The sequence below is a fragment of the Streptomyces sp. NPDC050610 genome (assembly GCF_040654875.1).
Classification (GTDB): Bacteria; Actinomycetota; Actinomycetes; order Streptomycetales; family Streptomycetaceae; genus Streptomyces.
Genome location: NZ_JBFAIV010000011.1, coordinates 1 through 221379, shown reverse-complemented (window position 1 = coordinate 221379; position 221379 = coordinate 1). Strand labels below are relative to the sequence as shown.

Genomic DNA, 221379 nt, shown 5'->3' with positions numbered 1-221379 from the left:
AGTGAGTATTTCCGGGGTGCAGCCATGGTCACAGGTCCTCTCATGAGTCCCATCTGACCCGCTGTCAACGGACTCCGCATCTCGGGGGAACCTCAAGGCGAGGACATGAGCCGCGGCACGTTCTAGGTGCCGGTCTCCATCTCCACGCTCACCTACCACTTCAACGTGCTGCGCGAAGCAGGAGTAATCCGTCAGTGCTACGTGGGTGTGGCCACGATGCGTACGCACCTCCACCCGGGGCTGCCTGGACGCCCGTGTGGAGGACGAGACCGCCTGGGGAGGCTTCCTGCCGGTCAGGGGAGTTGGAAGGTGTCGGCCAGGAGCGCTGTCTGGGCGTCGAGCAGGGTGGCGGGGTCGTGTCCCATGCCGGTGAACTGACCTGTGATCTCCAGACTGACCGTGCCGTGCATCTGCGGCCAGGTCATCACGGCCCCGGTCAGCGAGATGGCCGCGGCGGAACCGTCTGCGGCCTGGCCCGTCCACTGCTCGACCCAGGCCGCCACCTCGGGCTGCTCACGCAGCCACACTTGTAGCTGCGTGAGGAGCGGGTCCACGGAGACCAGTGGCCGCCCCCGGGTGAAGACGGACAGGAAAGGGCCCAGGACGGAGCGCGCCTTCAGTACGGTCTCGGCCGGCGCCGTGAAACCCGCCACGGGGGTGCCCTGGATGAGCAGGTACAGGTGCGGCTGGGCGATGGCCCACGTCCTGTAGGCGCTGGTCAGGGCGTGGAGCGCGGCCCGCCCACCGCCTTCGGTGTCCACCGCGTGGACGGCTGCGGCCGCTCCCTGGTAGGCGTCGAGCACCAGCTCCGCCAGCAGGTCGTCGCGGCTGGCGAAGTAGCGGTAGAGCGCCGGGCCTGACAGCCCGATCTCCTTCGCGATCCGCAGGAGCGCCACACCCTCGACGCCGGCGGCGGCGAGCTGCCGTACGGCCACTTCCTTGATTTCTGAGCGGGTCTGCTCCCGGTACCGCGCACGCGGACTGTCCGCACGGACTGTCATTCCACGCCTCCTGTCGTTGTTCGCGCCGGACTGCATGTTCAGCTCATATCGTATGCGTCACTGTATCGCTCGTGCGATAGAACGAAACTCTCTCGCGCTCCGTATCGGGGGAGGGCTGCTGAACGCGTGTGACCTGCGGATCAGCCCTTCGTCCACTCCGGGAGGCGAATCCGAATCTCTATCCATCACGAGGACGATTCTGATCCGACAGGGTCCCTGGTCGGGTGATCCCTTGTTCCGGCCGCCCCGTCGCAGCAGGCAGCAGGCAGCAGGCAGCAGGCAGCAGGCAGCAGGCAGTAGAGCCCGTGCACGCCGTGGACGTGAGGCAGGCGCTGCCTCACCGCAGCAGCGGATCCCACCCCGGAGGAGACGCGTACGCCCTCCGGAACTCCGACCGCTACGGCAAGCAACTTTAGTTATGGTGTATAACTTAAGTGTGTGGCGATAACAGCGAAGGGCTTCGTCGCCTCTGTCGAAGGGATCACGTCATGACTGCAGCACCGGGTTCGCTCCACACCGTTCTGGGAGCCGGCCCCGCGGGCACCTCCGTCGCCTTGGAGCTCGCGCGCCGCGGACACGCGGTCCGGCTGGTCGACCGCACCGGTTCCGGCGAGCCGCTGGACGGCGTCGAGCGGTTCACCGGGGATGTCGGAACGGTGAACGGGGCACTCGCCGCGATCGAGGGCGCGGACGTCGTCTACCACTGCGTCAACGTCGCCTATCACCTCCAGATCGACGTCATGCCCGGCATCCAGGAGGCGGTTCTGGGTGCGGTGGCGCGTACCGGCGCGCGCCTGGTCGTCCTGGACACGCTGTACCCGTACGGCGAGACACATGGCGAGGTCATGACGGAGGACACCCCGTGGCGGGCGGCCACGGCCAAGGGCACGATGCGTGCCGCACTGGACGAGCGTTACCTGGCCGCGCACCAGGAGGGCCGCGCGAGGGTCGCGCTGGGCCGCTCGGCGGACTTCGTCGGGCCCCGGGTGCTGAACTCCACGCTGGGCGGGGCCGTCTTCCCGGCCGCACTCACCGGCGGCGAGGTTCTGGCGCTGGGCGACATCGACCTCAGGCACAGCTACACCAACATCCTCGACGTGGCCTGGGGCCTGGCCGTACTCGGCGAGAACCCTTCAGGAGACGGCCGGGTCTGGCACCTGCCCACCGCCCCCGCCCGCACGACACGCGAGATCTTCACCACGCTGGGCGACCTGGTCGGCCACCCGCTCCAGATTGTCGCGATGGACGAGCCGCGCCCCTTCGGGCCGTTCGACGAGACGTTTATGAACTCCTACGCCGAGCTGTTCTACCAGCACACCGAGCCGCAGATCATGGACTCCACCGCCTTCCGGCAGGAGTTCGGCGTCGCGCCCACCCTGATCGAGACCACCCTGAGTCAGACCCTGGAGTGGTACCGGGGCTTCCTCGCCGCCCAGGCAGAGAGCTGAAGCCTGCGGACGGTCCGCGTGCGCGGTACTGAATCCAGACCCGCTCAGAGATCAAGCAACTCAAGTCCGAGCGAACTCGCTGGGGATTGTCCTCAGGCAGTTCCTCTCGCCACTGGCCCTTCACCCCCTCCTTCGGGCCCGGCCCCCGGCGGCGTCCACGTGGACGGGACCGCAGTGCTGCCCGAGGCGGCCTCGGCGGGGCTTCTTTCGGCTTGCCTGGCCTGGCCCAACCCGCCGAGCTCGTGCGCACACCAACGACCTCGATGACGAAAAAGAAACACCGAAAGGGAACACTCTGATGATTCACCACTGCGTCCGCTTCACTTTCAAGCCCGGTACGACGCCGGAGCAGCTCGAAGACGCCCTTGCCAGCCTGCGCTACCAGGGCGAGGCCATCCCCTCCGTCCAGTCATTCCTCGTCGGCCGCGACCACGGCGGCGCGTATGAGTGGGGTGCCACATTTCAGATAGCGGACCTGGAGGGCTACTGGGAGTACCTCATCCACCACGCCCACCGTCGCACCGACGAGATCGGGCTGCCCTTGGTCGACAAGTTCGTCTCCTTCGACATCACCGACGACCTCGACCCCGAGATCGGCAACACGATCGCCGCCCTCCACCAGCGCCGTTACGACACCGACCCCGACCTCACCGAACTCGTCTCCAACATCAACCAGTACGAAGGCAGCGCCGCCCCCGGCCCCCACGCCGCCTGACACTCAGCCGAGCGGCGGGGCGGCGGACCAGCACTGCCGCCCCGCCGCTCGGCGTCCTGACTGGCGCGCGGCACGTCGGCCACCCGTATCGCGATGTCGGCCTGGACGGCCCGCAGGATTCTCTGGCACTCGTCCGCCTCGCCCTGGGTGCCACCCGCACCGACGACGTGCTTCGCAAGCTGCCCGGCGCCGCGCGCCGGGCAGCTTCGAGGTCGCCGGTCAGTCGACCTCGCTCATCCGGGGCGCCTCAGCCGTCGACGCCGGCGTCACCGCGGACTGTCCTCCTCGACGCCCCAGTACGCGCTCGACGACCACGGCGGAGACGCAGAGAAGGGCGGCGAGCACAGAGAAGACGGGGAAGATCACGGTGTCGCTCCAGACCGTGGCGCCGATGCCTACGAGGAGCGTGGGCGTGATGAGCGCGCCGTACGCGAGCAGGTAGAACATGGACATGACAGCTCCGCGCCGCTCGGCGGGAATGTGAGCGGTCAGGTGGCGCAGGGAGCCGCCGAAGGCGAGCCCGTAGGCGCCGCCCTGGAGTGCGACGGTGACGATGATGACGCCGGCGTTGCCGGTCGCGAAGCCGGCCACCCCGGCCAGCATGAGCACGGCGAGCGCCGTGTCGCCGACGAGCGCGACCGTACGGGCCGGGTGACGCGCGCTGACGACCTGGGCGCAGGCGGCGGCCAGGGTCACGGCCGCGATGACGACACCGCCGAAGAACGGTCCGTCAACATGCGCCGCGTGGGCGGCGATGGAGGGTTCCAGCGAGAAGCAGACCCCGAGCACGGCCCAGGCGGCACCGGCGCCGATCACGGCGAAGACGAAGCGTCCGCGGATCTCCTTGGGCACGTGCGGGCGAGGGATTCCCAGAGGCGCGGCCCCGGCCGAGGGGTGCGGCTCCCGCATCACCAGGAGGAGCACGAACAGGACGAGGGCGATGAACGCATCAGCGAGGTAAGGCAGGAGCAGGGGATGGAAGCCGGTCTGGGCTAGGCCCGCGGTACCGAGCGCGGCGGCGGCGATGCCGACGTTGAACGCGATGGCGGTGAGGGTCCCGCTGCGGGCCGCCCGCTCGGGACTCACGTCCAGCAGAGCGGCCCCGCCGACGACGACGATCGCGCCGATCCCCAGGCCGTTGAGCATCCGCGCCACGACGAGGTGTCCGGGACCCGCGGCGAAGACGAAGACGGCCAGCCCGGCGAGCAGCAGCAGGATCGCGACGAGAAGCACGGGCCGACGGCCGTACCGGTCGGACAGGGGTCCGGAGGCGAGGATCGCGACGACCGCGACAGCCCCGTACGCGGCGAAGATGACGGTGGTGAGGAAGGGCGGGTAGTCCCATTTCGCGGCGTACAGGGAGTAGAGCGGCGAGGGGATGGCGGACGTCGCCTGCCCGAGCATGAGAAGAACGAGGAGGGTCGCATAGCTCCATGGCTGGGGGCGTCGCCCCGGGGGAAGTGCCGGCACAAGGACTCCTGGGAAGTATGATGTGTGTCGTACTTCGTGGATGCTAAGGAGAAGTACGATGCACGTCAAACTTGGAGTTGTCTGATGCCGCCCTGGGAGACCCCCTCCGACCAGCTGCCGCCCGTCGCCCCGGTCCAGAAACTGCTGCGCGCACTCGCGGATCCCGTACGCCTGGAAATGGTCCGCCGACTGGCCGTGGACCCCGCCGCCGAAGCCCCCTGCTCGGACCTCTACGAGGGCCTGAACAAGTCCACGGCGACCCACCACTTCAAGATCCTGGTCGAGGCGGGCGTTTTCCACCCGGTCATGGTCGGGCCTTCGCGCGGGCACCGCCTCCGCCGCACCGCCCTCCAAAAGGCCGCACCGGGTCTACTGGACGCACTGATCGCGGCCATGGAACGAGAGGGCTGACGGCCTCCCCGGTCAGTCGGCGCGTAGAGGGCATCCCGGCGACGGCATCGATGGCGCTGCCGATCAGGGCAGGGGAACCCGCGCTGTGGCAGTGGGGCAAGGCCGAGCAGACCGCCGCCGAGCTGTTGTCGGCCCTGTGCGTCTCACTGAGAGAGGTCCGCGACCGCCCGTCGATCCGGAACATCGTCACCGACCTGCGCGCCCGGCACCTCCGCGTACCAGGGATGCGCGAACTGGTCGCCGCGACCTGGGAAACCGCCGATGCTGGGATTCACAGGAGTGGCGGGACGGGGGTCGGCAGTGGGGGCGGGGTGCCCTCCTGTGGTCCGTTGGCCTCCTCCAAGCTCGTCACGCGAGGGGTGAAATGTGCCATTGGCTCAGTGTTTACAACGGCGGTTGAGCCAAAGGACTCATAGATGGTGTGATGTTCCCACCGATGGCGCTGCGGATATCCGCGGCGCCTTTTTCATGCGAGCAAGTCGATCAGGACGTGGGAGAGGCGGGATAGCTGTGCTGAAGAGAGTGTTCGTGGCTCCGGACCCGGAGCTGCTGCGGCTGCGTACGTCGGCCCGTGCTGTGCTCGGCATCGGCCTGGCCGTCGTCGTCTCGTACCTCATGGGGCACTCGCTCACCGCGGCTGTCGCCGGCGGCCTCGCCGCGCTGCTCGCGCTCTTCACCGTCGGCGACTCCAGCGTGCGCCGCCAGGCCGTCACCACTGGATTGCTCCCGGCGGCCGGCTTCCCCGTCCTCGCGCTGGCGGCCGCGCTGCACGACCAGCCCCTGGCGCGCGACGCCGCGTTCCTCGCGGTCGTCTTCTGCGGCGTGTACGCCCGGCGCTGGGGCCCGCGCGGCCACGCGCTCGGCATCTTCGGCTTCATGATGTTCTTCGCCACGCAGTTCCTGCACGCCGTGCCGGACCAGCTGCCGCAGATCTACGCCTCCGTGGCGCTGGCCGTCGTGTCCGCCGCGCTCGTCCGCTTCGGGGTCTGGCCCATCGAGCGCCGCACCCCGCCGCAGGCCGTGCCCGCCCCGCTGCCCGCGCGCGGCCTGGCCCGGCACACCACGCGCCAGGCGTTCCAGGCCGCCGTGGCCTGCGGCCTCGCGCTGGCCGTCGGGCGGCTCGTCTCCGACGAGCGCTGGTACTGGGCCGTCGGCACCACCTGGTGGATCTTCGTCAACACCGCGTCGCGCGGCGAGACCCTGGTACGGGGCTTCCGCCGCGTGGTGGGCACCGTCACCGGCATCGCCGTCGGCCTGCTCGTCGCCGTACCGCTGCACGGCGCGCCCGCCCCCACCGCCGTCCTCGTCGCCCTCTGCGTCTTCGGCCTCTTCTACAGCGCGGGCCCCTCGTACAGCTGGATGATCTTCTTCGTGACGGTGATGGCCGGACTGCTCTACGGCCTCCTCGGCGTGCTCCACCCCGGCCTGCTCACCCTGCGGCTCGAACAGACCGCCGTCGGCGCCCTCGGCGCGGCCCTGGCCGTCGCCGTGGTGCTCCCCGTCACCACCCACACCGCCACCGACGCCTGGATCCAGCGCGCCCTGCTGTGCGTACGGCACTGCGCGGCGGACGCCGCCCGGCGGCTCGCGGGCGACGAGGCCGCGGACCCCGCGCCGCGCGCCGCCGAACTCGAACTGCTCCTCGGCCGCGTCCGCGTCTCCCTCGCCCCGCTGCTGCACCCGATCAGCCCGCTGCGGGCCCGCAAGGGCCGGGCCCGGCAGGTCATGGCGGCCCTCGACGACTGCGCCCGCCAGGTACGCGGCCTGGCCGCCGTGGCCGCCGACCCCGACGCCTCGCACGACGCCCGGCTGACCGCCGCCTGCCAGCGCGTCGAAGCCGCCGTGCAGAGCCTCGTCGCGCCGGGCGCCCCGGCCGAGTCCTCCGCCGCCGCGCTCGCCGGCGCACCCCACCACCCCGGCGCGGAGCGGGCTCTCGCGCACCTCCACGACCTGGAGGCCGCCCTCGCCTCCCTGGCCGCACCGCTGCGCGGCCACTTGCGCGCGCCGTACGCGGAGGCGTGAGCGCGCCCCGTTCCGTCAGTGGAGGCCCCATTAAGCGCGGGCGTGTGCGCGGGCGTTGGCGCCCGAGCTCACGCGGCGCGTACGCGCGCCGGTCGCCCTGTTAGCGTCTGACGCGGATACGGGCTCTGACCAGCACGGACGTAAACCGGTACGGACCGGTCCAGACCGTGACGGATGCAGGCCGTCAGAACAGAAGAAGCGGCGGAAGGCGGCGCAGTGGGCGGCACGGAACAGCGGGCGTACATCGGATCGTTCAGCACGGGCGGCGGGCTGGGGATCACCGTCGCCGACGTCGACCCCGATACGGGCGCGCTGACGGCCGTACACTCCACCGACGCCGTCGAGAACCCCGCCTTCCTCGCCCTCTCGCCCGGCGGGGACGTGCTCTACTCGGTCAGCCAGACCGACGACGGCGCGGCCGTCGCGCTCTCCCTCGCCGACCCGGCCCGCCCCGTGCCGCTCGGTGCGCCGGTGCCGGTAGGGGGCGCCGCGCCCACCCATCTCGCGCTCGCCCTCGGTCACCTGCTGACCGCCAACTACCGCTCGGGCAGCGTCAGCGCGCTCCCGATCGCCGCCGACGGGCGACTCGGCGAGCCGGTCTCGGTCCTCCAGCACGAGGGCAGCGGCCCGGAGCCCGACCGGCAGCGCGGCCCGCACGCGCACGGCGTGCACGCCGACCCGTCCGGCCGCTGGGCGCTCGGCGTGGACCTGGGCACCGACTCGGTGTGGGTCTACGCTCTCGACGCGCCCGGCGGCCGGCCGGTCGTGCACCACGAGACCCGGCTGTGGGCGGGCAGCGGCCCCCGGCACCTCGCCTTCCACCCGCGCGGGCACCGCGCGTACGTCATCAACGAGCTGGACTCGACGCTCACGACGTGCAGTTGGGACGCGGAGACGGGCGACCTCACGCCGATCGGCACGACACCGGTCGCGCCCCAGGACACCGAATCCGTCAACTTCCCCTCCGAGGTGGCCGTCGCGGCGGACGGCCGCTTCATGTGGGTCGCCAACCGCGGCCACGACAGCATCGCCACCCTCGCCCTCGACGAGTCCGGCGACGCCCCCGGCCTGCTCAACACAGTCGACTGCGGCGGCCGCCGCCCCTGGGACCTGGCCCTCCACCCCTCGGGCCGGCACCTCTACACCGCGAACGAGGGCACCGGCGACGTCACATGGTTCGACATCGACCCGTCCACGGGCGCCCCGACCCGCGCGGGCTCCATCCCCGTGCCCGGGGCTTCCTGCGTCATCCTCGGCTGAGCCCCGCCGCGGCACGGACGCCGGACAGCCCGAAGGGCCCCAAGTGGGGCCCTTCGGGCACAGTCGGTCGCTGTGTCGTGCGCGGGAAAGCTGTGCGCGGGAAAGCTGTTGTTACTGCCGGGGCGCTTCGGCGTACGGCGCGCCCTGGGCCGACGGCTGCGTCGGGATGCCCAGCACCGTCGCGTACTTGGCCAGCACCAGCTTGCCGACCGCCCCATAGGCGCCGAGCGCCTCCGCCGCGGCGCAGTCCGCCTCGGCGGCCGCCGTGCCGGGCACGCCCGCCGCGACCTCGGGGCCGATCAGATAGGGCGCGAGAGCCAGTTGGCGCGAGCCGGACTCGCGCAGTTCCTCGGCCGTACGCGCTATGGCGCCGTCCTCGTCCAGCGCCGCGGCCATCACCGGCACGGCCAGCCGGGCGGAGAGCAGCATCCCGGTGATCCCAGCGGCCTGGACGGCCTCGTCACCGCCGACCGTCGCGAGGATGATGCCGTCCGCGGCAGTTGCGACTGTGAACAGACGGGCCCGGTCGGCGCGGGCGAGGCCCGCCTCCGAGAGCCGTACGTGCAGGGCCTCGGCGAGCAGCGGGTGCGGGCCGAGCGCGTCCGTGAGCTCGGCGGCGGAGCCGCTGCTCATGACCGCGTGGCGGATGCGGCGCAGCAAGGCGTTGTCGGGACCCGCCAAGAGCGGCACGGTGACGGCGGCGGGACCCGCTCCGGCGTCCTGTCCCTCCTGGTCACCGGCCTCGTGCGCCGCGTTGACGCGCGCGTCGCGCTCGGCGGCGACATGGGTGAGAACGGCCTCCAGGGCCGGGAATTCGTCCCCTTCGCCGTCCACGTAGCCGATACGGGCGTCGAGCCCGGGCAGTTCGGAGCGCGCGATGCTCAGCACCTCTTCGGCGAGGCCGCGGATGGCGTCGTCGGGGGTCCCCGGCACGGCCAGGACCAGCGGCGGCGCCCCGACGGGCGCCGCCACCGGTTCCGGCCGCCGGTGCCGTCCGGGCTGGCGGGGACGTGGCATTCGTACAGGCAGGCCAGGCGCGGGCCCTGTGGGGGAGCTCATGGCGCCGCATGTTATCCGCTCGCGGGGGCCGCCCGTTCGGGAGGGGGCGACTGCGTGCACTCTGTCCGGATATGTTCGGCGGTTCGTACGACTTGATGCGGAAGTGGTCACCCCGAAATGGAGAGCATGAACGGATCCGGCGGCAGGAGCAGATCCTCCGCGGCGAGCGCCGCGGCGATGCGCAGCGCCCCGTCCAGCGGGCCGCCCGCGGCCTCGACCAGCTCCGCGTGCGGCAGTTGCTCCTGCAACTCCGCGCGCAGCGGTACGAGCAGGGGAGCACCGATCCGGAACAGCCCGCCGGTGAGCGACACTTCGTACCGCGTCTTGTGCCGGCCGTCCGCGGACGGCTCCTGAAGGCGTGGACAGACCGCCGCCGCGGTCTCGGCGATGTGACGGGCGGCCGTCGCGAGGATGCGCCGCGCCACCGGATCGCCGGCCTCGGCGCACCGGGCCACCTCGGGAGCGAACGAAGCCAGCACGGCGGGCCGGTCGGCGCGCGGATACAGCTGCCCGGGCAGCCCTCCCACCGGCCCGAAGACCGCTTCCGCACGGGCCAGCAGCGCGGCCGAGCCGCCCGTACGCCCGTCGTGGGCGCGCAGCGCCGCCGTCAGCCCGGCCTGGCCGAGCCATGCTCCGCCGCCCAGGTCCCCGAGCAGATGCCCCCAGCCGTCCGCGCGCCGCCAGCCGCCCTCCGGGCTCAGGTCGCAGCCGATGGCGATCATCCCGGTGCCGGCGGCGACGACCGCGCCCGGCCGTTGGCCCAGAGCACCGGCGTAGGCGGTCACCGCGTCGGCCGCGAGGGCGAGCCGGCGCACCCCCAGCTCCGCGCGCAGCGCCTCCGGCAGCACCTTCCGCAGGTCGTCGCCGAGGGTGGCCATGCCCGTGGCGCCCACGCAGGCGGCGTCGACGCTTTCCGCTCCGGCCGCGCGCAGCAGGTCGCGGGCGGCGGGCAGTACCTGGGCGAGGAAGGCGTGCGCATCGATGCCCGCGCCGCCGGTCGGCACCGGGTCGGGGGAGTGCCGGGTACGGGCGGGGCCGTCGAGGTCCGCGCGGGCCACCGCGACCCGGACCCCCGAACCGCCCGAGTCGACGGCGAGCACGGGCGGGCAGGGTGAGGGGCCGGCCGCAGCGCGAGCAGAAGCGCCGCAAGTGCTGGGAGCGCCGGAAGTGCTCACGCGGGTGCCGCTGCCGGGGCGCACGTCCGCGTCCGCGCCTGCGTCCATGTCCATGTCCGCTCCCGCGTCCACGCGCATGTCCTCGGCCATCGGCTCAGCCGAACCCTCGGGCGTCCTGCTTGAGCGCCGTGTCGACGGTCAGGGCCGTGGCCACGACCAGGCTCAGCAGCGGGTCGGGGAGCTGGCGGTGGATCTGCAGTACGTAGTTGTCCGCCGTCGTGAACATCGTCTTGGCGAGCCCCTCCCAGGTCTTGGTGATCCGGGCGATCTCGGTGTCGGTGTGGTCGACGATGGCGAAGTTCCAGGCCCGCCAGTTCTCGGCCTTGATCGCGCCGATCTGCTGACCGCCGGAGACCAGCGCGAAATTGATCTTGCCGATCGCGTTCTGCTGGACGATCTCCCCCAGCGGCTGCCCGTCCGGGCGCTCGACCACCACGCGGGACTTGATCAGCTTGGCCGGCCGGGTCAGCAGGAGCTGCGGACGGCCCTGGGCGTCCCGGATCTCCAGCTTGTGCGTCATGTACTGATCGAGGCTGGAGACGACCCGGAGCACCTTCTTCGCCGTGCTCTGGCCGACCTGGACCACCGCGCCGAGCGTGCGGCCGTGCTGGTCGAAGACGCCGTACTCGTTCGTCACCTCGATCAGCTTGGCCTTCTGGTTCACCACCAGGACCGGCTCGGTGAAGAGGGTGCCGCCGCCGTGCGACTCGGGCGCCACCTTGGCCTGGCGCTGGACCTGGTCCTGAATCCGCGCCGGGTCATGCGTGGCTTGAACCGCTCCGCCCGACGGCGCCTGACCAGGATGCGTGTGCTCGGTCCACTGGCCGCCGTCCCACCATCGCAGCAGGTGAGGAGTGCCCTGCGGATCGGCGTACCAACCCGCGGGGACGTTCGTGTGAGTCGTCATGGCCGGACACCCTATCGCCGAACGTCAGGGAATCAGCCAGTTCACCGGCGCCGCTCCCTGCCGGACCAGGAGGTCGTTGGCGCGGCTGAACGGGCGCGAGCCGAAGAAACCGCGGTCGGCCGACATGGGGGAGGGGTGCGCGGACTCGACGGACGGCACCTGCCCGAGCAGCGGCCGCAGATTGCGGGCGTCACGCCCCCACAGGATCGCCACCATCGGGCCGCCGCGCGCGACCAGCGCCTTGATCGCCTGCTCGGTGACCTCCTCCCAGCCCTTGCCGCGGTGCGCGGCGGGCTTCCGCGGCGCGGTGGTGAGCGCCCTGTTCAGCAGCAGGACGCCCTGCTGGGTCCAGGGGGTGAGGTCGCCGTTGGACGGCCGGGGCAGCCCGAGGTCGGTGTGCATCTCCCGGTAGATGTTCTCCAGGCTGCCGGGCAGCGGCCGCACCTCGGGCGCGACGGAGAAGCTCAGCCCGACGGCGTGCCCGGGGGTGGGGTACGGGTCCTGACCGACGATCAGAACCCTTACGTCGTCGAAGGGTTGCTGGAAGGCACGGAGCACATGGGCTCCGGCCGGTAGGTACGTACGGCCCGCCGCGATCTCCGAGCGCAGGAAGTCGCCCATCGCGGTGATCCGTCCGGCCACGGGCTCAAGTGCCTTCGCCCAGCCGGGTTCGACGATCTCGTTCAACGGTCGTGCAGCCACGGGGCGTCACTCTACTGGCTCTGTCCGGCACCCCACGACCGCGCCCCCGAACCACCCCGGTCGGGGCCATCCCACTCGACGGCTACGACCTCCGAACCACCCCACCCGGAGCCGTCCCACTCCACGGCTGATCTGTCTAAACCGCCCCCTACGGCCACACCCCCGAACCGCCTCACCCCACCACCGCGGCCCGTACGCTCAGCACGTCGGGCAGGTGCGAGGTGATGAGCTGCCAGCTGTCCCCCTCGTCCGCGCTCGCGTAGACCTCGCCGTTGCGATTGCCGAAGTACACCCCCGCGGGCTCGGCGTCGTCGAGACACATGGCGTCGCGCAGCACCACTCCGAAGTGCGGCGCCTCGGGGAGGCCGGCGTGGAGTCCCTCCCAGCTCGCCCCCGCGTCCTCGGTGCGGAAGACCCGGCAGTGCCGCCCGGCGGGCACCCGGTCGCTGTCGGCCTCGATGGGGAAGACGTAGGCGACATCGGCCCTGCGGGGATGGGCGGCGACGGCGAAGCCGAAGTCGGAGGGCAGCGAGGCGCCGATGGGCGACCACGCGCCGCCCGCGTCGTCGCTGCGGTAGACGCCCCAGTGGTTCTGGAGATACAGCCGGTCGCGGTCCACGGGATCCTGCGCGATCTTGTGCACGCACTGCCCGAACTCCGGGTACTGGTCGGGCAGGAACACCGCCTGCACCCCGGTGTTCGACGGGTCCCAGCTGGCCCCGCCGTCCAGCGACCGGTACACGCCGCCTGTGGAGACGGCGATGGTCACGGCGTCGCTGTCGCGGGCGTCCGTGACCACGGTGTGAATGCCCTGCCCGCCGAAACCGGCGCCCCACTCCTGCCGCGTGGGGTGGTCCCACAGCGACCGTACGAGCTCGAACGTCTCGCCCCCGTCCTCGGAGCGGAACAGCGCGCCGGGCTCCGTCCCCGCGTAGACCACGCCGGGCGCGTCCGCCTCCGCCGGATGCAGCTGCCAGACCCGCTCCAGCGAGGCGCCGGTGTCCTTCGGGAACTTCACCGCGGGCTGCTGAGGCTCCTGCCAGGTGGCGCCGAGGTCGTCGGAGTGGAAGACCGAGGGGCCCCAGTGCGAACTGTCCGCGCCGACCAGGATCCGGGGTGTGGCGGGACGGGTGTCGATCCCGATCGAATAGACCGACTGCGCGTTGAATCGGGGCTCGTCGAACTCCCATCCGCCGCCGCGTCGCCGGGCGAGGAAAAGGCCTTTCTTGGTGCCGATCGCCAGCATGACCTCAGCCATGACGAGCCACCTCCGGGACGCCGTTGTCTCAGTTACGGGCCAGTCTGCACCTACCCACTGACAACGGCTCCCGGAGCGGAATCACCGCAGGTCAGGTGGGTTCGAGGGAGCGGTGTCGCAGGGGTGCGCGCGCATGCCCTCGATCGCGATGTCCAGCAGCCGGCCCGCCTGCGCGTCATCGCCCTCGCTGCCGTCGGCGTCGCCCTGGCCTCCGACATCGCCGCTGCCCTCCGCGCCGCCCTGGCCTCCGGCGCCGCCGCTGCCGTCAGCGCAGCCGTTGCTCTCCGCGTCGCCGTGGCCGTCCGCGCGATCGAGGCCCTCTGTGCGATCCGTGCGATCCCGGCCCTCCGTGGTGGCGAGCGAGATGGCGTTGACGAGCGCGAGCATGTCTTCGGTGCGGATGCCGGGGCGTACCGCGCCCGCCCGCCGGGCCGCGTCCAGGAGTTCTCCGGCCGCGTTGGTGATCATCGATACGCAGTCGTCGTCCTTCTCCACCAGGTCGAGGTCCCGGCCGTCGCGCAGTAGTGAGGCGATCAGCCCGAGGCTGGCCGCCGCGTAGGCGTTGAGGTCCCGCAGCCAGGCGAAGAGCGCGGGGCCCGGTTCGCTCGCGCGGGCGTGTTCCCGGGCCCTCGCGCAGAGCGCTTCGACGCGGTCGTGGAAGACCGCTTCCAGCAGCGAGCGCCGGGAGGCGAAGTGCCGGTGCAAGGTGGCCGATCCCACGCCGGCCTGGCGGGCGATCTCTTCGAGGGAGGCGTCGGGGCCGTGGGTCGCGAACGCCTCTTCGGCGGCGGCCAGGATTCGTGCGTAGTTGCGCCGGGCGTCCGCCCGCAAAGGCCGTCGCGCTGCCGTGCCGACCACCGTGACCTCCTGCGTTTGCTAATCGGGGTGGCTCTCCGGTTATCTTAGCGAAGTTAAGTGGGGTGTCACCCCACTTAGTGCGGAGAGCGGAGAGACGTCCGCTCGGGGAGAGACATTCCGGAGGAGATCGACCATGCGTGCCGTTCAGTACGACCGTTTCGGCCCGCCTGAGGTGCTGCGCGTCAATGAGGTGCCCACGCCGCGGCCGGGGCTCGGAGAGGTGCTCGTCGAGGTGTACGCCGCGAGCGTGGACGCGGGGGAAGTCGCCTTCCGTGCGGGCGAGATGCGCAGAATTACCCGTGCCGCGTTCCCGCGCGGCGTGGGCGGCGACTTCGCCGGCCGCGTCGCCTCGGTAGGCGCCGGGGTCCAGGCGTGGCAGGCCGGAGACGCGGTGTGGGGCGTCATGCCGCACTTCGCCTTCGGGGCCATCGCCGACTTCGTCGCCGTGCCCGAGCAGCGCCTCGCCGGGGCGCCCGGGAACCTGAGCCCGCTCAAGGCCGCCGCCCTTCCGGTGTCGGGCACCACCGCCCTGACCGCGCTGACGGATAAAGCGCGCATCGAACCCGGCGAACGCCTGCTGGTCCGCGGTGCCACCGGGGGCGTCGGCAGCGTCGCCGTGCAGCTGGGCAAGGCACTCGGCGCCGACGTCACCGCCCTCGCCGGCGCCCGCAACCTCGACTGGATCAAGGGGCTCGGCGCCGACAGGGCCCTGGACTACCGCACGACCGGGCCGGCGGACCTCGGCCGCTTCGACGTCATCGTCGACCTGGTGGGCACCGACCTCGGCGCCTACCAGGCGCGGCTCACCCGTCAGGGCCGCCTGGTCGCGCTCGCCTTCGATTCGTCCCGTCTCGTGAGGTCCATCCTCGGCACGGGCCTGCGGGCCGCCGCCCGGCCCCGGCGGGTCAAGCTCTTCAGCAACAACCCGTCGGCCGACCGCATCGCGGAACTCACCCGGTACGCCGAGGCGGGAGACGTCCGGCCCGTGATCGACACCGTGCTCCCGATGGACGGCGTCGTGGAGGCCCATCGGAGGCTGGAGGCGGGCGGGGTGCGCGGGAAATACGTCATCGATATGCGGCGTTCCTAGGGGCGGCCCCGTCGGGCCGGTGGCGGCTCCGTGCGAAGGCTCACGCCAGTACCTGCATAGTTTGACAACTGCCGTACTACGACGTTTACCGTACTAGGGTAATCCGGTTCACCCACGCACGAGCGGAGCCTTCGGTGAGCAACCTCTTCCAGCCGTACACACTGCGGTCGTTGACCATCCCCAACCGTGCCTGGATGGCGCCGATGTGCCAGTACAGCGCGGCAGCCGACGGCCCCCTCCAGGGCGTGCCGACCGACTGGCACCTGGCGCACCTCGGCGCCCGCGCCGTCGGCGGCGCCGGCCTGATCCTGGTGGAAGCCACGGCCGTATCGCCCGAGGGGCGGATCTCGCCCGCGGACGTCGGCCTGTGGAACGACCAGCAGCGCGACGCCTTCAAGCGGATAACCGGCTTCCTGGAGGCGCAGGGGGCCGTCCCGGCCATCCAGATCGCCCACGCCGGGCGGAAGGCCTCGACGGCCGCCCCGTGGGACGGCGGCAAGCAGCTGCCCGCGGAGAAGGGCGGCTGGACGACGGTCGCGCCCTCCCCGCTGCCCTTCGCGGACGGCGACCGCGCGCCGCACGAGCTGACCACGGAGGAGATCAAGGGCGTCGTGGCGGACTTCGCGAAGTCCGCCGAGCTCGCCCTCGCCGCCGGGTTCAAGGTCGTGGAGGTGCACGGCGCCCACGGCTACCTCATCGGCGAGTTCCTCTCCCCGCACAGCAATCAGCGGGACGACGAGTACGGCGGCTCGTACGAGAACCGCACCCGGTTCGCGCTGGAGGTCGTCGACGCCGTACGGGCCGTATGGCCCGAGGAGCTGCCGGTGTTCTTCCGGATCTCCGCCACCGACTGGCTCACGGAGAACCCCGAGGACCCGCGCGAGGGCTGGACCGGCGACGACACCGCGCGGTTCGCGAAGGACCTGCTGGCCCACGGCGTGGACCTGCTCGACGTGTCCACCGGCGGCAACGCCTCGAAGGCCGTCATCCCCGCCGGACCCAACTACCAGGTCCCCTTCGCCGCCAAGGTGCGCGAGGAGACGGACCTTCCCGTGGGCGCGGTCGGCCTGATCACCGACGCCCGGCAGGCGGAGGAGATCCTGACGGCCGGCCAGGCGGACGCCGTGCTCCTCGGCCGGGAACTGCTGCGCGACCCCTACTGGGTCAACAGCGCCGCCGTCGAGCTGGGGGACGAGCCACGCCGACCCGCGCAGTACGCCCGCGCGCACTGACAGCGCGACGGCCGTACGGGACCTGGTGGTACGGGACCTGACGGCACGGGGCCTGAGCGTAGGGGCCTGGCCGTACGGACCTGGAGCGCGAGACCCCCGTCGGTGCGGTACGTGCCGACGGGGGTCAAGTCCCGCCAAGGGCCGCGTACTACGGTGAACCTCGTACTCGTACCATCGATGCGGCCCGTCGACGCGGCGGGCAGTCCGGCCGCCGGGCCGACCGGCAGATCGACCAGGCCCACCGACCGGGCCCATCGAACAGGCCCACCGACCAGGCCGCCGACCGGCCAAGAGGAGCAGCCGTGCAGACCCAGCCCCGGGCACGGACCAGCGGCCGCTCCCTCGACCACCCCGCGCCGGCGGAGATCCGGGTGGAGGGCGTGCTCCACGCGCTCTCGGATCCGATGCGCCTGCGGATCGTACGGATGCTGGAGGCGGCCGGCACCGAGCAGTCGTGCTCCGTCTTCGACCTGCCGGTGTCCAAGTCCACCAGCACGCACCACTTCCGCGTGCTCCGCGAGAGCGGCGTGATCAACCAGGTCTACCGCGGCACGGCCAAGATGAGCGAGCTGCGCCGCGACGACCTGGACGCGCTCTTCCCCGGTCTGCTCGACAGCGTCCTGACGGCCGCGCACCGCCAGGACGAGAGGCTCGGCGAGGGCTGAGAAGCGCTGATGAGCGGGGCGGGAACGCTCACGCCCGCCCGTTCGCAGCGGTCAGCAGCCCCTCCCAGTCGGCGATCTTCACCGTCGTACGGCCCAGCGAACGCCCCAGCGCCGCCTCCGCCGCCTCGATGCCGAGCCAACCCGGCCACTCCACCACGGCCCCGTTCAACCGCCGCAGTTCGGCCCGGGGATCGGCCGCCGTGGGCCGCTCCGCGAGGGCACCGGCGTCCGCGAGGAGCGAGGCGACCGTCTCCTTCGCGCAGGAGCGGTTGGTGCCGATCACCCCGGTCGGGCCCCGTTTGATCCACCCGGCGACGTACTCGCCCGGGGAGGGCGCCCCCGCCCGCAGCACCCGCCCCCGCTCGTGCGGCACCGTCCCGCGCTGCGTGTCGAACGGCAGCCCCGCCAACGGCACGCCCCGGTACCCCACCGACCGCAGGACCAACTCCGCCTCGACGTCCTCGAACACGCCCGTGCCGACCACGCCGCCCCGCCCGTCCGGCGCGGTCCTCTCGAAGCGCACGGCGCGCACCGCGTCCTCGCCGAGCACCGCGACCGGCCGCAGGAAGAAGCGCAGCCGGATGGCGCGGGAGAGGCCGCGGGGCGGGGCGTCGCACCAGCCGCGGATGACCTCCACATTGCGCCGGTTGGCGGCGGGCAGCCCCGACGGATCGGCGAAGTCCGGGTCGAGGGCGGCCTCTTCGGCCCGTACGGACACCTCCGCGCCCGGCAGCGTGCCCAGTTCGCGGAGCTCTTTGGTGGTGAACTTCGCCTGCGCCGGGCCCCGCCGTCCCACCAGGTGGATGTCCGACACCCGGCTGTCGGCCAGGGCCCGCAGCGCGGCGTCCGGAACGTCGGTGGGGCGCAACTCCTCGGAGCCGCGCGCCAGTACACGTGCCACGTCGACCGCCACGTTGCCGACCCCGATGACGACGGCGGAACGCGCGCCGAGTACGAAGCCGCCGGGCGGGGAGTCCGGGTGGGCGCTGTACCAGGAGACGAACTCGGTGGCGGAGAAGCTGCCCGGCAGGTCCTCGCCGGGCACCCCGAGCCGCCGGTCCGTACCGGCGCCCACGCAGTAGACGACCGCGTGATAGAGGTCGAGCAGTTGGCGGGCGGGCACCCCCGCCTCCCCGACCAGCACATTGCCCAGGAAGGCGATGCGCGGATGCTCAAGCACGGTACGCAGGTTGTTCTGCAGCGACTTGATCTTCTCGTGGTCGGGGGCGACGCCGTACCGCACCAGACCGTACGGGCAGGGCAGCCGGTCCAGGACGTCCACCGCCACCCCTGGCACGGACTCCTGCTGGACGAGCGCTTGCGCGGTGTAGACCCCGCTCGGCCCTGACCCGACGACCGCGACACGAAGCACGGCGGAGCTCCTTCCCGAGGGATGCGACCAGCATCCCACCGGGGAGCGAAACGGGGGAGGCGCGCATTCGGCGCGTCCCGGTACACATCACGCGCGATCGCGCGTCGATGTCCGGACCGGGACGGACTGGGCTGGGCTGGGCTGGGCCAGGTTGGACCGGGCTGGGCCAGGTCGGACCAGCCCGGTCCAGGTTGCGCCAAGGGCGGCGGCGCCGCGCGCGCTCCCGCCGTCGAACAGGTCAGACGAAGAACGCGTTCATCCCGGTTACGTCCGAAAGGTAGGTCTCGATCGCGCTGATCCGGCCGTCGCGCAGGAAGCAGACCGTGGCCAGGTACTCGTCCAGCACCACCCCGTCGCGGGCAGCGGTGTTGTGCAGGGAGAGGGCCAGGTTGTCGCGGCTGACCAGGACGCGCTCGAACTCGAAGCGCACGCCGTAGCCGGCGATGAGCCTGACCCGCTCGACCACCGCGTCCGCGCCGCGGGCCGTACCGGAGATCTTGTTGTCGCCGGGCAGGGTCCAGACGGCGTCGTCGGTGAGCAGGGAGCAGATCAGGTCCCAGTCGGCGGTGATGAGCCCGGTGTGGAAGCGCTCGGCGATACGGGCCTTCTCGGCATCGCCCGGAACGGCGGTCGGGCTGTTGGGGGTGGTGGGCTGAGGGGACATGCGGCTGCCTCCGGTAGTCGTGCGGTCGGTGCGGGCGCCCGTGGAAACCACCCTCCCCGGGGCGGCCGAGAAAGAAAAATGCCGCGATGAACAGCACCTTATGCGCCTCTTGCATAATGTGCTGATGAGCATGGACGAGCTGCGCTGGTTCCTCACGGTGGCGGAGACCGAGCACGTCACCGAGGCCGCCGCGCTGGCCGGCGTCTCGCAGCCCACCCTGTCCCGCGCGATCGGCCGTCTGGAGCGCCGGCTCGGCACACCGCTGTTCGACCGGGACCGCAACCGGCTGCGGCTCAACGACTGCGGCCGCGTCTACCGGCGGCACGCCCGGCGCGCGCTGGAGGAGCTGGAGACGGCCCAGGACCGCATCACCGCCCTGCGCGCTCCCGTCCGGGACGCCCTGCGGCTGGCGTTCGTGCACTCGCTCGGCGGCTGGCTGGTACCCGAACTCCTCGGCGGTTACCAACGAGACTGGCCCGACACGCGACTGACCCTCCATCAGGAATCCGCGGAGCATGTGCGGGACCTGCTGCTGGAAGGCGCCGCGGAACTGGCCCTCACCGGCCCGCGGCCGGCCGGCGGCCAGTGGGAGTGGCTGCCGCTGTACGAGGAGGAGCTGAGGCTCGCCGTACCGGCGGGGCACCGGCTCGCGGACCGCGCCTCGGCGCGGCTGACCGACCTGGCGGACGAGCGGCTGATCATCATGCGCCAGTCCACCGGGCTGCGGGAGATCACCTGCCAGATCTTCCACCGGGCGGGGGTCACCCCCTCGGTGGCCCTTGAGGCGGGGGAAGTCGCCACCATCGCGGGCCTGGTCGGCAGCGGGCTCGGCGTCTCGGTCGTTCCGGCCGGGGGCGGCGGAGCCCCGCCGAGGGACGACGTACGGCTGATCCCGCTCGCCGAGCCCGACGCCTTCCGCGGTGTCGGCCTGCTCTGGCGCCGGGACCGGCCCACGTCCCCGGCCGGCCGCCGCTTCCGCGAGTTCGCCGCGCGCTGGAGCGAGCGGGGGAGTCGGTAGGGGCGGCGGCCCCGTATTCGGAACGCTCAGCCGTTTTCCGGCAGCAGGAAGTCCGAAACCGCCTTCGTGAACTCCTCCGGGGCCGCGTGGTGGACCAGATGACCGACCGGGATGGTGACCAGGCGGCCGCCGGGAAGCCGCCGGGCCAGTTCGGCGACGCCGCTCTGGGGCACATGGCTGGCGGGCCCGCCGCCCACCACCAGGGATTCGGCGGTGATCCGGCCGAGCCGCTCCAGCCACTCGGGATCGGGTGTGTCGATCTGCCGTCTGATGGCGGGCACCACCTCCCAGTCGAAGGTCAGGTCGCCCTCCGGCCTGGTCGGGGCGGTCGGTTTCCGGGGGAGCGGCAGCGGAACGTCCTCCAGGACGAGCCGGTTCACACGCCGCGGGACGTCGGCCGCGAGCAGATAGGCCACGGCCCCGCCCATGGAGTGCCCGATCAGGTCGATGCGGTCGAGCCCCAGCGCGTCCAGGAACCGGACCACGTCGGTCCGCATGAGTTCGAGCGAGTACGCGCCCGGCCGGTCGCTTCGGCCGTGACCGCGCAGATCGAGGGCGTACACGCGTCGGCCGCGGGCGAGGGCGGGCGTCACCGCCGCCCAGTCGTCGGAGTTCTCGCCGAGCGCGTGCAGCAGGACGAGCGGCGGGGCGTCCGGCGGCCCGGTCACCTGGTAGGCCAGCCGGATACCGCCCACGTCGACCGCGTGATGATCAGCCATGGCCGGAGCGTAGGCGGCCGGGGGCGTCCGGAGGGACGCCGTTCACCATCGGCCGAACCGCGGCTGTCCGATGGCGGGTGCGCACCTCTCGAACCGCGGCCGTTGCGTCCCGGCCTCTCCGGCCTCTCCGGCCGCGGTCCGTCCTGCCTCGGCCCGTCGAACCACGGCCTTTCGGCCAATGGCGCGCGCCCGGAACCACGGCCTCCGGCCGACGGCTCGGATCTCAACAAGGTTCGCAGCGGCAGGGTACGTCCCGAAACGCGGCTGTTCGCCCATGGCGTACGTCCCGAATCGCGGCTGTCGGTCGGCTTCTCCCAGCGTCTCCCGACGTCTCCTGACATCACCCGAACTACCGCCCTCCGTCGGCTTCCTGGTGCCCAGACCACACGATCCGGCCTCGGATTTCTGGTTTTCCAAGATCGTTTGAAGTGTGTGGCCTGTGAATGTGATGCTGAGCGCGGGCCTGCCCGAACCCCCGCCGAACAGCGGGTTCGGCAGCCTCCGCACGGAACACGGAGTCAGGGAGCGGCGTGGAGCAGGACCTCGATCGCGGAGGGCAGCGGCATGACGGAACGGAGGCGGTGAACGGTTCACCGGACCAGGAGGGCCAGGGCCGTACATCACCGGGCCAGGGGGCCCGTACGCCATCGGTCCACGAGGCCCGTACACCATCGGACCGCGAGGCCCATACGTCACCGGACCAGGAAGCCCGTACGTCACTGCGGTCCGCGTGCGGATCGACGCGCGTCAGCTTCCGCGCCGGACAGTGGCGGGGCCGCCCCCGCGCCACCTCGGTACGAGCCGAGTCCGGGTCGCCCGCGGAAGCCTCCGCCCTGCTGCTGCGAGAACTGCCCGGCTGGCTGGTGGTCACCGACGACAGCGTGGCCGCCCCGCTGGCCGAGTCCGGGGCCGAAGTCCAGCGGCGGGCCCACCGCTACGGCTGGGACCTGTCCGTACGCCCTCCCGACCCTCGATGGGCGCAGCCCGCGCTCCCTGCCCCGCTCCGCCTCCGCCCCGCCGCCGAGATACCGGCGGACAGCCTGCGGGAACTGTGGCTGGCCGCGTACGCCGCCGGCCACCCCGACCGGGCGCGCTACGAGCGCGCGGACGACGGACTCGCGACCCTCACCAGCCTGTGGCGCGGCGAACTGCTGGGGCCGACGCTGCCCTTCAGCGCCGTGGCCGTGGACGACCGGGGCCCCGTCGCGGTGCTGGCAGTCCACGCGTTGGAGCGGCCCTGGATCACCCAGATCTTCAGAGACCCCACGCCGCGCGGGCGCGGTCTGGGCTCCGCGCTGCTGCGGTACGCGCTCACCGCGGCGGCCGAGTACGGGCTGTCCGAGCTGGGCGCGTCGGTGACCGCCGGCAACGTCCGGTCCAGCCGGATGTTCGAGAGCATCGGATTCCGGCAGCTCGGCGACAGCGTCGATCTGAGACTCCCCGCCGGCCCCTGAGGTCCGGCCGAGAGCGGTCACCCCCGGCCGGCCCGGCCAGAGCCCCCCACCCGCACAAGCTCTGGCCGCACCCCGCCACGTTTCCGCCTTTCCTACCCCCAGCTCCAGTCCTCCAGTTCCCGCTTCCCGATTCGACTGATGAGAGCCCCCCACCATGTCTGACCCGATGTCCGACCCGACCCTCGTAATCATCGACGGCCCCGGCGGCCCCACGCCGGACTGGTACTTGTCCAGGCTCTGCCCCGACTACGACGTCCACGTCCTCTGGCGTCCCGGCCCGAACCCCGCCGCCGACGAATGGCGCGCGCGTACCTTCGACGCGTGGTGCGCGAACGTCAGCGTGCCCGCCGGCGCCGACCTCACCGACTACACGGTGGAGTACGCGAAACGCCACTCGGCGGACGGCATCGTGGCGTTCAGCGAGATCCCGGTGGTCGAGGCGCACACCGCCGCCGCGGAACTGGGCCTGCCGGGCAATCCGCACGAGTCGCTGCCCGCGCTGCGCAACAAGACGCGGCAGCGGGCCGCGCTCCGGGCGGCGGGCGTGCCCGTACCCCGGTTCGCCGAGGTGCGCACGGCGGAGGAGTTCCACGAGGCCCGGAATACGGTCGGGCTGCCCGCAGTGCTGAAGCCCGTCGTCGGGGCCGGCAGCATGGCCACCCACGCGGTGGGCGCGGACGACGATCTGGACGAGATCTGGGCGCAGGCGTGCCACGCGTTCGTGAACGACCCGCGCGGCGGCGCACATCCCCTGTTCATCCTGGAACAGCGGCTGATCGGCTCGGAGTGGTACCCGGACGCGCGGTACGGCGACCACGTCAGCGTCGAGTCCATCGTGCGGCGCGGTACGGCCACGCACCTCGCGGTGACCGACAAGTTCCCGCTGTCGCCGCCCTTCCGCGAGAACGGCGGCATGCTCCCGTCGGTGCTGCCGCCGGAGCGCGTCCGCGAGATCGAAGCGTGCGCGACGGCCGCCGTCGAAGCCCTCGGCCTCACCGACTCCGCGGTCCACACCGAGTTCAAGCTCACCGCCGAGGGCCCGATGGTGATCGAGGTGAACTGCCGGATAGGCGGCGGGGCGGTCGAGATGCTGCACCACAGCGCCGGTTACGACTATGTGGCGGCCACCGCGGCCGTCGCGACGGGCGGGTCCCTGCCCACCGCCCCCGAACCGCACCGCTACGCGGGCCGGCTGATACCGCAGCCGCCCGACCGCCCCGTCGTCCTGTCACGCGTGCCCTCGGCCTCCGAGGTGCTCGCGATCCCCGGCGTCCGTGAGGTCGTCCTGCCGCACGCGGTCGGCGCCCGCCTCTCCCCGGAGCGGGGCAGCACCAACTACCTGACCGCCGCCATCGCCGTGACCGACCGGCCGGAACAGCTGCTCGACTGCTTCGACCGGCTGACCGCACCGGGCCTGTTCACCTTCCACGGCCCCGACGAGCCCGCGGCCGGCTGACGGCAGCGCCTGCGACGGCGGTGGACCCGGTGCCACCGCCGACGAGTTCTCCCGCACGCTCTCGCCCTCCGCACACCGCTGAAATCGCCCTGGATTCCCCGGCCGGCCGAGTGAACCGCCGGGCGGGGACACTCGGAGCCGACCGGCGCGTCCTGCGCGCCGTCGCCGCGGCCGGGCGGGGGAGACTGGGCGGCATGACTGTCAAAGGCGTCCTGTTCGACTTCTCCGGCACCCTCTTTCACGCCGAGCCCACACAGTCCTGGCTCCGTGCCGCCCTGAGCGATACCGAAACCCACGTCGACGAGGGGGAGTTCGCACGGCTCGTGCGGCTGCTGGACGGGGCGGGTGCACTGCCCGGCGGCACGGCTCCCCGCGCCGTTCCCGCGCACCTGGCCGAGGCGTGGGCCCGGCGCGACGAGAGCGCGGAACTGCACCGCGCCGCGTATGTGGGACTGGCGCGTCAAGTGCCGTTGCCGCGGCCCGAGTTGTACGAGGCGCTGTACGCGCGGCACATGGAGCCGGCCGCCTGGCGCCCGTATCCGGACGCCGCCGACGTGCTGGGCGAGCTGCGGCGCCGGGGCGTCCGTACCGCCGTGGTCAGCAACATCGGCTGGGACCTGCGCCCGGTCTTCCGCGCCCACGGCCTGGACGGCGACGTCGACGCGTACGTCCTCTCGTACGAGCACGGCGTGCAGAAACCCCGGCCGCGGCTCTTCCACGTGGCCTGCGACGCCCTCGGACTCGCGCCCGGCGACACGCTCATGGTCGGCGACGATCGGCGCGCCGACGCGGGGGCGGGTGCGATCGGCTGCGCGGTGCACCTGGTCGACAAAGTGCCCCCGGCGGAACGGCCGGACGCGCTCCGTTCCGTGCTCGATCTCGTCGGATGAGTGCCCTGGCCCGGGTGCGGGGGCGACTCGGTCGCAGTCAGAGCCGTCGGCGGAGGAAAACGCGCAAGAAAAAACCGCCTATTTCGGGCGATCCCCCGCGTCGCCCGAAATAGGCGGAGATACCGGACTGCGCCTGCTCAGGAGGGCAGACGTCCGGATACCCTCTGAGTATATTGGCTCGGAGCCAGTCAACGCAGGAGTTACAGCATGTCCCCGCGCAGCGCGTCGGTCAATGAGGAGTTACGCCGCCGTTCCCGTGAACGTCTCTTGCAGGCGACGGTCGAACTCGTCGGCGAACGCGGGTACGAGGCGACCACGCTCGCGCACATCGCCGACCGGGCGGGGGCCGCGCGGGGTCTGGTGTCGTACTACTTCCCCGGCAAGCGGCAGCTCCTGCAGTCCGCCGTGCACCGGCTGATGCACCTGGAACTGGCGGCCGGACTGGAGCGGGAGCCGCGGACCGACGACGGACGGGAACTCCTCGCGCGGGCCATCGACGCCGTCCTGGGCCTCGCCCGGGACCGGCCGCTGCTCATGCGTACGCACATGGCCGGCATCCTCCAGGCGGAAGGTTTCATCCAGTGCCCGGAGCAGCAGCGGCTCGCGACGCTGCTGCGCGACACGGTGGTGAGCTACGGTTCGCCCGACCCGGACACCGACTACCGGCTGCTGCGCGCGCTGCTGATGGGCGCGGTGGTGGCGGTGCTGCTCCCGGGGGCGCCGATGCCCACGTCCCGGCTGCGGGCCGAACTCTTCCAGCGGTACGAACTGGAGTGGACGCTCGGCGTTCCGCCGGCCGACACTCCGCCGAACCTCGCGCCGCCGGGCACCGGGCCGCCGCAGGTGAACGGGCAGGGGTAGCGCGGGGGAACCGGGGCCGGGCGGGCCGTTCGGTCCCGGTTCCCCCGTGTCTGCTGCCGGTCCAGTCCGATCCGACCCCAGTCCAATCTGGTCCGGTCCTATGTGGTTCAGTCCGGTCCAGTCCGGCCGGTTTCAGTCCGTGGCGACGGTGTGCAGGACGCGGCGCGGCGCCGGGGCCTCCTCGCCGTTCATGGCGGCGGCGAGCCGCAGATGCGGCACCGCCTCGGCCGCCCGGCCGGCCCGCTCCAGCGTGCGGCCGAGCATCAGGTGCGCGTACGCCTCGGCGGGATCGCGCTCCAGAACGCGCCGCAGTTCCGACTCGGCCCGGCCCAGCTGCGCCGAGTGGAAGTACGCGCGGGCGAGCAGCATCCGGGCCGCGAGGTGGTCCGGCTCCTGGTCGACTACGGGCGTCAGGATGCGGGCGGCTTCGGCGTAGTCCTTGGCCTCGATGTAGAGGTGGGCGCGCTCGTACTCCTCGGCGAGGGGGAAGGGGGTGGCCGGGGTGAAGTTCGGGAACTGCGTCATGGGTCGCTCCTCTCCTCCCCGCCAACATGAATGAAGCTTGAACTATTTCCGGCGGGGCGCGGGGGAGGGAGGCGTGGAGCGCGGCTCACGCGCTGCCGGTCCGTATCGCGGTGGAGGCCACCGTGGCGTAGCGCATGGTGAAGCCGCCTCCCGCCGCGTCGACGGCGGCTCCGACGCCCGACAGCACCTCCTCCAGTTGCGCGGGCGGGAGCGTGGTGTGGACACCGGTGGTGGACAGCAGGTCCAGCCACTCGTCGCGTGCGTAGGTCCACTCCCAGTCGAATCGCCATCTCTCCGGAACGCCGTACGCGCCCGCCTCCCGCATCCCGTCGGCCGCCTTGTCGCACAGCGCCGTGTAGCCGTCGACGGCCGAGGCCGTCCATTGGCGGGCCGCGAGCGAGTCGGGCAGTACGCGGTCGTAGACGTCGGCGACGGCTTCCATGAGCCCGGGCGGCAGTTGACCCGCGTTCCAGAACACGGCGAGCCGGCCGCCCGGCCGCAGCGCCCGCGCCGCCTTGGCCGCGCCCGCGACCGGGTCCACCCAGTGCCACGCCTGCGCGGCGACGACCGCGTCGAACGTCCGCCCGGCCGGGTCCCAGGCTTCGAACGTCGAGACCTCGACCGGGAGTCCGCGCCGCCGGGCGAGTTCGGCCATCCGCGCGTCGGCGTCGACGCCCAGGACCCCGCATCCGGCCGCCTCGAACTGCTGGGCCGCGATGCCGGTACCGCAGCCGACATCGAGAACGCCGGGTGCGCGGCCGGGGCTGGCGTCCGGGCCTGAGCGGGTCGCGGCGATCCGGTCGATCAGTGCTCGGGGGTAGCGGGGCCGGGCCCGGTCGTAGCGCTCGGCGTCCACGCCGAACGACTCCGCCATCCTGCGGTGCTGATGGGGCTCGGGGGCAGGGCGGGGCGACTGCCCCGGAGGTATGGTGGGCATGTGCCCACTATGAGTGGGCGCCCGCCCACTCGTCAACGCGGGCGGGCGAACGAGGCGAGGAGGAGATCCACGGTGCCGACCGGCGTAGCCATCCACGACGCGCGCGAGCAGTTGTTCGTCGCCGCCGAGCGCGTCCTGCTCCGGGACGGACCGAGCGCGCTGACCAGCCGGGCGGTCACCACCGAGGCCGGCTGCGCCAAGGGCGTGCTGCATCGGCATTTCGCCGACTTCGACGCGTTCCTCGCCGACCTCGTGCTGGACCGCGTCGCCCGGATCGACGGCCAAGCCGCCGACCTGCGCGGCCGCGCGGGAGCCGGGACCGTCGCGGACAACCTCACCGGGGCGCTGACGGACCTGTTCGAGTCGGTCGCCGTGGCGATCGTCGGCCTGGTCATCTCCAGGGACGACCTGCGCGCCCGGCTCCGCCGGACCACGCCGACCGGAATTCCGGTACTGAACGAGGCCACGGTCATGATCGCCTCATACCTCACCGCCGAACGCGAACTCGGCCGCATCGCGGCGGACGCCGACATCGACACCCTCGCCCCCATGCTGATCGGCACCGGCCACATGCTCTTCGCCGACCGCAAGGGCACACCGCCGGAGACCGGAACCGTCCACAAGGCCGTCGCGGCCATGATCGTGGGAGCGGAACGTACGTCTCAAGGGTGAGCGGGCCGGGCGCCGCCTGCCGGCTTGACGGCGACCCGGGCCCGTACGCCCCAGGGTCAGCGGCGACCGCACGCCGCCGATCTCGTCGGTGCTTTGAGCGGCGCTGCCCCAGAGCCCTGCCGGCGGTCGCGGCGCCTGCCGTCCTACCGGGCCCGGCGACGCTCCGGCCCCTCGGCGCGAACACGCGCAGCCGCCCCGCCGGGTTAGTCAGTGCCGGCCGCCCCGCGGTCTCGCGTACCGCCGTGCCGGGGCAGCGATGTTCCGGAACTGTCAGCGCGAACATGCCGCGCCGCTCAGTCGCCCCTTTCGGCGCTCCGGGGGTGAGCGGTATCAGCGCGAACCGCACCGCCGCCCCGCCGGACAAGGGCGGCCCGGGCCCGTACGCCCCGCCCTGCTGCACCGACCCCGCCCTCAGCGGCGACCGCTCTGTCTCCACCGCCCGTGTCCGTACGCCCCCGCCGACCCCATCAGCAGCGCCGCCCCCAGCAGCGTGCCGCCGGCCACGTCCGAGAGCCAGTGCACGCCCAGGTACACCCTGGTGAAGCCCACCCCGACGACGGACACCGTCGCTACGACCGCGGCGGCCCGGACCCACGCCTTCCGCGCGCCGTGCAGCACCAGCAGCCACACCAGCAGCCCGCACACCACCATCGCCGTCAACGCGTGCCCGGAAGGGAACGCGGAGTACCGCGCCGAGTCCACCGGGTCGGGCCAGTGCGGGCGCTCCCGCCCCACCGCCGCCTTCAGCCCCTGCTGGAGGGCCGTTCCCACGACCGCTGTGCCCGCCGCCCAGAGCGCGAGCGGCAGCTCCCGCCGCCATACGAGCCAGGCCGCCACCGCTACCAGCGCCGCTCTCATCGCGGTCGGCGACCACACCCAGTCGGTCAGCACCCGTCCGGTCCGCGTGAGGCCGGGATGCGTGACGGCCACGTGGTGCAGCCCCTCGGCCACCCGCCGGTCCGCCGACATCAGCGGCCCCCACTCCACCGCGACCAGTACCAGGAGCGCGGCGGACGCGGCGGCGAGCAGTGCGCTCGCCCACAGGCAGCGGACCGCGCACCGGGCTCGCGGAGAATCCAGAGGCGTGGCGCGCGCGGCGGATGGCGGCGGCGGGAGCGGAATCGGCATGCGCAGATCGTCGCCGATCCCGCGCTCGCCCGCTATCGTGATGTGTTTCGCCGTCTACGGGCCGCCCGTTATCGCCGTACGTTCCGCCGCCCGCGGGGCCGCCCGCTGCCGCCGTGTCCGCCGCCGTACGTTCCGATCCCCGGACCCGTCCGCTGCCGCCGCCGTCCGTACCGGTCTCCGGATCGATCTGTTCGGTCCATCCGATCCATCCGGTCCATCCAGTCCGTCCGCTAGCGCAGCGCGCTCAGCCCCGGCACGAACGCGACCAGCAGCGGCACGACGGGAACCAGCGCCGCCGCGGCCGTCAGCCGCAGCCGCCGCCCCGCCGTGAGTCGCGGCGCGGCCGACAGCAGCCGGTGAACGCGCTGCGGAACCTGGGCCACTTGGCTCGGACAGGGCCCGAACACGCCCCGGTCCTCGTTGAGTTGGACCAGCGCGAGCGCGATCGTCAGCCGCCCGAAGCGCCGCGAGGCGACGTCGTCGGCCGCCAACTCGACCAGCCGGTGCACCTGGTCGCGGAACCCGGCGAACACCGGCACCTGCGGAAAACCGGATGCCAGCGCCGACGAGCAGTGCAGCAGCCAGTCGTGGCGGGCGCGCGCGTGGCCCTGTTCGTGCGCGAGGACCGCGTCCAGCTGCGCCCCCTTGAGCCGTCGCAGCGCCGCCGTCGTGATCACCAACTGGGCCGAGGCGCCGCCCGGCAGCCACCACGCGTCCGGCCGGTGGCCCTCCAGGACGACCAGGCGGTCCGCTCCGGCCTCCTCGCCGGGGAGCAGCGGGGAGCGTACGAGCAACTCGGCGCGGCGCTGCTTGCGGCGGGCGCGCGCGCCGCGGATCTCGCGCGTCAGCATCGCGGCCGTCCATACGGCGCCGCAGGCGAGGGCGACGGCCACCGGCGCGGCCCACGGCCCGTACGCCGTGAGCGCGTAAGCCTCCATCACGCCGCGCGGTGCGGGCGCGAAGACGTTGCCGCGCACGGCATCCCACGCCGACGCGGCGCTCAGCGCCATCGCGAGGGCGCAGCAGAGCAGCACGGCCACCACCACGCACTGCCATACCCACAGGGCCAGCACGGGTTCGCGATCGGGCCAGTCGGAACGGGTCAGCACGCGCGGCGCCATCGCCGCGACCAGCCCGCCGAGGACCAGCAGTGCGAGCGGGACCATCATGGCCGTCAGCCTATGAGTGCGGGACTGCGCCGGGGTACGGTCCCGCGTGGGAAGTGACGTATGCCACTCGGGTGCACTCGGGCGCCATGGACGGCCCGGCGGCCGAGGCGCGCGGCGGGCGACGGGAGCGGGAGCGGCTCAGAGCGTGAGCAGCATCGCGAGCATGCCGATGCCCATCGACAGCCTGCACGCGTTGGTCAGTTCGGCCCGGCCCGGCATCGGCAGCTCGCCGGCGGCGATGGCCACCGCCGGCACCAGATGCGCCATGGCCCGGACGACGTAGACCGCGAAGTACACCATCAGCAGCCCCGTCAGCAGCGGCGTGCCCGCCGGTACGTGCCCGCCCGTGTGGCCCGCGTGCCCGCCCGCCGTGCCGCCCGTCATCGACAGCGCCATATAGACCATCGCGAACGCGCCCACGGCGTGGTGCAGATGGTGCGCCTGGGCGGTCGTGCCCCGCGACAGCAGCAGCGCCCGTAGCCCCGCCGCGCCGAAGACCACGCCGAACAGCGGCGGTCCCCACGGCCGCAGGTCGAGCACCGCCGGCGGCACCGCCATCACCGCCATGCCCAGCCCCATCAGCGCGTCCCCGCCCGTGGCCCGATTCCGCTCGGCCGCGCCCCGTATCCGCAGCAGGCAGTACGCGCCCGTCAGCGCGCACAGCGTCACCAACAGCCAGCCGACCAGCGGTGGTCCATGCACGGCGCACCTCCTTGGGGACACTCATCACGGATGCCCGGAAGATGCCCGCCACCGCGTGTACGCAAGCGGCGCACGGGCGCAGTAGGGGAGCGCGTCGGCCATGATCGCTGCGCGCGGGGCGGCGCCGAAGCGGAGTCAGACGCTCCTGCCCGGCTTTCCGTCGACGAGTGCCCGGTCGGGAACGGGCGTTCAGGCGTGCTCGGCGGCGAACGGGCCCTCGGCGCCGAACGGGCCCTCGGGGGCGAAGACCAGGCCGGCGAAGCGCTCGCCGATGCGGCGGTGCGCGGCGGCGTCCGGGTGGAGTTCGTCGGGCAGCGGCAGTTCGGCGTAGTCCACCTCGCCGTAGAGGTCCCGGCCGTCGAGGTAGTGCAGATTCGCGTCGGTGGCCGCCCGCTGCTTCACCAGGCGGTCCAGTTCGTCCCGGATGATGTTCAGGGTCAGCTTTCCGGCGGCCCGCTCCGCCGGGTCGCCCATCGCCCGGAACCGGACGCGTCCCTCGCCGGCCTCGCCGAAGTCCGGGGCGCAGGGGCCCGGGGTGTCCTCGTGGATGGGGCACAGGATGGGCGAGACGACCAGCAGCGGCGTGGTGGGGTGGCCTTCGCGGAGGGTGTCGAGGAAGCCGTGCACCGCCGGGGCGAAGGCGCGCAGCCGCATCAGGTCGGCGTTGACGACGTTGATGCCGAACTTGACGCTGATCAGGTCGGCGGCGGTGTCCCGCATCGTGCGCGCGGTGAAGGGGTCGATCATGGCGCCGCCGGCGAAGCCCAGGTTGATCAGTTCCACGCCGCCGCGTGCGGCGGCCAGCGCGGGCCAGGTGGTGGTGGGGCTCGCGGCGTCGGAGCCGTGGCTGATCGAGCTGCCGTGGTGCAGCCACACCCGTCGGCCGTGGTCCGGCGCGGCCTCGACGGGGGCTTCGGTGCGCAGCGCGAGGAGTTCGGTGGTCTCGTTGTGCGGCAGCCAGATCTCGATGTCCTTCATGGCGCCGGACAGGCCGTCGAAGCGGACTGTGCCGGACGGGCCGGGCTGCTGCTCGGCGGTCCCGGCCGCCATGTCGATGGTCAGGGTGTTGCCGCCCGGCGCGCTCGCCCGGCCGGCCGGGCTGCCGTCGACGAGGAGGTCGTACAGGCCGTCCGGGCGGGGCGGCACGCCCACGTAGACCCGTTTGGTGGGCCGGGTCTCCAGCTCGACGGCGGTGGCCCGGGTGCGGAAGACCAGCCGTATGCCCGAGGGCTGGGTCTCGGCCATGGCCAGCTGCCCGTCCGTGTTCTGGGCGCGGGCCCAGGCGGGCAGCCGGTGCGGCAGCACCCCGTGTTCGGTGCGCTCCAGGTCGAGGGCGCCGCGCAGGAGTTCCGCGGTGACGGGGGTGGTGATCCAGTCGTGCTCGGTGCTCATGGTGTCAGCCTGTCGTTCGAGGTGTGCGGATTGTCCGGCCTGCACGCTCTCCGCCTGCACGCTCTCCGCCTGGGCGGCGGCCGTGGGGCGGTACGGGGCCCGGCTCACGTCGCGGGCCAGTTGCGCAGCAGGGCGTCGAGGGCGTCGAGGACGCGCGACCAGGACTCCTGCGAGTCGGGGGCGCTGTGGCTGAATCCGCCCGCGGTCTCCAGGCTGACGTAGCCGTGGAAGACGCTGCCCAGCAGCCGGACCGCGTGCGTCTGGTCCGGTTCCGTCAGGTCGTAGCCGCGCAGGATCGCCCGCGTCATCTGCGCGTGTCTGACTCCGGCGCTGGCGATCGCGGTCTCGTGGTCGAGCTTGAGCTGGGCCGCGGCGTAGCGGCCGGGGTGCTCCCGGGCGTACTCGCGGTAGACGTTCGCGAAGGCGGTGAGGGCGTCCTTGCCGGCCCGGCCGGCCAGGGCGGCGGCGCACCGGTCGGCGAGCTCCTCCAGGGCGAGCAGGGCGATCTTGGTCCTGAGGTCCTGGGAGTTCTTCAGATGCGAGTACAGGCTCGCGACCTTGACGTCGAACTGCCGGGCGAGCGCCGAAACGGTCACCTGGTCGAAACCGACCTCGTCGGCCAGTTCCGCTCCAGCCTGGGTCAGGCGTTCCGCGGTCAGTCCTATGCGTGCCATCTCGGTCCTCTCGTTCGCCGGAACCCACTATGCATTTGCCTAATAGTTTTAGGCAAATTTCCGCGTCTCTTAGTCGGGCCACTGATGCTCACCCCCGAAGTCCACTCCCGGAAGCCCCGGCCATTCACCCGGATGGCCTAACGAAGGGTTCGACCGGGAGGAAACGGGCCGCCAGACCCGGACGGCGCTCCGGCAGCCCGGGCCCGAGAAGCGGTCCTGAACAGCGCGGAGGCGCCCCCGGACGGGGACGCCTCCCAATCGGTGGCCGGACGGCGCGGGTCAGGTGCGGAACCGCAGCGGATGGTCCGCCGGCACCTCCACCAGTACGATCCGCACGCCGTCGGGGTCGCGGACCCACATCTCCACGAGGCCCCAGGGCTCCCGCACGGGCGGCCGCAGGATCTCGACCCCGGCCCGTACGAGCTCGTCGTGCGCGGCCGTCGCGTCCGCCACCTGGAGCCAGAGCCGCATACCTGGCGCGGGGGGCTCGGGGGAGCGGCCGGAGAGTTCGAGGAAGCCGCCGCCGAGGAAGTAGACCGTGCCGCGCTCGGGGCCCGTACCGAACTCCCGGTAGACCTCCAGGCCCAGCGCCGTGCCGTAGAACGCGCGGGAGCGGTCCGGGTCGGTAGGACGGAGAAGCGTCCTGCTGCTGAGTACGTGAACCATGCCGCGACCCTACGCACCGCCTCCGGGTTAGGCTCGTACGCCGCGAAAGATCGTACGGAGAGGACCCCCACCGCATGGACGCCGCACAGAGCCGCACCGCCGAGGCCGACCCGGCTGCCGCGCCGGGCTTCCGGAACGCCACCAAGGACGACGTCCCGGCCATCGTGGAACTGATCGAATCGGCGTACCGCGGTGACGCCAGCCGCGTCGGCTGGACCACGGAAGCGGACCTGCTCGGCGGGCAGCGCACCGACCCCGAGGGCGTCGCGGCGGTGGTGGACGCGGAGCACGGCCGGCTCCTGCTGGCCGAACGCGACGGGGCGCTCGTCGCCTGCTGCCAGCTCGAACACCGCGGCGACCACGTCTACTTCGGCATGTTCGCGGTACGCCCCGCGCAGCAGGGCGGCGGCCTCGGCAAGGCCGTCATGGCCGAGGCGGAGCGTCTCGCGCGCGCCGAGTGGGGCGCGAGCGAGATGCACATGACCGTGATCCGGCAGCGCGAGGACCTGATCGCCTGGTACGAGCGCCGGGGGTACGAGCGCACCGGCCAGCTGACGCCGTTCCCCTACGGCGACGAGCGGTTCGGCATCCCGCGCCGCGCCGACCTCGAATTCGAGCTGCTGGTCAAGCCGCTGGTCTGACCGGACTGTTTGACCTGATCACCCGGCCCGCGGCCTGGGCCGGGCCGCGGGCCGGGGCCCTACAGCCGGCCCGCCTCCACGATGCGCCGCAGGAAGCGCCGGGTGCGTTCCTCGCGCGGCGCGCCGAAGATCTCCCGCGGCGTCCCGCGCTCCAGCACCACCCCGCCGTCCAGGAAGCACACCTGGTCGGCGACCTCCCGGGCGAACCCCATCTCGTGGGTGGCCAGGACCATCGTCATGCCGTCCTCCTTGAGGTCGCGCACGACGGCGAGCACCTCGCCCACCAGCTCCGGATCGAGCGCGGCGGTGATCTCGTCGAGCAGCAGCAGCCGGGGGCGGCCGGCCAACGCCCGTACGATCGCGACGCGCTGCTGCTGGCCGCCGCTGAGCCGGTCCGGGTACTCGGCCGCCTTTCCGGCGAGGCCGAGCCGGTCCAGCAGCTCGCGGGCCCGCTCCCGCGCCGCCTCGCGGGAGACGCCGTGCACCCGGCGCGGGGCGAGCGTGATGTTCTGCTCCACGGTCATGTGCGGGAAGAGGTTGTACGCCTGGAAGACCACGCCGATCCGGCGGCGCACGGCGTCCGGGTCGGCGCGCGGGTCGGTGATCTCCTCGCCGTCCAGGAAGATCGCCCCGTCGTCGATCTGCTCCAGCAGGTTCGCGCAGCGCAGCAGCGTGGACTTGCCCGAGCCGGACGCGCCGATCAGCGCGGTCACGGTGTGCGAGGGCACCTCCAGGTCCACGTCGCGCAGCACGAGCGACCGGCCGAAGCTCTTCCGTACCGCCTCCAGCCGCAGCACCGGCTCGGCCGTGCGGTCCGAGGCCTCCGCCGTGCGGTCCGACGCCGCTGCCGTGCGGTCCGACGCCTCCGCTGTACGGTCCGCCCCGGCCGTACGAGCCCGTTCCGGCTCGGTCATACGATCCCTCCCTGCGCCCGGCGGCGGTCCGTGCGCGCCGTGATCCAGTCCGTGAAGCGGGTCATGGGGATGGTCAGCACCACGAAGATCAGCCCCGCGACCACATACGGCGTGTAGTTGAAGCTCTTGCCCGTGATGATCTGCGCCGCGTACACCGCGTCCACCGCCCCCGCGATGGAGACCAGCCCGGTGTCCTTCTGGAGCGACACCAGGTCGTTGAGGAGCGGCGGCACGACCCGCCGTACGGCCTGCGGCAGCACCACGTAGCGCAGCGTCCGCCCGGCCGACAGGCCCAGCGAGCGGGCGGCGGCGCGCTGGCTCGGGTGCACGGACTCGATGCCCGCGCGGAAGACCTCGGCGACGTACGCGGAGTACGTCAGGGTGAGCGCCGCGCCGCCCAGCAGGACCGGGTTGGAGGTGACCCCCTGGAGCCGCAGCGCCGGAACGCCGAAGACCACCAGCAGCAGGCAGATGATCAGCGGCAGCCCGCGGAAGAAGTCGGTGTAGGCGGTGGCGAGCGCGCGCAGCGGGAAGAACACCGGGCCGCGCAGGGTGCGGGCGACGGCCAGCAGCAGCCCCAGGGCGAGGACGCACGCGCCGCAGACCACCAGCAGCCGGACGTTGAGCCAGAGCCCGTCGAGCACCTTGGGCAGCGCCTCGCGCGCGTAGTGGACGGAGAAGAACGTCTCGCGGGTGCGCGGCCAGCCCGGGGAGCCCGTGATCACGAAGTAGAGCACCACGGCGGTCGCCAGCGAGCTGGCGGCCGCGATCGCCGTCGCCCGCCGGGCCCGCACGCGGTGGAACCGCTCGCGTTCGATCCGCCGGGCGGACGGCACGTATGCCCCGGGCTCCCCGGGCTCCGGCTCCCCGGGCTCTACGGGCGCGGCCTCGCGCGTACTCACTTGAGCACCGGCGCGTCGACCGCCTCGGAGAGCCACTTCTTCTCGATCCTCGCGAGCGTGCCGTCGCGGCGCAGTGCGTCCACGGCGCCGCTGACGCACGGGGTCAGCCGGGAGCCCTTGTCCAGGACGAGCCCGAACCGCTCGGCCTTGCCGCCGGTGTCCTCGAACTGTCCGACGATCTTGGCGTCCGTCACCTCGCTGGAGGTGATGTAGAAGGCGGTCGGCAGGTCCACGACGATCGCGTCGACCTGGCCGTTCTTGAGGGCCGACTTGGCGAAGTCGCTCTTCTGGTACACGGCCGGCCGCCGGTCGGGCCGGACGACGTCGGTGAGGACGTCGAGACTGGTCGTGCCGACCTGCGCGCCCAGCTTGGCCTTGCGCAGGTCCGCCACGGTCCTCGCCTTCGCGGCGGGGGAGTCCTTGAGGGCGATGACGGTCTGGCGGACGTCGTAGTAGCCGGAGGAGAAGTCGACGGCGTTCCTGCGCTCGTCGCTGATGGAGATCTGGTTCAGGTCGAAGTCGAACTTCTTCGCACCGGGCGCGAAGGCGTTGTTGAAGGGCACCGTCTGCCAGAGCACGTCGGAGCGGCCGTACCCCAGCCGGTCGGCCACCGCGTACGCGACCGCCGACTCGAACCCCTTGCCGCTCGCCGGATCGTCGTCCTGGAACCAGGGGGCGTAGGCGGGCTTGTCCGTGCCGACGGTCAGCTTGCCGGGCGTCTGCGTGGTCAACTTCCCTTTCGCACAGGTCTCCTTCGACACCGAGGGGGACTTGGAGGCGTCGGCCTCGTCCTGCGGGGCGCAGCCGACCACCGCCGTGAGCAGCAGGACGGCGGCGGTGGCGGCGAGTCGTACGTGCTGGTTGGCGACGGGCATGGCGGGAGACTCGCAGGCCGGCCGGGGTCTGTCCAGATCATTCCGGCAACCGTCCGAATAGCGGAAGATTCTTACGAGTTCATGAAATCCCGCTGCGGCTATGGCAGTTCGGCGGCAAGGGGGCTATGCCGCTGTGAGCGGCGCCGCATGGACCGCGGGCCTACGCGGTGAAGCGCGCCGCGTTCTTGATCTCCGGGAAGTCGGTCGTGCCGCCGTCCAGGCCGAGGCCGCGCGCGAGCTTGAGGTGCTCGGGGGTGTTGACGACCCAGCCGATGGCCCTGAGCCCGGCGGCGTGCGCGAGCTCTACGAGCTCCAGAGTGAGCCTGCGGATGTCGAGTACGAGGGTGCCCGCGCCCACGGCCTTCGCCCGCTCGATCACGTCGAGGCCGTAGTGCTGGGCCACCAGCCCGGTCCGCACGCCCGGCAGCAGTTCCGCGATCTCCGCGAGCGCCGCGTCGTGGAAGGAGATCACCTCGACGCGGCCGGTCAGGTCGCGCCGCCGCAGCACCTCGGCGAGGGCGCGGGCCGCCGCCGCGTCCTTGATCTCCGCCTGGACCGGGGCCCGTACGGCGTCGAGGACCTCCTCGAAGACGGGGACGCGCTCGCCGCGCCCCGCGTCCAGCTCGCGCAGCTCGTCGAGGGTGAAGTCGGCGATAGGGCCCGCGCCGTCGGTCGTGCGGTCGACGTCCGCGTCGTGCATCACGACGAGCGCGCCGTCCTTGCTCAGGTGCAGGTCCAGCTCGATGGCGTCCAGGCCCGCACGGTCCGCGCGGAGGAAGGAGCGGAGGGTGTTCTCGGGCTCCACGCCCATCACCCCGCGGTGGCCGATCGTGAGGAAAGGCAAAGCTCTCTCGTTTCCGTCGTCGGTGGCTGGAGCGGACACGGCCGCAGCCTAACGGGGGCCGTTCGCGGCGCCGGGTGCGCCGACGGGCCCGTGCGCGGGGGGTGTTGGGCCCCGGAGGCCACGCGGCGGCGGGGCGCGCGGGAGGCGGTGGCCTTGGCGGCGGAGCGGCCCTGTCACCCGTGGGTGGGCGAGTCCCCCGGCCGCTGACGCCAGGGGGTGTGGCGGTGTCCCGGTCCCTGGCACGTTCGGCCGGATACCGCAACCCCTGCCCTTGCGCCAGAAGTGGCGGAACCCGGCCTGTGAGCCGGTGTCGGCAGGAAAAACGGCGGTAGGATAGGGGGGTCGGCAGGATAATTTATCGCGGCTCCCCTTGAGCGGGCGAAGGACGCATGGATACGGTGTCTTAACGCCAGGTTCTCCAGTGGAGGGATCAGTCATGACAGATACGCTTACGTCCGCGATCGCGGATTCCGGTGCACCGACCGTTGAGCGTGTGATCGACCACCCCGCCTGGTCCACCCTCAAGGACGCCGTGGAGACGATCCGGCCCTGGCAGTCCAAGGACGGCTCCATCGACTTCGAGGCGGAAGGCGCACCGCCGGGCGAAGAGGTCCGGGCCCAGGCGGAGCGGGCCGTATCGGCCATCGAGCAACTCGCCCCGCTGCTCCCGCACGACGCCGCCTACCACACGGCCCTCGTCGCGGACCTGCGCCGCTGGGCGGCGGACGGCTTCGCCGTGCCGGACTTCCTCGACTCGCTGCTGGCCTTCCAGCCCGCCGCCCAGCGCGTCGACGGCCGCCAGCACCTCGTCGTGTTCCCGATGTACACCCAGAACGGGAACCCCGACCGCAACCTCGAAGCGGTCGTCCTGCGCCTGGTCTGGCCGGACTGGCTCGCCGAGCTGGAGCGCACCCGCTACGACAACCCGCTCTACCTCGGCATCACCTTCGAGGACTTCACCGCCGGCTACGACACCAACTCGGCCGTTCTCTTCCCGGAGACGATCGCCGTGCGCCAGGCCCCGGAGCGCTTCTCCTGGGGCGGCATCTTCTGCGACCGCGAGGCCGCCCGCTTCCGCCGCGTCACCGAGTCCGCCGTCGAGACCCTCGGCCTGGAGCTGCCCGCGGACATCCAGGAGATGGTCGGCGACCAGGACCGCTGCCAGCAGGCGTTCGTCTTGTGGGACATGGTCCACGACCGTACCCACAGCCACGGCGACCTGCCCTTCGACCCCTTCATGATCAAACAGCGCCAGCCGTTCTGGATGTACGGGCTCGAAGAGCTGCGCTGCGACCTCACCGCCTTCCGCGAGGCCGTCAAGCTGGAGGCCGACGGCTACCGCCAGGGCCGCGACGTGCAGTACGCCGTCCTCTTCGACCGGATGTTCCGCTTCCCCGTCACCGGGGAACGGGTGCGCAACTACGACGGGCTCGGCGGCCAGCTGCTCTTCGCCTACCTGCACCAGCACGACGTCGTACGCTGGACGGACAACACACTGCACATCGACTGGGACCGCGCACCGCAGGTCACCAATCAGCTGTGCGGCGAGATCGAGCAGCTCTACCGCGACGGCATCGACCGGCCCAAGCTCGTCCACTGGTTCGCCGCGTACGGGCTCGTCTCGACCTATCTCGCCCCGCACCCCGGCTCGGTATGGGCCAAGGGCCCCGACGCCCTCGACCTCGACCAGCCGCCGCGCAAGCTCGTGGACGACGTGCTTCCGGACGAGTTCCCGCTCAGCATGTTCTATGAAGCCCTCTCGAAGAAGCTGCGCAAGGTGATCGCATCCACCAAGGGCATCACCGCCGAGAGCGCCGAGCGAGTGGCCGCGTGAACGAGCACGGAGAACAGCTGGAAGGGGCGAAGACCATGAGCACTCCGACGTACGGCGGCCGGCTGGACGGCGCGGTCGTGGCGGTGGCCGGGGCCGCGGGCCCGGCCGGCCGCGCCGCGCTGCTGCGCCTCGCCGAGTCCGGGGCGACCGTCGTCGCCGCCGACGCGGACCCCGCGCGCCTCGCCGAGGCCGTGGACGCCGCCCGGTACGCGCACGGCGGGGCCACCGTCACCGGCGACACCGTGGACCTGCTGGACCTCGACGCGACCCGCGCCTGGGCGGACCGCACGGAGAAGGAGTTCGGCCGCGTCGACGGCCTGGTGCACCTGGTGGGCGGCTGGCGCGGCTCCGCCAGCTTCGCCGAGACGGACCTCGCGGACTGGGCGAAGCTGGAGAAGCTGCTGGTCCGCACCGTGCAGCACACCTCGCTCGCCTTCGAAGCCGCCCTCAAGCGGGCCGGCAACGGACGGTACCTGCTGATCAGCGCGGCCGGCGCGTCCAAGCCCACCGCGGGGAACGCCGCCTACGCCGCCTCCAAGGCCGCCGCCGAGGCGTGGACCCTCGCGCTCGGCGACGCCTTCCGAAAGGCGGGGGGCGAGAACGGCCCGTCGGCCGCGGCTGCCATCCTGGTGATCAAGGCACTCGTGCACGACCAGATGCGCGCCGAGCGCCCGAACGCGAAATTCGCGGGCTTCACGGACGTCAAGGACCTGGCCGAGGCCGTCGTCGGCGTCTGGGAGCGCCCCGCCACCGAAGTGAACGGAACCCGCTTGTGGCTGACCCCCGAACCGTGACCGAGGCCCCGGCGGCCACTGACGCCGTCCGCCGTCACGATCCCGAGCTGCGCGGTTTCGCCAGCGACAACTACGCCGGCGCGCACCCGGAGATCCTGGCGGCGCTCGCCCTCGCCAACGGCGGTCACCAGATCGCCTACGGCGAGGACGTCTACACCGAACACCTCCAGGACGTCTTCCGCGCCCACTTCGGGCCGCGTGCTGAAACGTTTCCGGTGTTCAACGGGACCGGTGCCAACGTCGTCTCCCTGCAAGCCGTCACCGAGCGCTGGGGCGCGGTGATATGCGCCGACGGCGCGCACATCAACGTCGACGAGTGCGGCGCGCCCGAGCGGGTGGGCGGGCTCAAGCTGCTGACCGTCCCCGCCGAGGACGGCAAGCTCACGCCCGAGCTCATCGACCGCGAGGCGTTCGGCTGGGACGACGAGCACCGGGCCATGCCCCAGGTCGTCTCGATCACCCAGACCACGGAGTGCGGCACCTGCTACACGCCCGAGGAGATCCGGGCGATCTGCGACCACGCGCACCAGCACGGCATGACGGTGCACGTCGACGGCTCCCGCCTCGCCAACGCGGCGGCGACCCTCGGCGTCCCCCTGAGCGCGTTCACCACCGACGCCGGAGTCGACATCCTCTCCTTCGGCGGCACCAAGAACGGACTGCTGTTCGGCGAGTGCGTCGTCGTGCTCAACCCCGACGCCGTACGGGCCATGAAGCACCTGCGCAAGCTGTCCATGCAGCTCGCCTCCAAGATGCGGTTCGTCTCGGCGCAGTTCGAGGCGCTGCTCTCCGGCGACCTGTGGCTGCGCGGCGCCTCGCACGCCAACGCGATGGCGACCCGCCTGGCGCGCGGCGTACGGGCCGTGGACGGCGTCGAGGTGGTGCACCCGGTGCAGGCCAACAGCGTCTTCGCCCGGCTGCCGCGCGACGTGACGGAGCGGCTCCGCAAGCGGTACCGCTTCTACGACTGGGACGAGGCCACCGGGCTGGTCCGCTGGATGTGCGCCTTCGACACCACCGAGGCCGACGTGGACGCCTTCACCGCGGCCGTCGCGGAGGAGATGGCCCAGCGGTAGCGCCCGCGCCCGTATGACAGTGCGCCCGACCGCACGAGCCGGAAGGCTCGGGGCCGGGCGCACTGCTGCGTCTCATGGCGAGGTGCGCACCTCGCGGCGGGTCGTGGCGACCCGCCGCGAGCCGCCCGTCAGCGCCGGTCGAGGGCCTTGGCCTCCGCCGGCGTCGGCGCGCTGCCGCCGAGGTGCGCGGGCACCCACCAGGTGTCGTCGGGCCCCTTGGGACGTACGGGATAGGCGCGCTGCGCGGCCTCCAGCAGCTCCTGCACCCGCGCCCGCAGCCGCTCGGTGATGGTGTCCGCGTGCTCGGCCGGGTCGGCGGCCATCGGCTCGCCCACCCGCATCGCGATCGGGATGTGGTGGCGGCCGAAGTCGCGCTTGTGCCCCTTGGTCCACAGCCGCTGCGTGCCCCACAGCGCCATCGGCAGCAGCGGCACCCCGGCCTCCTGCGCCAGCCGCGCCGCGCCGGACTTGAAGTTCTTCAGCGTGAACGACTGGGAGATCGTCGCCTCCGGGAAGACTCCGATGATCTCGCCCGACCGCAGCGCCTTGAGCGCGTGCTTGTACGCGTCCATGCCGGCCGCCCGGTCCACCGGGATGTGCTTCATCGCGCGCATCAGCGGGCCCGAGATCTTGTGCCGGAACACCGACTCCTTGGCCATGAACCGCACCAGCCGCTTGGCGGGCCGGGCCGCCATTCCGCAGAAGACGAAGTCGAGGTAGCCGATGTGGTTGCTCACCAGGACCGCCCCGCCGCGCTGTGGGACGTTCTCCGTGCCCTGGGCGTCGAAGCGCAGATCGAGCACTTTGAACATGGTGCGGGCCGTACCGATCACCGGGGGATAGACGAGCTCTGCCATATCGGGGGACCCTTCTGTTCCTCGGGAGGGTTCTCCCGACGGAAGTTACGCGGCCGTAGGTTCTCGGCTTTCGGCAGATCGTGCCTGATGTCCGGCCTGTCGGCCACCTTGTGGGCTGTCGTCGTCGGGAGATTCTCATCACGTCGCGCACGGGTGTCCGGCGCAGCAGAAGCTACACCCGAGCCGGTGGGGATATCAGGGGACAGTCGATTTTCCGTCGCGGGAATCCTCACGGCCGCCCTGGCGCTGCACGATTGACGGATTATTCAGAAGAGCTGAGAAGAGCAGGGGAGGGCCGCGTGCGGGAGCGGGACGGCGGGGAGCGGCTGAGCGCCGCCGAGATCGGGGCGGAGCTGGGGGAGCGGGCGACGCTCGTCCAGTTCTCCAGCGCCTTCTGCCAGCCGTGCAGGGCGACCCGCCGCACGCTGGTGGAGGTGGCCCGCATGGTCGAGGGGGTGGCCCATGTCGAGATCGACGCCGAGGCCCGGCTGGAGCTCGTACGGGCGCTCGGCGTCGACCGCACGCCGACCGTGCTGGTCCTCGACGCGGCCGGCCGCGTCGTGCGCCGGGCCGCAGGGCAGCCGCGCACGGCGGATGTCATCGCCGCGCTCGGCGCGGCCGTCTGAGGGCGACGGGCGGCGGGCGATGACGCGAGCGGGAGTGGTGCCGCGGCCGTCGTACGCACCGCGCCCGGCGGCCGGCGAAGCGGCCTCGCGCCCGTTAAACCTCCGCGTGAGACGTCTCCCACCTGGCAAGAGGCCCTTGACGCTGCGCACCGCGAATCGTCAGGGTGACGACATGCGGCCTGGACCCCTCCTTCTCTACGGACGTGCGCACGTCGATCTGCTGCGAACCGCGAGCGCCTGTTGTCCGAGCGCGTGAGCGGACGCGACGGCACCCCTCCCGGCTCGAACCTCCAGCAGAAGGACACCTCCATGACGGCCTCACCCGGCCTCGGCACGCCCCGGCTCGCCGCCCCCGAACTCCTGCGCTCCGTCTTCCGGCAGCACGCCGCGGGCGTCGCGGTGATCACCGCGCAGGGCGCGAAACCGGTGGGTTTCACCGCGACCTCGCTCACCTCCGTGGCCGCCGAGCCCCCGCTGCTCTCCTTCGGCGTCGGCACCGGCTCCTCCAGCTGGCCGGTGCTGGCGGAGGCCGGCCACGTCGGCGTCCATATTCTCGGCGAGCACCAGCGGGAGCTGGCCGCCACCTTCGCCCGCAGCGGCGCCGACCGCTTCGCCGAGCCGACGGCCTGGCGTACGGGCCCCGAGGGCGTGCCGCTGCTCGACGGCGTGCTGGCGTGGCTGGTGTGCCGGGTCGTGGCCAAGGTGCCCGCCGGCGACCACCGGCTGGTGCTCGCCGAGGCGGTCGTCGGGGACCCGGCCGGAGCGGGCCGTCCGCTCCTCTACCACCAAGGCCGTTTCAACGCCCTGCGCGACTGAGCGCCGGGGGCTGATTCGTCCCGTTCCCGCACCGTTGGCAAGGTCACAGTTCAGTGGCCTTGCTTCCGGGGAAAGAGCTGGGTGTACTGACGAGTAATATTTCGTTCGGAGCGGGGCCGCCCCGACCGGAATCCGCCCCACAAGGCGCCTATGCTGCCTGCACAAGGCAGCTGAAGAGACGATGCAGTAGGAGAGCCGGCGTGAGCTTGAGGATCGTTGTCTGTGTGAAGTACGTGCCCGACGCCACCGGCGACCGGCACTTCGCCGAGGACCTGACCGTCGACCGCGACGACGTGGACGGCCTGCTCTCGGAGCTCGACGAGTACGCGGTCGAGCAGGCGCTGCAGATCGCCGACGAGGCGGACTCCGACGACGGGGCGGAGATCACCGTGCTGACCATCGGCCCCGACGACGCCAAGGACGCGCTGCGCAAGGCGCTGTCCATGGGCGCGCACAAGGCCGTCCACGTCGAGGACGACGACCTGCACGGCACCGACGCGCTGGGCACCTCCCTGGTGCTCGCCAAGGCCGTCGAGCACGCCGGCTACGACCTCGTCATCTGCGGCATGGCCTCCACCGACGGCGGCATGGGCGTGCTCCCGGCGATCCTCGCCGAGCGCCTGGGCGTGCCGCAGGTGACCCTGCTCTCCGAGGTCTCCGTCGCGGACGGCAAGGTCACCGGCCGCCGCGACGGCGACACCGCCAGCGAGCAGCTGGAGGCGGCGCTGCCGGCCGTCGTGTCCGTGACCGACCAGTCGGGCGAGGCCCGCTACCCGTCGTTCAAGGGCATCATGGCCGCCAAGAAGAAGCCCGTGGAGTCCCTGGACCTCTCCGACCTGGGCATCGAGGCGGACGAGGTCGGCCTCGACGGCGCCTGGACCAAGGTCGACGACGCCGCGGAGCGTCCGGCCCGTACGGCGGGCACGATCGTCAAGGACGAGGGCGAGGGCGGCAAGCAGCTCGCCGAGTTCCTCGCGGGCCAGAAGTTCATCTGAGCGTCCGACGGCCCGTACGAACCCTCACCCGCCCTCGTCATCCCAGCAGGAGAGCAGAACCATGGCTGAAGTCCTTGTCTACGTCGACCACGTGGACGGCGCCGTCCGCAAGCCCACCCTCGAACTGCTGACGCTGGCCCGCCGCGTCGGCGAGCCCGTCGCCGTGCACCTCGGCCCCGGCGCCGAGGAGGCCGCGAAGGTCCTCGGCGAGTACGGCGCCGTCAAGGTCCTGGCCGCCGACGCCCCGGAGTTCGGCGACTACCTCGTCGTGCCCAAGGTGGACGCGCTCCAGGCCGCGTACGAAGCCGTCTCCCCGGCCGCCGTACTCGTACCGTCCTCCGCGGAGGGCAAGGAGATCGCGGCCCGCCTCGCGGTCCGCATCGGCTCCGGCATCATCACCGACGCCGTCGACCTGGAGGCCGGCGACGAGGGCCCGGTGGCCACGCAGTCCGTCTTCGCGGCCTCGTTCACCACCAAGTCCCGCGTCTCCAAGGGCACCCCGGTCATCACCGTCAAGCCCAACTCCGCCGCCCCCGAGGCCGCCCCGGCGGCCGGCGCGGTCGAGCAGTTCGCCGTCACCTTCGGCGAGCAGGCCACCGGCACCAAGGTCGTCTCCCGCACCCCGCGCGAGTCGACCGGCCGCCCGGAGCTGACGGAGGCCGCGATCGTGGTCTCCGGCGGCCGCGGCGTCAACGGCGCCGAGAACTTCCCCGTCATCGAGGGGCTGGCCGACTCGCTCGGCGCGGCCGTCGGCGCCTCGCGCGCGGCGGTCGACGCCGGCTGGTACCCGCACTCCAACCAGGTCGGGCAGACCGGCAAGTCCGTATCGCCGCAGCTCTACATCGCGGCGGGCATCTCCGGCGCGATCCAGCACCGGGCGGGCATGCAGACCTCGAAGACCATCGTGGCCATCAACAAGGACGCCGAGGCCCCGATCTTCGACCTGGTCGACTACGGCGTGGTCGGCGACCTCTTCGAGGTCGTCCCGCAGCTGACCGACGAGGTCAAGACCCGCAAGGGCTGACCGCGCGGGTGAGGCGGCGGTCCGTACGACCCGGTCGGGGCCGTACGGGCCGCCGCCTCATGTCCGTCCGTGCCCGGAGCGGGTGTTGACCCCCGTATGCCGTGCCGTTAGCTTCGCCCCACGGACTTCCACAAAATGTTGATGTGGGTGGCGGGCAGCGGGAGGGCGCCGGATGGGGCAGCAGGAGACGGTCGCGACCAGCCTCGGCAAGGCCGTACGCGAAGAACTCGACGCGTCCCTCGCCGAGGTCGACGCCGACCTCGCGCGCCGCTACCCGGGCGACCCCGGCACCCGGCAGCCCGTCCACACCGTCTACGTCCCCGCCGACGCCTTCACCGCCGGCACCGTACGCGCCTGGGGCGACCGGGCCCTCGCGGCACTCGACGAGCACGCCCCCGACGCCGCGTCCCTCGCCGCCGTCCTCGGCATCCCCGGCGAACTCGCCGAACCCGTCCACGAGCGGGTACGGGCCAAGCTGGAGCACGAACCCGTCGAAGACCTGCGCATCGACTTCGAGGACGGCTACGGCCCGCGCCCCGACGCCGAGGAGGACGCCGACGCCGCCCGCGCCGCCGCGCTCACCGCCGCCGCCTGCCAGGACGGCACCGCCGCCCCGTACCTGGGCATCCGCATGAAGTGCCTGGAGGCCGCCGTCCGCGACCGGGGCATCCGCACCCTCGACATCTACCTCACCGGCCTGATGGACGCCGGCGGGCTCCCCGCGGGGCTCACGCTCACCCTCCCCAAGGCGAGCCGCCCCGAGCAGGTCGCCGCCATGGCGCGGCTGGCCGAGGAGTTCGAGAAGGCACGCGGCCTGCCGGCCGGCCGGATCGGCTTCGAGATACAGATCGAGACCCCCCAGGCCGTCCTCGGCGCCGACGGGACCGCCACCGTCGCCCGCATGATCGACGCGGCCGGCGGCCGCGCCACCGCGCTGCACTACGGCACCTTCGACTACAGCGCGGCCTGCGGCATCAGCGCGGCCCACCAGTCCCTGGACCACCCGGCCGCCGACCATGCCAAGGCCGTCATGCAGGCCGCCGCCGCGGGCACCGGGGTCCGGCTGTCCGACGGCTCCACCAACGTGCTGCCCGTCGGCCCCACCGGACAGGTCCACGACGCCTGGCGGCTGCACCACCGGCTCGTCCGCCGCTCCCTGGCCCGCGGCTACTACCAGGGCTGGGACATGCACCCGGGCCACCTGCCCACCCGCTACGCCGCCGTCTACGCCTTCTACCGCGAGGGACTGGAGCAGGCCGCCGCCCGCCTCGTCGCGTACACGCACCGCACGGGCGGCGACGTCCTGGACGAACCCGCCACCGCCCGGGCGCTCAGCGGCCACCTGCTGCGCGGACTGGACTGCGGCGCGCTCGGCGCCGCCGAGACCGCCCGGCTCACCGGACTCACCCGCGCGGACCTCGAAGCCCTCGCGGGCCGGCCGGGAACATGACCGGGGCGCTCACTCCCGGCGCGTCACGCGCCGCCGCCCGCGGTGCCGGAACAGCCGCGCCCGCTGCGAGAGCCTGCTGCGCATCCGCACCGTCACCGCGAAGGCCACCAGCAGGATCAGCACCCCGAGACTCGCCGCCTGCCACACCAGCGACTGGAGCACCGTCACGACTCCTATAAAGGCGAGCCCCAGCAGGAACACCATCTCCCGGAGTTCCTTCTTGAGCTGGTACGAACGGCTGGAGCGGATCCGGACCGTCGCCAGCCACTGCTCGCCCAGGCCCAGCCCCCACCACAGCCGCCGGTCCAGGAAGACCCACGGCAGATCCGGGAACGTGCCCAGCGCGTCCAGGGAACTCGGATAGCGGCTCGTCATGTCCCCGCCGTGCAGATGCGTCCGCCGCTCCTGCACCTCCGAGCTGATGCGGATCGCCTTCAGCTCCAGGGTGGGCACGATGCCCTCCCGGTCCGGGAATCCCTCGATCACCACACTGTCCCCACTGGCGACGCCCAGCAGCTCCAGCGTCATCTCGTCCAGCAGGCACACCTCGTGCTCGGCGCTCGCCCGGTCCCCGTCCTGCACCCGGCAGGCGACGTAGTTGGGCGGACCGAAGAAGAACCTCGCCCACCGGCTGCTGCCGTGCCGCACCTGCGCCGGCGCGACCGTGACGGCCTCGCCCGGCTCCAGGCCCAGCCCCACCCGCAGCGAATGGTCGACCTGGAGCGTGCGGACGTCGTCGGCCGCGATGTCGGGGGCGACCACCACATTGGCCAGCGCTCCCAGCCGCTCGTGCCGGGCCGTCGGCAACTGCGCGTTCTGCACCATCAGATGGTCCGGACCGCCCAGCTCGCGCGCCAGCCGCGCGGAGACGCGCACCACCCCGGCGCCGCGCTGATCGAAGAGGTTCGGCGTCCGGCACGCCGGATAGTGGTGGTCGGGCAGCTCGTTGAGCGGGTGGATGTCGTCGTAGACGGTGCTCGCCGGGGCCTCGGGCGCGTACTTCTCCAGGCCCGAACGGGTGGCGCGCTCCTCGTCCGCGAAGAGCCGGGTGCCCTTCTCGCACAGGTGCCGGTCCCCGCGGGCCGCCGCGCTGAACTCCTCCGGAGTGGTGCCGAACCAGTCCCGCAACTGCCGCGACTCCGAGAGGAGATCGGTCAGCAGCTGCCGCTCGCCCGGATGGTCGCGCGGCGCACCGGAGCCGTCGTGCAGCACCCCGTACCGGTTCACATACGCGTACATGCCGCCCAGCAGCTCGCCCGACGCCAGCTCCGCGCGGAACACATCCCCCGGCAGCACCACCCGGTCGTACTCGCCGACCGGATCGAAGATCCCCTCGCTCGCGTCGACGAGCTCCAACTGCGCCACGTCCAGCCACGTCACGAACAGATCCATCGTGCGGCCCGGGGCCCGGTACGGCGACGACGACACGTAGCCCATGGGCGTCACATACGCGGACACCCCGATCCCGATCCCCGACACCCGCACCTTGGCCATCGGGATCGTCGCGGAGACGCCCGCGCCCTCCATCTTGTGGCACAGCTGCGCCGGACAGGCGTTGGAGCCCACCGAGAGCACCGGGAAGCGGTCGCCGACGAGCGTCTGGTTGGCGCTCATCAGCGCGTAGTTGAGCGGCACGGGCTCCTCCGCCCCGGGCGTGCCGCGGAACCCGCCGGGCGGCGGCTGCACCTGCCACTTCGCGAGCCGGCGGCCGGCCACTGGCCGCAGCCGCAGCAGGCGGCGCTGGTGCAGCAGTCCGGACTCGGCGGGCCAGGCGCCGGGATAGAGCAGCGGATGTTCGCGGGGCGCCTCGGCGAGGCCGAGCGCTTCGAGCGTACGGTCTTCCACGGTGCTCCTGGTCGGTGAGGCGATGGGTGACCGAGCTGATACCGGAAGGCTGGACTCTGTCCCGGTGAGGGAGAGATACCCAACTCGACGCCGAAAGCGCGCCGTCCACGCCGAAGGTACTCCGGTCGTGGGACCGCTCCCGTACGGCGGCGCCTCACTCGGCCGCGGATCGCGGCGGCACGGTGCGCCGCGCGGCCGGGCCGCGGGCCCGGCGGTCGGTCCCCGGGCTCGCTACGCGCCCTGCGCCGGCGGGAGTTCGCCCGAGCCGCGGGCGACGAGGCGGGTCGGCAGGACGGTCCGCCGCGGCGCCTCCGCCGCCCCCTCCAGCCGGCGGAACAACTGCTCGGCGGCCGTACGCCCGAGCCGCGCGGCGTCCTGGGCTATCACCGTGATCCCCAGCAGGTCGGCGAGTTCCAGATCGTCGAAGCCGACCAGCGCCACGGGGCGCGGCCGCTCCGCGAGGACCCGCACGGCGGTCACCGTCACCCGGTTGTTGCCCGCGAACACGGCGGTCACCGGCTCGGGCCCGGACAGCACCCGGCCGACCTCGGCCCGTACGTGCTCGGGAGCGGTCGGCCCCAGCGACACCCAGGACTCGTCGACGGGCAGCCCCGCGTCGGCCATCGCGGTGCGGTAGCCGCGCAGCCGCTCGCTCGCGGTGTGGATGCGCGGCTGGTCGCCGACGAAGGCGATACGGCGGTGACCGTGGGCGATGAGGTGGGCGACGCCCTCGCGGGCGCCGCCCATGCTGTCCGAGAGCACGGCGTCGGCGTCGATCAGCCCGGCCGGGCGGTCCACGAAGACCGTCGCGACCCCGGCCGCCATCTCCGGTTCGAGGTACCGGTGGTCGTGGCCGGCCGGGATGACCAGCAGGCCGTCGACCCGGCGGGCGCAGAAGGCGAGGGCCAGCTCCTGCTCCCGCTCGGGGTCCTCGGCGCTGGAGCCGTTGATGAGCAGCGCGCCGTGCGACCGGGCGACCTCCTCGACGGCGCGGTTGAGCGGCGCGTAGAACGGGTCCGCGAGGTCTTCGAGCACCAGGCCGATGGAGGCCGTGCGGCCCTTGCGCAGGATCCGGGCGCTGTCGTTGCGGCGGAAGCCCAGGCCCGTGATGGCCTCCTGCACGCGCCGCTCGGTGTCGGGCGTCACGCCCGGTTCGCCGTTGACCACCCGGGACACGGTCTTCAGACCCACACCGGCGCGCGCGGCGACGTCCTTCATGGTCGGCCGGGTGCCGTAGCGGGGCTGCGGGCTGCGGGAGGTGTCGGCCACGGTGACTCGTCCTGTCGTTGCTGCTGTACGTACGGGAGTGACGTCGAGCATAGAGCCTGGACAACGTTGTCAACTGTGGGGAGACTGTCGCTCTGCAACTCTGCCTTCGCCTGCTGGACCAGGAGACATCGCACCCATGCACACCGACCTCGTCGCCGCACTCGACATCGGCGGCACCAAAATAGCCGCCGCCCTGGTGGACGGGCGCGGGCAGCTGCTCGCACGCGCCCAGCGGCCCACCCCCGCCCGCGAGGACGGCGCGACGGTGATGCGCGTGGTGACAGCGGTGCTCGAAGAGCTCCAGGAGTCCGGCGACTGGTCGCGGGTGCGGGCCGTCGGCATCGGCAGTGCGGGCCCCGTCGACGCGTCCGACGGCACCGTCAGCCCGGTCAACGTGCCCGGCTGGCGCGGCTTCCCGCTGGTCGCGGAGGTCGCGAAGACCGCCGGGCCGGTCCCCGTCGTGCTGGTGGGCGACGGGGTGGCGATGACGGCCGCCGAGCACTGGCAGGGCGCGGCCCGCGGCCGTGCCAACGCGCTGTGCATGGTCGTCTCCACCGGCGTCGGCGGCGGGCTGGTGCTGAACGGCCGGCTGCACCCCGGCATCACCGGCAACGCGGGCCACATCGGCCACATCAGCGTCGACCTCGACGGCGACCTGTGCGCCTGCGGCTCGCACGGCTGCGTGGAACGCATCGCCAGCGGCCCCAACATCGCCCGCCGCGCCGTCGAGAGCGGCTGGCGGCCCGGCCCGGACGGCGACACGAGCGCCGCCGCGGTCGCCGCCTCGGCCCGGCGCGGCGACCCGCTCGCGCTGGCCTCCTTCCAGCGCGCCGCACAGGCCCTCGCCGCGGGCATCGCCGCGACCGCGACGCTCGTGGAACTGGAGGTCGTGGTCATCGGCGGCGGCGTCGCGGGCGCGGGCGAGACGCTCTTCGCCCCCCTGCGCGAGCAGCTGCGCCGCTACGCCGCGCTCTCCTTCGCCGCCGGCGTCGAGGTCGTGCCCGCGCAGCTCGCGGGCGACGCGGGCCTGGTGGGCGCCGCGGCCGCGGCGGCGCAGGCGCTGGGGCTGTGGAGCGCGGAGCACGAGGCGGCGACGCCTGCGCCGTAGGGGCGTGGGGACGACGACCGGGTCCGCGCTGTAGGGCGGCTACGGGCGCGGGCCGGCCCCCGGCGACGCGGTCCGGTCGGCGACGACGAGGTCCGGCCCCCCCGAAGCGGACCGGCCGGCGACGCTCCCGCTACCCGTGGCGCTCCGTCGAGATCCGGTAGACGGCGGTGCCGTGCGCGGGGACGGTGGCGCTGATCTCCCCATGCGTGTTGTGGTGCTTGTGCTGCCACAGGTCGCGCAGCCGGTACGTGGGGGCCGCGGGCATGCCGACGGCCTTGGCGGTGGTCGTGATGGTCTGGGGCTGGTCCGTCTCGTTGAAGAGGGCGACGGCGCGGTCGCCGTCCTTCAGCTGCTTGACGACGACCCAGCGCCCGCCGTCGGAGGACAGGACCGTGCCCTGCTTGCCGAGCGGGTCCTGGTCGAGCGCGATGATGTCGCGGTTGGCGACGATCTCGTACGTCTCGGGGGTCGCCGTGCGCAGGTCGGTGCCGATGAGCAGGGGTGCGGCCATCATCGACCACATGGCGAAGTGGGTGCGGTATTCGGTGTCCGTCATGCCGCCGTTGCCGACCTCCAGCATGTCGGGGTCGTTCCAGTGGCCGGGGCCCGCGTACGGGGCGAGCGGCAGGTTCTGCTTGAGGATGGCGAGCATGCTGCTCCACTGGTCCCTGATGTCGCCGGTCGTGCGCCACAGGTGGCCGACGTCCGCGGCCCACTCCCAGGGCTTGTTCTGGCCCCATTCGCACAGGCCGTAGACGATGGGGCGGCCGGTGGCCTTCAGCGCGTCGCGCATCGTGATGTAGCGCTTCTTGGCGTCGAGGCCGAGGTTGTTGCAGTTGTCGTATTTCAGGTAATCGACGCCCCAGTCGGCGAACTGCTGGGCGTCGGACTTCTCGTGGTACAGCGCGCCGGGAAGCCCCATCAGGTTGCAGGTCTTGACGCCCGCGCTCGTGTAGATGCCGAACTTCAGCCCCTTGGAGTGGACGTAGTCGGCGACGGCCTTGATGCCGTTCGGGAAGCGCCGCGGGTCCGGGACCAGCTTGCCGGCCGCGTCGCGCTGCGGGAGCGCCCAGCAGTCGTCGAGGTTGACGTACTGGTACCCGGCGGCCTTGAGCCCCTTGGCGACGAAGATGTCGGCGATGGACTTGACCATCGACTCGTCGAACTCGGCCCGGCAGTGCGTCGAGTTCCAGTTGTTGAAGCCCATGGGCGGGGTGGCGGCGAGCCCGTCGGGGAGGCGGGGCGAGCGGGTCTCGGCGGTGCTTTCGGTTTCGGTGTTCTGAGCGGCGGCGGGTCCGGCCAGTTGGGTCGGGCCCGCCGTACAGAGCAGTGCGGCGGCGAGCGATCCGATGACTCTTCGACCGGTGAAAGCGGCAAGCAGATGGCGCATGGTGCGGTACTCCGTCCTGTAGAGGAATACGAGCGTCATGTACGTGTCACCAACGCGCGTTTACGGTAGACCGTGTTGGACTCTGTTGGAAGAGATGCGGTAACGGTTCCCCGGTGTCACGTCAAAACCCTTGACGGTGCCCTGACTTGGCGGTGAGATCCCAACACTTACGTTCGGTTGTGTTCGATTGCACCCCTGAGGAGGGGGACATGGCACAGTCATCGTTCAGTGGATCGGCCGAGCGTCATGAGCGCGCGGGACATCGGATGTCCCGCCGGACGCTGCTACGGACCACCGCGCTCGGCGCCGGAGCGGTCGCCCTCCCCGCACTGCTCACCGCCTGCGGCAACGGCCCCGGCGGCGGTGATATCACCCTGGGCTCCAACGCCTCGGACCCGGTGCCCAAGAAGGCGTTCGCCGAGTCCTTCGCGGCATACGAGAAGACATCGAAGAAGAAGGTAAAAGTCAACACCGTTGACCACAACAGCTTTCAGCAGAACATCAACCGGTATCTCAAAGGCAGCCCGGACGACGTATTCATGTGGTTCGCCGGCTACCGGATGCAGTTCTTCGCCAAAAAGGGGCTGCTCACCGACATCAGCGATCTCTGGACGGGATTCCAGGGCTTCTCGAAGGCGCTGAAGGACCAGTCCACCGGTGAGGACGGCAAACAGTACTTCGTGCCGTACTACTACTATCCGTGGGCCGTGTTCTACCGGAAGAGCGTATTCCAGCAGCACGGCTACGAGGTGCCGAAGACCTTCGACCAGTACACGGCACTGGCCCGCCGGATGCGGAAGGACGGCCTCGTGCCGATCGCCTTCGGTGACAAGGACGGCTGGCCCGCCATGGGCACCTTCGACTACCTCGACATGCGTGCCAACGGCTACGACTTCCACCTCTCGCTCATGCGCGGCAAGGAATCGTGGACCGACACCAGGGTCAAGCGCGTATTCGACCTCTGGCGCTCCATCCTCCCCTACCACCAGCAGGGCGCCAACGGCCGCACCTGGCAGGAGGCCGCGCAGAGCCTCGCGCGGAAGAAGGCCGGCATGACCGTGCTCGGACTCCCGCACCCCGGCCAGCAATTCACCGCAGCCGACCGCGCCGACCTCGACTTCTTCCCCTTCCCGGAGATCGACTCGCGGTACGGCCAGGAGGCGGTGGAGGCGCCCGTCGACGGCTTCCTCATGGCGAAGAAGGCCAAGAACAAGAAGGGCGCGAAGGAGCTGCTGAAATACCTCGCCACACCGGGCGCCGAGGAGCGCTATCTGAAGAGGGACCCCAACAACGTCGCCGTCAACGAACGGGCGTCCACCGGCTCGTACAACGCGCTGCAGAAGAAGGCCGCCGAACTCGTCTCCGGCGCCAAGCAGATCTCCCAGTTCATGGACCGCGACACCCGGCCCGACTTCGCGCAGACCGTGATGATCCCCTCCATCCAGCGCTTCATCAACGACCCCGACGACATCGACGGCCTGCTCAAATCCATCGAATCCCAGAAGAAGTCCATGTTCGCCAGCGAGTAGGAGCCACGCGCCGTGCCTTTAGCCACCACACGGCCAGCCCCCACACGGCGCGCTCGGCGGCGCGGCCGGCGGCGCGGCCCGCGGAAATTCACCCGCCGCGACCTCGCCGTCATCGGCGTGCTGCTGGGCATACCCGTACTGCTCGACCTGGCCATCGTCTGGGGCCCGACCCTCGCCTCCATCGGCCTCTCCTTCACCAGCTGGGACGGGATCGGCGACATCACATGGGTCGGCGGACAGAATTACCACGACCTGTTCACCGACTACCCGCCGTTCTGGCCGGCCGCCCGCAACAACCTGTTATGGCTCGCCTTCCTCGGGCTGATCGCCACCCCGTTCGGGCTGCTGCTGGCCGTACTCCTCGACCGCGGCGTCCGCTTCAGCCGCCTCTACCAGTCCACCCTCTATATGCCGGTGGTGCTCTCGCTCGCCATCGTCGGATTCATCGCCCAGCTGATCCTCTCCCGCGACCAGGGCGCGCTCAACGCCGTACTCGCGCGCGACAATCCGGTGGACTGGCTCGGCGACCCCGACCTCAATATCTGGATGATCCTCCTCGCGGCGGGCTGGCGGCACACCGGCTATGTGATGATCCTCTACCTCGCCGGGCTGAAATCCGTCGACCCCTCGCTCAAAGAGGCCGCGGCCATCGACGGCGCGGGCCTGCGCCAGACCTTCTTCCGGGTCGTACTGCCGACGCTCCGTCCGGTCAACATCATCGTCGGGGTCATCACCGTGATCGAGGCACTGCGCGCCTTCGACATCGTCTACGCCGTGAACCAGGGCCGCAACGGCCTGGAACTGCTCTCCGTGCTCGTCACCGACAACATCATCGGCGAGGCCAGCCGCATCGGCTTCGGTTCCGCCATCGCCGTCGTCCTGCTCGTCGTCTCCATGGGATTCATCGTGACGTACCTGGTCCAGGAACTGAGAGCGGAGAAACGCCGGTGACCGCCCCCACCCTCACCCCCCGCCCCCGCCTGCGGCCGGGCCGCCTGGGCCTGCACGCCTTCCTCCTCACCGTCTCACTGGCCTTCCTCGCGCCGCTCCTGCTGGCGGTCTACGCCTCACTCCGCCCGTACGAGGAAACCGCCGAACACGGCTATTTCTCACTGCCGCGCCACCTTTCCCTCGACTATTACCGCCAGGCGTTCAGCGATTCGGGAATGAGCAGGTACTTCGCCAACTCGCTGCTCATCGCGGTCCCCGGCGTCATCATCACCCTCTTCCTCGCCTCCTTCACCGCCTTCGCCGTCTCCCGCCTGCGCCTGCGCGGCGCGACCCTCCTGCTCATCGTCTTCACCGCCGGCAACCTGCTCCCGCAACAGGTCATCGTCACCCCGCTGTACGTACTCTTCAACCGCGTCCCGCTGCCCTACTGGATGTCCGACTCGCTGACGATGTACGACTCCTACTGGGCCGTCATCGCCGTGCAGATCGGCTTCCAACTCGGCTTCTGCGTCTTCGTCCTCGCCAATTTCATGCGCACCCTGCCCATAGAGATCCTGGAAGCCGCGGTCGTCGACGGCGCCGGAGTATGGACCCAGTACTGGCGCATCACCCTCCCCCTCTGCCGCCCCGCCCTGGCAGCCCTGGGCACCCTCCAATTCACCTGGATGTACAACGACTTCCTCTGGGCCCTGGTCTTCATCTCCAACGGCGACAAACTCCCCGTGACCTCGGCCCTCAACAATCTCAGGGGTCAATTCTTCACGGACTATAATTTGCTCGCGGCGGGCTCGGTACTCGTCGCGCTGCCCACGATCCTGGTCTTCCTGCTGCTGCAGCGTCATTTCATCGCGGGGCTGACTCTTGGAGCGAGCAAGGGGTAGCGCGTTGAAGAGTCTTCTTCGCTGCTCGTGCCCGGACGGTCTTCGGAATTGAGTGACGATGTGTTCCGGGGACCGGAAACTCCCCCGGGAGGACGTCCAGAATCGGGAGGCGGCCCACCAAGCGGCGGCTGGCCCACCAGATGTGACGCTGCGTCAGGCCAGTCCCGTCAGACGCTCGCCTCCCACAGCAACCGCTCCGCGCGGTCCGGATCCTCGGCCACCGTGCAAGTGTCGTCGAAGAGCATCGTGGCGCGGCGGGCCGCTTCGTAGCGCGGCCAGGGCGGCAGGGCCGGTGTTTCCGGTGGGGAGCCGTGCAGGAAGCGGGCCCAGGAGGTGTGCATCGCCGCCGTGATGGCGCGTATTCGCTGCGGGTCGGCTCGGGAGACCCCGCTGAAGTAGCTGAGCGGAGCCGTCGGGTCGGCTGCTCGGTCGAAGACGAAACCCAGGTCCAGGCCGTGCGGGGCGCCCAGGCCCTGGCCTTTCGGGGCCACCCGCCAGTCCAGCCGGTACGACCAGACCTCGCCGCCGGCCGCGGCCTGGGCCTCGGCGAGGCGGATCGCCGGTAGCCGCCAGTTGCCGGCGGTGATCAGCATCTGCTCCAACTCGGCCGCGTCGGCCGCCGGGTACAGCTGACGGTATCCGTCGCGCAGGCGCTTCAGCTCGGCTGGGGCGACGCCGATCAGGCCGCTGCCCACGACCCGTACCAGCCGCTCGGGCATGGCGTCGAACAGTTCCTGCTCGTCGTGGTTGCTGCCCGCCAGTACGCGCACGCCGGCCGCCGAGCCGGACGCGAGCGCCGCGAGAGGCTGCTGGGGGACGGTGTCCCCGTCCACCACGGCGCGCAGCGGCGCCATCACGCCGGCGGTGGCGACGACCCGGCCCTGTGCCCGGACCAGTTCCTCTACGGGCGTCGTCCGCAGCTCGTACGCCTTGGTCCGGTCCAGGCCCAGCTCGGTGAGGAGGGCGTCGGTGAACTCCCACGCCCGGTCGGGTTCGTTGAGCACGTACCCGCCGCTCTGGAGCACCGCCTGGCCGAACAGCCCCTGGGCGGCCGGCATCGCGAGCAGCGTTCCCACCGCCCGCGCCCCGTTGGACTCGCCCATCACGCCGACCCGGCCGGGGTCGCCGCCGAACGCGGAGATGTTCTCCCGCACCCACCGCAGCGCCTCGATCTGGTCGAGGAAGGCGAAGTTGGTGTGCGCCGACTCCTCGAACACCCCCGGCAGATACATCAGCCCCAGCGCCCCCAGCCGGTAGCCGACGGTCACCGACACCACGCCGGAGCGGGCGAACGCCGTGCAGTCGTAGTCATGCGGCCCGCCCACCACACCGCCGCCGCCGTGCAGCCACACCATCACCGGGTACGGGCCGGGCCCGGCGGGCGCGTACACATTGAGGTAGAGGCAGTCCTCGCTGCCGATGACCTTGCCCTTGGGGCGCATGTCGGTCTGGGGCGGACGGGCGGCGAATCCGGTCGCTTCGCGAACGCCGCTCCACGGGCGAGGCGGCCGTGGAGCGGCGAACCGCAGTTCTCCCACCGGCGGTTGCGCGTATGGCACGCCTTTGAACACACGGATCGTCCCGTCGGAGACGCCGCGCAGTTCACCGGTCGATGTCCGGACTTCAGCGGTCGAGACTTCAGTCGAGTTCATTTCAGGGGCCGTCCTCGGGGTAATCCGTCGGCCCACCGCATCACGATCATGGCGCCATCGTCCATAGCCGCCGGTCACGGCCGACCGCCGGTCGCCCGTGCGAGACTTGCGCGATGATGGCACACCTGATCGCCGTGATCGGCAGCAGCCCTGGAGTCGGCAAATCCACCCTGTGCGGCGCCCTCGCCCACTGGCTTCGCGGCACCGGCGCGAGTGTGGACCACTTTCAGGAAGCGGACATCCTCACGCGGCCCGCGTTCGGCGCCGTGGCCGACGAGTTCGCCGGGGGGACCGGGAGCGTGCGGCCCGAGACTCTGGTCAAGGCCACCCAGGCGTACGTCTCGCAGGCGCGGGCGGACGGTGTGGACGTGCTGGTGACGGATGCGCTGATTCCTTTTGTGCCCTCGCTGGTCGCCTGGGGGCACGACGAGCCGGCGATCTCCGCGGTCGTACGCGACTTGGTGGAGGCCGTCGAGCCGACGCGGGTGACCGTGGTGTACCTGCGCGACGACCCGGAAGCGGCGCTGCGGCGCGCGATCGACCGCGAAGGGCCGCAGTGGGCGGACTGGTTCGTCGGCCGGCTCGCCGGGGCGCCCGGCACGCGCTCCGTGGACAGCCTGGAGGCCGCCGCCGCACACCTCCGCCGAGAGGCGGAACTGACGCTGCGGCTGCTGGCGGCGACACCCTGGTCCGTCGTGACCGTGGACGTCGGAGGCCGTTCCGCGGCCGAGGTCGAGGAGTGCGCCCGGCGCGAACTCGCCGGACCACTGAGGGTGTAACCGGCGGCGCACCGTCCCCCGGTGTGCGCCCCCGCGCACATATCGGTGCTCGGCCCGCTGCCGTGTGCCCCCGTGCCGCCCCTTCGTCCCTCCGCCCGCGGCGCCGCTCGCACGCGTTTTCGTGGCAAGGTGTTCCGGGCAATTCACAGGGGGCTATGAAAAAAAGGGGGCACCGTGATCGTCTGGCTGAACGGTCCGCTCAGCGTGGGCAAGACCCGTACGGCGCGAGAACTGGTGAGACTGATTCCGGGCAGCACCCTCTACGATCCCGGCGTGATCGGCGGACTGCTCCGCTCGCTGCTGCCGCCGCAGCGGCTCGGCGACGCCGTCGACCATCAGGACCTGCCCATGTGGCGGCGGCTGGTCATCGATGGTGCCGCCGCGCTGCTCGCCGAGGTCGGCGGGGTATTGGTGGTTCCGATGACGCTGCTCCGGCAGGAGCACCGCGACGAGATATTCGGCGGGCTCGCGGCCCGCCGCATTCCTGTGCGGCATGTGCTGTTGTCACCCGACGAAACGATCCTGCGATCCCGTGTCCTGAACCACGCGCAATTCCAGACGGCCACGGCGCAGAACGCGGGGAACGTGAACAGCGCCGAGAACGTGAACAGCGCCGAGCACGTGAACAGCGCCGAGAACGCCGAGAACGCCGAGAACGCCGAGAACGCCGAGAACGCGGTGAACCCGGGGAACGCCGGGAATTCGGGAACAGACCAATGGGCGCTCGACCATATCGAGCGCTATCGCGAAGCCCTGCCGTGGATCGGCGCCGACGCCTATGTCCTCGACACCGGCTCCCTCACCCCCCGCCAGGCCGCGGAGCGGATAGCCGAGGCCGTACGCACGGGCAAGGCGGGCTGCTGCGAGATCGTGCAGACCCCGGAGCCGCGGGCCGAGACGACCGCCGCCGGGGTGCTGCTCTTCGACGAGGACGACCGCGTGCTCCTCGTCGACCCCACGTACAAGCCGGGCTGGGAGTTCCCCGGAGGCGTCGTAGAGCCCGGAGAGCCGCCCGCCCGCGCCGGCATGCGCGAGGTCGCCGAGGAACTGGGCCTCGAACTCGCCGCCGTCCCCCGGCTGCTCGTACTCGACTGGGAACCGCCCCGAGCACCCGGCTTCGGCGGGCTGCGGCTCCTCTTCGACGGCGGCCTGCTGCCCCGCGGCGACGCGGACCGGCTGCTGCTGCCCTGCGCGGAACTGCGCGGCTGGCGCTTCGTCACCGAGCACGAGGCCGCGCGGATGCTGCCGCCCGTACGGCAGACCCGGCTTCGCTGGGCCCTGCGCGCACGCGAACAGGGACGCCCGCTCAATCTCGAAGCGGGCGTCCCTGTCGGTTGAAGGCCGGAGGCGGAGGCCGGTGGAAGATCCTCCGTTGGAGACCGGCTGAAGGCCGAGGGAACCGGGGCGGGCGGTCAGCGCTTGAGGACGTCGAGCCGGGCCCTTGCCCCGTCCCTGCCCGTCCTGTCCCCGCCGGCCCCGCCCCTCAGCGCTTGCTGTCCGCGTAATTGATGAGGAAGACCGCCTCCGCCAGCGACAACCGCTCCAGCTCCTCCGGCGAGACGCTCTCGTTGACGGCGTGGATCTGCGCCTCCGGCTCGCTCAGCCCGATGAGCAGGATCTCCGCCTCGGGGTAGAGCTGCGACAAGGCGTTGCACAGCGGGATCGAACCGCCCATGCCGGCCGTCTGCATCTCTTCGTCCGGGTACGCCACGCGCATCGCCTCGGCCATCGACGCGTACGCCGGGCTCTCGGTGTCGGCCCGGAACGGCTGCCCCTCGCCGATCTGCGCGACCTCGACCCGCGCGCCCCACGGCGCCGCCGACCGCAGATGCGCGGTCAGCAGCTCGGTGGCCTCCACCGCGTCCTGGCCCGGCGGCACCCGCAGGCTCACCAGCGCCCGCGCGCCGGCCTGTACGGACGGGGTGGCGCCGACGACGGGCGGGCAGTCGATGCCGAGCACGGTGACGGCCGGGCGCGCCCACACGCGGTCGGCGACCGAACCGGAGCCGATCAGCCCGACGCCGTCCAGCACCCTGGCGTCCTTGCGGAACTCCTCCTCCGGGTACTGCAGCCCCTCCCAGGACGCGTCCGCCAGCAGCCCCTCGACCGTCGTCGAGCCGTCCTCGGCGCGCAGCGAGTCGAGAATCCGGATGAGCGCCGCGAGCGCGTCCGGCGCCGCGCCGCCGAACTGGCCGGAGTGCAGATTGCCTTCGAGGGTGTCGACCTGGACGCGGACGAGCGTCATCCCGCGCAGCGTCGCGGTGACGGTCGGCAGACCCACCCGGAAGTTCCCGGTGTCGCCGATCACGATGGTGTCGGCGGTGAGCAGCTCGGGGTGCGCCCGCGCGTACTGCTCCAGGCCGCCCGTGCCCTGCTCCTCCGAGCCCTCCGCGATCACCTTGACGCTCACGGGCACGCCGCCGTGTTCCTTGAGCGCGCGGAGCGCCGTCAGATGCATGATCAGGCCGCCCTTGCAGTCCGCGGCGCCGCGCCCGTACCAGCGGCCGTCGCGGTCGGTCAGCTCGAACGGCGGCGAGAGCCACGCGGACTCGTCCAGCGGCGGCTGCACGTCGTAGTGCGCGTACAGGAGCACGGTCGGCGCGCCCTCGGGGCCGGGCAGAAAGCCGTAGACCGACTGCGTGCCGTCCGGGGTGTCGAGCAGGGCGACGTCCTGGAACCCCTCGGTGCGCAGCGCCTCGGCCACCCAGTTCGCGGCGGCCTCGCACTCGCTCCGGGGGAACTGGTCCGGGTCCGCGACCGACTTGAAGGCCACCAGCTCGGCCAGTTCGGCCTTGGCCCGCGGCTGAAGGGAGGCGACGGTCCGGGCGAGCGCGGGGTGTGCGGTCGGCGGGGTCGAGGCGTGCTCCATGGAACGCTCCTTGTGGGCGCGACGTTATGTCCGTACGTGGGCGTCCGTACGTGGGCGTCCGTACGCGAGGTCCGTACGTACGGACGATTTCAGAGGTCCGATCTTCCCACAGGGGGATCGTCGTACGGCGGCCCGTAGGATGCGGGCGACAGCCGGAGCCAGGCAGCGAGCGGGAGTAGAAGCACAGGTGAGCAGCGACAACGCAGCCCAGGACAGCGGAGCGACCGACGAGTCGGTATGGGACGTCGTGGTGGTGGGTGCGGGGCCCGCGGGGGCCTCGGCCGCCTACGCCGCGGCAGTCGCCGGCCGCAGGGTGCTGTTGCTGGAGAAATCCGAGCTGCCCCGTTATAAGACCTGCGGCGGCGGCATCATCGGGCCGTCCCGCGACTCCCTGCCGCCCGGCTTCGAGCTGCCGCTGCGAGATCGCGTGCACGCGGTCACCTTCTCCCTCAACGGCAAGCTCACGCGCACCCGCCGTTCCAAGCAGATGCTCTTCGGGCTCATCAACCGGCCGGAGTTCGACGCGTCCTTGGTGGAGACGGCCAAGGACGCGGGCGCCCAGGTGCGTACGGGCGCGACCGTCTCGCGCGTCGAGCAGCATGGCTCCTCCGTGCCCGACCGGCGCACCGTCGCCGTCGTGCTCGCGGACGGCGAGATCGTGCTGGCACGCGCGGTGATCGGCGCGGACGGCAGCGCCAGCAGGATAGGAGCGCACGTCGGCGTCAAGCTCGACCAGGTCGACCTCGGGCTGGAGTCGGAGATTCCGGTGCCGCCGACGGTGGCGGAGGACTGGGCGGGCCGGGTGCACATCGACTGGGGCCCGATCCCCGGCAGCTACGGCTGGGTCTTCCCCAAGGGGGACACCCTGACGGTCGGGGTGATCTCGGCACGCGGCGAGGGCGCGGGCACCAAGCGGTACCTGGAGGACTTCATCGCCCGCCTCGGCCTCGCGGGCTTCGAGCCGAGCATCTCCTCCGGGCATCTGACCCGCTGCCGGTCCGACGACTCGCCGCTCTCCCGCGGCCGAGTGATCGTCTGCGGCGACGCGGCCGGGCTGCTGGAGCCGTGGACGCGGGAGGGCATCTCCTTCGCGCTGCGCTCGGGACGGCTCGCGGGGGAGTGGGCGGTCCGCATCTCCGAGGCGCAGGACGCGGTCGACGCGCGCCGTCAGGCGCTCAACTACGCCTTCGCGATCAAGGCCGGACTCGGCGTGGAGATGGGGGTGGGCCGGCGCATCCTGACCGCTTTCGAGCGCCGCCCCGGCGTCATGCACGCGGCCGTCACGAGCTTCCGGCCCGCCTGGCAGGCCTTCGCGAAGATCACCCGAGGGACGACGACGCTCGCCGAGATCGTACGGACCCACCCGATGGCCCGCCGGGCGCTCACCGCGATGGACCGGCCGCAGACGGGGAACCGGTCAGGGGGCCGGGGCGGGAACCGCGGGGGACGACGAGCGGAGCAGCAGCAGGCGGAGGAGCAGCCCGAGGGCCGGACGGAGAATCAGCCGGGGACGCAGGCGGGGTAGCGGGGTAGGGGAGCCGATGTCGGCCGACGCCCGGCTTCTCTGGCCGGGCGCTACTCCCCGGGGAGTACGGGCGATCACCTCGCGTGGTCGACGCGCCCGGCGGCGCCGCCGTCTAGCGTTGTCGGTATGAGCAGCGAGAGGCGGGCGCCCTGGGCGCGGCGGGTGCGTGAGCGCCGCCGCGATGAGCGTGACGGGGGCCCGCTTCGAACGCCCGAGAGCGATGGCGGGGGCGCGCTGCGGTCGCCCGAGAACGACGGCGGCGGCGCGCTGCGGTCGCAGGAGGGCGACGGCGAGGGCCCGCCCAGGATGCGTGACGGCGCCGGTGATGGCGACGGCCCGCCGTGGGAGCGATGGCTCAGCCGCCCCGCCGAGCACCTGCCCTGGATCTCCTCGCTCGCCGTCGCCGTGGTCCAGCAGGTCGGCACCGGTTTCGCCGCCCAGGGCCAGACGGAGCGCGTGTCCGTCGACCTGTTCGCCAGGGCGCTGCTCCTGATCGGGCCGCTCTTCATGGTGGTCCGCCACCGCCGCCCGGCCCTCGCGGCCTTCGGCGCGTCCGCCGCCGCCATGGTCTACCTCGGCGCGGGCTACCCGTACGGGCCGGTCTACTTCAGCGTCGTCATCACCTGCTTCGCCGCCGTACTCGCCGGGCGCCGCCGCGCCGCCTGGGGAGCGGTGGCCCTGCTGTGGGCGGGTCAGGTGCTCGCCTCGCACTGGCTCTACCGCTGGCTCCCGCCGTCCGGCGACGGCCCCGGCGACTGGGTGTCGGACTCGGGGACCGCGGCCTGGCTGCTGGTGGTCGTCGCCGTGTCGGAGCTGGTGCGCGGCCGGCGCGAGCAATGGGTGCGCGACCGCGCGGAACGGAAGGCCGCCGAGCGCCGCCGAGGTGACGAGGAGCGGCTGCGGATCGCCCGCGAACTGCACGACGTACTGGCGCACAGCATCTCCGTCATCAACGTTCAGGCGGGCGTCGGCCTCGCGCTCCTCGACCGGGACCCCGAGCAGGCCCGTACCGCGCTGACCACCATCAAGGCGGCCAGCAAGGAAGCGCTCGGCGAGGTCCGCCAGGTCCTCGGCGCCCTGCGCGCGCCCGGCGACGCGCCCCGCTCGCCCGCGCCGGGGCTCGACCGGCTGCCGGAACTGACGGAGCAGGCGGCGAGCGCCGGACTCACCGTGGACGTCGCGGTCGAGGGCGTACGGGCCGAACTGCCGCCCGGCACCGACCTGGCGGCCTTCCGCATCGTCCAGGAAGCACTCACCAACATCGTCCGCCACTCCGGCTCGCGCACCGCGCGCGTACGCCTGCGGTACGCGCCCGACCTCCTCGAACTCCGCGTGGACGACGACGGCCCCGCCACGGCGGACGGCGCGGTGAGCGGCGGCAACGGGCTCGTCGGCATGCGCGAACGCGTCGCCGCGTTCGGCGGCGACATCGAAGCGGGCCCCCGGCCGGACGGCGGGTTCCGCGTCGTCGCACGCATCCCGCTCGGGCCGCCGGGCCGAGGCGGGCGCACGGCCGTGGCGACGCCGCCCCAGGACAAGGAGAACCCATGATCCGCGTACTGCTCGCCGACGACCAACTGCTGGTACGCGCCGGGTTCCGGGCGCTGCTCGACGCCGAACCCGACATCGAGGTGGCGGGCGAGGCGGCCGACGGCGAGCAGGCGGTGGCCCAGGTACGCGCGCTGCGCCCCGGCGTGGTCCTGATGGACATCCGCATGCCGGTGCTCGACGGCCTCGCCGCCACCCGCCGGATCACCGAGGACCCGGCGCTGGCCGAGGTGAAGGTCGTCATGCTCACCACTTTCGAACTGGACGAGTACGTCTTCGAGGCCATCCGCTCCGGAGCCTCGGGCTTCCTGGTCAAGGACACCGAGCCGGAGGAACTGGTGCGCGCGGTACGGGCCGTCGTCGACGGTGACGCGCTCCTCTCGCCCGGGGTGACGCGCCGCCTGATCGTGGAGTTCGCCGCCCGCTCCAAGGAACCGGCCGCCGCGGCCGGGCTCGCGGAGCTGACCGAACGGGAACGGGAGGTGATGGCGCTGGTCGGCGTCGGCCTCTCCAACGAGGAGATCGCCCGGCGCCTCGTCGTCTCTCCGCTCACCGCCAAGACCCACGTCAGCCGCACCATGGTCAAACTCGGCGTCCGGGACCGCGCGGGGCTCGTCGTCCTCGCCTATGAGTCGGGGCTGGTACGGCCGGGATGGCTGGGGTGAGACCGGCGGGCTCCCGGCGAGGCCGATGGCTGCGATGAGACGGGCGGGGCGGGATCGGACGGGCAGACGCCCCCTCGTACGACCAGCGGATCGGCGGCACGGCGGCTGAGCAGGCCAGTAAGGCAGCGGCTCAGAGGCTCAGCGGTTCAGGAGGTCAGTAGGTCGGTGTTTCAGCAGCCCAGGGGCTCAGCGGCCCAGAGGCCCAGGGGGCCAACGGCCCAGCGGTTCAGAACAGCGCGTCGGGGGCGGACGGCGCCGGGGCCCGTACGGTCACGGTGGTCGCCGCCCCGGACGGGGCGGCCCCCAGGGGCCAGCCGGCCAATTGCCGGGCGTCGGTCAACAGCAGCCGGCCGTCGGCGGTGGTGATGTACAGGTCCGGACCGGCGACCGCCGCCACCGCGCCCGCCAGTGTCCGGCCGGCGGCCGGTTCGACCGTGCCGTCGGGTGGGCGCAGCCGCCCGAGATGGAACGCCGCGTCGTGGTGGACCGGCCGGAAGTCCATGATGGACAGCGACTCCGGCAGCCCGGACAGGCCGCGTGCCCGCTCGTGCAGGTCCGCCAGTTGGGCCGCCCGGAGCGGTTGCGCCGGCAGCGCGTGGCGGGCGGAGCGCTTCGACGCGTACGGGAACCGGTCCGGCACCGCCAGCGCCGCGCCGAGTACGGCCTCCGCCCTGCGCGCGGACATCAGCGGACCGCGCCCCAGCAACGCGTAGGACAGCGCCGCCTGTTCGAGGAGCCGGACCCCCTCGCGCTCGGTAGCCGTGATGCCGACCTTGATCAAGTCCGGCCCGAACCAGGCCAGATAGACGTCGTACGGACGCGGGTCGTCGGCGATGGTGTCGGCGGCCACCGAGTGTGAACGGTCGAGCCGCGCGCACGGTGGGCACTGAGCGGAGACTGCCGACGGGAGCAGCGTGGTCCCCTCCGGGCACGGCGTATGCCGTCCGCCTCGGCGGACTCCGACACAGCTCCGCCGCTTCCCGAAGGCGAATGCCAGCGGCCTGTCCGGCGGCAGCGGCGAGGAGCGCTCACCGCGCGTCGGATGGCGCCAGGACAGGGCGGGCCCCGAGTGGTCCCACCGCAGCCCCGTGCACTGCCAGTCCCCGCGCTCCGAGCTCATCCCCGCACCGTAACCGAATCACCGAGGACGCCCTCCCGCTGGTCCCGCACCACATCGCCGACCGGGGGACCGGAGGCCGTCGCCGGCCCGTACCGCGCCCCGCCTGAGGTGCTCTGCTCGTCACCGACCGCGTGTGGATTTCCGGGTGAGGTAGGCGATGGCCGCGGCGACGGCGGCGAGCAGCGCGACCGTCGTGAGCGCGGTCGGCAGCGACCAGCGGTCGGCGAGGAAGCCGATGGCGGGCGGGCCGAGCAGCATGCCGCCGTAGCCGAGGGTGGAAGCGGCCGCGACGCCGCTCGGTCCGGCCAGTTCACCGGCCCGCCCGATGGCGACCGGGAAGATGTTGGCGAGGCCGATGCCGGTGACGGCGAAGCCGAGGAGCACCAGCGAGGCGGCGGGTGCGAGCGCCCCGATGAGCATGCCCAGCGCGGCCGTCGAGCCGCCGGCGACCAACGCCCTGGTCTGGCCGAGCCGTTCGAGGAGCGCGGTGCCGGTGAGCCGTCCGAGGGTCATGGTGGCGGCGAAGACGGAGTAGCCGGCGGCCGCGAGGCCGGAACTGACGTGCAGGTCCTGCTTGAGGTGGAGCGCGCCCCAGTCGGCGAGCGCCCCCTCGCCGTACGCCGTGCACAGGGCGATGAAGCCGAAGACGGCGACCAGGCGGCGCGCACGGCCCGTAAGCCGTGCGGAGGGGGCGGACTCCGCCGGGGAAGCGGGGGGAGCCGGGGCGGCAGGGGAAGCCGGGGAAGCGGCGGAGGACCCCGGGCGAGTCGGCGCCGCGTGCGACAGCAGGACGCGGCCGGCGGCCGCCGTGAGGACGAGCCCCACCACGGTCAGTACCAGCAGGTGGCGGGTGGGGGACAGCTGCCCGGCGACCAGCCCGCCCAGCCCCGCGCCGAGCATCCCGCCGAGGCTGAACGCCGCGTGGAAGCTGGGCATGACGGGCCTGCGCAGGGCCGTGACGAGGTCGACGGCCGCCGCGTTCATCGCGACGTTGATGCCGCCGTAGGCGGCGCCGAAGACGAGCAGGACGAGTCCGAGGGCGAGCGCGGAGTGCGTCAGCGGTGGCAGCGCGATGCTGAGCGAGAGCAGGACTCCGGCGACGACGGTGACCGGGTGGGTCCCGAAGCGGTGGCACAGCCGGCCGGTCACCATCATGGTGGCGACCGCTCCGGCGGACACGCCGAGCAGGGCCAGCCCGAGATCGCCCGCGGAGGAGCCGGTCTGCTCCTTGATCGCGGGGATCCGGACCACCCAGCCGGCGAAGATGAAGCCGTCGAGGGCGAAGAATACGGTCAGGGCGGTACGGAGGCGGCGGAGGGCGGGGTCGGGCGTCGTAGCGCGCTGGGTCCCCGTTATGGCCGTCCGTATTTTGTTTAGCGTCGGCACAAAGCCAGAATAGGGGCGTGACCCAGAATCGGACAACACGACTGGAGCGGGGCCGTGGCGCCCTCGGCCCGGCGCTGGAGCTCGTACACACCGGCCGCGCGCCCACCCGCGCCGTACTCACCGCCGAACTCGGCGTGACCCGGGCGACCGCCGGAGCCGTGGCCGCCGAACTGGAGGCGCTCGGCCTGATCCAGGTCGACTCGCGGCCGGCCGCCTCAGCGGGCTCCCAAGGGCGCCCCTCCCACCGGCTGTCCATCGCGCCCCGCGGTCCCGTCGTCCTCGCCGCCCAGATCCACGCCGACGGCTTCCGCGCCGCCCTCATCGGGCTCGGCGGCCGCCTGGTCGCGACCGCGCCCGGCTGCATGACCGTGCCCGCCGACCCCGCCCGGGTGCTCGACGCCGTCGTCGAGGCCGGGGCCGGGCTGCTGCGCGACAGCGGCCGCCGCTGCCTGGGCGCGGGGCTGGCCGTACCCTCCGCCGTCGCGGAGCCCGAAGGCACCGCGCTCAACCCGATCCATGTGGCCTGGGCGGCCGGCGCCCCGGTCCGCGAACTCTTCGCCGAAAGCCTCGCCAAGGCCGGCATCCCCGGCCCGGGGAACGTCCCCACCGCGGGATTCACGGGCAACGACGTCAACCTCACGGCCCTCGCCGAACACCGCCACGGCGCGGGCCGCGGCGCCCAGCACCTGCTCTGCGTGGCCACCGGCCACCGCGGCGTCGGCGGCGCGCTCGTCCTCGACGGCCGGCTGCACACCGGCAGTTCGGGGCTGGCCCTGGAGGTCGGCCACCTCCCCGTCAACCCCGACGGCCCGGTCTGCCACTGCGGCAGCCGCGGCTGCCTCGACACCGAGGCCGACCCGCTCGCCTTCCTCACCGCCGCCCGCCGCACCCCCGGCCCCGAGGTCTCCCTGCTCCAGCAGTCCCGCGACCTGCTCCGCACGGAGTACGGCGACCCGGCCGTACGAGCCGCCGCCGACCTCCTCATCGACCGCCTCGGCCTGGGCCTCGCCGGGCTCGTCAACATCCTCAACCCCGACCGCATCATCCTCGGCGGCCTCCACCGCGAACTCCTGGAAGCCGACCCCGAGCGCCTGCGGGCCGTCGTCGCGGACCGCAGCCTGTGGGGCCGCAGCGGAGGAGTACCGATCCTGCCCTGCATCCTGGACCACCACAGCCTGGTGGGAGCGGCGGAACTGGCCTGGCAACCAGTACTTGACGACCCGCTGGGAGCGCTCGGTTGAGGGCCCGCCCGCCCCGGACGTGCACTGTCGCAGGGGCGGGCGAGGCTCAGGCCGGGCCGTCGGCGGCGGGAGCGTCGTAGACCAGGCTGAACCGCCAGAACAGCCGGCGCCGAATGCGGGAGCCGGGCAACTCCCATGCCGAGGCGGCCCGGATCTCCCTCAGCGTCTCCTGAGGAGCCGCCGTAGGCGCCGCCATGTGCGAGGGCGGCCCGTCGGCGCGGGCCGGATGCTTGACCAGCCCCATGACCGGGTTGACGAGCGCGGCCGGCAGGGTGGCGAGCAGGTCGACGGTTCCGGACTCCCGGTAGCAGCCGACGACCACGAGCCGCCCGCCCGGAGCCAGACAGCCCCGCAACTCCCGCAGGGCCGGCGCCAGCGGCAGGTGGTGCAGAACGGCGACCAGGACCACGGCGTCGAAGCGCCGCCGCGCATCGCGCCCCGCGAAATCCGCTTCCACGACGGTGACCGCGGGGTCGTCGGCGAACCGCTCCGCCGCGACGCGCGCTCCCCGCGGGTCGGGTTCGAGCCCGGTGACCGTGACCGCCCGTCGGCTCAGGAGCGCGGCGAGATTCCCCGTCCCGCAGCCGACGTCAAGAACGTGGCGGGCCCCGGACGCGGTTACCTGACGGGTCACCCAGGGGCCGTAGTGGTCGTTGTGGCTCCACGGATGCCGCTGGTTGAAACGGTGAAGGTGGGACAGTAACGACGCCATGGGGCCACGGTAGACGGCAGTGGCGCCCCACCAGGCGTCCCCGGCACCCGGCCCGCGTCCGGCCCCCTGCCAGGCCTGCCGAGGCACGCGGCCACGGTCGTCACGGGACACCGCAACGGCGCTCCTGAAGTGGCCCGGCCCGCTGCGGCGTGGAAGAGCGCAACCGGCGCGGTCGCGGAGCTGATTCTGGAATCCGGCATATGCCCAGAAGGGCTTTTGTGCCGATAGGATCTGGCCACGCCGCCGGGCTGCGCCCGTCGGCGTTCGATATCGGCCGTGCAGTTCCGCGGCGCGGCCTATGCACCATTCCCAGGGGGGAACTCCATGCATGAAATCAGCAAGGGCGCCAACATCCGCTTAGTGGCCCTCAGCGAGAACACCGACTCCGTCATCGTGAGCCTCGGCTGGCAGAGCCCGACGGGGGACGGGGACGCGGATGTGTCCGTACTGCTCCTCGACGCGCGCGGGAGAGTCCGCGACAACGAGGACTTCTTCTTCTACAACAACCCTTCGGCCGCCGATGGCAGCGTGCAACTCCTCGGCCAGAGCCCGGCGGAGAACGGCAGTGAGGACCGCATCCAGCTCGACCTCACCGCCTTCCCCGATGACGTCGACCGCGTCGTGATCGCCGCCAGCCGTCATCTGCGCGCGCATTTCGGCGCGTTGGAGAACCTGCGGCTGACCCTCGGCGACGGTGTGGGCGAGACGATCCTCGGCTTCTCGATCACCGACGCGAGCGTGGAGAGCGCCTTCGTCTTCGGTGAGATCTACCGACGCGGCGAGGAGTGGAAGTTCCGGGCCGTCGGGCAGGGGTACGACACCGGTCTCGCCGGTCTGGCCGGCGATTTCGGCATCGAGATCGACGATGACGATGACGATGACGACGCGACGGAAGTGGGGACCGGTCTGGCCGAGGCCGATGTGCTCGCGGAGGCTCCCGCCGCATCTGAACCGATGCCCGTGCCCGTGCAGCGCACCGAGGAAACGATCCTCTCGACGCCCGAAGCCCCCACCGCGCCCGAAGCCCCCGGCACGCCAACCCCCAGGGAGCCGGCCGCCGCACCGGACGGCAAGCTCGCCCCGCCCGATGACAAGCCCGACGACAAGCCTGTTGCACCACGCCGGCTGCGCACCGCGAAGAAGAAGGTGACACTGCCCCGTACGCCCAAGAAGTCCCTTGCCGAGAACGAGACATGGCGGCCCGCCCGGCTCTTCCCGGTCTCCTCCCTCAAGAGCGACCGGGAGCGCGAGGCGCGCGCCACATCCATCCTGCTCTCCGTGATGGCCCAGGTCCCCGAGTTCGGGCGCAGGCTCACCGCCGCCTTCGGAGCGCCCGCCGGACGCGTGGAAACCTTCACCGAAGTCACCCTCCCCAACGGGGAAGAGCCCAAGCGGCCGGACGGCGTCATCCGTATCGAGCGAGCCGGAAAGCTGTGGACGGCCCTGGTCGAGACCAAGACCAATGGCAACGCGTTGAAGGACGCGCAGATCCAGGACTACGTGGATATCGCCACCCGCCGCCGTTACGAGGCAGTCATCACCCTCTCCAACGACGTCGCCCTGGAAGGGAGCCCGCTGGTCGACATCAAGACCGACGGCCGTCGGAAGCACCAAGTCGGGCTCTGGCACCTCTCCTGGGCCGAAGTGACCCACCAGGCGCAGATGCTGATCCGCCACGAGGGCGTACGGCAGGAGGCCCACGCCTGGCTGCTCCAGGAACTCCTGCACTACCTCCAGCACGAGAGCTCCGGCTGCCACGGCTTCCAGAACATGGGCCCGGCCTGGGTCCCCGTGCGCAACGGGATCGACGACGAAACCCTGTGCCGGGGCGACGTCCGCGCCACCCGCGTCGTAGAGAGCTGGGAGCGGCTCATCCGGCAGGTCTGCCTCCGGCTCGGCGGCGAACTGGGCGAGAAGGTCGTGCCGGTCCAGCGCGCCAAGCGCACCACCGACGCGCAGACCCGGCGCGCGGCGCTCGCGGACCGCCTCTGCGACGAGGGAATCCTCGACGCGGCCATCCGCATAGAGGGGGCTGCCGGCATCCTGACCGTCACCGCCGACCTGCGCACAGGGCGGCTGCGCACCTCCGTCGACATCTCCGCGCCCACCCAGGGCTACCCGCTCAGTTGGGCGAAACGCCTGATCAAGCAGCTCGCGGAGGCCCCTGCCGACCTGCACGTCCAGACGCTCCTCGAAGACGATGCGGCAGGCCCGCGCGGCACGTTGGAGAAGCTCCGCCCCGAGCCCGGGGACCTGTTGCCGAAGGACGCCTCGCCCATCACGGGGTTCAGGCTGTCGCTGTCCAAGAGCATGGGCAGCACCCGAGGCAATGCCGAGACGAGCTTCATCCGCAGCGTGGACGCCGCCGTCGACCGTCTCCACTCCACGGTCCTGACCCATCTGCGCCGCACCACCCGCCGCCCCGCCCCCGAACCCGGCTCCGCCGACGTGCCCGAGCCGGCCTGAGGGCGGAGGCATACGGGAGACGGGCAGAGGGGCACGGGAACCGCGGGCTCCGCTCGTACGGGCTTACGGGCTTACGGACGTACGGGCGGGAAGCCCGCGTACTTCCCGCGCGGTACGCCGAGTGCCGCCGGCCGTACGACGACTGGCGGGGCCGCGAGGGGCCACGCTCGGTGGTGTCGAGAGAAGTTGAGAGCGATTGACACCACTGAGGAGCTGAACCGTCATGAACACCCTTGCCCAGAACTGGTCCGATGGCGGGCCCGGACCGTGGATTCTGTTTTTCCCGCTCATGTGGGCGCTGGTCGTCTTCGGCGTCGTCACCCTGCTGCGCCGCACGGTATGGCGCGGCCGGGGCGGACCGAGGCAGCTGAACGCCCCGTACACGGAGAAGTCCCCGATCGCCGTCCTCGGCCGCCGCTTCGCGACCGGTGAGATCGACGAGGAGGAGTACTGGCAGCGGGTCTCCGTCCTGGAGGAGCACTTCGGCGGCGCCGCGAAGGAACGCTCCGCGTGATCCGTGGCGGCTGCGACCGTTCGCCGGAGTCCTCCTGCCGCGTCCGGCGTCGCGCGTCCCATGTCGCGCGTCCCGCGTGCTGATGTCGCCCACGGGGGTGGTGGCATCAGCGCGCAGGACGGGGCCCGGCTCCGGCGTCGGCGAAGCCGGGCCCGGCGCAGGCGTCCACGAGGACGGGGTCCGGCGCAGGCGTCAGCGAGGACGGGGCCCGGCGCAGGCGCCAGCGAGCACAGGACTCGACACCGGCATCAGCGGCACAGGACCCGGCACCGGCGTCAGCCCGTGGACAGGGCACGCGACCAGCCCACCAGCGGTCGCCCACTCAGCCCCGGCTCGTTCCCTGCCCAGTCAGCCCAGTCAGCCCAGTCAGCCCAGTCAGCCCAGTCAGCCCAGAACCGCCGACCGCGCGGGCGTGTGCTCGCGCAGTCCGTTCGTCCGGTGCGACGGGGCCGGCTGTTCGAACGAGACGGTGGTCTCGGGTGCGCACAGCGGAGTCGGCGGTGCGACGGCGGCGGTGGGCGGCACCGGGAGGGTGAACCACACGGCTTTTCCCTCACCGTCCTCGCGGGTCCGGATGCCCCAGCTCTCGCTGACCGCGTCGATGAGGGCGAGCCCGCGTCCGTGGGTGCTGCACTCGTCGGCGCCGGTGAGGCTCGGCAGCCGGGGGTCGTGGTCCTGCACGGAGACCGTGAGCCGGTCGATCAGGAGGATGATCTCCACCGTGCACTGCTTGTCGGGTTCCGCGTGGCGGTGGACATTCGTCAGCAGCTCGGTGACCCCGAGCGCCGCGGGATCGATGAGCGGATCGAGATGCCAGTACCGCAATTGCGCGGATACGATTCTGCGGACCTGTCCGATCCGCGACGGCAGGGCCTGAAGCTCCACCGTGCAATGCCTGCTCGGCCGGCTGATCACGGCTGCGACTCCCTGAAGAAGTAGGGCTAGCCTGATACAGATGCGGGGATGCGGGGACAAACGCGGGCTGGGAACGGTTCCTGCGGTGTGGTGGCTGCGAGCCGACCGGCGGAGGCTGGTTCTCAGCGTTACCACCGGTGAACCCTCAGTGATGCTGGTACGAGTCAAGATTCGACCAGAACCGGCACACGCGCAACTCGTGCCCCGTCAGCCCCTGATGCCTCTGGAGTCCTGGGCTTCGCGGGTTTCGCGGGCGTGCGCCGTGCGTACCGCGTCCAGGAAGCGGCGTGCCGTGCCCGTCTCCAGTTCGCCGGCGGCCTCTCGCTGGTCCAGGGTGAGCAGATAGCGGGTGCCGTTCACAGTGGCGCGGGCGCGTCCGCGGGCCGCGAACCAGGGCCTGCTGGCGTGTACGGAGTCCACGGGCGCGCTGTCGATCTCGCGACCGTAACTGGTGAGCAGCTCCAGCCTGCCGTCCTTGATCTTGATCTGCCCGGCCCGGGTGAGAGAGCGGAGAAACCGCTCGATCCGCACCCCTGTCGCATTGAACTCGGACGCCGCGAACTCTGGCTCCGCCACGGTGCACCACCTCCCTGGCCGAAGGCCGAACCAACCACTTGCCCGCAGTCTGCCTGCGAGACGGCTCGCGCACCAGTGCCCATTTATGATCGAAACGTCCGAGAGCTCCCGATGAGCCCGGAAGTCATCGTGAGGAGCGGCGTGAACAGCACAGTGCAACCGGGGGCGGCGGACGCGACAGGACCGGCCCGAGGGGGTCCCGCCACCCCCACGCTCGACGTGGACCGTACCGATCCCGGCTACCGGAGCTGGCTCAAGGAGGCCGTCCGCAAGGTCCAGGCCGACGCCAACCGCTCCGCCGACACCCACCTCCTGCTCTTCCCGCTGCCCGAGGAGTGGGGGATCGACCTCTATCTCAAGGACGAGTCCACCCACCCCACCGGCAGCCTCAAGCACCGCCTCGCCCGCTCGCTCTTCCTGTATGGACTGTGCAACGGCTGGATCCGGCCCGACCGGCCCGTCATCGAGGCGTCCAGCGGCTCCACCGCCGTCTCCGAGGCGTACTTCGCCAACCTCGTGGGCGTGCCCTTCATCGCCGTCATGCCGCGCACCACCAGCGCGGAGAAGTGCCGACTGATCGAGTTCCACGGCGGGCAGTGCCACTTCGTGGACGACCCCCGGAAGATGTACCAGGAGGCCGCCGCCCTCGCGGAGCGGTCCGGCGGGCACTACATGGACCAGTTCACCTATGCCGAGCGGGCCACCGACTGGCGGGGCAACAACAACATCGCCGAGTCGATCTACAGCCAGCTACGGCTGGAGCGGCACCCCGAACCCGCCTGGATCGTCGCCACGGCCGGCACGGGCGGCACCTCCGCGACGATCGCCCGCTACGTCCATTACATGCAGCACGACACCCGCGTCTGCGTCGCGGACCCCGAGAACTCCTGCTTCTTCCAGGGCTGGCGGGACCACGACGCCGAGGCGAGCAGCGACCGCGGCTCCCGCATCGAGGGCATCGGCCGCCCCCGCATGGAACCGAGCTTCGTGCCCGGCGCCATCGACCGCATGATGAAGGTCCCCGACGCGGCGAGCGTCGCCGCCGTACGGGCGCTGGAGCGGGCGATCGGCCGCAAGGCGGGCGGCTCCACGGGGACCGGGCTGTGGGGCGCCCTGAAGATCGTCGCCGAGATGGTCGCCGAGGGGCGTACCGGCAGCGTGGTCACCCTGATCTGCGACCCGGGGGACCGCTATCTCGACAAGTACTACTCGGACGCGTGGCTGGAGGGACAGGGCCTGGACATGGCGCCGTACGCCGAGACCATCGCCTCCTTCCTCGCGACCGGCCGCTGGCCCGAGTAGTCCTCCCCGGAGCCCGTCCCACCCGTGGACTGGCGGTGGTCATACGGACGCCAGCCGCCGGTCCAGCGCGCGCACCGCGTCGCGGAACGCGCGCCCGAACCCCGGCCGGGCCAGCCGCAGCGCGCCCCGCACCGGGGCCGCCGCGTCGACGGCGAACGTCCACCGCACGCGGGTGCCGGCGCCGTCCCCGGAGCCGATCGGAGTGAGCCGCCACTCCTCCAGGAGGGCGCGTACGCCGGGGGCGTTCACCTCGTCCACGCGGTAGGCGTACCGCTCGGGCGCGTCCGCGGCCATGATCGTCTCGACGAAGCGGACCCCGCCCACCAGCCGGACCTCGCGGCCCCTCGCGCCGTCGACCGGGCGGGCCAGGGTGACCGCCCGGTACCACGTGGGCCACTGGGTGACTTCCTCGGCCAGCGCCCGGTAGACCGTCTCCGGCCGCGCCGCGGCGTCGGCGGTGAAGACCAGCCGCAGCGGGGCGGTCTCGACGAAATCGAGCCCGACAGGGCGGAGTCGGCGCGCCATGGTCGTATACCTCCGGCGGGATCGGCAACGTGACCGGGCGGGCACACCATAGCTGTCGGGCCGTCAGATGTCTGCGTCGCCTTCGGGGCCGCCCACCACCACCAGCTCCGGCAGATGCTCGGAGATCTCCGCGCGCGCCGGGCCCGGCAGCCCCGCGTCCGTCACCAGCGCGTCCACGTCCTCCAGCGCGGCGAACGAACTCAGGCCGACCGTCCCCCACTTGGTGTGGTCCGCCACGACCACCACCCGCCGCGCCGAGCGCACGAAGTGCCGGTTGGTCTCGGCCTCCGCGAGGTTCGGCGTGGAGAGCCCGGCCCGCACCGATATGCCGTGCACGCCCAGGAAGAGCACATCGAAGTGGAGGGACCGGATCGCGGCGTCCGCCACCGGCCCCACCAGCGTGTCCGACGGCGTACGGACCCCGCCCGTCAGCACCACCGTCGCGGCGCCGGGCCGCGGCCCCGAACCACCGCTCGCCGCCGCCCGCTGCGCGTTGTAGAACACATCGGCCACGCGCACCGAATTCGTCACCACCGTCAGATCCGGCACCTCCAGCAACTGCTGGGCCAGGGCGAACGCGGTCGTACCGCCGGCCAGGGCGATGGCGCTGCCGGGCGCCGCCATCCGCGCCGCGGCCCTGGCGATGTCCTCCTTGGCGCTGAGCTCCAGGCCCGCCTTGGCCTCGAAACCCGGCTCGTGCGTGCTCGCCTCCGCGACCGGCACCGCACCGCCGTGCACCTTCTCCAGCACACCCTGCCGGGCGAGCACGTCCAGATCGCGGCGGACCGTCATGTCCGAGACGCTCAGCTTCCGCGTCAGCTCATTGACCCGCACCCCGCCGCGCCGTCTGACCTCGTCGAGGATCAGGGCGCGCCGCTGCTCCGCGAGGAGGTTCTGGTTGTCGCTCACCACCCGGCCCGTCCTTTCCGACCTTCCGATCAGCCGTCGCGTTGTCGCGGGCTCATCCTCCCACGCGGGTACGACAGCGCATCGACCGAGCGTTCCCGGGGCATTCGCATCACGATTCCGCCTCGCCCGCACGGCCGCGGGCTGTTGTCAGTGCCTCCGGGCACAATCCTCATAGCGAACCACCACACCGGGATCGGGGGACACGGTGGCACCGGCCGCGCACGACAAAGCGTCAGCAGCACGACACACCGAAGCGCACGAAGTCCAGACGACCGACAAGACCGGCGGCGGGCAGCGGGACCGCCCCGCGCTGGAGCTGCTCGTCCACGGGGTGGGCGGCACCACCCCGCAGGAGATGCTCAACGACGCGCGCACCGAGCGCGTCACCGGCGACACCACCGCGGGCATCTACCGGCGCGCCGGCGACACCGACGCCGAGCAGCGCCCCGCCGACCACCGCGAGGAGCCGGTGCGCGAGGCGTACGTCTGGTGCAACCTCACCTCCGGCGACAGCTCCCGCGCCCTGTGGCTGGTGCTGCTCCCCTTCATGGTGGCCAACCTCGCCCACTGGATGCGGCCCTCGGCGACCGGCCGCGCCCGGACCGTGCGCGCGTACGGCATGATCGTGCGGCTCGTCGCGCTCAGCCTCACCGTCCTGCTCATCGCCGCCGCCTGCGAGGTCGCCCTCGACCTCACGGCCTGGCAGTGCGCCGGCACGGCCTCCTGCGCCGCCGGGAAGACCTGGCTCGGCTTCATGTCGCCGCAAGGGGGCGGCTGGTGGAGCCAGCCCGGCAGGCGGCTCGCGCTCGCCGCCGTCGTGCCCGCCGCCATAGTGGCCCTCCTCTGGTTCCTCTCGCACCGCACCTGGAGCGCGTACGAGTCCCAGCAGCCGGTCGGCCGCCCCCTGGAGGAGGACGACCCGGCCGGCACCGGCCGCCCCGCGCTCTGCCTGCCCGGCTTCTGGTACGGACGGCGGCTCGTGGCCCGGCTGCGCGCCGCCCACACCGCGGCCGGCTTCCTGACCGTCGCCGCCGTGATCTCCTGGACCACGTCCCGCTACGACCGCCAGGAGGGCGGCGCCCCCTGGCTGGACGCCTCCGGCTGGTGGCTGCACGCGCTGCTGGTCTGCACCGGCGCCCTCATCGTGTACGTGGTGTGCCGCCGCGGCCGCAGCGAGTCCCGGACCGACGACGCCCTCGACGGGGCCACCGCCCGGGCGCTGCCCGGCATCTCCTTCGCCGTGCTGCTGCTCTGCGCGGTGCACGCCGCCTGGAACCGCCCCGGCTGGACCTCCGAGGGCATGCTGCCCGGCAACGAGACCTTCGGCGTCATCGCCCTGGCCCAGGGCGTCCTCGTCATCGGCCTCGCGGTCGCCGCCCGCGCGCTCTACCAGGGAACTCCCGCGGAGCGGTCCCCGCTGCGCGGCCTCGCCGGCCCCGCCGTCGCGATGCTCGCCTGCGCGCTCGGCGGCGTGCTCTCCGGCGGAGTCGCCCAATGGATCGCCGACTGGCTCGACGGCGGCCGTACGCCCGGCATGGGCGAGGGGGCCGTCGACGGGCCGCCGGTGGTGCTGTCCTGGCAGGCGTCGATCATCCCCGTGCTGCTGTCCGCCCTGCTGCTCCTGGTGCTCTACTTCCTGTGGGTGACCCGCGTGCGCAAACAGCGGCTCCTGCGCACCGTCCCCGACGGCTACCCGGACGAGAAGCCCGACGAGACCCGTACGGGCGCCATCGCAGGGACCATCGCGCGCGCCGGGCTCACCGACTCCGCCCCCTGGGTGGTCGGCACCGTCGCCGCGGTCACGCTCGTACTGGGCGGCGTCGCCGTCGCCGGCGCCTGGGGCACCCACGAGGTGCCGGGCAAGGCCGCGGAGGGGACCACCGGCGTCATCGAGGCCGGGGCGCAGACCGCGCAGACGCTCGGCTCGTGGTTCATGGGGTTCGTCTTCGTGCTCCTCCTGGCCTGGGGGCGCCGCGCCTACCGCGACCCCTCCGCGCGCCGCACCATCGGCATCCTGTGGGACGTCGGCACCTTCTGGCCGCGCGCCGCCCACCCCTTCGCGCCGCCCTGCTACGCGGAGCGGGCCGTCCCCGACCTCACCTGGCGCATGGAGACCTGGACCCGGCGCACCGGAGGGCGGCTCGTGATCTCCGGGCACTCGCAGGGCAGCGTCCTCGCCGCCGCCGCGGTCTGGCAACTGGACCGGCACACCCGCAAACGCGTCGCCCTGCTCACCTACGGCTGCCCGCTGGAGCGGCTCTACGGACGCTGGTTCCCCGCCTACTTCGGCCCCGCGCAGCTGACCGCTCTGCACGGCGACATCCACTGCTGGCGGAATCTGTGGCGGCTCACGGACCCGATCGGCGGCCCCATCCGGCTGCCCGACCACACCGGCCCCGAGGTCGACTGCGGGCCGCTGAAGGACCCCCTCGCCTACGGGCGCACGCCGGACCACCCGCTGCCCGCGCCCATACTCGGCCACTCCGACTACCAGGCCGACCCCGGATTCGACGCGGAGCGCACCGCGCTCCTCGCCCGGCTGGGGCCGCCCCGGATACCGGCGCAGCCCGGACCTCAGGGCAGCCCGGCCGGACCTCAGGGCAGCTCGGGCAGATCCTCCGAGTAGAGCAGCGTCAGCTCGTCGGTGCTCGGGTCGGGGAGCTGCGCCACCCGGCCCGCGTGCCGCTCGACCATCGCCTCGAAGGTCTGCCGGGCGGTGCGGCCGTTGCCGAACGCCGGGCCCTTGGGCAGCTCCGTGAAGTATTTGAGCAGCGCGTCGGAGGTGCCCTCGCCGATCCGGTACTCGTGCTCCTCCACCTGCTGCTCGATGATGTGCAGCAGTTCTCGCGGCGTGTAGTCGCCGAAGGTGATGGTGCGCGAGAAGCGGGACGCCACACCGGGGTTGACGGACAGGAAACGCTCCATCTCGGCGGTGTACCCGGCGACGATCACCACGACCGCCTCCCGGTGGTCCTCCATCAGCTTCACCAGCGTGTCGATGGCCTCCCGGCCGAAGTCCCGGCCCGAGTCCTCCGGGGACAGCGCGTACGCCTCGTCGATGAAGAGCACCCCGCCGCGCGCCCGGTCGAACGCCTCCTGGGTGCGGATGGCGGTCGAGCCGATGTGCTCGCCGACCAGGTCCACCCGTGAGACCTCCACCAGGTGGCCGCGCTCCAGCACCCCGAGGGAGGCGAGGATCTCGCCGTAGAGCCGTGCCACGGTGGTCTTGCCGGTGCCGGGGGAGCCGGTGAAGACGAGATGGCGGCGGACCGAAGCCGCCTTGAGCCCGGCCAGCTGACGGCGGCGGCCCACCTCGATCATGTCGGTGAGGGCGCGCACCTCCCGTTTGACGCTCTCCAGGCCGACCAGCGCGTCGAGTTCGCCGAGCACCTCCGTCGAGGGGCGTGCGGAGGCGGTGTCCGGCGGCTCGGGCGCGGCCGGCTCCGGGGCGCGGGGCCCCGGCACCCCGCCGAGCAGCCCCACCGTCTGCACCGCCGTCTCCGTCGCGGCGGCCGCGGACCCGAGCCCGGCGGCGGGGGAGACGGCGGCCAGCGTCGCGCTCTCGTCGCTCGTGCAGTCCTCGCTGACCGGGCCGTCCTCGGCGAACTCGTAGCCGCCGCGCGCGCACCGCTCGGTGCGGCACCGGGTCAGCGTCGTGCGGCAGCCGTCGATGATGTGGAAGCCGTAACCGCTGCTGCCCGTCACCCGGCAGCCGTGGAACGTGCCGCGGCCCTCCGCCGACACGTAGAACCCCGCCTCGATGGGCGAGGTCACCGTGCAGCGCTCGATGGCGGGGTCCGCGCCCTTGGTGACGATGACGCCGGTCGCCGCCCCGTCGATGGTGCAGTTGGCCAGGGTGCCGCCGCTGCCGTGGTCGCGGAACCAGGCCCCGGTCGCCGCCTCGCGTATCCGGCAGTCGTCGAGCTGCGCGGTCGCGCCGTCGCTCACCGACACGGCCGTGTTGCGGACCTGGGATATGTCGCTGTCCACGACGTCGGCGCGCGACCCGCGGTCGAGGACGAACAGCGCGTCGGGCACGTCGCGCACCCGGCAGGAGTCGAGGACGGCGGTCGCGCCGTCGCTGACCCAGACCGCCGGGTAGTCGCCCGTACTCTCGTTGATCTCGCACTGGTTGGCGTCCACCCGCGTGCCCGGGTCCCATACGGACAGGCCGTTGCGGCCGAAGCGGCGCACCGTGGAGCGCGTCAGCGTGAGCACCGAACGCGAGCGCAGGTCGACCGCGTTCTCCGGGATGTCGTGGATGTCGCAGTCGGAGAGCGTGAGCACCGAGTCCGTGTCGAGCGTGACGCCGTCCGCGGAGGTCCGGTGCACCTGACAGTCCGTGAGGTGCCCGGTGGCGCGCGACGCCACCTGGACGCCGCTGCCCTTGATCTCGTACACCTCGCAGCCGACGGCCTCCAGCGCGGTGCCCTCGCCCGTCATCGTCAGCCCGGCCCCCGAGGCGTGGTGGATGCGGCAGCGCTCCAGGCGCGGATGGCCGCCGCCGCGCACCGCGACGCCGGACTGGCCGGCGGCCATCACCTCGCACTCCTCGAAGACGCCGCCCGCCCCGTCCAGCACGCTGATGCCGATGCCGCCCGGATTGTCCACGGTGCAGCGGCGCACCGTGGGCCGGGCTCCGCCGCGCACCTCGATGCCGACCGCCGAGCGGGTCGCCACCCGGATGCCCGCCAACTCCGGTGCGCCGTCCTCGATGAGCAGCGCGGGCACGGTCGAGTCCTGCCCCTCGACGTAGAGGTCGTGCAGGGCCGCGGAGCCGCGGACGGTCAGCGGCACGCCCTCGGTCGGCGCGATCCGCACCGAGCCGCGCGTACTCTCGCTGCCGCGCAGCGTGACGGCCCGGACCACGACGAGGTTCTCCCGGTACGTGCCGGGGGAGATGGACAGCACATCCCCGTCGGCCGCGGCCTCCAGGGCGGCGGCGAGGGAGGCGTACTCTCCCGTGCGCCGCCGCCACCGTGATGTGCCGGTGTGCGTCACCTGGACCGAGCCCTGTGCCATGGTGCTGTTGTGCCCCCACCTCGTGGTTACGTTCACCGCGTACGGACGTGTACTGGCGGCACCACCGTAGCGTGCGCGGGGGACGGGAGTTGACCGGTCAGCTCCCCGCGCCCGCCCGGCCCCAGGTCTGGCCCGCCCGAGCCCACGCGCGGTCCCACCGCGCGTACCTTCTCAGCAGGAGCCGCCGGACGACCAGCCGGCGGAGGCCCTCGACGAGCCCCGCCGCCGCGCCGGCCGTGCCGAGTCCGGCGAGAGCGGCGTGCGCGGCGGCCGTGGTGCTGTCCATGGGGCGGGCGGAGGCTCTGCCGCTGTCGTCGGTCCACAGCGGGAACGGGTCGCCGGGGGCGGCGACCCGCCGGGCGCTGACGACGCCCGTGTGCGTACTGCCGTCGAGCGCGGTCCAGTTGGCCAGCACCCGGCGGTGCTGCGGGCGGTGCCCGGAGGCGGTCTCGGGGTCGGGTTCCATCGGCGGCCTCGGCATGAGCCGCACGGCGGTCGCGGTGACCAGATGCCGGTGCTGCTGCTGTTCCCGCACGGTCTGCCGCAGGGCGCCATGGGCGAGCGAGCCCACGGCCCAGCCGGCCGCCGGGGCCGCGACCAGCATCAGCAGTACGGCGATCAGCCCCACCCACGCCTCGACGAGGTCCGTTCCCCGGCGCAGTGGGTTGTGCCGCCACCGCCAGATGACCGGAGTCTTGTGCACGGTGCTGCACCCCCTTCCGCGTCCGTAAATACCTCACTTGAGGGGTTACATGCGCGAGACGGCGGGGGAGAGAGCAAAATCACCCTTTGCGCGGGACTGTCGCCGTGGCGCGTCGACGGGGGCGACGGGCGTGCTCCCGCCGAGGCTACTCAAGGATCTCGACCGGGTCGCCGACCCGCAGCGTCCCTGTGGTCTCGGGGATGAGGTTCTGCCCGAACACCAGCGCGTCGCCGATGCGGTGATGGCGGGCGAGCGTGCGCAGCGGCTCCTTGCCGCGCTCCGCGGTGCGCTGGTCGGTCGTGGTGATGACGCAGCGCGCGGAGGGCTGGGGCGCCCGGAAATCGATCTCGCCGATGCGCACCCGCCGCCAGCCGTCCTCGGCCCACGGGGCGACGCCGTCGACGACGACGTTGGGCCGGAAGCGGTTCATGGGCAGCGGGCCCTCGTCCGCGTGGTCGCCCTGTGCTATCAGCGAGTTGAGGGCGTCGAGCGAGGCTGTCGTGGTGAGCAGCAACGGATAGGCGTCGGCGAAACTCACGGTCTCGTCGGGCCGTGCGAAATCGGGCCTGATGGGGCGGCGGTGTTCCGGGGCGTCGAGATGGTTCAGCCGGGCCTCGACGCCGAGGAAGTCGCTCGCCCAGGCGTCGGCGTCGGCGCCCGCGGGCACGGCCTCGACCTTGTCCCGGAAGATCTGCACGGTGACCGTGCCGATCTCGTCGGGCACCTCGACGTCCAGTGGCTCAAGGCCGGGGGCCGTGAGCCGGATTCCGCCGCCGGGCAGCGGACGCGCCGACGCCAAGGCGAGGCGCGGCTGCTGCCGTTGCGTGATCTGTCTGCCGTCGGGCTCGGTCAGCACCCATCTCCGGTCCCCGGCGAGCCCCCACGGCTCCACGGCCGCTTCACCGGGCGCGCACCCCGCGACCGACTTCACCGGATAGACATGGACCGCGTTCAACACTGGGTCGGACATGCGGTCAGTTTGCCAGCCGGGTCGGACAATTGAGCGATCGACCAGGTCAGTAGCCCCCCTGGTTGGGGTACTGACGGCCGTACTGGTCGTCGTACGGCGAAGGGGCCGGCCGGGGCGCGACGGGCCGCATGGCCTCGTACCCCGAGGGCGCGGCCGGGCGCTGCTGCTGCTGGTACTGCTGCGGGCCCGGGTAGCCGCGCGGGCCGCCCGCCTGCTGCGGGATGTACGGCGCGGGGGCCTGCTGGAGCGCCGGCTGCTGCTGCGCCGCGGGGTAGCCCTGCTGCGGAGTGTGCTGGGACGGCCCCGCCGGAAGCGCGGGCAGCGCGGCCGGGAGCGCGGGGAAGTGTCCGCTGGTGTCGTACGGGGAAGGAACCCGGATCGGTGCGATCTGCGGAGTGCCCCGCTCGGCGACGAGGCTGTCGTAGATAGGGGTGTCCGGGAACGACGACGCGGCGAAGTAGCCGCCGCCGTAGGAACTGCGGGGGGAGGTCATAGCCCATAAGTTAAGCCCACCGCCCAGGCCCGGTCTACGGGAAGGTAGCACCAACCCCCTTCTGACCTGCAAATACACAGGTCGGACCACAAGGGGTACATCAGGACACACCAGCATGATTAGCCGCCCCCGTCACAGGGGTTCCCGGTCCGCGGTCCGGCCGGCGAACGTCCGCCTGGGGTGCACGGGTCGGGGCCGCGGGCTGTTCCGCCGGATCCCGTTCCGCCGCGCAACTCGGCGCTCCCGTCGCCGAGTTCACCCGCAAGTGGTGCGGCCGACGCGGGTGGCGGACGGCGCGGCGTCCTGACCGCGGGCGCCGCAAAGCGAGCGAACCTGCGAAAAGCGGTCGCCAAGGTACGTTGGGACCGGGTACAGACCGGCCGCGTTCACGGCCCGTTCGGAGGGGTGGAGCATGACCATGCGCAAGGGCACCAATGTGCAGATTCCGGCATCGGCGGTGCGGGTCGAACTGGGCTGGCGGACCGGCGCCGGAGTGCCGGACGTCGACGCCTCCGCGCTGCTGCTGCTCTCGGGGAAGGTCCGCTCCGACGCGGACTTCGTCTTCTACAACCAGCCGGCGCACGCCTCGGGCGCGGTGCGCCACGAGGGCAAGCGTCCCGCGGACGGAGCGGTCACCGACACCCTCTCCGTCGACCTCGACCGGGTCGAGCCCGCCATCGAGACCGTCGTGATCGCGGCCTCCGCCGACGGCGGCTCCTTCGGCCGGGTGCCGGGCCTGTGCGTCCGGGTGCTGGACGCGTCGAGCGGCGCGGAGCTCGCCCGGTTCGACAGCGAGGACGCCACGGTCGAGACGGCCTTCGTCCTCGGCGAGCTCTACCGCAGACAGGGCGCGTGGAAGTTCCGCGCGGTCGGCCAGGGGTACGGCACCGGGCTCGCGGGGCTGGCGACGGACTTCGGGATCAGCGTGGACGAGCCCCGGCCGGCCGCGCCCGCCCCCGTGCCGCAGCCAGCGCCCGCGGCGCCGCCCGCTCCCGCGCAGGCCGCGCCGCAGCCGCCCGCGCAGCCCGTCGCGCCGCCGCCCGCCGCTCCGCCCGCCCCGGCTCCGGCCCCCGCCCCGGTACGGCTCAGCAAGGTGACGCTCACCAAGGAAGCGCCGTCCGTCTCGCTCACCAAGCAGGGCGGCACCTCGGGCTCGATGCGCGTGAACCTGAACTGGGAGGTCCGCAAGCAGTTCAAGGGCTGGGGCCAGAAGCTCGGCAAGGCCATGGCCATGCACGCCGATCTCGACCTCGACCTCGGCGCGCTCTACGAGCTCACCGACGGCAGCAAGGGCGTGGTCCAGGCGCTCGGCAACTCCTTCGGCTCGCTGCGCCAGGCCCCCTACATCCACCTCGACGGCGACGACCGGACCGGCGCCTCGGAGGCCGGCGAGAACCTCACGATCAACCTCGACCGCAAGGCGGAGATCGCCCGTGTGCTGGTGTTCGTGACGATCTACGAAGGCGCTCGGAGTTTCGCCAATCTGCACGCCACGGTCACCCTGACCCCGCAGGGTGGCGCACCGATCGACTTCTCGCTCGACGAGTGCACCGTGCCGTCCACCGTCGCCGCACTCGCCCTGATCACCAACACCGGCGACGACCTCATGGTCCAGCGCGAGGCCCGCTACCTCGTGCCGGACCGCGGCGTCAGCCCCCAGCGCACTCTGGACCGCGCCTACGGCTGGGGCATGAACTGGACCCCCGGCCGCAAGTAGCCGCGCCCGCTCACGGCGCGGCCTCGGGACGGGCGTACGTACGCCCCTTCCAGGCCGCGCCGCGGCCCCGGTAGTGCTGCACCGCGGAGTCGACGGTCATCGCCAGGTACGCCGCGGCGATCAGCGGCAGCAGCGGGGCCAGCCACGGCGGCTGCCGGTAGTAGCGCAGTATCGGCAGGTACGTGCCGATCATGACCGCCCAGGCGCAGCCGCCGAGCAGCGCCGGGGCGGCTGCGCCGGCGGCGGCTCCCGCCACCAGCGCCACGGGCGGCGCGAGGTAGACCACCGCGAGCCCCACGACCGTGCCCGCCAGCACCAGCGGGTTGTGGCGCAGCTGCGCGTACGCGCTGCGCGACACCATCCGCCACAGCGGCCCCAGACCCGTGTACGGCCGGACGCTCTCCACCCGGTCCGCCAGCCCCAGCCAGATCCGCCCGCCGGTCCCCTTGACCGCCCGCGCGAGCGTCACGTCGTCGATCACCGCCTGCCGGATGGCCTCCGGGATTCGCGCCCGCTCGGCCGCCTCCACGCTGAGCAGCACACAGCCGCCCGCCGCCGCGGCCGTCCGCCCGCCGGGCCGGTTGACCCAGCGGAACGGGAACAGCTGCCCGAAGAGGTACACGAACGCCGGGACGATCAGCCGCTCCCACGCGGTCGCCACCCGGAGCCGGGCCATCTGCGACACCATGTCCAGCCCGTTCGTCCGCGCCGCGCACACCAGCTCGCGCAGGCTGTCCGGGCCGTGCGCGATGTCGGCGTCGGTGAGCAGCAGGTATTCGGCGTCCGTACGGGCGCGGGCCAGCGCCATCCCGTGCCGCACCGCCCACAGCTTCCCGGTCCAGCCCGGCTCCGGCTCGCCCGGCGAGCCGACCGTCAGGGGCAGCCCGCCCCGGTCGGCCGCGAGCGCCCGCGCCAGCTCTCCCGTGCCGTCCGAGCTCCCGTCGTCGATCAGGAAGACCTCGGCCCGGCCCGGGTACTCCTGGGCGAGCAGGGTGGGCAGGCTCCGCGGCAGGACCTCGGCCTCGTCGCGGGCCGGTACCACCACCGCGACGGATGGCCACTCGGCGGGCGGCGCGCGGTCCGGCAGCCTGACGTCCGTACGCCAGAAGAAGCCCTGTCCCAGCAGCAGCCACCCCCAGGCGGCCAGGGAGACGACGGCGATCCAGGTCAACGCGTTCACCCGGCGCAGTCTGCCGCACCCGGCGGCCGAGCGGAGGGAGGCCCCCGCGAGGGAGGGGTGGAAAGCGGCGGGAGGCGTGCGATCACCGGTGGCCGACCCTGCGGGCCCCCGGGAAAGCCGCCCCGGTAAGGTGATCGAGTGAAGATCGCGCTTATGGACTCTGGTAACGGGCTGCTGGCCGCAGCGGCCGCCGTGCGCCGGCTGCGACCCGACGCGGACCTCGTGCTCTCCTCGGCGCCCGACACGCTGCCCTGGGGGCCCCGCAGCGCCGAGGAGGTCACCGAACTCTCGCTCGGCTGCGTACGGGCCGCCGCCGCGCACCGCCCCGACGCCCTGATCGTCGCCTGCAACACCGCTTCCGTGCACGCCCTGGACGCGATCCGCGCCGAGCTGGAGCCGGAGATCCCCGTGATCGGGACCGTCCCGGCGATCAAGCCCGCGGCGGTCGGCGGCGGGCCGTTCGCCATCTGGGCCACCCCGGCCACCACGGGCAGTCCCTACCAGCGCGGGCTGATCCGCGACTTCGCCGCCGGGGTCGACGTCACCGAGGTGGCCTGCCCCGGTCTGGCCGACGCCGTGCAGCACGCCGATCCGGAGGCCCTGGACGCCGCGGTGGCCGTGGCCGCCGGTCGTACGCCCCGCGATGTAAGGGCCATCGTCCTGGGCTGCACCCATTACGAGCTGGTCGCCGAGCGCATCCTCGCCGCCGTGCGGCAGCCCGCCGCACCGCCCCCCGTGTTCTACGGTTCCGCCGACGCCGTCGCCGCTCAGGCGCTGCGCCGGATCGGCGCGCAGCCCGCCCCCGAGGCCGCGGCCACCGGCGGTCTGACCGTCCTCCTCGGCGGCCAGGAGGCGGCTCTGGAGCCGGCCTCGCTCACCTATCCGGAGGGACGTCTTCTGGCGGTGGTCAGTCCGGCCTGACAGCAGGGGCCGACCTGGAGGAATGGGCCAGGGCGAACATGGGTACGGACGGTGCGGGACGTTCGGCCCGCTGTCGGCATGCCCGAAAATAGGTAGGCTGCCTCCCATGAAGGACCACACCGAGGACGAGAAGCCGGGCGTGACCCCGCACATCCCCGATGTCTGGACCGGGCGCGCCACCAACAGAGTGCAGTGGCTGCTGGCCGCTGCGGGCGCGGCCTGCGTGGCCCTGGGCGTGCAGCTGGCCGTCGACTCCGCGTGGACGTCGGGGCTCGCGCCGCTCGTGATGTCCGTGGTCGGCTGCCTCGCGGCCGGACTGCTGATGCTCTACGGAACCCTGGCCTTCGTGCACGTGGCGGTGCGGGTCGACAAGGAGGCCCTGGAGGTGCGCTGCGGCCACATGGGGCTGCCCCGCCGCCGCATCCTGCTCGCCCATGTCGTCGACGCGGACTTCGCGCCCAGCGTCACGCCCCGCCAGTGGGGCGGCTGGGGCTACCGCTGGCGCCCCGAGATCGGCACCGCGGTCGTCGTGCGGCGCGGCGAGGGGATCGTGATCCGGCTCGGCGACGGGCGCTCGTTCACCGTCACCGTGGACGACGCCGAGGCCGCCGTACAGGTGATCCGCGACCTGCTGCACGTCCCGCCCGGCCGTACGGTGCGCATCCAGCCGTAGCCGGGCCGATTCCGAGCCACATTCGAACAATGTCCGAGTCACGCCCAACCCGAACCGTCTCCGCGCGGTCCGGGCCTCGGGCCCGCCGGGCGCGCCGCGCCGTCCCCGGCCGGTGATCGGCAAGGCCGTTACGCTCGGGGCATGGCGACTCCCGACTTCATCCGAGAACTCCGCGCGACCGCGGGCCACCAGCTGCTGTGGATGCCCGGCGTCAGCGCGATCGTCTTCGACGACCAGGGCCGGGTGCTGCTCGGCCGCCGCGCCGACAACGGCCGCTGGTCGATCATCGGCGGCATCCCCGAGCCCGGTGAGCAGCCGGCCGCGACGGCCGTGCGCGAGGTGTACGAGGAGACCGCCGTGCACGTCGTGCCGGAGCGGGTGCTGCTCGTCGAGGCGCTGGACCGGGTGACGTACCCCAACGGGGACGTCTGTCAGTTTATGGACGTCTGCTTCCGGTGCCGCGTCGTCGGCGGGGAGGCGAAGGTCAACGACGACGAGTCCCTGGAGGTGGGCTGGTTCTCCCTGGACGCGCTGCCCGCCATGGAGGAGTTCGCCACGATGCGGATCAAGCGGGCGACGGGGGACGAACCCACCTGGTTCCGGGGGATCGACGAGGCGCCGGAGCCGACACGGCGGTAGGGCGTTCGCCGATCGCGGGGGCCGGGTGGTAGCAAAGGTCATGAGCGGCGCCGGCCGTGGACCGGCCGGATGCGACGCCGCGTGATCGCTCTTCGATGAGGGAAGGACACCATGCCGCTAGAGGGAGAGTACGAGCCCAGCCCGGAGAAGATGGTGCGCGACCAGGTCGAGCTGTTCGAGCGGACCGGGGGCAGCGCGGGCAACACGATGCTGGGCAAGCCCGTCATCATCCTCACGACCCGGGGCGCGAAGTCCGGCAAGATCCGCAAGAGCCCGCTGATGCGGGTGGAGCACGACGGCGCGTACGCCGTGGTCGCCTCGCTGGGCGGTGCGCCCAAGCACCCCGTCTGGTACTTCAACGTGCTGGCCGACCCGCATGTCGAGCTGCAGGACGGGCCCGAGCGCCGGGACCTGACGGCCCGTGAGGTCACCGGCGAGGAGAAGGCGCGGTGGTGGCGGCGCGCGGTCGAGGCGTACCCCGACTACGCCGACTATCAGCGCAAGACGGACCGTGAGATTCCGGTGTTCGTGCTGGAGCCCGCCGGAGCCTGAGCGCGAGGAGCAGGGTCCTTCGGACAACAGGAGCGGGCGGTTCCGCCGGTCCGGCCCGTGATGCGGGCGGGGCGGAGCCGCCCGTTCCTGTATGTACCTGACATTTGGGAGGGCCATCATTCGGCCGATTTCCGGGCGGCTGTGTCCGTAGGGCGTACACCCCCCGAACATCGGAGCGAGCCGGTCGATCACGAGGACTAGACCAATACCGGTCCAGGTCACCACATGTGCCACCGACACGGGCCATGTCCGTCCGGCTGCGCCCGCCGGGATTCGTGCAGCATGCATTCAGGACAGCCGACGGCCCGGAGGTGGCCGCTTCCTGCGCGGTGTGCGACTCGCGGCACTCCGGTTTGCCGCAATATATGGCTGTGCGGTTGAGGCGTGGGCGTGGGGCCCGTGCAGGGGCGCAGGAGGGCGTGCTGAGCCGGGGTGGGGAGCTCCGGCCGCCGTTGGGGTCACACCGCACTCGGAGGATGACATCGGTTTCGCGTGCGGGCGCCGCTTTCGTGCTGCGCACGCGCTTTTACCGGACGGCACCGCGTACGGTCCGTCCCGGGGGGAGAACACTATGGGGCAACTGGCCCGACTGGCATCGGCATGCGCCGCGGCCGCACTGCTCGCGATGGCGCTGCCGGCGGCCGGAGCGAGCGCCGCGGACGACATACCCAGAGTCGACTTACGGGTCCTGGTCGTCGACGACGGGGAGCCCGCCACCACGGCGATACGCGCCGAACTGACCGGCGCCGGCACGCCGTTCACCACCGTGAGCCTCGCGGACAGCGGCCGCGCCCGTATCGACGAGGCGTTCCTCAGCGACACCGTCGACGGGCGGCCGCGCGCCAAGTACCAGGGCGTCGTACTGCCGAACGACAATCCCTTCGGGACCGACTCCAAGGAAATGGCCGCGCTGACCGCGTACGAGAAACGATTCGGCATCCGGCAGGTGGACGCCTACACCTACGCCCGCCCGGCCGTCGGCCTCAACCTCGCGCAGGACTCCGGCTACATCGGCCCGCTGGACGGGCGCACCGCGCAGGTGACGGCGGCCGGCGCCGCCGGTCCCTTCAAGTACCTCAGTGGAAACGTTCCTTTTGAGGACAACAACCCGTCCGTGAACGAGAGTTACGGCTATGCGGCCGTACCGCTCGCCAAGCAGCAGGACGGCGCGACCTTCACCAGCTATCTCGACACCGCCATCGCCGGCAGCTCCGCCCGCGGCTCCCTGATCGGCCAGTACACGCACGACGGGCGCAGTGAACTCGTGGTGACCTTTGTCTACAACGAGTACCAGAGCCAGCAGCGGCTGGTCTCCCGCGGCGTCGTGGAGTGGCTGACCCAGGGCATCCACCTGGGCGCCTCCCACAACTACTTCTCCATCCACGTCGACGACCTCTTCGCCGCCGACGACCGTTGGGACAGCGACCTCAACTGCACCCCGGGCGACGTCGACTGCCCCGGCGGCACCGAGCCCGACACCGCCCCCATCCGGATGACCACCGACGACGCGGAACACGCGAAGGAGTGGTCGCGGCAGAGCGGCGTCAAGATCGACTTCGCGTACAACGGCGGCGGCAGCATCGAGTACCGGGCGGAGCACGGCGGCAAGGACCCGCTCGCCGACAAGTTCGTGGCCGACCAGGGCTCGTACCGCTGGATCAACCACACCCTGACCCACGCCTGGCTCGGCTGCGTGCAGGACCTCAGCGTGGTGCCGTGGAAGTGCCAGACGGACGCCGCCGGAAAGCCGAAGTGGACCTCCCGCGCCGAGATCACCTCGCAGATCCAGGACAACCTCGACTGGGCCAAGAAGGAAGGGCTCACCCTGGACCCGGACGAACTGGTCACCGGTGAGCACTCCGGCCTCTCCACCACGCCCCAGCAGCCCGCCGACAACCCCGAGCTGGCGCCCGCGCTCGCCTCGGCCGGCGTCACCTGGCTCGGCAGCGACACCTCCCGCGAGAAGGGCCAGCGCCAGGCCGGTCCGGCCCTCACCGTGCCCCGCTACCCGATGAACGTCTTCTACAACGCGGGCAAGGCCGCCGAAGAGGTCGACGAGTACAACTGGATCTACGGCAAGAAGGCCGACGGCGGCAGCGGCACCTGCGAGAACTCCACCAACACCACCTGCCTGCCCGCACCGCTGGACATCAAGACCGGCTACACCTCGTACATCGTGCCGCTCGAAACCCGGATCGCCCTCGGCCACGTGCTCGGCAACGACCCGCGCCCGCACTTCATGCACCAGTCCAACCTCTCCGAGGAGCGCATCGGATACCAGGTGCTCGACAAGATCCTCGGCGACTACAAGGCGCTGTTCGCCGACAACACCCCGCTGATCAACCCGCGGATGCGGGACGCCGGCGCGGAGCTGCGCGAACGGGCCGACTGGCAGCGGGCCGTCACCGCCGGACAGGTCACCGCCTACCGGATCGGCTCGGCCGTCACCGTCCAGGCGCCCGCGGGCGTCAAGGCGCCGGTGACCGCCCCGGACGGCACCGTGCAGAACAGCGGCGGCTCCCAGGCGCCGTTCGGCGCCGCGTACGCCGGAGCGCGCTCCGGCTGGGCCGTGCCCGCGGCCGGGCAGAGCGGCATCGCCCTCGACATCCCCGCGGCGCTCACCCCGCACCCGGCGGCCCACGCTGGGCCCGCCGCGCACGTACAGCGCCCGGCCGCCGGCCTTCCGGTCCCGGCCGGAGTGCGCCACCCGGTGAGCTACGGCCCCGGAGACGCCAACCGGCGGTAGGAGGACCGCCGTTCCGCACCGTCTCCAGGGAAGTACCGATCGGGGAGAAGCGACTTCCATGCACGAACCGCCAGCCGGACCGGGGTTCGGCACCGTCTCGGTGACGTTGCTCACCGAGGGCACCTATCCGCACAGCCACGGCGGCGTAAGCGTCTGGTGCGACCAGCTCGTCCAGGGCATGCCGGACGCCGACTTCAAGATCATCGCGGTGACCGGGACCGGCCAGGAGAAACTCGCCTGGCCGCTCCCGGGCAATGTCAAGGGATGTGAATGCCTGCCGCTGTGGGGAGCGGCGCCGGACGGCGCCGCCCCGCGCCGCCGCGCCATGCGCCAATTCCTGGAAGGCTACGAGAAGTTCCTGTGCGCACTCCTCGACCCCGACCAGGAGTACTACTTCGCCGACGAGCTCTACCGGCTGGCCGACTACGCCGAGCGCGGCACGCTCTCCGCGGCGCTGCGCTCGGAGGCCGCCACCCGCACCCTCGCCCGGGTGTGGACCGACCCCCGGCTGCCCACCGCCGCCTCCCGGCCCACCCTGCACGACGCGCTGACCGCGACCGACCTGCTCGAACACGCACTGCGCCCGCTCGCCGCACGCACCGAGCCGGGCGGGGTCGCGCACGCGGTCAGCGGCGGGCTCGCCGCACTGCCGGGACTGCTCGCCCACCACCGGCACAACACGCCGTTCCTCCTCACCGAGCACGGCATCTACCTGCGCGAACGCTATCTGGGCTTCCGCAAGGAGCCCTACCGCTGGCCCGTACGGGCGCTGATGCTCGGCTTCTTCCGGCTGCTCGCCCAGGAGAGCTACCGGTGCGCCGCCCTCGTCACGCCCGGCAACCGCTACAACCGGCGCTGGGAGGAGCACGGCGGCACCCAGCCCGACCGCATCCGCACCGTCTACAACGGCGTGGACCCCGCCGCCTTCCCCTTCGCCGGACCCGAACCCGAGCAACCGACGCTCAGCTGGGCCGGCCGCGTCGACCCGATCAAGGACCTGGAGACCCTCATCCGCGCCTTCGCGATCGTACGGTCCGAGATGCCGGCCGCCCGGCTGCGCATCTTCGGCGGCACCCCGCGCGGCGCGGAGGGCTACCGCAAGGGCTGCGAAGCGCTCGCCGCGGAACTCGGCGCGGCCGACGCGGTCACCTTCGAGGGACGGGTCGAGGACATCCGGGACGCCTACGCCGCCGGGAACGTCGTCATGCTCTCCAGCATCAGCGAGGGCTTCCCCTTCACCCTCATCGAAGCCATGTCCTGCGGGCGCGCCACCGTCTCGACGGACGTCGGGGGAGTGCGCGAGGCCGTCGGCGACAGCGGACTCGTCGTGCCGCCGCGGGACCCGGAGCGGATGGCCCGTGCCGCGCTGCGGCTGCTGGGCGACCAGGAGGAGCGCACCAAGATGGGACAGGCGGCCCGGCTGCGGGTGATCGAGCAGTTCACGCTCCGCCAGACGATCACCGCCTTCCGCGACATCTACCACGAACTCGCCGGCATCCCGGTCCCGTTCGCGGCGGAGGAGGCCCCCGCCATGGCCATGGCAGCGGGCGGTGCCGGATGAGCGGCTTACTCAGACTCGTGCCTCCCGACGACCCGGAACCCGTACCCCGGCTGCACTGGGGGCCGCCGCCCGACGGCGGCCCCGCGACCACCCGCCGGCTGCGCGCCGCCGCGGAAGGCCCGACCCAGGCGCGCCGCCGGCCCGGCTGGGCCGCGGACCCGCTCGACGAACTCGCCGAGGCGCTCGCGGAAGTATGCGCCGCCGCCGTGCACCCCGACGAGATCGCCGCCGTACTCGAAGCCGACGGCATGACGGCCGAACAGGCCGCCGAGCGCTACGGCCGGCGCGACGCCTTCGAACTCGCCGAGGACCTGTTCGCCAAGGTGCCCCGCGCCTACCCCGAACCAGGCCCCCGGCCCGACCCGTGGAAGGCCGCGCCCTGGCAGTCCCTGCTGCGCGCGGTCGTCTTCACCCTCCCCGGGCTCGGCTACGGACTGGCCGAACCCTTCCTCGTGGCGCCCCCCGGACAGCAGACGGCGAGCATGGCCGCGCTCGTCGCCTCCGCGCTCGTCGCCTGGGCCTGGAACCAGGGGCTCGCCCACCGCGCGTACGGCCGGCTGGCCTCCGGTGGCCGGGGGGCTTGCGGCCGGACCCTGCGGCTGGGCGCGCCGCTCGGCGCGCTGTTCGCCTTCGCCTCCGCGCTCGCGTTCCTCGCGCCCGGCGGGGTGACGGCCTTCTCCGCGGGCCAGTCGCTCTACCTGGGGTCGGCCACCGTCCTGCTGGTCCTCGGCGGCGAACGGCAGTTGCTGCTCTGCCTGCTGCCCACGGCCGCCGGGGGCGCGCTGATCCTCGCGGCCGACCTGCCGGGGGCGGTGCGCACGGCCCTGCTGCTCGCCACCGTGGGCGGCGCGCTCGGCGCCGCGGCCCGCGCGACCCTGCGCGCCACCCGCGACGCCCCGCCGTCCGCCCCGGCCGCCGCGTCGCTGGCCGCGTCGGTGCCGTACGGGCTGTTCGGCCTGGCCTGCGGGGTCCTGACGACCTTCGCGGCGCTCGGCGACCGGCTCTGGTACGGCAACGGAGCGCCCGCCTCCGGGCCCGTGGTCATCGCGCTCACCCTCAGCATGGGGGCCGCCGAATGGCTGCTCTACCGCTGCCGCGGACTGTCCCTGCGCGCCCTCGCGCACAGTACGAGCATGGGCGGGCTGCTGCTGCGCGCGATGCGCGTGCTGGCCGTGTGCCTGAGCACCTACCTGGGGGCGCTGGCCGTACTGGCCCTCGCGACGACGGCGCTGTGGCCCGGCAGCCCACCGCTGACCGTGCCGCGCGACCTCGCCCTGCTCCTGCTGGGCGCGGTGCTCTGGACGGGGCTGCTGCTCCAGGCGCTCGGCACCGCCTGGGCCCCCGCCCTGCTGTGCATCGGCGCGGCCGCCGGGGAGGCGGTCGTGTTCGCCCTGCGGTCGGCCGGGCCGACCACCGCCCAACTCGCCCTGTGCGGCGGGGCGGCGGTCGCCCTGTTCGCCGTCGCCACCGCGCAGCTCGGCCGGATCACGACCCACCGCTGAACGGCACGCGGGCCCGCACCACCGGAGCCCGGCCCGTACGACCGCAGCACAAGCCCGCACCGCCGCCCGTACGACCGCTGAACGGACCGTACGACTCCAGCTCGGCCCGTACGACCGCTGAACGGCCCGCACCACCCGCACCACGCACCCGCCCCACGGCACACCACCGGCACATCGCCCGGCGCACGGCACAGCACGGACACGCCACAGAGGAAACATGCCGCAAAAAGCGGCATGTCGCACTAGAGGAGTACCCGCATGCACGCAACCCCCCAGGCCCCCGTCGCCGTCACCGGCGCGGAGGGCTTCATCGGCTCCCACCTGGTCGAGGCGCTCGTCGCCGCCGGCCGGCGGGTGCGCGCCATGGTGCAGTACAACTCCTTCTCCTCGTTCGGCTGGCTGGAGACGCTGCCGAAAGAGGTGCTGGCCGAGACCGAGGTCGTGCTCGGCGACGTCCGCGACCCCGGCTCCGTGACCGGCCTGGTCACCGGCGCCGACACGGTCTACCACCTGGCCGCCCTCATCGCGATCCCGTACTCCTACCAGGCGCCGCACAGCTATGTGGAGACCAACGTCACCGGCACCCTCAACATCCTCGAAGCCGTACGCCACTCGGGCGCCCAGCGGCTCGTCCACACCTCCACCAGCGAGACGTACGGCACCGCGCTGACCGTGCCGATCACCGAGGACCACCCGATCAACACCCAGTCCCCGTACGCCGCTTCCAAGGCCGGCGGCGACCGGCTCGCCGACAGCTACCACGCCAGCTTCGAGACGCCCGTCGTCACCCTGCGGCCCTTCAACACCTACGGCCCCCGCCAGTCCATGCGCGCCGTGATCCCCACCGTCATCGCCCGCGTCGCCGCGGGGGAGCGCTCGCTCGACCTCGGCGACCTCCGCCCCACCCGCGACTTCAGCTACGTCAAGGACACCGTGGCCGCGTTCCTGGCCGTCGGCACCGCGCCCGCCGAGCAGGTCGTCGGGCGGACCTTCAACGCGGGGACCGGCCGGGAGATCTCCATCGGCGATCTCGTGACGCTCATCGGCAAGCTCATGGACGCCGAACTGGAGGTCCGCGAGGACACCCGCCGCGTGCGGCCGGTCGCCTCCGAGGTGATGCGGCTGCTCTGCGACGCCTCGCGATTGCGCGCCGCCACCGGCTGGGCCCCCGCCCACCACCTCGAAGAGGGCCTCGCCCGCACCATCGAGTTCTTCCGCGACCCGGCGAACCTGGCCAGGTACAAGACCGACATCTACAACGTCTGACGAGATGTCAAAAGGAGTCAGTGCCATGTCAGTTGCCCATGAGAAGGACCCCATGCACGCAGTCATCCTCGCCGGCGGAAAGGGCGTCCGCCTGCGCCCCTACACCACCGCGCTGCCCAAGCCGCTCGTCCCCATCGGCGACCAGCACGCGATCCTGGAGATCGTGATGCGCCAGCTCGCCGCCGCCGGGTTCACCAGCTGTACCCTCGCCATCGGACACCTCGGCCACATCATCCGCGCCTACGTCGGCACCGGCGCCCAATGGGGCCTGCGCGTCGGCTACACCACCGAGGACAGCCCGCTCGGCACCATGGGACCGCTGCTCACCATGCTCGACCGGCTCCCCGAGCACTTCCTCGCCCTCAACGGCGACATCCTCACCGACCTCGACTTCGGCGACGTGCTCCGCGGCCACCGCGACTGCGGCGCGCCCCTGACCATCGCCACCTACGCCCGCAAGGTCGACATCGACTTCGGCGTGCTGACCACCGAGTCGGAACGGGTCGTCGCCTTCACCGAGAAGCCCAGCATGGACTACCGCGTCTCCATGGGCGTCTACGGCATCTCCCGCGACGCCCTCGCCGGCTACACCCCCGGACTGCCGCTCGGCTTCGACGAGTTGGTCCTCGACCTGCTGGCCGCCGGGACCCCGCCCCACGCGTACGCGTTCGAGGGCTACTGGCTCGACATCGGACGGCCCGACGACTACGACCGGGCCAACGCCGAATTCGCCGGCCGCCGCTCCATGCTGATCAAGGGAGTGTGACCAGCCGCCATGCGCATCCTCGTCCTGGGCGCCGGCGGCTTTCTGGGCGGACACACCATCCGGGAACTCCGCGCCCTGCCGGGCGCGCGGGTCACGGGCGGGGGCCGCACCCCCGCCCGTACCCCCGGAAACGGGCTCACCGTCGACCTCGCCGCCGCCGACGGGCCCGGCTTCGCCGACGCCCTGCGCACCCTCGCGCCCGACACCGTCGTCAACTGCGCGGGCGCGACGGGCGGCAGCCCCGTCCACCTCACCGGCACCAACGCCCGCGGCCCCGCCTTCCTCTGCGAGGCGCTCCAGACGGCCGCCCCCGAGGCCCGCCTGATCCACCTCGGCTCCGCCGCCGAGTACGGCGCCCCCGACGGGCCGCGCCCCTCGGCCGAGAGCGACCCGGCCCGCCCGCTCGGCCTCTACGGCGCCACCAAGCTCGCCGGCACCCTCGCCGTCGCCGAATCCCCCCTGGACGCCGTCGTGCTGCGGGTCTTCAACCCCGTCGGCCCGTACGCGCCCGGCTCCACCCTGCCCGGCCGGCTCGCCGCCGAGCTGCGCCGCGCCGGGCCCGACGGCCCCGTCGCCGTCGGCGACCTCTCCGCCTGCCGCGACTTCGTCGACGCCCGCGACGTGGCCCGCGCCGTGGCCCTCGCCGTCACCGCGACCGGACCCCTGCCGCGCGTCATCAACGTCGGCAGCGGCACCGCCCGGCCCGCCCGCGCCCTCGCCGAGGGACTCGCCCGCGCCGCCGGCCACCGCGGCGGCATCGACGAGGGCGGCCAGGGATCACGGCGCTCGGCCGCGGTGCCCTGGCAGCAGGCCGACATCTCCACCGCCCGAACGGCCCTCGGCTGGACGCCCCGGCACACCCTCGACGACTCCCTCGCCGACCTCTGGGCGGCGCACGACCACAGCGCGGAGCCGGCGCGATGACGGGGCCCGCAGGCGATACGGGGCGGCTGCTCGTACCGCTGTACGTCCACCCGGCCGTCGCCCCCCAGACGTGGACGGCGCTGGTCCGGGCCGCGACCCGGCTCGACGGGGTGATCCTCAACGCCGCCGACGGCCCCGGCGCCCGGCCCGACCCCGCCTTCGCCGTCGCCGCCGCCCGGCTGCGCCGCGCGGGCGTACCGGTCCTCGGCTACGTCGACACCGGATACGGCCGCCGTCCGCTGCGCGCCGTCGTCGCCGACATCCGCCGCCACCGCAAGTGGTACGGCGTCGACGGGGTCTTCCTCGACCAGGTCGCGGCGCAGGCCGCCCTGGTGCCCCGCTACCGCCGCCTGACCGTCGCCGCCCGGGTGCTGGGCGCGCACCGCACCGTCCTCAACCCCGGCACCTACCCCGACCCGGGATACGCCGAGATCGCCGACCTGCTCGTCACCTTCGAGGGCGACTGGGCGACGTACCAGCACGCCGAGGTGCCCGCCTGGGCGCACGGCCACCCGCCGCGGCGCTTCTGCCACCTCGTCTACGCGGTACCGCACGGCCGCGCCGACGACGTGGCCCGGACCGCCGAACTACGCGGCGCCGCGGTGCACTACGCGGTTCCCGGGGCCGGGGCCAACCCCTGGCAGACCGCGCCGCCGGCGGCCGCGACCCGAAAGGAACACTGGTGACCGTAGGACGCGCCCGCACGGCGCTGTTCGTCCTGCTCGCGCTGCTCATGGCGGGCTGCACCCGGACCGGCCTGCCCGAACCGCACAAGGACGAGCCCGCCGAGAGCCGCTGGCAGCCCAAGCCCGGCACCGCGTGGCAGTGGCAGCTCGACGGGCGCGTCGACACCGGCGTGCGCGTCCCCGTCTACGACATCGACGGGTTCGAGAACAGCGCGCGGACCGTCGCCGCCCTGCACGCCCGGGGCGCCAAGGTGATCTGCTACCTCAACGTCGGCGCCTGGGAGAGCTTCCGGCCCGACCACGGCGAGTTCTCCGAGAAGCTGCTGGGCGCGAACAACGGCTGGGGCGGCGAGCGGTGGCTGGACATCCGCCGCCCCGACCGGCTCCGCCCGGTCATGGCCGCCCGTATGGACATGTGCCGGAAGAAGGGGTTCGACGCGGTGGAACCCGATCTCACCGAGGCGTACCGCAACCGCACCGGGTTCACCGTCACCGCCGCGCAGCAGCTCACCTACAACCGCATGATCGCGGGGCTGGCCCACGAACGCGGCCTCGCCGTCGGGCTCAAGAACGACCTCGACCAGATCCCGCAGCTGGTCGACGACTTCGACTTCGCCGTGAACGAGGAGTGCGCGCAGTTCGGCGAGTGCGGCGAACTGCGGCCGTTCATCGAGCACGGCAAAGCCGTCTTCCACGTCGAGTACAAGCTGGAGCCCGGCGAGTTCTGCGCCGAGGCCAAGCGGCTCGGGCTCAGCTCCATGCAGAAGCGCCTGAAGCTGGACGCCTGGCGGCGCCCCTGCTGAGGGCGGAGCCGGTTGCCAGCCCCGCCCGCTCTCGGCGATTCCCGGTGATTCTCAGCGATTCCCGGCGTTTCTCAGCGGTGGGTGAAGGACGGCGGCCGCTTCTCCATGAACGCGGCCATCCCCTCCTTCTGGTCGGCGGTGGCGAACGTCGCGTGGAACAGGCGGCGTTCGAACCGCACGCCCTCGGCGAGCGTGGTCTCGAAGGCCCGGTTCACGCTCTCCTTGACCATCATGGTGACGGGCGCGGACATCTCGGCGACCGTGGCCGCCGTGGCGAGCGCCTCGGTGAGCAGCTCGTCGGAGGGAACGATCCGCGAGACCAGGCCCGCCCGTTCGGCCTCGGCCGCGTCCATCGTCCGGCCGGTCAGACACAGGTCCATCGCCTTGGCCTTGCCGACGGCGCGGGTCAGCCGCTGCGAGCCGCCGATGCCGGGGATGACGCCCAGCTTGATCTCCGGCTGGCCGAACTGGGCGGTGTCGGCGGCCAGCAGGATGTCGCAGAGCATCGCCAGTTCGCACCCGCCGCCCAGCGCGTACCCCGACACCGCCGCGACCGTGGGCTTGCGGAGCTGGCCCAGCCGGTCCCAGGCGGCGAACCAGTCGCTGAGATAGACGTCCATGTAGTCGTTGGGCCGCATCTCCTTGATGTCGGCGCCGGCCGCGAACGCCTTCCGCGACCCCGTGATGACGACGCACCCGATGTCCGGGTCGCGGTCGAGGGCGGTCGCGGCGTCGATGACCTCGCCCATGAGCTGGAGGTTGAGGGCGTTCAGCGCCTTGGGCCGGTTGAGGGTGATGACGCCGACGCGGCCCTCGCGGTCGAGCAGGATGGTCTCGTAGTCGCTCATCGGCTGTGTGTCCCTTCGACGGTGCTGTCTGTTGTGCCGGCGCCTTCGGCCCGGTCGCTGCTCAGCCGTGCGGCGGTCGCACTGCTCACTGACGGCTCCCTTCCGCCGTCGGACGGGCCCCTTGTGCTGTCTGATGGTTGCCTTGCGCCGTCGCCGGGCCGAGCCCGAGTTCGTCGTCGCCCAGCGGCGTGAAGAACCGGGCCACGTCCTCCTCGGTGACCGCCTCCAGCGTCGCCGGCGACCAGCGCGGCCGCCGGTCCTTGTCGATCACTTGGGCGCGGATGCCCTCGACGAGGTCCGGACGGGCGAGCGCCGCGCACGAGACGCGGAACTCCTGGTCGAGCACCGGGTGCAGCGCGCCCAGGGCGCGGGCGCGGCGCAGCGCGCGCAGGGTCACCTTCAGGGCGGTCGGAGACTTCCCCATGATCTGTTCGGCGGCCTCCTTGGCGGCCGCGATCCCGGTGGCCGAGAGCCGCCCGACGATCTCCTCGACCGTTCCGGCGGCGTAGCAGGGGTCGATCCACTCCCGCCACTCCTCGAACACACCCGGCGGCGCGGGGCGGGCCTCGGCGCGTACGGCCGTGCCGGCGTCCACGGTGGCCAGCGCCTCCACGAGCGCCTCCAGCCGGTCGGACGGCACGAAGTGGTCGGCGAATCCGCACAGCAGCGCGTCGCCCGCGCCCATCGCGGAGGAGGTCAGGGCGAGATGGGTGCCCAGCTCGCCGGGCGCCTGGGCGAGGAGGTGGGTGCCGCCCACATCGGGTACGAAGCCGATGGCGGTCTCCGGCATGGCGATCTTCGACCGCTCCGTGACGATCCGGAGGCCGCCGTGCGCGGAGACGCCGACCCCGCCGCCCATGACGATGCCGTCCATGACCGCCACGTAGGGCTTGGGGTAGTCGGCGATACGGGCGTTGAGCACGTACTCGTCGCGCCAGAAGCCGGTGGAGGCGCCGCCCGAGACGGTGGCGTCCGCGTGGATCGAGCGGATGTCGCCGCCCGCGCACAGGCTGCGCTCGCCGGCCCCGGTGATGACCACGGTGGCCACGTCGTCGTCGTGTTCCCACGCGCGAAGCGCGGCGTCGATGCGCCGGACCATGGAGTGGGTGAGGGCGTTCAGCGCCCGGGGGCGGTTGAGGACGATTCGGCCCGCCCGGCCGTCCTTGCGGAAGAGGACTGTGTTGTCGGGGGCGTCGGCGGGGGCGTCGGCGGGGGCGGTGTCGGTGGGCGCGTCGTCACGGGGGGAGGGGGCCATGTGGCAGAACCTGTTCTCGTTCAAGGGGCCGGGGTTGGGGCATGCCGTCGCACGCACGACGCGCGGACCAGGAGCGGAGCCGAAGGCGCGGGGCGTCAGGGCGGTGGCACCGCCGAGACTGCCGCAGGATCACCCGGTGCGCGAGCACAGACCGGCGCCATGCGTGTTCGCTCCATCCTCGTGGACAACACGGAACACCCTCGGCCGGTGTCTGACTTCCGGATCGGCGTGCGCCCTCCGCCTTCCCGGCTCTCGCCGGTGGCTTGCTGTCGCGAAGACGCACTCCCCGGTCACAGTGGCGGGACCGCGCCGGCCTCGCACCGGCTTCCCCGCACCGCGGGCTTGCCCACGAACATATAGTTGGACGTCCTACTAAGTCCAGGGTTTACGTCCGGGGCCTGCGTCTGCGGTCTATGTCCAAGGTCTACGTTCGGGGCCTACGTCCGGGGTTCCGGGAGCCCGGACGCGAGCGGCCGCCCGCAGCGCAGGTTCCACCGCCCCGCGCCGCCGGTCAGCTCCGTCAGCGTCAGCGGCGGCACATCGAGCCGCCAGAACACCTGCGGGGGCAGGCCCAGCGCGTGCACGACCGCCGCGCGTACGGCCGCGGGCTCCGCGACGGCGAGCACCCGGCCGTCCGTGCAGCCCGCCAGCCAGTCCCCGACCCGCCCGATCAGCCCGGCCACCGACTCGCCGCCGTGCGGCGCGGCTTCGGGGTTCGCCAGCCACTCGGCCACCGCGCCGGGCTCGGCCTCGGCCACCTCCGCCAGCGACCGGCCCCGCCAGCGGCCCGCGTCGAGGTCGCCGAGCGCCGGGACCGCCTCCGCCGCCCCCAGCCCCAGGGCCCCGGCCGTCTCGCGGCACCGCCTGGTGCCCGCGCGCATCAGGCGGTCCGAGCGCGGCAGTCCGCCCGCCGCGGCCCGCGCCTGCAGCGACCCGGCGCCGTCCAGGGGCGAATCGTCGCCGAACCGCGCCTGCCGCAGATCCGCGTTCACCGCCGGCGACACCAGCATCACCCGCACCGTCATCCCTGCCCCCATTCCTCCGGGTGTGCGCCGGACCGCCCGGTTCCGGCCCTCGGCAGGTCACGGCCGTCGCGGTCGACGACGCCGGAGCCTACGGCATCCGGGCCGCCACACACCGTGGCGTCGCAGGTCACGGCGCGGTACGGTCGCGTGGACATGACGACGGTGTGACGGAAGTCCGGTGAGAACCCGGCACGGTCGCGCCACTGTGTACCAGGCCGCGGCCCCAGTTCCGGGCGGCGGCAGGGAAGTCAGACCCCGCACCGTCGTCCACGGCACCAACGACCGGGACGCGTGTTCCCCAGGAGGTTCTGCCATGGCACACCCCGCCGCCCCTGCCCCGAAGGCCCCCGCCGCACCGGCGATCACCCCCATCTCCCTGAAGACGATCGTGCCATGGGCCGTCTTCTTCGGCATCCTGATGCTGGTGCTCCTCTACTTCGTCGGCGCCGAGCAGGGCGCCACCTCGCTCATCTCCGGCGCCGACGTGCACGAGTGGGTGCACGACGGCCGTCACCTCCTCGGCTTCCCCTGCCACTGAGGCCATTCGCTGAGGCCGGTCATCGAGGTCCGTCACCGGGGCCAGTCACTGGGGCCGGCCGTCGAGGCCGGTCACCGAGACCGGCTTCCGAGGCCGGCCGTCGAGCCCAGTCACCGCGCACGGACAGCGAGTCCGCTCACCGCGCACAGAATCTTCAGAACAAGGGGAACGCACTCGTGAACTCCATATCCGTACGAGCCCTGCTCGTACGCGGCATGCTCGCCGGCCTCGCCGCCGGCGTACCCGCCCTCCTCGTCGCCTACCTGCTAGGCGAGTCCAAGGTCGACTCCGCCATCGCGTACGAGGACGGGCACAGCCATGAACACGGCGTCGAACTGGTCAGCCGCACCCTCCAGTCCACGGCCGGACTCGCCACCGGCGTCCTGATCTTCGGCGTCGCGCTCGGCGGCATCGCGGCCCTCGCCTTCTGCGTCGCGCTGGGCCGCGTCGGCAGGCTCGGCCCGCGGGCGACCGCCGTCCTGATCTCCCTGGCCGCGCTGCTGACCGTTTACGTGGTGCCGTTCCTGAAGTACCCGGCCAACCCGCCGTCCGTCGGCGACCCCGACACCATCGGCAAACGCACCACGCTCTACTTCCTGATGATCGCGCTCAGCGTGCTGCTCGCCGTCGGCGCGCTCATCCTGGGCCGGCGGCTCGCCCCCCGGCTGGGCAACTGGTACGCGACCGTCACCGCCGGGGCCGCCTTCGCCGTCGTCATCGGCGTCGCCTACGCCCTCCTGCCCGCGATCAACGAGGTCCCCAAGGACTTCCCGGCCACGCTGCTCTGGCAGTTCCGGCTCACGGCGCTGACCATCCAACTCGTCCTGTGGACCGGCTTCGGCCTGCTCTTCGGCCACCTCGCCGAACGGCTCCTGATCCCCAAGGCCGTGCCCGGAGCGCAGACCGACCCCGCCGCCAGGTCGGCCGCCCCGGCCCGCTGACCAGCCACGGGCCCGGCCCCGCCCCGTGCGGAGCCGGGCCCGCGGCCCGCACGCGCGGTACTTTCCGCACCCGTGCCCGTACGGTCGGCACTCCCGCGCCCGCGATCTTCCCGATAACGTGACCGGAGCGGCGTACTGGGGAGGAAACCGTGGACCCGTTCACAATGACGGCGGTGCTGTCGGCGCTCAACACGGTGGGGCAGGGGGCCATGTCGGGGGCCGCCGGAGAGCTGGGAAGACGCACCTCCGAAGGGCTGGCCGGGCTCGTACGACGGCTGTGGCACCGGGGCGAGGACGGCTCGCCCGACGACTCCACCGGGCCCCTCGCGGCCCCCGCCGACGACGCCGAACGCCGTCGGCTGGCCGCCCTGCTCATAGAAGAGGCCCGCCGCGAACCGGGGTTCGCCGACGACCTCGCGGCGTGGCTGCGCGCGGCGCGCTGGCTGGAACCCGCCGCCCTGACATCCGTGGCGCGACCGCGGCTGCTCCCGCCCGGCACCGCCGTGTTCACCGACCGCGACCAGGTCCTCGCCGACATCACCGCCCTGCTTGACAGTGGCGGCGATGACGGCGATGACGGCGACGGGGATGGCGACGGCTCGGCCGCCTCCGGGAGTGTCGGCCCCCGGATCGTCGCCCTGGTCGGACCGGGCGGCATCGGCAAGAGCGCGACGGCGATCCACTGCGCCCGCGCGCTGGAGGAGCGCTTCCCCGACGGACAACTCCACACCGACCTCAAGGGGGACTCGGCACGGACCGCCGTCGCCCCGTCCACCGCGCTCGTACGGTTCCTGACCGGCCTCGGCGTGACACCCGACCGGATGCCGGCCGACGAACAGGGCCAGGCCGATCTCTACCGCGACTGCACGGCCGGCCGCCGCATGGTCGTCGTGCTCGACAACGCCCACTCGGCCGCGCAGCTCATGCCCCTGCTCACCGCGGCCCCCGGCTCGCTCGTCATCGTCACCAGCCGCCACCGGCTGCCCGAGCTCGTACGCGACTACGGCGCCCGCGTCATCCGCCTCGACCCGCTGACCGCCGCGGACTCCGTCCGCCTGCTCACCCGCATCGTCGGCGCCGAGCGCGTCGCCCCGCACCGCCCGCACGCCGAGGCGGTCGCGGCCCGGTGCGGCGGCCTGCCGCTCGCGCTCTGCGAGACGGGAGCCCGCGTGGCCGTACGGGAACACCTCAACTGGGAAGCTCTGGAGAGGGAGTTCGCCCGCCGCGACGACCGCCTGCCTGGAGAACCGACGGATATGAACGACCCGGCCGACGACGACCCGGCCCACCGTGCCACCGACCTCTCCTACCGCGACCTCGCCGCCCCGGCCGCCCGCCTCTACCGACTGCTCGGCCTGTGCCCCTGGCCCGGCATCCCCGTCGGAGCCGCCGCGGCGGCGGCCGGCATCGGCGAGGCGGAGGCGCGCCGCCTCCTTGAAGCCCTCGCCGAAGTGCACCTGCTGGAGGAGGTCGGCGAGGAGCGCTACCGCTTCCACGACGTCGTACGGCGGCACGCCGAGCGGCGCGCCCACGAGGAGGACGGCCGCAGGGGAACGGCGGACGCCGTCCGGCGCATGGCCCTGTGGTACCTGCGCTTCGCCGCGGCCGCCGACGCCCAGGTCATCCCCGGCCGCTGGCATCTCGGCCCCGCCTACGCCCAGTCGGGCTCCGGCGGCGGCCATGCTTTCGAGTCCGCCCGTACGGCCCTGGCCGCGCTCCGGCGCGAGCACGAGAACCTCGCCGAGGCCGTGCGCGCCGCCGAGGAGTACGGATTCGACGAACTGGTCTGGCAGTTGTGCGAGGCGACGTGGTCGCTGCACCTGAGGCTGGGCCTCCACGAGCAGTGGGTGGCGACCCACCGCAGGGGCGTACGGGCCGCGGCCCGCTGCGCCGAGGAGTTCGGCGACCGCCGGGCGGAGGGGCGAATGCGTGCCCAGCTCGCGTTCGCCTACCTGGGGCGCGGCCAGTTGGCCGATGCGGCAGTGGAGTTGGCGGCAGCGGCAGCGGCGGACGAGCGGGCGGGCCACCGCCGCGGACAGGCCACCGCCGTGGAGTCGCTCGGCCTGGTGCGCCTGCGGCAGTGGCGGTACGAGGAGGCGGAGGAGGACTTCCGGCAGGCCAAGGGAATCCTGCGGGGCATCGCGCCGGGCGAGGACGGCGAACGGGACGTACCGCGCGCCCTCGCGCTGCTGGAGCACCACATCGGCCGCGCCCTGCGCGGCCAGGGCCGGCACGCCGACGCTGTACGCCAACTCCGCTACGCGCTGAGCCAGTTCCACGACCTGCGCGAGCGCGACCCCTACAACGAGGCGCGCGTACGGATGAGCCTCGGCGAGACGCTCCTCGCCGCGGGCGAACCGGCCGCCGCCCGTACACCGCTGGACGAGGCGCTGGCGGTGCTGGATTCGGAGGGCGCCGTACTCCAGCAGGCCGACGCGGCGGAACTGCGCGCGGCGTGCGCCAAGGCGTTGGCGGATGCGGCGGACGAGGCGCGCCAACTGCGCGCGGCGCGCGGCTTGTACGAGGCGTCGGGTGACGGGGCCGCTGTGGCGCGGGTGGACGCGCGCCTCAGCGAGTTGACCTGAGGCCTGAGGCCTGAGATCTGGGGGCTGGAGCGGTGGCGCGGGCTTCCTTGCCGTGAGCTTGGGGATGCTCGCAGCCGTCCGCCGCTTCCAGGGGCGCACGGTAGCCGCCGACCCGTGCCACAGCGCCTGAGAGCCGCCGCTACTCGGCGCGCTCGACGGCGACGCGGCGGCGCGCGTTCCCCGTGACCACGACGATGCCCGCGGCCGTCGCCTCGTCCAGGGACTTGCCGCCCGACAGCCAGGCGTGCAGGGCGGAGGCGTAGGCGGCCGGGTCGGTCGGGTCAGGACGCCCCATGGGGTCGGGTGCGCCGGTCAGGTGAACGAGGTCGCCGTCGCGGGTGCGTGCGGTGCAGCGGCCCGGACCGGTCGCGTACACGGCGAGCGCGCAGTGCGGGTGGCGGCCGAGGACCTCCGCCGTCCAGGCGGCCGGCGGACCCAGGCGCGGGTCGTCCCGCGGCGCGTACCGCACGACGACGTCGGCGAGCCGCAGCCGGTCGGTGTCCTGGGCGTCCTCGTGCACGACGGTGTGCGCGGCGTCCGTCTCCGTCTCCGGGGCCGCGTGTACGGGCTCGTGGGCCGGGTCGGCGTAACGGGTGACCGCGATCTCCGGCGGCCCGGCGCCGAGCAGCCGGGTCAGTACGCGCAGGGGCGCGGTGCGCTCGGCCGGTTCGTACGGCGGGAGCGGCAGCCGGTCGAGGAGGGCCGGTCCGGCGGGCTCGGGGATGCCGATGAGGCGGTAGAAGGCGCGGCGGAGCAGCGTGGCCGACTCGCCGGGGTCGGATGTGGTCTGAGACGCCAACTCCGCGTAGCAGTCCGGGTGATGACGGGTCATTGCGTTTTCTAGTTGGGCGCGTAGATCGCCGTGGCCGCGCAGTCTTGGCGCGGTGCGACCCAGGGCGGCCACGGGGGAGTCCGGATCGAGATCGGCGTCGGCGAACGCGCCCAGCAGGACGGGGGTGCCGAGGGCGGCGGCGTAGAAGGTCACCGAGCCGTGGTCGCCGAGTACGCAGTCGGCCGCGATCAGTGCCTGGCGCCAGCCGTCCAGCGGAGATATGAGGGTGAGCCCGGCGCGGCGCGCCCGGTCCAGCCAGGCCCGTACTTGCCCGGGGCCGTGGCCGTACCAGATGTTGGGGTGCAGGACGGCGACCGTCCGGTACTCGTCGGCGGGCAGTTCGGCCGCCAGCCGGGGGAGCAGCGAGGGGAGCAGGTCGCCGCCGTCGTCCGGGTGGTCTTCCCTGGCTGTGCGGTGTTCTTCACCCGTACGGTCCTGCCTGTCCGCGCGGTCTTCTTCGCCGTCACCGAAGAGCGACCGCGGCGCCCAGGTCGAGTTGACCAGGATCAGCCGCTGACCGGGGGCGACGCCGAGCGCGCGGCGGAAGCGGTCGCGGAGCGGGAGGGCGTCGAGGACCCGGTCGTAACAGGGGTCGCCCGCGAGCACGGCGGTCGGGGCGGCTTCGGGGCAGGCTTCGGTCAGGCGCGCGAGCTGTTCGGGGTGGGACAGGACGGTCGCGGACGCGATAGGGCGGCCGTTGTGCAGCGACCACTCGGGGGAGAGCCCGAAGACGGGCGGACGCGGGGGCGGCCGGTGTCCGGTGTCCGGTGTCCGGTGTCCGGTGTCCGGTGTGGAGAGCCTCTTATTGTAGCCGACTCCGTGCGACAGAACGGCCAACTTCCCCTGTAGAAGCTCCAGTTCGCCGCCGTAACTCGCCGACACCGCGAGATCCACCGGCGTCGCCTTCGCCTGCTCCCACGGCAGCACCGGAAGCCCCGCCGCCGCCAGCAGCTCCGGGACCCCGGCGAGGAAGGGCGACGACCCGGTGCACGTGGCCAGCATCTGCACCCGCAGGTCGTCGCGGAACAGCGGTAGCACATCGAGCAGCCGGGTCGCCGAGGTCACGTTGTGCACGACGAAGAGCACCATCCGGCACCGGCCCCGCGTCACCCACCGCGCCGCGTCGCTTCCGACCGGCACCCGCAGTCGCAGCCCCTCAGCAGCCACCCGCCACTCCCCCCCCCCGCCGCACGCAACCGTCACTGAATCAAGAACGCCGCGCGATGGTACCTCCCGCCGCTCGCGCCGGTCCCGGCGGCGTAGGCACAGCCGCACGGCTGTGCACGGGAGTATGTACGGGCGCCGGACCGGGGCGGCGCGGGCCTGGCGGAGCCCGTCGAGCGGGCCGCCGCGCATGAGGCTGGTCTCCCCTCATCAGGACCCTTGGGATCGGTTATCTAGGCTGGCGCGGTGACTGATGAGCAGGAGCGGGGGCGGCCGTCGGGAGTGTGGGCCACGGCGGTGGGGGCGGCCAGGGTGCGGGCGCTGGAGACCGAGCGGGAGAACGCCCTGTTCCGTGATCCACTGGCACGGGCTTTCGCCACCGCCGGCGGCCTGTGGCCCTCCTCGCCGCCGCCCGATGACGAGGCCGCGCGACGCCGCCGGCTGGCCGTGTCGTTCTCCATCGTCATCAGGACGATGTTCCTCGACGACCTGTTGCGGCAGGCCTCCGCTTCCGGGGTCCGGCAGGTCGTGCTCCTCGGCGCCGGTATGGACAGCCGGGCCTTCCGGATGGACTGGCCCGAGGGCACCCGGCTGTTCGAGGTCGACACCGCCGCGCCGCTGGACTTCAAGGCTTCGGTGCTGCGCCAGGAGCGGGCCGTCGCGCGCTGTGAGCGGATCGCCGTCGCGGCGGATCTGCGTGAGGACTGGCCAGGCGCGCTGGCCGCAGCAGGGCACGACCCGGCGGCGCCGACCGCGTGGATCGCCGAAGGGCTGCTGATCTATCTGCCCGAGGACGCGGTGGAACTGCTGCTGGCCCGGATCGGCGCGCAGTCGGCGGCAGGCAGCCGGATGGGGCTGACATTGGGCTCGCGCGGCGCGGTCGAGCGCTTCGGCGCGGACGCCGCGCCGGGGTCGGCGGCGTCCATGTGGGTCTGGGAGATGCCCGACGACCCGGTGGGCTGGCTGGCCGGGCACGGCTGGGAGGCCGACAGTCACACCCTGCGCGAGCGCGCTGCCGCCTACGGCCGCCCGATCAGTACCCCGCCGCAGCGCGAGGAGCGGCCCGGCGGATTGATCTCGGCGGTCCGCCGGTAGAGAGCTTCCCGGCTGAAGCATCTGGTCGAGCCCGCCGAGGCCGTCGCCTGTCTCTGCGGCTCGCGCAGTTCCTTCGCCACCGGCGCTTCGCTGGCCATGGACGGCGGCTGGACCGCGCACTGAGCCGCCCCGCCCCGCGCGCGTCGCCGAAACCGGGCCTCGGCTCGTCCGGGAAGGCGGTCCTCGCCTCGTACGACGGTCTCAGCGGCATCCCCGGGCGGTGAGGGAAAGGCGGCGATGGAAAGGGCGGCGACGGGAAATGGATCGCCTGCGGCGGGGGCCATTGCGATCATGAACGGGTCGTACCCGTCCTCCGAGGAGCCTGATCCGCCATGTCTGCCGTCTCCCCACTTCCCGCCGACCCCACCGTGGTCCATCCGATGCCCGGACAGCCGCGCGTGGTGCTGCTCAAGCCGCTGGTCACGTCTCCGCTGATCGAGGTGGGGGAGTTCTCCTACTACGACGACCCGGACGACCCGGAGGCGTTCGAAACGCGCAACGTGCTGTACCACTACGGGCCGGAGAAGCTGGTCATCGGGAAGTTCTGCGCGCTGGGCGAGGGGGTGCGGTTCATCATGAACGGCGCCAACCACCGTATGGACGGGCCCTCGACCTTCCCCTTCCCGATCATGGGCGGTTCCTGGACCGACCACTTCGACCTCATCACCGGGCTGCCCGGCCGAGGTGACACCGTGGTGGGCAACGACGTCTGGTTCGGGTACCGGACCACGGTCATGCCCGGCGTCCGGATCGGCCACGGCGCGGTCATCGCCTCGGGTTCCGTGGTCGTCGACGACGTGCCGGACTACGGCATCGTCGGCGGCAACCCGGCCCGGCTCATCCGGCGCCGCTTCGACGACGCGACCGTCGATCGGCTGCTGTCGCTCGCCTGGTGGGACTGGCCCGCAGAGCACATCACCGAGCACATCCGCACCATCATGTCCGGGAACGTGGAAGCTCTTGAGGCCGTGGCGCCGGGACGCGCGGAGGGCCGGTAGCCCCGCCGTTCCCGCCGTTCCCGTCGCTCGCGTCCCAGCGGCCGGTCGTGAGACGTCCGTAGGCGACTGTCGGCCAGTTGCCAGTTGCCCGTAGGCGGCTGCCGGTCAGTCGTCAGTCGCCCGTAGACGGCTGCCGACCGGCCGACAGCCGCCCGTCATTCGCCCGTCAGTTGTCCGTGAGTTGTCCGAAAACCTTGACGGGGGCTTGGTCTAGTCCAATCATGTGAGTCGCTTCACGAGCCGGGCGGTCCGCATCGGGCGCAGGCCCGCCCGGCCACGGAAGCCGGTTCCTCCCGTACGTCCAGTACCGCTGTCCCGCGCGCAGCCGACCGGCCGTGCACAGGGCAGCGGCGGCGCGCCGCACACGCGCCGTCCCACCCACCGGGAGTATGCATGAGACGTTTCAGACCGCTCCGGACCTGCCTCACCGCGATGGCCACGCTCGCCGCCTCGGCGGGTCTGGCCCTGGGGGCCGGCGGGACGGCCCACGCGGCCACCGCCCTGCCCCCGCACGTATTCGCGCCGTACTTCGAGGCGTACAGCAACGACAGCCCCGCCGACCTCGCCGCGAAGTCCGGGGCGAAGTACCTGACCATGGCGTTTATACAGGCCGCCACCAAGGGCTCCTGCACCCCGTACTGGAACGGCAACCAGTCCCAGCCGGTCTCGCCCGAGGTCTTCGGCCCCGACTTCACCACCATCCGCTCGCGCGGCGGGGACGTCATCCCGTCCTTCGGCGGCTACACCGCGACCCACGAGGGCACGGAGATCGCCGACAGCTGCACGGACGTCGACGCGATAGCCGCCGCGTTCGAGAAGGTCATCACCACCTACGACATCCCCCGCATCGACCTCGACATCGAGGACAACTCCCTCACCAACAGCGCCGGCATCGACCGCCGCAACAAGGCCATCAAGAAGGTGCAGGACTGGGCCGCGGCGAACGGCCGCTCCATCCAGTTCTCGTACACCCTCCCCACGACGACGAGCGGCCTCGCGGACAGCGGACTGGCCGTCCTGCGCAACGCGGTGAGCAACGGCGCCCGCGTCGACGTCGTCAACCTCATGACCTTCGACTACTACGACGGCGCCACCCACCAGATGGCCCTCGACACCCAGCGTGCCGCCGCCGGGCTGCACGGCCAGCTCGCCCAGCTCTACCCCGGCAAGAGCCCCGCACAGCTGTGGGGCATGATCGGCGTCACCGAGATGCCCGGCATCGACGACTACGGCCCGGGTGAGACGTTCACCAAAGCCGACGCCGCCACCGTCTACAACTGGGCTGTCGAGAAGGGCATCAACACCCTCTCCTTCTGGGCGCTCCAGCGTGACAACGGCGGCTGCCCCGGCACCGGCGGCTCCGACACCTGCTCGGGCATCGAGCAGGACACCTGGTTCTTCAGCCACGCCTTCGCACCGTTCACCGGCGGCGGGCCCGCCGCCGACGACTTCTCCCTCGGCACGGCGCCCGGCTCCGCGACCCTGCCCCAGGGCGGCTCCGCCACCGCGACCGTGAACACCGCCGTCACCAACGGCACCGCCAAGCGCATCGAACTGACCGTCCAGGGAGCCCCGGCCGGCGTCACGGCCACCATCGATCCGACGAGCGTGACGGCGGGCGGAACGGCCAAGCTCACCGTCACCACCGCCGCGACCGCCGTCCCCGGCACCTACCCGATCACGGTCAAGGGCACGGCCGGGGCCGTCAGCCACTCCTCCACGTACACCCTGACCGTCACCGGTCCCGGCGGCGGGGGCACCCCGGCCAACGGCGGCTTCGAGACCGGCGGCCTCGGCCCGTGGACCTGCCAGCCGGGCGGCGCGGTGGTGGACAGCCCGGCGCACTCCGGCAGCCACGCGCTGCGCGTCTCGCCGACCGGGAGCCAGACCGGCGAATGCGCGCAGACGCTCACCCTGAACCCCAACACCCGCTACAACCTGACCGGCTGGGTGCAGGGCGGCTACGCCTACATCGGCGTCAAGGGCGAGGCCACCGCGAGCGCCTGGTCCGCCGCCACTGCCTGGACCAAGCTCACCGTCCCCTTCACCACCGGGGCCACCGGCACGGTCACCGTCTACACCCACGGCTGGTACGGGCAGAACAGCGTGTACGCGGACGACTTCGCCATCAGCTGACGCCGCGTCGCTCCGCGTACGGGGTCGACTACGTACGTATCCGGCCCGCCCTGACGGCGGTCAGGGCGGGCCGCATGTGGGGCTGCGCGCAGGGCCGCATGCGGGGCCCGGGCGCGGGCGCAGGTGCGTGCGGGCCGGAGCCAGGCGTGTCGGGCGGATGCCTGGACGTGCGCCGGGCCGTACGCCCGTACCGGCGGCGGCGTCGTCGTTACGGGCCGGGCCGGGCCGCGCCGGGCGTGCGGCCGAAGCGTTCGCCGAAGACCCGTGTGAAGTGGGCCTGGCTGGCGAAGCCCCAGCGGTGGGCGATCTCGGCGACCGTCAGCCGGCGGGAGCCGTCGTCCGCCAGCTGCTCGCGGGCCCCGGCCAGCCGCAGTTCGAGGATGCGGCGGGACGGGCTCACCCCGGACGGCTCGAAGATCCGGCTCAGTTGCCGGGCGGACACCCCGATCGCCTCGGCCACCCGCCCGGCGCTGAGCCCCGGATCGGCCAGATGCCGGCCGATGTAGTCCTCCGCCACGGCCAGCCGCGACGCCCGCCCGGCCGTCGCCGCACCGCCGCCCAGCCGGGGACCCGCCAGCGAACGGACCAGGTCCAGCACGATGGCCGCCGTGGCGGCCGGGTCGCCCGTACCGCCGCGCGCGGCCCAGTCCGCCAGCACCGAGCGCAGCGCGGAGACCAGCGCGCCCTCGGCCGCCGACCGCCCGCCGAACAGCAGCGGCGTCGGCACGCCCCCGGCTGCGCAGCTCTCCGTGAACACCTCGCGCGGGATGTCCACCAGCAACTGCCGCATGGCGCACGGGAAGCCGAAGAGATACGAGCGCCGGGTGTCGTAGAGGACCAGGTCGCCCGCCGCCGGGGTGAGGCAGCCGCCGCCGTGGAAGAAGACGCCCTGGCCGGACACCAGCAGGGAGGCGAAGACCGAGTCCTTGGGCAGCGCCCGGCAGGTCTTCGCGGTCCGCTCGATGACGTGCTCGTTGCCGGTGATCTCGGCCAGCCGCAGCCCGCCGAGCCGGAAGTTGGTCTGCCGCGCCACGAGGCCCTGCTCGGAGTACGGCGAACACGTCAGACCCACCAGGGCCCGCCGGTTGTAGTCCTCCCACAGCTCGACCCGGTCGGCCGGGTCCACGGACTGCGTCGAGACAGTCGAGACAGTCGAGACGGCCGATACCGTCGACGCTGCCGGTACGGCCGGGACCGCGGGGGTGGTGTGCTCGGGCATCGGGGGCCTCCTTGCCGTGCGCCTGCCCGCCGCGTGAGGCGCGTACGTGCCCCGTGGCTCCCGCGCCCGGTCCGGGGCAGCCGCAGCGTAACGCCCGGCGCGGGCCACGGCCAGCACTCCGGGCCGCGCCCTTGAACGGCCGGGCGGCTCTTCGGCGACGGCCGGGCAGACCATGCCCCTCCCGGTCGGCGGGGGCTCCCGCACGCGTGAGGCGGCCCTGCCGGTCGATCATCCCGGCCGGCCGCTTCTCATACGGCCGCCTCTCATACGGCCGAGTAGCCGCCGTCGACCGCGAGGACGGCCCCGGTCACGTACGCGGCTGCCGCCGAGCACAGGAACGCGATGACCGACGCGACCTCGCGCGGCCTCCCCAGCCGCCCGAGCGGGAGGCGGGAGAGCACCGCCCGCGCCGCGTCCGGATCGTCCAGGACGCCTCGGGCGAGCGGGGTGGTGACGAAACCCGGTGCGACGGCGTTGACCCGGATGCCGTCGGCCGCGTACTCGGCGGCCAGGGACCGGGTCAGCTGGGTTATGCCGCCCTTGCTCGCGCTGTAGGCGGGCCGGTCGCGGCTGCCGAAGAGGGCGAACATCGACGAGACGGTCACGATGCTCCCGCCGCCCCGCGCGAGCAGCGGGCGGGCCGCCTGACAGGCCGTCATGGTCGCGTTCAGGTTCACCGCCAGTACGTGGTCCCAGGCCCCGCGCCCGTACTCCGCGCGGTCCCGGCTGACGCCCGCGCAGGAGACCAGGCAGTCGAGGCGGCCGCACTCGGCGACCCGGCGGGCGAACCCGTCCCGGTCGGTGACGTCCTGTTCCACGATGCGGACGCGTTCGTGGCGGGGCAGTTCACGAGGGGAGACGGGCGGCAGACCGAGCGCCCGTACCTCCGCGCCCAGTTCGGCGAGGAGCACGGCCGTCGCGGCGCCGATGCCCGAGGTGCCGCCGGTGATCAGCACGCTCCGGCCGGCGAAGGAGTCCGGGGCGAAGGAGTCCGGAGCGAAGGGGCCGGCCATCGGGGCGGACGAGTCCGTCGTCGCGTCTGTCGCCGCATCCGTCGTCACGTCCGTCGTCGCGTCGGTCATTGCGCGGGCTCCGGTCCGTCGGCGGGGGAGAGCCGGGCGGCGGTCGGTCTCACCAGGATCTTGATCTGCCCGCCCGGCCCCTGGGAGAGCGGGCGCAGACCGTCGGCGACCACGTCGTCGAGCGCCACGGTCGAGGTCACCACGGGCGTGAGGTCCACGCCGCCCCGCCCGACCAGGCGGATGAGCTCGGGGTAGGTGTCGCGGTAGCCGACGCTGGCGATGATGGACTGCTCGTTGTTGACCAGGGCGTAGGCGTCGAGCCGCACGTGGCGGCCCAGGCCGACCAGAACGACCCGGCCGCCGCGCCGCGTCGCGGCCAGGCAGGTGCCGAGCGCGTCCTCCGACCCCACCACCTCGAACGCGACGTCGACGCCCTCCCCGCCGGCCAGCTCGCGAATCGCCGCGCCGGCGCCGTCCGCGCCGCCCGCCCGTCCGGCGTCCACCGTGTCGGTCGCACCCAGCCGTGCCGCCAGCTCCAGCCGGTCCGGGGCGACATCGGCGGCGATGATCCGCGGCACGCCGCGCTCGGCCGCGAGCCGTACCGTCAGCAGGCCGATCGGGCCGAGCCCGACGACCGCGAGGGCTGCGGGAGCGGTCCCGGCGCGCCGCAGTGCGTGCAGGGCGACCGAGGCGGGCTCGAAGAGCGCCGCCTGCTCCAGCGGGACGTCCGGGGGGAGCCGGTGCACCATATAAGCGGGCAGCGCGGCGAATTCGGCCAGGCCGCCGTCGCCCATCAGACCGGCGAAACCGAAGTGCCGGCAGATGTTGTACTCCCCGGCCCGGCAGCGCGGGCAGTCGCCGCACCGGTAGTGGGGTTCGACCGCCACGCTGTCGCCCACGGCGAGACCTGCCACGGACGGGCCGAGGGCCGCCACGGTCCCGCAGAACTCATGGCCGAGTACGAGCGGGGCCTTCGTGCCGGACGCGGGGTGCGGCGCGGCGACGGGGATGGCGTGCGGCCCGTCGGCGTACTCGTGCAGGTCGCTGCCGCAGATGCCGCAGTACGCGACCGCCACCAGGACCTCGCCGGGGCCGGGTTCGGGCACGGACCGCTCGACGACGCGGACGTCCCCCGGCCCGTACCAGACCGCGGCACGCATCCGCCGCCCGCCCGGCCCGCTGGAGCCCTGGCCGGGACCAGGGGCAGGGGCAGGGGCGGAGTCAGGGCTGGGGCCCGTGTCCGTACGAGCGTCCTCGTCGCCCGTATCCGCGCCCCCGGCCGTACGGGCATCAGCGTCGTCCGTATCCGGGTCCGGGGCCTTACGGGCATCCGCGCCCGTACCCATACCTGTACCCGCCGCCGTGCTTTGGGCGCGGGCCGCCTCCCTGGCCGCCCGTCGCTTGAGCACCTCCGGGGCCGTCTCGCGCAGGCCGAAGGAGAGCAGCACCACGAGCACCGCGCCGCCCGCGGAGATGAACATGGCGATCTGCGGTCCCCAGGCGTCCGAGGCGCGTCCGGCGATCACCGGGGCGAGGAACCCGCCCGCCAGTTCGCCGGCCCCCATGACGAGTCCGAGGGCCGTGGCCAGCGAACCGCGGGGCACTGTCTCGGCGGGGATGGTGGCCATGATCAGGGTGAAGCAGCCCAGGCCGGTGTAGGTGAGCACCACGACCGCGCCGAGCACCAGCGGTCCGTCGAGGTACACCACGGCGAGCGGACAGACGGCGGCGACCGCGCTGAAGAGGATCATGGTCTGCCTGCGGCCGATGCGGTCGGAGATCGCCGGAGTGACGAAGCCCCACAACACCCACGCCACGCCGAAGCAGGTCATCACGCGGCTCATGGTTCCGGCCGAGAAGCCCTTGACGTCCTGGAGATAGGTGGGCGTGAACGTGATGATGACGATGAACCAGGTCAGATAGCAGCAGGCGGCCAGCACGCACAGCACGATGTTCCTGTGCCGCAGCAGCTCCCGTATGGAGAGGCGGTCGCTGGCCGGCGCGGCGGTGGCGGACACGGAGGTGTCCGACACGCTGATGTCGGGCGCGGTGGCGTCGGGCGCGGCGGCGACGGGCGCGGCCGGTGCGCGGGGGCCCGGCGGCCGTTCCCGTACGGACCGCCCGATCCAGGCCGCGACGAGCAGCCCGGGGACGATCGTCAGGAGGAACGCCGTCCGCCAGCCGTAGTGGCCCGCGACCCACACCACGGCCAGCGGCGAGAGGATGCCGCCCAGCAGTCCGGCCGAAGAGCCTTGGAGCAGCCCCATGTTCAGGCCGCGGCGCTCCGCCCGTGACGCCTCCACCATCAGCGACTGTGACAGCGGCAGGACAGCGCCCTCCGCCACTCCCATGAGCGCCCGGGCGAGAAGCAGGCCCGCGAACCCGGTGACCAGCCCGCCCGCCGCCGAGAAGCAGGAGAAGAGCACGACGGCCGTGATCAGGAGCGGTTTGCGCCGGCCGAGCTTGTCCGACAGCCGGCCGCACAGCAGCCCCGACAGTGCCCAGGTGAGCGCCAACACGCCGGACAGTGTGCCCAGTTGGGTGTTGGAGAGGTGAAAGTCATCGCTGATGAAAGGGGCCAGGAAGGACAGCGCCTGCCGGTCGAAGAAGACGAAGCCGAAGGCCAGGAAGAGAATCAGCAGCAGCCTGTTCTCGTACGCCCGGGCCGCGCCGTCCGGCGGCGGGGACGGCGTCCGGGTCATCGGAACAGCGAATCGACGTGGTCGGCGCCGAGGCCCACCCGCTCGTAGTGGGCGCGGCACATGGCGATGTAGTCGTGGACGTCGAAGTACCCGGCGCTCTCGCCGTTCTCGTCCAGCCAGATCAGCGGACCCTTCACGATGAAGAGCGTCTTCATCGGCTCGCCGCTGTCGTACGACACCAGGGTGTGGCCCTCGCCCGGCGCCTCGTACACGAAGTCGCCGGCGCGCGCGGTCCAGGGCCGTTCGAGGTAGCCCCAGGTGCCGGAGATCGTGTACGCGAACACCTCGTGCGGGTGGTAGTGCCGGTTGACCAGCCCGGCCTCCCGCGCCCGCAGGATGTCGGCCCAGGAGTTGTCCTTCACGTTGATCCACAGCGGCCGCGAACCGACGGTCTCGGTGAACGGCACGTAGTAGCGGTCGTCGTCGGTGGCCGCCTGGGCGAGATAGACCTCGGGCAGTGCGTCGGGTTTGAAGGAGTTCCGGATCGGCTTGAGGTCCTTCCAGAACTCGTTGCCGGGCGCCTCGGGCATGGTGGGCTCCGCTCCGTCGTTCGGTATTCGGTTCCGGGGGCAGGTCTCGGGTCTTGTCCGGGGACGTGGTCCGGCCCCAAGTCCGGTGCCAAGTCCGTTGCCAGGCAACGGCTTCGGCCCCGAGTTCGGCCCCGGATTCGGCAGTGAACCCCGGCGGCGCGGCCGTGTCTTTCCTCAGGCGGACATCTCCGCTTGCCTGTTCGGGACATGCGCCGCCGCGACGGCGGGGGCGAGGGTACGAGTGGTGGTGCCGCGAGGGTGGGCCCGGCCCGGCGGCGCGGATCGTGTCGCGGCGATGGTGGGACTGCCTACCGACGGACGGCGAGGCCGCGCCCCGGCGGGCGGCGATCTCGCACCCACTCCGGCCGACGGCGATCTCGCACCCACCCCGGCCGACGGCGAGGGCCGCGCCCCCCCGGCAGACGGCCGGCCGCCGTCTGCCGCCCCGAATGCCCCCGAGCAGCCAGTCAGAGCCCCGCCGTGATCCTCTCCGCCGCCTGCCGCACCAGCGGGGCGAGTCGGGCGGCGCGGGCACGGCCCAGCCGGGTGGAAGGAGCGGCGATCGTGACCGCGGCGACGCAGTTGCCCAGCCTGTCGCGGATGCCGACGCCGATGCCCTGCACGTCGGTGACGCTCTCGTCGAGGTTGAGCGCGTAGCCCCGGCGGCGGCAGGCCGCGAGGTCGGCGGCGAGCGCGTCCACGTCGGGGAGGGTGGCGGGGGTGAGCGGGGCCAGCCCGGTGGGGTAGCGCATCCGCAGCGCCTCCGGTGACAGCTCGCTCAGCAGCGCCTTGCCGCCGGCCGTCGCGTAGGCCGGTACGTGATCGCCGGTGCGCTGGGCGACGCGCAGCTGCTGCGAACTCTCCACGCCGTCAAGGAAGAAGGAGTCGGGCCCGGCCAGCACCAGCAGATTGGTGGTCTCCGCGGTCGCGTCGCGCAGCCATTCCAGCTGGGGGCGGGCGACGCGGATGAGATCGCGCTCGTCGCGGCCGGTACGGGCCAGGCCGGCCAGGGCGGGCCCGGGGCGGTAGCGGCGGCCGCCCGGCTCCTGTTCGACGAAGCCGTGCGCGCGGAGCGTGGAGAGCAGCCGGTGGGCGGTGGAACGGGCGACTCCCAGATGGTCGCTGACGTCGGTGACGCGTACGGACCCTTGCCCGCGCAGGTAGACGAGGGTGCGCAGGGCGTTGGCCACGGAGCTGGCGCCGTAGGCGTCGCCGGACGTGTTCGGCATAGCAGAAAGAGTACTGGGGGCCGTTCCGCAGGGCGAGCGGTACGACTTACAGTCGGGCCCGACGCCACCTGCCGACCCGCCGACATCAGAGGATTCCGCGCTGCGGAACACAGTGGAAGGCTTCGTCGGGCGGAGCGGTGCCGGCGCCGACCGGTCGTGCCGCATCGGACCGCCCCTCGCGACCGCCTCGCCCATCTGGAGACCCCCATGCAGGATGCCTCCGAGGACACCCTGAGCCCCGCACCGGCCGGCCGTCGGCTCCAGCCCTGGCACACGCTGTGGCTGCTGCTCCTCCTCGGCTGGACGGTGAGCGCCGCCGACCGGGCCGTGACCGGGCCCGTCGTCACCTGGATGATCGACAACGGCGTCGGGTTCCTCGCGGACGCGCGCCACCCGCACGCGCTCGGCGGCCTCATCGGCGGCCTGTTCTTCGCCGGCTACATGCTCACCCAGTTCCCCGGCGGCTACCTCGGCGACCGCCACGGCCACCGCACGCTCATCGTCGTCAGCCTGGTGTGGGCCGGGGTGGCCACCATCGTCACCGGACTCGTGGGCGGCCTCGTCACGTTCATCGTGCTGCGCGTCGTCACCGGCCTCGGCGAGGGCGCGTTCTACTCCAACGACCGCACCCTGATCACCGCGGTCACCCCCGAACGCCAACGCAGCCTGGGCATGGGCGTGGTCATCACCGGCCTCGCGCTCGGCATCACCGTCGCCACCGTCTTCACCCCCCACTTCATCGGCCTCGGGAAGCAGGTACTGCCCCGCGCCGAGGCCTGGCGGATGGCCTTCTGGATCCTCGGCGTCGCGACGCTCGCCGTGGCCCTCCTCCTCGCGGTGCGCTTCCGCGCCCACCTGCGCGCACGGAACGTGGCCCGCGCCGCGCTGCGGCTCGCCGGGTACTCCGCCGTCTCCCTGGTTCTGATCATGGCCGTCTACCTGCTGGGCGACCGGGCGGGCATCTCCGACCTGTGGATCGCCCTGCTCGAAGTCGCCCTCGCCGTCGCCCTGGTGCTCCTCGCCCTGTTCCGCAAAGGCACCGAACTCGGCCCGGTGCTCAAGAACCGCGACCTGAACCTGATCTACCTCGCCAACATCGCGATCCTGTGGAACCTGTGGTTCTTCAGCTTCTGGTCGGTGTCCATCGTCGCCGGAGCCGCCCACTCCTCGTTCATGAGCGCCGCCCTCACCGCGGGCTTCAACGCGGGCGCCGGACTCCTCGGTTTCCCGGCGGGCGGCTGGCTCTCGGACCGCACCCGGCGGCGCGGCTGGAGCCGCAAGTCCGTGATGCTCTCCTGCACCGGCGTCCAGGCCCTGCTCACCGTCGCCTTCGCCTGGTACCTGACCGCCGCCGCCCGCCCCACCCTGTGGATCATGGGGCTGCTGCTGTTCACCGCGAGCCTGTTCTTCAACGCCCTCCAGCCCGTCGGCCACGCCTGGACGGCCGAGATCGCCGAACCGCGCATGCGCGGCTCCGCCTTCGGCATGGAAAACCTCATCGGCGAGATGGGAGCCGTCCTCGCCCCCGCCGTCGGCGGCGCGCTCCGCGACCGCACCGGCGACTGGACCGCCGCCCTGTGGCTGGACGCCGCGATCGTCGCCGCCGGCTTCGCCCTGCTCTCCGCCGTACGGGCCCGCACCCCGCTCCGCACCGCCGAAGCGCCCGCCGCCACCGTGCCCTGAACCCCGAGGCTCCCCCCGAACCGCCTCCGGAAGGAGGACCCCTTGCGCACCGTACGAGCAGCGGCCTTCGACGTCATGCGCCGCCACAACCTGACCACCGTCTTCGCCAACCCCGGCTCCACCGAGGTGCCGTTCCTCGCCGACCTGCCCCAGGACCTGCGCTTCGTGCTCGCCCTGCACGAGGGCTCCGTGGTCGGCGCGGCCACCGGCTGGGCCCTCGCCCGCGACGAACCCGCCTTCGTCCTGCTGCACACCACCGCCGGCCTCGGCAACGCCGTCGGCGCACTGGCGACGGCCCGCGCCAACCGGGCCCCCATGGTGGTGGTCGTCGGCCAGCAGGACCGCCGCCACCTCGCCCAGGAACCCTTCCTCGCCGGCCGGCTGGAGGGGCTCGGCGGCGACTACCCCGTGGGCGTCGAGACACCGCCGCGCGCCCAGGACGTGCCCGGCGCCATCGGCCGCGCCGCGCACACCGCCCGTACCGGCCGCGGCCCCGCACTCGTCATCGTCCCCATGGACGACTGGAGCGCGACCGCCGAGGACCTGCCCCTCCCCGCACCCGCCCTGCTGCGCCACGGCGCCTCCGCCGACCCCGCGGCCGTACGGGAAGTCGCCCGGCTGCTCGCCGGGGCCGCCGCCCCCGCCCTCGTCGTGGGCGCCGGCGCGGACGCCCCCGGCACCTGGGAGGCGCTCACCGCACTCGCCGAGCGGCTCTCCTGCCCGGTGTGGCAGGAGTCCTTCGGCGCGCGGGCCGGATTCCCCCAGGACCACCGGCTGTTCGCCGGGCACCTCCCCGCCGACCGCGTCCGGCTGCGCGACACCCTCGCGCCGTACGACCTGGTGCTGGCCGTCGGCGCGCCCGTACTGCGCCAATCCCCCTACCACGGCGGCCCCTTGGCGCCGAACGGCACCCGGTTCGCCCTCGTCACCGACGACCCCGAGGAGGCGCGGCGGGCCACCGCGGAACTCGCGGTGATCGCCCCGCTCCCGTCCTTCTGCGCCCAGTTGGCGGCCCACGTACCCGAACGCACCCGGGCCCCGGCGCCACCACGCCGCGAGCCGCCGCCACAACCGCCGCGCACAGGAGAGCCGCTGCGCGCCGCCCACGTCCTGGCGGCCCTCGCCGAGCGGCTGCCCGCCGACACCGTGCTCGTGGAGGAGACCCCCTCCAGCCGCCCGGACCTCCACGACCTCATACCGGCCCGGCGACCGCTCGGATTCCTCAGCGCCGCGATGGGCGGCCTCGGCTTCGCACTGCCCGCCGCGATCGGCGTCCGGATGGGCGCGCCCCGGCGGCCCGTGGTCGCGGTGGTCGGCGACGGCTCGTCGCTCTACCAGGTGCAGGCGCTGTGGACCGCCGCGCACTACAGCGTGGGCGTCGTCTTCGTCATCCTCGCCAACGGCCGCTACGCGGTCATGGACCGGCTCGCCGAGCACCACGGCGGCAAGGCCCCCTGGCCCGCCTTCGACGGGATCAGCGTCAGCGGCATGGCCATGGCCCTCGGCTGCCCCGCCCGCACCGTCACCGGCCACGACGCCCTCATCGGAGAACTCGACGCGCTGCTGCCCGCTCTGGCCGACCGGACCGAACCGCTCGTCCTGGAAGTCGCCGTGGCAGCCGACGCCGTCTTCCGGCCCTGACCCCCGCCCCGCACCGCCCACCAAGGAGTGATCCACATGTCCCTGCTCGATCCCGTGCTCTGGTCGGCCCGGATCAACATCGGCGGATGGACCGAGGCCCACGGCGGCGACGCGCCCGTCACCGAGCCCGCGACCGGCGCCGTGCTGGAACGCGTCGGCGCGGCCGACGCCACGGACATCGCCCGCGCGGCCGCCCGCGCCGCCGAGGCGCAACGCGCCTGGGCACGCGCCCCGTACACCGAACGCGCCGCGGTGCTGCGCCGGGCCGGCGACCTGTTCACCCGGCACGCCGGGGAGATAGAGGACTGGATCGTCCGGGAGGCCGGCAGCGTCCGCGGCAAGGCCGGGTTCGAGACGGCGACGGCGGCGCAGGAGTGCTACGAGGCCGCGGCGCTCGCCTCCCGCGCCACGGGCCAGGTCCTGCCGTCCGCGCAGCCCCGGCTGAGCCTCGCCCGCCGCGTGCCCGCCGGCGTTGTCGGGGTGATCGCGCCGTTCAACGTGCCGCTGGTACTCGCCATCCGGTCGGTGGCCCCGGCCCTGGCCCTCGGCAACGCCGTGGTCCTCAAGCCCGACCCGCGCACCGCCGTCAGCGGCGGCGTGGGGCTCATGCGGGTATTCGAGGAGGCCGGACTGGAACCGGGGGTGCTGTCCCTCGCGCCCGGCGGCGCGGAGGCGGGCGCCGCGCTCGTCGCCGACCCGCACGTGCGGATCGTCTCCTTCACCGGGTCCACGGCGGCCGGCCGCGCGGTGGGCGAGTCGGCGGCCCGCCACCTCAAGCGCGCGCACCTGGAACTGGGCGGCAACTCGGCGCTGATCGTGCTGCCGGACGCCGACCTCGAACGCGCCGTGTCCACCGCGGCCTGGGGCTCCTTCTTCCACCAGGGGCAGGTCTGCATGACCACCGGCCGCCACCTGGTGCACGAGTCGGTGGCGGCGGAGTACACCGAACGGCTCGCGGAGAAGGCCGCGCACCTGCCGGTGGGGGACCCGGCCACCGCGAAGGTCGCCCTCGGCCCGGTCATCGACGCCGGGCAGCGCGACAAGATCCACGCGCTGGTGACGGCGAGCGTGGCCGCCGGCGCCCGGCTGGCCGCGGGCGGCACGTACGAGGAGCTGTACTACCGCCCGACCGTGCTCGACGACCCGACGGGCGCCTCCCCGGCGTACCGCGAGGAGGTCTTCGGCCCGGTCGCGCCCGTACGGCCCTTCGCCACCCTCGACGAGGCGGCCGCCCTGGCGGCGGACAGCGAGTACGGGCTGTCGCTGGGCATCCTCACCCGGGACGTCATGCGGGGCCTGGAACTCGCCGAACGCATCCCGACCGGCCTTGTCCACATCAACGACCAGACCGTGGGCGACGAGGCCGTCGTGCCCTTCGGCGGCGTGGCGGCCTCGGGCACCGGGGCCCGCTTCGGCGGCGAGGCCAACATCGAGGCGTTCACGGAGACCCGCTGGATCACCGTACGGGCGACGCAGGCCGAATACCCCATGTGAACCCGGACCGGACGGGCGGCCTCCGCCCGCCCCGGCAGTCATTTCCGCGCCCCGCCCGCACGGAAGCACGTACGGAGCGTACGGAGCGGCCTCATCGGGCGCGGCGAAGCGGCGCGATCGGCGATTGCCACTGTCCGGGCGGCGCGCGAAGCTGACACGACCACAGGGGACCGAAAACGACCGGAGGCGACGCTTTCGATGGCGACCGAGGATACGGACAGCCGACCTGAACCGCCGCCGGGCGTCTACCGCATCGACCCGGACGCGTCGGCGATCCGCTTCACCACGCGCGCGATGTTCGGGCTGTTCCCGGTGCGGGGCGCCTTCGCCGTCGACCACGGGCAGATCTCGATCGCCGAAGCCGACGCCGAGAGGGATTCCGAGGTGGAGGCGGTGATCCGCGCGGCCAGTTTCGCGAGCGGCGTCCGGAGGCGGGACGAGCACGTACGGTCCGCCGACTACCTCGACGCGGCGGCGCACCCCGAGATCCGCTTCCGCGGCCGGGGCGCCGAGCGCGGCGCCGGGAAGACCACCGTGCACGGGGAGCTGACCGTACGCGGCGTCACTCAGCCGATGGCGTTGACCCTCACGACCGTGGCCGCCGACGGCACGCGGCTGACCGTCGGGGCGACGGCCGTCGTCGACCGCTACGCCTTCGGCGTGACCAACGCGAAGGGCATGACGGGCCGCCGCCTCGACATCGCTCTCGAAGTCGTCGCCGTGCGCTGACACTTGACTCCTCAGTGACGACCGCCGGGACCGCTGGGGCCAGTGGGATCGGCGGCGGAGCGGGAAACGTGTGGATGGCTCAGGCCGGGGCGCTGTTCACCGAGAACAGGGCCCGGAACGGGTCGCGGAGCGTCGCCTGCCGGCCTATCCCCTTCGAGGATTCGGCGGGCAGGGCCGGCGTGGCGCCGTGCTCGACGGCGGTGGCGACGGCGGCGTCGCAGTCCTCGACCGCGAAGTACGGGTGCCACCCTGGGGATATGCCGGCGCTCGCCGCCTCCGGGGGCAGCTGCATGATGCCGCCGTGGGCGGCCGCCAGCCCGCCGCCGCGCGGCGAGACCACGGTGTAGGCGGCGCCGCGTTCGAGTACGACGTCCTCCGTCTCCCAGGCCAGGACCGCGCTGTAGAAGCGCTTCGCCGCCGCCACGTCCGTCGTGTACAGCTGCGTCCACCACAGCGCGCCGGGGATGTCGACCGTACCGAGCACTCCGGTACGGCCGGACTCCCGGACCGCGAACCGCGCGTGGTCGGGGTCGCTGAACCCGGCGGCCGCGCAGCCCCCGCCCGTTTGGAGCGGCGCGAGGCGCACCGTGCCGCCGGCCCGTTCGACCGCCTCCGCCGTCGCCTCGACGTCCGCGCAGCGGAAGGACAGCGTCCAGGTGGAGCCCGTGCCCTCCTCGGTGAGCGGCCCGGCCGCGGCGGCCTCCCGCCCGCCGAGCCGGAAGACGCCGCGCCCCTCCGCCTCCGGCTCCTCGAAGCCGAACTCCCAGCCGAACAAGGCCCGGTAGAAGGCGGCGGCCGCCTCGACGTCGGGGGTCGCGAGGTCGACCCGGACCGGTGCGCCGAGGGCGTGATCAGTCGTCAGCATGAGCTTTTCCTCCGACCTGTCGGTGGTGGACGAGGCGGTGTGCCGAGCGGTTCCCAGCATGGCAGGGGGGACTGACAACGGCCGTTCCCAGCAGCCCCTCCGAGCCCCCGGTCCCTCCGCTCGCCCGCCACGCGCGGCACGGCTTCTTTTCCCGCTTGACGCACGGGAAGCCGCAGCGTATGGGAAACCGCGGCTGACGGGACGTTGTCTCTTTTCTCCCGTAAACCGCAAGTCGCGATCGAGACGATTACCTCGACGGGCGGCATTTCCCGCCGTTTTCCAGAAAGGATCAGTAAACGATCAGGCAGAATTCTCGGACACCGGGCGGAACCGGCATCGGACACCGGACGGAATCGGCAACGGGCGCCGGATGGAGCCGGCAGCGCGACCGGCACCGCAACCAGCAGCGCGACCGGCACAGAAGCCGACACCGAAACCGGCACAGAAGCCGAGACCGACACCGACACCGAGACCGGCAACGGAATCGGCGACGGCACCGCCACGACAATGAGGGAGCAGCCGTGAACGGACAGCGAAGATTCGGCCGCAGAAGGCTCTTACAGACAGGCTTGGGGGTCGGCGGCGCGGCCCTGGCGGCGAATCTCCTGCCCGAACTGCCGGGTGTGCGGGGCCGGGCGGCCTGGGCCGTGCCCGCCGAGGCGCCGCCCGGAGCGGACCGCCTGGGCGGCGGCTTCCCGGACTGGAGCAGATACGCGCGGCTGGCCGATGCCACATTCGACGACGACGCCGAAGCCGGGGCCCTGAAGCCGGTGATCGCCGCTCTCAAGACGCAGCACGTCAGCGTGATCGAGGTCGACACCATCCTGTCGAACTGGATCACGGACGCCGAGTACGCCGCGCACCTGAAGACGATCAAAACTTTCGTGGGGCTGGCGCACCAGTCCGGGATACGGGTCGTCATGTATTACCCGTCGCTGGAATTGATCAGCGCCGGGGGCGAGAAGGGCCCCTCGTTCTACAAGAACAGCAATGGAAAGGCGTGGGTGCAGCACTCCCTGGACGGGAAGCCCAATGTCTTCTACGGCAGCCTGGTCGTATGGGTGGACCCGGGCGACGAGAGCTGCTGGATGAGCCCCAACTCCCCGTGGAGCGACTACTACCTGGGCCGGATCAAACTGCTCGCGGCCACCGGCGTCGACGCGATCTGGCCGGACGTGCCGATCTACTTCGACGGCGCGGCCGACTGGTGCGACGCCTCCACCTGGGCGGCGGCCGCCTTCAAGGCGGACACCGGCCTCGACCTGCCGGTCAAGAAGGACTTCGGCAACCTGACCTTCCGCCGCTTCGTGGAGTGGCGCCACCGCAATCTGCACCAGTGGCAGGTCGACATCGCCGCCGCCGGCACGTCCGTCAACCCGGACCTGGTCACCTTCTCCGAGACGGTGAGCATGGACTACCAGTACGCCACCCTGATCGGGCTCGACGGCGCGTACACGCGGCAGAGCCCGGGGCTCAGCCAGTGCTGGGAGGTGGACATCCTCAGCAACTACGACGGGATGCGCCACGCCACCGCGTCGGACTGGACCTGTCTGATCTCGATGTACAAGTACGCGCGGGCCGCCAGCGGCGCCAAGCCCGCCTGGGCGTTCTCCTACGGCTGGAAGGCCGATGACGCCTCCCTGGTGATGGCCGAGGTGCTGGCCGCCGGCTGCAACCCGTACGAGGTCAAGACCCCCTTCAAGAGCGACAGCGCCGACCTGCCGATGCGCACCCGCATGTACGGATTCGTCGAGGCCCACGAGAAGCAGTTGTACGACGCCACGACGCTGGCGGAGGTCGGCGTCTACCACTCCGCCGCCTCCCGGGACTTCGTCAGCCCTTCCTCGGGCAACGGCATGTACGTCAACACCAAGAAGCCCGCCGGGGTCAAGGAGTGGTGGGCCAGCGAGGCGGAGGAGAGCTGCACCCGGCAACAGTGGCTCGGCGAGTTCCGGGGCACCGTCAAGGCCCTGGTGTACGAGCACATCCCGTTCGCCACCGTGACCAGCCCCGGACTCACCGCCGCCGACCTGGCCGGCTACCGGGCGCTGCTGCTGCCCAACCTCCAGGCCGTCTCGGACGCCGAGGCCGAGGTGCTGCGGGGCTTCGTCTCGGGCGGCGGCACCGTCGTGATCACCGGCCCGGCGCCCACCGCGTACGACCAACTGGGCACGGCCCGCGCCGAACTGGCCCTCGCCGACGTGCTCGGTTTCCGCAAGGCCGACCCGTTGCCCGCGAGCAAGGAGAACCGGTTCGGCTCGGGCGTCTGCTGGTACGTCAAGGCCCTGCTGGGCCACAGCTATCTGGCCTCCACCGACCAGGCGAGCGCCGACCAGCTCCTCGCGCCGGTCCGCGCGGCGGCCCCGGCGCGGGTCAAGTTCACCGGTGACCGCCGCATCCACCTGGAGGCGAGCAGGCTCGGCGACGACACCATCGTGCAACTGGTCAACTTCACCGGCTTCGGGGACGCTCCGGCCGCCTTCAAGGTCACCCCGGCGGCCTGCTCGGTCTCGCTCGTCGTCCCGGCGGGCAAGCAGGTCAAGGCGGCCACGGTCAGCTCGCCGGACGGGCCCTCGCCCGCCCCGCGGCCGGTCTCCTGGACGGTCTCCGGAGACGAGGTCACCGTCGCGCTGACCGTCACCCAGTACTCCCTCGTGACGATCACCACGGGCTGACCGCGCCCTACGCCCCGGGGACGCGGATCCGCCACAGAGACGTCGGCCGCTCCTCGTCCCCGGGATGGGACTCGAAGGCGATCCACCGCCCGTCCGGCGACCAACTGGGCGCTCCGTCATAGCTGTTGTTCCGCGTCACCCGGACCGGGCGCCCGCCGTCGGCCGGCATGACGAAGATCTGCGGCACCTCCAGCCCGCCCGAGGTGGAGGAGAAGACCACCGAACGGCCGTCCGGCGACCAGCTGGCGTCGGTGTGCTCGCCCGAGCCCTGGGTGAGCCGCCGCAGCCCGCCGCCGTCCGCGTTCACGATGTACAGCGCCCACGCGTCGCTGTGCTGCTCGCGGCGCTGGAAGACGAGCCGGTCGCCCCGCGGCGACCAGTTGGGCTGCCGGTTGTCCGTACCGGTCGCGGGGCCGTTCAGCAGCCGGGTCTGCCCGCTGCCGTCCCGCCGGATCTTCCAGAGGGAACCGAGCGCGGACCGCTCGGGCCGCGCCGCCGCTTCCTCCTGCCCGTCGTCGGGTTCGGGGTCTTCCCGCTCCACACTCTCCTGGAAGGCGAGCCAGTCCCCGCGCGGCGAGAAGCTGGGCTCCAGATACCCCGAGTCGCCGCCGTGCCGCGTCACCCTGGCGGGCGCGCCGCCGCCCGGCGGCAGCACCCAGATCTCGTCCCGGTCCACCCGGTCGGAGGTGAAGGCCACTCCGGCCGACGGGTGCCAGCTGGAACCGGGCAGATTCACCGCGGCCTGGCCGGACTCGTCGAGCAGCGTCCGGGAGCCGCCGCGCGCCGCGCGGCCGGACGGCCCGTCAGCACCTGGCGGGAGCACCCGCAGCGCGGCGGCGCCGTCGTTGTAGCCGCCGTGGAAGAGGGTGAACAGCAGGGATTTTCCGTCCGGCGAGAACGCGGGGTTCTGCGCGCTGGCCCGCCCGCTCGCGCGGTACGTCAGCTCGGCGCCGTCCCCTCGGGTCACGCGGTTGTCCGCCGGCCCCGTGGGGTCCTTGGATTCGGCCGTGTTCGACCCGCTGGGCTCGGGCGGGCGCGGCGACTCGGGCTGTGAGCCGCACGCCGTCAGGACGAGGGCGGACAGGAACGCTGCGACGTACGGGCGGCTGCGCATTGCCCCGACAGTAGCGGAGTCAACTCCCTTACCACTACCACGAATTGGCGATCATGCCATCCTCCCGCGCGAGCACGTCCTCCACCCGGATGGGCAGCGACCGATGCCGCCGGCCCGTCGCGTGGTGGATCGCGTTGGCGATGGCGGGAGCCACCCCCACCAGCGCCACCTCGCCGCACCCCTTGACCCCGAGCGCGTTGACCAGCGGATCGGGCGCGTCGATGAAGTCGACGTCGATCCGGCGGACGTCGGCGTTGACCGGCACGACGTACTCGGCCAGATCGGCGTTCAGGAACCCGCCGAACCGCGGATCGGGCTCGCTGCGCTCGCGCAGCGCCGCCCCGATGCCCCAGACCACACCGCCGCGGATCTGGCCGGCGGCGGTGACGGGGCTCGCGACCCGGCCGCAGTCCACGACGCTGACCACCCGCTCCACCCGGACCCGCCCGATGGCCGGTTCGACGCGGACCTCCACGAAATGAGCGATGAAACTGAACGCGGAGAAACCCGGGTACTCTGGCCCTGCCGGAGTGGGCAGCCCCGCCCGCAGCCGGTCGGCGGCCTGTGCGGACTGGCCCGGCGGGAGGGACAGCGCCTCGACCACGGCCTCCGGCCGCCCCGCCGCGGCCAGTTCGGCCGCCGCCGCGACCGTGTCGACCGGCCCTTCGTCCGGCGCCCCGAGGCGCACCCGCAGCTCCCGCAGCGCGGCGTGCACCGCGGGCAGCGCCGTGGCCGTCCCCCACGACCCGGCGGTCAGATGCTGCGGCACCCCGCCCGTGTCGCCCACACCGACCCGTACGCTCTCGGCCGCGATCCCCAGGTCCAGCGCGACCGTACGGGCCACCGCGGTCCGCAGGCCCTGCCCCATCTCGTGCCCCGACGCCTCGACCGCGATCCCGCCGTCGGCCGCCAGCCGCAGCCGGGCCACGGCGGGGCCCGCCGACGCGCGGTACGCGCCCGCGGCGACGCCCCACCCGACGAGGGCGCCGTCCGCGGCGCGCATCGAGCCGGGCCGGGGCGTACGAGCCGCCCAGCCGAACCGCTCCGCGCCCCGGCGCAGACACGCGGCGAGATGCCGGGAGGAGAACGGCCGGCCGGTCACCGGATCGGTGCCGGTGTCGTTGGCCAGCCGCAGCGCCACCGGGTCGCGGCCCGTGGCGCAGGCGATCTCGTCCACCGCCGATTCGAGGGCGAACACGGCGGCGTGCTCGAAGGGCGCGCGCATGAAACCGGGGGTCTGCACATCGGTGCGGGTGAGCCGCTGATGGCCCCGGAAGTCCGCGATCCCGTACATGCGCGCGGTGACGGACGTGAAGTCGGAGGCGAACAGGTCGTGCCGCGACGTCTGCTGCCGCGTCTCGTGCACGGCGGCCGTCAGACGCCCGGAACGGTCGGCGCCGAGCCGTATCCGATGGCGGCTCGCGGGCCGGAACGTACTCCCGTGGAACGTCTGCGTCCGGGGCACGACGAGCTTGACCGGCCTGCCGAGCCGGCGCGCGGCCACGGCCAGCGGGCCGACGTGCGACTGGAGCCAGGTCTTCTGCCCGAAGCCGCCCCCGACCTGCGGGGAGACGACCCGGACGCGGGCGGGATCGATGCCCAGCTGGCGGGCCAGGCCGTGCTGCACCGCCCCCGAGTTCTGCGTGCACTCGTGCACGACGAGGTCGTCGCCGCGCCACTCGGCGACCGTGCCCAGCAGCTCCATCGGCACCTGGTGCTGCGCACTGATGCCGAACTCCCCGTCGAACCGCACCGGACTCCGCGCGAACGCCGCGTCCGCGTCGCCCACCGCCGTGTCCGCGAACATCGGCTGGGGGAGGGCCGCCGCCTGCCCGACCGTCTCGGCGCCGGGCGCGTCGAGGGTGACGGCCACCGGCTCCGCCGCGTACCGCGCCTCGACCAGCGCGGCCGCCTCGGTGGCCGCGACCAGCGTCTCTGCCACGACCAGCGCGATCGGCTGACCGCGGTAGGCGATACGGTCGTCCAGCAGCGGTTGCAGGGTCTGGAAGCCGTAGCCGCCGCTCAACCGGTAGCCGGCGGGGCGCAGTTCGTGCTCCTCGAAGCGGGTCAGCACCAGCAGTACGCCCGCCACGGCACGGGCCGCCGCGGTCTCGACGTGCGTGACGCGGCCCCTGCCGACGGTCGCGACGGCGAGCATGGCGTGGGCCAGGCCGGGCGGCGTGCGGTCCGCGCTGTAGCGGGCCGCGCCGGTCACCTTCTCGTAGGCGTCGACGCGGGGGATCGGGGTGGCGGCGCGTGCGTCCGGGGCGTGGAGGCGTGCGTCCGGGGCGCTGTCCCGGTGCGTCGGGGCGCTCATGCTCCGGCCCGTTCCGCGGCCGTACGCAGCGCCTCCGCGACGACACGCGCCCCGAGGCGGACCTTGAAGACGTTGTGCGAGCCCGGCCGGGCCCCGGCGAACGCGACCTCGCCCGCGCGCACGGCGCTCTCCTCGGTCAACACCCCTCCCGCCACCGCCCGTTCGGCCTCCACGGCGCGCCAGGGGCGGGTGGCGACGCCGCCCAGGGCGATCCGGCAGTCCGCGACCCGGCCCCGGCCGTCGAGGGTGAGCGCCACGGCCGCGGACGCCAGCGCGAAGGCGAACGACTCCCGGTCCCGGACCTTGTGGTAGGCGGAGCCGCGCCCGGCGGCGGTGGCCGGGACGCGGATGCGGACGATGAGTTCGCCCGCGCCGAGGGTGTGCTCCCGGTGCGGGGCGTCCGCCGGTTCCCGGTGGAGGTCGGCCAGCGCGATCGTACGGGCGCCGCCCGGCCCGTACAGATCGAGGCGGGCGTCGAAGGCGAGCAGCGCCACCGCCCAGTCGCCGGGGTAGGCGGCGGTGCAGGCGTCGCTGGTGCCGAGCACGGCGTGACCGCGGTCGAGGCCGCCGCGGGCCGCGCAGCCGCTGCCCGGCCGCCGCTTGCCGCAGTCGAACGCCGGTCCGCCGCGGAAGTAGCCGCACCGGGTGCGCTGGAGCAGGTTGCCGCCCACCGTCGCCATGTTCCGCACCTGCTGGGAGGCGGCCTTGGCCAGCGATTCGGCCAGCGCCGGGTACTTCCCGCGCAGCACCGCGTCCTCGGCGACGTCGGCCATCCGCGCGCAGGCGCCGAAGACCAGTTCGCCGGGCCCGGCCGTGTCGAACACGGTCAGTTCCGGCAGCCGCCCGATGTCCACGACGGCGGACGGCGTCTCGACGCCCAGCTTCATCAGGTCGTACAGGCTCGTGCCGCCGGCCAGCAGCCGCGCGCCGGGCCCGCCCTCGGCCAGCGCGGCCACGGCCTCGGCGACGGTGGCGGGCGCGCGGTAGGAGAAGCGGCGCATCGCCTCAGCCTTCCGTCGTGCGCGCGTAGTCGCGGACCGCGGCCACGATCCCCGGATACGCGCCGCACCGGCACAGGTTGCCGCTGAGGTACTCCCGGATCTCCTCGTCGTCCCCGGCGTGGCCCTCGGCCACGCACGCCAGCGCCGACATGATCTGGCCCGGTGTGCAGTAGCCGCACTGCAGCGCGTCATGGTCGATGAACGCCTGTTGCAGCGGGTGCGGGGCGCCGTCCGGCGCGGCCAGCCCCTCGACGGTCGCCACCGCCCGGCCCCGGGCCTGCACGGCGAGGGTCAGACACGCCAGGACCCGGCGCCCGTCGGCGTGGACGGTGCACGCGCCGCACTGGCCGTGGTCGCAGCCCTTCTTCGCGCCCGTCAGTCCCAGCCGCTCGCGCAGCACGTCGAGGAGCGATTCGCGGGTGTCCAGCACCAGGCGGACCGCTTCGCCGTTCACCGTGAAGGCCACCTCCGCCGTGTCGTCGGGGGACGAGCCGTGCTCCGGCTCCGTTGCCGTGCCGGTCATCGTGTCCTCCGGGCTCTCCCGATACGGGCGGGCGTCGGGGCGTTCACGGGCGCTCCCGCACGGCCTTGGCCAGCGCGGTGACGATGCGTTGGAGGAGGGGGCGCGAGGTGGCGAAGTTGAGCCGTACGAAGCCCCGTCCGGCGGCGCCGAACACGGACCCGTCGCTCAGCGCGACCTTCGCGTGCCGGAGGAAGAAGCCGCCGGGGTCGTCCAGGCCGAGCCCCCGGCAGTCCAGCCACGCCAGATAGGTCGCCTCCGGCGTGCGGTAGCCGACCTCGGGCAGCTCGGCCGCGAGCGCCTGGTCCAGGAACCGGCGGTTGCCGTCCAGATAGCGCACCGCGCGCCGCCGCCACGCGTCCCCCTCGCGGTAGGCGGCGATATTGGCGGCGATCCCCAGCGTGCTCGATCCGTGCCGCGCGTGGAAGGGCAGCTCCCGCCAGCGCACCACGTCCTGAGGGGTCGTCAGGATCACCTGGGAGCACTTGAGGCCGGCGATGTTCCACGCCTTCGACGCGGACGTCACCGTGATGGTGTGCGCCGCCGCCTCGGGGGAGAGGGAGGCGTACGGAATGTGGTGGCACCCGGGGTAGACCAGGCCCGCGTGCACCTCGTCGGCGATCACCCGCGCCCCGTGCGCGGTGACGAGGTCGCGCAGGGCGGTCAGCTCGGCCCGGCCGAACACCCGGCCGGCCGGGTTGTGGGGGTTGCACAGCACGACGGTCCGCGCGCCCGCGGCCAGCGCCGCGCCGATGCCCTCGATGTCCAGCGCCGGGCGTCCGCCGTCGGGTGTCAGGGCCACCTCGACGAGGGGGCGGCCCAGCGCCTCGACGATCTCGAAGAACGGGGGATAGGCGGGCGTCGGGACGACGACAGCCGAACCGGGCGGGCTGTAGGCGTCGATGCCCAGGCCGATGCCCGTCAGGATGTCGGGCACCAGGAAGATCTGCTCGGCCGGAACGGACCAGCCGAAGCTCTCCCGCAGCCAGTCGGCGCAGGCCGCCGGCAGCCCCGTGCGGATGTCGCGCAGTGGGTAGCCGGTCTCGCCGTTGTCGACCGCCCGGTGCAGCGCCGCCCGTACCTCCGGCGCCAGCGGGAAGTCCATCTCGGCCACCCACGCGCCCAGCACCGAGGGGCCGTTGCGCCCCCACTTCAGGGAGCGCCGCTCCATCACGTCGTCTATGCCGATGTCGTGGAACTCGGATGCCATGCCGCGACCGCCCGCCCTCCAGTAAGAGCCACAGGGGGAGATTCAGTGGGGGATTCAGTGGGAGAACAGCCTCAGTCCCGTACGGACCAGGACGATGCCGTGCTCCCGGCAGGCCGCCTCGACCTCGTCGCTGCGCCGCGACCCGCCGCCCTCGACCACGCAGCGCACGCCGTGCGAGGCGGCGACGTCGACGTTGTCGCGGAACGGGAAGTAGGCGTCCGAGGCGAGCGTGCAGGGCGATTCGCTGGACAGCCACGCCGTGCGTTCGTCGGCGTCGAGGTCCTCGACCATCCGCAGCACGGTGTTCACCCGCTCCTGGAGCGGCGTGCCGCCCGGGAACGCGGCGCCGGCCGGCCGCGGATGCCGCCGCAGCCGCCAGCGGTCGGCCTTCTCCCCGGCGAGGCGCACGCAGTCCACCCGCGACTGCTGCCCCGTGCCGACGCCGACCGTCCTGCCGCCGGACACGTACGCCACCGAGTTGGACTGCGCGTACCGCGCCGCGATCAGCCCCAGCACGGCGTCCCGGCGCAGCTCCTCGGTGAAGCCGTCCGCCTCGCCGAGGGCGGCGTCGTCGATCGTCACGGGGTCCCGGTCCTGGACGAGGCGCACCCCGAAGACGTCCCGGACCTCCTCCTCGGGCGGTACGTGGCCGGGGTCCATCTCCAGGACCAGGAACGCGCCGCGCTTCTTGCGGGAGAGCGTCGCGAGGACCCCCGGCTCGTACGCGGGGGCGATGACGCCGTCGGAGACGACCCGGGCCAGGAGCCGCGCCGTGTCCGCGTCGACGGGGTGCGACACGGCCGCCATGTCGCCGTAGGACGAGCGCGGGTCGCAGTCCCGGGCCCGCGCGTAGGCGGACGCCACGTCCGACAGCGGTCCGTCCAGCGCGAACGTGGCCCGAGCGGTCGGGTCGACCTCGCCCGCGAGGGCGGCGCCGGCCGGGGAGACGTGCTTCATGGAGGCCGCCGCGGGCGTCCCGAGCGCCGCGCTCGCGGCCCGTACCAACTGCCAGCCCTGGAGCGCGTCGAGCAGATTGACGACAGAAGGCGTGCCATTCAATACGGAGAACGGCAGCGGGCCGCCGTCCGGCATTGTCACCATGGCCCGGGCCTGCTGGGGGTTCAATCCGTATTTGAGCGGTAAGCCGGTCTGACTGCTCGGCATGCGAATGACCTCTCCTGTGTCGACAGCAGTTGGTCGGCAGGCGGCCGGCGGGCGCGCCGGACGGGCCGTGAGGCGGCCGGGGAGATTGCTCTCCGCCAAGGTAGCGGCAATCCGGTGGCGGCCGTCAACCCGGTGAGAAGGACGGGAAGGCCCTGGTGCGCGGCCGCCCGAGGTGTCCCCTTGCTGTCGGGGTACCGCTCCCATACGCTCCAACGAGCTGTCCGCGAACGGGAAATGAGCCGGTTCGCCGAAGGAGGAGCCTCGCCGCCTTGGACGTAGAGAAGAAATCGGATACTCCGCAAGGAGTATTACCGGTGGGCCCGGCCCCGACAAGCTTTTCGTGGAGCTATTGGTCGCGGTTCGCGCTCGTCTACTGCTGTGGGATTCTCACCGCCATGAGCCTCGGCAAGATGGCGCCCATCGCCGTGGAGCTGCGGGGCGCGCTGGGGCTGTCCCTCGACCAGATGTCGCTGGTCACCTCCGCCACGACGGCCGTCGCCGCGCTGTTCGGCATCCCGATGAGCTATCTCCTGGTGCGCTTCCCGCTCCGCTGGGCCCTGGTCACCGGCTGCCTCGTCATGGCGGTCGCGGGCTTCCTCGGCTCGCGCACCGGCCACTTCGGCTCGATGATGGCGACCAGGCTGGTGGAGAGCCTCGGCTACGTGGCCGTGGTCGTCGCCGCGCCCGCGGTGATCATCGCGATGGGCGGCGGGGTCCGGCGCATCACGGCGCTCGCCGTGTGGGGCACCTTCTTCCCCGTCGGCCTGGCGCTCGGCCTCTTCGCCGGCGGCCTTCTCTCGGCCTGGTTCAGCTGGCGCACCTGGCTGGCCATCGCCGCGGCGGCGCTCCTGGCGATGGGCGTCGTGACCGCCGTCGTCCTCGGCAGACCGGCCCGCGTCGACGGGGACGGCATCGAGAGCGCGGACGCGAGCGGGAGCGCCGAGGACCGGTCCGGACCGGCGGGGGAGCGGAGCCCGCGCAGGCTCGCCCGGCCGCTGCTGCTCGCCCTGGGGTTCGCCACCGCCAGCGGGTCGATCGTCGCCGTCGTCTCCCTGCTCCCCACCTACCTGCACGAGGAGCTCTCCGTCTCCACGGCCGAGGCCGGGACCCTGACCGGCGGCGTCTCGCTGGTCGGCACGGTCGGCGGCTTCCTCAGCGGCTGGATGCTGCGCCGCGGCGTGCCCGTGCGCCGGGTCTTCGCCACCTCGCTGCTGATGCCGGTCGGCACGGCCATCGCGTTCCTCAGCTCGGCGGGCGTCGCCATGAGCGCCGTCGGAGCGATGATCGTGGCCATCGCCAACGAGATGGTGGTCGCCGCCGTGTTCGCCACGATTCCGACGGTCGTCCGGACCCCCGCCGACATCGGCATCACCAACGGCCTCGTGGCCCAGGTCGGCAGCGTGGGCTCGCTGGCCGGACCGCCGTTGGCCAGTTTCGCGGTGCTCGCGGCCGACGGCTGGTGGGCCGTGGTGCCCACGGTGCTGCTGGTGTGCGCGGTGGGGACCGTACTGCTGCGCGTTTCCGTGCGGCGGCTTTCCGCCTGATTCCGGCGCGCCGGGAGGAACGCAGCTCAGCGCCCCGTCGGCGGCGCAATTGATCAATTCCGATTGCGCCGCCGATGGATATGAGCCAAATCGATCAGATCACCATTGTCACCCGGCCGTGCCTGAGTATGCTGAACGCGGTTGACCACCGGATTGAATGATCATTCGGCGTTGCCCGACGGTGCCGCCCGGAGGTGGGGGACACGTGTTCCAGAGCCAGAATTCCGATCCCTTGGACGAAGTACGTGCCGAAGTACGGACCTGGCTCAAGGAAACCTGGCAGGTCAGCCTGTTGCTCGGGGAATGGTGGCGACTGCTGGCGGACGCCGGATTCGCATTTCCCACCTGGCCGGCCGGCCTGGGCGGCCGAAAAACGCGGCGCGAAGAAGCCAAGATCATAACCGAGGAAATCGGCCGGGCCGGCGCGCTCGGACCGCCCGGCGGCGTCGGCCAGATGATCGGCGGCCCCATCCTCATCGAATTCGGCACCGAAGAGCAGCGCCGGCGCTGGGTGCCCGCGCTGGCCGCCGGAGCGGAATCCTGGTGCCAGCTGTTCAGCGAGCCCGGCGCCGGCTCCGACCTCGCCGGCCTCCAGCTCCGCGCCGACCGGGACGGCGACCGGTGGGTGCTCAACGGCCAGAAGCTCTGGTCGCGGGAGGCCGAGACCGCCGAGCGCGGCCTGGTCCTCGCCAGGACCGACTCCTCCGTGCCCAAGCGCAAAGGCATCAGCTACTTCGTCGTCGACCTCGACCAGGACGGCGTCGAGGTGCGGCCCATCCGGCAGATGAACGGCCGCGCCACCTTCAACGAGGTCTTCCTCACGGACGTCGTCGTCCCCGCGGAGAACCTCATCGGCGCCCTCGGCCAGGGCTGGCCGGTGGCCCAGGCGTCCCTCATGTACGAGCGCGTGGAGGTCGGCGGCGGCGGAGTGCTCCGGCCCGCCCGCATCGCCTCGCCCGGCAGGCGGACCGGCATGCTCGACCGCCCCATCAGCGACCTGATCGAGGAGAGCCGGCGCGCCGAACGCGCACGGCCCGTCGTCCCCGGCGTCCGCACGCCCGCCGCGATGACCCGCCTCGCGCAAGAGGTGGGCAAGGACCAGGACCCGCTCGTACGCCAGCGGATCGCGGCCATGCACGCGGTGGCGGAGACCAACCGCATGCGCATGCGGCAGGCGCGCGCCGCGCCCCGCAAGGGACGCCCGTCCGGGCCCGAGGCGTCCATGGGAAAGGTCGTCAGCTCCGAACTCGGCCGCGAGGCCCGCGACATCAGCCTCTCGCTGCTGGGCGCCGAGGGGATGGTGACGGACGGCGACAGCACCGCCGGCGGCGCGTTCCAGCAGATGGCGCTCTCCGTGCAGTCGCTGTCCATCGCGGGCGGCACCGACGAGATCCAGCGCAACCTGATCGGCGAACGCCTCCTCGGACTGCCCCGCGAGCCGGAAGCGGACCGGGACGCCCCATTCCACCAACTGCGGGTCGGCACCCAGAAAAAAGAACCGGACGGCACCGGCGCCTGACCCGCGCAGGCAGCCGCACCACCGCGCGACGAAGACGGCCGCACCGCTGCGGCCGGTACGGACGTAATGGCATCGGCGGCACCGGGAGCAGCGTGAACCACGCGAGTGCGCACACCACCTTGAGCACGGCGGCGCGGGCCGGAGAACGCCCGTGAACACCGCGCGCGACATCGAGGGAGAAGGCGGCCGACTGGCCGTCGCCGCCCTGCGGCACGCGGGCGTGGACACCGTCTTCACCCTGTCCGGCGGCCACATCTTCTCGCTGCTGCACGCGGCGGCCGAGGCCGGCCTGCGCATCGTCGACGTCCGCCACGAACAGACCGCCGTCTTCGCCGCGGAGGCGTACGCCAAGCTCACCCGCCGCCCCGGCGTCGCCCTGCTCACGGCGGGCCCGGGCGTCACCAACGGCATCAGCGCCATGGCGGGCGCCTGGTTCAACGGCTCCCCGCTCGTGGTGCTCGGCGGCCGGGCCTCGCAACGCCGCTGGGGCTCCGGCTCCCTCCAGGAGCTGGACCACGTCCCCATGGTCGCGCCGGTCACGAAGGCGGCCCGCACGGTCACCGCGACGGACCGCATCGCCGACGAGGTGCGCGACGCCCTCGCGCTGGCCGCGAGCCCCCACCGCGGGCCGGTCTTCCTGGACTTCCCCATCGACGTGCTCCACCGCCGGGCCGCCGCGACCCTCACCGAAAGCCCTTCCCCGGCGGCCGGTTCGCCCGACCCGGACGAGATCGACAAGGCCGCCGCCCTGCTGGCCGGCGCCGAGCGGCCCGCCCTCGTCGCGGGCGGCGACGTCTGGTGGGGCGGGGCCTGGACGGCGCTGCGCCACTGCGCCGAGGAGCTGCGCGTACCGGTGTTCATGAACGGGCAGGGGCGCGGCTGCCTCCCCGCCGACCACGAACTGGCCTTCGCCCGGACCCGGCGCTCCCTCACGGAGGCCGACGTCGTCGCGGTCGTCGGCACACCCCTCGACTTCCGGCTGTCCTTCGGACGGTTCGGAGACGCACAGGTCGTCCACATCGTCGACGAACCGGCGCAGCGGGCGACCCACGTGGCGACCGCCGCCGCGCCGGCCGGGGACCTCACCGCGATCCTCGGGGCCATGGCCGCGTGGCGCGGCGAGCGCCGCGGCCACGAGGAGTGGATCGGCCGGCTGCGGGAGCGGGAGCGGGCCCTGCGCCGCGCCGAGGAAGCCCAACTGGGCTCGGACAGCGACCCCATACACCCGGCGCGGGTCATCGGGGAGGTGCGCGCGCAGCTGGCGAAGGACGCCGTCGTGGTCGGCGACGGCGGCGACTTCGTGTCGTACGCCGGCAAGTTCCTCGACTCCCACCTCCCCGGCCACTGGCTCGACCCCGGCCCGTACGGCTGCCTGGGCAACGGCGTCGGGTACGCCGCCGCGGCCCGGCTCCGCCACCCCGGCCGGCAGGTCGCGCTGCTCCTCGGCGACGGCGCGTTCGGCTTCTCCGCGAGCGACGTCGACACCCTCGTACGCCATCGGCTTCCCGTTGCCATGATTGTCGGGAACAACGGCATCTGGGGGCTGGAGAAGCACCCCATGAACGACCTCTACGGCAGCGACGTCGCCGCCGATCTGCGGCCGGGGTGCCGGTACGACCAGCTCGTCCAGGCGCTCGGCGGCGCCGGCGAAGTGGTCGAACGCCCGGCGGACATCGCCCCGGCACTGCGCCGCGCGTTCGCGGCGGGAGTGCCCTATCTCGTGAATGTGCTGACGGATCCCAAGGTCTCCTACAAGCGCTCCTCGAAACTCGGATGATTGCCATGAACTCATCGACTGGTCATGTCGCGCCCGTGCGGGGGCGGCTTCAATTCGGCGTGTTGCAGTTCTTCTCCTGGCCGGGCAGAAAACATCCCCTGCCGACCGTCTACGACCGGGCGCTGAACCGCATCGACATCATGGAACGGTCCGGTGCGTACGAGGCCGTATGGCTGGCCGAGCACCATTTCACGACGTATTCCGTCTCGCCCTCGGTGAGCGTCATGGGGACCCTCGTGGCCGCCCGCACCGAGCGGCTGCGGATCGGCACCGCCGTCTCCCTGGCCTCGATGTACCACCCCCTGCGCCTCGCCGAGGAGATCGCGCTGCTGGACGTGGTCTCCGGGGGCCGGGTCAACTGGGGCGCGGGGCGCGGCAACGACCCCGGCGAATTCAAGGTGTTCGACCTGGACCTCGACAGCAGTTACGCGAAGTTCCGCGAGAACGTGGACATCGTGCTGCGCGCCTGGCAGGACGACCGCCTCACCTACCACGGCGACTTCCACACGTTCGAGGACGTCGAAGTCCTGCCCAAGCCCCTCCAGCAGCCGCACCCCCCGGTCTGGCTGGCGTCCTCGTCGCCCGACGCGATCGCCTGGTCCGCGTCGGCCGGCTACTCCATCCTCATGGACCCCCATTCCACCCACGTGGACATCGGCGTGAAATACGCGGCCTATCGCGCGGGGCTGGCGGACGCGGGGCATTCCGTGGAGGGGCGGGTCACCCCTATGGCGCGGCTGATCGCCGTCGCGCCGACGGACGAAGAGGCCCGCGAAATCGCCCTGCGGGGCGCGCAGTGGACCGTGGGATCGATGAGCGATCCCTCCCGCCGCAAATACTCGAAGCGGCTGCGGCCGGGATCGCCGCCCCAGGACGAGGGGGCGCGCCGGAGCGCGGTGGAACGGTATGTGGACGACGTCATCATTCACGGCAGCCCAGCCCGGGTCGCCGAGCGGATTCAGGCCCTTCAGGAACAGATAGGGCTGCACTACCTGCTCTGCGCTCCGCTCAGCCACAGCTCATTCCTGCTGTTGACGAACGAGGTGATCCCGAAGCTCGTGTGAGGCATAATTTTCCTCAAGGCCGAACAGCAACACCGAACGCCGAACGTCCTTGTGCGACGCGGCAGATGGCCTTTCACCCGAGTTCCGTGTGATCACCCGTTGGGGGCTGAGCTTGATCGTCAACCAGTGTCTGCTCGTCGATGGGGACGACACGCTATGGGAGAACAACATCTATTTCGAGCGTGCCATCGAGGAGTTCATCGACCTCGTGTTCCACGACCGGACGACCCGCGCCGAACTGCGCCGCATGCTCGACGAGATCGAGACCGCGAACTGCAAGGTGCACGGATACGGCGCCAAGAGTTTCGTACGGAGCCTGCACGAATGCTATGAGCGCGTGCACGCCCAGGTGGCCTCCGTCGACCACGCACAGGCCATCGCCGAACTCGGCGACCGGATCCTCGACCAGGTGCCCGTGCTGATCCCCGGCGTGCGGGAGACCCTCTCGCACCTCCAGCGCCGCCACCGGCTGATCCTGCTGACCAAGGGGGAGCTCGACGAGCAGACCACCAAGGTCGAACGGTCCGGGCTGGCGCCGCTCTTCGAAGACGTCGTCGTCGTACCGGAGAAGACCGTCGACACCTACACCACGGTGGTGGAGCAGGCCAAGGCCGACGCCGACCGCACCTGGATGATCGGCAACTCCCCGAAGTCCGACATCGTGCCCGCGCTCGCGGCCGGGCTCCGCGCCGTGTACGTACCGCACCCCGACACCTGGGTGCTGGAGCGGCAGCCCGTACCGGAAGCCCCCGACCACCTGCTCCAGATCGACCGCTTCTCCGAGCTGGCGGAGCACTTCTGATGGACCGCCCGCGCCTGGTCGCCGTAGGGGACGCGCTCGCCGACATCGTCGTCGCGGTGCGGCCGGGCGCGTGCGAGGCCCTGGGCGTCGCCCCCGGCACGGCGGCGTTCCGCGACCGCGCGGCCCTGGAGGCCGCGGTGGCCCGTCTCGCCGACGGCCCGGTGGCCGCCACGGCGGGCGGCAGCGCGGCCAACACCTGCGTCGCCTTCGCGGCCAGCGGCGGGCACGCGTCGCTGCTGACGGCCTCGATGACGGACGACCTGGCACGGGCGATCGGCGCCGACCTCGCCGCGCGCGGCGTGCGCGTCCCGCTGCCGCCCGGCGGCGACGGAGCGACCGGCCGCTGCCTGGTGCTGCTCCTGCCGGACGGCGAGCGCGCCTTTCTGATCTGGCAGGGCGAACCGGGGCGGCTGCGGGTCCTGCGCGACGGCGTGGCAGCCCACTTCGCCCGGTCGCGGCCGTGCGACGCGGTCCTCTTCGAGGGGTATCTGCTCGCCGCCGACGAGGGGCTGGAGGTGGGACGGGCCGCCATGGCCTACGCCTCCGCCGTGGGCGCGGCCCGGATTCTGGCCCTCTCGGACCGGCGGCTGGTCCTGGAGCACCGGCAGCGCTTCGACGCCGTCCTGGCGGCCGGAGTGGACGTCGTCCTCGGCAACGGAGCCGAGTTCGCGGCGGTCACCGGCAGGGCCACGGCGGACGACGCGGCGGCCGACCTGGCCCGGCGGGGCGTGCTGGCCGTCGTCACGCTGGGCAGCCGCGGCGCGATCGTCCACGGCCCCGCCGGCCGCCACCTGATGACCGGCGAGGAGATCGTTGCGGCCCCGAGCGCGCTCGGGGCCGGGGACGCGTTCGCCGGGGGATTCCTGTACGGCCTGCTCTCCGGCGAGGAGCACCCCGTCTGCCTCGCGCTCGGCACCGGCAGGGCGCGGGCGGTGCTGAAGGTCAGGCAGGCGCGCGCACCCGTCCGAGGACCCACCGGAGGCCAGGCATTGATGACCCGGACCGACGACATTCCTTGACTCCCTTATCCGCTGTCCCGCGACCATCCCCGTGTGCCTTGCGGCATTACTGACGAACCAATTCTGTTGAACAGAACGGCGCTTGCTCCGACCGCACCGATGTGTTTAGCCTGACCGGGCGAGAAAACCCCCTTTGTGAGAAGGAGATCGTCGACGTGACGACTACGGTTCGCACCGAAGGAATTGGTCCCTCCGCGGTTTTCGCACTCCCTTGGCTGGTGGCAGAAGAACACGGCTACTTCGCGGCCGAGGACATCGAAGTGGAATTCGTCAAGAACCGGGCCGAGCAGACCCTCACCGAGCCCGCCGAAGACCACCAGCTCGTCGACTCCATCCGAAACCACGTGCCCTTCGAGGAGGGCCAGGTGGATCTGTACCGCGCCTGTGAATGGGGGCAGATCCGGCGGGCCCACGACAGCCGGCGCGGCGCGAAGATCATCGGCAAGCGGTCCTCCATCGCGGTCATGGCCCTGATGGCGGCGCCCGGTTCGCCGTACACCTACCCGCAGACGCTCGCGGACGCCCCGATCGCCGTCAGCTTCCACAACGGCAACCACTACGCGGCCATCCAGATGCTGGAGGGGTTCCTGACGGGCCCGGAGATCAAGACGGTCGGCTACCACACCATCGACGGCTACCACGCCGTCAAGAAGGGCGAAGCCGCCGTCGTGGCGCTCTCCGAGCCATGGATCGCCCTCGCGGAGAAACAGGGCTTCCAGAAGGTCATCGAGACCCACTACGCGGGCCTGGAACTGGCCGCGCCCGACTTCGACCCCGCCGTGTACGCCGCCTGCAACCGCGCCATCGGCCGTGCCGTCGCCGACATCAACGCCGACAAGCGCCGGTATCTGCACTACCTGATCGACTCGCTGCCGGAGGAGTTCCACGGCGTGCTCACGCCGGAGGACTTCCACCTGCCCCGGCTGCGCTATGCGGAGCCGGCCCCGTACACCCGCGAGGAGTTCGAGAAGTCCTACGCGTGGATGCAGCGCTGGGAGCTGATCGAATCCGGCGCCGCATACGCGGACCTGGTCGTCGAAATCCCCGGCGAGGACGCACTCAAATAACCGGCGCCACCACTTCGCGAGGGAGAGAAAATGTCCGAGGCAAACTCGCAGGAATGGGGCGTCCGCATCCGCACCGGATGCCGCGTCAGTTTCACCCTCATCGACCTCAACGGCGAAACCGGCCGGCGGAACGGCATGGCCTCCATGGCGCTCCGCTCACCCGGCTTCGAGGCCCTCGTCCTCCCGGCCGAGAACAACACGGTCGAGACCGACGAGAACGGCGCGGCCCACGCCGAGGCCGTGACCGCGCTCCTGGACCGGCTGCGGGCCGCGTGGGACGGGCCCGCCGCGCGCGTCGTCATCACCAAGGGGCTGCCGCCGCACACCGGCTTCGGCTCCGGCACCACCACGGCGGTCGCGGTCGGCCGGGCATACGCCCAGTTCACCGGCCGCCCGATCGACGGCGCGGAGATCGCCCGGGCCGCGGGACGGGCGGGCACCTCCGGCGCCAGCCCCAACCTGATCGAGCGCGGCGGATTCCTGGTCGACGGCGGGCACCGCAACCCCGACGACTTCTCCGACGACCCGAAGCGCTACCTCGTGCCGACCCGGTACGCGGGCGGCGGGCGCCGCCCGCCGGTCCTGATCTCGACGCAGTTCCCGTCCTGGCCGATCCTCGTGATCATCCCGAACGGCCACCAGATGCACGGCGAGGTGGAGCGGGAGTTCTTCGCCCGCACGCTGCCGATCCCCGCCGAAGAGGCCCGGCGCACCGCGCACGCCGTCCTGATGAACCTCGCCACCTCCGTCATGGAGGCCGACTACCGGGCCTTCTGCGAGGCGGTCAACTTCCTCACCTACGAGAGCTACTTCAAGCAGAAGCAGATCGACATGCAGTCCGACCAGGTCAAGTTCCTGCTGGAAGAGGCCCGGACCGGCAAGGAGATCGACGCCATCGCGATGAGCTCCGAAGGCCCGATGTGCTACGCCTTCACCCGCCGCCCGCAGGCCGCGGTGGAGCGGCTCACGGAGCTCCGCGAGAGCGGCGTGGTGCGCGAGTTCTGGTTCAGCGGCGCGCGGAACGCGCCCGCCACCGTCGAGTGGATCCCCGCACTCGACGACCTGTCCCTGGTCGACTGAAAGACCCCTCGGCCGACTGAGAGACCGCGAGCGGGAGGACAGCGCGTTGCCGAAGAGGTATTCCACGAAGAACCTGGTCACCCGGCGGGAGCCGGAGCCCGGCCGGAGCGGGGTGGGGCTGTTCGAGTTCACCGACGACTACTCCGTCTTCCACTACGGAAAGATGCCCGACCGCATCCCGGACAAGGGCGAGGCCTGCTGCCGCATCGCGGCCTTCAACTTCGACCTGCTCGCCCGCGCGGGAATCCCCACGCACTACCGCGCCTTCCAGCCGCCCGACCAGCTGGAGTTCACCCTCCTGCGCGTCATCGACCCGCGGCACCGGCCGCTCGCGCCCACCGACGCCAACCACCTGATCCCGCTCCAGGTCATCTTCCGCAACATCATCCCGCCCGGCTCGTCCGTGCTCCGCCGCCTCGAACTGGGGCGGCTGGCACCGGCCGACATCGGGCTGACCGCACCGCCCCGACCGGGCGCCGTCCTGGACCGCCCGGCCATCGAATACACCACCAAGCTGGAGGAGATCGACCGCTTCATCGACCGCGGCGAGGCCGCCAAGACCGGCGGCCTGGACGAAGCCCAGCAGACCGCCCTGGAGGAGCGCACCCGCGCCGTGGACGAGATCGTGACGGCGCACGCGCGGAGCGTCGGACTCGTACACGCCGACGGGAAGGTCGAGTTCGGCCGCGACGACCGGGGCGCGCTGATCCTCGTCGACCACGCCGGAACGCCCGACGAGGCCCGGCTGCTCCTCGACGGGGCTCACGTCAGCAAGCAGGTCCTCCGCGACCACTACGCCGCGAGCGGCCTCCAAGGCAGGGTCGAGGAGTGGGTGCGCGACGGCCGCCCCCGATCCGACTGGCCCGCGCCGCCGCCGCTGCCCGCCGAAGTCGTGGACCTGGCCGCGGAGATGTACCGCTCGCTGTGCGAAGCCTGGACCGGTACGCGCGTATGGGGTGCCCGCCCACTGGACGAGGTCGTGCGGCGGCTCGCGGACGCCGTGCCCGGCACGGGCCGGGGCGGTGCGTGATGGACCTGGTCATTGTCGGCTGTCAGGCCGGCGACGAGGGCAAGGGGAAGATCACGGACCTGGTCAGCGAGGGCGCGCACGCCGTCGTCCGCTACCAGGCCGGCCCCAACACCGGGCACACGGTCGTGGTGGACGGCGGGGAGCACCGCTTCGTACAGGTACCCGCCGGGGTGCTGCGCGGCGCCGTCGGGGTGCTGGGCAGCGGATGCGTGATCGACCCGCGCTCCCTGATCACGGAGCTGGCCGGGCTACGGGACAGCGGACTCGACCTCGACCTGCGCCTCAGCGAGTCCGCGCACGTGATCTTCCCGTACCACATCGAGCAGGACATCGCCCAGGACGACTGGCGCGGCGCGGAGCTCGCCACCTCGGCCGCGACCGGGTTCGCCGACGGCACCGGCCGGATCGGCACGACCCACCGCGGCGTCGGCCCCTGCCGCGAGGACAAGGTCGCGCGGATCGGACTGCGCCTCGTCGACCTGCTCGACGAGGACCTGCTCAGCGCCCGGCTGGCCCGGATCGTCCCGCTCAAGAGGGCCCTGCTGGAACGGGTCTTCGGCCGGCCGGACGGCAAGGAACCGGCGGCCGACGAGGTCGCGCGGCTCGTCGAGGAGTACGGGGCGGCCGGCCGCCGGCTGGAGCCGTATCTGTGCGACACCTCCACATGGCTGCGCCGGGCGCGGGCCGAGGGCGCGTACCTGGTCTACGAGGGCTCGCAGAGCTTCGGCCTCGACCTGGAGCAGGGCACGTACCCGTACGTCACCAGCGGCTTCACCGGCGCCGCCGGGGTGACGGTGGGGACCGGCACCTCCCCGGCGCAGCAGTTCACCGTCCTCGGCGTTGCCAAGGCGTACATGGTCCAGGTCGGCGGCGGCCCGCTGGTCGGCGAGCTGACCGGGGCGGCGGCCGAACACCTGGTCAGCCGCGGCCGGGAGTGGGGCACGGTCACCGGCCGCCGCAGACGGGTCGGCTGGTTCGACGCCCCCATGGTCCGGCGCGCCATCGAGGTCGAGGGCATCTCCGAACTGGTGCTGACCAACCTCGACGTGCTGGCCGGCCTGGACGAGGTCCAAGTGATCACGAGTTACCGGGTGGACGGGCGGACCGCGGACGCCTACCCGGTGCGGCTGAAGGACGCCGCGGCGGCGGTCCCCGTGCTGGAACAGCTGCCGGGCTGGCCGGAGCAGGACTGGGCCGAGGTCGCGCGCCGGGGCGCGGAGGCGGTGCCGGAGGCCGCCCGGCGGTACATCGACCGGCTGTCGGAGCTCCTGGACGTGGAGATCGTCGCCGCCGGCGTCGGCCCGGACCGCCGGGACACGGTCTCGCTCTCCGAGACCTCGCTGCTCTCCAAGAGATGAGCGCGGGCCCCGAGTGAGAAACCGACGAGGCGGGTGTGCGGACCGGATGGCAGCGGAGAACGGCGGCGAAAACCCGCCGGCCGGAGGAGAGCGATGTCGACGGATGAACTCACCACCGCCGTCCCGCCGACGGCGGGGGAGGCGGACGACGAGCGCCCCGGCCCGGCGCCCGCCTCGGAGAGGAGGTGGCGGGACATGGGAGAGCAACGCGTGAACCGATGCCTGATAACAGCCGAGCGGGTCTGGGACGGCACCGCGCCCGAGCCGATCCGCGAGGGCTTCGTCCGCGTCGAAGGCGCACTGATCACCGCCGTCGGACGCCGCGCCGACCTCGGCCACGACGCCGCGCGGGACACCCTCCACCTCGACCTGCCCGGCGCCACCCTGCTCCCCGGCCTCGTCAACGGCCACGCGCACATGGCCCTCTCGGGGGCGGACACCCCCATCCGCGACTACCGGCGCGAAGCCCGCGCCGGAGACGCGGCCCTGGCCGTACGGGCGGTGCGCAACCTGCGGGCCTCCGTCGAATCCGGCGTCACCACGGTGCGCGACCTCGGCACGGTGAACGAGGTCGCCTTCCCGCTGCGCGCCGCCGTCGCCGACGGCCTCGTACCGGGCTCGCGAGTGCTGGCCACCGGCCGGCCGATCACGGTGACCGGCGGCCACTGCCACTGGTTCAGCCACGAATGCGACACCGCCGCCGAGGTCCGCGTCGCCGTCCGGCGCCAGGTGCGCGACGGCGCCGACTGGATCAAACTCATGCTCAGCGGCGGCAACCTGACCCCGCGCAGCAACCCGCTGCGCCCCCAGTACAGCGAGGAAGAGGTCCGGGCCTGCGTCGAGGAGAGCGACCGGCTCGGCGTGCGGGTCGCGGTCCACGCCTACGACCCCGTGAGCATCCGCCGGGCCGCGGACGCCGGGGCGCACACGCTGGAGCACTGCCTGTTCGAGACCGAGCGGGGCATCGAGTACGACCCGGCCACCGCGGAACTGATGGCCGAGCGCGGCATCGCGTTCGTCCCCACCATCAGCGGCGCGATGCACCGGATGCGCGGCGCCGCGCCCGGCACGCCCTCGCCGGTCGCCGCGCGGTTCCACGAGAAACAGGTGCAGATCCGCGAGGTCTTCCGGAATCTTCTGGCGGCGGGGGCGCCGGTGGTCGCCGGATCGGACGCGGGGGTGCCCCAGCGGCAGTTCGACGGCTACCCGGCCGATCTCGCCGCCCTCGTAGGGGACGACGGCATCGGAATGACCGCACGCCAGGCGCTGGCGGCGGCGACCTCCGGGGCCGCGGAACATCTGGGAATCAGCGATACGGGCGTCATCGCGCCGGGCAGGCGGGCGGATCTGCTCGCGGTGCGGGGCGACCCCCTGAGCGACATCAGCGCCATCGTCCAGCCCATCGTGGTCCTCGCCGGAGGAGTACGGGTGCTAAGGCCCGCGGGGGCCTGACAGGAGCGGCACATGAAATTCGGAATCTTCTTCGAGCTTTCGGTACCGCAGCCATTGACGCGCGATGCCGAGACAAAGGCCTACCGGGACGCGCTGGAACAGTGCCGGCTGGCCGATGAACTGGGATTCACCACGGCGTGGGCGGTGGAACACCACTTTCTCCAGGAGTACTCCCACTGTTCGGCTCCCGAGGTGTTTCTGACGGCCGCCGCGATGTCGACCGAGAGGATTCGGGTCGGTCATGGCGGCGTCGTATGCGTACCGCAGATCAACCACCCCATCCGGGTCGCGGAGCGGGCCGCCGTACTCGACATCGTCTCCGGCGGCCGCCTCGACGTGGGCACCGCGCGGGCGTCGACCATCACGGAACTCGGCGGATTCCTGGCCGACCCCGACAGCACGAAGATCTCCTGGGACGAGTACGTCCATGTGCTGCCCAGGCTCTGGACCGAGGAGCGCACGGCGTACGAGGGCACCACGTTCTCCTTCCCCGAGCGGCCCGTCGTCCCGAAACCCGTACAGGACCCGCACCCGCCGCTGTGGGTCACCGTCACCTCGCCGGGGACCGAGCGCGACGCCGCCGACCGGGGCATCGGCTGCCTCGGCGTGGCCGCCGCGAGCTTCAAGGAGCAGGAGGCGCGCACCGCCGACTACCGCAGGCGGATCCAGCAGTGCGAGCCCGTCGGCGCGGCCGTCAACGACCAGGTCGCCACCATGAACTACCTCTTCTGCCACGAGGACGACGCCGTCGCGGGCCGGATCGGCGGGCCGATGTTCACCGGCTTCGGCCTGCTCAACAGCCATCTGCTGTGGGCCCGCGAGGTCTACCCCACACCGGCCTACCGGTCGCTCGGCAACCTGGCCGCGGGCAGCGTCGCGCAGATCCGGCACGACGACCCCGGCGAGCAGCGGCCGATCCCCGACGGCATCGCGATCGGCAGCCCCGACCAGATCATCAAGGCCATCGAGATCTGGGAGTCCATCGGCGTGGACGCGATCAACTTCCTGCTGAACACCACCGACCTGGTGCCGCAGGAGCAAGTGCTGGAGAGCCTGCGGCTGTTCGCCGCGGAGGTCATGCCCCACTTCGCCAAGGAGGCGCGCTGATGTTCAGCGGCACCGCGGACCCCGAGGCGCTGGCCGCCGACGCCCCGTACGTCACCGACCTCGCCACCGAACCCCTGGTCTGCCGCGGCGTGGAACTGCTCCAGGCCGTGTACGAGGTCCACAGCGCGTCCCGGCTCGACCTGCTGCCCCCGGGCCTGCACCCCGTGAACCCCCCGGCGGTCACGCTGACGGTCTTCACGGCGCGGGAGAGCGAGGCCGGCCCGTTCGCCCTCGCCGAGACCCGGATCGTGTGCCGCAGCGGCGTCCGCAGCAGGGGCTTCCAGGTGTCCTGCTTCGTCCAGGGCGCCGGCGCCGGACGGGTGCTCGCCGACCGGTGGGGGTACAAGGTCCGCGAGGCGGAGATCGAGGTGCGCCTGCGCCACCTCGGCGCCAAGGCCGCGGTGCGGGGGAGCGGAGGCGCGGCCCTCGACCTGCGGATGACGCACCCCGAGGCCATCTCGGCCGCCGACGTGCAGTTCACGGACACCATGCAGCTGGCCCGGCTGCCGGCCGGCAGCCGGCTCGTACAGGTCGAGCGGGCGTACGCCATCGAGTCGGTGGAGCGCGGCCTGCCGTCGCTGCCCGTATTCGACAGCGCCGCGTGGGGCGAGCCGCGGCTGCGCCCGACGCGGCCGGTGTCGGCGCTCACGCTCACCGGCGAGCTGACCATCAGGCCGGTCCGGTATGTGTGCCGGGCCGACATCAGCGCCTTCGAAGGGACGGAACGAGTTGGCTGAGCAGCCGAGTCCGCAGGACGAGCCCGACTATCTGAGAGGGCACGAGCGGGCGGCGCCCATGCAGGCCGCCCCCGGCGGGCCGCTGAGAGGCGTCCGGGTGGTGGACCTCACGCGCGCCGTCTCCGGCCCCTTCTGCACGATGATCCTCGCCGACCTGGGCGCCGAGGTGATCAAAGTCGAGCCGCCGGCGGGCGATCTCCCGCGGTTCGCCGGCCCGTTCACCAAGGACGACACCGGCCGGCAGATCGGCGGCCTGTTCGGCAGCATCAACCGCAACAAGCGCGGCATCGTCCTCGACCTGTCCACCCCCGCCGACCGCGAGACCCTGCTGAGGCTCGTCGACACGGCGGACGTCGTCGCCGAGAACTACCGCTCGGGCGTCATGGAGCGGTGGGGCCTGTCCTACGAGGCGCTCCAGGAGCGCAACCCCCAGCTGGTGTACGCGTCGATCCGCGGCTTCGGCGACCCGCGCACCGGCAGCAGCCCGTACGTGGACTGGCCGGCGTACGACGTCGTCGCGCAGGCCATGGGCGGCATCGTCAGCATGACGGGCTCCGACGCGTCGGAGGCGGTGCGGGTCGGCCCGACCGTCGGAGACCTCTATCCGGCCGCCCTGTCGGCGATCGGCATCGTCTCCGCCGTGCTGCACGCCCGCCAGACGGGGCAGGGGCAGATGGTCGACGTGGCGATGGTCGACTCGATCGTCTCCCTCTGCGAAACGGCGGTCTACCGCTATTCGTACACCGGCGTCGTGAGCCGCCCGACGGGCAACAGCCATCCGCAGCTCGTGCCGTTCGACATTTATCCGACGCGGGACGGGAAATGCGCGATAGCCGCGCCGACCCCCAACCACTGGAAGGTGCTCTGCGATGTCATCGGCCGCCCGGAACTCGTGGGCGACGAACGGACGGAATCCAATGGCGCCAGGGTGGCCAACGCCGAATTCGTGAAACAGGTGGTGACGGAGTGGGCGGCCGGGCGGACGACCGCCGAGATAGCGGAATCGCTGGGCGGCCGCGTTCCGGTGGGCCCCGTCAACGACGCCGCGGACCTCTTCACCGACCCCCATGTCCGGGCCCGCGACATGCTCGTCGCCGTCGAGCAGCCGGAGGGCGCCCGCCCGGTGGTGTTCCCCAACTGCCCGATCCGCTTCACCGCGACGCCGTCGGGCGTCTACCGGCGGCCGCCGCTGCTCGGGGAGCACACGGAGGAGGTGCTGGCCGAACTGGACGCCGAGAGCGGAGCGGCGGAGTCCCCGTAGGCTCCTCGGGACTCCGCCGCTCCGCTCCCGCCGACCGCTGTCAGCCGCGGCGACCTGTGAGGGCCAGCAGCCTGGCCTGCGGGTCGTCGCCGGCCGGGACCGGATCGAGTTCGGCGAAACCCCATTGCTGGACCATCTGCGGACGTGCGTCGAAGACGGCCGCGCACGCCGCGACGAGCTCCGCCGGGAGCCGCGGCTCCTGCCCGGCCGCGGCGCCGATGTCCCAGCCGTGGATCAGCACGTCGATGAACCGCTGCCGGGCGTAGACCCGGCCCGGCCTGGCGCCGTACGAAAGGGGCCACAGACGCTCCATGGCGTCCTCGGCCGCGAAAGCCTCGGCCGCCGCGGCGGCCGAGGCCTCGTATGCCGCGACCGGATCGTCCCGGAGCAGATCGCCGTCGAGGCTTTTCCCGACCTCCTCGATCGTGCGGCCCAGACCGAGTTCCCGGACCCAGAGATTCCCCGCCACCAAGTGGTTGACGATATGCCGAATGTCCCACCCCGCGCAGGGGCTCGGCGCGTTCCATTGATCCGCGCGGACACCGCCGATGAATTGGCCGGTCGAGCGGAGCGATTCCTCGTGTAAAGCCCGAACATCCATGGCAGCACAGTAGGCGATTTCCCCGGCGCTTCCCATCGGATCGGCGCTATTCGCCGGGCTCCCCGGCACGTTCGAGAATCCGCTGAATCGACCGGTCGTACGCGCTGGTGCGGCCGAACGCCTTCGCCGCCAGCGACCGGCGGAACGCCGGGTCCACCGCCGCCACCTCGCTCCCGGCAGCTTCCAGGGCGAGCAGCACCTCCCCGTAGTCCGCCGGATCCACGACGGGCAGCACGCTCACGAAATTCTTGGCGGCCGCCCGCAGCATGGCGGGGCCGCCGATATCGATCGAATCCAGCGCCCCGGCCACTCCGTCGTTCCCCACGAGATCCCGGAAGTTGCAGGCGAGCACGTCGATCCGGGGAATGCCGTGCCGCCGCGCCTCGTCCTCGTCCGACGCGTTGCCCCGCCGGTAGAGGAGCCCGCCGAAGACCGACGGGTGGAAGGCCCGCACCCGCCCGCCCATCATCTCCGGGACCCCCGAGAGATCCCCGATGACCGTCGCCTCCGTGCCCGCGTCCCGCAGCAGCCGCGCGGTGCCGCTGGTGGCCACGATCGCCGCGCCCAAGTCCCGCAGCCCGGCGCCGAATTCCACGATGCCGCTCTTGTCCGTCACCGACAGCACTGCGTACATCCGCGATCCCCTCCGTCGTCCTCGCGCGGGCGCGACCGCTCGCGGCGTAGGCGTATCACTGGGCCCCGGCGGATTCCGGACCCGGTACCAGCTCCGTCCCGGTTCCGGCGGATTCAGCCGGCGAACAACTTCTCCACCCGGGACAGCGTCTCGCGCACGTTCGCCTCGTCGATGGCCTCGTACGCCTCGTGCGGCGTCAGCCAGCGCAGCGGCGCGTCCGAGTGCTCCGGCCGTACGGCGTCCGGGTGCCGGGTGGCCAGTACGAACCGCAGGTCGGCGTGGTCGTGCGCGGGTTCCCGGCTGTTGGCCGGTACGGGCACGATCACCGCGTGCACGATCTCCGCGTCCGGCCAGGGCGTCAGATCGCTCAGCCCCGTCTCCTCCTGCCCCTCCCGCACGGCGATGGCGAGCGGATCCGTCTCGCCGGGGTCGCCGTGGCCCCCGACGAGCAGCCACGACTCATGGCGCTTGTGCCAGCGCAGCAGCACCCGGCCGCTGTCGGGGTGGACGATGAACGCGGAAGCGGTGATGTGCAGGGGCAGCGACCGCGGCCACGGGTCCTCGGCGGTCTCGATGAGGGTGCGAATCCGCTCGACGTCGGCGCGCTCCGCCTCGTCGCGCGGGGTGAGTCGGGCGAGCCTGTCGGCGACTGACTGCTGTGCGGCAAACATACGAGGCATCCTAGGGTCTCCGCCCGCCCTGTTTCAGGCGTCACCGGCCGCCCCCACCGGCCTCCTTCGGCAGCCCCAGCACCCGCTCAGCGACGGCGTTCCGCCGCACCTCACCGGTACCCGCGCCGATCGTCGCGCCCCGGCCCGTGAGGAACGCCTCCTGCCACTCGCTCAGGCCGTAGCCGTCCCCCTCCGGACGCACCAGTTCCGCGGCTCCCGAGACGCCGACCGCGATCTCGCCGAACCGGCGCCCGAACTCGGAGCGGAACAGCGCCGCGACGGCCGCCTCACCGCTCGTATCCGCCCCGGCGGCGGTACGGGCCGCGATCCGCAGGCCGGTGGCGCGCAGCAGCGTGATCCGGGTGTACGCCCACGCCAGCTGCGCGCGGACCTCCGGCTCCCGCGCCCGGCCCGACTTCCGCGCCTCCCGGACCAGCTCCCAGAACCGCTCCTCGAAGCCGAGGTGCGCCGACGCCGCCTCGTGGGCCCGGCCGTGCGCGAGAGCCGTCATCGCGGGCGCCCAGCCGCCGTCCACGCCGCCGATGGCATGCGACAGCGGCACGCGCGCCCCGTCGAGCCGGACCTCGCCGAGCCCGTACGAGCCGGTCAACTCCCTTATCCGGCAGACGCGTACGCCGTTCGCGGGCGTCAGCGGGACCAGGACCAGGGACAGCCCCCGGTGCGCCGGGGAGGCCGGGGACGTACGGCACAGGACGGCGATCATGTTCGCCCGGTGCGGTTCGGCGACCCAGGCCTTCAGCCCGGTGACGACGACCTCCCCGCCGCGCACCTCGCCGGCCGTGGCCGCCGACGCCAGGTCGGAGCCGTGGTCCGGCTCCGAGAAGCCGAGGCAGTAGCGGTCCTCGCCGGAGACGATGCCCGGCAGGAGGGCGGAGCGCTGCGCCGGTGTGCCGTGCTCCATCACGGCGGGCCCGATCAGGTGCTCCCCGACGCCCCGCTGGACGAGCGGCGCTCCGGCCCGCGCGCACTCCTCCGCGAGGGTGAGCGCGTCCAGCGGGCCGAGTGCCGACCCTCCGTACTCCCTGGGCCAGGCCGGACAGATCAGCCGCGCGGCCAGCAGCCGCCGCTCCCACTGCTCGTACGGGCCGCCGGGGGCCGGTGCGTTGGCCCGGATCCAATCGCGGACGGAGCGGCGGAACCCCTCCGCCCCGCCACGTCGCACGGTGTCCGTCGCTGCGTCCTTCGCCACGTCCCTTTGCAAGAACCTCTCCCAATCCTTCGCGACAGAGCCCCCGGGGCCCGTCGGCCCGCGACGCGTCACGGGCTCAGATGCCGATGCGCCGGGCCAGCAGCTCGCGGTGGTAGGCGCCGTCGCCGAACATCAGCTCGCTGCTCTTGGCCCGCTTGAAGTACAGGTGGGCGGGGTGCTCCCAGGTGTAGCCGATGCCGCCGTGGATCTGGATGTTCTCGGCGGCCGCGTGGAAATACGCCTCGGAGCAGTACGACTTGGCCAGGCTCGCCAGCGCGGGGACCTCGTCGCTGCGCTCCGCGGCGGCCCACCCGGCGTAGTACGCCGCCGACCTCGCCGACTCGACCTCGACGAGCATGTCGGCGCACTTGTGCTTGATCGCCTGGAAGCTGCCGATCGGCCGCCCGAACTGGACGCGCAGCTTGGCGTATTCGACGGCCATGTCGAGCACCCGCTGGGCGCCGCCCGCCTGTTCGGCCGCGAGCGCGATCGCCGCGAGGTCGAGTGTCTCGGAGACGGCCGGCCACCCCTGGCCGTCGGCGCCGACGAGGCGGGCGGGCGTACGGTCGAAGCGCAGCCTGGCGAGCTTGCGGGTCTGGTCCATGGTGGGGACCGGCGTCGCCGCGAAGCCGCTCGCGCCCTGGCGCACGGCGAACAGTGACACCCCGGCCGGGGTCCGGGCGACGACGAGCACCAGGTCGGCGACGTGGCCGTCGGGTACGTAGAACTTCTCGCCGCTGAGACTCCAGCCGCCGTCCGCCTCGGCGGCCTCCATGGCGACGCCGTCGGCGTCCCAGCGGCCCGAGTGCTCGGTGAGGGCGACCGTCGCGATGGAGCGGCCGGCGGCGATCGCGGGCAGGAGATCCCGCTTGGCCGTCTCGTCGTCCGTGGCGAGGAGGAGGTTGGCGGCCAGCGCGACGGTCGAGAAGTACGGGGCGCAGAGCAGCGCGCGGCCCATCTCCTCCAGGACGACGACCAGTTCGGCATAGGAGTGTCCGGCGCCGCCGTAGCGTTCCGGAATGACGAGGCCCTGGAGGTCCAGTTGTCCGGCCATCTGCCGCCAGACGGCGGGATCGAAGCCTTCGGCGCTCTCCATCAGCCGGCGGACCTCGGGCTCGGGTGACTTCTCGGTGAGGAATCGGCGCACCGTGCGCCGTAACTCCTCCTGATCGTCGCTGAAGGGGTAGCTCACAACCGCTCCCGTCGGCTCGCGCAAATCACGCAGAGATAATCTAGGGGATCGGCTGCCGGTGCGGTAGGCGGTCGAAGGAGAAAGGGATTACCGGGCCGTGCGAAGCGGCGGGCGTCCGGGAGCATTCCGGGTGTTTCGGGGCACCGGTAAAGATCGACTACTGCCGTGTCCGCCCCGGTCCACGGGATTTCACCGCTGGTCACCCGGCGTTCGCGGTGCTCACGGGGTTGTCGTCAACTCACCTTGAGCCGGGCGACCTTGACTGATCCAGAGGCGCTGATAATCTTTGACTTTATGGTGACGGACGCTGCCCGGAACCAGGCATGCTGATCGAAAAGCGCTGATCGGAATTGCCGAGCACGGCGCGCTGTGAGCATGGAGTGCCGATCGAGGGCGCCGTGCGGGACGTGCTGCGGGAAAGCGCCGAGAACAGCGCTGACGGAAGAGTTCGGTGCAACCAAGGACCCTGACCAAGAAGAGGACCTGGTGTAACGATGGATGTCACCCCGATGCGACTCAGCGGTGTCGTACCGTCCGTACGGATCGGTGAACTCCGGAAGGATATGCATTCCGCCGCCAAAGAGATCGAGACCCAGCTGACCGACTGGGGCTTCATGTCCGTCGAAGTGCCCGGCATCGGGGCACAGGTCGCAGCCATGATGAGCGGTTTCGAGGCGGCCTGCGCCTCGGCCGACCCCAGCCTGGCCGCCTACGAGTACACCTCCGTGCCGCAGCTCTCCAACGGCGGCACGCACGGCTTCTTCCCGTACCTCTCGGAGATTCCGCGGCTCGCCAAGGGCGTGCCCGACCCCAAGGAATTCATCCATGTGAGCGGCGCCATGCTGGCCGACGAACCGGCGGGCGCGGGCGCCGTCCTGGCGGCATTCCCGGAATTCGGCGAACGCGCCGCCGGGGTGTTCGACACGGCGTTCACCCTCATCTCGCTGTTCGGCGAGGTCATCCGCGGGATGATGCCCGAGGGTACACCGGAATTCGGCCTCTCCAGGGACGCGACCAACCTCCGGGTGATCCATTACCGGGACCTGGACGGCCGGGAGGTGCTCGCGCACGAGCACTCCGGAATCCAGTTCCTCGGCCTCCAGCTCCCACCCTCCGACCAGGGGCTGCAGTACATCCTGCACGACGGCACGTGGGTCGAGCCGGTGATCGCGAAGTCGGACGTCGTGCTCTGCAACATCGGCAGGATGCTGTCCAGCGCTTCGCGGGGCCGATTCCGCCCGTCCACCCACCGCGTGCACTGTACGTACACGGACACCGAATACGAGCGGCTCTCGTCGGTGCTCTTCGCCTATCCGCCGCACAAGGCACAGCAGTGGCAGGTATCGGACGAGGGGCTCACGGTTCTCGACGAGACCTGGGGGGACTTCATCGCGAACAGGTTCCGCGGCCTCGGGAACGAATGAGCGAAATGGGAAGCGAGTATACGGCGCGGAAAGCGGGTGCTCGGTACCTATGTGAGAGAGCGCCGTGGGCGGGAACACTCGGTGTGTGAGAAAGCGTGTTGCACGGAATCGCTCGATCAGTATGTGAGTGGGAGGCAGAGACATGCGTGAAGGCGCCGTCGACCCGGTCGACAGCGACGCCCTCGCCCGGCTGGCGAACAGCGAGCCCGCCGACATCACCGGCCGCAGCAAGGAACTGTGGCTGCTGCCCGACGACCTGTGCCTGGTCCGGTTGATCCCGAGCCTGCGCAGCTTCACCTACGACCGCGACGAACTCGTCGACGAGACCGGCCCGTTGCGCCTGGACTTCTACGAACGCGCGGCGGCCGAGCTGACCAAGGCCGGGGTGGACTGCGCCTTCCGCGAGCGGGTCGGCGAGAACATGTACCTGGCCCGGTACTGCCCCGCGCCGCCGTTCGAAGTCATCGTCAAGAACGTGGCGAACGGCTCGACGACCCGCAAGTACCCCGGCCTGTTCCCGGACGGGGAGCCGCTGCCCCGCCCCGTGGTGAAGTTCGACTACCGGGTCGACCCCGAGGACCAGCCCATCGGCGAGGACTACCTGCGCGCCCTCGACCTGCCCGTGGACGCCATGCGGGAGCAGGCGTTCACCGTCAACGACGTCCTGCGGTCCTGGCTGGCGCCGCTGGAGATCTGGGACTTCTGCGTCATCTTCGGCCTCGACGCGGCCGGCGGGCTCAGCCTGATCTCCGAGGTGTCCCAGGACTGCATGCGCATCCGGCACCCGGACGGATCGCGGCTCGACAAGGACCTGTTCCGCGACGGGGTGTCCGGCACGGAGATCGTCGCCCAGTGGAAGCGGGCCTTCGATGGCATCTGAGGCGGCATCCGAGATGGCACCCGAGGCGGCGTCCCAGATGGCGTCCGAGACAGCGTCCGACGCGCCGGTGGCGCTGCTGACCGGCACCAACCGGGGGAGCGGCCGGGCCATCGCCGCCGCCCTGCACGCCCGCGGCTACCGGGTGCACTCGCTCAACCGCACGCCGGCCGGCGAGAGCTGGCTGGGCGAGCACCGCTGCGATCTGACGGACCCGGCCCAGCTCGCCGAGAGCGTGGCCCAGGTGCTGGCGGAGACCGGGCGGCTGGACGCCTGCGTGGCCAACGCCGTGGACCGGGTGCTCGACCCGATCGAGAAGCTGTCCGCCGAGGACTGGGACCGCATCGTCGCGGTGAACCTCACCTCCGTCTTCCAGCTGATGAAGGCGGTGCTGCCGGCCCTGCGGCGCAGCGGCGGTCTCTTCGTGACCATGGGCAGCAACGCCTCCACCCACTACTTCGAGGGCGGCGCGGTCTACAGCGCCACCAAGGCGGCGGTCAAAGCCCTGATGGAGACGCTGCTGCTGGAGGAGCGCTGCAACGGCGTCCGGGGATGCCTGGTCACGCCGGGCGCCATCGCCAACCTGGAGGGCGACGAAACCCCGTACAAGATCAGCACGGAGTCGGTCGGCCGGTGCGTCGCCGAGATCGTCCACACCTGGCCGACCGACCTCGTGGTCGGCGAGGTCGAACTCCGCCCGGCCGCCCTGCCCCGGCCCCCGGTGACCGGCATCGACCGGCTGCTGCACGTATAGCGCCCGCCGAAGCGCCCGGCCACGTGTCGGCCGTGCTCCAAGCCTCTGACGCGAACCGGCCCCGGACTCGGCCGGCGGCCACGGACTGACGAACGGTGATGACCATGGTGTCTCTCGCACTCCCCACGGGCTCCCTCGAAGAGCCGACGCTCGAACTGTTCCGGGCCGCCGGCCTGGCGGTGCGCAAGAGTTCACCGCGCGCCTACCGCGCGAACATCGACTACCCCGGCGTCGAACGCGTGGTGTTCTACAAGCCCCGGGAGATCCCGCTGATCGTCTCGGACGGGACCTTCGACTTCGGCGTCACCGGCGCCGACTGGATAGAGGAGACCGGCGCCAAGGTCGAGGTCGTGCACACCTTCGGATACTCGAAGACGACCGACACCGGCTGGCGCGTGGTCCTCGCCGTCCCCGCGGACCACCCCGCGCGCAGCGAGCGCGACCTCGGCCACGGGGCGCGGATCGCCACCGAGTACCCGAACATCGCCCAGGACCACTTCGAGCGGCTGGGCCTGCACGCCGAGGTGATCCACTCGCACGGCACGACCGAGGCGAAGATCCCCGAACTGGCCGACGCCGTCATGGAGGTGGTGGAGACCGGCTCCTCGCTGCGCCAGAACAACCTCCGCATCCTGGGCACCGTCCGCAGGTGCGGCGTGAACCTCGTCGCCAGCCCCGCCGCCTGGGCCGACGGGCCCACCCGCACCGTGATCGAGATGCTGACCTCGCTGCTGCGGGCCGCGCACGCGGGGGCGGCGCACCTGCTGCTGACCGTGGTCGTCCCGGCGGACCGGTGGCCGGAGGTCGAGTCCCTGATGCCGGCCCGCTGGTGGCGGCTGGGCGGTGGCGGCTCGGAGCCGCGACAGGCGGTCGTGCAGGGAGTGTTCAGGAAGGATCGGATAGCCGTGGCGATCGCCGGACTGACGCGGGCGGGCGCGGTCGAGATCGTGGAGACGCCCATCGGAAAGCTGGCGTCGGCCTGATCCGAGGCCGGACCCAACCACACCGTGCAGCACATGTCCGCCAATTTGCGCACGTGTCACAAGGGCCCTCACGTCACCCACCTGCCCCAATTCCCTGCGGCTGCTGAGGCGCATGGCCGGTCCTGTGCGGTGGGGGGCGCGAAACGGCGCGGACCTCTCTACGCTCCCCGGCCATGTGGAGAACAAGAACCAGACAGCTCGGTCTGTCCGCGATAATCGCCCTTGCCCTCGGCCTGTTCGGCCTCGGGCAGCCCGCCTTCGCCACCGCCGCCGACAATCCGCCGGTCACCTTCACGGTCGACAAGCCCACGGCGACGCCCGGCACCACGGTCTCCATCACGATGACCTTCACCAATCCCGAGGCCACGTACGTACAGTTCGCGTACCAGTCGCTCCAGCCGACCTGGGAGACCGTGAGCTATGGGATGAAGTTCAACTTCCTCACCTGTAAGGGTGATGCGGGTGTCTGCGAGCCCGGCGGAGCGGTGAACTACACCGCGCCCATCGCGCCCGGAGCCAGCCGCTCGGTCACGATGACCTACCAGGTCGCCGCCGACTCGCCCTGCGTCGGCAACGGCACCATCGGCTTCTACGCCTACCTGCACTACGAGTTCGACTCCGGGAAGAACGCCAAGGACGGCAGCTACTTCTCCCCGACCACCGCGGTGCAGTGCGCGCCGAGCGGCGCCAAGGCGGTCCACAGCAACGCCTGACCAGGCCGTTGGACCGATGCGAAACGGGATCGATGAAACGGCACCGGTGAAGCAGGACCGATGAAACGGCGCCGGTGAAGCAGGACCGGTGAAGCGCGACCGGTGAACAGGGCGGCTCGGGCGGTTTCCCCCGCGATGAAGACGACCATCGCGGGAACGGCCCGGGCTGCCGGAACAGCGACGCCCAAGAGGCCGCGTTCGCTAGCCTGTTGACTCCTCAAGTCACATCCGCGAAGCGCTTCCCCCGGGGGAAGCAGTCGAGGAGCACAGGGTATGCAGCGAGCGATCGTCCTGGGCGGGAGCATCGCCGGACTGATGGCGGCACGGGTTCTGAGCGATCACGCCGACGACGTCGTGATCATCGAGCGGGACGGACTCGGCCCGGACACCGGACGCCCCGGTGTCCCGCAGATCAAGCAGTTGCACGTGGTACTGGAGGGCGGCCGGCTCCAGATGGAGCGCTGGTTCCCCGGCCTGACGGCCGAACTGATCGCCGACGGCGCCGTACCGAGCGACGGCGACGGCATCGAGCACTACGTCGACGGCGTGCGCAAGGTGCCCGTGGCGGAGGAGACCACCATCGGGCTGACCCGCCCGTTCCTCGAAAGCCGGATAAGGGACAGGACGCTCGGCCGGGACAATGTCCGGCTCGTCCCCGGACTCGTGCGGGGGCTGCACTTCGAGCACGGCAAGGTGCGTGGCGCCCGGTTCGCGCCTCGGGGGGCCGAGGACGCGTCGGAGACCGAGACGATCACGGCCGATCTGGTGGTGGACGCCACGGGCCGGTCGAGCAGGGTGGAGCACTGGCTGCGGCACGCCGGCTGGCAGCCGCCCCGGCTGGACCGCATGCGCATCGACCTCCGGTACACCACCGCCCTCTTCGAGCGGGGCGGCGAACTGCCCGGCCTGGCGTGTGTGCAGTCGCTGTCCGCCCCGGCGCCTCCGGGCACGCCCCAGCCGGACTACGGAGTGGCCGCGGAGGTGGAGGGCGGCCGCTGGATGGTGGTGCTGTCGGCCTACGGCCAGCCGCCGAACCGGGACGCCGACACGTTCGTGAAGCGGGTCCGCGAAACGCCCGGCGCCCCCTTCGCGGAGATCGCCGACTGCCGCCTGGACAGCGAGGTCGACACGTACCAGATGGCCGACAGCCGCCGGCGGACCTTCACGGCCCTGGACCGCTTCCCGGCCGGGCTCGTCGTGGTGGGCGACGCCTTCGCGTCCTTCAACCCGGTGTACGGCCAGGGCATGTCGTCCGCGGCGCTGCACGCCTCCTGCCTGTCCGCGTTCCTGCGCTCGGGCGCGCGGCTGGACGAGCCCGCCTGGGAGTACTTCCGGCGCGCCGAAGTCGTCGTCGACGCCGCCTGGGGCCTGTCCACCCTCGGCGACCTGGCCATGCCGCACGTGACGGGGCCCTATCCGCGCGGCTACCGCTTCACCAACTGGTACATCGGCAAGCTGGTCCTCGCCTCCGTGACCGACGCGGAGGTCAACCGCCGCTACCTGGCCGTGGCGCACATGCGCGAACACCCGCGCGTACTGACCGAGCCCAGCACGCTGTGGGCGGTCGCCCGCACCCTGCGCTCCCTCAAGCGCGCCCCGGCCCCGGCCCCGTAACGAGCGAAACCGGCCCGGTCCCGTAGCGAACCAGCCCGGCCCGGTGCCGGAGCGCCGGGCCGATATTCGGTTGCCGCCCCGGCCGCACAGTGCTGAAGTGCGGGAATGAACGAGAAAACAGTATTGGCCACGTTCGACCGGGAGATGCGGCAGGACGTCCGGCCGGACGGGCCGGGCGCCCGCGTCGAACGGGTCGGCGGCGTGGTGCGGCAGGTCGGCGCGGGCGAGCAAGGGTGGAGCGCCGTCCTCTGGTCGGACCTGACCGAGGACACCGCCGACCGCGCCATCGCGGAGCAGGTGGAGTACTTCGCCTCCCTCGGGCAGGAGTTCGAGTGGAAGCACTACGCCCACGACCGCCCCGGCGACCTCGGCGAGCGGCTCGCCGCCGCCGGGCTCACCCCCGAGCCGCCGGAGTCCCTGATGGTCGCCGAGGTCCGCGACCTGCCCACCGACGTCGCCCTCCCCGACGGCATCGAACTGCGCGCCGTGACCGACGAGGCCGGTGTGAAGCTCATGGCCGACGTCCATGAGCGAGTGTTCGGGACGGACGCCACGCGGCTGCGGAACGCGGTGCTGACCCCGCTCGCCGAGGACCCCGACACCATCGCCGCGATCGTCGCCATGGACGGCGAAGAGCCGGTCTGCTCGGCACGGATCGAATTCAACCCGGGCACCCAGTTCGCCGGGCTGTGGGGCGGCGGCACCGTGGAGCGGTGGCGCGGCCGGGGCATCTACCGGGCCCTGATCGCGCAGCGCACCCGCATCGCCGCGGCGCGCGGCTACCACTACCTACAGGTCGACGCGTCGGACGAGAGCGCGCCGATCCTGCAACGGCTCGGCTTCGCCCGGCTCAGCGTCACCACCCCTTACGTGTACCAGCCTTGACAGAGCGATCCGCGCCATCAGTAGCGTGCACCTCATGAGCCGCCTGAGCCTCCAGCGCTACGCCGCTGAAATCATCGCGCAGACCGACCTCCTGAGAACGGCCGCCGAAGGCGCGGATCCCACGGCGCCCGTGCCCACCTGCCCCGGCTGGAACCTCGGCCGGCTGCTGCGGCACATCGGCGCCGCCCACCGCTGGGCCGACACGATCGTCAGCACCCGGGCGGCCGGGCCCGTACCCCACGACCAGCTCGACGACGACGCCGCCTATACGGACGTGGCCCCCGGCGAACTCGGCGGCTGGCTCGCCGAGGGCGCCCGGAGCCTGGCGGACACCCTGTGCGACGCCGGGCCCGAAGCGATGGTGTGGACCGTCGCGCCGGGCGGGACCCCGGTGTTCTGGGCCCGGCGCATGACACACGAGACCCTCGTCCACCGGTCCGACGCGACCCTGGCGGTCGGCGCGGAGTTCACCGTCGCCGAGGACGTCGGCCTCGACGCCCTCGACGAGTGGATGGGGTTCGGCACCCTGCCCCAGGTCCTCGAACAGGGGCCTGGCGAGCGCGAGTTGCTCGGCCCCGGCCGTACTCTCCACCTCCACGCCACCGACGTCCGCCCCGAGGAAGCGGACCGGCTGATCGACCTCACCGGCGCCCCCATCACATGGACCCGTGCCCCGGGCCGCGCCGCCGTCACCGTACGCGGCTCGTTGGCCGACCTGGTGCTGGCGCTCTACCGCAGGCCCGCCCGCGGCAAAGCCGTCGAAGTCATCGGTGACGCCCCGCTGTTCGACCTCTGGCTGGAACGGACCGGGGCCTGGCTCCAGGAGTGACGACGGCTCTCCCGTCGTCGGAGGACCGGCAAAGGAGAGCCGCCACAGGGGGCTGTCGAAGAGGGGCTGTCACGGATAGGGCGTCGCAGAGGGGGCGGTTCGAGGCAACTGACGCCTGCGCCGCCCCCTCTCCTGCCATCATGGGCTTCCGCACGGGTCACGCGACGAACGACCGCACCAACAGCGAAGGCAGAGGCCGATGCCCGAAACTTGCGCAAGCGCCGTCATCCCAGCAGACGCCCCCTCGGTCTGGCGGGTGGTCAGGAACTTCGACGGCCTGCCCGACTGGCACCCGGCCATCGCGCACAGCGCCCTGGGCGACGGCGACGCCCACGACCGCGTCGGGAGCGTACGCACCCTGCGACTCGCCGACGGGAGCATCGTCGTCGAGACGCTCCTCTCGCTCGACGACCAGCGGCGGTCGATGACGTACGAGATCATCGAGAGCCCCTTCGCCGTCCGCTCCTACCGGTCGACGCTCCAGGTCATGCCCCTCACCACCACGGGGGAGTCCTTCGTCATGTGGTCCGTCGGGTTCGACTGCGACGCCCGCGACGCCGAGGGCCTGGTCGCGCTCTTCCGCGACGACGTCTTCGTCGTCGGCCTGCGCGGGCTGGCCGGCTACTTCGCCCGTACCTCCTGAGGCCCGTACCTCCTGGCGCCTGTACCTCCTGACGTCTGTACCTTTGACGCCCGCCCCTCTGGAGCCCGTACCTTCTGACGCCCGCCCCTCTGGAGCCCGTACCTTCTGACGCCCGCCCCTCTGGAGCCCGTACCTTCTGACGCCCGGACCACGCCCCACCGCGGCCTGACGTCGGCCGCGCCTGCCCCGCTCACCCGTCGACCGCCCGCTCCACGGCGCGGCGCACCCGCTGTGCCGCGTGCTCCGGCAGATGCCGGGACCGGTACAGGGCGTGGGCCCGGTCGGCCATGGCCTCGGCCGCGCCCCGGTCCGCCAGCAGCCGTACGCACTTCTCGGCGATCTCCTCGGTGGTGTCGCCCAGTTCGAGGTGGACGCCCGCGGCGGCGTCCAGGCCCTCGGCGCCCACCGGGGTGGCGACCACCGGCAGCCGGTGCGCGAACGCCTCCAGGATCTTGATGCGGGTGCCCCCGGCCACCCGCAGCGGCGCCACCAGGACGTCCGCGTCCTTGAGATACGGCGTCATGCTGGGCACCGTCCCGGTCACCTCCACCCCCGGGTGGCGGCCCAGCGCGTCGATGCGGGGCGAGGACTGGCCCGCGAGGAGGACCCGCAGGTCCGGGAACTTCTCCCGGACCACTGGGGCGATGTCCTCCACGAGCCTGGTCGCGGCGTCGGCGTTGGGCGCGTACGCGAGCACGCCCTGAAAGAGGATCGTGGGCGGCCGCTCCGCGTCCGCCTCCCGCTCGGCGCAGTCGTCCGCCGCCGTGTATGTATTGGGCACGACCACGGAGTTCGGGTACCCGGAGCGCCCGAGGTCCAGCGCGCTCGAATAGACCAGCACGTCGGCGCCGCGCGCCGCCTGCCGGTGCACGCTCTCCCAACGCGCGATCACCCGGCTCATGTCGAGCCGGCGGAGCGGCGTGAGCGGCGCGCCGCGGTCGGCCTTCCCGATCGACCGCCACCGCCGGAGCAGTACGTCCCTGAGATCGTCGACATCGATCACCGAGGGCGCGGCCACCAGCCCTCGCGTCATGAGCCAGATGTGCTCCCGCATGTACCAGACCACGTCGTAGCGCGCCCCGGCCAGCCACGCGGGCGCCTCGTCGCGTACAGCCGCGCGGGTCATACGGACCTGGGCCCGCAGCGTCCCCAAGGCGACCTCGACCAGCGACCGCACCGGGTTCCTCCTGCGGTCCAGCGGCGAATAGCGCTGCGGGACCGTCAGCACGCGCTCGTAGACGGAGCCCGGCGGCGGGTCCTCCGTCTTGCCGTCCAGCGGGAGTACGAGCAGATCGACCGTGCCGAGTCCGGCCAGCGACCGGGCGATCACCTCGGTGCGCATGGCACCGCCGAACGGGTCCCAGGGCCGGATTCCGCTCACCAACAGAATGCGCAACTCGACGCTCCCCACTCACCGTTGCCGCCCACGGCGGACGGCGAACCGTGCAGCGTACACGCAGGCTCATGGCCCCGAGAGGCCCCGAGAGGCCGCCGATCGCGGCCTCGTCAGGCGTCGCGCCCGTCGAGGGGGCCGAATACGGCGATCGCCTCCTCCGCCGAGACACGGGCGTTGACATAGGCGTCGGCCCACTCGGCGGCATCAGGGAAGGCGGATTCGGCGGCGATACGGGCGCAGGCCGCCGCGGAGTCGTACGGAGTGCGGCGCAGTTCGACGCCGGGGCCCAGCAGGGCCCAGTGGGCGCCGGGACGTCCGTAAGGCATGCCGACGCTGCCGGGGTTGACGATCATCCGGCCGTGGGCGATCCGGGCGTACGGCATGTGCGTGTGCCCGCATACGACCGTGCCGACCCCTTCGTCGACCGCGGCCATGACCTCGGCCCAGCGTGCGGGGCGGGAGTCGACGAGGACCATCTCCTCGTCGCCGCCCGGCGTCGCGTGGCAGAACAGGACGCGGCCGAGTCCCTCGATGTCCAACTCGGCGCAGGCGGGGAGGGACGCGAGCCGTTCGGTCTGGTCGGGGCGGAGCCGGCCGGCGGCCCAGGCGCTGACGGGGTCGGGGGAGGGCTCGTCCTGGACCAGTTCGCGGTCCGCGTTGCCGCTGATCCACAGGGCCCGTTCGCCCAGCGAGTCGAGCAGGTCCAGGGTCTGGACCGGGAGCGGACCGGCCGCGATGTCGCCGGTGAGGACGATCCGGTCGGCGGCCCGGACATCGGGCTCGGCCAGGACCGCCTCCAGCGCGGGGAGCACGCCGTGGATGTCGGACAGCACTGCTACGCGTGAGGTCATCGGCAGAACGTAACGGCGGCGGGCGGGCGGCGGCAGTCCGGTTCACCGACGGCGGAAGAAGGCGCGAGGGGGAGGGGGGAGGCGGGCGGTGTGCACCGCCTCGGGCGACGCGAACGGCTGCGGGGTTGGTCAGGCCCCGCAGCCCATCGCGTCGCCCGAGGGAGACCGGACGCGCCGGCCGGCGAGGACCAGCCGGCGAAGACCAGTCGGTGAGGATCAGGGGTGGTACTTCTCGACGACCTTGGTGGCGACGCCGCCCTGGAGCGTGACCCGCACCGTCAGGGAGCCCATCTTGGCCGCCTTCTCCAATTGGGCGTCGGTGCAGGTCGAGGTGCCGTATCCGGTGCCGTCGACGGTGACGTTGCCGTTGGAGGCGCAGATCGCGGCCGCGCCGAGCACCTTGGTGTCGGTCGCGACGAAGAACGCCTGCTCCATGCCGTCATCCGGGGTCACGGTCAGCTTCCCCGGCGCGAGGTATTTGAGGACGCCGATCCAGGTGCCGTCCACGCTCTTGCCGCCGGCGCCGTCCTGGCCGTCCTGCCCGCCCGGCGACCGCAGGCCGCCGTTGACGCCCGCACCGGCGTGCGAGCCCTGGCCGGAGCCCGCCCCCTGCTTGTCGCCGCCCGTGCCACCGGACGCCCCGGAGCCGCCGCCCGCCGACCCCTTGCCTGCGCCCTCGCCCTCGCCGGACCCCGATCCGCTGCCCCCGGAGGCCGCCGCGCTGGCGGAGGAATCGGACGTGGCGTTGCCCTTCCCGTCGTCCTGGCAGGCGGTGAGTGAGAGCGCGGCCACGGCGATCAGCGAGGCGGCCGCGACGCGGCGGGTGCGGCGGACGGCGTTGACGGCGAGCGACATAAGGATTCCCCCGAGTTGTCCGGTCATGCTGTGCTTTCGGCGGTACTGGTTCATCCTCCGGCAGGCCGTTGGTGAACCGCTAACGTCACACTAACGAAACGGGATCGGGGGTTTTCCGGGCGGGCTGCTACAGCGGCACGGGGAATCGAATTTACATGGGATGTGAACAAGTTCTCCATGATTCTTCCTCGATGCCAGGTGCGCGGCGCTAGGGAAGCGGCGCGTGACGACGCAGGTCAGCGCGGGGGAGCGGTGGTCGCGGCACTGGATCCGAAGAATGCTCCGACTTCTCCGTACCGCCTGCCGCTATTGGCGGACATTCCCGCGAAGAAGGGACTCAGCGGATACCGAACAGTCGCCCATAATCGAGGAGTTGTGAGGGTCGGTGTAGATCACAAACAGCGGTCTGAATTCGACTGCTCCGTCGGTGCGCCGCGTGCGGCCAGCCCGATGTGCATCTCGCGGCGCGTTCGGCCGGACCGCCGTCCGGTACGGACCGACGGTGCGAACGGTCGTGCATCTGGCCAGATTGCGAGTGGCCGTCCACGGAGCCGGGCGGGCCAGCTGCTGCTCGCCGCCGGGGTGCGGCTTCGGGGATAACGCGAGGTCGGGCGCGAGCCAAGCGCCCCGCGCACCTGCCCCGGGCAATCGGCGCCCGCCGGATTCCCGCGCCCGCCGCTCGGACCCGTGGCCGGTTCGGGCCCTGCCCGCTACCGGCCCCGCTCGCCCATCCGATAGACGTTCATGCTCGGCAGGTCCGACCCACCTCTGGGAGGTACGTCCATGACCGCAGGCAGGATCAGCACCGCTTCGGGTAAGACCCGGTTCGACGATGTCTACGACGCCCCGGACCCCCGCGCGTACTTCCGCCGCCTCGCCCCACTGGACTACGAGATCCCCCACCACGCCCAGGAGGTCTTCCGCCGCACCCGCGCCGAGCGGACCGCGGCCGCCGGCGGCCCCGTGACCGTTCTCGACCTGTGCTGCTCGTACGGCATCAACGCCGCACTCCTCAACTACGACCTCACCCTCGGCGACCTGTACGCGCACTACACCGGCCCCGAGGCCGAGGCGCTGACGACGGCCGAGCTCATCGGGCGCGACAAGGCGTTCTACGCCGCACGGCGACGCGCCGACGCCACGCCCGCCATCGGGCTCGACACCGCCGAGAACGCCGTCCGGTACGCCCTGGCGGTGGGCCTGCTCGACCAGGCGTACGCGGAGAACCTGGAGCACGTACCGCCGAGCACCGCGCTGAGCGGCGCCGTCGCCCGCACCGGACTGATCACGGTCACCGGCGGCATCGGCTACATCACCCACCGCACCTTCGACGCCCTGCTGAGCTGCGCGCGCACCCCGCTGTGGGTCAGCGCCTTCGTCCTGCGCACGGTCTCGTACCAGCCCGTCGTCGCCGCCCTCGCCGCACACGGGCTCGGCACCGAGCGGGACCGCTCGCGTACGTACACGCAACGGCTGTTCAGCGACCGGGCGGAGCAGCGCGGCGCCATCGAACAGGTGCGGCTCGCGGGCGGCGACCCGACCGGCCTGGAGACCGAGGGCCGCTACCACACCCGGCTGTACCAGTCCCGCCCGTACCGGGACTGACGGCTGCGGGGAGCGATCCCTGCGGGCCCCTGCGGGCCCCTGTGGGGAGTGCCTCCTGCTGGGGGCCCGGCCGAGCGCCATACGCCCGGCCGACGCCGTGAGCCTTCGCTGCGGTCCGGCCCGCACCCCGGCCGCCGGCAGGCCGCTCGCCCGTGGCAGGAGCCGCCTGCCCGCCGCCGAACGGCTCCTCAGCGGCCCCAGCGCAGACCCGCCGTCTGCACCGGCGCGTCCCATAGGCGCAGCATCTCCTCGTCGGCCTGGCAGATCGTCACCGAGGCGCCCGCCATGTCGAGCGCGGTCACGTAGTTGCCGACGAGGGTGCGGGCCGTGGTGACGCCCCGCTCGCCGAGCACCCGCTGCACCTCCGCGTTGAAGCCGTAGAGCTCCAGCAGCGGCGTGGCGCCCATGCCGTTGACGAGCACCAGCACCGGCCCGGAGGGCCGCAGGTCGGAGAGGACCGCGTCCACGGCGAAGTCGGCGATCTCGTGCGAGGTCATCATGGCGCGCCGCTCCCGGCCCGGCTCGCCGTGGATGCCGATGCCCAGCTCCAGCTCGCCCGCGGGTAGATCGAAGGTGGGGCTGCCCTTGGCCGGGGTCGAGCACGGGCTGAGGGCCACGCCGAAGCTGCGCGAGGACTCGTTGACGCGGCGGGCGATGGCCTCCACCCGCTCCAGGGGCGCGCCCTCCTCGGCGGCGGCGCCGGCGATCTTCTCCACGAACAGCGTGGCGCCGGTGCCGCGCCGCCCGGCCGTGAAGAGGCTGTCGGTCACCGCGACGTCGTCGTTGACCAGCACGCTGGCCACCTGGATGCCCTCGTCCTCGGCGAGCTCGGCGGCCATGTTGAAGTTGAGGACGTCGCCCGTGTAGTTCTTCACGATGAACAGCACGCCCGCGCCGCTGTCCACGGCGGTCGCGGCCCGCACCATCTGATCCGGCACCGGCGAGGTGAAGACCTCACCGGGACACGCCGCGTCCAGCATCCCGTGCCCGACGAACCCCCCGTGCAGCGGCTCATGCCCGGACCCGCCGCCCGAGACCAGCCCCACCTTCCCCGCCACCGGCGCGTCCCGCCGTACGACGACCCGCTGCTCGACGTCCACCGTGAGGTCCGGATGAGCGGCGGCCATGCCCCGCAGCGCGTCCGCCACCACGGTCTCGGGAACATTGATGAGCATCTTCATGTGGATCTCCTCGGGCGTTGCAAGGAACTGCCGCTGACCAGTAATCCCGCAGGTCAGGGGTAGTGCACGGACAATTCTATTGTGGCGGTCTCCGACAGTTGGCGGCGGTATCCGCGGCGGGACCGGGACCGGGGCCGCCCGCAACCCCACCCGTACGACCCTCCTCACGTCACGGCCCGGCCCCGTTCTGGGCCCCCGGGGCACCACTCGCCGGGCCGTCCGCCTCGTACAGGGGGATCTCACCGGCCGCGATGGCGGTGAGTGCCAGGGCGCTCGTGGTCCGGTACAGCGTCGGTACGACACCCGCGAGGGGCTGTGGGCCGACGAGGGCGGTGCGGGTTCCGGCGTGGCGGCCGGCGTCGATGTCGCAGGCGGAGTCGCCGACCATCCACGAGGAGGCCAAGTCACGGTCGAGGTCGCCGGCGGCCTGGTGGAGCATTCCCGGGGCGGGCTTGCGACACGGACAGACACGGGAGAACCGGGGCACGGTACCGCCCGGATGGTGCGGACACACATAGATCCCGTCCAACCGGACCCGGTGGTGGGCCAGGAGTTCCCGCAGCCGCCGGTGCATCGGCGCGACGGCGGCCTCGTCGAACAGGCCACGGGCCAGTCCGCTCTGGTTGGTGACCACCACCAGGGCGAAACCGGCGCGCCGGAGGGCGCGCAGCGGCGGCCCGATGCCCGCCTGGAGCACCAGATCCGCGGGGCGGGACGGGTAGTGCCGGGGTTCGGTGAGGGTGCCGTCGCGGTCGAGGAATACCGCCGGCCGCCGAAGGGCGGCGGTGCGCGCCGGTCCGGTCATGCTGCCGCATGGGCGCCGGTGGCGTGGAACAGTGCGACGGCCCGGCTCTCCATGTCGTGGAGGGAGACCGTGGGCCGGCCGGGCAGCGCGGTGTCCAGGGCGGTCATCTCCGCGCAGGTGTAGTACTGGTAGGCGGCCGCGACCGGATTCGGTACCAGCGTCACCCGCAGCGGCGCCGCACCGCCGGTCTCGCGGTGCAGGCGAGCGCACCACTGGGTGACCTCGGCGAAGGAGACGGCGAAGCCGGCGCCGAGGTTGTAGACCGCGGCGGGCACTCGCTGCCGGGCGAGCCGGAGGATCGTGGCGGCGACGGTCTCGACGGGGATGTAGTCGCGGGCCGCGGTCAGGGAGTCGTCGAACAGGCGCACTTCGCCGGTACCGGCGGCCGAACGCAGGAGCTGGGACAGGATCGAGGCCATGGGGCCTTTGTCCGTCTCGTCGGGCCCGAAGACGTTGGTGTAGCGCAGACCCACCCAGTCCAGGCCCGTGGGGTACCGGGAACGCATCCGCTGGTCCAGGGCGAGCTTGGACGCCGCGTACGGATTGAGCGGGCCCGAGCACCGTGTGAGGTCGGTGTCGGCGTGCTCGGGGATCGGCTCCCGGTGGTTCAGGGCGCCGTAGACCGAGTGCGAGGAGGCGTAGATCAGCCGGGCGCCCCCGGCGTGGCACGCCTCGGCCAGCCGCAGCACGCCGTCGGTGTTGGTGTCGTCCAGTTCCGGCCCCGCCACCGCACGGGTGTCGCTGATCCCGGCCTGATGGACGACGGTCCGGTAGTGGCCGGCGGCCACCTCGTCCAGGACCGCCCGCGAGGTGAAGGACTCGCACCGCCGGCGCACCGGCCCGGCGAGGCGCCCGGGGGCGGCGCGCAGGTCGAGAGCGGTGACGTGGTGACCGGCTTGGTGGAAGGCCGCGGCGGTGTGCCGGCCGATGAACCCGGCCGCACCGGTGACCAGCACACGCGGGTTCATGATGTGCCCGCCCGCTGGGGGAGTCGGATGTCGAAGAGCACGCGCGGCCGCCGATCAGTCGTAGTGCGGAGATGCTGCTGGATCACCGGTGGGACGGCGCGTGAATGCTGAGCACGTCACGCAGGTAGTCGGCGGCCCTGGCGGTCTCGGACCGGAGAATCGACCGCGCGCAGTGCGGTTCGAGCGTGAGGTATCCGTCGTAGCCCGCGGTCGCGAGGGTTTCGATGATCGTCGGCCAGTCGAGTTCCCCGGTGCCGAGAGGAGCCGTGTCGTAGGCCCGGTCGTCATCGGTGTACCGGGTCCAGCCGTCGGGCGGGGTCGCCGCCGGTGCCCGCCGCACGTCCTTCACGTGGGCGTAGCGCACCCACGGCAGGAGCAGGGGCAACGCCTCACCGGCCGGGGAGACCGCCGCGCAGAGGAAATTCGCGGCATCGAAGTTCAGGCCGAACCAGGGCGAGCCGACCCGGGCGAACAACTCCGCCAACGCCACCGGCCGCCTGCTGACGTCGGACGCGGCCGGGTCCCAGCCGAACGCGTCGAACTCGTTCTCCAGCACGACCACCACCTCCTCGGCCGCGGCGTGATCGAGGACCGGGGCCAGCGCCTCGGCGTACGCCGCGATGGCACTCTGGTCGTCGGCCACCGGCGCGTGGCCGAAGTAGGTGTTCACCCGGTTGCCGCCGGTCCGCGCCGCCAGCGTGATCGCCTCGTGGAGGAGCGGAACGCCGTCCGCTGCGCCGGAGCCGTAGAGCTGACTCGGAGTGGATACGCAGGCCACCCGCAGCCCGGCACGGTCCAGTTCGCGGAGGGTGGCGTCGAGACCGTCCCGCTCGGCGTTCTTCGGGTACCAGAACTCCACCGCGTCGCACCGGGCGGCCCCGGCCATCTCGATCAGGCCGTCCACGCCGTCGGTCTCCGTGAATTCGGTGCCGGACACCGCGATCGGCATTCCGCGCATCGGGATTCCCCTTTCTGCTCGCTGCTTCTGGAGCCTGTCACCCGGCGAGGATCGCTCCCAGCCGCTTGCTGAGCGCGAGCGTCGTCATCGACGGGTTCGCCGCTCCGGTACGTGGCAGCACCGACGGCCCGCACGCGTACAGACCTGGCACGGCGGCGAACTGGTGGTCGTCGTCGAGGACTTCGCCGAGGGCCAGGGTGCCGGCCTCGTGCTGCTCGGAACCGAGCGGGAAGCTGTAGGTGCGCGGTGTCGGTGTGCGGGCCGCCGTCAGCCGGTCGGCGAGGTCGGGCGAACCATGGTCCGGCGAGAAGAGCAGCGGTTCGGCCGGAACTCCGAGCAGTTGCGCCATCTCCGCCCACAATTCGCCGAGCAGGTATTGCTGGGCGGTGCGCACCGCCTCGTCGGCCGCTTCCACGCGGGCGTGCACGGTCGTCCGCCAGGGCCATGCGCCGCTGTCGTCGCACCGCACCCGGCCGTGCGGCCCGCGCCGCTGCTCGCCCATGGACCAACTGGTCATCTCGATGGCGCCGTGCGCGCTTTCGGTGAAGCGCACGAACTGGTTGGCCCGGGTGCCGGCGGTACCGGTCCGGTGGTGGACGTGGCCCTCGCGAGCGGCGGCCCGGACGGCATCGGGAAGCCGCTCGGCATCGGTGAAGGCGACCGTGAACCCTTGCGAGAGCTTGTCCACGAGCCCCGGCAGCTCACGTGGTGCGCCGGAGTCCGAGGCGGCCAGGGCCTGGATCGCCAGCCGGCTGTTCACGACCGTACCGGCGGCCAGGACCACCTGGTTCGCACGTACGTCGCGCAGCTCACCGTCCTCGGTGCGCACCAGCACGCCGGTGGCCCTGCCGCGTTCGACCCGGACTCCCAGAACGTCATGGCCCGCGAGGATCGGCACCCGGCGCACGCTCGGGTCGCCGCCCTCGTCCCACCATGCCAACGGGCTGAACGCGCTCCACCCGCCGGCCGGTTCCACGCGGGTGGCGTGCGGCGTCCGGTCGAAGGCCAGTGCGCCGACGGTCAGCCCGGGAGCCCCGGGAGGCTCGGCGCCCCAGCCGACCACATCATCGACGACCCGCTGATACAGCGACGGCCCCTCGTCCCAGGTCTCGGTCAGTTCGGTGACGACCGTCTTCGGCCACTCCTCGGAAAGGGCCCAGGGCTCGATGGGCAGCAGTACGCCACCCCAGTAGAGCGAGCGGCCGCCGACCCGGCGGCGCAGGCCGGCCAGGTCGCGGTAGACCCCGCCGGCCGTCTCGTAGGGGCGGTGGAAGTCGGGGTCGGTCTCCGGACGCAACCAGAGCCGGAGCGCTGCGGCCGGGGAATGTCCGTTCTGCATGTGGGCACGGCCCCGGTCGGGCCCGGCCTCCAGTACGGCCACCGAATCCCGGCCCCGGCGGCCGAGTTCCGCCGCTGTCGCGAGGCCGGCCATTCCCGCGCCGACCACGACCGTCTCCACGTCGACCAACGGTTCCACCGACACCTCGCAGTTGTTCGCAGTCCGATTCGCAGCCCGAACGCTGTCCTCGTGACCGAGGGCCGACCGGGCGACGGGTGTCACACCCGGCACGGCTGCTCCAGACTCGCCGCCATGGTGAGCGCGCGGGTGCTGGGCAGTTCGAGCTTGTAGGAGTAGGCACCGCGCGTCAGGTCGAAGGTGTCCGTCCCCCGGGCGGCGAGTTCGGTGGCCATCGCGGCCACCAGCAGATGCCCCGGCGAGTCGCGGCCGTGGCCCTTGTCGTACGCCGCGCGGTAGGCGTAGTAGGTGCGGCGGTGCCAGAAGCCGAACCATGCGGCGAGCAGGGTGTCGTCCAGCCACAGTTCGTGCAAGCGCGCGGTGCTGGACGGCTCGGCCGCGACGGCCGCGTACGTCCGGTCGACCACGCCGCCGTCGAACGGCGCCACAGCGTCGGGCCGGTCGCGCCACTGCCGCGTATGCAGATCGATGAACGCCGGCAGCCGGGCGACGATCCGCGCCGGGGTGTCCGCGCAGGTCAGTCGCAGCGTGCCGAGTCGCTCGACACGGCGGCGTTTGCGCCGTATGTCGCGCCGCTCGCTGACACGTCGGACGACGTCGGGGTCGGTGAGGTCGAGGCGGACGACCGTTTCCGACGGCCGGGGCGCGGCTCCCAGCTCGGACACGGCCCGCTGCAGAGGCCCGTCGGCGATCAGGTTGCGCAGATCCAGCCGGGCGCCGAACTCCTGCTGGCACCGGCCGATCGCCTCGGCCAGCTCCCCGATGCCGGGTTCGGCCTCGGTGGGTGATGCCTCGCCCGCCTCCGCGACCTCGTGGTAGTCGGCCCATGGCCAGGACAAGGGGCGCAGCACCGCCGTGCCGCCGTCCTGGTGCAGTTGCAGGCCGACCACCAGGCCGGGTCGGCCGGTACGCGCCAGGTGGACCAGCACCGGGGTCGCGCCCTCGGCGTCCGCTGCCTCCCGGATCCACGCCCGCCACCAACCGCGCGTCTGGAACGGCGTCCACGCCGAGATCCGGTGCGCGTCCAGGAAGTCCGTCGCCGCTCGCGCGCCGTACTCGAAGGTGACCATACTCATGTGGTGCGTTCCGTCCACCGCGACGCCCGCCCGGCGACGGCCGGCGGAGCCGCCTCACCCTCCGCTACCGGGTCGACGGCCGGCGGTGAAGCCGTCGCTCCGGCTTCGCCTGCGACGCAGGCATCCCTCCCCACCCTCATGACGCCGCCTTGGCGACATCCCCGACCGTGGTCCTGAACAGCCGCGCCGCCGCCTCGATCGCGTCGTCCCCGGCGGTCACGTCGATGCCCACCCCGCTGCCGAGATAGGAGTCGACCACCCCGACGCTCAGCGCGATGGTGCGGTCGAGCAGGTCGTCCGTACGCGGCAGGCTGCCCGGCGGATAGGTCCGGCGCGGGGCGGCACCGTCCGGCCTGCGCGTCCCGGACGTCGGCGAGGCCCTTCGGCCCGGCTGTAGTTGGGGCATGTTGGCGTAGTTGTGCTTGCCCGACCGGCCCAGAGTGATCGTGCCCAGCCGGCCGGCCACCTCGTCGGCCATGGCCGCGGACGCGAACGTATACGCGAGCACCGTGGCGCAGTCGCCGTCCGGATCGTGCAGGGGGCGACGCGTCACCCCGGACAGGTCGCCGATCGCGTCCGCGAACTTCTCCCGGTTCGCCCGCAACGTCCGCAGAGTGTCCGGCAGCTTGCGGACCTGGGCGAGCGCGACCGCACCGGTCAGTTCGTGCATGCGCAGATTCAGACCGAACAGCGGCGGCCCGTCGGTGACGCCCATCCGCAACGGCGCGGCGCCGTGATCATGCAGGGCGAACGCCGTCTCGTACAGATCGTCGTCCCCGGTGAGCAGCACGCCGCCGTCACCCGCCGTGAAGGTCTTGAAGACGTTGAGACTGAAGGCGCCGAACCGACCGAACGTTCCCAGGTGCCGGCCGTGGTACGTGCCGCCGCCGGCCTGCGCGCAGTCCTCCACGAGCAGCAGCCCGTGGTCACGTGTGAGGGCGCCGAGAGCGTCGAGGTCGCACGGCGCTCCGAGCATGTGCACGGCGATCACCGCCTTCGTGCGCGAGGTGATCCGCGCGGCCACGTCCGCCGGATCGATCAGCAGGCTCTCGTCGATCTCGGCGAGCACCGGCTCGGCGCCCGTGTGCGCGATCGCGGCGATCGGGGCGATGAAGGTGTAGCCCGGCACGATCACTTCGTCGCCCGGACCGACACCCGCGGCCAGCAGCCCGGCGAACAGCGCACTGGTGCAACTGTTCATGCCCAGGCAGTGGCGCGCACCGGTCAAGGCACGGAACTCCTGCTCGAACCGCGCGACCTTCGACATGCGCGCGGTTCCGTCGTGGTCGTCGAAGCGGTACCGGCTCAGCTCTCGCTCCCGTACGACGCTCAACAACTCGGCCTCCTCCTCCGGGCCGATGCGGGGAATTCCTGGTCCGGTCATGGCGGTCCTCCTTTCGTCTCGTACATCGTTTCTTCGGGCCCGCCGGGCGTTGTCCAGCTCGCGGATGACCTGTGGGAGCGGTGGCCGCCGGACGCGTCGGGGGAGTCGTTCCGGCGGGTGGCGCCTTGGGCGGTGTCTCCTACGGGAGTCATACGACGGGGTGTACGACCGCGGGGCAATGGCCGACGCGGAGTTCGCTGACCGCGCAGTACCGGCCTCGCCCCTTCCCGGCCGCGTCGGCACCGCCACGCCCCTCGCCCGCCACCGCCGCCTCGACGGAGGAAGCGGCAGCTAACTCTGTGCTGTTGCCCGTACCCGACCGTCCTCGCTCTCCGATGACCCGGACGGCCCGGCGGCCAGGTCGCTCGGGACCAGATCCATCAGCAGCGCGTCCCGCCACGTTCCGTGGTGACGTTCGTACGCCCTCATCACACCGGCCTGCCGGAAACCCACCTTCTCCAGGCACCGCACGGCGGCCCCGTTGCCAAAATGGGGGGTCGCGGTGATGCGGTGCCGGCCGGCGGCGAAGACCGACCCGGCGAACAACCGCAGCGCCCGGGTCCCGATCGACCGGCCCCGGTCGGCGGCGTCGGACACCGCCAGCGCCTCGATCCGGACGTGGTCGAACTCCGGGTCGTCCTCCGTGCGGTACTCCAGGAAGCCGGCCGGGCGGTCGTGTTCGAGCACCACCAGGCAGCGTTCGTGCTGAAAGCGGCTGAGCACTCCGTCGGTCGGTTCCAGCGCCCGCCACGCCAGTACGTCGGCGTCGCCGAACGCCCGGCGGAACAGGTCGAGATCCCCCGGTACCGCACGGCGCAGACCGATACCGCTCTCGTCGGCCTGGTCGTCCTCGATCACGGCGGCCCCGGGCCGTACCGATGCCTGCTCACCGGCCGTGATCAGCGTCTCCAGCAGATCGACCAGCTCGACGGCGTCCTCCGGCCGAGGGTTCGGCACGAGGCGGCACGTGGGCGCCGCGAACGCCTCGGCGGTGAGAAACGGGTGGTCGCCCAGAACCAGCAACGGGCGCCCCGTGTCCAGCGCGAGGCCGATCTCGGTGAGCGTGCCGTACCGGCCCTCGAACGCGATCATGCCGTCGCCGCACCAGTTCAGGATGTTGCTCCGGGCCAGGTCCATCGACGTGGGCAGCGCCCACGTGGTGCCCTCCTCGGCGTCGGACAGCCGGTTCCACTTCAACAGCGCGAGTGTGTCGCCGCCGACCGCCCGGCAGCCCCTGTTGGCCGCGGCCGCCACGCCGCCCTCACCGCCGCTCACCACTCCGTAACCCCGCTTGGCGAGCTCTTCGCCGATCAGCTCCGCCAGCCGGAGGACATCGGCTCCGGCATTGCCGGGCCGGCCACCGAGCACCGCGATCGCGCGCCGACGGGTCATTTGACCACCTCCTGATGACTGGCTTGCGGTCTGCCCCAGTTCAGCTGGTCCAGTTCGATCAGCACATCGGCCGGGCGCACCCCGGCCGCGCACGGAGCCGGACATCCGGCGTAATAGCGTCGGCAGGTGCCGTTCGGCTTCATGTAGGAACAGGACAGCGCGATAGCGCTCTGCACAGCCCGCGAGACGTCAGGGGGCGCCACCGGTGACCAGATGTCGCCATCGGTCGCCAGATACAGCGTGACCACCGGGCACCCCAGCGCGGCCGCCAGATGTACGGCCAGCGTGTCGTTGCTGACCAGCACGCCCAGCCCGGCGATCCAGTCGCGGAGAGCTTCCAGGGAGTGCAGGAACACCGTGTCGGTGACGGCCGGCGCCGACGACAGCCGATGCGCCAGCGCCTGCTCGTCCGCCCCCGGGCCGACCGCGACCTCGACGCTCAGCCCCCGGTCGTCCAAGTACGTGATCAGGGTCGACCAGTCACCCGGCGGCCAGCGTTTGACCGCGGCACTGGCGCCGACGTAGCAGCCGACCACATCCGGACGTGGCCGACGCCGGTCGGCGAGCCAGGCCGGGCGGCTCAGGTCGACGGGGACGCTGTGCGCGCGCAGGAGACCGGCGGCCTGTTCGCCGAAGGGCAGCCGTTGCGGGCGCTTTCCCAATTCGTGCAGATCCCAGCACTCGACTCCCCTCTTCTCCGCCTCCGCCCGGAACGCGAAGTAGTTTCCGTCCTCTTCGGCGAACTCCATCCTGAGGTTCACGACCAGTTCCACCCCGGCGCGATCGATGAAGCCCCAGAGCGCCTCCCGGTCGGCCGGCAGGAACCGCCGCCACAGCGCCGGGAACGCCCCCGAAGCTCCCTGCATGCCGACGGCGGAACGCACCCATTCAGTATCGAGAGCGATGTTCGGCGCCATGAAGTAACGCCATCCCGGATGAGACCGCTCAAGCGCCGCCAGCAGCGGCGCCACAATGATCCCGTTCCCCACGCCTTCGTTGATCACTACCATCGCGGTACGCATACTCGTCCCTCCGACTCAGCCTCTAGGCATCGGCCACCGGCCGAGCACTCTCACGGCTGAGGAGCCGGGGGGCGGCGATGCGGTCCAGATAATCGGGCTCGCTGCGCGCGCGCTCGATGCCGGGGCGGAGGTCCACCAGATAACGTACCGAGGCCACCTCCTTGCAGCCGATCCCCAGTTTCTGCGCCATGCGGTCATAGAGTTTCCGCGCGGGACGGTTGTCGGGCTCGGTTTCACCTTCGGCGAACTCGTAACCCCGCCGCATCGACTCCGCGAACGCCGCAGCCACCAGAAAGGCTCCGATCCCCCGCCCACCACGAAGAGGCTCGGTCACGAAGACGTCGTGCACGTACGCCACTTTGTCGGCGAACTGGAGATTCGGAATCGGATCGACCATCACGAAACCCACCGCCACGCCGTCTTCGGCCGCCATGATCTGGAAGCTCGCCTCATGGCCGACGATGCCCTCGAAGAAGGTGCGGGTGGTGGTGAGATCGACCTTTTTTCCGCAGTCGTGCTGTTGCTCGACGATCAGAGGCATGAGCATGTCCAGCCTGTCCTCGCTCACCACGACCGTATCAATGCTCATGTGCTCTCCATTCTTGCGGTAATTCCATCAATGGGATTGTTCCGCGCCGCGACTGACGCGCTGTCCGCACAGTTGGGGCGACGGCATGGGACGTCTCGTCATCAGCGTGTCCGTGCCGACTCGATCAGCGACGACGTCGACCAGCCGGCGACGAAAGGCACGACCACGGTGCGTCCGCCCAGAGAGTCGACCAGCTCCTTCTCGGGAATCTCCATCCCCGAGTAGTCGCCGCCCTTGACCCAGATCGCGGGGCGCAGCGCGCGTACGGCCGCCTCGGGGGTGTCCTCGGCAAACACCAGAACGGCGTCCACGCAGGCGAGCGCTTCGAGCACGAGAGCACGTTGCGCCGCAGGCACGATGGGGCGCGACGGGCCCTTCAGCCGGGACAGCGAGTCGTCGCTGTTCAGGCAGACGATCAGGCAGTCACCCAGTTGGCGTGCCTGTTCGAGCAGTTGGATGTGTCCGACGTGCAACAGGTCGAAACACCCGCCGGCGGCGACCACCGTCCCGCCCCTGGCGTGTACCGCGGCGGCGAGCTCGACCGCCCCGTGTACGGCCGCGGCGGGCTCGGTGCCCGACGCTTCGGTCATCGGCGTGCTCTCCTCGGGCGGATGCTCCAAGGCCCCGGGCCCACCCGCCGCGACGTACGCCGACGCCGCCCAGACCGCCGATGTCACCGCCTCGCTGGGCAGCCGGCCGCGGGCCAGTATGGCGGCGAGATGACCGGCGAAGAAGTCGCCGGCGCCGCAAGGGTCGGCCTTCCGTCCCGCGGCCACCTTCGTGGGCACGACCAGCGGCGGCAGCTCCGCGTCGGTGAGCAGGAGAGCGCCGTGCTCGTGCCGGGTGAGTGCCACCGGGACCGGCCCCCAGGCGTGCCATACCGCACGGGCCGCTTCGACGTCGTCGGACAACGTGTCGCTGTTCGCGAGGGAGCCGACCGCCCGCGCTTCCCGGCTGTTCGGCGTCACGACGGCCGTGTGAGGTACCGGGGCCTCACCGCGCGGATGCGGATCCCAGACCAGCGGAGAGCGCTGGGCGGCCTCGGCCAGCGCGGTACGCAGGCCGGGATGCGCGGTGACGCCCCGGCCGTAGTCGGATACCAGGACGCCGTCGGCCGCCGTCAACGCGCGCCGTGCCGAGGTCAGGGCCGTTTCGCCCGCTCGCCCGACCGGTGGGCAGACGTCGTGTTCGTCCAGTATCAACAGGGTGCGCCCGGCGGTGCGGATCCGTGTTTTCACCGCCGTCGGGCCGTCCAGCCCGAGATCGACCACCTCGACCCGCGCCGCGTCCAGCAGCGTGCGGAGCCGGCCGCCCACCGCGTCCTGGCCGAGCGCGGTGACCAGGGTGACCGGATTGCCCTGCCTCGCGCTCAGGACAGCGGCCAGTGCGGCGCCACCGGGGCGCATGTGTGTGGTGCCACCGGTCACGACCAGGGCCGGCTCATCGGACGCGACCCGCTCCACACGGCCGTGATGGTCGCGGTCGAGGAACGCGTCGCCGACCACCACCAGGTTCGGACGGACTCCGCGTGCCGTGGTCGGCCGGTATTCCCTCGCCGACTCCGACTCCGACTCCGACTCCGACTCCGGTGCCGAGACGGACAGCGGCGGCGTCGCGGACGGGACGGAACCAACGGTATGCGTGGCGGTGGCGTTCGCGGGGGGCGCGTTTGCGGGAGTTGGGGTTGTGGGGGAGGCGTTCGTCGCGGATACGTCCATGGCGGCGACGGCGGCGTCCATGGCGGCACACATCCGGTGGAGGACCACTAGGTGGCATTCCTGCACCGTTGATACGGCCTGCGCCGTCACGGTCACCGCTTCGTCCACCAGCGCCGCCAACGGGTTGGGGGCCGGTCCCGTCAGCGCCCAGGTCACCGCGCCGGCCTCACGCGCCGCCTCCGCGGCGCGGAGCACGTTGGGGCTGCGACCGGAGCCGGACATGAGCAGCACGATGTCCCCAGGCCGCGCGTGTGCCCGGACCTGCCGGGCGAAGACGTGCTCGTAGCCGTAGTCGTTGCTGATCGCGGTGACCGAAGACGTCTCGGCGTGCAGCGCCAGCGCGGACAACGGAGGGCGTTCCGTCTGGAACCGGCCCACCACCTCGGCCGTCAAGTGCTGGGCCTGCGCCGCGGACCCGCCGTTGCCGGCCACCAGCAGGCGCTGACCGTCGCTGTGCAATTGAGCCAGCCGTGCGCCCCAGTCCGAAACCCGGGGCCAGTTCAGCTCGCTCAGGGCCGTGGTGAGCCGGCTCAAGTAGTCCGTAGCGGTCGGGGTGTCGACCGTCATACCGGTGCTCCGACTGTCGGGCGTCCCAAAAAGTCGTTGAGTTCGATGGTGTGGCTGTCCGGGTCGGCCACGAACGCCACTGTCTCCCGCTGGATCTGAAATGGCTCGGTGACGACCCGGTAGCCGAGCGCGCGAATGTGTTCTACCAGCGCGGGAACGTCGGTGACGTGAAAGGCGACGTGGTGAGTAGGGTGAGGGTTCGGTACCAGATCTCGTTCCTGCCATAGTTCTACGCCCGCCGGTCTGCCGCCCGGCGCCATCTGCAGGATGACGCGATCGGCCAGATCGTAACGCACGACGCTGGACAGTCCGAGCCCGTCGGCATAAAACCGTTCGGCGACGTCGATGTCCGCCACGTCCAGCCTGATGTGGTCGACGGCGGTGACCGAGATAGCTGTGCGAACACGGTCCCGCGATTCGCTGTCCAAGCCGCGATCCTCCTTTAGGGGGACGGAAGTTCCGCCACCTGATTCGGCCACATCCGCTTTCACGGAATTCAGTTGCACAGGATTCAATACGCTCTCCGGTCACAGGCCGACCGGAATGATTAGACGGCAATCTGTGAGGTGCCGCGTGCTGTGCGGCACCGTACAAAACCTTCGGCTGTCGTGGTGATACCCCCGAGGTGCCAGTTCAACACGGCGCCGGTGCGCGAAGGCAGGCGGGATTCGGTCGTGCTCGTACTCGATGGAAGGAGTGGGAGGAGCGAAAGGAATGTCGAACTGATGTCGGGGGAATGTGCTGGCGTCGTTTTCGCGCCAGTCGCAGGGCAATGGAGTTTCCGCGAAAGTCTTGATCCAGAGTTACATTACTGGAATCCTCTGGTGCGGTGCCATTCTCGTCAATCGCGTTATGTCCTAAGCGGTCCTACAAGCGGATCACCGGCCTTTGGGCCCGGCGTAATGGCGTCCCCCTGTCGAATGGATGACCTGGAGGTGATGCCACCGCGCCCGGGAGGCGCCCACGCAGATGCCGAGGAGAGAGGTCCGGCCGCTACACGGTCAGGCTGTCACACAGTCCGGCTGTCATACGGTCCGGCGCGACACCGGAAAGCCCCTGCTTCCGACAGCAGCGAAGCTCACCGACAACGATCACCAGCAGCGATCACCAGACCTTGCGTGTCCAGCGGACTCGACGAAGACAAGGGAGCCCCAACGTGTCGACAGCTGATCCTTCCCCCGGCCTTGCCGCATGGCAGTGGCCCGTCACGGGTTCGGACACCGATGAACCGCACTGCCGCGTAGCGATCGTCGGCGGCGGGCTCGCCGGCCTCGAAGCGGCCCGGCAGCTGGCCGCTCTCGGTGTCGACGACATCCTGGTCATCGAAGCCGGCCCCGCACAGGACCTGCTGCACATCAACTCGGCGCACCGGAACGAGCAAGCGCTGCGCACCTTCCTCGATCCCGCCGCCGATCCGCACTTCCAACGTTGTTGGACATCGGAATCCGCCCCGCATTACACCGTCAACGCTGGTCTGCGCAAGCGTCTTGGCGGACGTTCGCTGTACTGGTACGGCGCGTCGCTGCCGGTCGAGGACTGGGCGCTGGCCGACTGGCCGGAGCCGGTCGTGACAGATCTGCGCGTCGCGTGGCGGGGTGGCGGACCGCTCTACGAACAGGTCGCGGCGGACCTCGGAGTGGACCCCAACCGACTCGATGCGCAGCAACCGCTGCTGAAGCTCGGGGATTTCCGTCTTGCACGCACCCCGCAGGCCGAAACCCGGTTCGGCGACGAGGGCCGCTGGTACGCCTACTCCCCGCTGGACCATTGGCGCCATCCGGTAACGGGCGCCGCGCTGGACGGTCCGAGCGGCGTCCGGTTCCTGTGCGGCACCGAAGTCCTCTCGGCCGACATCGAGGACGGGCGGGCCCGCGGCGTCCTCGTCCGGGACGGCGGCCCGACCCCGAGGACCCGCCGGATCTCCGCGGACTCGGTGGTCCTGGCCGCCGGGACCATCGAGAGCAGCAGGCTGGCCATCCAGGCGCTGTGCGCGGCCGACCCCGGCCGCCCGGCCCGGCTGAACGGGCTCACCGACCACATCGTCCAGGGCTTCTTCCTGCGTGTGCGCGACGCCGGGGGCGATGCCGACGGCGGAGCACCCCATGGCCCGGCGGACATCGCGCCCGGCTCGTACGTGACCGCGTGCGAGGATGCCGATCGGTCGAACCTGTTCATCACGGTCGAAAGGCCCGAACCCGGCGTCCTGGTCTTCGACGTGCGGCTCACCGGGGAGCAGCTGCCCGGGACCGGTAGTTACGTTGCGTGCGAGCCGACCGGCGAGTACCCATGGCGCACGACGGTCACGGCGGCTCCGGCCCCGGCCGACCGGGACGTCATCGGACGTCAGCGCCAGGTGCTGGACCAGGTGTGGCGCCGACTGGCCGCCGAGTTCGGCCTCACCGCCACGCCCCTGGTTTTCGACGACTTCGACCGTCCGGTGCGCACCAACGCGTTCGTGCTGCCGGAGTCGTTCGGCGCTCAGACGTCCGAAGGGCCCTTCACCTGGTCGAGCCCGCTGGGTACCGAGGATCACGAGGGGTGCACGTTGCCGCTGGGCGACGTACTCGACGACGGCCACGCGTTCGCCGCCATCCCCTGCCTCTACGCCTGCGGGCCGGCGACCTTTCCCCGTATGGGCGCCGCCAACCCTTCGCTCACCAGCCTGGCTCTCGCACGGCGACTGGCCCACTCCCTGGCCGCCGCTCATGGACGGCAGCCGCATCGAGTGACATCGGAGGCGGACGCGTGACGCTCACGGACAAGCGTGTCCTGGTCACCGGAGCGTCGAAGGATATCGGCCGGGGCATCGCGCTCGACCTGGTCCGCCGCGGAGCGACGGTCGTCGGCACGTACAACACCGGCGCGGCCGACGCGGAGGAACTCCTCACCCTCGGCGTCGAGGAGATGGTCCACCTCGATCACCTCGACCGAGAGGGAGCAGCGGCCACGCTCGGCCGACTGGCCGCTACCGGCCCCTTCCACGGGATCGTGAACAACGCCGGGGTGATCGCGTTCACGCCCTGGGAGTCCAGTCTGGACTCCTGGGACAGGGTGCTGGACGTCAACGCCCGGGGCCCACTGGCCACCGCGACAGCGCTGGCCCCCGCCATGCCGCCCGGCGGTTCCATCGTCAACATCTCCAGCACGGCGGGAACGACGGGCTCCTTCACGTCACTCGCCTACTCGGCGAGCAAGGCCGCGCTCACCAACCTGACGAAAAGTCTCGCCAACGTGCTCGGGCCGTCCGGGATCCGTGTCAACGCCGTATCGCCCTGCAACATCGACGGCGACGCACCAGTGGAAGCAGCCGGGCTGACTCCGCTGCGGCGCAACGGTTTCCCGGACGATATCGCCTCGGTCGTGGCGTTCCTCCTCACCGACGGCGCTCGCTTCGTCACGGGCACGGACATCACGGTGGACGGTGGCTACACGGCCGCGGATGCCCTCGCGAAACGCGCGTACGACGTGGGCTGACCTGTCCGCCGCCGATGGGGGACGGGTTGTCCCCGGACGACCCCGCCCCGGCAGAGGCAGGGGGCGGGGGCTGGTGAGGCGACTTGCTGCCGGGTGGTCGTGGTTGCCCGCCGGTCCCGGGGAGCGGGCCGGTCGGGCCGAGCCCCCTCGGGCGGTACGCCCGCGGGCCCGCCGTCCCGGCCTGGTCATCCGCGCGGGGTCGTCGCGTCTGCCGTATCTGGCCCGCCGCCATGTCTTCCGGACCATCAACACCTTCTGTTGAGTGCTCCTTGGAGGCTCGTTACGCAGAGTCGTATACAACTTGCGGCATGCTGGCCCCGACGAGTAGGGATGGCGGCGACCGCGCGGAGCCGGAATGTCGTCGATTCTGTCCGTGGGGGAGCGGGTGGGGTTCTTCGTGCCCACCGGGATTGGATGGGCCCTGATGTGCTGTCAGGGCGTCAGGAGTAGTGTTCTACCGCCTCTGAAATAAGGGTAGTTAGGCACTAGAGAGGAGGCTGGGTGAGGTGGGGCCGGATGTGGCAGGCGGTGTCGTAGAGGCTCCGCGCTGAGGCCCGCTGCGCCGTAGAGCGCCGGTGGGGCCGCTGTCGCGATATGCGGGCTACCGTTGTTCATCTCGCTGCTTTTGTATACGGTCTTGGTCGTACGGCAGCCGTGGCAGGGCCGAGCGGCAGCCCACTACGAGTGAGGTGAGCCTGATGAGTACCGAGAGGATCGTTCCGGAACGGCGGCACGGGGTCGGGGCGCGGGAGCCTCGCCGGGAGGACTCCCGCCACATGGCGGGCCGGGGCTGCTTCATCGCCGACATGCGGCTTCCCGGGCTGCGCGAGGTCGCGTTCGTACGGAGCCAGGCCGCGCACGGACGCATCCGCGCGGTCTCCGTCCCGGAGGAGGACCGTGAGGCGGTGTGGACCGCCGAGCGGCTCGCGCCCTTCGCCGAACCCCTGACGGCGACCTCGACGCTGGAGGGGTTTCGTGAGGCGCCGCTGCCCAACCTGGCGTCGGGGAAGGTGCGTTACGTCGGCGAGCCGGTCGCCCTGGCCGTCGCCGGCACCCGGGCGGAGGCGGAGGATGTGGCGGGCCGGGTCAGGGTGGACCTCGAAGCGCTCCCCGCCGTGGCCGGCTTCGACGCGGCCCTGGCGCCCGGTGCGCCGAGGGTGCACGAGGACTGGCCGGACAACGTCTTCGCCACCACCTCCGGCGAAGTGGGCGACGTGGACGCGGCGGCCCGCGAGGCGGCGGTCACCATCACCCGCGAGTACACGATGAACCGGCAGACCGTCGTGCCGCTGGAGACCAGAGGGGTGATCGCGCACTACAACCGGTCGGCCGACGAACTCGTGGTGTGGTCCTCGACGCAGACGCCGCACATGATCCGCGACATGATCGCGCTCCAACTCGGCATGCAGGCGCGGCGGGTGCGGGTGATCGCCCCCGACATGGGAGGCGGGTTCGGGAGCAAGTGCTCCGTCTACCCGGAGGAGATCGCGCTCGCCGCCATCGCGACCCAGGTCGACCATCCGGTGCGCTGGGTGGAGGACCGCTGGGAGGCCCAGGTCGCCTCCACGCAGGCCCGTGACCACCGGCACCGGGTCACCGCGTACGCGGCGGCCGACGGAACGCTGCTGGGAGTGGACGCGGACATTCTCGTCAACAGCGGGGCGTACTCGGTGCACCCGTGGACGGCGACGATGGACGCCACCATGGCCTCGGCGATGATCCCCGGGCCCTACCGGCTGCCGAACTACCGCTTCCGCACCCGGAGCCTGGCCAGCAACAAGACCCCTTCGGGCCCCTACCGCGGCGTCGCCCGGCCCTCCGCCGCCTTCTCCATCGAGCGCACCATCGACGAACTCGCCCTCGCGCTGGGCATGGAACCGTACGAGATGCGCATCAAGAACATGGTGCGCAGCGCGGACATGCCCTTCACCTCCGTCGCGAACAAGGTCTACGACAGCGGCGACTACCCCGAAGCCGTACGCCGCGCCACCGCCCTCATCGGGCACGACACGTGGCGCGCGCGACAACAGGCCCTGCCCGCCACGGCCCGTCGGCGCATCGGGGTCGGTTACGCCTCCTTCACCGAGCAGACCGCGCACGGCTGCATCGAATGGGCCACCCGCGGGCTGGCCGTCACCATCGGCACCGAAGGCGCCCGGCTGGCCATGGACGCCACCGGGAGCTTCGTCCTGAGCGTCGGGATCAAGAGCCATGGGCAGGGCCTGGAGACCACCCTCTCGCAGGTCGTCAGCGAGACCTTCGACATCGAGCCCGACCGGGTCACCGTGCTGCACGGCGACACGGCGGTCACCCCGCGCGGCGACGGCACCTTCGCCTCCCGCTCCATGGTGATGTCGGGCGGAGCCACGCACCGGGCCGCCCAGGCGCTCGCGGAGAAGGTCCTGCGGATCGGCGCCGTACTCCTGGAGGAGCCCGTCGAGGACCTGATCCTGAGCGACCACGCCGTGGTGGGGAAGAAGGGTTCGGTCGGCTACGCGCGGCTGGCCAAGGAGTTCCTCTTCACCCCCGACCACGTACCGGGTGTCGAGGCGGGCCTGGAAGTCACCTGCCACTACCGGCCGGACGTGCAGACCGGCGCGTTCACCTACGCCACGCAGGCGGCCGTGGTGGAGGTCGACCTGGACACCGGACACGTACGGCTCCTCGACTACGCGGTGGTCGAGGACTGCGGCACGGTGGTGAACCCCCTCATCGTCGACGGCCAGATCCTCGGCGGCGTTGCCCAGGGCATCGGCAACGCCCTCCTGGAGGAGATCGTGCACGACGCCGACGGGCAGCCGAAGTCGACGAGTTTCCTGGACTATCTGCTGCCGGGGCCCACCGAGGTGCCGCGGATCAGGATCGAGCACATGTCGACGCCGTCCCCGCACACGACGTTCGGCGTCAAGGGCGCGGGCGAGGGCGGGGCCATCGCGCCGCCCGCCGCCATCGCCAACGCCGTACGGGACGCGCTGCGCGAGTTCGGCACGGAGGTCAACGAGACCCCCATGACCCCGGAGCGGGTGTGGACGGCGCTCCAGGCAGGCCGGCCGGCCGCCGAGGCAGGCGCGACGCTGGAGGCGGCCCGATGAAGGCGCCGGACTTCCGCTACCACCGGCCCACCACCCTGGACGAGGCGGTCGAACTGCTCGCCGGCGCCGGTGACGACGGCAAGGTCATCGCCGGCGGCCAGAGTCTCGTCCCCATCATGAACATGCGGCTGGCCGAGCCGGCGACGCTGATCGACCTCACCGGCGTCGATGCGCTGCGCACCAGCCGGGAGACGTCCTCCGGCGCCCGTTACGGCGCGACCACCACACACATGAGGTTCGAGCACGAGCTCGTGCCGGACGTCACCCGCGGCCTGCTGCCGTACGCCGCCGCCGGCATCGGCTACCCGGCGATCCGCAACCGCGGCACCGTGGGAGGCAGCCTCGCGCACAGCGACTCCTCCGCCGAGTGGCCCACGGTCATGTCCGCCCTGGACGCCACCGTGCACACCCGCTCCGTACGCGGCACGCGCGCCGTGCCCGTACGGGAGCTCCTGCTCGGCTTCTTCACCACCGCGCTGGAACCCGATGAGCTGATCACCGAGGTGGAGGTGCGGCGCCTCGCCGCTTCGACGCGTTGGGGCATGTACAAGATGTGCCGCAAGCCCGGCGAGTTCGCGGAGTCGCTGGGCGTCGCCCTCGGCGAACGGGACACGGACGGGCCGTGGCAGGACATCGAGCTGTGGCTCGGCGCGGCGACCGACCGCCCGCTGCGGCTGAGCACCACCGAAGCGGCCGTCCGCGGCGGAACATCAGCCGACCTGGAGCCCGCCCGCCTCGTGGCGCCCCTCGCACAGGACACGGGCCAGGACCTGTCGGACCTCGATCCCACCGCGCGGTACGCGCTGCAACTGCACGCGGTCACGGTCCACCGTGCGCTGCGGGCCGCGGAGGAGATGACACCGGATGCATGAGATCACCGTTCACCTGACTGTCAACGGCCGCCCTCACACGGTGCGTACGGCCGGCCGTACCACCTTGGCCGATCTGCTGCGCGACCAACTCGATCTGACTGGACTGCATTTGGGCTGCGAGCAGGGGGTGTGCGGGGCCTGCACCGTCACGGTGGACGGGCTGCCGACGCGCGCCTGCCTCACCCTGGCCGGGGCCTGCGAAGGCGGTGAAGTGGTCACGGTCGAGGGCCTGGAAGGCCCCGACGCGGACAGGCTGCGGGACGCCTTCTCCCGGAACGGCGCACTCCAGTGCGGCTTCTGCACACCCGGGATGCTCCTGTCCGGACACCATCTCGTCTGCGCGCGGCAGCCGCTCACCCGGGAGGAGATCGGCGTCGCCATGTCCGGCAACCTCTGCCGCTGCACGGGTTACAACGGCATCGTCAACGCCGTCGGGGAGGCGGTGGAGAGCGGCATCGCGGCCGAGGACGCGGCGGCGGCCACTGACTGGCACGACGCGACGGCCGCCGACGGGAACGACGCGACGGCCGCCGACGGGAACGACGCGACGGCCGCTCACCGGAACGACACGGCGGCTTCCCACCGGAACGACGTGACGGCCGCCCACCGGCACCACGAGGAGTAGAGCATGGAGTTCACCAATAATTTCGTCGTTTCGGCCGCGCCCGAAGAAGCCTGGGCCCTGCTGACCGACGTGCCGAGGATCGCCCCCTGCATGCCGGGCGCGAGCGTGCTCCCCAAGGACGACGGCTCCTACGAAGGGACGGTGACCGTCAAAGTCGGACCGATCAAGGTCAGCTACGGAGGCACGGCGGCCTTCCGCGAGCGCGACGCGGACAAGCGGCGCATGGTGCTCGACGCCGGCGGCAGCGAGAGCAGCGGAAAGGGGTCGGCCGAAGCCGTCGTCACCGTCGACCTGACACCCGAAGGCAGCGCCAGTACTCGCGTCTCGGTGGCAACCCAGCTTCAGATCACCGGCAAGGTGGCCCAGTTCGGGCGCAGTGCGATGGCGGATGTGGGGGCGCGGCTGATCGGGCAGTTCGCGGCGAATCTCGAAGCGATGCTGGCCGCCGAGGAGCAGCCGGCCGCCGCCTCCGGGCAGCGGCCGCAGGGTTCGGCAGCGACCTCCGCTCCCGCCGAACAGGGCGGTGCGGGGCCGGACGGTGCGGAGCTGAACGCCCTGGCCTTCGTGTGGCCCGTCTTCCGCCGCTACGCGCCGGTGGCCGGGGCGTTCGTGACCGGCGCGCTGTCGGCGTGGCTCGTCAACCGTCTGCGTGGGCGTCGTGCTCCTGCCGTTCCAGCACCGACTGCTGGGCAGCCCTGAGATGCACCTTCATGATCATCTCGGCTGAGACCGCGTCCCCGCGGCGCAGCGCCTCGACGAGTTCCCTGTGGTGCTCAGCGCTGCGCGCGAGGTCGCGCTCTGTGTACTGCAGGAACGTACGGCGCACCAGCGGCAGCCCGAGCACACCCGTGAGCAGATGGACGAGACCGTCGTTGCCGGTGGCCGCCAGCAGCATCGCGTGGAAGTCGTTGTTCAACCCGACGGCCCGTTGCCTGCCCGCGCGGCCGCCCTCCGCGATCGCCTGCTCGTACTCGGCGAGGTTCGCTTCGAGCGCGGCCAGATCCTCCGGCCCGATCTTCTGGGCGGCCACCGCCGCCACATACCCCTCGATCACGGTGCGCAGCCCGTAGATCTCCGCCACCTGCTCGGAACTCCAGGCCACGACCTGCGCGCCCCGGTGACGCTCGATCCGGACCAGCCCCTCGGAGTGGAGCTTGCGCAACGCCTCGCGTACGGGCGTACGGCTGATCCCCATCGAGGCGGCCAGGGATTCCTCCCGCAGCCAGATCCCGGGGCGCAGCTCTCCCGAGGCCATGCGCTCGGCGATCTCGGCATAGGCACGCTGGGCCGCTGTCGACTCCGCCCCACGGCCGTCTGCCACGGCGGACCTCCTCATCCTCGGTACGGGAACCGCGACGGTACGGGAACGGCGACGGTACGGGAGCCGCGGCGGCGCGGGAACCGACAGTGCCGCAGGCCACGGTGCTGGAGACCGCCTTCGCGTCCCGTCCCGCAAGATAGCCCAGTGAGGCGGCGAGGCCCGCCCCCGGGTGCCGCCGCACCCTGCCGGCCGTACTGCCAGGCCCGCCCGAACGCTCGCCCGAACGCACCTCACCGGGAACGGCGCGCTCCAGCGCCACGGCCGCCTGCCGCTCGGGACGCTCGGCCCACTTGGGACAGGGGGAAACTGCCCTTCCTGACCTTGGCCGGGCGCGGTGTAGAAGCCGGCATCGAGGCGGACCCCTCGGCCGCGCGGCGACCGCTTGCGCGGCCTGGCGCCGGGAAGACCCCGGTGTCAGGCCACGCATGTGTGGGAGGAGGGCTGTCGCGCGAAGCCCCGCCTCCGCGAGGATCCGGGGTTTCTACGTGCCCGCGCCGGCGCTCGCGCCCGCCGGTTCCGTCTTCGGGGCCGCCTCCGGCTGTCGTCGCGCACGGTTGCGAAGGTGGACGGCGATGCCCGCGAGTCCGGCGACCGCCAGGGCCTCCAGCCCGATGAGGTAGTACGCCGGGGAGAGGCGGTCGCCGCTCGAATCGATGAGGGCGGTGACGATGTACGGCGCGAACCCGCCGAACGCGGCGTTCGCGATGGAGTAGACGATCGACAGGTACGAATTGCGGACGTTGCCCGCGGTGAGTTCGGAGAGCATCGCCGGCGTCGGGCCGGCGGTGAGTCCGAGGAAGGCCGCGAAGAGGACGACCGAGAGCCCGATGTCGAACGCCCCTCCCCGGATGAGGAGTTGGTAGCAGGGCACGGCGAGTACGGTCAGGCCGACGGCGCCGGTCGTCATGACCTTCCAGCGTGCGACACGGTCGGAGAGCCATCCGCCGAGCACGATGAACCCGGCGTAGGCGGTCAGCCCGACGAGCGAGGCGGTCAGGCCCTTGGTCAGGCTGCGTCCGAGTACGCCGTCGAAGAAGGCGGGCAGGAACTGGAGCGTGACGTAGCCGCCCGCGGTCCAGGACACGATGGCCGCGGTGCCCGCGATGATCATGCGCCAGTGGCTGCGGAAGACCTCCTTCACCGGGCTGTCGGCGACCTCGCCCTGTTCCCGCATGGCGGTGAAGGCGGGGGTCTCCTCGACGTGCCGCCGGATGTACCAGCCGCCGATGCCGAGGGGGAGGCCCAGCAGGAAGGGGATGCGCCAGCCCGTCGAGTAGAGGAAGTCGTGGCTCATCCAGCTCGTGAGGGCCGTGCCGAGGCCCGCGGAGAGGGCGAGCGCCACGGCGATGCTCGCGGCCTGGGTGGACCCGAACAGGCCGCGCCGCCGGGCCGGGGCGTGCTCGAACAGCAGCGAGGCGGCGCCGCCGAACTCGCCGCCCGCCGAGAACCCCTGGACGAGGCGCAGCACGGTGAGCAGGACCGGTGCGAGAAGCCCGACCGAGGCGAACGAGGGCAGCGCGCCGATCAGCGTCGTCGCACCCGACATGGTGAGGATGACGACGGACAGTACCCATTGCCGTCCCCGTTTGTCGCCGAGGTGACCGAAGACCACCGCGCCCACCGGACGGAGGACGAACGCCGCGCCGAAGATGGCCAGCGTGGCGAGCAGGCCGGTCAGCCCGTCGGAATCGGGGAAGAACGTCTTGGCGAGAACGGGCGAGAAGTACCCGTAGATGGCGAAGTCGTACCACTCCACGAAGTTGCCGATGGCAGCCGCGGCGACGGTCCTGGTCGTGCCGGACCCCTTTGTCTCCACCGGGTCTCCTTTGACAGTCAGACGGGCGCCACTATCGCGCGGGGTGCGGATGCCGGTCGCTCGACGCTCGGAACCAGGTCGTCGCACGATCTGGTATGACGTTTTACCAAAGTCAACGTAAGCGTCGGACCATATGCCGTCAAGCAGTGTTGCGGCCTGTGCATCGGGGCCGGCCCGGGCGCTTCCTCCCTGCTCGGGCGAGCCGACGGGGCCGTCGTGGCGGGCGGCGGCGGCCAGGCGGCCCCCGAGAAACCGTCTTCCCGACCGTCTTCCCGGGGGCTTCGCGCGGCGGCGTGGACGAGGGGTCGGGCTCAGGTGCTGTGCGCTGTCGCGGGGGCCGGGACGCCTCCGGTGTGGGCGCGGCGGCGATCAAGTTAGTGTGTGCATCAGCCTTGGGGAGGAATGCACGCGATGGCCACTCTCGCCGATGTAGCGAAGCGGGCAGGAGTGTCGGTCGGGGTCGTGTCCCGGCTGCTCAACGGCGACGACACGCTCCGCGCACGGGACGAGACGAAGCAGCGGGTCAGGGCCGCGGCGGCCGAGCTCGGATACACGCCGAACTACGCGGCGCGCGCACTGCGCAAGTCCAGGGTCGGCGTCATCGGCCTGGCCGTGCACGACGCGAGCAACCCCGTCTACAGCGAGATCATCGCCGGCGCCCAGGCCGAGGCGAGGAACGCGGGCTACGCCCTCATGCTCTCCGACGTCGACGCGCTGGCGACGGACGACGAGATGTTCCAGCGGTTCGTCTCCGGCGGCGCGATCGACGGGCTGCTCCTCCAGCGGGCGGGCAACGCCGCCGACTCGCTGGTCTCGAAGATCGCGTCCGGCGAGGTGCCGACCGTACTGCTCAACGACCACACGCGGGGCGCCATCGGCAGCGTGGCCGTCGACGACTACACGGCGGCCCACCTGGCCGTCTCCCACCTCGTCGGACTCGGCCACGAGCGTATCGGTCTGCTCCACGTCGACGGCCCCCGGAGCCGTGCGGCCCGGCGGCGCAAGGGATGGGCCGACGCGCTCACGGCCGCCGGGCTGGCAGCGCCGGCGTCGCTCGTCTTCCGCGGCGGCCACACCGCCGAGGAGGGATACCGGGGCATGAGCGAACTGCTCTCGGCCCCCGCACTCCCCACGGCCGTGTTCGCCGCGAACGTCCTCTCCGCCGTCGGCGCGCTCAGCGCGGCGCACGACATGGGGGTGCGGGTGCCCGACGATGTCTCGCTCGTCGGTCTCCACGACGTCTTCGTCGCGGACTTCCTCCGTCCCCGGCTCACGGTGGTGAAGCTGCCGCTCTTCGAACTCGGTGCCAGGGCGGTGACGCTTCTGCTGAGCCAGATGAACAACGAGCAGGCCCGGCACGAGAGCATCGCGACGCCGGCCCCCGTCATGGTGGTCCGCGAGTCCAGCGCCCCGCCCGCGAGCCACTGATTCCGGGCGCGCCGCCCCGGACACCGCTGCTCGTCCAGGCGACCACGCCGAGTGTCCCGCCTCGCGCCTCGTCGGCTCCGCGTCGCCCGCCTCGGATGCTGCTGTTGACTCCGTTTGCTTCGTCGTCGGTGTCCTTCGGTGCCGGTGCCGGAGGTCGGCTTGGGCAGGCGGGCGTGGCTGCTGAGTGAGCCGGTCCGGCTCGGGAGGGGGCGGGCCGCGCGTCGCGGACATCCCGTACGCGCCTGAGCGGGCCGTTGGAATCTGTCGGGCATGGGCTCCTGGGGCTGCGTGCCGAGCTTGTCCGACGCTCAATCCGCACCTGACGTAACGCTGCCCCTGGCTTTGCCCGCCCGTTCGTCTCGCACGTGCCTCGCCTTGCGCGCGAGTCGGGCGCTCGCGCCGTCCGGCCATCGCGCGTCCGGCCGGCGCGCTCCACCGACGCGCGCCCCACCGCCCCGCGAGCCGCTGACCGGAACCCGCCTTTGCCCAGTTCCCGGGAGAGAGGCTAGTCTGGTAAGACGTTTTACCAACCTGGTGTCGCAACGTACTGCCGAGCTCGGTGCGTGGCGCCCGACGAGCCGGACGAGGAGGTCTTGATGCGGAACGCGAGCCGCCTTCAAGGAATTACCTGGGACCACCCGCGCGGCATCGACGCACTCCGTGCCAGCGGCGACGAGTACGAGCGCAGGACGGGCATCGGGATCGACTGGGCCGTCCGCTCGCTCCGGGAGTTCGAGGACACGCCGGTGGCCGAACTGGCGGCGGAGTACGACCTCGTGGCGCTCGACCACCCGTTCATCGGCGACGCGGTGGAGGCGGGCGCCCTGCTGCCGCTGGACACCGTGTTCCTCCCCGCGGAACTGGCTGAACGCGCCGAGGACTCAGCCGGTGCGAGCGACTCCAGCTACCGCTGGAAGGGACACCAGTGGGGCGGCGCCGTGGACGCCGCGTGCATGGTCGGCGCCCACCGCGCCTGTGCCGTCACCCGTGAGGAGATACCGGTCCGATGGGAGGACGTCGGCGGGTTCGCGCGGCGGCACGGGCGGGAGTCGGTGCTGCTGGCGGCCAACCCGACCCATCTCTGGGGCACCGTGCTCTCTCTGTGCGAGGCCGTTGCGAACACCGCCGTCGGTCCGCGTGAGGGCTGGCGCCGGAGCGCCGACGGCCGCCCGGCGTGGTGGGGGGATGCCGGGATCGATCCCGCGCTCCTGGAGGAGGGCATCGAGCGGGCGGGCCGCCTGCTGTCGCTCTGCGCGCCCGCATCACTTGCCAGCGACCCGATCACCGTCCTCGAACGCCTCGCCGACTCCGGCGCCCCGGCCCTCTACTGCCCGCTGGTGTTCGGCTACGTCACCTACGCCCGGCCCGGCGCGCGCGACGCGCTCGTGGCGTTCGGCGACGCTCCGCGCATCGGCGACGACCCCGTCGGCACGCTGACGGGCGGGGTGGGGCTCGCCGTCTCGGCCCGCTCGGACGCGGGGCGGGACGCCGCCGCCTTCGTGCGGTTCGCGACGACGGCGGAGATCCAGGCCGGTCACGCGCACGAGGCCGGAGGGCAGGCGGGCCGCCGCTCCGTGTGGGTGGACGAGCGGGTCGACGCCGAGGTCACGCATTTCTACCGCGACACGCTCGCCACGATGGACCGCTCCTTCCTGCGGCCACGGCTCCCCGGCTACCCGGACTACCAGCGCGCGGCGGCGCACGCGCTGCACAGCGGTGTGGTCGACGGCGTACGGCCGCGGGCGCTCGCGACCGAATTGGCACAGCTGTGGCGCAAGCATGTCCGCGTCTGACCCCCGTCCGGGCGGCCCGTGCCGCCCCCGCACCGTCGCCGAGCAGTTCGTGCGGGTCGAAGCCGCGTACGGAGACCGCCCGGCGCTGCGCTCGACGGAGCCGGGGGCGGAGACGGAGCCGGGGCGGGCGCCAGTGATGGGGACGGGGCCGGCGGCCGGGCCAGGGGCGGCGACCGGGCGGGAATCCGGCTGGCTGACGTTCGCGGAAGTCGCCGCTCTGGCCGAAGCGGCGGTGTCCCGGCTGGCCGCCCAGGGCGCCGTCGCCGGTGACCGGATCGTGCTCGCGCTGCCGAACAGCGTGATCCTCCGCGTCCTCGACCGGGCCGTGCTCGGGTCCGGGCTCGTGAGGGTGGCGCTCTCCCCGCGGCTGCACGCACGCGAGATCGCCGACATCGCCGCCGACTGCGACGCCCGGGTGGTCTGCTGCCGCCCGGAGGCGGAGGCCGACATCCGCGCGGTCCTCGCCGCGGTCGGGTCTTCGGCACGCGTGACGGCCTGCTCCGACCCAATGGCCCCCGCCGGCCGGGCAATCGCGGCCCGGGCGAACCTCTCCCGGGCGACCGCAGCCGAAGCGCCTCTCTCTCCCGGCTCGTTGGCCGCGTCGGCTGCGGCCGTCCCGCCACCGGAGCACACCGCGTGGCCCCCGCCGGCCCCCTCCGACATCGCGATGCTGATGTACAGCTCGGGGACGACGGGCCGCCCCAAGGGGGTCGTCGTCACCCACGCGACCTGGGTGGCGCAGACCACCCGGGCGCTGCGCGAACTGCCCGTGATCGGTCCCGGGGACGTCGTCCTGGCCGTGGCTCCCATGAGCCACTTCGGCGGGTCGATCGGCCTCGACTGCGCCGTGAGCGGTGCCGCCACGGTGACGATGCCGCACTTCGATCCGCGCGCGGTCCTGGAGGCCGTCGACGCGTTCGGCGTGACGGTCCTCCCGTTGGCGCCGATCATGCTCGACCGCGTGGCGCGCGCCGCCGAGGGACCTGCACCGGTACCCCCGCCACGGGGCATCAGGGCCGTCCCGTACGGCGGTTCACCCCTCGGTGTCGCATCGCTCGAACGGGCGGAACGGATCTTCCCCGGAGTCCTCACCCAGTTCTACGGGCTGGCCGAGGCGCTGGCGCCGCTCACGGTGCTGACACCCGCCGACCACGCCTCCGGGGTTCCGGGCCGTCTCGCGTCGGCGGGGCGGGCCGTCGCCGGTGTCGAGCTGCGGCTTGTGGACGGGGAGGTCGTGGTGCGCGGCGACACCGTGATGGACGGGTACTGGAACCGTCCGGAGCTGACCGCGGCCGCGTTCACCGACGGGTGGTTCCGTACCGGCGACCTGGGGGAGATCGACGCCGACGGCTACGTACGTCTTCGGGGCCGTTCCAGCGAGATGATCGTGACCGGGGGGTTCAACGTCCACCCCGCCGAGGTCGAGCGCGTCGTCTCCACGGTCGACGGCATCCATGAGGTGGCCGTCGTGGGCATGCCTCACCCGGTATGGGGCGAGGGCGTCACCGCGGCGGTCGTACTCGACAACGGCCCGACGACCGGCGCCCCCGGCGAAGAGATCCTCGCCGGTATCGCGCACGCCTGCGCGGCCGCCCTGGCCGGCTACAAGAAGCCCGTCGCCGTGCACGCCGTACCCGAGATCCCGCGGAACGCCGCGGGCAAGACCGACCGGAAGACGCTGCGGCGAAGACTGTCCGGCCGCTCCGACCAACGCGATCAGTCCGGCCACTCCGGCCACTCCGACCCATCTGACCGATGCGATCAGTCCAGCCGCTCCGACCGACCCGACCGCTCCGGCCGATCCAGCCGCTCCGACCGAGAGGAACAACAAGACGATGCAAGCGCTTGACGCCATCCGCGTCCTCGACTTCACGCAGATGATGCTGGGCCCGTTCGCCACCCAGGTTCTCGCCGACCTCGGCGCCGACGTGATCAAGGTGGAACGCCCCGAGGGCGAGTGGGAACGCGACCTCGCCATGATGGGCGAGTACGTCGACGGGGAGTCGGCGGCGTTCCTCGCGATGAACCGCAACAAGCGCTCGGTGGCGCTCGACCTCAAGGACCCGCAGGCCAAGGAAGCGCTGCTGAGGCTGGGGGCGACGTGCGACGTCGTCGTCGAGAACTTCCGCCCCGGCGTGATGGACCGGCTCGGGCTCGGCTACGACGACTTCAAGGCCGTGCGGGACGACATCATCTACTGCTCGGGCTCCGGCTGGGGGCAGGACACCCCGTTCGCCAGGGAGGGCAGGCCCGGCCAGGACCTCCTCATCCAGTCGATGTCCGGGCTCGCGGCCTCGACGGGCCGCGCCACCGATCCGCCGACCCCCGCCGGTACGGCCATCGTGGACCACGCGACCGCGCTCACCCTCTCCAACGGCATCCTGGCCGCCATCATCGCCCGCAACACCCACGGCATCGGCCAGCGGGTGGAGGTGGATCTGTACTCGACCGCCATCGCGATGCAGTGCCAGGAGATCTCGACCTTCGTCAACCAGGGAACGGAGTACCGGCGGTCCGACTCCGGCATCGGCCAGGCGTGGCTGTCGGCGCCGTTCGGGGTGTACGAGGCGGGCGACGGGTGGCTGGCCGTGGCGATGGCGCCGCTCGCAACGGTCGCCGACGCCGTGGGAGTCGCCGCCCTCGCCGATTTCGACGCCTGGGCCGAACGGGACGAGGCCAAGCGGGCGTTGGAGGACATCACCCGTACGGACACGGTCCAGCACTGGCTCGACGTGCTGCTCCCGAAGGGCATTTGGGCGGCGCGGGTGCGTACCACCAAGGAGGCGGTGGACGAGCTGCGGGACGAGGGCTCCGACCTGCTGGTCACCCTCGACGGTCCGGCGGGGACGCCGATCGAGCTGGTGGGCTGCCCCATCTCGCTCAGCGCGACGCCGTGGCGGCAGCGCCTCGCGCCGCCGCGGACCGGTGAGCACACGGCGGCCGTCCTCGGCGAGGTCCTCGACGGAGCGAGCCTGACCGCCCTGGTGGGTGAGGACCGGTGACCGCGCGCCAGGAGCAACCGGCCGTCGTGGCGGGCGAGACCGACCGGCCGCACCCGCATCTCGCGGTCCAGGACCACGCCGTCGACGGCAGCGGCGTCGTGCGCGTCCTGAGGATCGACCGGGAGGAGAAGCTCGGCGCGCTGTCCGGCGCGCTCGTCGCGGCGCTCGGAGAGCAGATCGTCCGCGTCCGGCAGGACCGGGAGGTCCGCGCGGTCGTCCTCACCGGCACCGGCCGCGGCTTCATCGCGGGCGCCGACGTGGGGGAGTACTCCGGGGTCGGCGCCGACGCGTTCCTGGAGTACCAGCGGACGTCGCGCCAGGTCTTCGACTCCCTCGAACGCCTGCCGCAGCCCAGCGTCGCCGCCGTGAACGGATATGCCTTCGGGGGCGGGTTCGAGGTCGCGCTCTGCTGCGACTTCATTCTCGCCTCCACCCGCGCCAGGTTCGCCCTGCCCGAGGTCACGCTCGGCCTCATCCCGGGCGGCGGAGGCACGCAGCGGCTGGCCAGGGCCGCCGGGACCCGCTTCACCAAGGAACTGGTGATGACCGGCCGCAGCGTCCGCCCCGACGAGGCCGTCCGGCAGGGCCTGGTGACCGAGGTCGCCGAGCCGGAGGCGCTGATGGAGCGCGCCCTCGCCTTCGCCGTGCTCCTCGCGACGAAGGCGCCGCTCGCGGTCCGTGAGGCCAAGCGCGTCATCGACGGCGGGGTGGCCCAGGGGCTCGACGCGGCGCTCTCGGCGGAACAGGCGGCGCTCGGCGGGCTCTTCGGCACCGCCGACGGGCAGGAGGGCATCAGCGCCTTCCTCGACAAGCGCACACCCCGGTTCACGGGGGCCTGACCGTACGTTCCGTCACCCGCGGTCCTGCACCGTACGGGCCCCGCGTCCGTATGGGCCCGGCGTTCGTACGGTCCGGTGGCGGCGGCCGGGTCTCGTAGGCGCGGGCTATCCTCGGCGGCTTTCCGGTGGTCGGGGGCGGCATCCGCCGGCCCGGCGGTGGTTCATCCAGGGGGTGCAGCGCAAGGCGCACGCCACGAGGTGTTCGGGCGCGTCGCCGACGCCGTCGCGCCAGGGGACGGGCAGGACGCGGACGCCCGGCAGGTGGATGGCGCGGTAAGCGGGAAGGGGCGTCGTCGGGTCCAGGGGGCGGGCGGCGAGGAGGACGCGGCCGCCGGGGCGGACGGCGGCCAGTGCTCCGCCGATGCCGGCGGTGGTGCCGGTCGTCTCCAGGACGGCGTCCGGCCGCGGGCCGGAGCCGGTGATCGTCTCGGTGAGGGCCAGCCGGACGAGGTGGGCGAGTACGCCGTCCCCCTCCACCTGGACGTTCTCGTCGCCGACGGCTTCCGCGGCGGCCTGGGCGGTGGTGGCCCAGTCGCGTGCGGCGCGCTCGTCGGCGTCCGGCGCCGGGTATCCGTATGCCCACGTTTCGGTGGCTGCCGGGTCGTCGGCGAACCACACCAGGTCCGTGGCCGCCGAGCCGCTGTCGGGAGCGCATGTGACGCGCCGCCAGTCGCTCACGGCGCACCGCCTTCGAGGAGGCGGGCGGGGGAGACGGCGCGGCCGAGTCGCGCGGAGGCGTAGGCGGCTGCCACGACCGCCTGGGTGCGCAGCCCGTCGGCGAGGCTCACGTCCACCGGCGTACCGTCGTGGACCGCCCGCGCGAAGCGGGTGAACGCCCAGGTGCGCAGGTCGATCGCGGTCGGCGGCGGCCCGGCCGGGGGGCTCTCCGCCGGGCCGGGCGTCCCACGGAGGGTGAGGCGGTAGTCCGGTGTCAGCTGTATTCCGCCCTTCTCGCCCCAGATATGTGTCCGCATGCCCCGGCCGCCGGCCACGCTGGCGCTGCCGGTGAGGGTGGCGATGGCGGCGCCGAATCGCAGGACGATGCTGACCACGTCCTCGATTCCGGGGGCCGCGACGGTCGTCGAGGGCGCGGTCTCGGCGTAGACGCGATCGGGTTCCCGGCCGAGGAGCGCCCGTACCGCGTCGATCTGGTGGATGAGGTTCATGATCAGGAAGCCGCCGCCCGCGCGGTCCTCGGACAGGCGCCAGGTGGAGGAGGCGCGGCCGCTGATGCCGCCGTGGAAGTACGCCGCGGGCTTGTCGGTGAAGTACGTCGTGGCGGCGCCGAGCGGTTCGCCGATCTCTCCCGCCGCGATGGCCGCGCGGGCCCGGCGGAACCTCGGGTCGGTGCGGGTGGGGAAGAGGACGCCGGTGCGCCGCGGGCCGGACTGCGCGAGTTCGGTCATCCGCCGCGCCGCGGCCAGGTCCTGGGCGACAGGCTTCTCCAGCAGGACGTGCTTGCCCGCCGCCAGCGCCTCCGCGAGCAGCGGCTCGTGGGTGTCGTGCGGGGTGGCGATGACGACCACGTCGACGTCGGGGCGCGCCAGCAGGGCCCGTACGGACGGCTCCCGCCGTCCCCCGAACCGGGCGGCGGTCTCCTCGGCCAGCTCCCCGACGGGGTCGTGACAGGCCGTCAGCTCGGCCTCGTCCGCGGCGGCGAGCGCCTTGGCGTCCTCGATGCCGATGTCGCCGCAGCCGAGCAGGGCGAAGCGCAGCGGCCGTACGGCGAGGGCGTGCCGGCCCGGGGCGGGGCGCGGGGCGTCCCAGTGCAGCGCGGCGCTGACGAAGGCGCGATCGTCCGCCAGCCGCCGGTAGACCTCCGGGGCCTTGTGCGCCGGATAGTCGGCCAGGACGTCCCTGACGGTGAAGCGGCGCTGTTCCAGCAAGGAGAAGAAGAGGTCGCCGAGCCGCTCCTCGTCCTTCTCGGCCAGCTGGGAGACGTGGGCGCCGCGCAGGTCGAGCCGGCGGTCGTGGAGCCGCTGGAGGGGGACGTCGGCCTGCTCGGTCCGCGGCGAGCCGAGGAGCACCACCCGGCCGCCCTCCGCGGCCGAGTCGATGGCGACGGCCAGGCCGGGGCCGCTGCCGGTGGCGTCCACGACGAGCGATGCGCCTCCATCGGGCGGTCCGGGCTTCCCGAACACGGTGGAGGGTTCCGTTCGGCAGGTCCACGTTCTGGCGGCGGTCGCGGCGACCGCCCGCACCCGTGGTGCGCCGAGGGCCGCGGCGAGGCGGCGGGTGATGACGCCGAGCAGGCCCTGGCCGATCACCGTCACCCCTTCGCCCGCGACCTGGCCTCCGGTTTCGAGGCCGTGCAGGGCGGTGAGGGCGAGCTGCCAGATCGCGGCGTCGGCCGGCGGGACGCGATCGGGTACGGCGCGCACGTAGCGGGCGGGCACGACGGCCACGTCTGCGTGGCGTGCCCGGCGCACCGCGACCCGGGCGCCCGGCGGGAAACCGGGGCCGCCGCGCACCGTGCCGGCGGCCATGTAGCCGGGGAACTCCGGGAAGCGGGAGCCGGCGGTCGGCTGGTCCAGCAGGATCGCGCGTTCGGTGCCGGGCGACAGCACGCTCACGCCGACATCGACCGTGACGTGTCCGGGCCCGCCTCGCGGTTCGTCCTGATCGACGATCTCGCACCGGCCGGGACCGGGTAGGACCACCTGTCGCATGCGTGCCTCCATGGGGAATGCGCAGTCGCCGGTAATCGCGGGGTCCGCAGCAGTGGCCGGATTTCTGGCGGGCAAGCGCCTCGATCTCGATTAGCGGGCAGGCGCCCCGATCGCGGAAAGGATGTCCGAATACCGCGCTGCGCAGGCGTGGTTGACCGGACATCGCTGTTCGGGCATGGTAATGCGCGTGATAGCTTGGACATTGCGAAAGCTGGATTTCGATCCCCGCACCATCGCACTCGTCGAGCATGATTTCTCCCGGCTCCTCGCCCGGTTCAGGCAGCGCCGCCGAATGCGGCGGGCGGGAGGGCTCCCGGAATCCCGCAGAATCCATTTGGGCTGCGGCGACCGGCGCGTTCCCGGCTGGTCCAACTGTGATGTCGCCGGCTCGGAATGCGACATCGATCTGGCGGCCGCCCGGCTGCCGTTCCCGGACGGTTCGGTAACGGCCGTGGTGATGCAGCACGTCGTGGAACACCTGGAACTGCGCGGGCAGTTGATCCCGCTGTTCCGGGAGCTGCACCGGGTCTGCGCGGACGACGCCGTGCTCTGGCTCTCCTGCCCCGATCTGGCCAAGGTCTGCGCCGGCTACGCCGCGGACCGGGGACAGGCGCTGGTGGAGGACCGCTGCCGCCGCTGGCCGGACTACTCCCTCGGCGGCGCCCCCGTCCAGCAGTTCATCAACGACCTGTTCCAGGCGCGCGGCAGGCATCGCAACCTCTTCGATCTCGAACTGCTGGCCTGGGCTCTCGACCAGGCCGGATTCGGTTCCGTCGAGCGGATCGAGGAGGCCGGCCTGCTCGCCGCGCACCCCGAGTTCCCGCCGCGCCACGACGACGCGCAGTCCCTCTACGTGAGGGCGTGCAAGTCCCGGTAGTGGCACCACAGGTCGTAGAGGGGGATCTCCGCCGGGTCCGCCTGGGTCGGTTTGACGGGCTCGGTCCAGTGGACCATCAGGGCCGGGGGGACGGCGGGATGCACGATTCCGCCGTCCCTCGCCCGGACGCCGGGCGTCCAGGCGAAGACCTCGGCGGGGATGGCCTGGTCGCCGGTGGTGGTGCGCAGGTGGTGCAGGCTGGTGTAGGGGAGGCCCGAAGTGACGATGAGGTAGTTCAGGAACGGCTGTTCATAGCCGAGTTTCATGTGCGGCCTGAGCTCGCGGGCCGCGGGCAGCGAGGCCGTGATTCCGGCCTGCGTCAGCGCGCCTTTCCGGGAGGTCACGAATCCGGTGTTGGCCGCGTATTCGTACTGCTCCACTGTCAGTTTCCCGGACTGCCTGATGGTTTCCTTCCAGGCGCGGCCCGGAAGGTTGGACGTGGCGGTGACGAAGTCGTAGTCCACGAGATAGTCGAAGACGAAGTCGATGTTCCGCAGGACGGCGGTGTCGCTGTCGATGTAGAGGAATTCGTCGAACTCCCCCTCCCACGCCGCGAGTTTCCTGAAATGTCCTCTCCGGCGCTCATGGAAGGAGAGGCCGACCTCGTCGCACCGTGCCAGCAGCGGTACGTCCTCCCACACCGTGAACCCGTACCGGTCGCCCAGCGCGGCGATCCGCCCGTACTCGCTGTCGAAGGGGATCAGCCGGAGCGGGATGTCGGGGTTGGTGCGGCGGAAGCTGTTGAGGAACACGGCGACCAGCTCCACCACACGGTCGTTGGCCACGAAGTACACGCCGCGTTTGCCGGGCATGGCGTATCGCCCCCTTCTCGTCCAGGAGTGTCGGGTCAGTCGGCGCAGGCGGTGAGCGGCTCGCCGCGGACGGCCTCGGAGGTGAAACCGTCCGGCCCGACCGGGTGATCGCCCAGGACGGTCACCCGGTACAGGGTGCGGCGGCAGTCGGTGTGGTCCAGGTCGGCGGGCTGGAGGTGGGCGACCGCGCGGTTGTCCCAGACGGCGACGTCGCCGGCCGCCCAGCGCCAGCGGACGGTGTACTCGGGGCGCCCGATGTGCTCGTAGAGCAGCTCCAGCAGGTGGCGGCTCTCCCAGGGCAGCAGCCCGAGCAGCCGGGTCACCGAGGCGGGCGGCGCGAAGAGCGCCCTCTCGCCGGTCTCGGGGTGGACGCGCACCACGGGGTGCACGGAGAGCAGGGTGTCCTCGGTGAGCCCCCGGATGACCTCTATGTCCTCCGGGTCGGAGAGCAGCAGCTCGCAGGCGGCGTAGAGGGTGTGTTCCGCGCGCAGCCCGCCGGCCAGTTCCCGCAGCGGCCCGGAGAGACCCTGGTACGCCGCGACCAGGTTGGTCCACTGGGTGTCGCCGCCGTACTCGGGGACCCGCTCCGCCCGGAGGACGGAGAGGGCCGGCGGATTGACGGCGGCGGCCAGGTCCACGTGCCAGCCCGAGTCGTGGCGCAGCGCCTTGGGCCGCAGCCGTTCCTCGAACCGGCGGCCGTACCGGGTGTCCGCCGCGTCCGGGTCGACGGTCAGCACCTGCGGGTACCCCTCGGGGTGCACGCCGTGCTTGCGGCCCGGACGCCGGGTCAGCGGCCCGAAGCGCCGCCCGAACGCGATGTGCTCGGCGTGGCCGAGCCGCTGGCCGCGGAAGAAGATCACCTTGTGCCGGAGCAGCGCCGTGCGAATCCCGGCCAGCACCGCGTCGGGTACCGGCGCGGAGAGGTCCACGTCCGCGATCTCGGCGCCGATGCGGCCCGCGACCTGCCGTACGTCGATCCCGGTGGCGTGCTCCGTCGCTCCCGCCATGCGGTTCTTCCCCTCTCGGCGGCCGGCGTGTTCCGTCAGGCCCACTGCAGTACGGTCCGGTCGTCGAGCGGGCCGGTCATCCACACGGCCGTGGTGCGGCGCACGTCCCGCTCCCCACTTGGAGCTACGGCGTGCACATGACCGCCGTCGAAGACGTAGACGTCCCCGGGGCGGATCTCCAGGGTGATCTTCTCCAGGCCGGTCAGGGCCTCCAGCGGGTAGCCGTAGTTGCCGGGGGGCATTCCCAGCGTCCGGCGCTCTTCGGGGCCGGGCGCGGCGTTCCAGTAGACGAGTTCGCCTCCGGCGCCGTTCTCGAAGCAGGCGAGCGCGTTGCATACGCGCTTGATGCGTAGCGCCTCGAAGTCGGCCAGCCGCGGTGTCGGCCAGCCGTGCGGGGTGTCGTCGTGCGGTCGCAGGCCGAAGGACTCGCTGTCGGCGCGCGACCGGAGCTTGTAGGGAGCTGCCTGCCGTCCGCCGTGCTCGGCCAGGCGCAGCTCGACGTCCCGCTTCGCCAGGTGGGCGCGGCAGTCGTCGAGGAGGGCGGGCAGGGACCGGCCCGGGACGTCGCTGATCGCGGCGATTTCCGGCCGGGTGCGCTCGCAGTCGTCGAGGTAGGCGTCGAGGCTGGCGGCGGAGACGAGGACCGGGCCGACGACGCGGTCGGCGCTGCGGACGGCGCGTGCCGGGCTGGCGAGCAGGGGGCTGTTCCAGAAGTTGCGGCAGATGCTCGCGCAGACGTCCGGCGTCAGTGCTCCGCGGAAGATGGCGCCGGCGACGCGGCCGCGCAGTACGTCCCACCACGCGTCCCAGTCCGCGCCGTCCCGTTCCAGGAAGCGGAAGTACTCGGGGCCTCGCCGACACCCGGCCAGCGGGTCGGCGGAACGCGGTTCGGTCATGGCCGCGGTTCTCCCTCGGTCGGAGGTCGAGGTGTGTCAGTAGGAGACGCTCACCACGGTCTGCGGCGAGCCGTGCACCTTCTGGGCGCGCTCCTGCATGGCCAGCACACCGGCCAGGCCCTCGGGGGTGTAGAAGGCGCTGAGCTTGGTGTAGCCGTCGAACTTCATGTCCTCGCCGCTCCGGGACACCGCGACGGCGGGCTCCGCCAGCAGGCGGGCGTCCTGGGCGATCCAGAGATGGCCCGCCGCGGTGTCGGCGCGGACGCGGTCGAAGAGCGCGCGCAGCGCCGGACCGGAGAAGCTGCCCGCGTGGTAGACGGCACGGCTGCCCCAGTTGAGCGTCGGATGGTGGCTGCCGAACTTCACGTAGTAGCGGCGCCTGCCCTGGCCCAGCCGGCAGTACTCGTCCAGGGTGATCCAGGTGCCGTCGGGCAGGTGGAAGCCCTCGGGCGTGATGATCTCGGTGTGCGGGAAGATGCCGCGGATCTCGTCGGGGTAGTACTCCCGGGCCTTCGCCCAGAACGGCCAGGCCATCGTCACCTTGGCGTCGTAGAGCGGCGTGGGCGGATGGTCGAAGAAGAGCTCGCCCTGTTCGCACGCCTCCATCCACTGGTCGAAGAACCCGTTGTACCGGAGGTCGTAGAACTCGTGGGCACGGACGAATCCGCACTCCTTCCAGTGGACGTCATCCCAGGCGAAGTGCCGGATGCCGGACTCGCGCAGCCGCTGCACGGTGTAGTGGACACCGTGCGGCCGGGAGGCGTTGCCGGTCAGGTGGTGGACGACGAGGCCGTCGCCGAACCGGGCGCGCAGCGATGCCGAGAGGTCGTCGATGAGCGGGCGGAAGCTCCGCCGCGCCCCGCCGAAGTCCTCCGGGAAGGCCCGGTAGAGGGCGTGCACCTGGTCCGCGATCTCCCAGCCGGAGGCCGGGCACTGCACCTCCGCGATCGCCCCGGGGGCGGGCTCGTCGGTACGGAAGTAGAGCGGCAACGCGAGGTGACGTTCCGTCAGTTTCAGGTGGAACTCCCGGCCCCGCTCCGGCGGCTGCCCGGCCAGTACGGTCTCCGCGACAGCCGGGTCGGCCTCGCCGCGCAGACTGGCCAGGAAGACGTCGCGGGTGATCCGCTGGAACTCGCGGATCAGCGCATTGCGGTCGGTGAACCCCCGCAGGGTCTCGCGGTCCAGCGGGTAGGGGCGGCTGGAGATCAGGTTGGTGAAGCCGACGCCCGCCCGGGTCCTGCGCTCGATGTCGTCGTCGATGAAGCGGTACCAGCGGTGCGCGGCCTGCTCCGCCATGCGGGTCTCCTTCACTCGGCCGCCAGTGCCGCGAGATCGAATCGGTACAGGCGCGCGCAGTTGCCCGCGGTCACCCGCTCCCGGTCCGCCGCGCCGACGTCGGCCAGGCAGCGGTCCAGCACCTCCCTGGAGTGCGGCCAACTGCTCTCGTAGTGCGGGTAGTCGCTGCCCCACAGGAAGTTCCCGGCGCCCAGCCGGCGCAGGGCCAGCACGCCCACCTCGTCGTCGGTGAAGGTGGCGTGGACCTGGCGGCGGAAGTAGTCGCTCGGCGCCAACGCGAGATCGCTGCGCAGCGCCGGGCCGAGCTTGTCGTGGATCCGGTCGGCGTGCAGCAGGTGGTAGGCGACCCAGCCGATGTCGTTCTCGGCCAGGACGATGTGGAGGCCGGGGAAGCGCTGGAGGACGCCGGAGAAGATCAGATCGGTCAGCGTGTGCTGGATCTCCTCCGGATAGGCCATGTTGCGCTGGACGCGGCCCATCGGCGTCGCGTAGTCGAAGAGCCGGGGGCTGTCCCGGTAACCGGTGAGGCAGTGCATGGAGACGGGCATGCCCAGCTCCTCGGCCGCCCGCCAGAAGGGGTCGTTGGCGGCCCCCGCGAAGTCCCGCTCGGCGGGGGCGGAGGCCCAGACGGCGGCGCCCCTGAGGCCGAGGCCGTGGCAGCGGCGCAGCTCCCGGACGGCCTCCCCGGTGTCCCAGAGCGAGATCAGCCCGAGGCCGGCCAGCCGCTCCGGCGCGTACCGGGCGTAGTCGGCGAGCCAGTCGTTGTAGGCCCGGAAGCAGGCGCGCTGGAAGTCGCCGTCCGCGAGCCAGAAGAGGTGCAGGGCGAGGCTGGGATACAGCACCTCCCCGGCGACCCCGTCCAGGGCCATGTCCTTCAGCCGTGCGGCCGGATCGCCGCCCCCGGCGCGGGCCGCCTCGACGACGGCCTCCGCCCCGTCCGCGAAGTCCGCGGGCGTGGTGTCGGTGGCGTAGAGGGTGTTGACCAGGGCGGGCATCAGATTGTCGCAGGTGAAGTACCAGCCATGTCGCTCGGAGTCCCAGGAGACGCGGGGCGCGCGGTCGCGGTGCCGGCGCTCCAGCCCCTCGGTCCACAGCCGCACGGGTTCGACGACATGGGAGTCCGCTGACAGCACGGGCGCGGTCACAGGCCAACTCCTCCCCATGAGTAAGGGCCGTCGCGGCGCACACCGGCAACCGTGGCCTGCGGCGATGGCGGAACGGGGTGAGGCGCGTACTCGGACGGCCGCCCGAGGAGTCCGGGACGGCCGGCGGCGGTACGTTCTCCCATTCTTGGGCCCGCACCAGGCCAGTCAAGGGCGCGTACGACCAGAGGCGCCGATTCGGTCACCCGGCGTAGCGGGCCGGTGGTGCGGCGAACCGGCGTGTGCCACCATTCGCCGCATGCCGGTCGACCGTACGACCGCCCGAGCGCGACAGGGCGCGGACATCCTCCTCCTGAGCGCCTCCAACTACCCGGCGCTGCCCATCTATCCGTACGCCTTCGTGCAGGTCTCGGCGATGGCCGCCCGCCACGGCCTCTCGACCGCCCGCCTCGACCTGCTGCACACCCCCAAGGAGTCGTGGCGCGCGACGCTGCGCGAAACCCTGGAGCGCACCGGCCCCCGGCTCATCGGCATCCATCTGCGCCAGCTGGACTCCATCTTCATCTGGAACTACGCCGACCACGACCTGCCGGGCGCCCCGCAGGTGCGCAGGAACAGTTACTGGCCGTTTCACGATACCCAGCAACTCGTAGGTATTTTACGTGAGTTGACGGACTGTCCGATAATGATGGGCGGCTTCGGCTTCACCACCCGCACGCCGGACCTGCTGGAGCGGCTCCAGCCCGACTTCGGGGTCACCGGCGAACCGGACGAGGTGCTGGAGCACCTGGACGACGTGCTGGCGCACCGCCACCCGGAGCGGATCGCCAACCTCGCCCACCGCACGGGCGACGGCTACACCCTCAACCCCCGGGTCTTCCTGCCGCCCGCCGGCCACCCCGAGTACACCGACGCCATCCTCCGCGACCTGCTGGACTTCTACGGACCGGGGCGCGTCACCGGACCGGACGCGGACGTCCACGTACCCGTGGAAGTGCAGCGCGGCTGCCCGTACCGCTGCTACTTCTGCACCGAGCCGATGGTCAAGGGCCGGCGCCACCACGTCCGCGACCTCGACGTGGTGACGGCCGACATCGCCTTCCTCGCCGACCGGGGCGTCTCCCGCGTGTGGCTGGTCTGCTCGGAGATCAACGTCGGCAGCAACGGGCTGCTGTTCGAGATGGCCGCGCGGATACGGCGGCTGAACCACGGCCGTACCCAGCCCGTCGGCTGGACCTGCTATCTGCTGCCCAACCCCCCGCTGGAGCGCGCCGAGATCCGGGCGCTGCTGGAGTCGCGCTTCGAGCCCAGCTGGAACCAGTTCGCCTCCTACGACGACGGGAACCTCAAACAGACACGCGTCCCCTACCGGGCCCGGCACGCGGTGCGGGCCCAGGTCGACTGGCTGGAAGAGGACGAGGCGTTCCGCCGTGCGCACGGGCTGCCCATACCGGCCCGGCGGCTGGACATGTTCCTCGGGAACACCTACGCCACCCCGGAAGCGGTCGCGGCCACCCTGCGCACCGTCAGCGAACTGCGGCTGGGCGAGCGCTTCGACGACTCGCTCATCACCCGCGCCACCCGGGTCTTCGACCTGGGCGACGGGCTGCTCGCCGACACCGGGGCCGCGGCGTACTCCGTCGGCCCGGACGGGCTCCTGGACGAGGTCGACCTGGTGCACCCCACCTTCAGCTACCCGGCCGCGCTGGTCGAGGTCCTCGGCAGCGCCCGGGCGGTGGACGAGTTCTTCGCCTACGTGGAGAAGACCTTCCTCTCCCGCGCCCACCGCTCCCGCCTCGACTGGCCGGCGTTCCTCGCCCGCCACACCGACGAGGAACGCCTGGCCGCGTGGTGCGAGCGGCTGCGCCGCGCGCCGGGCCCGCCCGGCGAGGACCGGGCGGCGGCCGCCGCCCGCGCCGCCATCGCGGCGGACGGCGGCGCGGAACTGTTCAAGCGGCTGCGGGAAGGCGTACTGGGGGAGGGGAGCGTTCCGGCGAAGGGAAGCGGCCTGGGGGAGGGGAGCGTTCCAGCGGAGGGGGGCGCCCCAGAGGAGGAGGGCACCCCGGCAGAGGAGCGCACCGGCCCCCTCGCCCGTGCCCTCGTCGAGCTCGTCGTCGGCACCGAGCCGGAGCGCACCGACGCGGTCTTCGCGGCCATCGGCCTGCCCGGCTACTGGGACGACCGCACCTCCCGGACGGCCTACGACGTCTGCGCCGGGCTCGCCGCCCGCTTCGCCGCCGTCGAGGACGTGCGCGACGCGGCGCGCGCGGCAGCGGGCCCCCGCGACCCGGCGCTGCCCCTGCTGGCCGTGGAGTACTGCCTGTACGACAACGACGTCCGGCTGCGGCCGGACTACACGCGGATCCTGTTCTCCGCCTGAGAGCCCCGCGTCACCGGTCGCCGGGCCGGGACAGGTACCGAGCGGGCCCGCCCTCGCGCACGGTGTCCAGCGTGACGCAGTGGAAGGACCCGCCGAAGGTGTAGACGTGCCGGAAGTCCACCGGCACGCAGCGGAAGCCCCAGTCCGTCAGCGCGTCGATGAGCGGCTGTTCCTGGCGCTCGACCACCACGGTCTCCGGGTCCAGGGAGAGCACGTTGATGTTCACCCATGGACTGCAGAAGTACATCGGCCAGTCCCGCGGCAGCGTCGGCGCCGGGGCGGGCAGGATCTCCCAGCCGTCGAAGAGCTCGTGGTGGACGTAGCGCTGAGGGTGGACCAGGAGCTTGCCCGGCGCCAGCGGCGCCATGGTGGCGTCGATGTGCATCGCGTGCGGATCGTCGGTGTCGACGACCGTCACCCCGAACTCCGGGCCGAGGGCCCGCCGCACCCAGTCGATGCCGAACTCATTGGTGACATGGCTGCGCTGGACCACGAGATCGCGGCCGAAACGCAGGAAATCGGCGGCGTCGAAGACTGGCTCGAACTCGGTCACCGCCCAGTCGCCCGCCCCGCCCCCGGTGCGGTACAGCTCACCGGTCAGCTGCGGGCGCGGAGCCGGCAGCCAGCGGGCGCCGCGCCGGAAGTACGACTTGATCAGCGAACGGAAGGCGTCCACCTCGTGGTGGCGGCAGCGCCAGGACATCGGGGCCTCGATGATGGCGTCGCCGACGACCATCAGCAGATCCCTGGGCATCCCCGCGTAGAGGCCGCCCTCGGAGCTCCAGTGCGGAGTCCGGAACGGCGCCTGGTGCTCGACGGCATCCGGCCGGACCACCGTGACCCCGTGGTCCTCCAGTACCTCGACCAGCCCCTCCAGCTCCTCCTCGGCCGCCTTGAGGAGATCGGCCGGCAGCGGGGACCCGCCGAACTCCCGGAAGACCGGCTGGGCCGCTTCGGGCACGACGTGCGCCATCGATTCCTGCCAGTCGGGAAAGACCCCGCCCAGTAGGCTCCCCACCACCACCTCCCGCAACGGGTCCCATTCGGTGTACGAGCTGACCGCCCCCGGCAGGGCCTGCTCCTGCTCCTCCGGGCGCCTCGGATCGTTCGTCATTTTCCCCCGCTTCGGCGCGGTACCGCTGACGTGGCCCTGTGTCCATCGGATTCGTCGCGCGGCCGGACGGCGCTGGCCAGCCCGCCGGCCGTCTCGCCCCCGTCGATCACGAACGTCTGCCCCGTGACGAACGCTGCGTCCGGGGAGGCCAGATAGGCCGCCAGGGCGGCGATCTCCTCCGGGGAGCCGAGCCGCCTCAGCGGCAACGCGTCCGCCTGCTCGGCCAGTTGAGCTGCGGTGTACTCGGCCCGCTGCATGGGGGTGAGCACATAGCCCGGACAGACCGCGTTGACCCGGACCGCCGGCGCCAGTTCCAGGGCCAGGGTCCTGGTGAGCTCGATCACCCCGGCCTTGCTCACGTTGTACGCGACGTAGTCGGGCATGCCCACCATGCCGCTCACCGACGCGGTGTTGATGATGACACCTCCGTCCGGCGCCATCCGGCGCCCCGCCTCGCGGGCCACCAGGAAGGTCCCGGTGAGGTTCACCCGCAGCGTCCGCTCCCACTCCGCGAGCGACGTCTCCAGGAATGACCGCCGGACGCTGATCCCGGCGTTGCTGCAGACCACGTCCAGTCCGCCCCAGGCGGCGTCCATCTCGGCGAACGCGGATACGAGGGACGCTTCCTCCCCGACGTCCGCGTGCAGCAGCAACCCCGCTCCGGGGACGTCCCGCGCGAACCGCGCCAGCGCGTCCCCGTCGCAGTCCAGAACGGCCACCCGCGCCCCGTCCCGTACGAAGCGCCGCGCGGTGGCGGCGCCGATTCCCGAGGCGCCGCCGGTGACCAGCACCCGTCGCGATCGTTGCTCAGCTCTCTCCACCAAGCCTGGTCTCCTGAGTCGGTGGGGTCCTCCGCGACGCGGGGACGCCGTGGCGGGTCAGGGCGCGCTGGGGTCGTTCCCGCGGGAGAAGTCGCCGGAGCGCAGCGCGTCGTAGAGCCGCTTGCCGGTGGACGGGGGGCTGAAGAAGAAGCGGGTCGGCTCCGCACGGCGCAGCACTCCGTGGACGAAGAAGTCGCGGGCGGTCGCCTTCCAGTACACCGGTCCGAGGATGCCGAGCAGCGCCAGGTACCGCGCGAGGCCGAGCGGCCGTCCGAACCAGTGGTTGACCGAGACGGACGGGGTCTCCGCCCGGATGTCGTGCCACCAGCCGCGCGGGATGTAGAGCAGATCGCCGGGGCCCATGCGCACGTGGTACAGGACCGCGCCCGCCAGCCGGGGGAAGCGGCACATGTCGGGAGCGGCGAGGTCCACCTGGCTGTTCACCAGGTTGCCGGGAAAGGGGTAAGCGGCCCTGCTGTCCCGCCAGTCCACCAGGGTCACGCTCTTCTCGCCCCAGAGCTGGCAGAAGAAATTGTCCTTCAGGTCCGAGTGCAGCATCGAACGCGTCCCGGCGGAGCCGATCCACACCCGGGTATCGGTGGGACGGCCGTCGGGCGGGAGCAGGGAGGCGAAGTCGCAGTCGGCCGTATCGAAGATCTCATGAGCCCGCTGGTACGCCACATAGCAGGGAGCGGAGGGCTCGGCGGAGACCATCCGCTCGACGAACTCGGCGAAGCCCAACTCGCACTCGTAGCGCCGCTGGTCCTGCGGAAAGAGAACACCGGTGCTCGGGAGATCCATCAACGCCGTTACGCGCTGCGCGCCATGACGCTTCGCCAGGGATTTCGGAGTCCAAGCGGTGCGGGCGGGCCATGAGTCGAGGAGGCCGGTACAGAGCAGTGGTCCGGAGCGACGGTCGACGGTGCGGCGCAGTGCGCCGAGGTCGGACGCGGCGGCCCGCGGTACCCGACGTACCGTCAGCCCCGCGTCCAGCAGCCGTAACGCCATCGTGTCCGTCGGGTTCGCCGCCTCCTCCGGCGACTCCGGCCGCTTTCCGAACCGCAGTGCTCCGGATCGTTCGACTCGGCTCATGCCAACTCACTGTCCGTGCTTGCCTGCCACTTGCCTAGCCCTCCGGGCCGCGCACCCCACAGGAGCGCCGACTTCCGGCCAGCGGCGCTCCGGCCCTGGCACGGGATGTGATCGGATGGCGTGGGACCAGGCGCTTCTGCGACCGTGCCGCCGGGGCGATCCGCGGTGCCGCGGTGAAGGCAGCGGTGTTCGTTCGCGGTGCTGCCTCCGTAGAAGAACGGCCTTCCAGGCCACCGGAATTGAGACGGTTTCCCTCGGGGCGGCGCGGCCGGGGCAGTGCGCGCGCGGGGAGTCGCGGGCGCCACAGGAGCGGCATCCGCCACTCGGTCGCCGGCAGGCGCGGACGGAACGGCCCTTTTCCCCGCACAGGCCCGGCGGCGCCGCCGCACGGCACCGGCAACCCACCGGTCCGCGCTGTCCGGATGCCGTCGGGCACGGCCGGGCGGACGCTGTGGGAATGGCCGCGTGGGTAGCCATGGGGACGGACTGCCGGTGCGGGAGAGAAGGTCCGTCATGGAGCACGAGGAGACCGAGCGGGCGACCCAGGACTTCCCCGAGTACGAACGGCCGAGGTGAGACCCCATGCGGATCGCCTATCTGCACGCCTGCGAAATCCCCTCGGTCTTCGCCAACGGAGTCCATGTGATGCGCATGTGCGACGCCTTCGCGGACGCGGGCCATCACGTCACCCTCTTCGCGGCGACAGGAACCATCCCGGCCGACGACGTCCACGCGTACTACGGAACCCGCAACCGCTTCCCGGTGCACACCTTCGGCACTCCCCGGATACCGGTGCTCGGCCGCTGGCTCCGGGCCTGGCGGGTCCGCCGGGCCGTACACCGCTCCGGCGCCGTCGACCTCCTCTACGGCAGGGACCTGTACGCGCTGCTCGCCTCGACCGGCCTCGCGCCGCTCGTCTACGAAACCCACCTGCTCCGGCCCGGCAGGGACCAGCGCATCGTGGAACGACTGCTGCTGCGACAGCGGGGCCTGCGCCGCGTGGTCACCGTCACCGAGGCGCTCGCCGAGGACTACCGCCGCACCGTCCCCCGGCTGCGCCGGCCCCGAGGGCCCGAGCTGGTGACCGCCTCCGACTGCGCCGATCTCCCGCCGGCCGCCGGGCCGACGGCGACGCTGCCGGGCCGGCCGCACACCCTGAAGGTGGGGTACGTCGGACACCTCTATCCGGGCCGGGGCATCGACGTCATCCTCGCGCTGGCCGCCTCCCTGCCCGACGCCGACTTCCACCTCGTCGGCGGCACGGACGAGGACCTGGCCCACTGGCGGAGCCGGCCCCACCCGTCCAACGCGCACTTCCACGGCCACCACCCGCCGTCCCGGCTGCACCCCTACTACCGCGCGTTCGACGTCGTACTCGCCCCGTACCAGCGGCGCGTCGCCTGCGCCGGCGGCGCAGGGGACATCAGCCGCTGGGTCTCGCCGATGAAACTGTTCGAGTACATGTCGTACGGCAAGGCGATCGTCGCCTCCGACCTGCCGGTGCTCAGGGAGGTCCTGACGGACGGCGCCAACTGCGTGCTCTGCCCGCCCGACGACGTCGCGGCCTGGACGGCGGCCGTCAAGCGGCTGGCCGACGACCCCGAGGCGCGAGCGGCCCTGGGGCGGGAGGCCGAACGGCGACTGCGCAGGGACTACACCTGGCGGGCCCGCGTGGACCGCGTCCTGCCCCGGCCGGACAGCGCACCCGTGCGCGGGGGCGGCTGATGCGGGCCGTCGTGACCGGCGCGGCAGGCTTCATCGGCTCGCACCTGTGCGCCCAACTGCTCGCCGCCGGAGACACCGTCATCGGCATCGACGCGCTCACCGAGTTCTACGACCCGCTGCGCAAACGCCGCAACCTGGCCGAGGCGCTCCGCTGCCCGGCCTTCTCCTTCCACCCCGTCGATGTGCTGGACCCGCCGCTCGACGCCCTGCTCGACGGCGTGGAAGTCGTCTACCACCTGGCCGGGCAGCCCGGCGTACGGCCGTCCTGGGGGCGGGAGTTCGCGCTCTACACCAGCCGCAACGTACTGGCCACCCAGCGCCTGCTGGAGGCCGTGCGCGACCATCCGCTCCGCAAGTTCGTCCACGCCTCCAGCTCGTCGGTCTACGGCGACGCCCACAGCTTCCCGACCCCGGAGACCGCCTGCCCGCGTCCGGTGTCACCGTACGGAGTGACCAAACTCGCCGCCGAGCAGCTGTGCGAGCTGTACCGCACGACATACGGCCTGCCCACGGCGTCCCTGCGGCTGTTCAGCGTCTACGGCCCGCGCCAGCGCCCCGACATGGCCTTCGCCCGCCTGTTCGCCGCCGCGTCCGGCGGCCCCCGCTTCCCCCTCTACGGCGACGGCGGGCAGACCCGCGACTTCACCTATGTACGGGATGTCGTCGCGGCCATGCGGGACGCCGCCTGTTCCCGCTTCACCGGGATCGCCAACCTCGGCGGCGGCAGGCCGGTGTCCATGCGGCAGGCGATCGCCGCCGTCGAGCGGATCGCCGGACCGGTCGCCCTCGACCGCCGGCCCGCCCCGCCCGGCGACGCCCGGCACACCGGCGCCGACATCACCGTCGCCGCCCGCGAGTTCGCCTTCCGGCCTCGTACCCGGCTGGAGGACGGACTGGCGGCGATGGCCGAGCACGCCGCACGGGAGGACGCGGAACGGCCGAACGGCGCGCTGAACACCGGCATCCGGACGCCGGGCACCGGCATCGGGGGAGGGCGGCGGGAGTGAGTACGAACGAGCCGGCCGGCGAAGACCGGGCCGCTCTCCCGCCCGGCATCACCGACAGGCCCTCATCGCGGACGCTCCCAGTCCGCGTCAGGCGCATCGCATGCCATGAGAAAGGGAATGACGATGCTGATCTGCGGTGTCAAGGTTTCGCATGACGGCGGTATCGCGGTAATCGACGGAAACCGCCTGGTATTCAGTATCGAGGCAGAGAAGATCGGCAACGCTCCCCGCTACAGCCCACTGGGGGACCTCCGTCGGGTTTCGGAAATCCTCAGGTCCGAGGGGATGGAGCCCGAGGACATCGACCGCTTCGTCGTGGACGGCTGGAGGACGTCGAAGGAGCAGCCCTGGACCGTATCCACGTCCAAGGACGGAGAACCGATCGTCCTGCCCGTAGCGCCCTATGCGGACGGCTCTCTCGCGAGCGACCCCTTGCACCGCTACACCTTCACGGCACACGACTTCAGCAAGAGGGCTCCCGGATACGCCAGCTACCATCACGTGGCGAACCACCTGCTCGGCGCCTACTGCTCCAGCCCCTTCGCCGTGCGGGGCCACGACGCCCTCGCCCTGGTGTGGGACGGCGGCATAACGGCCAGGCTGTACGAGATCGCGCCGCGACAGCGGTCCGTCAGGCCCGTGGCCCGCCTTTTGCCGTTCCGCGGAAGGCTGTTCGCGCTCTTCTCCTCGCACTTCGGGCCGTTTCGCGCGGATGCCTCGCGGGACGACGCCGACGCCGATCAGACATACCGCTCCATCCCCGGCAAGGCGATGGCCTACACGGCACTGGGCAAGGTCGAGCAGGACGTGTTCCCGGCTTTCGACGCCCTCCTCGGCGGAATGTCCGAAGCGGCCACGGACAACAGACGCGACCTGGGCCGAGAGCTGGCCGCCAAGCGCGGGCACCTCTTCCCGGGCATGTCGGACGCCGACCTCATCGCGACCTTCCAGGAATATCTCGGCCGCGCTCTCGTATCCGCCCTCACCACCGTGGTGCGAGGCAGGTACAAGGGCCGGTATCCGCGGCTGGTGATGGCCGGCGGCTGTGCTCTCAACATCAAATGGAACTCGGCGATCCGGTCCGCCGGGCTCTTCAAGGAGATCTGGGTACCGCCGTTTCCCAACGACTCCGGCGCCGCCCTCGGCACCGCCTGCTGCGAAATGGTGCACAGCACCGATTACCGCTCCGTCGGCCTCGACTGGAACGTCCACAGCGGTCCGCGCCTCGCCCAGGACGGAATCTTGCGGGAGGGGTGGCGGGTACGGGCTTGCGACGAACGCCAACTGGCCGCGCTGCTGTACACGGACGGGTCACCCGTCGTCGTCCTCTCCGGCAGGGCGGAGCTCGGGCCGCGGGCGCTGGGAAACCGCAGCATCATCGCCCCCGCCACCGACGAGGGGACCAAAGACCTGCTCAACACGGTGAAGGACCGGGCCGCGTACCGCCCCGTCGCGCCGGTCTGCCTCGCGCACCGGGCGCGTGAGGTGTTCGACCCCGGCTGCGACGACCCGTTCATGCTCTTCGACCACCGGGTACGTCCGCAGTGGGCGAGCCGTATACCGGCGGTCATCCACCTCGACGGCACCGCGCGGCTGCAGACGGTCGGCACCACGTCCGGCAGCGCCATCGCACGCGTTCTCAACGCCTACGAGGAACTGACCGGCATCCCCGTCCTGTGCAACACCAGCGCCAACTACAGCGGAAGCGGCTTCTTCCCGGACGTCGCGTCGGCCGCCGCATGGGGCCGCGCCCGGTACATCTGGTCGGACGGCCGCCTTTTCACCCACCCGGAGCAGACCGGGAAGCCGCCGCTCAGATCTTGACTCCCCGCAGCTCTGTCCTCTCCCTGTCCCGGCGCTATTCCGGTATCGGGTCGATGTCACCGCTCTCTCCGGTTCCGGTGAAGGGCTTGAGCGGTTCCCCTCGCACGGATTCGGAAACGAAACCGTCCGGTCCGACCGGGCGGTCTCCCAGGACCAGGGCGTGCAGATCTTTAACTCGTGGCTTTCCGCTCGGTGGTTCGTTGGTCTGGCGTGAGCGGGTTGGAAAGTCAGCGGGCTGTGCTGGCAGCCA

Annotated in this window: 191 protein-coding genes, 3 pseudogenes and 1 riboswitch; of the genes and pseudogenes, 103 read left to right on the top strand and 91 right to left on the bottom strand. The window is 72.3% G+C overall.

The window, feature by feature from the left end; translation table 11 throughout:
• Positions 1 to 293: 293 nt before the first annotated feature.
• Positions 294 to 1001 (bottom strand): TetR/AcrR family transcriptional regulator, encoded by a 708-nt coding sequence (locus AB0I22_RS16760; RefSeq protein WP_363131513.1) that lies wholly within the window; start codon positions 999 to 1001, stop codon positions 294 to 296.
• 488 nt (positions 1002 to 1489) lie between these two features.
• Between AB0I22_RS16760 and AB0I22_RS16755 the strand changes: the two genes are divergently transcribed.
• A complete protein-coding gene (locus AB0I22_RS16755) occupies positions 1490 to 2449 on the top strand; it encodes an NAD-dependent epimerase/dehydratase family protein (protein WP_363131512.1) in 960 nt (319 codons plus the stop codon).
• A 298-nt stretch (positions 2450 to 2747) separates the two neighbouring features.
• Positions 2748 to 3164 (top strand): Dabb family protein, encoded by a 417-nt coding sequence (locus AB0I22_RS16750; protein ID WP_363131511.1) that lies wholly within the window; start codon positions 2748 to 2750, stop codon positions 3162 to 3164.
• Positions 3165 to 3383: 219 nt separating this feature from the next.
• Here the strand turns inward: AB0I22_RS16750 and AB0I22_RS16745 are convergent, their stop codons facing one another.
• A complete protein-coding gene (locus tag AB0I22_RS16745) occupies positions 3384 to 4634 on the bottom strand; it encodes an MFS transporter (protein WP_363131510.1) in 1251 nt (416 codons plus the stop codon).
• Positions 4635 to 4718: 84 nt separating this feature from the next.
• On the opposite strand from AB0I22_RS16745, the gene AB0I22_RS16740 reads away from it, so the two are divergent.
• The 3 genes from AB0I22_RS16740 to AB0I22_RS16730 all read left to right on the top strand — a co-directional run bounded on the left by AB0I22_RS16740 (position 4719) and on the right by AB0I22_RS16730 (position 8327).
• Positions 4719 to 5045, top strand: a complete 327-nt coding sequence (locus tag AB0I22_RS16740) for a helix-turn-helix domain-containing protein (RefSeq protein WP_363131509.1) — start codon at positions 4719 to 4721, stop codon at positions 5043 to 5045.
• Positions 5046 to 5513: 468 nt separating this feature from the next.
• Positions 5514 to 7067, top strand: a complete 1554-nt coding sequence (locus AB0I22_RS16735) for an FUSC family protein (RefSeq protein WP_363131508.1) — start codon at positions 5514 to 5516, stop codon at positions 7065 to 7067.
• A gap of 174 nt (positions 7068 to 7241) precedes the next feature.
• On the top strand, positions 7242 to 8327 hold the full coding sequence (locus AB0I22_RS16730) for a lactonase family protein (RefSeq protein ID WP_363131507.1): 1086 nt from the start codon (positions 7242 to 7244) through the stop codon (positions 8325 to 8327).
• A gap of 111 nt (positions 8328 to 8438) precedes the next feature.
• Here the strand turns inward: AB0I22_RS16730 and AB0I22_RS16725 are convergent, their stop codons facing one another.
• From AB0I22_RS16725 to AB0I22_RS16700, 6 genes are all read right to left on the bottom strand, one after another.
• Positions 8439 to 9386, bottom strand: coding sequence for a hypothetical protein (locus AB0I22_RS16725; RefSeq protein ID WP_363131506.1), 948 nt, complete (start codon positions 9384 to 9386; stop codon positions 8439 to 8441).
• Positions 9387 to 9493: 107 nt separating this feature from the next.
• Positions 9494 to 10651: a BadF/BadG/BcrA/BcrD ATPase family protein gene (locus AB0I22_RS16720; protein WP_363131505.1), complete on the bottom strand. Its 1158-nt coding sequence runs from the start codon at positions 10649 to 10651 to the stop codon at positions 9494 to 9496.
• 4 nt (positions 10652 to 10655) lie between these two features.
• Positions 10656 to 11468 carry a phospholipid scramblase-related protein gene (locus AB0I22_RS16715; RefSeq protein ID WP_363131504.1) on the bottom strand — a complete coding sequence of 271 codons (813 nt, stop codon included), beginning with the start codon at positions 11466 to 11468 and terminating at the stop codon, positions 10656 to 10658.
• Between the two features lie 24 nt (positions 11469 to 11492).
• On the bottom strand, positions 11493 to 12170 hold the full coding sequence (locus AB0I22_RS16710) for a uracil-DNA glycosylase (protein ID WP_363131503.1): 678 nt from the start codon (positions 12168 to 12170) through the stop codon (positions 11493 to 11495).
• 172 nt (positions 12171 to 12342) lie between these two features.
• A complete protein-coding gene (locus tag AB0I22_RS16705; RefSeq protein ID WP_363131502.1) occupies positions 12343 to 13428 on the bottom strand; it encodes a sialidase family protein in 1086 nt (361 codons plus the stop codon).
• Between the two features lie 81 nt (positions 13429 to 13509).
• A complete protein-coding gene (locus AB0I22_RS16700) occupies positions 13510 to 14286 on the bottom strand; it encodes a helix-turn-helix domain-containing protein (protein WP_363131501.1) in 777 nt (258 codons plus the stop codon).
• Positions 14287 to 14419: 133 nt separating this feature from the next.
• On the opposite strand from AB0I22_RS16700, the gene AB0I22_RS16695 reads away from it, so the two are divergent.
• The 3 genes from AB0I22_RS16695 (at position 14420) to AB0I22_RS16685 (ending at position 17273) form a co-directional block, all read left to right on the top strand.
• The gene (locus tag AB0I22_RS16695; protein ID WP_363131500.1) at positions 14420 to 15376 is read left to right on the top strand and encodes an NAD(P)-dependent alcohol dehydrogenase; all 957 of its coding nucleotides are present in this window, start codon (positions 14420 to 14422) and stop codon (positions 15374 to 15376) included.
• A 134-nt stretch (positions 15377 to 15510) separates the two neighbouring features.
• The gene (locus AB0I22_RS16690; protein WP_363131499.1) at positions 15511 to 16608 is read left to right on the top strand and encodes an NADH:flavin oxidoreductase/NADH oxidase; all 1098 of its coding nucleotides are present in this window, start codon (positions 15511 to 15513) and stop codon (positions 16606 to 16608) included.
• A 302-nt stretch (positions 16609 to 16910) separates the two neighbouring features.
• A complete protein-coding gene (locus AB0I22_RS16685; protein ID WP_363131498.1) occupies positions 16911 to 17273 on the top strand; it encodes a helix-turn-helix transcriptional regulator in 363 nt (120 codons plus the stop codon).
• A 28-nt stretch (positions 17274 to 17301) separates the two neighbouring features.
• Here the strand turns inward: AB0I22_RS16685 and AB0I22_RS16680 are convergent, their stop codons facing one another.
• Both AB0I22_RS16680 and AB0I22_RS16675 read right to left on the bottom strand, forming a co-directional pair.
• Complete coding sequence (locus AB0I22_RS16680) at positions 17302 to 18645, bottom strand: FAD-dependent oxidoreductase (RefSeq protein WP_363131497.1); 1344 nt, start codon at positions 18643 to 18645, stop codon at positions 17302 to 17304.
• Positions 18646 to 18883: 238 nt separating this feature from the next.
• Positions 18884 to 19309: a nuclear transport factor 2 family protein gene (locus AB0I22_RS16675; RefSeq protein ID WP_363131496.1), complete on the bottom strand. Its 426-nt coding sequence runs from the start codon at positions 19307 to 19309 to the stop codon at positions 18884 to 18886.
• Positions 19310 to 19433: 124 nt separating this feature from the next.
• Here AB0I22_RS16675 and AB0I22_RS16670 point away from each other — a divergent pair, with 124 nt between their 5' ends.
• Entirely contained in the window at positions 19434 to 20327 is an 894-nt protein-coding gene (locus AB0I22_RS16670; RefSeq protein ID WP_363131495.1) for a LysR family transcriptional regulator, read from the top strand.
• A 26-nt stretch (positions 20328 to 20353) separates the two neighbouring features.
• Here AB0I22_RS16670 and AB0I22_RS16665 read toward each other — a convergent pair whose 3' ends face one another.
• Positions 20354 to 21046 (bottom strand): alpha/beta fold hydrolase, encoded by a 693-nt coding sequence (locus AB0I22_RS16665; protein ID WP_363131494.1) that lies wholly within the window; start codon positions 21044 to 21046, stop codon positions 20354 to 20356.
• A gap of 581 nt (positions 21047 to 21627) precedes the next feature.
• On the opposite strand from AB0I22_RS16665, the gene AB0I22_RS16660 reads away from it, so the two are divergent.
• The 4 genes from AB0I22_RS16660 (at position 21628) to AB0I22_RS16645 (ending at position 25707) form a co-directional block, all read left to right on the top strand.
• A complete protein-coding gene (locus AB0I22_RS16660; RefSeq protein WP_363131493.1) occupies positions 21628 to 22500 on the top strand; it encodes a GNAT family N-acetyltransferase in 873 nt (290 codons plus the stop codon).
• 154 nt (positions 22501 to 22654) lie between these two features.
• Positions 22655 to 23956: an ATP-grasp domain-containing protein gene (locus tag AB0I22_RS16655; protein WP_363131492.1), complete on the top strand. Its 1302-nt coding sequence runs from the start codon at positions 22655 to 22657 to the stop codon at positions 23954 to 23956.
• 194 nt (positions 23957 to 24150) lie between these two features.
• Positions 24151 to 24846 (top strand): HAD-IA family hydrolase, encoded by a 696-nt coding sequence (locus AB0I22_RS16650; protein ID WP_363131491.1) that lies wholly within the window; start codon positions 24151 to 24153, stop codon positions 24844 to 24846.
• 207 nt (positions 24847 to 25053) lie between these two features.
• Positions 25054 to 25707 carry a helix-turn-helix domain-containing protein gene (locus tag AB0I22_RS16645; RefSeq protein ID WP_363131490.1) on the top strand — a complete coding sequence of 218 codons (654 nt, stop codon included), beginning with the start codon at positions 25054 to 25056 and terminating at the stop codon, positions 25705 to 25707.
• 132 nt (positions 25708 to 25839) lie between these two features.
• On the opposite strand, the gene AB0I22_RS16640 is transcribed toward AB0I22_RS16645, so the two are convergent.
• Together AB0I22_RS16640 and AB0I22_RS16635 are read right to left on the bottom strand one after the other, a co-directional pair.
• The gene (locus AB0I22_RS16640; RefSeq protein WP_363131489.1) at positions 25840 to 26232 is read right to left on the bottom strand and encodes a tetratricopeptide repeat protein; all 393 of its coding nucleotides are present in this window, start codon (positions 26230 to 26232) and stop codon (positions 25840 to 25842) included.
• An 85-nt stretch (positions 26233 to 26317) separates the two neighbouring features.
• A complete protein-coding gene (locus AB0I22_RS16635; RefSeq protein ID WP_363131488.1) occupies positions 26318 to 27169 on the bottom strand; it encodes a class I SAM-dependent methyltransferase in 852 nt (283 codons plus the stop codon).
• Between the two features lie 72 nt (positions 27170 to 27241).
• Here AB0I22_RS16635 and AB0I22_RS16630 point away from each other — a divergent pair, with 72 nt between their 5' ends.
• Complete coding sequence (locus AB0I22_RS16630) at positions 27242 to 27841, top strand: TetR family transcriptional regulator (RefSeq protein ID WP_363131487.1); 600 nt, start codon at positions 27242 to 27244, stop codon at positions 27839 to 27841.
• Between the two features lie 411 nt (positions 27842 to 28252).
• On the opposite strand, the gene AB0I22_RS16625 is transcribed toward AB0I22_RS16630, so the two are convergent.
• From AB0I22_RS16625 to AB0I22_RS16600, 6 genes are all read right to left on the bottom strand, one after another.
• Positions 28253 to 28969 carry a phosphatase PAP2 family protein gene (locus tag AB0I22_RS16625; protein ID WP_363131486.1) on the bottom strand — a complete coding sequence of 239 codons (717 nt, stop codon included), beginning with the start codon at positions 28967 to 28969 and terminating at the stop codon, positions 28253 to 28255.
• Positions 28970 to 29199: 230 nt separating this feature from the next.
• On the bottom strand, positions 29200 to 30138 hold the full coding sequence (locus AB0I22_RS16620; RefSeq protein WP_363131485.1) for a M56 family metallopeptidase: 939 nt from the start codon (positions 30136 to 30138) through the stop codon (positions 29200 to 29202).
• Between the two features lie 138 nt (positions 30139 to 30276).
• Positions 30277 to 30840: a DUF5134 domain-containing protein gene (locus AB0I22_RS16615; RefSeq protein ID WP_363131484.1), complete on the bottom strand. Its 564-nt coding sequence runs from the start codon at positions 30838 to 30840 to the stop codon at positions 30277 to 30279.
• Between the two features lie 189 nt (positions 30841 to 31029).
• Positions 31030 to 32232, bottom strand: a complete 1203-nt coding sequence (locus tag AB0I22_RS16610; protein ID WP_363131483.1) for a GDSL-type esterase/lipase family protein — start codon at positions 32230 to 32232, stop codon at positions 31030 to 31032.
• A gap of 104 nt (positions 32233 to 32336) precedes the next feature.
• Entirely contained in the window at positions 32337 to 32906 is a 570-nt protein-coding gene (locus tag AB0I22_RS16605; protein WP_363131482.1) for a WHG domain-containing protein, read from the bottom strand.
• A gap of 279 nt (positions 32907 to 33185) precedes the next feature.
• On the bottom strand, positions 33186 to 33572 hold the full coding sequence (locus tag AB0I22_RS16600; RefSeq protein ID WP_363131481.1) for a VOC family protein: 387 nt from the start codon (positions 33570 to 33572) through the stop codon (positions 33186 to 33188).
• A gap of 74 nt (positions 33573 to 33646) precedes the next feature.
• On the opposite strand from AB0I22_RS16600, the gene AB0I22_RS16595 reads away from it, so the two are divergent.
• On the top strand, positions 33647 to 34213 hold the full coding sequence (locus AB0I22_RS16595; RefSeq protein WP_363131480.1) for a GNAT family N-acetyltransferase: 567 nt from the start codon (positions 33647 to 33649) through the stop codon (positions 34211 to 34213).
• A 59-nt stretch (positions 34214 to 34272) separates the two neighbouring features.
• On the opposite strand, the gene AB0I22_RS16590 is transcribed toward AB0I22_RS16595, so the two are convergent.
• The 4 genes from AB0I22_RS16590 to AB0I22_RS16575 all read right to left on the bottom strand — a co-directional run bounded on the left by AB0I22_RS16590 (position 34273) and on the right by AB0I22_RS16575 (position 37748).
• Positions 34273 to 35127, bottom strand: a complete 855-nt coding sequence (locus tag AB0I22_RS16590; RefSeq protein WP_363131479.1) for an amino acid ABC transporter ATP-binding protein — start codon at positions 35125 to 35127, stop codon at positions 34273 to 34275.
• The gene (locus AB0I22_RS16585; protein ID WP_363131525.1) at positions 35124 to 35963 is read right to left on the bottom strand and encodes an amino acid ABC transporter permease; all 840 of its coding nucleotides are present in this window, start codon (positions 35961 to 35963) and stop codon (positions 35124 to 35126) included. The genes AB0I22_RS16590 and AB0I22_RS16585 overlap by 4 nt, the downstream gene beginning before the upstream one ends.
• A gap of 62 nt (positions 35964 to 36025) precedes the next feature.
• Entirely contained in the window at positions 36026 to 36904 is an 879-nt protein-coding gene (locus AB0I22_RS16580) for an ABC transporter substrate-binding protein (RefSeq protein ID WP_363131478.1), read from the bottom strand.
• A gap of 160 nt (positions 36905 to 37064) precedes the next feature.
• Positions 37065 to 37748 carry a glycerophosphodiester phosphodiesterase family protein gene (locus AB0I22_RS16575; RefSeq protein WP_363131524.1) on the bottom strand — a complete coding sequence of 228 codons (684 nt, stop codon included), beginning with the start codon at positions 37746 to 37748 and terminating at the stop codon, positions 37065 to 37067.
• Between the two features lie 436 nt (positions 37749 to 38184).
• Between AB0I22_RS16575 and AB0I22_RS16570 the strand changes: the two genes are divergently transcribed.
• The 3 genes from AB0I22_RS16570 to AB0I22_RS16560 are packed head-to-tail and all read left to right on the top strand — an operon-like array spanning position 38185 to position 41452.
• Positions 38185 to 39582 (top strand): DUF6421 family protein, encoded by a 1398-nt coding sequence (locus AB0I22_RS16570; RefSeq protein ID WP_363131476.1) that lies wholly within the window; start codon positions 38185 to 38187, stop codon positions 39580 to 39582.
• Between the two features lie 35 nt (positions 39583 to 39617).
• Positions 39618 to 40376, top strand: a complete 759-nt coding sequence (locus tag AB0I22_RS16565) for an SDR family NAD(P)-dependent oxidoreductase (RefSeq protein ID WP_363131475.1) — start codon at positions 39618 to 39620, stop codon at positions 40374 to 40376.
• On the top strand, positions 40355 to 41452 hold the full coding sequence (locus AB0I22_RS16560) for a low specificity L-threonine aldolase (protein ID WP_363131474.1): 1098 nt from the start codon (positions 40355 to 40357) through the stop codon (positions 41450 to 41452). The genes AB0I22_RS16565 and AB0I22_RS16560 overlap by 22 nt, the downstream gene beginning before the upstream one ends.
• Before the next feature lie 128 nt (positions 41453 to 41580).
• Here AB0I22_RS16560 and AB0I22_RS16555 read toward each other — a convergent pair whose 3' ends face one another.
• Positions 41581 to 42309 (bottom strand): lysophospholipid acyltransferase family protein, encoded by a 729-nt coding sequence (locus tag AB0I22_RS16555; protein WP_363131473.1) that lies wholly within the window; start codon positions 42307 to 42309, stop codon positions 41581 to 41583.
• Between the two features lie 299 nt (positions 42310 to 42608).
• On the opposite strand from AB0I22_RS16555, the gene AB0I22_RS16550 reads away from it, so the two are divergent.
• The 5 genes from AB0I22_RS16550 (at position 42609) to AB0I22_RS16530 (ending at position 47220) form a co-directional block, all read left to right on the top strand.
• Positions 42609 to 42935, top strand: coding sequence for a thioredoxin family protein (locus tag AB0I22_RS16550; RefSeq protein WP_363131472.1), 327 nt, complete (start codon positions 42609 to 42611; stop codon positions 42933 to 42935).
• Positions 42936 to 43244: 309 nt separating this feature from the next.
• The gene (locus tag AB0I22_RS16545; RefSeq protein WP_363131523.1) at positions 43245 to 43751 is read left to right on the top strand and encodes a flavin reductase family protein; all 507 of its coding nucleotides are present in this window, start codon (positions 43245 to 43247) and stop codon (positions 43749 to 43751) included.
• A 200-nt stretch (positions 43752 to 43951) separates the two neighbouring features.
• The gene (locus AB0I22_RS16540) at positions 43952 to 44746 is read left to right on the top strand and encodes an electron transfer flavoprotein subunit beta/FixA family protein (RefSeq protein WP_363131471.1); all 795 of its coding nucleotides are present in this window, start codon (positions 43952 to 43954) and stop codon (positions 44744 to 44746) included.
• Positions 44747 to 44807: 61 nt separating this feature from the next.
• Entirely contained in the window at positions 44808 to 45770 is a 963-nt protein-coding gene (locus tag AB0I22_RS16535) for an electron transfer flavoprotein subunit alpha/FixB family protein (RefSeq protein WP_363131470.1), read from the top strand.
• Between the two features lie 172 nt (positions 45771 to 45942).
• The gene (locus AB0I22_RS16530) at positions 45943 to 47220 is read left to right on the top strand and encodes an aldolase (protein ID WP_363131469.1); all 1278 of its coding nucleotides are present in this window, start codon (positions 45943 to 45945) and stop codon (positions 47218 to 47220) included.
• Positions 47221 to 47229: 9 nt separating this feature from the next.
• Here the strand turns inward: AB0I22_RS16530 and AB0I22_RS16525 are convergent, their stop codons facing one another.
• Positions 47230 to 49065, bottom strand: a complete 1836-nt coding sequence (locus AB0I22_RS16525) for a hypothetical protein (RefSeq protein ID WP_363131526.1) — start codon at positions 49063 to 49065, stop codon at positions 47230 to 47232.
• 231 nt (positions 49066 to 49296) lie between these two features.
• Positions 49297 to 50334, bottom strand: coding sequence for a LacI family DNA-binding transcriptional regulator (locus tag AB0I22_RS16520; RefSeq protein ID WP_363131468.1), 1038 nt, complete (start codon positions 50332 to 50334; stop codon positions 49297 to 49299).
• 136 nt (positions 50335 to 50470) lie between these two features.
• On the opposite strand from AB0I22_RS16520, the gene AB0I22_RS16515 reads away from it, so the two are divergent.
• Positions 50471 to 51442, top strand: a complete 972-nt coding sequence (locus AB0I22_RS16515) for an ROK family protein (RefSeq protein ID WP_363131467.1) — start codon at positions 50471 to 50473, stop codon at positions 51440 to 51442.
• Between the two features lie 139 nt (positions 51443 to 51581).
• Here AB0I22_RS16515 and AB0I22_RS16510 read toward each other — a convergent pair.
• Positions 51582 to 52832 (bottom strand): annotated as a pseudogene (locus tag AB0I22_RS16510) (glycoside hydrolase family 27 protein); the annotation flags it as partial.
• Positions 52833 to 53098: 266 nt separating this feature from the next.
• Between AB0I22_RS16510 and AB0I22_RS16505 the strand changes: the two are divergent.
• From AB0I22_RS16505 to AB0I22_RS16495, 3 genes are read left to right on the top strand one after another with little or no spacing between them, the layout of a single operon-like run.
• Positions 53099 to 54361 carry an ABC transporter substrate-binding protein gene (locus tag AB0I22_RS16505; protein WP_363131522.1) on the top strand — a complete coding sequence of 421 codons (1263 nt, stop codon included), beginning with the start codon at positions 53099 to 53101 and terminating at the stop codon, positions 54359 to 54361.
• A 12-nt stretch (positions 54362 to 54373) separates the two neighbouring features.
• On the top strand, positions 54374 to 55312 hold the full coding sequence (locus AB0I22_RS16500; RefSeq protein WP_363131466.1) for a sugar ABC transporter permease: 939 nt from the start codon (positions 54374 to 54376) through the stop codon (positions 55310 to 55312).
• Positions 55309 to 56193, top strand: a complete 885-nt coding sequence (locus AB0I22_RS16495) for a carbohydrate ABC transporter permease (protein ID WP_363131465.1) — start codon at positions 55309 to 55311, stop codon at positions 56191 to 56193. Before AB0I22_RS16500 ends, AB0I22_RS16495 begins: the two co-directional genes overlap by 4 nt.
• A 167-nt stretch (positions 56194 to 56360) precedes the next feature.
• On the opposite strand, the gene AB0I22_RS16490 is transcribed toward AB0I22_RS16495, so the two are convergent.
• Positions 56361 to 57845 (bottom strand): carboxylesterase family protein, encoded by a 1485-nt coding sequence (locus tag AB0I22_RS16490; RefSeq protein ID WP_363131464.1) that lies wholly within the window; start codon positions 57843 to 57845, stop codon positions 56361 to 56363.
• A gap of 113 nt (positions 57846 to 57958) precedes the next feature.
• Between AB0I22_RS16490 and AB0I22_RS16485 the strand changes: the two genes are divergently transcribed.
• Both AB0I22_RS16485 and AB0I22_RS16480 read left to right on the top strand, forming a co-directional pair.
• Positions 57959 to 58624, top strand: coding sequence for a hypothetical protein (locus AB0I22_RS16485; protein WP_363131463.1), 666 nt, complete (start codon positions 57959 to 57961; stop codon positions 58622 to 58624).
• Between the two features lie 174 nt (positions 58625 to 58798).
• Positions 58799 to 59962, top strand: coding sequence for an NUDIX domain-containing protein (locus tag AB0I22_RS16480; RefSeq protein ID WP_363131462.1), 1164 nt, complete (start codon positions 58799 to 58801; stop codon positions 59960 to 59962).
• A 145-nt stretch (positions 59963 to 60107) separates the two neighbouring features.
• Here the strand turns inward: AB0I22_RS16480 and AB0I22_RS16475 are convergent, their stop codons facing one another.
• Entirely contained in the window at positions 60108 to 61493 is a 1386-nt protein-coding gene (locus AB0I22_RS16475) for a dipeptidase (protein WP_363131461.1), read from the bottom strand.
• A gap of 187 nt (positions 61494 to 61680) precedes the next feature.
• On the opposite strand from AB0I22_RS16475, the gene AB0I22_RS16470 reads away from it, so the two are divergent.
• The 3 genes from AB0I22_RS16470 to AB0I22_RS16460 all read left to right on the top strand — a co-directional run bounded on the left by AB0I22_RS16470 (position 61681) and on the right by AB0I22_RS16460 (position 65231).
• On the top strand, positions 61681 to 63018 hold the full coding sequence (locus tag AB0I22_RS16470; protein ID WP_363131460.1) for a geranylgeranyl reductase family protein: 1338 nt from the start codon (positions 61681 to 61683) through the stop codon (positions 63016 to 63018).
• A 126-nt stretch (positions 63019 to 63144) separates the two neighbouring features.
• Positions 63145 to 64569, top strand: coding sequence for a sensor histidine kinase (locus AB0I22_RS16465; RefSeq protein ID WP_363131459.1), 1425 nt, complete (start codon positions 63145 to 63147; stop codon positions 64567 to 64569).
• A complete protein-coding gene (locus AB0I22_RS16460) occupies positions 64566 to 65231 on the top strand; it encodes a response regulator transcription factor (RefSeq protein WP_363131458.1) in 666 nt (221 codons plus the stop codon). The genes AB0I22_RS16465 and AB0I22_RS16460 overlap by 4 nt, the downstream gene beginning before the upstream one ends.
• A 226-nt stretch (positions 65232 to 65457) precedes the next feature.
• Here AB0I22_RS16460 and AB0I22_RS16455 read toward each other — a convergent pair whose 3' ends face one another.
• Together AB0I22_RS16455 and AB0I22_RS16450 are read right to left on the bottom strand one after the other, a co-directional pair.
• On the bottom strand, positions 65458 to 66351 hold the full coding sequence (locus AB0I22_RS16455) for a DUF2797 domain-containing protein (protein ID WP_363131457.1): 894 nt from the start codon (positions 66349 to 66351) through the stop codon (positions 65458 to 65460).
• Between the two features lie 120 nt (positions 66352 to 66471).
• Positions 66472 to 67737, bottom strand: a complete 1266-nt coding sequence (locus AB0I22_RS16450; RefSeq protein WP_363131456.1) for an MFS transporter — start codon at positions 67735 to 67737, stop codon at positions 66472 to 66474.
• A 17-nt stretch (positions 67738 to 67754) separates the two neighbouring features.
• Here AB0I22_RS16450 and AB0I22_RS16445 point away from each other — a divergent pair, with 17 nt between their 5' ends.
• Entirely contained in the window at positions 67755 to 68978 is a 1224-nt protein-coding gene (locus tag AB0I22_RS16445) for an ROK family protein (protein ID WP_363131455.1), read from the top strand.
• Positions 68979 to 69024: 46 nt separating this feature from the next.
• Here the strand turns inward: AB0I22_RS16445 and AB0I22_RS16440 are convergent, their stop codons facing one another.
• Positions 69025 to 69690: a class I SAM-dependent methyltransferase gene (locus tag AB0I22_RS16440; protein ID WP_363131454.1), complete on the bottom strand. Its 666-nt coding sequence runs from the start codon at positions 69688 to 69690 to the stop codon at positions 69025 to 69027.
• Between the two features lie 324 nt (positions 69691 to 70014).
• On the opposite strand from AB0I22_RS16440, the gene AB0I22_RS16435 reads away from it, so the two are divergent.
• Both AB0I22_RS16435 and AB0I22_RS16430 read left to right on the top strand, forming a co-directional pair.
• The gene (locus AB0I22_RS16435; RefSeq protein ID WP_363131453.1) at positions 70015 to 72156 is read left to right on the top strand and encodes a TerD family protein; all 2142 of its coding nucleotides are present in this window, start codon (positions 70015 to 70017) and stop codon (positions 72154 to 72156) included.
• Between the two features lie 223 nt (positions 72157 to 72379).
• The gene (locus AB0I22_RS16430; protein ID WP_363131452.1) at positions 72380 to 72670 is read left to right on the top strand and encodes an SHOCT domain-containing protein; all 291 of its coding nucleotides are present in this window, start codon (positions 72380 to 72382) and stop codon (positions 72668 to 72670) included.
• Between the two features lie 384 nt (positions 72671 to 73054).
• Here the strand turns inward: AB0I22_RS16430 and AB0I22_RS16425 are convergent, their stop codons facing one another.
• Both AB0I22_RS16425 and AB0I22_RS16420 read right to left on the bottom strand, forming a co-directional pair.
• Entirely contained in the window at positions 73055 to 73585 is a 531-nt protein-coding gene (locus tag AB0I22_RS16425) for an ATP-binding protein (protein ID WP_363131451.1), read from the bottom strand.
• Positions 73586 to 73792: 207 nt separating this feature from the next.
• A complete protein-coding gene (locus tag AB0I22_RS16420) occupies positions 73793 to 74161 on the bottom strand; it encodes a hypothetical protein (protein ID WP_363131450.1) in 369 nt (122 codons plus the stop codon).
• A gap of 153 nt (positions 74162 to 74314) precedes the next feature.
• Here AB0I22_RS16420 and AB0I22_RS16415 point away from each other — a divergent pair, with 153 nt between their 5' ends.
• On the top strand, positions 74315 to 75463 hold the full coding sequence (locus tag AB0I22_RS16415) for a PLP-dependent cysteine synthase family protein (RefSeq protein WP_363131521.1): 1149 nt from the start codon (positions 74315 to 74317) through the stop codon (positions 75461 to 75463).
• Positions 75464 to 75502: 39 nt separating this feature from the next.
• Here AB0I22_RS16415 and AB0I22_RS16410 read toward each other — a convergent pair whose 3' ends face one another.
• Both AB0I22_RS16410 and AB0I22_RS16405 read right to left on the bottom strand, forming a co-directional pair.
• Entirely contained in the window at positions 75503 to 75988 is a 486-nt protein-coding gene (locus AB0I22_RS16410) for an SRPBCC family protein (protein ID WP_363131449.1), read from the bottom strand.
• A gap of 63 nt (positions 75989 to 76051) precedes the next feature.
• On the bottom strand, positions 76052 to 76897 hold the full coding sequence (locus AB0I22_RS16405; protein WP_363131448.1) for a DeoR/GlpR family DNA-binding transcription regulator: 846 nt from the start codon (positions 76895 to 76897) through the stop codon (positions 76052 to 76054).
• 310 nt (positions 76898 to 77207) lie between these two features.
• Between AB0I22_RS16405 and AB0I22_RS16400 the strand changes: the two genes are divergently transcribed.
• Positions 77208 to 79523: a hypothetical protein gene (locus AB0I22_RS16400; RefSeq protein WP_363131520.1), complete on the top strand. Its 2316-nt coding sequence runs from the start codon at positions 77208 to 77210 to the stop codon at positions 79521 to 79523.
• Here AB0I22_RS16400 and AB0I22_RS16395 read toward each other — a convergent pair.
• The 4 genes from AB0I22_RS16395 to AB0I22_RS16380 all read right to left on the bottom strand — a co-directional run bounded on the left by AB0I22_RS16395 (position 79493) and on the right by AB0I22_RS16380 (position 84085).
• A complete protein-coding gene (locus AB0I22_RS16395) occupies positions 79493 to 81919 on the bottom strand; it encodes a right-handed parallel beta-helix repeat-containing protein (RefSeq protein WP_363131447.1) in 2427 nt (808 codons plus the stop codon). The two genes, AB0I22_RS16400 and AB0I22_RS16395, sit on opposite strands and share 31 nt — an antisense overlap.
• 97 nt (positions 81920 to 82016) lie before the next feature.
• Positions 82017 to 82622 (bottom strand): hypothetical protein, encoded by a 606-nt coding sequence (locus AB0I22_RS16390; protein ID WP_363131446.1) that lies wholly within the window; start codon positions 82620 to 82622, stop codon positions 82017 to 82019.
• A 145-nt stretch (positions 82623 to 82767) separates the two neighbouring features.
• On the bottom strand, positions 82768 to 83592 hold the full coding sequence (locus AB0I22_RS16385; RefSeq protein WP_363131445.1) for an MOSC N-terminal beta barrel domain-containing protein: 825 nt from the start codon (positions 83590 to 83592) through the stop codon (positions 82768 to 82770).
• 46 nt (positions 83593 to 83638) lie between these two features.
• Positions 83639 to 84085 carry a DUF6643 family protein gene (locus AB0I22_RS16380; protein ID WP_363131444.1) on the bottom strand — a complete coding sequence of 149 codons (447 nt, stop codon included), beginning with the start codon at positions 84083 to 84085 and terminating at the stop codon, positions 83639 to 83641.
• 412 nt (positions 84086 to 84497) lie between these two features.
• Between AB0I22_RS16380 and AB0I22_RS16375 the strand changes: the two genes are divergently transcribed.
• A complete protein-coding gene (locus AB0I22_RS16375) occupies positions 84498 to 85802 on the top strand; it encodes a TerD family protein (RefSeq protein ID WP_363131443.1) in 1305 nt (434 codons plus the stop codon).
• Positions 85803 to 85812: 10 nt separating this feature from the next.
• Here the strand turns inward: AB0I22_RS16375 and AB0I22_RS16370 are convergent, their stop codons facing one another.
• On the bottom strand, positions 85813 to 86982 hold the full coding sequence (locus AB0I22_RS16370) for a glycosyltransferase (RefSeq protein ID WP_363131442.1): 1170 nt from the start codon (positions 86980 to 86982) through the stop codon (positions 85813 to 85815).
• Positions 86983 to 87120: 138 nt separating this feature from the next.
• On the opposite strand from AB0I22_RS16370, the gene AB0I22_RS16365 reads away from it, so the two are divergent.
• The 12 genes from AB0I22_RS16365 to AB0I22_RS16310 all read left to right on the top strand — a co-directional run bounded on the left by AB0I22_RS16365 (position 87121) and on the right by AB0I22_RS16310 (position 100021).
• On the top strand, positions 87121 to 87903 hold the full coding sequence (locus AB0I22_RS16365; RefSeq protein WP_363131441.1) for an aspartate/glutamate racemase family protein: 783 nt from the start codon (positions 87121 to 87123) through the stop codon (positions 87901 to 87903).
• 106 nt (positions 87904 to 88009) lie between these two features.
• Entirely contained in the window at positions 88010 to 88576 is a 567-nt protein-coding gene (locus AB0I22_RS16360; RefSeq protein WP_363131440.1) for a hypothetical protein, read from the top strand.
• A 141-nt stretch (positions 88577 to 88717) separates the two neighbouring features.
• Positions 88718 to 89215, top strand: a complete 498-nt coding sequence (locus AB0I22_RS16355; protein ID WP_363131439.1) for an NUDIX domain-containing protein — start codon at positions 88718 to 88720, stop codon at positions 89213 to 89215.
• A gap of 111 nt (positions 89216 to 89326) precedes the next feature.
• Positions 89327 to 89767: a nitroreductase family deazaflavin-dependent oxidoreductase gene (locus AB0I22_RS16350; protein ID WP_363131438.1), complete on the top strand. Its 441-nt coding sequence runs from the start codon at positions 89327 to 89329 to the stop codon at positions 89765 to 89767.
• A 571-nt stretch (positions 89768 to 90338) separates the two neighbouring features.
• Complete coding sequence (locus tag AB0I22_RS16345) at positions 90339 to 92513, top strand: hypothetical protein (RefSeq protein WP_363131437.1); 2175 nt, start codon at positions 90339 to 90341, stop codon at positions 92511 to 92513.
• 58 nt (positions 92514 to 92571) lie between these two features.
• On the top strand, positions 92572 to 94074 hold the full coding sequence (gene pelF / locus AB0I22_RS16340; RefSeq protein ID WP_363131436.1) for a GT4 family glycosyltransferase PelF: 1503 nt from the start codon (positions 92572 to 92574) through the stop codon (positions 94072 to 94074).
• Positions 94075 to 94091: 17 nt separating this feature from the next.
• Positions 94092 to 95576: a hypothetical protein gene (locus AB0I22_RS16335; protein WP_363131435.1), complete on the top strand. Its 1485-nt coding sequence runs from the start codon at positions 94092 to 94094 to the stop codon at positions 95574 to 95576.
• 258 nt (positions 95577 to 95834) lie between these two features.
• Positions 95835 to 96842, top strand: coding sequence for an SDR family NAD(P)-dependent oxidoreductase (locus AB0I22_RS16330; RefSeq protein ID WP_363131434.1), 1008 nt, complete (start codon positions 95835 to 95837; stop codon positions 96840 to 96842).
• 52 nt (positions 96843 to 96894) lie between these two features.
• Complete coding sequence (locus AB0I22_RS16325; protein ID WP_363131519.1) at positions 96895 to 97608, top strand: sugar phosphate nucleotidyltransferase; 714 nt, start codon at positions 96895 to 96897, stop codon at positions 97606 to 97608.
• 9 nt (positions 97609 to 97617) lie between these two features.
• Positions 97618 to 98532 carry an NAD(P)-dependent oxidoreductase gene (locus AB0I22_RS16320; protein WP_363131433.1) on the top strand — a complete coding sequence of 305 codons (915 nt, stop codon included), beginning with the start codon at positions 97618 to 97620 and terminating at the stop codon, positions 98530 to 98532.
• Complete coding sequence (locus AB0I22_RS16315) at positions 98529 to 99218, top strand: spherulation-specific family 4 protein (protein ID WP_363131432.1); 690 nt, start codon at positions 98529 to 98531, stop codon at positions 99216 to 99218. Before AB0I22_RS16320 ends, AB0I22_RS16315 begins: the two co-directional genes overlap by 4 nt.
• Before the next feature lie 47 nt (positions 99219 to 99265).
• Positions 99266 to 100021 (top strand): endo alpha-1,4 polygalactosaminidase, encoded by a 756-nt coding sequence (locus tag AB0I22_RS16310; protein WP_363131518.1) that lies wholly within the window; start codon positions 99266 to 99268, stop codon positions 100019 to 100021.
• A gap of 71 nt (positions 100022 to 100092) precedes the next feature.
• On the opposite strand, the gene AB0I22_RS16305 is transcribed toward AB0I22_RS16310, so the two are convergent.
• The 3 genes from AB0I22_RS16305 to AB0I22_RS16295 form a co-directional block, all read right to left on the bottom strand.
• Positions 100093 to 100869: an enoyl-CoA hydratase gene (locus AB0I22_RS16305; RefSeq protein WP_363131431.1), complete on the bottom strand. Its 777-nt coding sequence runs from the start codon at positions 100867 to 100869 to the stop codon at positions 100093 to 100095.
• An 85-nt stretch (positions 100870 to 100954) separates the two neighbouring features.
• Positions 100955 to 102124, bottom strand: a complete 1170-nt coding sequence (locus AB0I22_RS16300; RefSeq protein ID WP_363131430.1) for an enoyl-CoA hydratase/isomerase family protein — start codon at positions 102122 to 102124, stop codon at positions 100955 to 100957.
• Between the two features lie 184 nt (positions 102125 to 102308).
• A riboswitch (cobalamin riboswitch) is annotated at positions 102309 to 102489 on the bottom strand.
• A 72-nt stretch (positions 102490 to 102561) separates the two neighbouring features.
• Positions 102562 to 103149: a histidine phosphatase family protein gene (locus tag AB0I22_RS16295; protein ID WP_363131429.1), complete on the bottom strand. Its 588-nt coding sequence runs from the start codon at positions 103147 to 103149 to the stop codon at positions 102562 to 102564.
• Positions 103150 to 103462: 313 nt separating this feature from the next.
• On the opposite strand from AB0I22_RS16295, the gene AB0I22_RS16290 reads away from it, so the two are divergent.
• From AB0I22_RS16290 to AB0I22_RS16280, 3 genes are all read left to right on the top strand, one after another.
• Positions 103463 to 103687, top strand: coding sequence for a CbtB domain-containing protein (locus AB0I22_RS16290; protein ID WP_363131428.1), 225 nt, complete (start codon positions 103463 to 103465; stop codon positions 103685 to 103687).
• Between the two features lie 176 nt (positions 103688 to 103863).
• The gene (locus tag AB0I22_RS16285) at positions 103864 to 104628 is read left to right on the top strand and encodes a CbtA family protein (protein WP_363131427.1); all 765 of its coding nucleotides are present in this window, start codon (positions 103864 to 103866) and stop codon (positions 104626 to 104628) included.
• Between the two features lie 149 nt (positions 104629 to 104777).
• Positions 104778 to 107213: an NB-ARC domain-containing protein gene (locus tag AB0I22_RS16280; protein WP_363131426.1), complete on the top strand. Its 2436-nt coding sequence runs from the start codon at positions 104778 to 104780 to the stop codon at positions 107211 to 107213.
• 139 nt (positions 107214 to 107352) lie between these two features.
• Here AB0I22_RS16280 and AB0I22_RS16275 read toward each other — a convergent pair whose 3' ends face one another.
• Positions 107353 to 109134, bottom strand: a complete 1782-nt coding sequence (locus tag AB0I22_RS16275; RefSeq protein WP_363131517.1) for a hypothetical protein — start codon at positions 109132 to 109134, stop codon at positions 107353 to 107355.
• 357 nt (positions 109135 to 109491) lie between these two features.
• On the opposite strand from AB0I22_RS16275, the gene AB0I22_RS16270 reads away from it, so the two are divergent.
• From AB0I22_RS16270 to AB0I22_RS16255, 4 genes and pseudogenes are all read left to right on the top strand, one after another.
• On the top strand, positions 109492 to 110304 hold the full coding sequence (locus tag AB0I22_RS16270; RefSeq protein WP_363131516.1) for a class I SAM-dependent methyltransferase: 813 nt from the start codon (positions 109492 to 109494) through the stop codon (positions 110302 to 110304).
• Positions 110305 to 110427: pseudogene (locus tag AB0I22_RS16265) on the top strand (3-hydroxybutyrate dehydrogenase); the annotation flags it as partial.
• Positions 110428 to 110636: 209 nt separating this feature from the next.
• Positions 110637 to 111302, top strand: coding sequence for a CatB-related O-acetyltransferase (locus tag AB0I22_RS16260; protein ID WP_363131425.1), 666 nt, complete (start codon positions 110637 to 110639; stop codon positions 111300 to 111302).
• A gap of 393 nt (positions 111303 to 111695) precedes the next feature.
• A complete protein-coding gene (locus tag AB0I22_RS16255) occupies positions 111696 to 113438 on the top strand; it encodes a carbohydrate binding domain-containing protein (protein WP_363131424.1) in 1743 nt (580 codons plus the stop codon).
• A gap of 208 nt (positions 113439 to 113646) precedes the next feature.
• On the opposite strand, the gene AB0I22_RS16250 is transcribed toward AB0I22_RS16255, so the two are convergent.
• From AB0I22_RS16250 to AB0I22_RS16230, 5 genes are all read right to left on the bottom strand, one after another.
• Complete coding sequence (locus AB0I22_RS16250) at positions 113647 to 114657, bottom strand: helix-turn-helix domain-containing protein (RefSeq protein ID WP_363131423.1); 1011 nt, start codon at positions 114655 to 114657, stop codon at positions 113647 to 113649.
• 263 nt (positions 114658 to 114920) lie between these two features.
• Positions 114921 to 115739 carry an SDR family NAD(P)-dependent oxidoreductase gene (locus tag AB0I22_RS16245; RefSeq protein ID WP_363131422.1) on the bottom strand — a complete coding sequence of 273 codons (819 nt, stop codon included), beginning with the start codon at positions 115737 to 115739 and terminating at the stop codon, positions 114921 to 114923.
• A complete protein-coding gene (locus AB0I22_RS16240) occupies positions 115736 to 118381 on the bottom strand; it encodes an MFS transporter (RefSeq protein ID WP_363131421.1) in 2646 nt (881 codons plus the stop codon). The genes AB0I22_RS16245 and AB0I22_RS16240 overlap by 4 nt, the downstream gene beginning before the upstream one ends.
• Positions 118378 to 118911 carry a 2,4'-dihydroxyacetophenone dioxygenase family protein gene (locus tag AB0I22_RS16235; RefSeq protein ID WP_363131420.1) on the bottom strand — a complete coding sequence of 178 codons (534 nt, stop codon included), beginning with the start codon at positions 118909 to 118911 and terminating at the stop codon, positions 118378 to 118380. The genes AB0I22_RS16240 and AB0I22_RS16235 overlap by 4 nt, the downstream gene beginning before the upstream one ends.
• Before the next feature lie 467 nt (positions 118912 to 119378).
• Entirely contained in the window at positions 119379 to 120140 is a 762-nt protein-coding gene (locus AB0I22_RS16230; protein WP_363131419.1) for an IclR family transcriptional regulator, read from the bottom strand.
• Positions 120141 to 120347: 207 nt separating this feature from the next.
• On the opposite strand from AB0I22_RS16230, the gene AB0I22_RS16225 reads away from it, so the two are divergent.
• From AB0I22_RS16225 to AB0I22_RS16210, 4 genes are all read left to right on the top strand, one after another.
• The gene (locus AB0I22_RS16225; RefSeq protein WP_363131418.1) at positions 120348 to 121823 is read left to right on the top strand and encodes an MFS transporter; all 1476 of its coding nucleotides are present in this window, start codon (positions 120348 to 120350) and stop codon (positions 121821 to 121823) included.
• Between the two features lie 42 nt (positions 121824 to 121865).
• Entirely contained in the window at positions 121866 to 123464 is a 1599-nt protein-coding gene (locus AB0I22_RS16220; protein WP_363131417.1) for a thiamine pyrophosphate-dependent enzyme, read from the top strand.
• A gap of 36 nt (positions 123465 to 123500) precedes the next feature.
• Positions 123501 to 124958 (top strand): aldehyde dehydrogenase family protein, encoded by a 1458-nt coding sequence (locus AB0I22_RS16215; RefSeq protein WP_363131416.1) that lies wholly within the window; start codon positions 123501 to 123503, stop codon positions 124956 to 124958.
• 198 nt (positions 124959 to 125156) lie between these two features.
• Positions 125157 to 125687, top strand: coding sequence for a YceI family protein (locus tag AB0I22_RS16210; protein WP_363131415.1), 531 nt, complete (start codon positions 125157 to 125159; stop codon positions 125685 to 125687).
• A gap of 79 nt (positions 125688 to 125766) precedes the next feature.
• Here AB0I22_RS16210 and AB0I22_RS16205 read toward each other — a convergent pair whose 3' ends face one another.
• Positions 125767 to 126552: a VOC family protein gene (locus tag AB0I22_RS16205; protein WP_363131414.1), complete on the bottom strand. Its 786-nt coding sequence runs from the start codon at positions 126550 to 126552 to the stop codon at positions 125767 to 125769.
• Positions 126553 to 126756: 204 nt separating this feature from the next.
• On the opposite strand from AB0I22_RS16205, the gene AB0I22_RS16200 reads away from it, so the two are divergent.
• Together AB0I22_RS16200 and AB0I22_RS16195 are read left to right on the top strand one after the other, a co-directional pair.
• Positions 126757 to 127077 carry a hypothetical protein gene (locus AB0I22_RS16200; RefSeq protein ID WP_363131413.1) on the top strand — a complete coding sequence of 107 codons (321 nt, stop codon included), beginning with the start codon at positions 126757 to 126759 and terminating at the stop codon, positions 127075 to 127077.
• 44 nt (positions 127078 to 127121) lie between these two features.
• A complete protein-coding gene (locus AB0I22_RS16195; protein ID WP_363131412.1) occupies positions 127122 to 129227 on the top strand; it encodes an alpha-amylase family protein in 2106 nt (701 codons plus the stop codon).
• A 7-nt stretch (positions 129228 to 129234) separates the two neighbouring features.
• On the opposite strand, the gene AB0I22_RS16190 is transcribed toward AB0I22_RS16195, so the two are convergent.
• The 6 genes from AB0I22_RS16190 to AB0I22_RS16165 are packed head-to-tail and all read right to left on the bottom strand — an operon-like array spanning position 129235 to position 136553.
• Complete coding sequence (locus AB0I22_RS16190) at positions 129235 to 130341, bottom strand: hypothetical protein (protein ID WP_363131411.1); 1107 nt, start codon at positions 130339 to 130341, stop codon at positions 129235 to 129237.
• A 34-nt stretch (positions 130342 to 130375) separates the two neighbouring features.
• Positions 130376 to 132658 (bottom strand): xanthine dehydrogenase family protein molybdopterin-binding subunit, encoded by a 2283-nt coding sequence (locus AB0I22_RS16185; protein WP_363131409.1) that lies wholly within the window; start codon positions 132656 to 132658, stop codon positions 130376 to 130378.
• On the bottom strand, positions 132655 to 133659 hold the full coding sequence (locus tag AB0I22_RS16180) for a xanthine dehydrogenase family protein subunit M (protein WP_363131408.1): 1005 nt from the start codon (positions 133657 to 133659) through the stop codon (positions 132655 to 132657). Before AB0I22_RS16180 ends, AB0I22_RS16185 begins: the two co-directional genes overlap by 4 nt.
• A gap of 4 nt (positions 133660 to 133663) precedes the next feature.
• The gene (locus AB0I22_RS16175) at positions 133664 to 134182 is read right to left on the bottom strand and encodes a (2Fe-2S)-binding protein (RefSeq protein ID WP_363131407.1); all 519 of its coding nucleotides are present in this window, start codon (positions 134180 to 134182) and stop codon (positions 133664 to 133666) included.
• A 43-nt stretch (positions 134183 to 134225) separates the two neighbouring features.
• Positions 134226 to 135389 (bottom strand): MalY/PatB family protein, encoded by a 1164-nt coding sequence (locus tag AB0I22_RS16170; RefSeq protein ID WP_363131406.1) that lies wholly within the window; start codon positions 135387 to 135389, stop codon positions 134226 to 134228.
• A gap of 54 nt (positions 135390 to 135443) precedes the next feature.
• The gene (locus AB0I22_RS16165) at positions 135444 to 136553 is read right to left on the bottom strand and encodes a phosphoribosylaminoimidazolecarboxamide formyltransferase (protein WP_363131405.1); all 1110 of its coding nucleotides are present in this window, start codon (positions 136551 to 136553) and stop codon (positions 135444 to 135446) included.
• A 155-nt stretch (positions 136554 to 136708) separates the two neighbouring features.
• Between AB0I22_RS16165 and AB0I22_RS16160 the strand changes: the two genes are divergently transcribed.
• The 14 genes from AB0I22_RS16160 (at position 136709) to AB0I22_RS16095 (ending at position 153370) form a co-directional block, all read left to right on the top strand.
• Positions 136709 to 138097, top strand: a complete 1389-nt coding sequence (locus AB0I22_RS16160; RefSeq protein WP_363131404.1) for an MFS transporter — start codon at positions 136709 to 136711, stop codon at positions 138095 to 138097.
• A gap of 232 nt (positions 138098 to 138329) precedes the next feature.
• Entirely contained in the window at positions 138330 to 139616 is a 1287-nt protein-coding gene (locus AB0I22_RS16155) for an acyl-CoA dehydrogenase family protein (RefSeq protein WP_363131403.1), read from the top strand.
• Between the two features lie 151 nt (positions 139617 to 139767).
• The gene (locus tag AB0I22_RS16150; RefSeq protein WP_363131402.1) at positions 139768 to 141393 is read left to right on the top strand and encodes an acetolactate synthase; all 1626 of its coding nucleotides are present in this window, start codon (positions 139768 to 139770) and stop codon (positions 141391 to 141393) included.
• A 5-nt stretch (positions 141394 to 141398) separates the two neighbouring features.
• Entirely contained in the window at positions 141399 to 142457 is a 1059-nt protein-coding gene (locus AB0I22_RS16145) for an LLM class flavin-dependent oxidoreductase (protein ID WP_363131401.1), read from the top strand.
• Between the two features lie 112 nt (positions 142458 to 142569).
• On the top strand, positions 142570 to 143259 hold the full coding sequence (locus AB0I22_RS16140) for an HAD family hydrolase (RefSeq protein WP_363131400.1): 690 nt from the start codon (positions 142570 to 142572) through the stop codon (positions 143257 to 143259).
• On the top strand, positions 143259 to 144278 hold the full coding sequence (locus tag AB0I22_RS16135) for a PfkB family carbohydrate kinase (RefSeq protein WP_363131399.1): 1020 nt from the start codon (positions 143259 to 143261) through the stop codon (positions 144276 to 144278). Before AB0I22_RS16140 ends, AB0I22_RS16135 begins: the two co-directional genes overlap by 1 nt.
• Before the next feature lie 218 nt (positions 144279 to 144496).
• Entirely contained in the window at positions 144497 to 145345 is an 849-nt protein-coding gene (locus AB0I22_RS16130; protein WP_363131398.1) for an ABC transporter substrate-binding protein, read from the top strand.
• A 30-nt stretch (positions 145346 to 145375) separates the two neighbouring features.
• Complete coding sequence (locus tag AB0I22_RS16125) at positions 145376 to 146425, top strand: beta-ribofuranosylaminobenzene 5'-phosphate synthase family protein (RefSeq protein WP_363131397.1); 1050 nt, start codon at positions 145376 to 145378, stop codon at positions 146423 to 146425.
• A gap of 46 nt (positions 146426 to 146471) precedes the next feature.
• The gene (locus AB0I22_RS16120) at positions 146472 to 147455 is read left to right on the top strand and encodes a phosphoribosylaminoimidazolesuccinocarboxamide synthase (RefSeq protein ID WP_363131396.1); all 984 of its coding nucleotides are present in this window, start codon (positions 146472 to 146474) and stop codon (positions 147453 to 147455) included.
• A complete protein-coding gene (locus AB0I22_RS16115) occupies positions 147455 to 148813 on the top strand; it encodes an adenylosuccinate synthase (protein WP_363131395.1) in 1359 nt (452 codons plus the stop codon). Before AB0I22_RS16120 ends, AB0I22_RS16115 begins: the two co-directional genes overlap by 1 nt.
• Positions 148814 to 148906: 93 nt before the next feature.
• Positions 148907 to 150265 (top strand): amidohydrolase family protein, encoded by a 1359-nt coding sequence (locus AB0I22_RS16110; protein WP_363131394.1) that lies wholly within the window; start codon positions 148907 to 148909, stop codon positions 150263 to 150265.
• Positions 150266 to 150277: 12 nt separating this feature from the next.
• On the top strand, positions 150278 to 151372 hold the full coding sequence (locus AB0I22_RS16105) for an LLM class flavin-dependent oxidoreductase (protein WP_363131393.1): 1095 nt from the start codon (positions 150278 to 150280) through the stop codon (positions 151370 to 151372).
• Positions 151372 to 152109, top strand: a complete 738-nt coding sequence (locus AB0I22_RS16100) for a hypothetical protein (protein ID WP_363131392.1) — start codon at positions 151372 to 151374, stop codon at positions 152107 to 152109. Before AB0I22_RS16105 ends, AB0I22_RS16100 begins: the two co-directional genes overlap by 1 nt.
• Entirely contained in the window at positions 152102 to 153370 is a 1269-nt protein-coding gene (locus AB0I22_RS16095; RefSeq protein ID WP_363131391.1) for a CoA transferase, read from the top strand. The genes AB0I22_RS16100 and AB0I22_RS16095 overlap by 8 nt, the downstream gene beginning before the upstream one ends.
• Positions 153371 to 153410: 40 nt before the next feature.
• On the opposite strand, the gene AB0I22_RS16090 is transcribed toward AB0I22_RS16095, so the two are convergent.
• From AB0I22_RS16090 to AB0I22_RS16070, 5 genes are all read right to left on the bottom strand, one after another.
• The gene (locus AB0I22_RS16090) at positions 153411 to 153971 is read right to left on the bottom strand and encodes a TIGR03086 family metal-binding protein (RefSeq protein ID WP_363131390.1); all 561 of its coding nucleotides are present in this window, start codon (positions 153969 to 153971) and stop codon (positions 153411 to 153413) included.
• Positions 153972 to 154017: 46 nt separating this feature from the next.
• Positions 154018 to 154605 (bottom strand): hypothetical protein, encoded by a 588-nt coding sequence (locus AB0I22_RS16085; protein ID WP_363131389.1) that lies wholly within the window; start codon positions 154603 to 154605, stop codon positions 154018 to 154020.
• Between the two features lie 113 nt (positions 154606 to 154718).
• Positions 154719 to 155276, bottom strand: a complete 558-nt coding sequence (locus tag AB0I22_RS16080) for an NUDIX domain-containing protein (RefSeq protein WP_363131388.1) — start codon at positions 155274 to 155276, stop codon at positions 154719 to 154721.
• Between the two features lie 40 nt (positions 155277 to 155316).
• On the bottom strand, positions 155317 to 156486 hold the full coding sequence (locus AB0I22_RS16075) for an acyl-CoA dehydrogenase family protein (protein WP_363131387.1): 1170 nt from the start codon (positions 156484 to 156486) through the stop codon (positions 155317 to 155319).
• A 76-nt stretch (positions 156487 to 156562) separates the two neighbouring features.
• Positions 156563 to 157678, bottom strand: coding sequence for an acyl-CoA dehydrogenase family protein (locus AB0I22_RS16070; RefSeq protein WP_363131386.1), 1116 nt, complete (start codon positions 157676 to 157678; stop codon positions 156563 to 156565).
• Positions 157679 to 158241: 563 nt separating this feature from the next.
• On the opposite strand from AB0I22_RS16070, the gene AB0I22_RS16065 reads away from it, so the two are divergent.
• The 9 genes from AB0I22_RS16065 (at position 158242) to AB0I22_RS16025 (ending at position 166400) form a co-directional block, all read left to right on the top strand.
• Positions 158242 to 159102: a 2OG-Fe(II) oxygenase family protein gene (locus AB0I22_RS16065; protein WP_363131385.1), complete on the top strand. Its 861-nt coding sequence runs from the start codon at positions 158242 to 158244 to the stop codon at positions 159100 to 159102.
• Between the two features lie 142 nt (positions 159103 to 159244).
• Complete coding sequence (locus AB0I22_RS16060) at positions 159245 to 159982, top strand: phosphoribosylaminoimidazolesuccinocarboxamide synthase (protein WP_363131384.1); 738 nt, start codon at positions 159245 to 159247, stop codon at positions 159980 to 159982.
• A gap of 37 nt (positions 159983 to 160019) precedes the next feature.
• Complete coding sequence (locus AB0I22_RS16055) at positions 160020 to 160733, top strand: SDR family NAD(P)-dependent oxidoreductase (protein ID WP_363131383.1); 714 nt, start codon at positions 160020 to 160022, stop codon at positions 160731 to 160733.
• A gap of 104 nt (positions 160734 to 160837) precedes the next feature.
• On the top strand, positions 160838 to 161716 hold the full coding sequence (hisG, locus tag AB0I22_RS16050; RefSeq protein WP_363131382.1) for an ATP phosphoribosyltransferase: 879 nt from the start codon (positions 160838 to 160840) through the stop codon (positions 161714 to 161716).
• A gap of 173 nt (positions 161717 to 161889) precedes the next feature.
• Positions 161890 to 162429 carry a hypothetical protein gene (locus AB0I22_RS16045; RefSeq protein WP_363131381.1) on the top strand — a complete coding sequence of 180 codons (540 nt, stop codon included), beginning with the start codon at positions 161890 to 161892 and terminating at the stop codon, positions 162427 to 162429.
• Positions 162430 to 162702: 273 nt separating this feature from the next.
• Entirely contained in the window at positions 162703 to 164043 is a 1341-nt protein-coding gene (locus tag AB0I22_RS16040; protein ID WP_363131380.1) for a hypothetical protein, read from the top strand.
• Positions 164044 to 164148: 105 nt separating this feature from the next.
• Positions 164149 to 164928 (top strand): GNAT family N-acetyltransferase, encoded by a 780-nt coding sequence (locus AB0I22_RS16035; RefSeq protein ID WP_363131379.1) that lies wholly within the window; start codon positions 164149 to 164151, stop codon positions 164926 to 164928.
• A gap of 34 nt (positions 164929 to 164962) precedes the next feature.
• The gene (locus AB0I22_RS16030; RefSeq protein ID WP_363131378.1) at positions 164963 to 165757 is read left to right on the top strand and encodes a maleylpyruvate isomerase family mycothiol-dependent enzyme; all 795 of its coding nucleotides are present in this window, start codon (positions 164963 to 164965) and stop codon (positions 165755 to 165757) included.
• A gap of 199 nt (positions 165758 to 165956) precedes the next feature.
• Positions 165957 to 166400, top strand: coding sequence for an SRPBCC family protein (locus AB0I22_RS16025; protein WP_363131377.1), 444 nt, complete (start codon positions 165957 to 165959; stop codon positions 166398 to 166400).
• Positions 166401 to 166590: 190 nt separating this feature from the next.
• Here AB0I22_RS16025 and AB0I22_RS16020 read toward each other — a convergent pair whose 3' ends face one another.
• From AB0I22_RS16020 to AB0I22_RS16010, 3 genes are all read right to left on the bottom strand, one after another.
• Positions 166591 to 167796, bottom strand: a complete 1206-nt coding sequence (locus AB0I22_RS16020) for a glycosyltransferase (RefSeq protein WP_363131376.1) — start codon at positions 167794 to 167796, stop codon at positions 166591 to 166593.
• Positions 167797 to 167906: 110 nt separating this feature from the next.
• Complete coding sequence (locus tag AB0I22_RS16015) at positions 167907 to 168647, bottom strand: metallophosphoesterase family protein (protein ID WP_363131375.1); 741 nt, start codon at positions 168645 to 168647, stop codon at positions 167907 to 167909.
• Positions 168648 to 168863: 216 nt separating this feature from the next.
• The gene (locus tag AB0I22_RS16010) at positions 168864 to 169529 is read right to left on the bottom strand and encodes a hypothetical protein (protein WP_363131374.1); all 666 of its coding nucleotides are present in this window, start codon (positions 169527 to 169529) and stop codon (positions 168864 to 168866) included.
• Positions 169530 to 170285: 756 nt separating this feature from the next.
• Here AB0I22_RS16010 and AB0I22_RS16005 point away from each other — a divergent pair.
• The gene (locus AB0I22_RS16005; RefSeq protein WP_363131373.1) at positions 170286 to 171107 is read left to right on the top strand and encodes a hypothetical protein; all 822 of its coding nucleotides are present in this window, start codon (positions 170286 to 170288) and stop codon (positions 171105 to 171107) included.
• A 188-nt stretch (positions 171108 to 171295) separates the two neighbouring features.
• Here AB0I22_RS16005 and dhaK read toward each other — a convergent pair whose 3' ends face one another.
• The 13 genes and pseudogenes from dhaK to AB0I22_RS15940 all read right to left on the bottom strand — a co-directional run bounded on the left by dhaK (position 171296) and on the right by AB0I22_RS15940 (position 184672).
• Positions 171296 to 172288 carry a dihydroxyacetone kinase subunit DhaK gene (dhaK, locus tag AB0I22_RS16000; protein WP_363131372.1) on the bottom strand — a complete coding sequence of 331 codons (993 nt, stop codon included), beginning with the start codon at positions 172286 to 172288 and terminating at the stop codon, positions 171296 to 171298.
• Between the two features lie 169 nt (positions 172289 to 172457).
• Positions 172458 to 173093: an HAD family hydrolase gene (locus tag AB0I22_RS15995; protein ID WP_363131371.1), complete on the bottom strand. Its 636-nt coding sequence runs from the start codon at positions 173091 to 173093 to the stop codon at positions 172458 to 172460.
• Complete coding sequence (locus AB0I22_RS15990) at positions 173090 to 174061, bottom strand: NAD-dependent epimerase/dehydratase family protein (RefSeq protein WP_363131370.1); 972 nt, start codon at positions 174059 to 174061, stop codon at positions 173090 to 173092. The genes AB0I22_RS15995 and AB0I22_RS15990 overlap by 4 nt, the downstream gene beginning before the upstream one ends.
• Before the next feature lie 82 nt (positions 174062 to 174143).
• Positions 174144 to 175019 carry a sugar phosphate isomerase/epimerase gene (locus tag AB0I22_RS15985; protein ID WP_363131369.1) on the bottom strand — a complete coding sequence of 292 codons (876 nt, stop codon included), beginning with the start codon at positions 175017 to 175019 and terminating at the stop codon, positions 174144 to 174146.
• A 37-nt stretch (positions 175020 to 175056) separates the two neighbouring features.
• Positions 175057 to 176496, bottom strand: a complete 1440-nt coding sequence (locus AB0I22_RS15980; RefSeq protein ID WP_363131368.1) for an FAD-dependent oxidoreductase — start codon at positions 176494 to 176496, stop codon at positions 175057 to 175059.
• Positions 176497 to 176576: 80 nt separating this feature from the next.
• Positions 176577 to 177572 (bottom strand): GNAT family N-acetyltransferase, encoded by a 996-nt coding sequence (locus AB0I22_RS15975; protein WP_363131367.1) that lies wholly within the window; start codon positions 177570 to 177572, stop codon positions 176577 to 176579.
• Between the two features lie 136 nt (positions 177573 to 177708).
• Positions 177709 to 178956 (bottom strand): DegT/DnrJ/EryC1/StrS family aminotransferase, encoded by a 1248-nt coding sequence (locus AB0I22_RS15970; RefSeq protein ID WP_363131366.1) that lies wholly within the window; start codon positions 178954 to 178956, stop codon positions 177709 to 177711.
• Positions 178957 to 179247: 291 nt separating this feature from the next.
• A complete protein-coding gene (locus AB0I22_RS15965) occupies positions 179248 to 180348 on the bottom strand; it encodes a GNAT family N-acetyltransferase (protein WP_363131365.1) in 1101 nt (366 codons plus the stop codon).
• Positions 180345 to 181358 (bottom strand): glycosyltransferase family 9 protein, encoded by a 1014-nt coding sequence (locus AB0I22_RS15960; protein WP_363131364.1) that lies wholly within the window; start codon positions 181356 to 181358, stop codon positions 180345 to 180347. The genes AB0I22_RS15965 and AB0I22_RS15960 overlap by 4 nt, the downstream gene beginning before the upstream one ends.
• A 34-nt stretch (positions 181359 to 181392) precedes the next feature.
• Positions 181393 to 181959 (bottom strand): GNAT family N-acetyltransferase, encoded by a 567-nt coding sequence (locus AB0I22_RS15955; protein WP_363131363.1) that lies wholly within the window; start codon positions 181957 to 181959, stop codon positions 181393 to 181395.
• Positions 181960 to 182060: 101 nt separating this feature from the next.
• Positions 182061 to 183677, bottom strand: coding sequence for a PfkB family carbohydrate kinase (locus AB0I22_RS15950; protein WP_363131515.1), 1617 nt, complete (start codon positions 183675 to 183677; stop codon positions 182061 to 182063).
• Positions 183678 to 183683: 6 nt separating this feature from the next.
• A pseudogene (locus AB0I22_RS15945) lies at positions 183684 to 184244 on the bottom strand (SIS domain-containing protein); the annotation flags it as partial.
• Positions 184241 to 184672, bottom strand: a complete 432-nt coding sequence (locus AB0I22_RS15940) for a VOC family protein (RefSeq protein WP_363131362.1) — start codon at positions 184670 to 184672, stop codon at positions 184241 to 184243. The gene AB0I22_RS15940 and the pseudogene AB0I22_RS15945, both read right to left, overlap by 4 nt.
• 728 nt (positions 184673 to 185400) lie before the next feature.
• On the opposite strand from AB0I22_RS15940, the gene AB0I22_RS15935 reads away from it, so the two are divergent.
• From AB0I22_RS15935 to AB0I22_RS15910, 6 genes are all read left to right on the top strand, one after another.
• Complete coding sequence (locus AB0I22_RS15935; RefSeq protein WP_363131361.1) at positions 185401 to 186993, top strand: FAD-dependent oxidoreductase; 1593 nt, start codon at positions 185401 to 185403, stop codon at positions 186991 to 186993.
• Positions 186990 to 187718 carry an SDR family NAD(P)-dependent oxidoreductase gene (locus tag AB0I22_RS15930; protein ID WP_363131360.1) on the top strand — a complete coding sequence of 243 codons (729 nt, stop codon included), beginning with the start codon at positions 186990 to 186992 and terminating at the stop codon, positions 187716 to 187718. Before AB0I22_RS15935 ends, AB0I22_RS15930 begins: the two co-directional genes overlap by 4 nt.
• Before the next feature lie 698 nt (positions 187719 to 188416).
• A complete protein-coding gene (locus AB0I22_RS15925; protein ID WP_363131359.1) occupies positions 188417 to 190810 on the top strand; it encodes a xanthine dehydrogenase family protein molybdopterin-binding subunit in 2394 nt (797 codons plus the stop codon).
• Positions 190807 to 191682, top strand: coding sequence for an FAD binding domain-containing protein (locus AB0I22_RS15920; RefSeq protein ID WP_363131358.1), 876 nt, complete (start codon positions 190807 to 190809; stop codon positions 191680 to 191682). Before AB0I22_RS15925 ends, AB0I22_RS15920 begins: the two co-directional genes overlap by 4 nt.
• On the top strand, positions 191675 to 192307 hold the full coding sequence (locus AB0I22_RS15915; protein ID WP_363131357.1) for a (2Fe-2S)-binding protein: 633 nt from the start codon (positions 191675 to 191677) through the stop codon (positions 192305 to 192307). Before AB0I22_RS15920 ends, AB0I22_RS15915 begins: the two co-directional genes overlap by 8 nt.
• 3 nt (positions 192308 to 192310) lie before the next feature.
• Complete coding sequence (locus tag AB0I22_RS15910) at positions 192311 to 193006, top strand: SRPBCC family protein (RefSeq protein ID WP_363131356.1); 696 nt, start codon at positions 192311 to 192313, stop codon at positions 193004 to 193006.
• Here the strand turns inward: AB0I22_RS15910 and AB0I22_RS15905 are convergent.
• On the bottom strand, positions 192945 to 193628 hold the full coding sequence (locus tag AB0I22_RS15905) for a GntR family transcriptional regulator (RefSeq protein WP_363131355.1): 684 nt from the start codon (positions 193626 to 193628) through the stop codon (positions 192945 to 192947). The genes AB0I22_RS15910 and AB0I22_RS15905 overlap by 62 nt on opposite strands.
• 481 nt (positions 193629 to 194109) lie before the next feature.
• Positions 194110 to 195444, bottom strand: a complete 1335-nt coding sequence (locus AB0I22_RS15900) for an MFS transporter (protein WP_363131354.1) — start codon at positions 195442 to 195444, stop codon at positions 194110 to 194112.
• A gap of 411 nt (positions 195445 to 195855) precedes the next feature.
• Between AB0I22_RS15900 and AB0I22_RS15895 the strand changes: the two genes are divergently transcribed.
• From AB0I22_RS15895 to AB0I22_RS15875, 5 genes are all read left to right on the top strand, one after another.
• On the top strand, positions 195856 to 196872 hold the full coding sequence (locus AB0I22_RS15895; RefSeq protein ID WP_363131353.1) for a LacI family DNA-binding transcriptional regulator: 1017 nt from the start codon (positions 195856 to 195858) through the stop codon (positions 196870 to 196872).
• A 596-nt stretch (positions 196873 to 197468) separates the two neighbouring features.
• On the top strand, positions 197469 to 198665 hold the full coding sequence (locus tag AB0I22_RS15890; protein ID WP_363131352.1) for a hypothetical protein: 1197 nt from the start codon (positions 197469 to 197471) through the stop codon (positions 198663 to 198665).
• Positions 198652 to 200514, top strand: a complete 1863-nt coding sequence (locus tag AB0I22_RS15885; protein ID WP_363131351.1) for a class I adenylate-forming enzyme family protein — start codon at positions 198652 to 198654, stop codon at positions 200512 to 200514. Before AB0I22_RS15890 ends, AB0I22_RS15885 begins: the two co-directional genes overlap by 14 nt.
• Positions 200501 to 201667 (top strand): CoA transferase, encoded by a 1167-nt coding sequence (locus AB0I22_RS15880; protein ID WP_363131350.1) that lies wholly within the window; start codon positions 200501 to 200503, stop codon positions 201665 to 201667. Before AB0I22_RS15885 ends, AB0I22_RS15880 begins: the two co-directional genes overlap by 14 nt.
• Positions 201664 to 202506, top strand: coding sequence for an enoyl-CoA hydratase/isomerase family protein (locus tag AB0I22_RS15875; RefSeq protein ID WP_363131349.1), 843 nt, complete (start codon positions 201664 to 201666; stop codon positions 202504 to 202506). Before AB0I22_RS15880 ends, AB0I22_RS15875 begins: the two co-directional genes overlap by 4 nt.
• Positions 202507 to 202611: 105 nt before the next feature.
• Here AB0I22_RS15875 and AB0I22_RS15870 read toward each other — a convergent pair whose 3' ends face one another.
• Positions 202612 to 203184 (bottom strand): hypothetical protein, encoded by a 573-nt coding sequence (locus AB0I22_RS15870; RefSeq protein WP_363131348.1) that lies wholly within the window; start codon positions 203182 to 203184, stop codon positions 202612 to 202614.
• Entirely contained in the window at positions 203181 to 205175 is a 1995-nt protein-coding gene (locus AB0I22_RS15865; protein ID WP_363131347.1) for a Gfo/Idh/MocA family oxidoreductase, read from the bottom strand. The genes AB0I22_RS15870 and AB0I22_RS15865 overlap by 4 nt, the downstream gene beginning before the upstream one ends.
• A 202-nt stretch (positions 205176 to 205377) precedes the next feature.
• Here AB0I22_RS15865 and AB0I22_RS15860 point away from each other — a divergent pair, with 202 nt between their 5' ends.
• Positions 205378 to 206052, top strand: a complete 675-nt coding sequence (locus AB0I22_RS15860; RefSeq protein ID WP_363131346.1) for a methyltransferase domain-containing protein — start codon at positions 205378 to 205380, stop codon at positions 206050 to 206052.
• On the opposite strand, the gene AB0I22_RS15855 is transcribed toward AB0I22_RS15860, so the two are convergent.
• The 5 genes from AB0I22_RS15855 to AB0I22_RS15835 are packed head-to-tail and all read right to left on the bottom strand — an operon-like array spanning position 206025 to position 211208.
• Positions 206025 to 206864 carry a hypothetical protein gene (locus AB0I22_RS15855; protein ID WP_363131345.1) on the bottom strand — a complete coding sequence of 280 codons (840 nt, stop codon included), beginning with the start codon at positions 206862 to 206864 and terminating at the stop codon, positions 206025 to 206027. The two genes, AB0I22_RS15860 and AB0I22_RS15855, sit on opposite strands and share 28 nt — an antisense overlap.
• A 35-nt stretch (positions 206865 to 206899) precedes the next feature.
• Positions 206900 to 207871 (bottom strand): TauD/TfdA family dioxygenase, encoded by a 972-nt coding sequence (locus AB0I22_RS15850; protein ID WP_363131344.1) that lies wholly within the window; start codon positions 207869 to 207871, stop codon positions 206900 to 206902.
• Between the two features lie 35 nt (positions 207872 to 207906).
• Positions 207907 to 208767, bottom strand: a complete 861-nt coding sequence (locus tag AB0I22_RS15845; protein WP_363131343.1) for a hypothetical protein — start codon at positions 208765 to 208767, stop codon at positions 207907 to 207909.
• Positions 208768 to 208803: 36 nt separating this feature from the next.
• A complete protein-coding gene (locus tag AB0I22_RS15840) occupies positions 208804 to 210063 on the bottom strand; it encodes a hypothetical protein (RefSeq protein ID WP_363131342.1) in 1260 nt (419 codons plus the stop codon).
• Between the two features lie 11 nt (positions 210064 to 210074).
• The gene (locus AB0I22_RS15835) at positions 210075 to 211208 is read right to left on the bottom strand and encodes an amidohydrolase family protein (RefSeq protein WP_363131341.1); all 1134 of its coding nucleotides are present in this window, start codon (positions 211206 to 211208) and stop codon (positions 210075 to 210077) included.
• Positions 211209 to 211464: 256 nt separating this feature from the next.
• Between AB0I22_RS15835 and AB0I22_RS15830 the strand changes: the two genes are divergently transcribed.
• On the top strand, positions 211465 to 213546 hold the full coding sequence (locus tag AB0I22_RS15830; protein ID WP_363131340.1) for a radical SAM protein: 2082 nt from the start codon (positions 211465 to 211467) through the stop codon (positions 213544 to 213546).
• A gap of 10 nt (positions 213547 to 213556) precedes the next feature.
• Here AB0I22_RS15830 and AB0I22_RS15825 read toward each other — a convergent pair whose 3' ends face one another.
• The 3 genes from AB0I22_RS15825 to AB0I22_RS15815 are packed head-to-tail and all read right to left on the bottom strand — an operon-like array spanning position 213557 to position 216573.
• Positions 213557 to 214660: an amidinotransferase gene (locus AB0I22_RS15825; protein WP_363131339.1), complete on the bottom strand. Its 1104-nt coding sequence runs from the start codon at positions 214658 to 214660 to the stop codon at positions 213557 to 213559.
• Positions 214657 to 215481 (bottom strand): SDR family NAD(P)-dependent oxidoreductase, encoded by an 825-nt coding sequence (locus tag AB0I22_RS15820; RefSeq protein ID WP_363131514.1) that lies wholly within the window; start codon positions 215479 to 215481, stop codon positions 214657 to 214659. Before AB0I22_RS15820 ends, AB0I22_RS15825 begins: the two co-directional genes overlap by 4 nt.
• Before the next feature lie 57 nt (positions 215482 to 215538).
• The gene (locus AB0I22_RS15815; RefSeq protein ID WP_363131338.1) at positions 215539 to 216573 is read right to left on the bottom strand and encodes a cupin-like domain-containing protein; all 1035 of its coding nucleotides are present in this window, start codon (positions 216571 to 216573) and stop codon (positions 215539 to 215541) included.
• Positions 216574 to 217155: 582 nt separating this feature from the next.
• On the opposite strand from AB0I22_RS15815, the gene AB0I22_RS15810 reads away from it, so the two are divergent.
• From AB0I22_RS15810 to AB0I22_RS15800, 3 genes are all read left to right on the top strand, one after another.
• Positions 217156 to 218298: a glycosyltransferase family 4 protein gene (locus tag AB0I22_RS15810; protein ID WP_363131337.1), complete on the top strand. Its 1143-nt coding sequence runs from the start codon at positions 217156 to 217158 to the stop codon at positions 218296 to 218298.
• A gap of 11 nt (positions 218299 to 218309) precedes the next feature.
• The gene (locus AB0I22_RS15805; protein ID WP_363131336.1) at positions 218310 to 219305 is read left to right on the top strand and encodes an NAD-dependent epimerase/dehydratase family protein; all 996 of its coding nucleotides are present in this window, start codon (positions 218310 to 218312) and stop codon (positions 219303 to 219305) included.
• A gap of 105 nt (positions 219306 to 219410) precedes the next feature.
• Entirely contained in the window at positions 219411 to 221129 is a 1719-nt protein-coding gene (locus tag AB0I22_RS15800; RefSeq protein ID WP_363131335.1) for a carbamoyltransferase N-terminal domain-containing protein, read from the top strand.
• A gap of 34 nt (positions 221130 to 221163) precedes the next feature.
• Here the strand turns inward: AB0I22_RS15800 and AB0I22_RS15795 are convergent.
• A partial coding sequence (locus AB0I22_RS15795; RefSeq protein ID WP_363131334.1) for a hypothetical protein occupies positions 221164 to 221379 on the bottom strand: 216 nt, incomplete at its 5' end.

Excerpts from the sequence above, each read along its gene's own strand:
- AB0I22_RS16760 (WP_363131513.1), bottom strand. The coding sequence starts at position 1,001 with ATGACAGTCCGTGCGGACAGTCCGCGTGCGCGGTACCGGGAGCAGACC.
- AB0I22_RS16755 (WP_363131512.1), top strand. The coding sequence starts at position 1,490 with ATGACTGCAGCACCGGGTTCGCTCCACACCGTTCTGGGAGCCGGCCCC.
- AB0I22_RS16750 (WP_363131511.1), top strand. The coding sequence starts at position 2,748 with ATGATTCACCACTGCGTCCGCTTCACTTTCAAGCCCGGTACGACGCCG.
- AB0I22_RS16740 (WP_363131509.1), top strand. The coding sequence starts at position 4,719 with ATGCCGCCCTGGGAGACCCCCTCCGACCAGCTGCCGCCCGTCGCCCCG.
- AB0I22_RS16735 (WP_363131508.1), top strand. The coding sequence starts at position 5,514 with ATGCGAGCAAGTCGATCAGGACGTGGGAGAGGCGGGATAGCTGTGCTG.
- AB0I22_RS16730 (WP_363131507.1), top strand. The coding sequence starts at position 7,242 with ATGCAGGCCGTCAGAACAGAAGAAGCGGCGGAAGGCGGCGCAGTGGGC.
- AB0I22_RS16725 (WP_363131506.1), bottom strand. The coding sequence starts at position 9,386 with ATGAGCTCCCCCACAGGGCCCGCGCCTGGCCTGCCTGTACGAATGCCA.
- AB0I22_RS16720 (WP_363131505.1), bottom strand. The coding sequence starts at position 10,651 with ATGGCCGAGGACATGCGCGTGGACGCGGGAGCGGACATGGACATGGAC.
- AB0I22_RS16715 (WP_363131504.1), bottom strand. The coding sequence starts at position 11,468 with ATGACGACTCACACGAACGTCCCCGCGGGTTGGTACGCCGATCCGCAG.
- AB0I22_RS16705 (WP_363131502.1), bottom strand. The coding sequence starts at position 13,428 with ATGGCTGAGGTCATGCTGGCGATCGGCACCAAGAAAGGCCTTTTCCTC.
- AB0I22_RS16695 (WP_363131500.1), top strand. The coding sequence starts at position 14,420 with ATGCGTGCCGTTCAGTACGACCGTTTCGGCCCGCCTGAGGTGCTGCGC.
- AB0I22_RS16675 (WP_363131496.1), bottom strand. The coding sequence starts at position 19,309 with ATGTCCCCTCAGCCCACCACCCCCAACAGCCCGACCGCCGTTCCGGGC.
- AB0I22_RS16670 (WP_363131495.1), top strand. The coding sequence starts at position 19,434 with ATGAGCATGGACGAGCTGCGCTGGTTCCTCACGGTGGCGGAGACCGAG.
- AB0I22_RS16665 (WP_363131494.1), bottom strand. The coding sequence starts at position 21,046 with ATGGCTGATCATCACGCGGTCGACGTGGGCGGTATCCGGCTGGCCTAC.
- AB0I22_RS16655 (WP_363131492.1), top strand. The coding sequence starts at position 22,655 with ATGTCTGACCCGATGTCCGACCCGACCCTCGTAATCATCGACGGCCCC.
- AB0I22_RS16650 (WP_363131491.1), top strand. The coding sequence starts at position 24,151 with ATGACTGTCAAAGGCGTCCTGTTCGACTTCTCCGGCACCCTCTTTCAC.
- AB0I22_RS16645 (WP_363131490.1), top strand. The coding sequence starts at position 25,054 with ATGTCCCCGCGCAGCGCGTCGGTCAATGAGGAGTTACGCCGCCGTTCC.
- AB0I22_RS16640 (WP_363131489.1), bottom strand. The coding sequence starts at position 26,232 with ATGACGCAGTTCCCGAACTTCACCCCGGCCACCCCCTTCCCCCTCGCC.
- AB0I22_RS16635 (WP_363131488.1), bottom strand. The coding sequence starts at position 27,169 with ATGCCCACCATACCTCCGGGGCAGTCGCCCCGCCCTGCCCCCGAGCCC.
- AB0I22_RS16625 (WP_363131486.1), bottom strand. The coding sequence starts at position 28,969 with ATGCCGATTCCGCTCCCGCCGCCGCCATCCGCCGCGCGCGCCACGCCT.
- AB0I22_RS16620 (WP_363131485.1), bottom strand. The coding sequence starts at position 30,138 with ATGATGGTCCCGCTCGCACTGCTGGTCCTCGGCGGGCTGGTCGCGGCG.
- AB0I22_RS16610 (WP_363131483.1), bottom strand. The coding sequence starts at position 32,232 with ATGAGCACCGAGCACGACTGGATCACCACCCCCGTCACCGCGGAACTC.
- AB0I22_RS16605 (WP_363131482.1), bottom strand. The coding sequence starts at position 32,906 with ATGGCACGCATAGGACTGACCGCGGAACGCCTGACCCAGGCTGGAGCG.
- AB0I22_RS16600 (WP_363131481.1), bottom strand. The coding sequence starts at position 33,572 with ATGGTTCACGTACTCAGCAGCAGGACGCTTCTCCGTCCTACCGACCCG.
- AB0I22_RS16595 (WP_363131480.1), top strand. The coding sequence starts at position 33,647 with ATGGACGCCGCACAGAGCCGCACCGCCGAGGCCGACCCGGCTGCCGCG.
- AB0I22_RS16590 (WP_363131479.1), bottom strand. The coding sequence starts at position 35,127 with ATGACCGAGCCGGAACGGGCTCGTACGGCCGGGGCGGACCGTACAGCG.
- AB0I22_RS16580 (WP_363131478.1), bottom strand. The coding sequence starts at position 36,904 with ATGCCCGTCGCCAACCAGCACGTACGACTCGCCGCCACCGCCGCCGTC.
- AB0I22_RS16570 (WP_363131476.1), top strand. The coding sequence starts at position 38,185 with ATGACAGATACGCTTACGTCCGCGATCGCGGATTCCGGTGCACCGACC.
- AB0I22_RS16565 (WP_363131475.1), top strand. The coding sequence starts at position 39,618 with ATGAGCACTCCGACGTACGGCGGCCGGCTGGACGGCGCGGTCGTGGCG.
- AB0I22_RS16555 (WP_363131473.1), bottom strand. The coding sequence starts at position 42,309 with ATGGCAGAGCTCGTCTATCCCCCGGTGATCGGTACGGCCCGCACCATG.
- AB0I22_RS16545 (WP_363131523.1), top strand. The coding sequence starts at position 43,245 with ATGACGGCCTCACCCGGCCTCGGCACGCCCCGGCTCGCCGCCCCCGAA.
- AB0I22_RS16535 (WP_363131470.1), top strand. The coding sequence starts at position 44,808 with ATGGCTGAAGTCCTTGTCTACGTCGACCACGTGGACGGCGCCGTCCGC.
- AB0I22_RS16530 (WP_363131469.1), top strand. The coding sequence starts at position 45,943 with ATGGGGCAGCAGGAGACGGTCGCGACCAGCCTCGGCAAGGCCGTACGC.
- AB0I22_RS16515 (WP_363131467.1), top strand. The coding sequence starts at position 50,471 with ATGCACACCGACCTCGTCGCCGCACTCGACATCGGCGGCACCAAAATA.
- AB0I22_RS16505 (WP_363131522.1), top strand. The coding sequence starts at position 53,099 with ATGTCCCGCCGGACGCTGCTACGGACCACCGCGCTCGGCGCCGGAGCG.
- AB0I22_RS16490 (WP_363131464.1), bottom strand. The coding sequence starts at position 57,845 with ATGAACTCGACTGAAGTCTCGACCGCTGAAGTCCGGACATCGACCGGT.
- AB0I22_RS16485 (WP_363131463.1), top strand. The coding sequence starts at position 57,959 with ATGATGGCACACCTGATCGCCGTGATCGGCAGCAGCCCTGGAGTCGGC.
- AB0I22_RS16475 (WP_363131461.1), bottom strand. The coding sequence starts at position 61,493 with ATGGAGCACGCCTCGACCCCGCCGACCGCACACCCCGCGCTCGCCCGG.
- AB0I22_RS16465 (WP_363131459.1), top strand. The coding sequence starts at position 63,145 with ATGAGCAGCGAGAGGCGGGCGCCCTGGGCGCGGCGGGTGCGTGAGCGC.
- AB0I22_RS16460 (WP_363131458.1), top strand. The coding sequence starts at position 64,566 with ATGATCCGCGTACTGCTCGCCGACGACCAACTGCTGGTACGCGCCGGG.
- AB0I22_RS16455 (WP_363131457.1), bottom strand. The coding sequence starts at position 66,351 with ATGAGCTCGGAGCGCGGGGACTGGCAGTGCACGGGGCTGCGGTGGGAC.
- AB0I22_RS16440 (WP_363131454.1), bottom strand. The coding sequence starts at position 69,690 with ATGGCGTCGTTACTGTCCCACCTTCACCGTTTCAACCAGCGGCATCCG.
- AB0I22_RS16435 (WP_363131453.1), top strand. The coding sequence starts at position 70,015 with ATGCATGAAATCAGCAAGGGCGCCAACATCCGCTTAGTGGCCCTCAGC.
- AB0I22_RS16430 (WP_363131452.1), top strand. The coding sequence starts at position 72,380 with ATGAACACCCTTGCCCAGAACTGGTCCGATGGCGGGCCCGGACCGTGG.
- AB0I22_RS16410 (WP_363131449.1), bottom strand. The coding sequence starts at position 75,988 with ATGGCGCGCCGACTCCGCCCTGTCGGGCTCGATTTCGTCGAGACCGCC.
- AB0I22_RS16395 (WP_363131447.1), bottom strand. The coding sequence starts at position 81,919 with ATGGCACAGGGCTCGGTCCAGGTGACGCACACCGGCACATCACGGTGG.
- AB0I22_RS16385 (WP_363131445.1), bottom strand. The coding sequence starts at position 83,592 with ATGTCCGACCCAGTGTTGAACGCGGTCCATGTCTATCCGGTGAAGTCG.
- AB0I22_RS16380 (WP_363131444.1), bottom strand. The coding sequence starts at position 84,085 with ATGACCTCCCCCCGCAGTTCCTACGGCGGCGGCTACTTCGCCGCGTCG.
- AB0I22_RS16375 (WP_363131443.1), top strand. The coding sequence starts at position 84,498 with ATGACCATGCGCAAGGGCACCAATGTGCAGATTCCGGCATCGGCGGTG.
- AB0I22_RS16360 (WP_363131440.1), top strand. The coding sequence starts at position 88,010 with ATGAAGGACCACACCGAGGACGAGAAGCCGGGCGTGACCCCGCACATC.
- AB0I22_RS16355 (WP_363131439.1), top strand. The coding sequence starts at position 88,718 with ATGGCGACTCCCGACTTCATCCGAGAACTCCGCGCGACCGCGGGCCAC.
- AB0I22_RS16350 (WP_363131438.1), top strand. The coding sequence starts at position 89,327 with ATGCCGCTAGAGGGAGAGTACGAGCCCAGCCCGGAGAAGATGGTGCGC.
- AB0I22_RS16345 (WP_363131437.1), top strand. The coding sequence starts at position 90,339 with ATGGGGCAACTGGCCCGACTGGCATCGGCATGCGCCGCGGCCGCACTG.
- pelF (WP_363131436.1), top strand. The coding sequence starts at position 92,572 with ATGCACGAACCGCCAGCCGGACCGGGGTTCGGCACCGTCTCGGTGACG.
- AB0I22_RS16330 (WP_363131434.1), top strand. The coding sequence starts at position 95,835 with ATGCACGCAACCCCCCAGGCCCCCGTCGCCGTCACCGGCGCGGAGGGC.
- AB0I22_RS16325 (WP_363131519.1), top strand. The coding sequence starts at position 96,895 with ATGCACGCAGTCATCCTCGCCGGCGGAAAGGGCGTCCGCCTGCGCCCC.
- AB0I22_RS16320 (WP_363131433.1), top strand. The coding sequence starts at position 97,618 with ATGCGCATCCTCGTCCTGGGCGCCGGCGGCTTTCTGGGCGGACACACC.
- AB0I22_RS16315 (WP_363131432.1), top strand. The coding sequence starts at position 98,529 with ATGACGGGGCCCGCAGGCGATACGGGGCGGCTGCTCGTACCGCTGTAC.
- AB0I22_RS16310 (WP_363131518.1), top strand. The coding sequence starts at position 99,266 with ATGGCGGGCTGCACCCGGACCGGCCTGCCCGAACCGCACAAGGACGAG.
- AB0I22_RS16305 (WP_363131431.1), bottom strand. The coding sequence starts at position 100,869 with ATGAGCGACTACGAGACCATCCTGCTCGACCGCGAGGGCCGCGTCGGC.
- AB0I22_RS16300 (WP_363131430.1), bottom strand. The coding sequence starts at position 102,124 with ATGGCCCCCTCCCCCCGTGACGACGCGCCCACCGACACCGCCCCCGCC.
- AB0I22_RS16295 (WP_363131429.1), bottom strand. The coding sequence starts at position 103,149 with ATGACGGTGCGGGTGATGCTGGTGTCGCCGGCGGTGAACGCGGATCTG.
- AB0I22_RS16290 (WP_363131428.1), top strand. The coding sequence starts at position 103,463 with ATGGCACACCCCGCCGCCCCTGCCCCGAAGGCCCCCGCCGCACCGGCG.
- AB0I22_RS16275 (WP_363131517.1), bottom strand. The coding sequence starts at position 109,134 with ATGGTGCTCTTCGTCGTGCACAACGTGACCTCGGCGACCCGGCTGCTC.
- AB0I22_RS16260 (WP_363131425.1), top strand. The coding sequence starts at position 110,637 with ATGTCTGCCGTCTCCCCACTTCCCGCCGACCCCACCGTGGTCCATCCG.
- AB0I22_RS16255 (WP_363131424.1), top strand. The coding sequence starts at position 111,696 with ATGAGACGTTTCAGACCGCTCCGGACCTGCCTCACCGCGATGGCCACG.
- AB0I22_RS16250 (WP_363131423.1), bottom strand. The coding sequence starts at position 114,657 with ATGCCCGAGCACACCACCCCCGCGGTCCCGGCCGTACCGGCAGCGTCG.
- AB0I22_RS16245 (WP_363131422.1), bottom strand. The coding sequence starts at position 115,739 with ATGACCGACGCGACGACGGACGTGACGACGGATGCGGCGACAGACGCG.
- AB0I22_RS16240 (WP_363131421.1), bottom strand. The coding sequence starts at position 118,381 with ATGACCCGGACGCCGTCCCCGCCGCCGGACGGCGCGGCCCGGGCGTAC.
- AB0I22_RS16235 (WP_363131420.1), bottom strand. The coding sequence starts at position 118,911 with ATGCCCGAGGCGCCCGGCAACGAGTTCTGGAAGGACCTCAAGCCGATC.
- AB0I22_RS16230 (WP_363131419.1), bottom strand. The coding sequence starts at position 120,140 with ATGCCGAACACGTCCGGCGACGCCTACGGCGCCAGCTCCGTGGCCAAC.
- AB0I22_RS16225 (WP_363131418.1), top strand. The coding sequence starts at position 120,348 with ATGCAGGATGCCTCCGAGGACACCCTGAGCCCCGCACCGGCCGGCCGT.
- AB0I22_RS16215 (WP_363131416.1), top strand. The coding sequence starts at position 123,501 with ATGTCCCTGCTCGATCCCGTGCTCTGGTCGGCCCGGATCAACATCGGC.
- AB0I22_RS16210 (WP_363131415.1), top strand. The coding sequence starts at position 125,157 with ATGGCGACCGAGGATACGGACAGCCGACCTGAACCGCCGCCGGGCGTC.
- AB0I22_RS16205 (WP_363131414.1), bottom strand. The coding sequence starts at position 126,552 with ATGCTGACGACTGATCACGCCCTCGGCGCACCGGTCCGGGTCGACCTC.
- AB0I22_RS16190 (WP_363131411.1), bottom strand. The coding sequence starts at position 130,341 with ATGCGCAGCCGCCCGTACGTCGCAGCGTTCCTGTCCGCCCTCGTCCTG.
- AB0I22_RS16185 (WP_363131409.1), bottom strand. The coding sequence starts at position 132,658 with ATGAGCGCCCCGACGCACCGGGACAGCGCCCCGGACGCACGCCTCCAC.
- AB0I22_RS16180 (WP_363131408.1), bottom strand. The coding sequence starts at position 133,659 with ATGCGCCGCTTCTCCTACCGCGCGCCCGCCACCGTCGCCGAGGCCGTG.
- AB0I22_RS16175 (WP_363131407.1), bottom strand. The coding sequence starts at position 134,182 with ATGACCGGCACGGCAACGGAGCCGGAGCACGGCTCGTCCCCCGACGAC.
- AB0I22_RS16170 (WP_363131406.1), bottom strand. The coding sequence starts at position 135,389 with ATGGCATCCGAGTTCCACGACATCGGCATAGACGACGTGATGGAGCGG.
- AB0I22_RS16165 (WP_363131405.1), bottom strand. The coding sequence starts at position 136,553 with ATGCCGAGCAGTCAGACCGGCTTACCGCTCAAATACGGATTGAACCCC.
- AB0I22_RS16145 (WP_363131401.1), top strand. The coding sequence starts at position 141,399 with ATGAACTCATCGACTGGTCATGTCGCGCCCGTGCGGGGGCGGCTTCAA.
- AB0I22_RS16135 (WP_363131399.1), top strand. The coding sequence starts at position 143,259 with ATGGACCGCCCGCGCCTGGTCGCCGTAGGGGACGCGCTCGCCGACATC.
- AB0I22_RS16125 (WP_363131397.1), top strand. The coding sequence starts at position 145,376 with ATGTCCGAGGCAAACTCGCAGGAATGGGGCGTCCGCATCCGCACCGGA.
- AB0I22_RS16115 (WP_363131395.1), top strand. The coding sequence starts at position 147,455 with ATGGACCTGGTCATTGTCGGCTGTCAGGCCGGCGACGAGGGCAAGGGG.
- AB0I22_RS16110 (WP_363131394.1), top strand. The coding sequence starts at position 148,907 with ATGTCGACGGATGAACTCACCACCGCCGTCCCGCCGACGGCGGGGGAG.
- AB0I22_RS16105 (WP_363131393.1), top strand. The coding sequence starts at position 150,278 with ATGAAATTCGGAATCTTCTTCGAGCTTTCGGTACCGCAGCCATTGACG.
- AB0I22_RS16100 (WP_363131392.1), top strand. The coding sequence starts at position 151,372 with ATGTTCAGCGGCACCGCGGACCCCGAGGCGCTGGCCGCCGACGCCCCG.
- AB0I22_RS16090 (WP_363131390.1), bottom strand. The coding sequence starts at position 153,971 with ATGGATGTTCGGGCTTTACACGAGGAATCGCTCCGCTCGACCGGCCAA.
- AB0I22_RS16085 (WP_363131389.1), bottom strand. The coding sequence starts at position 154,605 with ATGTACGCAGTGCTGTCGGTGACGGACAAGAGCGGCATCGTGGAATTC.
- AB0I22_RS16080 (WP_363131388.1), bottom strand. The coding sequence starts at position 155,276 with ATGTTTGCCGCACAGCAGTCAGTCGCCGACAGGCTCGCCCGACTCACC.
- AB0I22_RS16065 (WP_363131385.1), top strand. The coding sequence starts at position 158,242 with ATGCATTCCGCCGCCAAAGAGATCGAGACCCAGCTGACCGACTGGGGC.
- AB0I22_RS16060 (WP_363131384.1), top strand. The coding sequence starts at position 159,245 with ATGCGTGAAGGCGCCGTCGACCCGGTCGACAGCGACGCCCTCGCCCGG.
- AB0I22_RS16055 (WP_363131383.1), top strand. The coding sequence starts at position 160,020 with ATGGCGTCCGAGACAGCGTCCGACGCGCCGGTGGCGCTGCTGACCGGC.
- hisG (WP_363131382.1), top strand. The coding sequence starts at position 160,838 with ATGGTGTCTCTCGCACTCCCCACGGGCTCCCTCGAAGAGCCGACGCTC.
- AB0I22_RS16045 (WP_363131381.1), top strand. The coding sequence starts at position 161,890 with ATGTGGAGAACAAGAACCAGACAGCTCGGTCTGTCCGCGATAATCGCC.
- AB0I22_RS16040 (WP_363131380.1), top strand. The coding sequence starts at position 162,703 with ATGCAGCGAGCGATCGTCCTGGGCGGGAGCATCGCCGGACTGATGGCG.
- AB0I22_RS16035 (WP_363131379.1), top strand. The coding sequence starts at position 164,149 with ATGAACGAGAAAACAGTATTGGCCACGTTCGACCGGGAGATGCGGCAG.
- AB0I22_RS16030 (WP_363131378.1), top strand. The coding sequence starts at position 164,963 with ATGAGCCGCCTGAGCCTCCAGCGCTACGCCGCTGAAATCATCGCGCAG.
- AB0I22_RS16025 (WP_363131377.1), top strand. The coding sequence starts at position 165,957 with ATGCCCGAAACTTGCGCAAGCGCCGTCATCCCAGCAGACGCCCCCTCG.
- AB0I22_RS16015 (WP_363131375.1), bottom strand. The coding sequence starts at position 168,647 with ATGACCTCACGCGTAGCAGTGCTGTCCGACATCCACGGCGTGCTCCCC.
- AB0I22_RS16010 (WP_363131374.1), bottom strand. The coding sequence starts at position 169,529 with ATGACCGGACAACTCGGGGGAATCCTTATGTCGCTCGCCGTCAACGCC.
- AB0I22_RS16005 (WP_363131373.1), top strand. The coding sequence starts at position 170,286 with ATGACCGCAGGCAGGATCAGCACCGCTTCGGGTAAGACCCGGTTCGAC.
- dhaK (WP_363131372.1), bottom strand. The coding sequence starts at position 172,288 with ATGAAGATGCTCATCAATGTTCCCGAGACCGTGGTGGCGGACGCGCTG.
- AB0I22_RS15995 (WP_363131371.1), bottom strand. The coding sequence starts at position 173,093 with ATGACCGGACCGGCGCGCACCGCCGCCCTTCGGCGGCCGGCGGTATTC.
- AB0I22_RS15990 (WP_363131370.1), bottom strand. The coding sequence starts at position 174,061 with ATGAACCCGCGTGTGCTGGTCACCGGTGCGGCCGGGTTCATCGGCCGG.
- AB0I22_RS15985 (WP_363131369.1), bottom strand. The coding sequence starts at position 175,019 with ATGCGCGGAATGCCGATCGCGGTGTCCGGCACCGAATTCACGGAGACC.
- AB0I22_RS15975 (WP_363131367.1), bottom strand. The coding sequence starts at position 177,572 with ATGAGTATGGTCACCTTCGAGTACGGCGCGCGAGCGGCGACGGACTTC.
- AB0I22_RS15970 (WP_363131366.1), bottom strand. The coding sequence starts at position 178,956 with ATGACCGGACCAGGAATTCCCCGCATCGGCCCGGAGGAGGAGGCCGAG.
- AB0I22_RS15965 (WP_363131365.1), bottom strand. The coding sequence starts at position 180,348 with ATGACCCGTCGGCGCGCGATCGCGGTGCTCGGTGGCCGGCCCGGCAAT.
- AB0I22_RS15960 (WP_363131364.1), bottom strand. The coding sequence starts at position 181,358 with ATGGTAGTGATCAACGAAGGCGTGGGGAACGGGATCATTGTGGCGCCG.
- AB0I22_RS15955 (WP_363131363.1), bottom strand. The coding sequence starts at position 181,959 with ATGAGCATTGATACGGTCGTGGTGAGCGAGGACAGGCTGGACATGCTC.
- AB0I22_RS15950 (WP_363131515.1), bottom strand. The coding sequence starts at position 183,677 with ATGGACGTATCCGCGACGAACGCCTCCCCCACAACCCCAACTCCCGCA.
- AB0I22_RS15925 (WP_363131359.1), top strand. The coding sequence starts at position 188,417 with ATGAGTACCGAGAGGATCGTTCCGGAACGGCGGCACGGGGTCGGGGCG.
- AB0I22_RS15920 (WP_363131358.1), top strand. The coding sequence starts at position 190,807 with ATGAAGGCGCCGGACTTCCGCTACCACCGGCCCACCACCCTGGACGAG.
- AB0I22_RS15915 (WP_363131357.1), top strand. The coding sequence starts at position 191,675 with ATGCATGAGATCACCGTTCACCTGACTGTCAACGGCCGCCCTCACACG.
- AB0I22_RS15910 (WP_363131356.1), top strand. The coding sequence starts at position 192,311 with ATGGAGTTCACCAATAATTTCGTCGTTTCGGCCGCGCCCGAAGAAGCC.
- AB0I22_RS15895 (WP_363131353.1), top strand. The coding sequence starts at position 195,856 with ATGGCCACTCTCGCCGATGTAGCGAAGCGGGCAGGAGTGTCGGTCGGG.
- AB0I22_RS15890 (WP_363131352.1), top strand. The coding sequence starts at position 197,469 with ATGCGGAACGCGAGCCGCCTTCAAGGAATTACCTGGGACCACCCGCGC.
- AB0I22_RS15885 (WP_363131351.1), top strand. The coding sequence starts at position 198,652 with ATGTCCGCGTCTGACCCCCGTCCGGGCGGCCCGTGCCGCCCCCGCACC.
- AB0I22_RS15880 (WP_363131350.1), top strand. The coding sequence starts at position 200,501 with ATGCAAGCGCTTGACGCCATCCGCGTCCTCGACTTCACGCAGATGATG.
- AB0I22_RS15865 (WP_363131347.1), bottom strand. The coding sequence starts at position 205,175 with ATGCGACAGGTGGTCCTACCCGGTCCCGGCCGGTGCGAGATCGTCGAT.
- AB0I22_RS15855 (WP_363131345.1), bottom strand. The coding sequence starts at position 206,864 with ATGCCCGGCAAACGCGGCGTGTACTTCGTGGCCAACGACCGTGTGGTG.
- AB0I22_RS15850 (WP_363131344.1), bottom strand. The coding sequence starts at position 207,871 with ATGGCGGGAGCGACGGAGCACGCCACCGGGATCGACGTACGGCAGGTC.
- AB0I22_RS15845 (WP_363131343.1), bottom strand. The coding sequence starts at position 208,767 with ATGACCGAACCGCGTTCCGCCGACCCGCTGGCCGGGTGTCGGCGAGGC.
- AB0I22_RS15840 (WP_363131342.1), bottom strand. The coding sequence starts at position 210,063 with ATGGCGGAGCAGGCCGCGCACCGCTGGTACCGCTTCATCGACGACGAC.
- AB0I22_RS15830 (WP_363131340.1), top strand. The coding sequence starts at position 211,465 with ATGCCGGTCGACCGTACGACCGCCCGAGCGCGACAGGGCGCGGACATC.
- AB0I22_RS15825 (WP_363131339.1), bottom strand. The coding sequence starts at position 214,660 with ATGACGAACGATCCGAGGCGCCCGGAGGAGCAGGAGCAGGCCCTGCCG.
- AB0I22_RS15815 (WP_363131338.1), bottom strand. The coding sequence starts at position 216,573 with ATGAGCCGAGTCGAACGATCCGGAGCACTGCGGTTCGGAAAGCGGCCG.
- AB0I22_RS15810 (WP_363131337.1), top strand. The coding sequence starts at position 217,156 with ATGCGGATCGCCTATCTGCACGCCTGCGAAATCCCCTCGGTCTTCGCC.
- AB0I22_RS15800 (WP_363131335.1), top strand. The coding sequence starts at position 219,411 with ATGAGAAAGGGAATGACGATGCTGATCTGCGGTGTCAAGGTTTCGCAT.